185 protein-coding genes, 1 pseudogene, 2 riboswitches and 3 other annotated features (1 of these 191 running past the window's edge) are annotated in these 230,686 nt (G+C 42.0%); of the genes and pseudogenes, 128 read left to right on the top strand and 58 right to left on the bottom strand.

Features of this window, described 5'->3' with window-relative positions:
• The 5 genes from AC20OE_RS15735 to guaA all read left to right on the top strand — a co-directional run.
• Nucleotides 1–344, top strand: the 3' end of a protein-coding gene (locus AC20OE_RS15735) for a cation diffusion facilitator family transporter (RefSeq protein WP_034282879.1). It extends 556 nt beyond the left edge of the window; 344 of the gene's 900 nt are visible here — the last part of the coding sequence; its start codon lies beyond the left edge, outside the window; its stop codon occupies nt 342–344.
• A gap of 102 nt (nt 345–446) precedes the next feature.
• The gene (locus AC20OE_RS15730) at nt 447–1,409 is read left to right on the top strand and encodes an AAA family ATPase (RefSeq protein WP_487268992.1); all 963 of its coding nucleotides are present in this window, start codon (nt 447–449) and stop codon (nt 1,407–1,409) included.
• 101 nt (nt 1,410–1,510) lie between these two features.
• Entirely contained in the window at nt 1,511–2,596 is a 1,086-nt protein-coding gene (locus AC20OE_RS15725) for a DUF58 domain-containing protein (RefSeq protein WP_487268991.1), read from the top strand.
• A gap of 9 nt (nt 2,597–2,605) precedes the next feature.
• Nucleotides 2,606–4,810 (top strand): DUF4129 domain-containing transglutaminase family protein, encoded by a 2,205-nt coding sequence (locus AC20OE_RS15720; protein WP_487268990.1) that lies wholly within the window; start codon nt 2,606–2,608, stop codon nt 4,808–4,810.
• Nucleotides 4,811–4,996: 186 nt separating this feature from the next.
• The gene (gene guaA / locus AC20OE_RS15715) at nt 4,997–6,538 is read left to right on the top strand and encodes a glutamine-hydrolyzing GMP synthase (protein ID WP_039176907.1); all 1,542 of its coding nucleotides are present in this window, start codon (nt 4,997–4,999) and stop codon (nt 6,536–6,538) included.
• Nucleotides 6,539–6,626: 88 nt separating this feature from the next.
• Here the strand turns inward: guaA and AC20OE_RS15710 are convergent, their stop codons facing one another.
• From AC20OE_RS15710 to AC20OE_RS15695, 4 genes are all read right to left on the bottom strand, one after another.
• Nucleotides 6,627–7,103: a YbaK/EbsC family protein gene (locus AC20OE_RS15710; RefSeq protein ID WP_058837864.1), complete on the bottom strand. Its 477-nt coding sequence runs from the start codon at nt 7,101–7,103 to the stop codon at nt 6,627–6,629.
• Between the two features lie 18 nt (nt 7,104–7,121).
• Complete coding sequence (locus AC20OE_RS15705; RefSeq protein WP_487268989.1) at nt 7,122–8,177, bottom strand: helix-turn-helix domain-containing protein; 1,056 nt, start codon at nt 8,175–8,177, stop codon at nt 7,122–7,124.
• Nucleotides 8,178–9,839, bottom strand: a complete 1,662-nt coding sequence (locus tag AC20OE_RS15700) for a 2-isopropylmalate synthase (RefSeq protein WP_487268988.1) — start codon at nt 9,837–9,839, stop codon at nt 8,178–8,180.
• Nucleotides 9,840–9,896: 57 nt separating this feature from the next.
• Nucleotides 9,897–10,160 (bottom strand) — a binding site (T-box leader).
• 225 nt (nt 10,161–10,385) lie between these two features.
• Nucleotides 10,386–11,273, bottom strand: coding sequence for a helix-turn-helix domain-containing protein (locus AC20OE_RS15695; RefSeq protein ID WP_487268987.1), 888 nt, complete (start codon nt 11,271–11,273; stop codon nt 10,386–10,388).
• A 113-nt stretch (nt 11,274–11,386) separates the two neighbouring features.
• Between AC20OE_RS15695 and AC20OE_RS15690 the strand changes: the two are divergent.
• Nucleotides 11,387–11,550: pseudogene (locus AC20OE_RS15690) on the top strand (GMP synthase (glutamine-hydrolyzing)); the annotation flags it as partial.
• A 246-nt stretch (nt 11,551–11,796) separates the two neighbouring features.
• Entirely contained in the window at nt 11,797–14,328 is a 2,532-nt protein-coding gene (locus tag AC20OE_RS15685) for a DEAD/DEAH box helicase family protein (RefSeq protein WP_487268986.1), read from the top strand.
• A gap of 500 nt (nt 14,329–14,828) precedes the next feature.
• Here AC20OE_RS15685 and AC20OE_RS15680 read toward each other — a convergent pair whose 3' ends face one another.
• The 5 genes from AC20OE_RS15680 to AC20OE_RS15660 form a co-directional block, all read right to left on the bottom strand.
• The gene (locus AC20OE_RS15680; protein WP_487268985.1) at nt 14,829–15,557 is read right to left on the bottom strand and encodes a CPBP family intramembrane glutamic endopeptidase; all 729 of its coding nucleotides are present in this window, start codon (nt 15,555–15,557) and stop codon (nt 14,829–14,831) included.
• Nucleotides 15,558–15,651: 94 nt separating this feature from the next.
• Nucleotides 15,652–16,062, bottom strand: a complete 411-nt coding sequence (locus tag AC20OE_RS15675) for a hypothetical protein (RefSeq protein WP_487268984.1) — start codon at nt 16,060–16,062, stop codon at nt 15,652–15,654.
• 5 nt (nt 16,063–16,067) lie between these two features.
• Nucleotides 16,068–16,520, bottom strand: coding sequence for a LytTR family DNA-binding domain-containing protein (locus AC20OE_RS15670; RefSeq protein WP_487268983.1), 453 nt, complete (start codon nt 16,518–16,520; stop codon nt 16,068–16,070).
• A gap of 5 nt (nt 16,521–16,525) precedes the next feature.
• A complete protein-coding gene (locus AC20OE_RS15665; protein ID WP_487268982.1) occupies nt 16,526–17,086 on the bottom strand; it encodes a GNAT family N-acetyltransferase in 561 nt (186 codons plus the stop codon).
• A gap of 4 nt (nt 17,087–17,090) precedes the next feature.
• Nucleotides 17,091–17,276: a Fe3+ hydroxamate ABC transporter substrate-binding protein gene (locus AC20OE_RS15660; protein ID WP_099662976.1), complete on the bottom strand. Its 186-nt coding sequence runs from the start codon at nt 17,274–17,276 to the stop codon at nt 17,091–17,093.
• 179 nt (nt 17,277–17,455) lie between these two features.
• Here AC20OE_RS15660 and AC20OE_RS15655 point away from each other — a divergent pair, with 179 nt between their 5' ends.
• On the top strand, nt 17,456–18,001 hold the full coding sequence (locus AC20OE_RS15655) for a sigma-70 family RNA polymerase sigma factor (RefSeq protein WP_039176922.1): 546 nt from the start codon (nt 17,456–17,458) through the stop codon (nt 17,999–18,001).
• Nucleotides 17,970–19,418, top strand: coding sequence for a DUF4179 domain-containing protein (locus AC20OE_RS15650; protein WP_487268981.1), 1,449 nt, complete (start codon nt 17,970–17,972; stop codon nt 19,416–19,418). The genes AC20OE_RS15655 and AC20OE_RS15650 overlap by 32 nt, the downstream gene beginning before the upstream one ends.
• 18 nt (nt 19,419–19,436) lie before the next feature.
• Here AC20OE_RS15650 and AC20OE_RS15645 read toward each other — a convergent pair whose 3' ends face one another.
• Nucleotides 19,437–20,624 (bottom strand): MFS transporter, encoded by a 1,188-nt coding sequence (locus tag AC20OE_RS15645; protein ID WP_487268980.1) that lies wholly within the window; start codon nt 20,622–20,624, stop codon nt 19,437–19,439.
• A 100-nt stretch (nt 20,625–20,724) separates the two neighbouring features.
• Between AC20OE_RS15645 and AC20OE_RS15640 the strand changes: the two genes are divergently transcribed.
• The 20 genes from AC20OE_RS15640 to ablB all read left to right on the top strand — a co-directional run bounded on the left by AC20OE_RS15640 (nt 20,725) and on the right by ablB (nt 40,159).
• Complete coding sequence (locus tag AC20OE_RS15640) at nt 20,725–21,621, top strand: LysR family transcriptional regulator (RefSeq protein WP_366204489.1); 897 nt, start codon at nt 20,725–20,727, stop codon at nt 21,619–21,621.
• Between the two features lie 115 nt (nt 21,622–21,736).
• Nucleotides 21,737–21,838: riboswitch (purine riboswitch) on the top strand.
• 144 nt (nt 21,839–21,982) lie between these two features.
• Entirely contained in the window at nt 21,983–23,308 is a 1,326-nt protein-coding gene (locus tag AC20OE_RS15635) for an NCS2 family permease (protein ID WP_034282847.1), read from the top strand.
• A gap of 379 nt (nt 23,309–23,687) precedes the next feature.
• A complete protein-coding gene (locus AC20OE_RS15630; RefSeq protein WP_034282845.1) occupies nt 23,688–23,870 on the top strand; it encodes a YezD family protein in 183 nt (60 codons plus the stop codon).
• Nucleotides 23,871–24,086: 216 nt separating this feature from the next.
• A complete protein-coding gene (locus AC20OE_RS15625; RefSeq protein ID WP_144491785.1) occupies nt 24,087–24,878 on the top strand; it encodes a DUF6574 domain-containing protein in 792 nt (263 codons plus the stop codon).
• A 204-nt stretch (nt 24,879–25,082) separates the two neighbouring features.
• Nucleotides 25,083–25,637 carry a DUF2179 domain-containing protein gene (locus AC20OE_RS15620; protein WP_024424505.1) on the top strand — a complete coding sequence of 185 codons (555 nt, stop codon included), beginning with the start codon at nt 25,083–25,085 and terminating at the stop codon, nt 25,635–25,637.
• The gene (locus AC20OE_RS15615) at nt 25,634–25,834 is read left to right on the top strand and encodes an NETI motif-containing protein (protein ID WP_012009137.1); all 201 of its coding nucleotides are present in this window, start codon (nt 25,634–25,636) and stop codon (nt 25,832–25,834) included. The genes AC20OE_RS15620 and AC20OE_RS15615 overlap by 4 nt, the downstream gene beginning before the upstream one ends.
• A gap of 79 nt (nt 25,835–25,913) precedes the next feature.
• Nucleotides 25,914–26,015: riboswitch (purine riboswitch) on the top strand.
• A gap of 169 nt (nt 26,016–26,184) precedes the next feature.
• Nucleotides 26,185–26,673, top strand: a complete 489-nt coding sequence (gene purE, locus AC20OE_RS15610) for a 5-(carboxyamino)imidazole ribonucleotide mutase (RefSeq protein WP_039183007.1) — start codon at nt 26,185–26,187, stop codon at nt 26,671–26,673.
• Complete coding sequence (gene purK / locus AC20OE_RS15605) at nt 26,666–27,808, top strand: 5-(carboxyamino)imidazole ribonucleotide synthase (protein ID WP_099662982.1); 1,143 nt, start codon at nt 26,666–26,668, stop codon at nt 27,806–27,808. The genes purE and purK overlap by 8 nt, the downstream gene beginning before the upstream one ends.
• On the top strand, nt 27,805–29,100 hold the full coding sequence (gene purB, locus AC20OE_RS15600) for an adenylosuccinate lyase (RefSeq protein ID WP_024426701.1): 1,296 nt from the start codon (nt 27,805–27,807) through the stop codon (nt 29,098–29,100). The genes purK and purB overlap by 4 nt, the downstream gene beginning before the upstream one ends.
• Nucleotides 29,101–29,172: 72 nt before the next feature.
• On the top strand, nt 29,173–29,895 hold the full coding sequence (gene purC / locus AC20OE_RS15595) for a phosphoribosylaminoimidazolesuccinocarboxamide synthase (RefSeq protein ID WP_487268979.1): 723 nt from the start codon (nt 29,173–29,175) through the stop codon (nt 29,893–29,895).
• Complete coding sequence (purS, locus tag AC20OE_RS15590; protein WP_003214349.1) at nt 29,888–30,142, top strand: phosphoribosylformylglycinamidine synthase subunit PurS; 255 nt, start codon at nt 29,888–29,890, stop codon at nt 30,140–30,142. Before purC ends, purS begins: the two co-directional genes overlap by 8 nt.
• Nucleotides 30,139–30,822: a phosphoribosylformylglycinamidine synthase subunit PurQ gene (gene purQ, locus AC20OE_RS15585; RefSeq protein ID WP_024424510.1), complete on the top strand. Its 684-nt coding sequence runs from the start codon at nt 30,139–30,141 to the stop codon at nt 30,820–30,822. Before purS ends, purQ begins: the two co-directional genes overlap by 4 nt.
• Nucleotides 30,806–33,037 carry a phosphoribosylformylglycinamidine synthase subunit PurL gene (gene purL, locus AC20OE_RS15580; protein ID WP_487268978.1) on the top strand — a complete coding sequence of 744 codons (2,232 nt, stop codon included), beginning with the start codon at nt 30,806–30,808 and terminating at the stop codon, nt 33,035–33,037. Before purQ ends, purL begins: the two co-directional genes overlap by 17 nt.
• Nucleotides 33,013–34,443: an amidophosphoribosyltransferase gene (gene purF / locus AC20OE_RS15575; protein ID WP_039183010.1), complete on the top strand. Its 1,431-nt coding sequence runs from the start codon at nt 33,013–33,015 to the stop codon at nt 34,441–34,443. Before purL ends, purF begins: the two co-directional genes overlap by 25 nt.
• A 96-nt stretch (nt 34,444–34,539) precedes the next feature.
• Nucleotides 34,540–35,580, top strand: a complete 1,041-nt coding sequence (purM, locus tag AC20OE_RS15570; RefSeq protein ID WP_039176942.1) for a phosphoribosylformylglycinamidine cyclo-ligase — start codon at nt 34,540–34,542, stop codon at nt 35,578–35,580.
• The gene (gene purN, locus AC20OE_RS15565) at nt 35,577–36,146 is read left to right on the top strand and encodes a phosphoribosylglycinamide formyltransferase (protein ID WP_039176945.1); all 570 of its coding nucleotides are present in this window, start codon (nt 35,577–35,579) and stop codon (nt 36,144–36,146) included. The genes purM and purN overlap by 4 nt, the downstream gene beginning before the upstream one ends.
• A gap of 15 nt (nt 36,147–36,161) precedes the next feature.
• Entirely contained in the window at nt 36,162–37,700 is a 1,539-nt protein-coding gene (gene purH / locus AC20OE_RS15560; RefSeq protein ID WP_039176947.1) for a bifunctional phosphoribosylaminoimidazolecarboxamide formyltransferase/IMP cyclohydrolase, read from the top strand.
• A 12-nt stretch (nt 37,701–37,712) separates the two neighbouring features.
• Nucleotides 37,713–38,987 (top strand): phosphoribosylamine--glycine ligase, encoded by a 1,275-nt coding sequence (gene purD, locus AC20OE_RS15555; RefSeq protein ID WP_338594190.1) that lies wholly within the window; start codon nt 37,713–37,715, stop codon nt 38,985–38,987.
• Between the two features lie 111 nt (nt 38,988–39,098).
• Nucleotides 39,099–39,299 carry a hypothetical protein gene (locus tag AC20OE_RS15550; protein WP_144495399.1) on the top strand — a complete coding sequence of 67 codons (201 nt, stop codon included), beginning with the start codon at nt 39,099–39,101 and terminating at the stop codon, nt 39,297–39,299.
• Nucleotides 39,300–39,313: 14 nt separating this feature from the next.
• The gene (gene ablB, locus AC20OE_RS15545; protein WP_251181382.1) at nt 39,314–40,159 is read left to right on the top strand and encodes a putative beta-lysine N-acetyltransferase; all 846 of its coding nucleotides are present in this window, start codon (nt 39,314–39,316) and stop codon (nt 40,157–40,159) included.
• Here ablB and AC20OE_RS15540 read toward each other — a convergent pair.
• A complete protein-coding gene (locus AC20OE_RS15540) occupies nt 40,154–41,812 on the bottom strand; it encodes a PucR family transcriptional regulator (protein ID WP_107164015.1) in 1,659 nt (552 codons plus the stop codon). The two genes, ablB and AC20OE_RS15540, sit on opposite strands and share 6 nt — an antisense overlap.
• A gap of 191 nt (nt 41,813–42,003) precedes the next feature.
• Between AC20OE_RS15540 and AC20OE_RS15535 the strand changes: the two genes are divergently transcribed.
• Genes AC20OE_RS15535 through AC20OE_RS15520 form a run of 4 tightly spaced genes read left to right on the top strand, consistent with a single transcriptional unit; the run spans nt 42,004 to nt 45,988 of the window.
• On the top strand, nt 42,004–43,368 hold the full coding sequence (locus tag AC20OE_RS15535) for an aspartate aminotransferase family protein (protein WP_487268977.1): 1,365 nt from the start codon (nt 42,004–42,006) through the stop codon (nt 43,366–43,368).
• Between the two features lie 12 nt (nt 43,369–43,380).
• A complete protein-coding gene (locus tag AC20OE_RS15530) occupies nt 43,381–44,067 on the top strand; it encodes a CoA transferase subunit A (RefSeq protein WP_487268976.1) in 687 nt (228 codons plus the stop codon).
• A complete protein-coding gene (locus tag AC20OE_RS15525; RefSeq protein ID WP_047202795.1) occupies nt 44,043–44,708 on the top strand; it encodes a 3-oxoacid CoA-transferase subunit B in 666 nt (221 codons plus the stop codon). The genes AC20OE_RS15530 and AC20OE_RS15525 overlap by 25 nt, the downstream gene beginning before the upstream one ends.
• Nucleotides 44,709–44,722: 14 nt before the next feature.
• Entirely contained in the window at nt 44,723–45,988 is a 1,266-nt protein-coding gene (locus AC20OE_RS15520) for a peptidase (RefSeq protein WP_458209734.1), read from the top strand.
• A 32-nt stretch (nt 45,989–46,020) separates the two neighbouring features.
• Here AC20OE_RS15520 and AC20OE_RS15515 read toward each other — a convergent pair whose 3' ends face one another.
• Nucleotides 46,021–46,242: a YgaP family membrane protein gene (locus AC20OE_RS15515; RefSeq protein ID WP_247544680.1), complete on the bottom strand. Its 222-nt coding sequence runs from the start codon at nt 46,240–46,242 to the stop codon at nt 46,021–46,023.
• 125 nt (nt 46,243–46,367) lie between these two features.
• Between AC20OE_RS15515 and AC20OE_RS15510 the strand changes: the two genes are divergently transcribed.
• Nucleotides 46,368–48,110 (top strand): adenine deaminase C-terminal domain-containing protein, encoded by a 1,743-nt coding sequence (locus AC20OE_RS15510; RefSeq protein ID WP_487268975.1) that lies wholly within the window; start codon nt 46,368–46,370, stop codon nt 48,108–48,110.
• A gap of 561 nt (nt 48,111–48,671) precedes the next feature.
• Entirely contained in the window at nt 48,672–48,986 is a 315-nt protein-coding gene (locus AC20OE_RS15505) for a YerC/YecD family TrpR-related protein (protein ID WP_024424524.1), read from the top strand.
• 241 nt (nt 48,987–49,227) lie between these two features.
• Here AC20OE_RS15505 and AC20OE_RS15500 read toward each other — a convergent pair whose 3' ends face one another.
• A complete protein-coding gene (locus AC20OE_RS15500; protein ID WP_041087101.1) occupies nt 49,228–50,808 on the bottom strand; it encodes an FMN-binding glutamate synthase family protein in 1,581 nt (526 codons plus the stop codon).
• 139 nt (nt 50,809–50,947) lie between these two features.
• On the opposite strand from AC20OE_RS15500, the gene AC20OE_RS15495 reads away from it, so the two are divergent.
• Nucleotides 50,948–51,178, top strand: coding sequence for a hypothetical protein (locus AC20OE_RS15495; protein WP_039176971.1), 231 nt, complete (start codon nt 50,948–50,950; stop codon nt 51,176–51,178).
• Here AC20OE_RS15495 and AC20OE_RS15490 read toward each other — a convergent pair.
• On the bottom strand, nt 51,154–51,567 hold the full coding sequence (locus AC20OE_RS15490) for a DUF2283 domain-containing protein (protein WP_487268974.1): 414 nt from the start codon (nt 51,565–51,567) through the stop codon (nt 51,154–51,156). The genes AC20OE_RS15495 and AC20OE_RS15490 overlap by 25 nt on opposite strands.
• Nucleotides 51,568–52,131: 564 nt before the next feature.
• On the opposite strand from AC20OE_RS15490, the gene AC20OE_RS15485 reads away from it, so the two are divergent.
• The 20 genes from AC20OE_RS15485 to AC20OE_RS15390 all read left to right on the top strand — a co-directional run bounded on the left by AC20OE_RS15485 (nt 52,132) and on the right by AC20OE_RS15390 (nt 102,447).
• Nucleotides 52,132–52,650 carry a hypothetical protein gene (locus AC20OE_RS15485; RefSeq protein ID WP_058837836.1) on the top strand — a complete coding sequence of 173 codons (519 nt, stop codon included), beginning with the start codon at nt 52,132–52,134 and terminating at the stop codon, nt 52,648–52,650.
• A gap of 187 nt (nt 52,651–52,837) precedes the next feature.
• Nucleotides 52,838–53,530 carry a heptaprenylglyceryl phosphate synthase gene (gene pcrB / locus AC20OE_RS15480; protein WP_039176977.1) on the top strand — a complete coding sequence of 231 codons (693 nt, stop codon included), beginning with the start codon at nt 52,838–52,840 and terminating at the stop codon, nt 53,528–53,530.
• Between the two features lie 57 nt (nt 53,531–53,587).
• Nucleotides 53,588–55,810 carry a DNA helicase PcrA gene (gene pcrA / locus AC20OE_RS15475; protein WP_024426683.1) on the top strand — a complete coding sequence of 741 codons (2,223 nt, stop codon included), beginning with the start codon at nt 53,588–53,590 and terminating at the stop codon, nt 55,808–55,810.
• Between the two features lie 44 nt (nt 55,811–55,854).
• Nucleotides 55,855–57,861 carry an NAD-dependent DNA ligase LigA gene (ligA, locus tag AC20OE_RS15470; RefSeq protein ID WP_487268973.1) on the top strand — a complete coding sequence of 669 codons (2,007 nt, stop codon included), beginning with the start codon at nt 55,855–55,857 and terminating at the stop codon, nt 57,859–57,861.
• A gap of 15 nt (nt 57,862–57,876) precedes the next feature.
• Nucleotides 57,877–59,073, top strand: coding sequence for a CamS family sex pheromone protein (locus tag AC20OE_RS15465; protein WP_039176984.1), 1,197 nt, complete (start codon nt 57,877–57,879; stop codon nt 59,071–59,073).
• A 133-nt stretch (nt 59,074–59,206) separates the two neighbouring features.
• Nucleotides 59,207–60,406 (top strand): MFS transporter, encoded by a 1,200-nt coding sequence (locus AC20OE_RS15460; RefSeq protein WP_059376554.1) that lies wholly within the window; start codon nt 59,207–59,209, stop codon nt 60,404–60,406.
• 91 nt (nt 60,407–60,497) lie between these two features.
• Entirely contained in the window at nt 60,498–64,967 is a 4,470-nt protein-coding gene (locus tag AC20OE_RS15455) for an amino acid adenylation domain-containing protein (RefSeq protein WP_487268972.1), read from the top strand.
• On the top strand, nt 64,964–66,505 hold the full coding sequence (locus tag AC20OE_RS15450; RefSeq protein WP_487268971.1) for a serine hydrolase domain-containing protein: 1,542 nt from the start codon (nt 64,964–64,966) through the stop codon (nt 66,503–66,505). The genes AC20OE_RS15455 and AC20OE_RS15450 overlap by 4 nt, the downstream gene beginning before the upstream one ends.
• Nucleotides 66,468–67,448, top strand: coding sequence for a C39 family peptidase (locus tag AC20OE_RS15445; protein WP_487268970.1), 981 nt, complete (start codon nt 66,468–66,470; stop codon nt 67,446–67,448). The genes AC20OE_RS15450 and AC20OE_RS15445 overlap by 38 nt, the downstream gene beginning before the upstream one ends.
• A complete protein-coding gene (locus AC20OE_RS15440) occupies nt 67,445–68,155 on the top strand; it encodes a thioesterase II family protein (protein ID WP_059376544.1) in 711 nt (236 codons plus the stop codon). The genes AC20OE_RS15445 and AC20OE_RS15440 overlap by 4 nt, the downstream gene beginning before the upstream one ends.
• The gene (locus AC20OE_RS15435) at nt 68,152–69,009 is read left to right on the top strand and encodes a 3-hydroxyacyl-CoA dehydrogenase family protein (protein WP_099662999.1); all 858 of its coding nucleotides are present in this window, start codon (nt 68,152–68,154) and stop codon (nt 69,007–69,009) included. Before AC20OE_RS15440 ends, AC20OE_RS15435 begins: the two co-directional genes overlap by 4 nt.
• A gap of 14 nt (nt 69,010–69,023) precedes the next feature.
• A complete protein-coding gene (locus tag AC20OE_RS15430) occupies nt 69,024–70,076 on the top strand; it encodes an HAD-IIIC family phosphatase (protein ID WP_059376538.1) in 1,053 nt (350 codons plus the stop codon).
• A gap of 27 nt (nt 70,077–70,103) precedes the next feature.
• Nucleotides 70,104–70,373 (top strand): acyl carrier protein, encoded by a 270-nt coding sequence (locus AC20OE_RS15425; protein ID WP_487268969.1) that lies wholly within the window; start codon nt 70,104–70,106, stop codon nt 70,371–70,373.
• Entirely contained in the window at nt 70,360–71,502 is a 1,143-nt protein-coding gene (locus tag AC20OE_RS15420) for an acyl-CoA dehydrogenase family protein (protein WP_099663000.1), read from the top strand. The genes AC20OE_RS15425 and AC20OE_RS15420 overlap by 14 nt, the downstream gene beginning before the upstream one ends.
• 19 nt (nt 71,503–71,521) lie before the next feature.
• Nucleotides 71,522–80,611 (top strand): amino acid adenylation domain-containing protein, encoded by a 9,090-nt coding sequence (locus AC20OE_RS15415; RefSeq protein WP_487268968.1) that lies wholly within the window; start codon nt 71,522–71,524, stop codon nt 80,609–80,611.
• 20 nt (nt 80,612–80,631) lie between these two features.
• Entirely contained in the window at nt 80,632–83,301 is a 2,670-nt protein-coding gene (locus tag AC20OE_RS15410) for a non-ribosomal peptide synthetase (protein WP_099663004.1), read from the top strand.
• Complete coding sequence (locus AC20OE_RS15405; RefSeq protein ID WP_487268967.1) at nt 83,294–87,796, top strand: type I polyketide synthase; 4,503 nt, start codon at nt 83,294–83,296, stop codon at nt 87,794–87,796. The genes AC20OE_RS15410 and AC20OE_RS15405 overlap by 8 nt, the downstream gene beginning before the upstream one ends.
• Nucleotides 87,797–87,814: 18 nt before the next feature.
• A complete protein-coding gene (locus tag AC20OE_RS15400) occupies nt 87,815–95,047 on the top strand; it encodes an SDR family NAD(P)-dependent oxidoreductase (RefSeq protein ID WP_487268966.1) in 7,233 nt (2,410 codons plus the stop codon).
• Entirely contained in the window at nt 95,040–101,447 is a 6,408-nt protein-coding gene (locus AC20OE_RS15395; protein WP_487268965.1) for an HAD-IIIC family phosphatase, read from the top strand. The genes AC20OE_RS15400 and AC20OE_RS15395 overlap by 8 nt, the downstream gene beginning before the upstream one ends.
• Nucleotides 101,440–102,447: a phosphotransferase enzyme family protein gene (locus AC20OE_RS15390; protein ID WP_025092649.1), complete on the top strand. Its 1,008-nt coding sequence runs from the start codon at nt 101,440–101,442 to the stop codon at nt 102,445–102,447. Before AC20OE_RS15395 ends, AC20OE_RS15390 begins: the two co-directional genes overlap by 8 nt.
• Before the next feature lie 40 nt (nt 102,448–102,487).
• Here the strand turns inward: AC20OE_RS15390 and AC20OE_RS15385 are convergent, their stop codons facing one another.
• The 3 genes from AC20OE_RS15385 to putP form a co-directional block, all read right to left on the bottom strand.
• Nucleotides 102,488–103,894 carry an alkaline phosphatase gene (locus tag AC20OE_RS15385; protein WP_487268964.1) on the bottom strand — a complete coding sequence of 469 codons (1,407 nt, stop codon included), beginning with the start codon at nt 103,892–103,894 and terminating at the stop codon, nt 102,488–102,490.
• A gap of 112 nt (nt 103,895–104,006) precedes the next feature.
• Nucleotides 104,007–104,699 carry an MgtC/SapB family protein gene (locus AC20OE_RS15380; protein WP_024424547.1) on the bottom strand — a complete coding sequence of 231 codons (693 nt, stop codon included), beginning with the start codon at nt 104,697–104,699 and terminating at the stop codon, nt 104,007–104,009.
• Nucleotides 104,700–104,866: 167 nt separating this feature from the next.
• Nucleotides 104,867–106,348, bottom strand: a complete 1,482-nt coding sequence (gene putP, locus AC20OE_RS15375; protein ID WP_025092651.1) for a sodium/proline symporter PutP — start codon at nt 106,346–106,348, stop codon at nt 104,867–104,869.
• 423 nt (nt 106,349–106,771) lie between these two features.
• Here putP and gatC point away from each other — a divergent pair, with 423 nt between their 5' ends.
• Genes gatC through gatB form a run of 3 tightly spaced genes read left to right on the top strand, consistent with a single transcriptional unit; the run spans nt 106,772 to nt 109,978 of the window.
• Nucleotides 106,772–107,062, top strand: coding sequence for an Asp-tRNA(Asn)/Glu-tRNA(Gln) amidotransferase subunit GatC (gatC, locus tag AC20OE_RS15370; RefSeq protein WP_024424549.1), 291 nt, complete (start codon nt 106,772–106,774; stop codon nt 107,060–107,062).
• Nucleotides 107,063–107,076: 14 nt separating this feature from the next.
• Complete coding sequence (gatA, locus tag AC20OE_RS15365; RefSeq protein WP_487268963.1) at nt 107,077–108,534, top strand: Asp-tRNA(Asn)/Glu-tRNA(Gln) amidotransferase subunit GatA; 1,458 nt, start codon at nt 107,077–107,079, stop codon at nt 108,532–108,534.
• A 13-nt stretch (nt 108,535–108,547) separates the two neighbouring features.
• A complete protein-coding gene (gatB, locus tag AC20OE_RS15360; protein WP_059374649.1) occupies nt 108,548–109,978 on the top strand; it encodes an Asp-tRNA(Asn)/Glu-tRNA(Gln) amidotransferase subunit GatB in 1,431 nt (476 codons plus the stop codon).
• Nucleotides 109,979–110,157: 179 nt separating this feature from the next.
• Here the strand turns inward: gatB and AC20OE_RS15355 are convergent, their stop codons facing one another.
• Nucleotides 110,158–111,003 carry a TetR/AcrR family transcriptional regulator gene (locus AC20OE_RS15355; protein WP_366204515.1) on the bottom strand — a complete coding sequence of 282 codons (846 nt, stop codon included), beginning with the start codon at nt 111,001–111,003 and terminating at the stop codon, nt 110,158–110,160.
• Nucleotides 111,004–111,134: 131 nt separating this feature from the next.
• Between AC20OE_RS15355 and AC20OE_RS15350 the strand changes: the two genes are divergently transcribed.
• Nucleotides 111,135–114,344: an efflux RND transporter permease subunit gene (locus AC20OE_RS15350; protein ID WP_366204516.1), complete on the top strand. Its 3,210-nt coding sequence runs from the start codon at nt 111,135–111,137 to the stop codon at nt 114,342–114,344.
• A 31-nt stretch (nt 114,345–114,375) separates the two neighbouring features.
• Here AC20OE_RS15350 and AC20OE_RS15345 read toward each other — a convergent pair whose 3' ends face one another.
• On the bottom strand, nt 114,376–115,329 hold the full coding sequence (locus AC20OE_RS15345) for a nucleoside hydrolase (RefSeq protein WP_061110519.1): 954 nt from the start codon (nt 115,327–115,329) through the stop codon (nt 114,376–114,378).
• A gap of 181 nt (nt 115,330–115,510) precedes the next feature.
• Between AC20OE_RS15345 and AC20OE_RS15340 the strand changes: the two genes are divergently transcribed.
• The 5 genes from AC20OE_RS15340 (at nt 115,511) to AC20OE_RS15320 (ending at nt 122,035) form a co-directional block, all read left to right on the top strand.
• The gene (locus tag AC20OE_RS15340) at nt 115,511–116,419 is read left to right on the top strand and encodes a diacylglycerol kinase (RefSeq protein ID WP_039177003.1); all 909 of its coding nucleotides are present in this window, start codon (nt 115,511–115,513) and stop codon (nt 116,417–116,419) included.
• 61 nt (nt 116,420–116,480) lie between these two features.
• On the top strand, nt 116,481–117,863 hold the full coding sequence (gene rlmD, locus AC20OE_RS15335; protein WP_487268962.1) for a 23S rRNA (uracil(1939)-C(5))-methyltransferase RlmD: 1,383 nt from the start codon (nt 116,481–116,483) through the stop codon (nt 117,861–117,863).
• 359 nt (nt 117,864–118,222) lie between these two features.
• Nucleotides 118,223–119,626 (top strand): RNA/DNA-binding domain-containing protein, encoded by a 1,404-nt coding sequence (locus AC20OE_RS15330; RefSeq protein ID WP_487268961.1) that lies wholly within the window; start codon nt 118,223–118,225, stop codon nt 119,624–119,626.
• 406 nt (nt 119,627–120,032) lie between these two features.
• Nucleotides 120,033–121,010, top strand: a complete 978-nt coding sequence (locus AC20OE_RS15325) for a tRNA dihydrouridine synthase (protein WP_135009851.1) — start codon at nt 120,033–120,035, stop codon at nt 121,008–121,010.
• Between the two features lie 296 nt (nt 121,011–121,306).
• Nucleotides 121,307–122,035 (top strand): hypothetical protein, encoded by a 729-nt coding sequence (locus AC20OE_RS15320; protein ID WP_487268960.1) that lies wholly within the window; start codon nt 121,307–121,309, stop codon nt 122,033–122,035.
• Between the two features lie 81 nt (nt 122,036–122,116).
• On the opposite strand, the gene AC20OE_RS15315 is transcribed toward AC20OE_RS15320, so the two are convergent.
• A complete protein-coding gene (locus AC20OE_RS15315; protein ID WP_039177014.1) occupies nt 122,117–122,488 on the bottom strand; it encodes a hypothetical protein in 372 nt (123 codons plus the stop codon).
• A 184-nt stretch (nt 122,489–122,672) separates the two neighbouring features.
• Here AC20OE_RS15315 and AC20OE_RS15310 point away from each other — a divergent pair, with 184 nt between their 5' ends.
• Complete coding sequence (locus AC20OE_RS15310; RefSeq protein WP_107164025.1) at nt 122,673–123,110, top strand: Rrf2 family transcriptional regulator; 438 nt, start codon at nt 122,673–122,675, stop codon at nt 123,108–123,110.
• A gap of 64 nt (nt 123,111–123,174) precedes the next feature.
• Entirely contained in the window at nt 123,175–124,086 is a 912-nt protein-coding gene (locus tag AC20OE_RS15305; RefSeq protein ID WP_487268959.1) for an NAD(P)/FAD-dependent oxidoreductase, read from the top strand.
• 10 nt (nt 124,087–124,096) lie between these two features.
• Here AC20OE_RS15305 and AC20OE_RS15300 read toward each other — a convergent pair whose 3' ends face one another.
• The gene (locus AC20OE_RS15300) at nt 124,097–124,297 is read right to left on the bottom strand and encodes a hypothetical protein (RefSeq protein ID WP_064497696.1); all 201 of its coding nucleotides are present in this window, start codon (nt 124,295–124,297) and stop codon (nt 124,097–124,099) included.
• Between the two features lie 113 nt (nt 124,298–124,410).
• Here AC20OE_RS15300 and AC20OE_RS15295 point away from each other — a divergent pair, with 113 nt between their 5' ends.
• A complete protein-coding gene (locus AC20OE_RS15295) occupies nt 124,411–125,058 on the top strand; it encodes a DUF3885 domain-containing protein (protein ID WP_487268958.1) in 648 nt (215 codons plus the stop codon).
• A gap of 32 nt (nt 125,059–125,090) precedes the next feature.
• Here AC20OE_RS15295 and AC20OE_RS15290 read toward each other — a convergent pair whose 3' ends face one another.
• A complete protein-coding gene (locus tag AC20OE_RS15290) occupies nt 125,091–126,419 on the bottom strand; it encodes a 6-phospho-beta-glucosidase (protein WP_059376681.1) in 1,329 nt (442 codons plus the stop codon).
• 197 nt (nt 126,420–126,616) lie between these two features.
• On the opposite strand from AC20OE_RS15290, the gene AC20OE_RS15285 reads away from it, so the two are divergent.
• A complete protein-coding gene (locus tag AC20OE_RS15285; protein ID WP_059376678.1) occupies nt 126,617–127,348 on the top strand; it encodes a MurR/RpiR family transcriptional regulator in 732 nt (243 codons plus the stop codon).
• A gap of 17 nt (nt 127,349–127,365) precedes the next feature.
• Here the strand turns inward: AC20OE_RS15285 and AC20OE_RS15280 are convergent, their stop codons facing one another.
• Nucleotides 127,366–128,565 (bottom strand): MFS transporter, encoded by a 1,200-nt coding sequence (locus tag AC20OE_RS15280; protein WP_059376676.1) that lies wholly within the window; start codon nt 128,563–128,565, stop codon nt 127,366–127,368.
• 145 nt (nt 128,566–128,710) lie between these two features.
• Between AC20OE_RS15280 and AC20OE_RS15275 the strand changes: the two genes are divergently transcribed.
• Nucleotides 128,711–129,190 (top strand): aminoacyl-tRNA deacylase, encoded by a 480-nt coding sequence (locus AC20OE_RS15275; RefSeq protein ID WP_039177033.1) that lies wholly within the window; start codon nt 128,711–128,713, stop codon nt 129,188–129,190.
• Between the two features lie 32 nt (nt 129,191–129,222).
• Here the strand turns inward: AC20OE_RS15275 and AC20OE_RS15270 are convergent, their stop codons facing one another.
• Nucleotides 129,223–130,131, bottom strand: coding sequence for a LysR family transcriptional regulator (locus tag AC20OE_RS15270; RefSeq protein ID WP_059376673.1), 909 nt, complete (start codon nt 130,129–130,131; stop codon nt 129,223–129,225).
• A gap of 103 nt (nt 130,132–130,234) precedes the next feature.
• On the opposite strand from AC20OE_RS15270, the gene AC20OE_RS15265 reads away from it, so the two are divergent.
• Nucleotides 130,235–131,437, top strand: coding sequence for an MFS transporter (locus AC20OE_RS15265; protein WP_099663013.1), 1,203 nt, complete (start codon nt 130,235–130,237; stop codon nt 131,435–131,437).
• A 64-nt stretch (nt 131,438–131,501) separates the two neighbouring features.
• Here AC20OE_RS15265 and AC20OE_RS15260 read toward each other — a convergent pair whose 3' ends face one another.
• Nucleotides 131,502–132,581, bottom strand: coding sequence for a DUF3900 domain-containing protein (locus AC20OE_RS15260; RefSeq protein ID WP_039177040.1), 1,080 nt, complete (start codon nt 132,579–132,581; stop codon nt 131,502–131,504).
• A 200-nt stretch (nt 132,582–132,781) separates the two neighbouring features.
• Nucleotides 132,782–132,931 (bottom strand): DUF1540 domain-containing protein, encoded by a 150-nt coding sequence (locus tag AC20OE_RS15255; RefSeq protein WP_072367870.1) that lies wholly within the window; start codon nt 132,929–132,931, stop codon nt 132,782–132,784.
• Nucleotides 132,932–133,286: 355 nt separating this feature from the next.
• On the opposite strand from AC20OE_RS15255, the gene rfbF reads away from it, so the two are divergent.
• From rfbF to AC20OE_RS15230, 5 genes are read left to right on the top strand one after another with little or no spacing between them, the layout of a single operon-like run.
• On the top strand, nt 133,287–134,051 hold the full coding sequence (rfbF, locus tag AC20OE_RS15250) for a glucose-1-phosphate cytidylyltransferase (protein ID WP_039177042.1): 765 nt from the start codon (nt 133,287–133,289) through the stop codon (nt 134,049–134,051).
• A 4-nt stretch (nt 134,052–134,055) separates the two neighbouring features.
• Nucleotides 134,056–135,027 carry a GDP-mannose 4,6-dehydratase gene (locus tag AC20OE_RS15245; protein ID WP_039177044.1) on the top strand — a complete coding sequence of 324 codons (972 nt, stop codon included), beginning with the start codon at nt 134,056–134,058 and terminating at the stop codon, nt 135,025–135,027.
• A gap of 12 nt (nt 135,028–135,039) precedes the next feature.
• Nucleotides 135,040–135,951 (top strand): putative nucleotide-diphospho-sugar transferase, encoded by a 912-nt coding sequence (locus AC20OE_RS15240; RefSeq protein ID WP_064497701.1) that lies wholly within the window; start codon nt 135,040–135,042, stop codon nt 135,949–135,951.
• Nucleotides 135,948–137,138, top strand: coding sequence for a glycosyltransferase family 2 protein (locus AC20OE_RS15235; RefSeq protein ID WP_487268957.1), 1,191 nt, complete (start codon nt 135,948–135,950; stop codon nt 137,136–137,138). Before AC20OE_RS15240 ends, AC20OE_RS15235 begins: the two co-directional genes overlap by 4 nt.
• Nucleotides 137,139–138,068 carry a putative nucleotide-diphospho-sugar transferase gene (locus AC20OE_RS15230; protein WP_487268956.1) on the top strand — a complete coding sequence of 310 codons (930 nt, stop codon included), beginning with the start codon at nt 137,139–137,141 and terminating at the stop codon, nt 138,066–138,068.
• Nucleotides 138,069–138,105: 37 nt separating this feature from the next.
• Here AC20OE_RS15230 and AC20OE_RS15225 read toward each other — a convergent pair whose 3' ends face one another.
• Nucleotides 138,106–139,344, bottom strand: coding sequence for an MFS transporter (locus AC20OE_RS15225; protein WP_039177054.1), 1,239 nt, complete (start codon nt 139,342–139,344; stop codon nt 138,106–138,108).
• Between the two features lie 147 nt (nt 139,345–139,491).
• Nucleotides 139,492–141,531 carry a penicillin-binding protein PBP4(5) gene (pbp4, locus tag AC20OE_RS15220; RefSeq protein WP_487268955.1) on the bottom strand — a complete coding sequence of 680 codons (2,040 nt, stop codon included), beginning with the start codon at nt 141,529–141,531 and terminating at the stop codon, nt 139,492–139,494.
• A gap of 262 nt (nt 141,532–141,793) precedes the next feature.
• On the opposite strand from pbp4, the gene AC20OE_RS15215 reads away from it, so the two are divergent.
• The gene (locus AC20OE_RS15215) at nt 141,794–143,209 is read left to right on the top strand and encodes an SLC13 family permease (RefSeq protein ID WP_487268954.1); all 1,416 of its coding nucleotides are present in this window, start codon (nt 141,794–141,796) and stop codon (nt 143,207–143,209) included.
• 5 nt (nt 143,210–143,214) lie between these two features.
• Here AC20OE_RS15215 and AC20OE_RS15210 read toward each other — a convergent pair whose 3' ends face one another.
• On the bottom strand, nt 143,215–143,571 hold the full coding sequence (locus AC20OE_RS15210; protein WP_144495473.1) for a hypothetical protein: 357 nt from the start codon (nt 143,569–143,571) through the stop codon (nt 143,215–143,217).
• Nucleotides 143,572–143,654: 83 nt separating this feature from the next.
• Here AC20OE_RS15210 and AC20OE_RS15205 point away from each other — a divergent pair, with 83 nt between their 5' ends.
• Nucleotides 143,655–143,882 (top strand): hypothetical protein, encoded by a 228-nt coding sequence (locus tag AC20OE_RS15205; protein ID WP_039177063.1) that lies wholly within the window; start codon nt 143,655–143,657, stop codon nt 143,880–143,882.
• On the opposite strand, the gene AC20OE_RS15200 is transcribed toward AC20OE_RS15205, so the two are convergent.
• Nucleotides 143,863–144,342: an Hsp20/alpha crystallin family protein gene (locus AC20OE_RS15200; RefSeq protein WP_039177065.1), complete on the bottom strand. Its 480-nt coding sequence runs from the start codon at nt 144,340–144,342 to the stop codon at nt 143,863–143,865. The genes AC20OE_RS15205 and AC20OE_RS15200 overlap by 20 nt on opposite strands.
• A 65-nt stretch (nt 144,343–144,407) precedes the next feature.
• Here AC20OE_RS15200 and AC20OE_RS15195 point away from each other — a divergent pair, with 65 nt between their 5' ends.
• Both AC20OE_RS15195 and AC20OE_RS15190 read left to right on the top strand, forming a co-directional pair.
• Entirely contained in the window at nt 144,408–144,665 is a 258-nt protein-coding gene (locus AC20OE_RS15195) for a hypothetical protein (protein WP_003213975.1), read from the top strand.
• 6 nt (nt 144,666–144,671) lie between these two features.
• Nucleotides 144,672–144,905 carry a hypothetical protein gene (locus AC20OE_RS15190; protein ID WP_024424583.1) on the top strand — a complete coding sequence of 78 codons (234 nt, stop codon included), beginning with the start codon at nt 144,672–144,674 and terminating at the stop codon, nt 144,903–144,905.
• A gap of 36 nt (nt 144,906–144,941) precedes the next feature.
• Here AC20OE_RS15190 and bcaP read toward each other — a convergent pair whose 3' ends face one another.
• Both bcaP and AC20OE_RS15180 read right to left on the bottom strand, forming a co-directional pair.
• Nucleotides 144,942–146,333: a branched-chain amino acid transporter BcaP gene (gene bcaP / locus AC20OE_RS15185; RefSeq protein WP_487268953.1), complete on the bottom strand. Its 1,392-nt coding sequence runs from the start codon at nt 146,331–146,333 to the stop codon at nt 144,942–144,944.
• A 180-nt stretch (nt 146,334–146,513) separates the two neighbouring features.
• A complete protein-coding gene (locus AC20OE_RS15180; protein ID WP_059376766.1) occupies nt 146,514–147,587 on the bottom strand; it encodes a tetratricopeptide repeat-containing glycosyltransferase family 2 protein in 1,074 nt (357 codons plus the stop codon).
• A 132-nt stretch (nt 147,588–147,719) separates the two neighbouring features.
• On the opposite strand from AC20OE_RS15180, the gene AC20OE_RS15175 reads away from it, so the two are divergent.
• Nucleotides 147,720–149,603: an ABC-F family ATP-binding cassette domain-containing protein gene (locus tag AC20OE_RS15175; protein WP_487268952.1), complete on the top strand. Its 1,884-nt coding sequence runs from the start codon at nt 147,720–147,722 to the stop codon at nt 149,601–149,603.
• 30 nt (nt 149,604–149,633) lie between these two features.
• On the opposite strand, the gene folE2 is transcribed toward AC20OE_RS15175, so the two are convergent.
• Nucleotides 149,634–150,530: a GTP cyclohydrolase FolE2 gene (gene folE2 / locus AC20OE_RS15170; protein ID WP_106025858.1), complete on the bottom strand. Its 897-nt coding sequence runs from the start codon at nt 150,528–150,530 to the stop codon at nt 149,634–149,636.
• A gap of 143 nt (nt 150,531–150,673) precedes the next feature.
• Here folE2 and AC20OE_RS15165 point away from each other — a divergent pair, with 143 nt between their 5' ends.
• Nucleotides 150,674–151,099, top strand: coding sequence for a MerR family transcriptional regulator (locus AC20OE_RS15165; protein ID WP_041087175.1), 426 nt, complete (start codon nt 150,674–150,676; stop codon nt 151,097–151,099).
• A 56-nt stretch (nt 151,100–151,155) separates the two neighbouring features.
• Nucleotides 151,156–152,346, top strand: a complete 1,191-nt coding sequence (locus AC20OE_RS15160) for an MFS transporter (RefSeq protein WP_059376773.1) — start codon at nt 151,156–151,158, stop codon at nt 152,344–152,346.
• 45 nt (nt 152,347–152,391) lie between these two features.
• On the opposite strand, the gene AC20OE_RS15155 is transcribed toward AC20OE_RS15160, so the two are convergent.
• The gene (locus AC20OE_RS15155; protein ID WP_059376776.1) at nt 152,392–153,945 is read right to left on the bottom strand and encodes an ABC-F family ATP-binding cassette domain-containing protein; all 1,554 of its coding nucleotides are present in this window, start codon (nt 153,943–153,945) and stop codon (nt 152,392–152,394) included.
• A gap of 152 nt (nt 153,946–154,097) precedes the next feature.
• Here AC20OE_RS15155 and AC20OE_RS15150 point away from each other — a divergent pair, with 152 nt between their 5' ends.
• Entirely contained in the window at nt 154,098–155,240 is a 1,143-nt protein-coding gene (locus tag AC20OE_RS15150) for a DEAD/DEAH box helicase (RefSeq protein WP_059376779.1), read from the top strand.
• A gap of 34 nt (nt 155,241–155,274) precedes the next feature.
• Here AC20OE_RS15150 and AC20OE_RS15145 read toward each other — a convergent pair whose 3' ends face one another.
• Nucleotides 155,275–156,279 (bottom strand): NADP-dependent oxidoreductase, encoded by a 1,005-nt coding sequence (locus AC20OE_RS15145; RefSeq protein WP_487268951.1) that lies wholly within the window; start codon nt 156,277–156,279, stop codon nt 155,275–155,277.
• Between the two features lie 121 nt (nt 156,280–156,400).
• The gene (locus tag AC20OE_RS15140; RefSeq protein ID WP_041087183.1) at nt 156,401–156,778 is read right to left on the bottom strand and encodes a YfmB family protein; all 378 of its coding nucleotides are present in this window, start codon (nt 156,776–156,778) and stop codon (nt 156,401–156,403) included.
• 221 nt (nt 156,779–156,999) lie between these two features.
• Here AC20OE_RS15140 and AC20OE_RS15135 point away from each other — a divergent pair, with 221 nt between their 5' ends.
• The 12 genes from AC20OE_RS15135 (at nt 157,000) to AC20OE_RS15080 (ending at nt 174,289) form a co-directional block, all read left to right on the top strand.
• Entirely contained in the window at nt 157,000–157,347 is a 348-nt protein-coding gene (locus AC20OE_RS15135; RefSeq protein WP_039177084.1) for a YflT domain-containing protein, read from the top strand.
• Between the two features lie 962 nt (nt 157,348–158,309).
• Entirely contained in the window at nt 158,310–158,966 is a 657-nt protein-coding gene (locus tag AC20OE_RS15130) for a class I SAM-dependent methyltransferase (protein WP_058837806.1), read from the top strand.
• A gap of 265 nt (nt 158,967–159,231) precedes the next feature.
• The gene (locus AC20OE_RS15125) at nt 159,232–159,957 is read left to right on the top strand and encodes a GTP cyclohydrolase II (RefSeq protein ID WP_034282729.1); all 726 of its coding nucleotides are present in this window, start codon (nt 159,232–159,234) and stop codon (nt 159,955–159,957) included.
• Nucleotides 159,958–159,989: 32 nt separating this feature from the next.
• Nucleotides 159,990–160,793, top strand: coding sequence for a formylglycine-generating enzyme family protein (locus tag AC20OE_RS15120; protein ID WP_039177089.1), 804 nt, complete (start codon nt 159,990–159,992; stop codon nt 160,791–160,793).
• A gap of 4 nt (nt 160,794–160,797) precedes the next feature.
• Nucleotides 160,798–162,555 (top strand): WD40 repeat domain-containing protein, encoded by a 1,758-nt coding sequence (locus AC20OE_RS15115; protein WP_366207008.1) that lies wholly within the window; start codon nt 160,798–160,800, stop codon nt 162,553–162,555.
• Between the two features lie 283 nt (nt 162,556–162,838).
• Entirely contained in the window at nt 162,839–163,924 is a 1,086-nt protein-coding gene (gene ribD, locus AC20OE_RS15110) for a bifunctional diaminohydroxyphosphoribosylaminopyrimidine deaminase/5-amino-6-(5-phosphoribosylamino)uracil reductase RibD (protein WP_487268950.1), read from the top strand.
• Between the two features lie 111 nt (nt 163,925–164,035).
• Nucleotides 164,036–167,428, top strand: coding sequence for an exosporium glycoprotein BclB-related protein (locus AC20OE_RS15105; protein ID WP_487268949.1), 3,393 nt, complete (start codon nt 164,036–164,038; stop codon nt 167,426–167,428).
• A 141-nt stretch (nt 167,429–167,569) separates the two neighbouring features.
• Nucleotides 167,570–169,165 carry a sensor histidine kinase gene (locus AC20OE_RS15100; RefSeq protein WP_474892793.1) on the top strand — a complete coding sequence of 532 codons (1,596 nt, stop codon included), beginning with the start codon at nt 167,570–167,572 and terminating at the stop codon, nt 169,163–169,165.
• Nucleotides 169,166–169,168: 3 nt separating this feature from the next.
• Nucleotides 169,169–169,864: a response regulator gene (locus AC20OE_RS15095; RefSeq protein WP_338595091.1), complete on the top strand. Its 696-nt coding sequence runs from the start codon at nt 169,169–169,171 to the stop codon at nt 169,862–169,864.
• 3 nt (nt 169,865–169,867) lie between these two features.
• Nucleotides 169,868–170,845 (top strand): tripartite tricarboxylate transporter substrate-binding protein, encoded by a 978-nt coding sequence (locus AC20OE_RS15090; RefSeq protein ID WP_338594278.1) that lies wholly within the window; start codon nt 169,868–169,870, stop codon nt 170,843–170,845.
• Nucleotides 170,846–171,182: 337 nt separating this feature from the next.
• Complete coding sequence (gene citM / locus AC20OE_RS15085) at nt 171,183–172,481, top strand: Mg(2+)/citrate complex secondary transporter CitM (RefSeq protein WP_034283666.1); 1,299 nt, start codon at nt 171,183–171,185, stop codon at nt 172,479–172,481.
• A 176-nt stretch (nt 172,482–172,657) separates the two neighbouring features.
• The gene (locus AC20OE_RS15080) at nt 172,658–174,289 is read left to right on the top strand and encodes a M14 family metallopeptidase (protein ID WP_487268948.1); all 1,632 of its coding nucleotides are present in this window, start codon (nt 172,658–172,660) and stop codon (nt 174,287–174,289) included.
• A gap of 53 nt (nt 174,290–174,342) precedes the next feature.
• Here AC20OE_RS15080 and AC20OE_RS15075 read toward each other — a convergent pair whose 3' ends face one another.
• Nucleotides 174,343–174,828 (bottom strand): phenolic acid decarboxylase, encoded by a 486-nt coding sequence (locus tag AC20OE_RS15075; RefSeq protein WP_008341777.1) that lies wholly within the window; start codon nt 174,826–174,828, stop codon nt 174,343–174,345.
• Nucleotides 174,829–174,940: 112 nt separating this feature from the next.
• Here AC20OE_RS15075 and AC20OE_RS15070 point away from each other — a divergent pair, with 112 nt between their 5' ends.
• Both AC20OE_RS15070 and AC20OE_RS15065 read left to right on the top strand, forming a co-directional pair.
• Nucleotides 174,941–175,498 (top strand): PadR family transcriptional regulator, encoded by a 558-nt coding sequence (locus AC20OE_RS15070; RefSeq protein WP_039177106.1) that lies wholly within the window; start codon nt 174,941–174,943, stop codon nt 175,496–175,498.
• Nucleotides 175,499–175,602: 104 nt separating this feature from the next.
• A complete protein-coding gene (locus tag AC20OE_RS15065) occupies nt 175,603–176,709 on the top strand; it encodes a nitric oxide synthase oxygenase (RefSeq protein ID WP_487268947.1) in 1,107 nt (368 codons plus the stop codon).
• A gap of 216 nt (nt 176,710–176,925) precedes the next feature.
• On the opposite strand, the gene AC20OE_RS15060 is transcribed toward AC20OE_RS15065, so the two are convergent.
• Entirely contained in the window at nt 176,926–177,198 is a 273-nt protein-coding gene (locus AC20OE_RS15060; RefSeq protein WP_059374722.1) for an acylphosphatase, read from the bottom strand.
• A gap of 122 nt (nt 177,199–177,320) precedes the next feature.
• Between AC20OE_RS15060 and AC20OE_RS15055 the strand changes: the two genes are divergently transcribed.
• Nucleotides 177,321–177,971: an MOSC domain-containing protein gene (locus tag AC20OE_RS15055; RefSeq protein ID WP_487268946.1), complete on the top strand. Its 651-nt coding sequence runs from the start codon at nt 177,321–177,323 to the stop codon at nt 177,969–177,971.
• A gap of 42 nt (nt 177,972–178,013) precedes the next feature.
• Here the strand turns inward: AC20OE_RS15055 and AC20OE_RS15050 are convergent, their stop codons facing one another.
• From AC20OE_RS15050 to map, 3 genes are all read right to left on the bottom strand, one after another.
• Complete coding sequence (locus AC20OE_RS15050) at nt 178,014–178,151, bottom strand: YflJ family protein (RefSeq protein WP_064497716.1); 138 nt, start codon at nt 178,149–178,151, stop codon at nt 178,014–178,016.
• A 134-nt stretch (nt 178,152–178,285) separates the two neighbouring features.
• Complete coding sequence (locus tag AC20OE_RS15045; RefSeq protein ID WP_087978305.1) at nt 178,286–178,447, bottom strand: hypothetical protein; 162 nt, start codon at nt 178,445–178,447, stop codon at nt 178,286–178,288.
• Between the two features lie 122 nt (nt 178,448–178,569).
• Entirely contained in the window at nt 178,570–179,319 is a 750-nt protein-coding gene (map, locus tag AC20OE_RS15040) for a type I methionyl aminopeptidase (protein WP_024424611.1), read from the bottom strand.
• 189 nt (nt 179,320–179,508) lie between these two features.
• On the opposite strand from map, the gene nagE reads away from it, so the two are divergent.
• Complete coding sequence (gene nagE / locus AC20OE_RS15035; protein ID WP_212044454.1) at nt 179,509–180,876, top strand: N-acetylglucosamine-specific PTS transporter subunit IIBC; 1,368 nt, start codon at nt 179,509–179,511, stop codon at nt 180,874–180,876.
• Nucleotides 180,877–180,894: 18 nt separating this feature from the next.
• Here the strand turns inward: nagE and AC20OE_RS15030 are convergent, their stop codons facing one another.
• Both AC20OE_RS15030 and AC20OE_RS15025 read right to left on the bottom strand, forming a co-directional pair.
• Nucleotides 180,895–181,653: a DUF817 domain-containing protein gene (locus AC20OE_RS15030; protein WP_212044455.1), complete on the bottom strand. Its 759-nt coding sequence runs from the start codon at nt 181,651–181,653 to the stop codon at nt 180,895–180,897.
• Between the two features lie 440 nt (nt 181,654–182,093).
• Nucleotides 182,094–183,455: a DJ-1/PfpI family protein gene (locus AC20OE_RS15025; protein ID WP_487268945.1), complete on the bottom strand. Its 1,362-nt coding sequence runs from the start codon at nt 183,453–183,455 to the stop codon at nt 182,094–182,096.
• A 479-nt stretch (nt 183,456–183,934) separates the two neighbouring features.
• Here AC20OE_RS15025 and AC20OE_RS15020 point away from each other — a divergent pair, with 479 nt between their 5' ends.
• Nucleotides 183,935–184,438: a DoxX family protein gene (locus tag AC20OE_RS15020; protein WP_487268944.1), complete on the top strand. Its 504-nt coding sequence runs from the start codon at nt 183,935–183,937 to the stop codon at nt 184,436–184,438.
• Nucleotides 184,439–184,481: 43 nt separating this feature from the next.
• Here the strand turns inward: AC20OE_RS15020 and AC20OE_RS15015 are convergent, their stop codons facing one another.
• Together AC20OE_RS15015 and ltaS are read right to left on the bottom strand one after the other, a co-directional pair.
• Nucleotides 184,482–185,069 (bottom strand): DUF4309 domain-containing protein, encoded by a 588-nt coding sequence (locus AC20OE_RS15015; protein ID WP_487268943.1) that lies wholly within the window; start codon nt 185,067–185,069, stop codon nt 184,482–184,484.
• 98 nt (nt 185,070–185,167) lie between these two features.
• Complete coding sequence (gene ltaS / locus AC20OE_RS15010) at nt 185,168–187,153, bottom strand: lipoteichoic acid synthase (RefSeq protein ID WP_039177124.1); 1,986 nt, start codon at nt 187,151–187,153, stop codon at nt 185,168–185,170.
• Between the two features lie 579 nt (nt 187,154–187,732).
• On the opposite strand from ltaS, the gene AC20OE_RS15005 reads away from it, so the two are divergent.
• The 6 genes from AC20OE_RS15005 to treR all read left to right on the top strand — a co-directional run bounded on the left by AC20OE_RS15005 (nt 187,733) and on the right by treR (nt 195,763).
• Nucleotides 187,733–189,391, top strand: a complete 1,659-nt coding sequence (locus tag AC20OE_RS15005; protein WP_039177127.1) for a pyridoxal phosphate-dependent decarboxylase family protein — start codon at nt 187,733–187,735, stop codon at nt 189,389–189,391.
• A gap of 31 nt (nt 189,392–189,422) precedes the next feature.
• Nucleotides 189,423–191,147, top strand: coding sequence for a methyl-accepting chemotaxis protein (locus tag AC20OE_RS15000; RefSeq protein WP_039177128.1), 1,725 nt, complete (start codon nt 189,423–189,425; stop codon nt 191,145–191,147).
• A 160-nt stretch (nt 191,148–191,307) separates the two neighbouring features.
• Nucleotides 191,308–191,694, top strand: a complete 387-nt coding sequence (locus AC20OE_RS14995) for a DnaJ family domain-containing protein (RefSeq protein WP_024425857.1) — start codon at nt 191,308–191,310, stop codon at nt 191,692–191,694.
• Between the two features lie 168 nt (nt 191,695–191,862).
• On the top strand, nt 191,863–193,299 hold the full coding sequence (gene treP / locus AC20OE_RS14990; RefSeq protein ID WP_041087235.1) for a PTS system trehalose-specific EIIBC component: 1,437 nt from the start codon (nt 191,863–191,865) through the stop codon (nt 193,297–193,299).
• Between the two features lie 15 nt (nt 193,300–193,314).
• The gene (gene treC / locus AC20OE_RS14985) at nt 193,315–195,015 is read left to right on the top strand and encodes an alpha,alpha-phosphotrehalase (RefSeq protein ID WP_487268942.1); all 1,701 of its coding nucleotides are present in this window, start codon (nt 193,315–193,317) and stop codon (nt 195,013–195,015) included.
• A gap of 19 nt (nt 195,016–195,034) precedes the next feature.
• On the top strand, nt 195,035–195,763 hold the full coding sequence (gene treR / locus AC20OE_RS14980; RefSeq protein ID WP_039177134.1) for a trehalose operon repressor: 729 nt from the start codon (nt 195,035–195,037) through the stop codon (nt 195,761–195,763).
• 16 nt (nt 195,764–195,779) lie between these two features.
• Here the strand turns inward: treR and AC20OE_RS14975 are convergent, their stop codons facing one another.
• A complete protein-coding gene (locus AC20OE_RS14975; protein ID WP_487268941.1) occupies nt 195,780–200,072 on the bottom strand; it encodes a multifunctional 2',3'-cyclic-nucleotide 2'-phosphodiesterase/3'-nucleotidase/5'-nucleotidase in 4,293 nt (1,430 codons plus the stop codon).
• A 254-nt stretch (nt 200,073–200,326) separates the two neighbouring features.
• Here AC20OE_RS14975 and AC20OE_RS14970 point away from each other — a divergent pair, with 254 nt between their 5' ends.
• Nucleotides 200,327–200,845: a type 1 glutamine amidotransferase domain-containing protein gene (locus tag AC20OE_RS14970; RefSeq protein ID WP_024425275.1), complete on the top strand. Its 519-nt coding sequence runs from the start codon at nt 200,327–200,329 to the stop codon at nt 200,843–200,845.
• A gap of 108 nt (nt 200,846–200,953) precedes the next feature.
• On the opposite strand, the gene AC20OE_RS14965 is transcribed toward AC20OE_RS14970, so the two are convergent.
• Entirely contained in the window at nt 200,954–201,169 is a 216-nt protein-coding gene (locus AC20OE_RS14965; protein WP_003214000.1) for a DUF1128 domain-containing protein, read from the bottom strand.
• 77 nt (nt 201,170–201,246) lie between these two features.
• Entirely contained in the window at nt 201,247–202,602 is a 1,356-nt protein-coding gene (locus AC20OE_RS14960; RefSeq protein WP_039177145.1) for an alanine/glycine:cation symporter family protein, read from the bottom strand.
• Nucleotides 202,603–202,775: 173 nt separating this feature from the next.
• On the opposite strand from AC20OE_RS14960, the gene AC20OE_RS14955 reads away from it, so the two are divergent.
• From AC20OE_RS14955 to AC20OE_RS14945, 3 genes are read left to right on the top strand one after another with little or no spacing between them, the layout of a single operon-like run.
• Nucleotides 202,776–203,246, top strand: coding sequence for a low molecular weight protein-tyrosine-phosphatase (locus tag AC20OE_RS14955; protein ID WP_106025876.1), 471 nt, complete (start codon nt 202,776–202,778; stop codon nt 203,244–203,246).
• A gap of 20 nt (nt 203,247–203,266) precedes the next feature.
• Nucleotides 203,267–203,590, top strand: coding sequence for a YtxH domain-containing protein (locus AC20OE_RS14950; RefSeq protein WP_039177147.1), 324 nt, complete (start codon nt 203,267–203,269; stop codon nt 203,588–203,590).
• A gap of 27 nt (nt 203,591–203,617) precedes the next feature.
• On the top strand, nt 203,618–204,436 hold the full coding sequence (locus tag AC20OE_RS14945; RefSeq protein ID WP_461199390.1) for a YihY/virulence factor BrkB family protein: 819 nt from the start codon (nt 203,618–203,620) through the stop codon (nt 204,434–204,436).
• 205 nt (nt 204,437–204,641) lie between these two features.
• Here the strand turns inward: AC20OE_RS14945 and AC20OE_RS14940 are convergent, their stop codons facing one another.
• Both AC20OE_RS14940 and AC20OE_RS14935 read right to left on the bottom strand, forming a co-directional pair.
• Complete coding sequence (locus AC20OE_RS14940) at nt 204,642–205,148, bottom strand: GNAT family N-acetyltransferase (RefSeq protein ID WP_487268940.1); 507 nt, start codon at nt 205,146–205,148, stop codon at nt 204,642–204,644.
• 16 nt (nt 205,149–205,164) lie between these two features.
• Nucleotides 205,165–206,328, bottom strand: coding sequence for an MFS transporter (locus AC20OE_RS14935; RefSeq protein WP_041087254.1), 1,164 nt, complete (start codon nt 206,326–206,328; stop codon nt 205,165–205,167).
• A gap of 75 nt (nt 206,329–206,403) precedes the next feature.
• On the opposite strand from AC20OE_RS14935, the gene AC20OE_RS14930 reads away from it, so the two are divergent.
• The 3 genes from AC20OE_RS14930 (at nt 206,404) to AC20OE_RS14920 (ending at nt 208,764) form a co-directional block, all read left to right on the top strand.
• Complete coding sequence (locus AC20OE_RS14930) at nt 206,404–206,781, top strand: OsmC family protein (protein WP_144626185.1); 378 nt, start codon at nt 206,404–206,406, stop codon at nt 206,779–206,781.
• A gap of 65 nt (nt 206,782–206,846) precedes the next feature.
• Complete coding sequence (gene cax, locus AC20OE_RS14925; RefSeq protein WP_487268939.1) at nt 206,847–207,914, top strand: calcium/proton exchanger; 1,068 nt, start codon at nt 206,847–206,849, stop codon at nt 207,912–207,914.
• 67 nt (nt 207,915–207,981) lie between these two features.
• On the top strand, nt 207,982–208,764 hold the full coding sequence (locus AC20OE_RS14920) for a YfkD famly protein (protein ID WP_017358796.1): 783 nt from the start codon (nt 207,982–207,984) through the stop codon (nt 208,762–208,764).
• Between the two features lie 356 nt (nt 208,765–209,120).
• Here the strand turns inward: AC20OE_RS14920 and AC20OE_RS14915 are convergent, their stop codons facing one another.
• The 4 genes from AC20OE_RS14915 to yfkAB all read right to left on the bottom strand — a co-directional run bounded on the left by AC20OE_RS14915 (nt 209,121) and on the right by yfkAB (nt 212,438).
• Entirely contained in the window at nt 209,121–209,840 is a 720-nt protein-coding gene (locus AC20OE_RS14915) for a YebC/PmpR family DNA-binding transcriptional regulator (RefSeq protein WP_099663036.1), read from the bottom strand.
• 131 nt (nt 209,841–209,971) lie between these two features.
• Entirely contained in the window at nt 209,972–210,373 is a 402-nt protein-coding gene (locus AC20OE_RS14910; RefSeq protein WP_487268938.1) for a nuclear transport factor 2 family protein, read from the bottom strand.
• A gap of 99 nt (nt 210,374–210,472) precedes the next feature.
• On the bottom strand, nt 210,473–211,309 hold the full coding sequence (locus AC20OE_RS14905; RefSeq protein WP_106025882.1) for a mechanosensitive ion channel family protein: 837 nt from the start codon (nt 211,307–211,309) through the stop codon (nt 210,473–210,475).
• Between the two features lie 7 nt (nt 211,310–211,316).
• Nucleotides 211,317–212,438 carry a radical SAM/CxCxxxxC motif protein YfkAB gene (gene yfkAB, locus AC20OE_RS14900; protein ID WP_041106321.1) on the bottom strand — a complete coding sequence of 374 codons (1,122 nt, stop codon included), beginning with the start codon at nt 212,436–212,438 and terminating at the stop codon, nt 211,317–211,319.
• Nucleotides 212,439–212,584: 146 nt separating this feature from the next.
• Here yfkAB and AC20OE_RS14895 point away from each other — a divergent pair, with 146 nt between their 5' ends.
• Together AC20OE_RS14895 and pdaA are read left to right on the top strand one after the other, a co-directional pair.
• Nucleotides 212,585–212,776 (top strand): SE1561 family protein, encoded by a 192-nt coding sequence (locus AC20OE_RS14895; protein WP_012009274.1) that lies wholly within the window; start codon nt 212,585–212,587, stop codon nt 212,774–212,776.
• 101 nt (nt 212,777–212,877) lie between these two features.
• On the top strand, nt 212,878–213,669 hold the full coding sequence (pdaA, locus tag AC20OE_RS14890) for a delta-lactam-biosynthetic de-N-acetylase (protein WP_058837471.1): 792 nt from the start codon (nt 212,878–212,880) through the stop codon (nt 213,667–213,669).
• 34 nt (nt 213,670–213,703) lie between these two features.
• Here pdaA and AC20OE_RS14885 read toward each other — a convergent pair whose 3' ends face one another.
• The 3 genes from AC20OE_RS14885 to AC20OE_RS14875 all read right to left on the bottom strand — a co-directional run bounded on the left by AC20OE_RS14885 (nt 213,704) and on the right by AC20OE_RS14875 (nt 215,826).
• Nucleotides 213,704–214,186: a DUF2716 domain-containing protein gene (locus AC20OE_RS14885; RefSeq protein WP_151284135.1), complete on the bottom strand. Its 483-nt coding sequence runs from the start codon at nt 214,184–214,186 to the stop codon at nt 213,704–213,706.
• Nucleotides 214,187–214,219: 33 nt separating this feature from the next.
• The gene (gene corA, locus AC20OE_RS14880) at nt 214,220–215,179 is read right to left on the bottom strand and encodes a magnesium/cobalt transporter CorA (RefSeq protein WP_048240108.1); all 960 of its coding nucleotides are present in this window, start codon (nt 215,177–215,179) and stop codon (nt 214,220–214,222) included.
• A 131-nt stretch (nt 215,180–215,310) separates the two neighbouring features.
• Nucleotides 215,311–215,826, bottom strand: coding sequence for a hypothetical protein (locus AC20OE_RS14875; RefSeq protein WP_039177173.1), 516 nt, complete (start codon nt 215,824–215,826; stop codon nt 215,311–215,313).
• Between the two features lie 434 nt (nt 215,827–216,260).
• On the opposite strand from AC20OE_RS14875, the gene AC20OE_RS14870 reads away from it, so the two are divergent.
• From AC20OE_RS14870 to AC20OE_RS14815, 12 genes are all read left to right on the top strand, one after another.
• The gene (locus AC20OE_RS14870) at nt 216,261–217,130 is read left to right on the top strand and encodes a DNA-3-methyladenine glycosylase family protein (RefSeq protein WP_151284136.1); all 870 of its coding nucleotides are present in this window, start codon (nt 216,261–216,263) and stop codon (nt 217,128–217,130) included.
• Between the two features lie 102 nt (nt 217,131–217,232).
• The gene (rlmD, locus tag AC20OE_RS14865; RefSeq protein ID WP_039177177.1) at nt 217,233–218,618 is read left to right on the top strand and encodes a 23S rRNA (uracil(1939)-C(5))-methyltransferase RlmD; all 1,386 of its coding nucleotides are present in this window, start codon (nt 217,233–217,235) and stop codon (nt 218,616–218,618) included.
• Between the two features lie 115 nt (nt 218,619–218,733).
• Complete coding sequence (locus AC20OE_RS14860; RefSeq protein WP_059377688.1) at nt 218,734–219,144, top strand: DUF6508 domain-containing protein; 411 nt, start codon at nt 218,734–218,736, stop codon at nt 219,142–219,144.
• A 32-nt stretch (nt 219,145–219,176) separates the two neighbouring features.
• Nucleotides 219,177–219,692, top strand: a complete 516-nt coding sequence (locus AC20OE_RS14855) for a hypothetical protein (RefSeq protein WP_059377686.1) — start codon at nt 219,177–219,179, stop codon at nt 219,690–219,692.
• A gap of 160 nt (nt 219,693–219,852) precedes the next feature.
• Nucleotides 219,853–220,593, top strand: coding sequence for a MerR family transcriptional regulator (locus AC20OE_RS14850; RefSeq protein WP_487268937.1), 741 nt, complete (start codon nt 219,853–219,855; stop codon nt 220,591–220,593).
• 26 nt (nt 220,594–220,619) lie between these two features.
• Nucleotides 220,620–221,807, top strand: coding sequence for an MFS transporter (locus AC20OE_RS14845; RefSeq protein WP_487268936.1), 1,188 nt, complete (start codon nt 220,620–220,622; stop codon nt 221,805–221,807).
• Nucleotides 221,808–221,994: 187 nt separating this feature from the next.
• Nucleotides 221,995–222,825, top strand: a complete 831-nt coding sequence (locus AC20OE_RS14840) for a DNA alkylation repair protein (RefSeq protein ID WP_487268935.1) — start codon at nt 221,995–221,997, stop codon at nt 222,823–222,825.
• A gap of 219 nt (nt 222,826–223,044) precedes the next feature.
• A complete protein-coding gene (locus AC20OE_RS14835; protein ID WP_487268934.1) occupies nt 223,045–223,803 on the top strand; it encodes an HNH endonuclease in 759 nt (252 codons plus the stop codon).
• A 189-nt stretch (nt 223,804–223,992) separates the two neighbouring features.
• Nucleotides 223,993–224,216, top strand: a binding site (T-box leader).
• A 37-nt stretch (nt 224,217–224,253) separates the two neighbouring features.
• Nucleotides 224,254–224,478, top strand: a binding site (T-box leader).
• A 53-nt stretch (nt 224,479–224,531) separates the two neighbouring features.
• A complete protein-coding gene (thrS, locus tag AC20OE_RS14830) occupies nt 224,532–226,460 on the top strand; it encodes a threonine--tRNA ligase (RefSeq protein WP_059377674.1) in 1,929 nt (642 codons plus the stop codon).
• Nucleotides 226,461–226,618: 158 nt separating this feature from the next.
• A complete protein-coding gene (locus AC20OE_RS14825; protein ID WP_059377672.1) occupies nt 226,619–227,188 on the top strand; it encodes a hypothetical protein in 570 nt (189 codons plus the stop codon).
• Between the two features lie 23 nt (nt 227,189–227,211).
• Nucleotides 227,212–228,495 (top strand): hypothetical protein, encoded by a 1,284-nt coding sequence (locus tag AC20OE_RS14820; RefSeq protein WP_099663046.1) that lies wholly within the window; start codon nt 227,212–227,214, stop codon nt 228,493–228,495.
• A gap of 342 nt (nt 228,496–228,837) precedes the next feature.
• The gene (locus AC20OE_RS14815; RefSeq protein ID WP_039177194.1) at nt 228,838–229,119 is read left to right on the top strand and encodes a hypothetical protein; all 282 of its coding nucleotides are present in this window, start codon (nt 228,838–228,840) and stop codon (nt 229,117–229,119) included.
• 55 nt (nt 229,120–229,174) lie between these two features.
• On the opposite strand, the gene AC20OE_RS14810 is transcribed toward AC20OE_RS14815, so the two are convergent.
• Nucleotides 229,175–230,683: an AcpB/EbpR/MafR family transcriptional regulator gene (locus tag AC20OE_RS14810; RefSeq protein WP_058837459.1), complete on the bottom strand. Its 1,509-nt coding sequence runs from the start codon at nt 230,681–230,683 to the stop codon at nt 229,175–229,177.
• Nucleotides 230,684–230,686: the final 3 nt, after the last annotated feature.

The following is a 230,686-nucleotide window of genomic DNA, read 5'->3' as shown; positions in this document are numbered from 1 at the left end:
TCATTGGCTTAATTATTTGTAAAACTGCGTGGGAAATTTTCAGAGATGCCTCTCATTCGTTAACAGACGGTTTTCATATCAAAGATATGTCTAAATATAAAGAGACCATTGAAGCAACACCAGGAGTGGGCGATTTAAAGGATATTAAAGCGCGTTATCTTGGAAGTACAGTCCATGTGGATGTAGTGGTTGAGGTCGAGCCCAACTTGAACATTGCAGAAAGCCATGATATTGCAGATGAAATTGAACGCAGAATGAAACAAGAGCATGATATTTTACACTCTCATGTTCATATGGAGCCAGCAAGTGAGCCGAAAGAAGAGAAGAAGTCTTTTCCATCGTGAGAAGGCTTCTTTTTTATACGTGCTGATGTTATATGCAAATGCGTGTTGTATGGTAAAGTTAGACTATATGAAATTTGACAGAAACGTGATAGGAGGATCAGGATGGCATTTGAAGAACCGATGCATTCAGTTTTACAAAAAATCGTAGATAACATCAATAAAGTCATGGTTGGGAAAAAAGACATTGCGATATTAAGCCTTGTTGCGATTTTGGCGAAGGGGCATGTGCTGCTAGAGGATGTGCCTGGTGTAGGGAAGACGATGATGGTTCGTGCTTTGGCAAAATCCATTGGCTGTGAGTTTAAGAGAATCCAATTCACTCCTGACCTTTTGCCTTCAGATGTAACAGGCGTGTCGATTTACAATAAAAAGACGAATGAATTTGAATTTAGGCAAGGACCGATCATGGGGCAGATTATTTTAGCTGATGAGATCAACCGGACCTCTCCAAAAACACAATCAGCATTACTTGAAGCGATGGAGGAAGGCAGTGTCACAGTGGACGGAGAAACGATGCCGCTTGCGGATCCATTTTTCGTCATGGCGACGCAAAATCCAGTTGAATATGAAGGAACTTATCCGCTGCCAGAAGCGCAAATGGACCGGTTTTTATTCAAGCTGCAGATGGGATATCCGACTATGCTCGAGGAGCTGGAGGTGCTCAACTTGCAGGAGAAGCAATCCCCGATTGATACGCTCCAAGCTGTCATGACAAAGGAACATATCCATGCGTTGCAGCAGGCTGTTCAAACCATTCATGTGGATGCATCCATTAAAGAATATATTGTTGAAATTGCTCAATCGACGCGTAAACATCCATCTGTTTATCTAGGTGTCAGTCCAAGGGGATCGATCGCCTTGATGAAAGCGGCACAAGCGTATGCGCTTTTGAATCAGCGCGATTATGTGATTCCTGATGATGTACAGTATTTGGTGCCTTATACATTACCGCATCGTATGATTTTGACATCAGAAGCGACATATGAAGGGAAGAAGGCGGAGACACTGCTGCGACAAATGCTTGAGCAAATTGGCGTGCCAGTTCAAAAGTCGATGACTCAATGAAGTCACGTCATCGTTTAGCAGTTTCATTATGGTTACGGGTGATGATGCTCATCATTCTCACTGCGGCAGCCTTTTGTTATGCCATGTTTCAGGGAGGGTTTGTGAGTTGGTTCCTTTTTTATGCATTTTTACCATATGCTTTGTATGCATTGCTGTTTGCGCTCGTACCGCTTCGCGCGACAGCCAAGAGAACATTACAGCAAACCCGCTTGAAGGCGGGGGATGTGCTGTCTGTTGACCTTGAAATCAAGCGTACACATCCATTTCCGTACGTTTACGTCATGATAGAGGATGCTCCGCCAGACACCTTTCATTTACAGGAACAGATTGAAATGAAGCAAATGCTGTTTCCTTGGTTTCGGAAAACATGGAGATTTTCTTATCAATTGAACGATATTCCGCGGGGAGAGCATCATTTGACAGCAGTTAGAATCAAAACGGGTGATATGTTTGGGTTTGTTGAAAAAGAAATCATCATTCCGCTAGAGAAAAAGCTGCTTGTCTACCCAAAAGTGCTGGATATCCCTGTAGAGCCTGCTGAGTCACTGAGTGAAAATGGAGGCAAAGCGGTTCACTCGTGGTTAAATGAACCGACTCATGTGACAACAGGCGTACGAGAATACCAGCAAGGAGACCGTTTTGCTTGGGTGGATTGGAAGACGACGGCCAGAAGAGGCCAGCTAATGACGAAGGAATTTGAACAGAATCAAGCAAAGGACCTTGTCGTGTTTGCTGATTTTACTGATCAAGCTGTTTTTGAAACAGTTGTCTCTATTACAGCATCTGTTCTTCAAACGGCTGTGAAAAAAGGAGTGCCATCAGGTCTTGTCGCACTAGGAGATCAGCATGCCTTTCGAGTCGATCAAGGAGAACTTCATTTACAGGACATGCTTTATTATTTAACAAGGGTGCAGCATCAGCCTTCCCGCGCATTAGAATATAAACCGTTAGCAGTAAGTGAGTACCAGCATTCAGGAAAATATGTCGTCACAGGTCAGCTGCAGGAGGAGCTTGCGGCAAGTCTCTTTGGAAATCGAAATAGAAAGAACATCACCGTGCTTTTAGTGAAGAAAGCCGTTGACCGTTTGACGACAAAAGAAAAACAGCTTGCAGACCGGCTCAAGGCCTCTGAAATACGCATCACCCTTTTATTTGAAGACCGGCTGCACGAAAGAACTGTGAGGTGACAAACATTTATGCTGCATACGCATCTGCGGCAAAGCCGTTTTGAATTGTTCATCTATTATGCTGTAGCTTTTCTGCTGCTATGGGAGTGGCTTCGTCCACTTCAAGATTTTACAGAGACGAGCCATACGTCTTATTTCATCATTTTTATCGGGCTTACGTGTTTGTTTACGTTCTTTCGTCTGAAGTGGTATGTGACCTTTCCTATTTGTGCTGGACTGATTTTACTCGCCTTATATTTGATCTTTTATCAATCAGCGCCAGGCTATCCGTCTGCTTTGTTTGCTGATATTAAGGATAATATCACATTAATGAGCATGGGTATGTGGAGTGACATGTATCCGTCTTTCCGCACATTGTTGTTTTATATTTTGCTGTGGCTGCTTGTCTACTTGCTTCATTATTGGGTGGTCTATCAGCAGCGTATCTTTTTCTTTTTACTCATGACGATTGTGTATGTCACAATTCTTGATACGTTTACGCCATATGATGCGACCTTTGCGATCGTTCGTATTATGGTATTTGGCTTTTGTTTGCTTGGATTGCTGTATTTCGATCGACTGCGTTCAGCTGAGGGCGTTCGGGTGTCACAGAAAGCACGTCTAAAATGGTTTTTCCCCATGCTGGCGCTTGTCCTTCTATCAGCGTCACTCGGTGCTTCTTTGCCAAAGTCTGATCCGAAATGGCCCGACCCTGTCCCGTTTTTTAAGGCGGTCACGAATCAAGATGGAACAGCCGGGCAGAATAAAGTGGGATATAGTGCAGATGATTCGGCGCTTGGCGGACCGTTTAGTGAGGACCGCACACCTGTCTTTAAATGGAGCGGAAAGGAGCCGTCCTATTTTCGTGTAGAAACAAAAAGTATTTACACAGGAAAGGGCTGGGAGGATGCATCAAATGATACGAAGCCTACTCGGCTAAAGGAGGACACTGTGCCGAATCGGTGGTTTACTGAGCGAGTGAAAACAGAGGAGCATGAAACAAGAATCGATATAGAATCGGATTATCGATTTAATCATGCTGTGTATCCTATTGGAACGATCATGCTGACACCAATGGAAAACATTCCGCTGCAAATCATAGGCAAAACGGAGAAAATTGTCCCGTCTATGCAAAACCCACCCAAAAATTTAGGGAACTATCAAGTCAGCTTTTTATCTCCTACATTTATCCTAGAGGATTTGCAGAGAATCAAAGTACCGACAAAAAAGCAGGTGAATCAGCAGGTTGGCCGTGAATACTTGCAGCTTCCATCCTCACTCCCAGAGCGTGTGAAAACTTTGGCAAACAGCTTAACGGAAACGAAGGATAATATGTATGATAAAGCGAAAGCGATCGAGGATTATTTAGGATCTGCGAAGTTTTCATATGAAACGCAAAATGTCGCTGTGCCTGGTCGTAATGAAGATTATGTGGATCAATTTTTATTTGATACGATGATTGGCTACTGTGATAATTTTTCAACCTCTATGATCGTGATGCTTCGTTCGATCGGGATTCCGGCGAGATGGGTGAAGGGATATACGTCTGGTCAGTTATATGAAACACAAATGGATGGAAACAATGTGTATGAAGTAACCAATAACAATGCGCATTCATGGGTAGAGGTTTATTTTCCAAACAGAGGCTGGGTTACCTTTGAACCGACAAAAGGATTTACAAACCCAGAGACATTTACGAATGAATCCGTTTCAAGCGATCAAACGGATGATCAAAAGGAAGAAGAAAATCAGTCTAGTTCTGATGCAAGTGAAGAAAAGCAGCAAGACCAGCCGCAGCAGCAGGAGACAGAGCAGCCGGCACAACAAAAGGAACAAGCAGCGAAGGCAAAGCCAAATATGGTACATGCGGGTTCAATTGCAGGTTATGCGGCAGGAGCTATTGTCCTGCTTGGATTCATCAGTTGGTTGCTTTATCGATTCAGAACAAGATGGCTGCCATTCTTTATTGTAAGAAAGGTGAAACGTCTGCCGGAGGACGAAGCATTCTTCTATGCATATGCGGCTCTATTAAAGCAGCTAGGGCGCAGGGGAATTGAGAAAAAGCCAGGTATGACGCTAAGAGAATTCGCTTCTTTGATCGATGACAAGGATGGAGATCATCACATGGCAGAGCTGACGCAGCTCTATGAACGTGCGCTTTATCGGCGAGAGGATTCGTCGGCGCTTTGGCAGCAGTCGGCAAAGTTATGGGAAAATTTAATAAACAGGAGATAGTCTTGACCGCGTACCTTCCTGTTGTTAGAATAGGTGAATATTAAAACCTTCTAAAATACATGAAATTGAAGCGTTCGGATGTGAGTCTGGGCGCTTCAAAAGCGTGATTCACACTGAGAGCAGGTTTTCTCCTCTCATTTTTTCTGTGCGTTTATAAAAAACTATATTGGACATAGAGGTGACACCATGACAAATTTAGTAAATGAAATGATTTTGGTTCTCGATTTCGGCAGTCAGTACAATCAGTTGATCACACGCCGTATTCGTGAATTTGGTGTGTACAGTGAGCTTCATCCGCACACTTTAACTGCTGAAGAAATTAAAGAAATGGCGCCTAAAGGAATCATCCTTTCTGGTGGACCAAACAGTGTTTATGATGAAGGATCTTTCCGCTGTGATGAAAAGATTTTTGATCTAGGCATTCCGGTTCTAGGCATTTGCTACGGCATGCAGCTCATGACTCACTATTTAGGCGGGAAAGTAGAAGCGGCAAGCCAGCGTGAATATGGAAAAGCAGATATTCATATTAACGGAACACCTGCTTTATTCAAAGACCTTCCAACGGATCAAGTCGTTTGGATGAGCCATGGTGACCTCGTAGTTGAAGTACCAGAGGGCTTTACAGTCGATGCAACAAGTGCACATTGTCCAAACTCAGCGATGAGCTTAGCTGAGAAGAATTTCTATGGCGTTCAGTTCCATCCAGAGGTTCGTCACTCTGAGTACGGAAATGACCTATTGAAAAACTTTGTCTTCGGTGTGTGTGATTGCGATGGCAAATGGTCAATGGAAAACTTCATTGAAATCGAAATGCAGAAAATCCGTGAAACAGTAGGCGACAAGCAAGTATTGTGCGCACTAAGCGGCGGTGTCGATTCATCTGTTGTGGCGGTATTGATCCACAAAGCCATCGGCGATCAGCTGACATGTATTTTCGTTGACCACGGTCTTCTTCGCAAAGGCGAAGCAGAAGGGGTTATGAAAACATTTAGCGAAGGTTTCAACATGAACGTGATTAAAGTAGATGCAAAAGATCGTTTCTTAAACAAGCTAAAAGGTGTGTCTGATCCTGAGCAAAAACGTAAGATCATCGGTAACGAATTCATCTATGTATTCGATGACGAAGCGGACAAGCTAAAAGGAATCGACTACTTAGCACAAGGAACACTTTACACAGACATCATTGAGAGCGGAACAGCAACAGCACAAACAATCAAATCTCATCACAACGTAGGCGGTCTTCCAGAAGACATGCAGTTCGAATTGATTGAGCCACTCAATACGCTATTCAAGGATGAAGTCCGTGCCTTAGGTTCAGAGCTTGGCATTCCTGATGACATCGTCTGGAGACAGCCATTCCCAGGTCCAGGACTAGGTATCCGTGTACTAGGTGAAATTTCAGAAGAAAAACTAGAAATCGTCCGTGAATCGGATGCAATTCTACGCGAAGAAATTGCCAACTTCGGCCTTGAGCGCGACATCTGGCAATACTTCACGGTTCTCCCAGACATCCGCAGCGTAGGTGTCATGGGTGACGCAAGAACATACGACTACACAATCGGTATCCGTGCTGTTACGTCTATTGACGGTATGACGAGTGACTGGGCAAGAATCCCTTGGGACGTGCTTGAAAAGATCTCAACTCGTATCGTGAATGAAGTGAAGCATATTAACCGCGTGGTGTATGATATTACGAGTAAGCCGCCTGCTACGATTGAGTGGGAATAATTGTAAAAGAGCTAGAAACCTTTGTGTATCAAGGGTTTCTAGCTCTTTTTTATTTTCAACTGCAATTTTTCCTTCCGTCTTCATGTGTTCATTCATCATTCCATCCCTTACACACATCAATCCATTGTGAATAACCGGAGTGTTTTTCTAATTGTTTTATTGTGAGTTCAATAGCACTGTTACTGCTCCCGCAGGCTGGATAGACTGTCTCAAAACGTTTGAGTGAAATATCTAAATAAACAGAAACGCCATTCTTTGTAGCAAAAGGACATACTCCGCCAATTTCATGACCGACCAAGTCAACAACCTCATGAGGAGAAAGCATTTTAGCTTTTGTTTTAAAATATTCCTTGAATTTTTTGTTATCAACTTTTGCATCGCCAGAGGTCACAACTAAAATAGCTTGTCCATTTACTAGAAAGGAGAGTGTTTTTGCGATTCTTTCAGGTTCGCAGCCCAGTGCAGAAGCAGCCAAGTCTACGGTTGCACTAGATACTGAAAATTCTTGAATTCGAGTATCCATATCATATTGTTTAAAATAGTCTTTTACTTGTTTGATGGACATGATCATTTCTCCTCTTTATTATCTATTATTTAATCGATATTGATGTGGTGTTAGGTGATATTTTCTCTTAAATAAACGAATGAAATGTTCTGCATTTTGATAACCAACGGCTGCCGCAATATGATCTACTTGTAAATGGCTGCCAGTGAGCATTTCGCAGGCTTTTTCCATTCTTATTTCTTGTCGAATCTCACGAAATGATTTGCCAAGCTTACGAGCTATATATTTTGACAGATAAGATTGTGAAAGGTTAAATTCCTCTGCCATCTCCTGGATGGTAATATGCTCACAACATTGCTGAATATATTGTAGCATTTGAATCATACGTATATCACTAGATTGTTTGACCTGATTGACGTTCATATGACTTGGTTTGAATCTTAATAAAAGACATAATAATATCTCAAACAAATTATTCATAATCAACTGGTAACTAGGGAACCGATTATAATTTTCTGTAAATAGTTGAAGAGAGCAGTCTAGCAAATGTTTATCCAAGTGACTATGAAAAATAAGAATATTTTTATTTTCTTTTATATACAATGCATTCAAAAAGAACTCTGAAATGACATGATTTCCTTTTAGCATTTTAAAAAACACTTTTTGAAAAGTACTCTTACGGATCATGATTTGCATGGCGATTGTATTCTCCATTACAATTGGCTTGTGTATTGTGTTAGGTGGAATAAAGGCAATATCTCCTGATTTTAAAGCCATTTTTTTGCCTTCCACTTCTACATACATCTTATTTTCCAGAACATAGATCATCTCAAAGAAATCATGGATAGCCGACAATTGGGGCATAAAACGGCTATACTTTCTCACTTCGATATCTTTCTCCTGATCTAACCACATAGTATCTTCCTTTTCAAATTCATTCTGCCCTTTTAGCAAAAATTCTTCTATATATATTTGTTTATGCATTAGACTGTGTTTATCATAATCCTTCAAAAATAATTGCAATGATGTATTGTCATGCTTTTTCTGTTGGTATTGTTGATAAAAGATTTCTTGTTCGTTATATTCTCTTAAATATTGCATCACTTCATGTTTTTCAAGTTTATCTTTTTCCATCTACATCCAAACCTCTAGTTTATTTACTGCAACCACCAGGGCCTTCACTGTTGCTTCTATAATATCTTTATCAATTCCCGCACCCCAATGCATTTTTCCTTGAGATGAAATTCCAATCTGTGCACAGGCTTTTGCTTCGGAATCCTTGCCCAAAGAATTCTGTTCATAGACTTCCAAAACATACTCGAGATGAAAATATGCTTTTAACGCATTACTGATGGCATCTAAACTTCCAGTGCCAGTTCCTTGTATGTCAATTTGTTGCTGATCTCTCAGCAAAGTTAAGGTGACTTCCTGCTTATTTCCTTTATTAAATTGATAATCAAGCAGCTGGAAATGAGGGTGAAAATCAACATACTGCTTTTCAAAAACATGATATATTTCTTCGATAGACAATTCCCTATTTGTCTGATCAGATACTTTTTTCGCTGCATATCCCATGGCTTCATTCATTTGATAAGGAAGTTTAATGCCATAATTTGTTTCTAGTATATAGCCTATGCCGCCTTTTCCAGACTGGCTATTGATTCGAATCACATCCGTTTGATAGTTCCTCCCCAAGTCAACTGGATCTACTGGGATATACGGAACGTCCCATTTATCAACATTATTTTCTTTTCTATATTTCATCCCTTTAGATATCGCATCTTGATGTGACCCAGAGAATGCGGTGAAAACCATCTCCCCAGAATAGGGCTGCCTCTCAGGAACAGTGATTTTTGTTAGTTTTTCATATTTTTCACGAATAGCTTCTAGGTTATTGAAATTCAATTTTGGATCATAACCTTGTGAATACATATTCATCGCCAAGGTAATCAAGTCTACGTTCCCTGTACGTTCACCGATACCAAATAATGTACCTTCAACTCTTTCTGCGCCAGCTAGAACACCAAATTCTGCATCACTCACCCCAGAGCCACGGTCATTATGAGGATGAACAGATAATGTCACACTGTCTCGGTAAGACAGATTTTTGTGTATATACTCAATCTGACTTGCAAAGATATGAGGCATTGAATATTCAACTGTTGTCGGAATATTGATGATTGCTTTATGAGTTGGTGTCGGTTTCCAAATATCTAAAACACTATTACAAATATCTAACGCATAATCAACTTCTGTTCCTGGAAAGCTTTCTGGACTATATTGAAAATAAATATCACTTGTTGTTTTTTCGGCAAGTTCTTTTACTAAAATAGCTCCATCAATGGCAATTTGTTTAATTTCATCTTTTGTTTTCTTAAATACTTGTCTGCGCTGCGCTTCTGAAGTCGAATTATATAAATGAACAATCGCTTTCGGTACCCCCTTAATGGCTTCGAACGTTCGGCGGATAATATGCTCTCTCGCTTGCGTAATCACCATAATCGTGACATCGTCTGGAATCATATGATGATCAATCAGTGTCCGTAACAGCCTAAACTCCGTATCAGAAGCAGCTGGAAATGCGATTTCAATTTCTTTAAAACCGATCTCTACTAGTAACTGAAACATCTCCAATTTTTCTTCTAAGTTCATAGGAATAGGTAATGCTTGATTACCATCCCGTAAGTCCACACTGCACCATATCGGAGCACTTTCTAATGTTTCTTTCTTCACCCAATCATAAGTAAGCTTCGGTGGCAAAAAGTATTTCTTTTCGTATTTTTTGTGATTAAACATGATCGATTCCTCCTAGAAAATAGAATATAAAAAAAGCCTTTCATTCCCAAGATTTAACTTGGAGACGAAAGACTTCTTCTTACGCGGTACCACCCCTATTTCATAATAAACAAACATTATCATGCCCTTATTCGGATACAGATTGTTTGATCTTATATCCTTCCCATATAACGGTGGGGTGCCGACCTTAACTACATCAATCCTTTTCATTTCACTAAGGCTACTCTAAGGTGAGTTCCTTGCCTTTTGTTATTGCTTCTCATCATCCAGCAACTTTCTGAAAACATTTCGGCAAGTACTATTCCTTATCATCGCATTCTCATTTTTCTGATTTTTTCTATTATACCAAGTTTACAAAAAAGAGATAGGGATAGAGATATCTTTTTTAATTGATTTTTTTTGTCCTCTGGGTGCCTATCTTCATTTTTAATCCTCTTCACCAAATAAAAATCCAAGGCCACAAATAAAGGTGAGTGAATTCATAGCGAACAATAAAATCGCACCAATTTTTTTCATGGCAATGAACCTCCTCTTAAATACAGTCTGCTAGCCTTCAAAATTTAAATTCACTGGTTCATCCTCTAAATGATCCACAGTATTTTGTTCTGTCACTGGCACACTTTCATCTACAGTTTTAAAACTAAGTTCGTCCATCCAAATGTGACCTTGACCATGTAGTAATATGCCAAACGCAATCACTTCACTTTTTACTGGAACATCTAGAACTACACTAAAATGATTCCATCCGTTTGTTCCTGTAATGGGACGGTTCATCATATTGTCAAACGCAAGAACTTCACCTGAAGAATGGTCAATCCTCATCCATAAACTGGCTGAACCTTTCACATCTTCGCTTTTGACAAAAGCAGAAAATTGAAGGCGTTCTCCACGGTAACGATCAGACTTAATTTGCTGCATCAATGTCGCGAATCCTCGTGCTTTTTCATCCTTTGATTTCAGGTAAGCGGAGTACGTACCACTGTGTACAATTCTGTCATCCAAACCTGTTTCATAATCAGATGGTGTTTCTCCCGTCATAATCCAGCCAGTAGGTGTGTTCTGATGATCAGCCATATTTGTTTCCTCCTCATCAATGATATTCCTTAATAACTTCCGATAACGTGCGGGCGACATGTCATATATCTTCTTAAAGGCTCTAGTGAAGGATTCCTGTGAACCAAAACGATACTGCAATGCGATATCAATCGCCCTTTGGTCCGTATGGATTAAATCCTTCGCCGCTTGGGTCATCCGTCGTTCCCTTATATAATCCACAACTGACTTCTTAATCACTTTTTTGAACATACGGTGAAAGTGAAACCTAGAATAACCAGCGTGTTTCGCTAGAGTTTGAAGCGGTAAATCATCTTTCAGATACTGTTCAATATAATTTAATGTTTCTTGAATCGTTTTCTCATGTTCTTGATAGGACAACCGAGCACCTCCTTGCCTTACGAGTTTAGTATAGCGGAAATGCTTTTTAGGAAACTTGACTTTTTGTGCTGTGTTGCAATTTTAGAACGAACATTTTAGTACGGGGTTTAGGAATAGGTATCCGTACTGTTACTTCTATTGATGGTATGACGAGTGACTGGGAAAGAATCTCTTGAAGATGTGCTTGAGAAGATCCCACTCGTTCGTGAATGAAATGAAGTATGTTAACCGCGGGGTATATGATATTACGAGTAAGCTGCCTGCTACGATTGAGTGAGAATAAAGGTCTGATACAAATTGATCGTATATATTGAAATAGGGTTAAAAGGTATAAATCAACTAAAACTAATTGCTTCCCACCAAATACTATCTTTGTCACAAATGATAAACAAAAAAACATAGATCTTTAAAAGATTATTTGTTTTCGGTGCTTTTTTCGCTATGTAAAATAATCTATACACTTCATATAATTGTGTTAAAATTATAATGTAAGCGTTTAATTATATATGAGAGGAAGTAAAAAATGAATGAGTTTGATTCTTTTATAAATTTTGATCAATTGGTAGATGATGTATTGACAGGTGAGCCAGATGATCCTAGAGATATTTTCGATATCATTCCAAATAAAAACCCTAAATATGAAGAAACTCTTAGGCCAGGGCAAGAAGTAGTATTAAAAAAATGGTATGCTGACCACAAAGATAAGCATAATACGATTTTAAAAATGAACACTGGTAATGGAAAAACTGTAGTGGGACTACTTATATTGAAATCATATTTAAACAGGAAAAAGGGGCCTGCTGTTTACGTAGTACCTGATAATTTTTTGTTAGAACAAGTGTGTAAAGAGGCAGAAGATCTAAATGTCTTGATTACAAAAGATGTAGATGATTCATCATTCATTAACGGAGATGCAATATTAGTAGTAAATATGCATAAAATATTTAATGGTAGATCTGTATTTGGAGTTAATAATAAAAAAATAGAAATTGGTTGTTTAGTTATTGACGATGCGCATGCTTGTATGAATATAGCAAAAAATCAGTTCTCCATTAAAATTCCAAGAGCCAATTCTCTCTATAATTTTTTCTTAAATACTTTTGAATTAAGCATCAAACAACAGAATGAAATAAGGTTTGAAGAATTAGTTCAAAATGAAATAGGTGCTCAACAACTAATTCCATTCTGGGATTGGCAATCAAATCTACAAAATATAAGAAAAAAATTAATGGAAAATAAGGACATTAAAGAACAAAATAATTCTAGTCTTTTTTTTAATTGGGAATTATTAAAAGATAACTTGGATTTGGCAGACTGTATAATTAGCTCAAACGAAATTACTATAAGCGTTGAATATTTACCAATAGAGTCTATTCCAAGTTTCAGTGAATGTAAACATAAAATATTCATGAGTGCGACAATAGAAGACGATTCAATTTTAGCCACTCATTTTAATATTGATGTATCTGAGATTGGAAAAATAGTAACCCCTGTGAAAGCTAATGATATTGGGGAAAGAATGATACTTATACCTCAAAGTTTTGATTCCAAAATAAGTGATGATGATCTAAAAAAGCTTTATGTGGAATTAGCAAAAAAAAATAATATTGTCATACTCGTTCCTTCAGACGTAAGAGCGCAGTATTGGAAAGATGTAGCCTATCAAATAATAGATAATCAAAAAAGTTTAACCGATACAATAGAGAAAATGAAAAATAGAGTTGTTGGAATTGTAGTAATAAAAAATAGATATGATGGAATTGATTTACCAAAATCAGCTTGCACAGTATTAGTTTTGGATGGAATACCAGATATTAGAAGTGGTTATGATAAGTATGAAGAAATTATCTTAATGGATAGTAGCACAATAAACAAAGAGAAAGTTCAAAGAATAGAGCAAGGTATGGGAAGAGCAACTCGTTCTAGAGAAGATTATTCTGTAGTATTTTTAATGGGCAGAAATCTAGTGAGTACATTATATGGTAAAAATGAAGATTATTTTACAAGTGCTACCAGAAAACAATTAAATATATCTAGAGGAATATCTAGACAAATAAAAAACAATCCTGTTAATAAAGATATACATCCACTTAATTTAATGTATAAAACTTCTTCATATTGTCTAGATAGAATACCTAATTGGATTCAAGCACACAGAAAGGCATTATTAGGTGAAACTTATGAAGACTCTGTTTCTTTTGATGAAAATATTTTAAAACTTAGAAAAGCTTTTAATTTATACAAAGATAGACGCTATTCTGAATGTCAAACCTTAATTCAGGAGGTTATATCAGCTGAAAATGATAATGCATTAAAAGGATTTCTAAAATTCAAACTTGCAAAATATCAAAATAAAACAGATCAAGCATTAGCACAAGAAATTTTATCTTCTGCTCGAAAATTAAATAACCGATTGCTTTTCCCGATAAATGGAATACAATATAAAAAGTCTCTTATTCCAAATACATCTCAAAGCACCAGGATTTCTCAATTTAATTCAAGCTTTTTTGGAGATGCAAATGAATATATATTACATGTTCAGAGTATAGTTGATAACCTACAATTTCATGATATTAGTTCTACTCTTTTTGAAGAAAATTTGAAAAAATTAGGTGTTATACTTGGATTTATATCTAAACGACCTGAGAATGAAGTCGGAAAAGGACCAGATAATTTATGGTTAGATTCTGAAGGGCCTTCATTTGTAATCGAATGTAAAAACGAGGCATATGTTGAAACAATTAACAAACGATATTGTAATCAATTAAATGGATCAATAAATTGGTTTGAAAGACAATATGATGGACTATTGAATTTTGTTCCAATTATGATTCACCCATCTACTAAATTTGAATATGCTGCAAGTCCACATTCTAAAATTAGAATTATTGATAAAGATAAATTAGAACTCTTAAAGAAAGCTACCTTAGAATTTTCTGTAGAAATTTCCGCAAATTTCACAAATGAATTAATAATTTCTAAATCATTAAAAAGTAACAATTTATTAGCTAATCTAATTGAAAATAATTACACTATGAAATTTAACTATATCTAATTTTGCAACCCATCTGCTTCTATTTTTTATATTGATATATAAGAAATTACCGAGTTAGAAAAATGAATTTAATTGGTTCGCCTCTAAACATAAATCATTTATTGAAGTATATGGGCAGTGTTTATATACTTACATCAAAAAACCACTCTGATTATACTAACCGAGTGGTTTTTAACTACTAATATTAGCCATATAACAATACTAACTTTCTAAGTAATATTTATAATTATTTAATTGTAAAAAGAAACACTATTGGTGAAATGAAAAATAACAACTTTAAATATCGATAAAACAAATAACGAGCTGAATTCATTCAATGTGGTAATATAGTGAGATTTCCAATAAATCTTATGCTCTAACATGAGCCTAATTGTTTTATTGACTCTTTGATATCACTTTATTTAAAATCCCATTCCCAAGGCTTTATTTCAAGTTCTTCACACTTTTCAAACCAGCCTTCTATCCATGTGTTCTTCTTCATTTCTTTTCTCCTCTTTTCCTTATCTATCGAACACTTTTTTCATTCTTAATCTTCTCCACAACACCACCGCAAGAACCAGCAAAATGACACATTGAATTGACAGTAAAAGCATTTGCAATTCCACAGACGTTTGCCCATTTGTGGTTTGATCCACGATATTATGCACCGCGTGCCATAGGATGACCCATTGTAGGCTGTTAGTGAGTGCCACGATTTCGGCTGCAACGAGTCCAAATAAAAAGGCGAATATGATTTGTGCCACTGTTAAGGTGAGGCTTTTTCCACTTAAAAGATTCGCAGCATGACCAAGACTGAATAGTACGGCGGAACCCCATATGGCGGTGCTTAGATTGATTTGCTTTAAATATTGAAACAGAATGCCGCGAAAAATACCTTCTTCAAAAATACCGACACAGACCATGAAGAAGCAAAGTGCCGTAAAGGAAGAGAGGGATAAATCCGTGTTTAATCCAGCGATGAACGGGATGGCCTCGATGATAAGGATGGGAATGACCCACATCCCGAGAGCCCCTTTTCGGCAGCCTATTTCTTTCAAGTGAAAACGGCTTTTCTGAATAATCAATAGAAGAAAAAGACACCCAGCCAGCATGGCACAGCCATTGATGATATAGATGGTCATAGGATCAGTCACTTCTTTGATGGATATATAGACACCTGCACTTGTTGGAATAATTAAAGAAAACAGCAGTAGAAGCACAGCTTTTCGAATGATTGTCATTGGTTTCATTGTTGATTCCTCCTCTAATGTCAGAGTAGTGGAATCAAGCAGAAGCCTCAATCAAATCTTCCTAACATGTCAATTTTTAACCCTAAGATGCATATTAAGATGTTGTTCGTTTTTTTCGTTGCTGTAAAAGGTCATTGATTTCCGCAGCGGTTGCCTGATCTTTCTTATACAATAGGTACTTAATTAAAAAGAATAATGCCATGACCACAAGGAAATTCACGATGAACGAAAAGAGACTGATTTCACCGCTGACGATAATGATAGTTGTCATTATCATACATATCACAAGGACAATATATAGGATTTGTTGAAAAAGAACCCGTTGATGGCTATATGTTTGTTTTGGGTATAGCAAGAAAGTCAGGGCGCTTGAAAAAAAGGAATTGGAAATGATCGCTTCTAAAATGTAAATCGGCATCGATCCAAATGTGAAACAGTAAATCAACACTAAGGCTGTAAAGATCATACAAAATGTGATCAAAAGATTGATGATGTAACGTTTCATTCTATTCACTTCCTTCGTAACCCAAGCTTCTCTTTTAATGCTTGAATATAAAAACGTGAAATCATCACTTTTTCTCCATTTGTCAGGTTTGCTTCAAAACGGCCACTTGTTTTAGGAGAAATGGCGGCGATAGAATCAATATTCAGAATCATCGATTTCGAGATTCTGACATAATCATGCGCTTCAAGGTGTTCTTCAAGTTCAAATAACTTTTCCTTTATGAGAAAAACCCCGTCTGTCGTATACAAGAACGATTTTTTATCGACACTTTCAATATATAAAATGTCGTGATAATAGATTTTTTTCATGCTGTCTTTCTCAGGGTCTTTCGCTAGGAAAAAGGGGGCTGATTGCTCCACTTGCTGGACAAGCTTTTCAATCGTCGGATTGAGCTCATAAATGTGAAAAGAAACATATTCTAATTGCGGCTTTTGAATGAAATGAATATCCGTTTTCATTCGTTTTATTCGTAATCCCTTTTCAAAATCGCATACATAAACACATCATCAAACCCATTCTGACCAAGATCGTACTCTCTCAATAAACCCTCTCGTACAAAATCAAAATTCTCCAATAATTGAACAGAGGACGTATTAGCTGGATCAATAATCGCTTCAATCCGGTTCAGGTTCATCTCCTGAAACCCATATCGTAACACCGCAGCGATTGCCTCACTCATGATGCCTTTTCTCCAATGATCGTGGTGTAATTCATAGCCAATTTCGGTGCGGCAGTGCTGTTTTTCTAGGTTGAGAAAGCCGCAGCTGCCGATGATGGCTGGATTGTCTTTTAGAGAAATGCCCCACCGAATGCCTGTTTGTTCTTTGAAGATGTTGTCATACCACTGGATTTCTCCTTTTGTGTCTTCAATCGTTTTATGAGCATCAATTCCCATGTAGCGGCACACGGTTTCATTGGATAAGTAGATGTGCATATCCTCAGCGTCTTCGATCGTTGCTTGTTTTAAGATTAGTCTTTCGGTATGTATGGTTGGAAATGTTTGTGGAAAGTTGATTTTGTTCATTTGGTTATCCTCCTTGAGATGTCTTTTGTTCTGTACATGCCTTACAATAAAAAACCCCTTCATTCCTCAGCCAAGCCTTTACCTCTGTCATTCCACGTCTCTTTGGATAGACGAGCTTGACGTACACTTCTTCGTTACCTTCTATCTTCTTCTGACAGCTAGCACATACGGGTTCTTCAAATAGAAACAATCGGCATACTCCTTTATGTAGATATTTCTTCCATTATATCAAATATGCAACATAATCTTTGCGGCCTGTTCTTCACTTTTTCTATTTTTGTCCGACATATGCTACGTGAAAGAAATTTCCGTTTGTTGAAACCGTTTGAGAGAAACCTTGCTCTAACAGGTGTAGGAGGTGTGGATGTGATGAAGCAAGTGCGTCTAATTAAAAAAGCACAAAAAGGGAATGTTCTGGCATTTGAGAAATTAATGCTGATGTATCAGGAGCGTTTATATAAAACGGCTTTTCTCTATACAAGAAATAAAGAGGATTCGTTAGATGCTGTTCAAGAGACGGTCATTAAAGCGTTTAAGCATTTATCTGGCTTAAAAGAACCGGCTTATTTTTCTACCTGGCTGACGCGGATTTTGATTCATACGATTTTTGCGATGAAGAAAAAGCAGCAAGATGTTGTTCCGTTTGAACAGCATCATGAGAGCGTTGAGCGACATGATTTTTTAGAAGACAAGCTCGATTTAAAAAATGCACTTGAAGTGTTAGATGAGCAATATCAGCTCGTGATTCAGCTATTTTATTTTCAAGATTATTCGATTTCGATGATTTCTGAACAGATGGGTGTGCCTGAAGGAACGGTTAAAACTCATTTGTATCGAGCAAGAAAGTTATTAAAGCAAACATTGGAGAAGGAGGAGAGTGTCGATGGAACGAAAAGAAATGAAAAAGCTTTATGATGAGATTGATGTACCAATGGTTGAAGTAACCTCTGCGATTCGCCAAGCAATAGGAGATGTAAAAGCGGAACAAAAAAGACACTGGTTCAAATGGAACTGGAGAACGCCAATATACTCTGCCATTGTTCTCATCGTCCTTTACTTTTCATCAGGTTTCCTTTTTCCTTCTCTTAATACAGCGATGGCACGTGTCCCGATAGTTGGGCAATTTTATATGATGTTTCACGATAAAGTAGGAATGGCTCTTTTTCAGAGTGATTTGGTGAAACATGTCAATGAGGGGGCTGAATCAAGAGGAATTACTGTGAAAGTAAACAGTGTATACTATGATGCCGGGCGTCTTGTTTATACGTTTACTGTCGATCATTTGAATACAAAGGAAGATTCTGTACCATTCATCGTCAGCAACTTAAATCATATAAATGAAAATTTCCAACCGAGTTACGACAATCAGGAATTGAAAAAATTAAAGGATGGCCGATATCTTGGGCAAATGGAAGTCTATACAAATGGACAGACAATTAAGCAAGGTCAAAAATTCCCACTCGTCATTTCAAAAATTGGAGATATTGTAGGGAATTGGCGTTTTGAATTACCTGTAGTGAAGCAAAAAACCACCTTACTAGCGGGACAAAAAGACGTGTCTATTTTAAATGGAAGTTATCAAATAAGAAACGTAAAGGTAGAAAATGGAGTGAATGGCTCTGCTATTCAATATGCCATTGATTACAATGGTTTTGCCAAAGATGATAGAGTTAGTATTGATAGAATGAAGGATAATTTAGGGAATGAGTATGAGCTTGAGATTGGAACCGTTTTAAGAAAAAAACAACTGACTTCTGACAAAACTAGAAAAGATCATTTGACAATTTTGAATCAGCCGATCAATCCAAAGGCGACTGAATTGACATTTTACACAGATGTGAGATACGAACGAGAATACAGCCACATCATTCCTCTCAAGACAAAGCTGCCTGTTCAGTTCAAAACAAAACACCATGGCATCGGAATCAAAATCATTAAGATAGAGCAAAAAGACCGTTCTGTGATTGTTGATTATCAATTTACTGGAGTAGATCAAAAAGAATTAGATCAGGATGTGATGGAGAATATAGGTGAATTCATTGGATTAGGCGATGTTGAAAAGATGAAATCATGGCCCGATCCACAAGCAGACTATGAAAGCGGATATTACTTGAAGGGGAACCATGCGAAGGTGACGAATTTAAAGACAGCTTCCATGCAATCCACCTTTGAATTTGATGATAAGAATTTAGAGACTTTATCATTAAACCATTTTTCTTTTAAAGAATATGGGCTTTATCTTGATTTGACTGAACTGAACATGTTGGCACCACAGAAAGAGATAAAGGTAACCATTCCAGTCAAAAAAGAAACTTCAAAAGCTAGTCAATAAATAAGAGAGCGAACATGATTACACATGTTCGCTTTTTGTCTGTTGTTCTACCAGTCGATGACGATTGAACGAATACCGAATCAACATCAACGCCACAAAACTAGCTATCCCACCAATCCAACTTAAATTCGTTACATTTGTATACTGAATAATCACGCCGCCCATAGACGATCCGAGCATCATGCCGATGTTCATAATCGCTGTATTAAAGCTCAGCACGGTTTCTGATGCTTGTGGTTTAAGGGAGATCAGATAAAACTGCTTCGCTGGTGTTGTTGTCCATGTAGCGATGCCCCAAATGGCAAGCGTGATCAAGACGCTAATTGTAGAGAATTGCGTAAAGAATAAGGTAAAGAGAGCGAACATCTGAATCGTGATGCTGATTGAGATCGTTCGGTTTGGTCCCCATTGATCGACGGCGAAGCCGCCAAAGCGTGAGCCAATAAAAGCAGAAATTCCTAAAACGAGCAAGGCCATGCTTGTCATTTCAAGTGAAAAGCCGGCGGTCTGTCGTAATAATGGGGAGATATAAGCAAAGACCATCGTGTAGCCTAAGATCCAAAAGACGGTTGTAGCTAAGCCGCTGATCACTCTGCGGTCTTGAAGAATGTGTAATTGCTGCTTTAATGGCAGATGAGAATGTCCCTCTATGCGTGGTAGCAATTGATAAAGAAGCATGAAGAGACAAGCCGTACCTAGTGCAATGATGAGAAAAATATAGTGCCAATCCACTTGACCTGATAGAAATGTTCCAATCGGCACACCAAGTACGAGTGAAACGGTGAATCCAGTGATGACCGTCGCCATTGCACTTCCCTTTTTTTCTGGCGGGGCGATCTGCGCTGCATAATTCGTGGCAACGACAATATATAAGCCGCCGCTCATGGCCATGATGACGCGAGATAGCAGGAGCAGAACAAAATGATGGCTGAAAAAGGCGAGCATATTGCCTAAAATAAACACAAAAATAGCCGCTAACAAAACTTTTTTACGGTTCAGTTTCGACGTTGCCATGACTAAAAAGAGAGCGCCTACTGCATAAAAAAGAGAATAGACGGTGATGAGCTGTCCGGCAGCAGGAATGGAGATGTGTAAATCGACAGCAATGATATCTAGAATGCCTGACACGACGAATTCTGACGTGCCTGTGACAAATGAACCGACAGCTAAAAGAACAATCAATAGCTGATGAGATGTGTTTTTCATTTTGAACCCTTCCTTCATGTTGATACGTTGTCTTTAGTTTAAATTCCGTGCTAACATAAGTAAAATTGATGTTTTTCATGGAGGAGATGAGTAAATACTCATGAGCTTTGTTCGTTTTGATATTATCGCAAAAGTGGTGGAACTTGGCAGTTTTACAGCAGCAGCTGAAGCATTAAATATGACGCAGTCAGCTGTTAGTCATGCAGTGGCGAATTTAGAGTCAGAGTGGGGTGTGTCTTTATTCATTCGTGACCGAAAAAAGGGCATTATGCTGACGGACATTGGACAAACGCTTCTCCCGCATATTAGAGAAGTGTTAAATAGAGTGGAGAAAATCCAGCAAGAAATTGCGTTAACGAAAAATATTGAAACAGGTTTGATTCGGATCGGCACATTTGCCAGTGCCTCTGCCTGTTTATTGCCTAAGCTGCTAGTGAGCTATCAGAAAAAACATCCGAAAATCGAATTCAAATTTTATGAGGGAACGTATGAAGAAATATTGGAGTGGCTGGATTCTGGCATCATTGATGTTGGGTTTGTTGTGAAAGGCCATGCGGATGAAGCCTTTGATTTACTGCCGCTTATCAAAGATGAGATGGTGGTCGCCTATCACCCAAATCATCGATATGAACAGCAGCCCATTGTAGATATAACAGATTTGGCGGATGAACCATTTATTATGCCGACTGGCATGTATCAATCACATGTAGAGGATATTTTTTCGGAGGCGCAAATGAAGCCAGCTGTTTTATTTGAAGTTCATGATTGTACGACCATTGCCCGTATGGTCGGGGAAGGACTTGGCGTCACAATAGGCCCTGAGTTATTTTTAAAAACGCAGCAGCTTGTGCATATTCGTAAGCTGAATGTCTCTCATCATCGTGAAGTTGCGCTTGCCTGTCCGTCTCTCTCCCAAGCTTCTCCGGCAGTGAAAGAGTTTTTCCATGTAGCCGAAGCGGTTTTTGCAAAAGAGAAGGATTTGGGAAAGGGTGTATAAAGAACTAGATGTGAATTTCCAAATTCGTGTAATAAGACGAATGAAGCGGACATTTCTTTGAAAAATGTTCGCTTTTCGTATTGTGTTTTAAAAATGAAGTTGGTACAATAGACACAGAAATCAAATAGATAGAAGTCGTATAATCGCGGGGATATGGCCCGCAAGTTTCTACCAAGCTACCGTAAATGGCTTGACTACGTCAATTCACACTCGTTTGATATAAATCATGCATTGTTCTTGTTTTATGTCACAGTCTGAATTCACATATGTAGTCAAGCGTCCCAAAATTGTTGGGGCGTTTTTTATTTGACTAGTGAATGGGGCAGGCTAAAGCAAAAGGACATGAAGGGAGTCAGTTGGCTTGAAACAGTTTTTTCAGTTTGATGAGTTAGGAACGAATTACCGCAGAGAAATCATCGGTGGTTTAACCACATTTTTGTCGATGGCTTACATTCTGTTTGTTAATCCGATCACACTTGCATTAGTGTCGGTACCGGATTTTCCAGATAAATTACGTATTGATCAGGGCGCTGTCTTTACAGCAACGGCATTAGCTTCTGCTGCAGGGTGTATCCTGATGGGATTGATCGCCAGGTATCCAATTGCGATTGCACCAGGTATGGGTCTGAATGCGTTCTTCGCCTTTTCGGTTGTGCTTGGCATGGGCATTAAATGGGAAGCAGCACTTTCGGGTGTGTTTGTTTCAGGATTGATTTTCGTAGCCCTTTCTTTAACAGGTTTCCGTGAAAAAATCATCAATGCCATTCCGGCTGAGCTGAAGCTGGCGGTTGGTGCAGGTATTGGTTTGTTCATTACGTTTGTTGGACTTCAAGGCTCTGGCATTATCGCCAATAATGATAATACGCTCGTTTCGATTGGGAACATTCATAGTGGTCCTGTCTTGTTAACGGTGTTTGGTATCGTTGTGACGGTCATTTTAATGGTTCTTCGAGTGAATGCAGGTGTCTTCATTGGGATGCTTGTGACAGCTATTGCTGGGATGATCTTTGGTCTTGTGCCAGTACCATCTCAAATTGTGGGAAGTATTCCAAGCTTGTCTCCAACCTTTGGTCAAGCCTTGATTCACTTGCCAGAAATTTTCTCCATCCAAATGCTTGTCGTGATTTTGACGTTCCTATTCGTTGGGTTCTTTGATACAGCTGGTACACTTGTGGCTGTGGCAACACAGGCTGGTTTAATGAAAAATAATGAGCTGCCTCGTGCAGGAAGAGCACTGCTAGCGGATTCTTCTTCTATTGTTGTAGGTTCTGTTCTTGGGACATCTACAACGACATCTTATGTTGAATCTAGCTCAGGTGTTGCTGCTGGTGCACGTTCTGGTTTTGCAGCGGTCGTCACAGGCATTTTCTTCTTGCTTGCGATGTTCTTCTCACCACTTTTATCCATCGTTACATCGAATGTAACAGCACCTGCTTTAATCATTGTCGGTGCACTGATGGTCGCTCCGCTTGCAAAGATTGCATGGGATCGCTTTGAAATTGCGGTACCAGCGTTCTTAACGATGATTATGATGCCACTGACTTACAGTATTGCAACAGGGATTGCGGTTGGCTTTATTTTCTACCCGATTACGATGATCTTTAAAGGGAAAGCGAAAGAAGTGCACCCAATTATGTACGGATTGTTTGTCATCTTTATTCTATATTTTGCTTTCTTAAATCATTAATTGAACATCTGAAACAGCAGCACATGGGGCTGCTGTTTTTTTGTTAAAAAAATCAAAACATAGTTGACTTATAGGAATTATGTGTTTATGATAAAAAGACATAATTCGCTGATTGGATCACCAAAGGCGCTTTGATTTCCTTTTTTAATAGAAGGTTTCAGGGTGCCTTTTTTTCTTGCAGACATTCAAAAGGGGAGGAGATGTCTTTTGTCACGCTGGCTTAGACAGGTGATTGAACGAAAAAAGCAGGTGCTGATTCAAAAGCTCCTTTTATGGGGGCATGAGAAAAGCAGGAAGCGCTCATGCATTACACGATTCATGAGCTGGAAAATGAGGTTCTCTATTTAAAAGAACGAAAACAAAAATAGGGGGATGAGCGATGGATGAACAAAAGCTGAATTATATTTTATCTGCCTTAAAAGGGATCGACTATGGATCAGTGGTCATCACCATTCATAATGGACATATTACACAGGTCGATACGACCAAAAAGACTCGGTTCCCCGCTCATCAGGAGAATCTCCGAGTTCAGCAAGGAAAGCGGAGTCACTATCGTTCATGAAGGATTGCAAGGTGTTAAAAAGCTGATGGAGGCCGTCAGCTTTTTTGTTTTGTCTTATTTTCTCTCCATTTTAAAACCTCTGCTGGCTTTTATCCGTCTATTCGTATGAACGTCAAGGAATCTTGACTGAATAGAGAGACTCCGCTACCTTAAGAGGAGTCATCCGAACAGTTCATTTACTTGAGCCTGTAAGGATTGGATAGGAGTTGATATGAGATGTTAGAGAAAGATCAAGATCAGAGGACATCTGAAAAGAAAAATGAAGAGTCATCAATAGATCAAGAAACAAGGCAATCCCGCCTCAGCCGCAGCGCTGCAAAACGTGGAAGAATCTCAAAATCAGCAGATGATGAGCGTTCAACCATCCAGCGTATGCTGCAAGGTGTAGGAGGCGCGTTTAAACGCTATGGTTCATATGGACTGGCGATGTTAAAATCACCGAGCCAGGCCATCAATCAAGCGGAAACATTGCGTATGAAGTACGCCTGGATCTCGATTGTGTTATTCAGTGTGTTTTTTGCTTTAGGCAACTATGTTCAATTAAAGGCGTCAAAAACCCGTTTATTAGGCTTTGGCATTCATTATTCTTTTGGTGACGCCTTTTTGAGGGTTGCAGTCTTTACACTCATTGTGTTGACATTGATGATGCTCACTGTCTGGCTGCTCGGAAAATACATGCTAAAAGGAAACATATCACTGAAAGAAGTGATCATGAAGTTTGGTGCTGCGCTTGTGCCGGTGTTGGTTTTATCCATCCTTTGGCTTGTATTTGCCATGCTGAATATTCCATATGTGACCGTCATATTATCCGTGATGATGTTTGTCGGCCTTCAGTTGATTGCGGTCGTGCTCTTTCGCTCGATTCAATCGGAGCATGATGCCGAACGTGGAGATTTGATGTATGCGGGCTGGGTCTTTTTATTGGTTGAGCTTGTCATCATTGCGCTGCTCTGGGGCATAGTCGGGGAGTATTTGATTCCATCACTGGTTCCTGTTCGATTCGGATAAAACACACTGAAAACCTCCTTTTTTGAAAAAGGGGGTTTTCATGTTGAGAAGAGAAAAAAACGGGTAAACTCTTGGTAACAAACACCACCCTTGTTGTCGAAAGATATATGTGTTTTGATCGCGTAAATTTGATTGTATCAAGGTATGTTCTCTAGTAGAATATGGGGTGCTTTATTTGATTTTTTAGTGCAGGGGGTTCGAATCGTGCTTCAACAACTTTTATCCAATGCGTTCACCATGGTTTTAATCATTTTAGTGATTAATATTGTCTATGTTTCTTTTTCCACCATGCGTTTGATTTTAACAATGAAAGGCAGACGGTACGCAGCTGCTTTTGCGGGTACGATCGAAATGCTCATTTATGTCATTGGGTTAAGTATCGTTCTAGATAACTTAGATCAAATACAAAATGTCATTGCGTATGCCCTAGGTTATGGAATGGGGATCATTGTCGGGATGAAAATTGAAGAGAAGCTGGCACTTGGCTACACAACTGTTAACGTGATCACAAAAGAATTGGATGTCGATCTCCCAAGACAATTGAGAGAAAAAGGATATGGTGTCACCAGCTGGGTAGCAGGCGGTCTTGAAGGAGACCGGACAGCATTGCAAATTTTAACACCGAGAAAATATGAACTGCAATTATATGAAACGATTAAGACGCTGGATTCAAAAGCGTTTATCATTTCATATGAGCCCAAATCGATTCACGGCGGCTTCTGGGTGAAGGCTGTGAAGAAAAGGAGAATTAAAGAATGACCGCAAAACCAAAGAAGAAAAAATTCTATGTGGAAGACAACATGACGATTGATCAAGTGTTGTCCCAGATGGCGGCGGAAGGCTACTCGCCTGTCAGACGAATGGAGGAGCCAATTTTTCAAGAAAAGAAGGAAAATGGGTCGATTCAGATCATTCCGATTGGGAAAAAAATCGTATTTGAAGGAAAAATAGTCTAAATCCGAACATTAAAACGACGACTTCATAGATTGTTCGATAAATCCGTTGACATCATGAACATCCGTTGTTAAGATAAACATGAAATCAAAACACGAGCCTCATATAATCTTGGGAATATGGCCCATAAGTTTCTACCCAGTTACCGTAAATGACTGGACTATGCAGGATAGTGAACAAAACTGACATGGCAATTCAAAAGCGAACAGCGCTTACCATGGCCCGGTTTGTGTTGCTTCCTAACAATGCAATGCAAATCGGGCCTTTTTGTTCGGCGTTTGACAAGCTGCTTAGGTTTGGGAAGCGTGTCAAACGATACAAAATCGAATATCAGCTTAAAGGTGGGGACAAAATGAAGCCGCTTGTAGGTGTCATCATGGGAAGTACATCTGATTGGGAAACAATGAAAAATGCGTGCGACATCTTAGAGGAATTAAACATTCCGTATGAAAAACAGGTAGTATCCGCACACCGGACACCTGACTTGATGTTTGAATATGCGACTGAAGCAAGAGGTAAAGGACTAAAGGTCATCATTGCCGGTGCTGGAGGCGCAGCACATTTACCGGGAATGGTCGCAGCAAAAACGACACTGCCGGTCATTGGTGTGCCTGTACAATCAAAAGCACTAAACGGTCTGGATTCCTTATTATCCATCGTTCAAATGCCAGGCGGTGTCCCAGTTGCTACAGTAGCAATTGGCAAGGCCGGTGCAACAAATGCTGGCCTTCTTGCCGCACAAATGATTTCAGCATTTGATGAAACAATCGCAGCTCGCCTTGAAGAAAGAAGAGAGCAGACAAAACAGACTGTACTAGAAAGCAGTGATCAGCTTGGCTAAGCAGACCATTTTTCCAAACGCAACCATCGGAATCATTGGCGGCGGACAGCTTGGCAGATATATGGCCGTCAGCGCAAAGCAAATGGGGTACCGGGCAGCAGTTCTAGACCCGGTCACACAATCTCCTTGCGGACAGGTTGCCGATACAGAAATCACAGCCGCATATAGTGACCTTGAAGCGATTCGAAAGCTGGCAGAAATCAGCGATGTGGTGACTTATGAGTTTGAAAATATTGATTATGATGCACTGAATCAGCTGAAGGAAGAAGCCTATTTACCACAAGGAAGCGACCTTCTCCTTTTAACTCAAAATCGTGAGACCGAGAAAAAAGGGATTGTAGACGCAGGCTGTGAAGTAGCACCTTACCGCATCATTCATGATGAAAAAGAGCTGGAAGATGCCGTGAACGCGCTCGGTTTGCCAGCCGTGCTGAAAACATGCAGAGGCGGCTACGATGGAAAAGGACAGTACGTCATCAAAGAAAAAGGACAGCTTCCGGAAGCTGCTGCACTGCTCACACATGGAACATGTATTTTAGAAAGCTGGGTTCCATTCCAAATGGAGCTTTCGGTGATCGTCACTCGTTCTGTTCATGGAGAGATCGCCGTATTCCCAGTCGCTGAGAACATTCATAAGCATAATATTTTGTTCCAAAGCATTGTGCCTGCAAGGGTAGAGAACCGCATTCAGGAGAAGGCGAAAGAACTTGCAACAACACTGGCTGAAAAGCTGGGGCTGGTTGGTACTCTTGCTGTAGAACTGTTCCTGACAAATGACGGAAAGCTGCTCGTCAATGAACTGGCACCACGCCCGCATAATTCTGGTCATTATACGCTCGATTTATGTGAGACAAGTCAGTTTGAACAGCACGTCCGCGCTATATGTGGTCTGCCGCTTGGCGGTACAGCCCTTTTATCAGAGGGAATGATGGTGAACTTATTAGGCGATGAAGTGGACATCCCAAAAGAGCATCCCGAGCTTCTCAAAGAAGCGAAGCTTTATCTATATGGAAAGCATGAAGTAAAAGCCGGCCGCAAAATGGGGCATATGACGTTTATGAAACAGCTTGATGATGAATGGATGACAAACATCACAAAGATATGGACTGAAAGAGATGGAGGAAACGGGAAATGATCGAACGTTACGCACGACCAGAAATGTCAGCAATCTGGACAGAGGAAAACAAATTTAATGCATGGCTTGAAGTAGAAATTCTCGCTTGTGAAGCTTGGGCAGAGCTTGGCGTCATTCCGAAAGAAGACGTTGTGACAATGCGCAAGAATGCAAGCTTTGATATTGGACGTATTCTGGAGATTGAACAAGACACGCGCCACGACGTGGTTGCCTTTACGCGTGCTGTATCTGAATCTCTAGGAGAGGAAAGAAAGTGGGTTCATTACGGATTAACATCGACAGACGTAGTGGATACGGCGCTTTCATATCTATTAAAACAGGCGAATGATATCTTGCTCAAGGACATTGAGAGATTTGTTGACATACTAAAAGAAAAAGCAAAAGAGCACAAATATACCGTCATGATGGGCCGTACACACGGTGTACACGCTGAACCGACAACATTTGGCCTGAAGCTTGGACTTTGGTACGAAGAAATGAAGCGTAACCTAGAACGTTTTAAACAAGCAAAAGCTGGCATTGAATACGGCAAAATCTCTGGAGCTGTTGGCACATATGCGAACATCGACCCGTTTGTTGAGCAATATGTATGTGAGAAACTTGGCATCAAAGCTGCACCAATTTCAACCCAAACCTTGCAGCGTGACCGTCATGCAGATTACATGGCTACTCTTGCTTTAGTGGCAACGAGCATTGAGAAATTTGCTGTTGAAATCCGTGGTCTTCAAAAGAGTGAAACACGTGAAGTAGAAGAGTTCTTTGCAAAAGGACAAAAAGGATCATCAGCAATGCCGCATAAGCGTAACCCAATCGGTTCTGAGAATATGACGGGAATTGCCCGCGTTATTCGTGGATATATGCTGACAGCTTATGAAAATGTACCGCTTTGGCACGAGCGTGATATTTCTCATTCATCTGCTGAGCGCATCATTTTACCAGATGCCACGATTGCACTGAACTATATGCTCAACCGTTTCTCAAACATCGTGAAAAACTTGACGGTCTTCCCAGAGAACATGAAACGCAACATGGACCGCACTCTTGGCTTAATTTACTCACAGCGCGTTCTTCTTGCATTAATCGATACAGGCATGGCACGTGAAGAGGCATATGACACGGTTCAGCCAAAGGCAATGGAAGCGTGGGAGAAGCAAGTGCCGTTCCGTTCATTAGTAGAAGCAGAAGAAAAAATCACGTCACGCTTAACACCTGAACAAATCGCTGACTGCTTCGATTACAACTATCATTTGAAAAATGTCGATATGATTTTCGAACGTCTAGGTCTTGCGTAAGAAATGGGTCGCCTGCTCGCCAGGCGCCCAATCCTGAAAATTGCCAACATTCAAATTAGGAGGCCAACCTGAATGACTGTGAAACAAGAACTTCTCTACGAAGGCAAAGCGAAAAGAATTTATCAGACCGATGACGAGCATATTTTATATGTTGAATATAAAGACTCAGCTACAGCATTTAACGGCGAAAAGAAAGCTGAAATCGAAGGCAAAGGCAGACTGAACAACGAGATTTCAAGCTTAATCTTTCAAATGCTGCATGAAAAAGGGGTCAACAATCACTTTGTAAAACGCCTCTCTGAAACAGAACAGCTCATTCAAAAGGTACAGATTGTTCCGCTTGAAGTCGTTGTACGAAATGTAGTGGCGGGCAGTATGTCAAAACGCCTTGGCATTCCAGAGGGAACGAAACTGGACACACCTTTGATTGAGTTTTACTACAAAGATGATGCACTCGGCGATCCGCTCATTACAGAAGATCATATTCGCATTTTACATGCAGCCACACCTAAACAGGTAGAGGAAATGAAACAGATCACAAGACAAGTGAATGAAGAATTAAAGCAAATCTTCTCAGACTGTCATGTGAATTTAATTGATTTCAAGCTTGAATTCGGAATAGATCACGAGAATCGTATTTTGCTAGCTGATGAGATTTCACCTGATACGTGCAGGCTTTGGGACAAAGATACAAACGAAAAGCTTGATAAAGACGTGTTCAGACGAAACCTGGGCGGCTTAACGAATGCATACGAAGAAATTTTCAAAAGACTTGGAGGCCATAAACATGTATAAAGTGAAAATTTTTGTCAGCTTAAAAGAGAGCGTTCTTGATCCACAAGGAAGTGCCGTGCAGCACGCTTTGCACAGCATGTCTTATCAGGAAGTAAAGGATGTCCGTATCGGGAAATACATGGAGCTTGTCATTGAAAAATCAGATCGTGATTTAGACACAGTCGTCAAAGAAATGTGCGAAAAATTACTTGCCAACACGGTGATTGAAGATTACCGCTATGAGGTGGAGGAGGTTGTCGCACAGTGAAGTTTGCAGTGATCGTCTTGCCTGGCTCTAACTGTGATATCGACATGTACCATGCGATTCAAGATGAGTTAGGTGAACAAGTTGAATATGTATGGCACGACGAAACGAGTCTTGACGGATTTGACGGTGTACTCGTACCAGGCGGTTTCTCTTATGGGGATTACTTAAGATGTGGTGCGATCGCCCGCTTCTCAAACATCATGCCGGCGGTGAAGAAAGCAGCTGAGGAAGGAAAACCTGTTCTTGGTGTTTGTAACGGGTTCCAAATTCTTCAGGAGCTAGGCATTCTTCCGGGTGCGATGAGACGAAATAAAGACTTGAAGTTTATCTGTCGACCAGTTGAACTCATTGTAGAAAACAACGAAACGCAATTTACAAGCGGTTATCAAAAAGGCGAATCCATTACGATTCCTGTAGCGCACGGTGAAGGCAACTTCTACTGTGATGAAGACACTTTAGCGAAGCTCATTGAACGTGGCCAAATCGCTTTCACTTACGGAGACGATATTAACGGCAGTGTGAATCGAATTGCAGGTGTAACGAATGAAGAGGGCAATGTACTCGGCATGATGCCGCACCCTGAGCGCGCGGTTGATTCATTACTAGGCAGCGCAGACGGACTTAAATTGTTTCAATCTATCGTGAAAAATTGGAGGGACACTCATGTCACTACTGCTTGAACCAAGTCACAAGCAAATTAAAGAAGAGAAATTGTATCAGCAAATGGGATTGAGTGATGAAGAATTCGCTTTAATCGAATCCATTATTGGCAGGTTGCCAAACTACACAGAAACGGGTATTTTTTCTGTCATGTGGTCAGAGCATTGCAGTTATAAAAACTCAAAGCCTGTTTTAAGTAAATTCCCGACAAAAGGAGAGCACGTTCTTCAAGGTCCTGGGGAAGGCGCTGGAATCGTTGATATTGGAGACAATCAAGCGGTTGTATTTAAAATCGAATCACATAACCATCCATCTGCGATTGAACCGTATCAAGGAGCGGCGACAGGTGTCGGCGGAATTATCCGTGATGTATTCTCCATGGGTGCGCGTCCAATTGCTGTATTAAACTCTCTTCGTTTTGGTGAACTGACTTCACCGCGCGTGAAGTACTTGTTTGAAGAAGTAGTGGCAGGGATCGCAGGCTATGGAAACTGTATCGGAATTCCAACAGTCGGCGGAGAGGTTCATTTCGATCAAAGCTATGAAGGCAACCCGCTCGTGAATGCAATGTGTGTTGGACTAATCAACCATGAAGACATCAAAAAAGGGCAGGCCAAAGGTGTTGGCAACACGGTCATGTACGTTGGGGCCAAAACGGGACGTGACGGAATTCACGGTGCAACATTTGCATCTGAGGAATTTTCTGATGAATCAGAAGAAAAACGCTCAGCTGTTCAAGTCGGTGATCCGTTTATGGAAAAACTGCTGCTTGAAGCGTGCCTTGAAGTCATCAAAAACGATGCACTCGTTGGGATTCAGGATATGGGAGCGGCTGGCTTAACAAGCTCAAGTGCGGAAATGGCGAGTAAAGCAGGTTCTGGTATCGAGATGAATCTAGATCTCATCCCGCAGCGTGAAACAGGCATGTCAGCATACGAAATGATGCTGTCTGAATCTCAAGAGAGAATGCTTTTGGTCATTGAAAAAGGCCGTGAACAAGAAATCATTGATATTTTTGAAAAATACGATCTTGAAGCAGTATCAGTCGGTCATGTGACAGACGATAAAATGCTTCGTTTACTCCATCAAGGTGAAGTGGTATGTGAGCTTCCTGTTGACGCTCTTGCAGAAGAAGCGCCGGTTTATCACAAGCCGTCAAGTGAGCCTGCCTACTACCGTGAGTTTTTAGAAACAAAAGTTGAAGCACCTGCTATCACAGATGCAGCCGACACGTTAAAGCAGCTTCTCCAGCAGCCAACAATTGCAAGTAAAGAATGGGTTTATGATCAATATGACTACATGGTTCGGACAAATACAGTCGTTGCACCAGGCTCTGATGCGGGCGTTTTAAGAATCCGTGGAACGAAAAAAGCCCTTGCGATGACAACCGATTGTAACGCACGTTATCTGTACCTTGATCCAGAGGTCGGCGGGAAAATCGCAGTCGCAGAAGCAGCACGTAACATTGTGTGCTCAGGCGCTCGTCCACTTGCAGTAACAGATAACTTAAATTTCGGTAACCCAGAGAAACCAGAAATTTTCTGGCAAATTGAAAAATCTGCTGACGGTATTAGCGAAGCGTGCCGCAAGCTAAGCACACCAGTTATCGGTGGTAACGTCTCTTTATATAACGAATCAAATGGAACAGCCATTTACCCAACACCAGTCATTGGGATGGTTGGTTTGGTTGAAGATACAGCGCATATTACGACACAGTCGTTCCAGCAGGCTGGCGATGTAATTTTCGTGATTGGTGAGACGAAGGAAGAATTCGCAGGCAGTGAGCTTCAAAAGATGACAGAAGGCCGTATTTACGGAAAAGCACCGGAAATTGATTTGGATGTAGAGCTCACGCGTCAGGAAGCCCTTCTTGCTGCGATTCAAAACGGACTTGTTCAATCAGCACACGATGTGTCTGAAGGCGGTCTTGGTGTCGCACTTGCTGAAAGTACATTTGGAACAGACGGTCTTGGCGCTCATATCCAAATGGATTTAAACAGCGAAGCTTCATTATTTAGTGAAACACAGTCACGTTTTGTTGTCACAGTGAAACCAGAGCACCGCGAAGCATTTGCTGTGGCTGTCAAAGATGCGAAAGAAGTTGGAACAGTCACAAATGATGGTGTATTCACCGTCAAAAATCAAGAAGGACAACAATGGATTCATGCAGCGGTCAACGAACTTGAACGTGCATGGAAAGGAGCGATCCCATGCTTGCTGAAATCAGAGGCTTAAACGAAGAGTGTGGCGTCTTTGGGGTTTGGGGACACGAAGAAGCCCCGCAAATCACATATTACGGATTGCATAGTCTTCAGCACCGAGGACAAGAAGGTGCGGGAATCATTGCAACAGATGGTGAAAACCTGACGGCACATAAAGGCCTTGGACTGATTACGGAAGTCTTTCAAAACGGTGAGCTAAAGGATTTGAAAGGTAAAGGAGCAATCGGACACGTTCGGTATGCGACAGCAGGCGGAGGCGGCTTTGAAAATGTGCAGCCCCTCTTCTTCCGCTCGCAAAACAACGGCAGTCTTGCCCTTGCTCATAATGGGAACTTAGTGAATGCAACGCAATTAAAGCAGCAGCTAGAGAACCAGGGGAGTATATTTCAGACATCTTCTGACACTGAAGTGCTCGCTCATTTAATTAAGCGCAGCGGCTATATTGAATTGAAAGAGCAGATAAAAAATGCCCTGTCCATGCTTAAAGGAGCATATGCTTTCTTAATTATGACGGAAACTGAAATGATTGTGGCACTTGATCCGAACGGCTTACGTCCGCTTTCACTTGGTATGCTTGGGGACGCTTATGTCGTTGCTTCTGAAACATGTGCATTTGACGTTGTCGGCGCCACGTATTTACGAGATGTGGAGCCTGGCGAAATGCTGATCATTAATGATGAAGGCCTCAAATCTGAGCGCTTCTCCATGAATATTAACCGCAGCATGTGCAGCATGGAATACATTTATTTCTCAAGACCTGACAGCAATATCAATGGCATCAACGTGCATAGTGCGAGAAAGAACCTTGGCAAAAAGCTTGCTGAGGAAGCACATGTCGAAGCAGATGTTGTGACAGGTGTACCAGATTCGAGTATTTCTGCAGCGATTGGATATGCCGAAGCAACAGGTATTCCATATGAGCTCGGTTTAATTAAAAACCGTTATGTCGGCAGAACCTTTATCCAGCCGTCTCAAGCACTGCGTGAGCAGGGCGTGCGCATGAAGCTGTCTGCTGTGCGCGGGGTCGTCGAAGGAAAGCGTGTCGTGATGGTGGATGATTCCATCGTACGCGGAACAACAAGCCGCCGCATTGTGACGATGCTAAGAGAAGCGGGTGCGACGGAAGTCCATGTCCGCATTAGTTCACCGCCAATTGCACATCCGTGTTTTTATGGAATTGATACGTCCACACATGAAGAGCTGATTGCTTCTTCTCATTCAGTGGAAGAAATTAGACAGGAAATCGGTGCAGACTCCATTGCCTTTTTATCTGTAGACGGTTTAATGGACGGGATTGGCAGAAAGTATGATGATCCGCAGCGCGGTCAATGCTTAGCATGCTTTACTGGGAAATACCCGACTGAAATTTATGAAGATACTGTTCTTCCGCATGTGAAGGAAACAGCACTGACGAAATAATCGAATAAAGGAGCAGCAGTCAAGATGCTTTGATATGCTGCTCTTTCATTCTGCTGAAAATAAATGGAAGAGAAGCAGCTAAAAGGAGTGAATGGGATGTCAGAAGCATATAAAAACGCCGGTGTCGACATCGAAGCAGGATACGAAGCCGTTAAACGAATGAAAACACACGTAGAACGTACAAAAAGAGCAGGCGTCATGGGTGCTCTAGGTGGATTTGGCGGTATGTTTGATTTATCTGAGCTGCCATATAAAAAGCCCGTTCTTGTTTCAGGAACAGATGGTGTCGGAACGAAATTAAAGCTTGCCTTTTTAATGGATCAACACGATACGATCGGTGTCGATGCCGTGGCAATGTGTGTCAACGATGTGCTTGCACAAGGGGCAGAACCGCTCTTTTTCTTAGATTACTTAGCAGTCGGAAAAGCAGATCCTTTGAAAATTGAATCCATTGTCAAAGGTGTGGCTGACGGCTGTGAGCAGTCTGGTTCAGCGCTTGTCGGCGGAGAAACAGCAGAAATGCCGGGTCTTTATACAGAAGATGAATATGATATTGCTGGTTTTTCAGTAGGCGTCGTTGAAAAGGATGAAATCGTGACAGGAGAGAGCATCAAAGAAGGACACTTGCTGATTGGACTCAGCTCAAGCGGAATTCATAGCAATGGGTACTCTCTCGTTCGTAAAGTATTGCTTGAAGACGCTGGTCTTGACCTTCATCAAACGTATGAGCCTTTTACAAGACCGCTTGGAGAAGAGCTTCTTGAACCGACCAAAATTTATGTGAAGCCTGTTCTTAAACAAGTGAAAGCCGGTAAGGTTGACGGTATGGCACATGTGACAGGCGGCGGCTTTATTGAAAATTTACCACGTATGCTGCCTGAAGGGCTTGGCGTTGAGATTGATAACGGCTCATGGCCAGTACCGCCAATTTTCTCCTTTATTCAAGAAAAAGGACAGTTAAAGGCTGAAGAAATGTTCAATGTGTTTAATATGGGCATTGGTTTTGTCTTAGCCGTAAAAGAAGATGACCTTGTCGAAGTGATCAGAGGACTTGAAGAAGACGGAGAGAAAGCTTTTCTCATCGGCCGTGTTCAAAAAGGAGAAGGTGTCACATTCGGCGGTGGAAGCCTCTCATGAAGAAGTTTGCGATCTTCGCCTCTGGAAGCGGGACGAATTTTCAAGCCATTATTGATACATTAAAAAAGGAACAGTGGCAGGCAGAGGCCGCCATTGTGATTTGTGATAAACCGGGGGCAAAGGTGCTGGAGCGTGCTGAGAAAGAGGGCATTCCCTCCTTTGCATTTACCCCGAAGGCTTTTCCGAATAAAGCCGCTTTTGAACAAACGATCATTGAACAGCTTAGGCTGCATGAAGTGGAATGGGTTTTCCTTGCTGGGTATATGAGACTGATTGGTCCGACATTACTTGAAGCATTTAGAGGGAAAATTGTTAATATCCATCCGTCCTTGCTGCCAGCCTTCCCAGGGCTTGATGCCATTGGTCAAGCCTATCAAGCAGGCGTCAAAGTGGCAGGCATCACTGTCCATTTTGTCGATGAAGGCATGGATACAGGTCCGATCATTGACCAAGCGTCGATTTACATCGAACAAGGGGAAGAGCTTAAATCGATTGAAAAAAGAATGCATGAACTAGAACACACACTATATCCAAAAGTGATCAAATCACTTTTAGAATTATCTTAATGAGGTGACGAAGGCATGACGATCAAACGCGCATTAATCAGTGTTTCCGATAAAACGAATCTTGTACCTTTTGTGAAAGAATTAACAGAACTTGGTGTTGAAGTGATTTCAACTGGAGGTACACACAAGCTTCTTCAAGAGAACGGCATTGATGTCATTGGGATTTCAGAAGTCACTGGATTCCCTGAAATCATGGACGGACGACTCAAAACACTTCACCCGAACATTCATGGCGGACTTTTAGCAGTGAGAGAAAACGATGAGCATATGGCACAGATTGAAAAGCATGGCATTCAGCCGATTGATCTAGTTGTCGTGAATCTCTATCCATTCAAAGAGACGATCTCAAAAGACGATGTGACATATGAAGAAGCGATTGAAAACATTGATATTGGCGGACCGGGAATGCTTCGTGCAGCTTCAAAAAACCATCAAGACGTCACAGTGATTGTCGATCCTCGTGATTATGATACAGTCATTCAGCAAATCAAAGAAGGCGGCGTGTCACTAGAGAAAAAGCGTGAGCTTGCTGCAAAGGTATTCCGTCATACGGCTGCTTACGATGCTCTAATTGCGGATTACTTAACGAATTTTGTTGGCGAAACAGAGCCAGAACAGTTCACTGTCACGTTTGAGAAAAAACAATCCCTTCGTTATGGAGAAAACCCGCACCAAGCGGCGACTTTCTATGAAAATGCACTTCCAGCGAAAGGTTCGTTGGCTACTGCAAAGCAATTACATGGAAAAGAGCTTTCCTATAACAATATTAAAGATGCAGATGCAGCACTCCAAATTGTACGAGAATTCACGGAGCCGGCCGCTGTTGCTGTGAAGCATATGAACCCGTGCGGCGTTGGTACAGGAGAAACGATTGCAGAAGCATTTGACCGAGCGTTCAAGGCAGACGAAACTTCTATTTTTGGCGGCATTGTGGCACTTAACCGTGAAGTAGACAAACAAACGGCTGACGTGCTGCATACAATTTTCTTGGAAATTGTCATCGCTCCTTCGTTCAGCCAAGAAGCACTTGACGTGTTAACGTCGAAAAAGAATCTTCGTCTATTAACATTAGATGTAGAAGCGGATCTCGGGAAAAAAGAAAAACAGCTGACAAGTGTCCATGGCGGATTGCTTGTTCAGGATATTGATACGTACGGCTTAGAGGAAGCAACGATCTCTATTCCAACGAAAAGAGAACCAACAGAAGACGAATGGAAAGACTTAAAGCTTGCTTGGAAAGTGGTCAAGCATGTGAAATCAAATGCCATTGTTCTTGCGAAAGATCAAATGACAGCAGGGATCGGCGCTGGACAAATGAACCGTGTCGGCTCAGCGAACATTGCGATTGAGCAAGCAGGTGAAAAGGCAAAAGGAAGCGCACTAGGCTCTGATGCGTTCTTCCCAATGGGCGATACAGTGGAAGCTGCTGCAAAGGCAGGCGTAACAGCGATCATTCAGCCAGGCGGATCTATTCGTGATGAAGAATCGATTCAAAAGGCAGATGAATACGGCATCGCCATGGTCTTCACTGGCGTTAGACATTTCAAACATTAAGGGGATGACAGTGTGAACGTACTAATTATCGGCAGAGGCGGAAGAGAGCATACCATCGCATGGAAAGTGAATCAAAGTGAACTTGTCAGCCAAGTATTTGTCGCACCCGGCAATGATGGAATGACAGATGCTGCGAAGCTTGTACCAATCGACGAAGGCGATCATGAGGCATTAATTCGTTTTGCAAAAGAAAACGAAATCGGCTTAACCATTGTCGGTCCAGAGGTTCCTTTAATCGCAGGTGTCGTTGATGCATTTGAAGAAGCAGGTCTAAAAGTATTTGGACCGAATGCAAAAGCTGCGGTCATTGAAGGCTCAAAGGAATTTGCAAAAGACTTAATGAAAAATTATGATATCCCAACAGCCGCTTATGCTACCTTCACATCGTTTGAAGAAGCGAAGGCATATGTGGAAGAAAAGGGTGCGCCGATTGTGATTAAAGCAGACGGTCTCGCCGCAGGAAAAGGTGTGACAGTCGCGATGACACTTGAAGAGGCGATCGACTGTCTGCATGATTTCTTAGAGGATGAAAAGTTTGGCGATGCCAGTGCATCTGTTGTTATCGAAGAATTTTTAACAGGCGAAGAATTTTCACTCATGGCCTTTGTCAATGGAGAAAAGGTGTACCCAATGGTGATTGCGCAGGATCACAAACGGGCCTTTGAAGATGACAAAGGGCCGAATACAGGCGGAATGGGCGCTTATTCACCAGTTCCGCAAATTCCAGATGAAGTCGTCCAAAAAGCGGTGGAGGACGTCGTCAAACCGGCAGCTCGCGCTATGGTGCAGGAAGGGCGTCCATTTACAGGCATTTTATATGCTGGCTTAATGCTGACACCAGAAGGCTCAAAGGTCATTGAATTCAATGCACGCTTTGGCGACCCTGAAACGCAAGTGGTTCTCCCTCGTCTACAATCAGATCTAGTTCAAGTATTTCTCGATGTTCTTGATGGAAAAGATGTGGACTTACAGTGGAAAGACACTGCGGCTGTCAGTGTGGTTCTTGCATCAGAAGGATACCCAGAAGACTATGCAAAAGGCACACCAATCGGTACCTTGCAAACGACTGTCTCTGATGTCGTGACCTTCCACGCAGGAACAAAAAAAGAAAACAATCAATTCGTCACAAATGGCGGACGTGTAGCGAATGTGACCGCATTTGACGACACATTTGAATCGGCAAGATCAAGAGTGTATGAGGCGGTTGAAGAAATCATACAGCCAGGTCTATTTTATCGCCGTGACATCGGTGCCCGTGCGCTGAAGGCTGCGGGGAAAAACGTTTAATCAAAACACCTTTCTATCTGACGAGATGGAAAGGTGTTTTTTGTTCATGAGAAGGGATGATGCTCGAATATGAAGAAGTAATATGGGATGACGAATTTATGAGGAGGCAGCATGGTCATTCAAGGAATCATTCTATTTGCCATCGTATTACTTATTTTATTTATACTGTTCTCAAATCTCATCATGTATGAAGCGAGAAAGCAAAACAAAGCCAAAAAAGGCTCAGCCATTAGGTATATGATCATGTCGATTTTTTCTGGTATCGTCATTGTTTCATGTTCCATTTGGATTTTTTTATTAGCTGATTTATAAGAGAGGATGAGTATATGGTGCAATTGAAGGAACTTGCGAACGAGCGTTTTTCTGCCTCGATCTGTATGGATTCATTTAATGAGCGAATCCGTTTGGATGACTATAGCGGCAGGGTGCGGGATGTGATTCAGTCGGTTCTTCAGGAAGCGGCGGACTGTAAGGCTTCTAAGGTCATTGTGAAAGTCAGGCGTGAGCATATGTCTCTTTTTTTAGAAAAAGGCTTTCGGCTTGAAGGCGTGTTTTCTCATTATTTTCTTGGAAGTGATGCGTACGGCATGTCTCTCTTTCTGACGGAGGATCGGATGAACAGCCCGTATTGGCTGAAGGAAGATGAAATTGTTGCGTCTATTCAAGAAAAGCCTCTCAAAAAAGATCAAGGCACGTGGCAGGATGAGTATGTGATGAGGAAAGCGGATACGCAGGATATTCACAAGCTGGCAAAGCTCTATGATACCGTTTTTGAAACGTATCCTACGCCAATGAATGAGCCAGATTACATCCAAAAGGTGATGGAGGAAGGGACCGTCTTTTATGCCGTTGAACATGACGGTCACATTGTGAGTGCAGCATCCGCTGAAATCAATGAGCCGTATGGTCATGCGGAATTAACAGATTGTGCGACCCTTCCATCATACAGAAAACTAGGATTCATGCATCATTTGATTCTAGCACTCGAAAAAGAACTTCAATCCATGCACATCTATGTCTTTTATTCTCTCGCACGTGCACTGTCTTATGGAATGAACCAAGTGTTTTATCAGCTCGGCTATACGTATACCGGGCGTTTCCAAAACAACTGCTATATTTTTGACAAAATTGAAGATATGAATCTATGGGTGAAAACGCCGAATGAATCATGAAATGGTTCTCATCTGATCAAGCAGACCAGATAGGCGGTACGCCATGATACTGAGCTGCAGCTTCATCCGATCATCCGTGGATTTGAGGCTGCAGCCTGTTCTCGTTTCAATTTGTTTCAGCCGGTAGCTTAATGTATGTCTGTGAATAAACAATTCTCCCGCAGATTTTTGAATATTTTCATTGTGGGCCAAATACACTTCGAGTGTATGGATCAGGTCAGCTCCCTGTTTTTTCGTATAAAGCAAAGGACTTAACAGCTCCACGTAAAAGTCATGCAAATTCATACCCGCTTCATTCATTTCAAGAAGCATCCCGTATAAGCCGAGCTTCTGATAATGAATGATGCATTCGTCGGTCTTTAAAAGCGGAAGAAGCCTTGCTGCATACTGTGCTTCCTTCGCGCTTTTTGCAAAGAGACCAATCTGGTCATAGGCTCTCCCAATGCCAATCACGATCGGATGGACGGGAAAAAAATAAGACCAAGTGCTCCGGCACTCTTCTGCTGCGCGATACCACTCCGCTTCTTGAAACGCTTTTTTTCCTGCGGGGGTAAGAACAAAAATGGAATCGAGCCTTGTCTTAAGTAAAAAAGGAATATGTCTGCGTTCAAATATCGACGTGAGCAATTGAGATAGGCGCTGCATCATTTGGTGATCGAGCTGTGTGTGCTGATGCTGAAATTGAAAGTAGATGACCACCTGCTCATCGCTCATATCATATTGCAGCTTTGTTGCTTGTTCGATGACATAGCTTTCTTCTGTGTATTGCTGCTGCAAAATATCATCTAACAAATGACCTTGCATTTGGTTTTCTGTATCTTGAATGGCTTTTTGCTTCAGCCATTCAATCGCATACACGGCTCCGGCATGCTCGATGGCAATCGCGTCGAGATGATGCCACGCATCCTTTCTCTTCAAAGACACAATAAACCCGAAAATATCACCCATTGCAATCACCGGACATGCAGCAAGGACAAACGCACCGCACGTGTCATAAACGAGCCGTCCTTTCTCCTCAGCCTGCTTGAGAAGAGGCGTCGTTTCGATTGGTTCATGATCTGTCAGAAAGCCAAAAGCAGGAGAGTACGTCACTTCATCTTTTATGAGGTGAGATGCTGTTTGGTGTAAAAAAACATCAAGCACAACGATGTTTGCCGAAGTGAGATGTGCCAGCTCATCTGTAATTTGTGTGACATTTTTATTGCTGACATTTAAATGAGTCAGTCTTTGGTGAATGGCTGAAGAATATTTAAGCTGGTGGAGCTGGCTGCTGACGATTTGCTCTAGAACGGCTTTTGTAATGTCTGAGAAGTTGACATGTGAAGGAATCTCGATGAGTGGAATGCCGCTGTTTTTGGCAGCTTCAATCAGTGATGCAGGAATTTCCGTTAAGTACACGCCTTTATAAATGGCAATGGCGGATAGACGATCAGATTGAATCAGTTCTTCAAGCCGGGCGCGCCTTTCCCTATTGTCTGCAAGCCCAAAGCCGGTTGTGACAAGCAGCTCTCCTTCTGAAAGCCTGGAAGTATCTTCGATAATTTCCACGATGGTCACCCACTGAATGAGGCGGTCCAGTCCATTTTCTCCAGCAAGTAGCTTTGTTTCCTTCATGATATCGAGCGAGAGTGCATCTTTGACGAGAATCGCCATAGACTCATGACCTCCTTTTGAACACTCTTATACACGATGTATAAAAAATACGTGTGAAATTCGGGCATGTGGCGAATGGAGGATGACTGCCCTCTTGATTAAGCTAATCTTATAACAAGTATACAAAATTTTCTTGCGATTCATGAAAAAAGAAAGATGCAGCTGCTGACGAGAGAGGGAGGAATGACAAAGTGGAGACCCGGGATTACTTAATCAAACCAATGTTGAATCAGCATTATCCTGTGGCTGTGAAAGGAGAGGGGATTTATTTATATGATCGGGACGGGAAAAAATATTTAGACGGCTCATCTGGTGCTGTCACGGCAAGTATTGGACATGGCATAAGAGACATCATTGATGCCATGACAGAGCAAGCGAAAAAGGTGAGCTTTACGTACAGATCACAATTCACAAATGAACCAGCAGAAGAACTTGCCTATGAATTGAGTACACTCTGCCCAGGGAACCTGAACTGGTCTTTTTTTGTCGGAAGCGGATCAGAGGCAACAGAGACCGCCATGAAAATTGCCATTCAGCATTGGCAGGAGCAGGGGAAGGCTGAGAAGAATCACATCATCTCAAGATGGATGAGTTATCACGGCATCACACTTGGTGCGCTGTCGATGTCAGGACATATTGCAAGGAGAGAGCGCTTTGAACCACTGCTCGAAAAACACCCGGTGCTGTCTCCGCCATATAGCTACCGTTCATGGCTGCCAAAGGAAGATAGCAAGCAGGTCGAATGGTATGTCCAGGAATTTAAAACCGTCATTCAGCGTATAGGAAAAGAGAGGATTGCGGCTTTTATTGCAGAGCCGATTGTTGGAGCAGCGGGCGCGGCACTTGTACCGCCAGATGGATATTTTGAGGCGATGAAGCGAGTTTGTGAGGAAAACGATATTTTAATGATTGCAGATGAAGTCATGACAGGCTTTGGACGAACTGGGAAAATGTTTGCCATGGAACATTGGGGCGTCGTACCAGATATTATGGTACTCGGAAAAGGCATGAGCGCCGGCTATTCACCAATTGCGGCAGCTGTCTCAGCGGATCATGTGATTGCACCGATTCTCAGCGGTTCGGGCTCTGTGATGGCAGGCCACACATATAGCGGCAATCCGCTTTCAGCAGCCGTCTCACTGGCTGTCATTCGATATATGAAAAAACACCAGCTTTCAGAACGGGCTGATTTGTCTGGCCGATATTTAATGAATGCATTAAAGGATTTGCAATCAAAACATTCCATTATAGGAGATGTGAGAGGAAAGGGACTGCTCATTGGCATTGAGTTTGTCGCAGACCGATTATCAAAAACACCATTTCCTGCCCATGCTCAAATAACGCATTTAGTTGTGGAGACGGCCAAGCAGAATGGGTTGCTTGTTTACCCAGCAAACGCTGGAGAGGATGGCGTAGGAGGTGCAGCAATCATGATCGCACCGCCGCTTTCCATCACGCAGCAGGAGATGGATGAACTCATTCATTTATTCGGGCAGACAATGACGCAGGTTGAACAAGAAGTCATCAATCGAGGGTTTTTCCCATCTGCGATGTAGGGAGGAAAGATAATGGACAAAACAGCGAACTTTGATGAAGTCATCACGCATTTTAGAGACGGAATGACTATCATGTTTGGCGGGTTTGGCGGTGTGGGCTCACCGCCATCATTGATCGATGCCATCCTAGAAGCCAATATCAAAGACCTGATATTGATCGGAAACGATGCAGGCTTCCCGCAAATTGGTATTGGCAGGCTGATCACAGAAGGAAGAGTGAAGAAAATCATTGCTTCACATATTGGCTCTAATCCAATTGCCGGGCAGAAAATGCAGGCGGGTACACTAGACGTTCTTTTTTACCCGCAGGGCATCCTAGCGGAAAAGATCAGGGCAGGCGGTATGGGTTTAGCGGGCATTGTGACAGATGTCGGCATGGATAGCCTCAATCTTGATGAGAAACAATTGGTTCCGCTAGGTGGAAAGAAGTATATTCTTGAGCCTGCACTGACTGCGGATATTGCAATTGTGAATGCCCTCAAAGCAGATGAAGCAGGGAACCTGATTTTTGATAAAAGTGCACGGAATACAAACCCGATTGTGGCGATGGCAGGAGACTGGACCATTGCAGAAGTAGAAGAGATTGTGCCTGTGGGCAGGCTTCATCCAGAGGAAATTGTGACGCCAGGCGTATTTGTGAACCAGATCGTGCAATCAAAAGGAGTGAACTGGACATGGGCATGGGAGACATCGATTTAAGACACCGCATAGCGAAACGTGCGGCACAGGAAATTGAAGATGGGATGATCGTCAATCTTGGGATCGGCATCCCAACCCTTGCAGCTGAATACATCCCAGCACATTACGAGGTGTGGCTGCATGCAGAAAACGGCATTATGGGAGCAGGCGCTTCACCAGCACGAGGGGAAGAAGATCCGAATTTGTGCAATGCCGGAGGTTTCCCTATTACATTAACAAAAGGCGGCTCATATATGGACAGCACAACCGCTTTTGGCATCATTCGCAAAGGGATGCTGGATATGACGATTTTAGGTGCACTTGAAGTCAGCAGTCAGGGGGATCTTGCGAATTGGATTGTACCGGGTAAACGAGTACCGGGTATGGGCGGAGCGATTGAACTCGCGCAAAAAGCGAAAAAGGTAGTGGTCGTGATGAGCCACCTTGATAAACACGGACAATCTAAGATAAAAGCCGCCTGCACGCTACCTTTAACAGCTAAGTCTTGTGTGGATCTGATTATTACAGATATGGCAGTCATTGAGGTCAAATCACAGCTGCTCATTTTGCGTGAAGTCATGCCGCCGTTTCAGCCGGAAGATGTCATGAGGGCGACAGAGGCGCCGCTCATTTTAGCGCCTGATGTCAAATCTGTTGTGTAGAAAGGATGACTGACTTGCAGCCAACCACACGTATCAGAAACTGGATGAAAGAGCATAAGGAGGAAGCCGTAACGCTTCTTCAGCAAATGGTGCAATGTGACAGCACACAAGGGAATGAGCAAGAAGTACAGCAAATCGTAGCAAATAAACTTTCTGCCATTGGCTTTGATGTCGACATATGGGACATTGGCGGAGATGACTTGCTGAACCACCCGTATTTTTATTCCCCAAGGCGTTCTTTTAAAGGAAGTCCTAATGTCGCCGGACGATTGAAAGGAAAAGGCGGCGGCAAATCTATTTTATTAAATGGGCATGTGGATGTTGTCCCAGCAGGAGATCACAAACAATGGACATATCCGCCCTACAGCGGGCATATCATAAACGGGAGACTTTATGGACGCGGGGCAACAGATATGAAAGGTGGAAACGTTTCTTTACTCTTTGCACTTGAGGCACTGCATGCACTTCAGATTCCGCTGAAGGGAGATGTCGTGTTTCATAGTGTTGTTGAAGAAGAGAGCGGCGGTGCAGGCACCCTTGCAGCCATACAGAGAGGATATACAGCAGATGCAGCCATCATTCCAGAGCCAAGTCATATGAAAATCTTTCCGATTCAGCAAGGATCTAAATGGTTCAGACTGCATATTAAAGGAAGGGCTGCTCATGGAGGAACAAGATATCACGGCGTTTCTGCTATTGAAAAGAGTACGATTGTCCTTTCACATATAGCAGCACTAGAAGAAGAAAGAAATCAGCGAATCACGGAGCCGCTGTTTCAGCATATTCCAATTCCAATTCCGATCAATATCGGGAAAATTCAAGGCGGTGATTGGCCATCCTCTGTAGCAGACCTTGTCACAATGGAAGGCAGGCTCGGGGTGATGCCGGGTGAGACAGTAGAACAGGCAGAAAAGGAACTAGAAAATTGGATGGCAGAACTCGGAGAAAAAGATGAATGGTTCCAAGAGCATCCTGTTGAGGTCGAATGGTTTGGTGCAAGATGGCTACCGGGTTCAATCGATACGGATCATCCGCTTTTAGGTTTATTGAAGGAACAATATGAAGCGGTCATGAAGCAGCCGCCGAAGATCGAAGCCGCCCCTTGGGGAACTGACGGCGGATTACTGTCACAGGCAGCAGGTATTCCCATTATCGTGTTTGGACCTGGAACAACGGAGCTTGCCCATTTTCCGAATGAATCTATCGACATTGAGCATGTGATAGAAGCAGCAGAAATTATTGCAGGGACAATGGTCGAATGGTGTGAAGCAGCGGAATGAGATGAAAATGATCACAAAAAAAGAAGGCTGCCTTACTCAGCCTTCTCTTTATGTGTGTTTTGCTGCTCACACATATATGTCACTGGACAAAAACGAAGAATGCCAGATCCTAGTTTCATACCGCCAAACATGATGCCCAAAAGCAGCATTTTACTCCATGGTTTTCTAGCATATAAGGATCCAGCTACAGTACATATTGTCATTCCGCAGGCAATTCTAATGAGCGCTTCCATTAAGCCGAGATTAGGTTTCATTGAAGGTGAATCTCCTTTTTTAAATTATTTTAAGTGTGATTTCAAGAAATTGTAACGTTTCATTAATGCGTAACGTGGTTCGTTATGTTACGATAGGGCTAATACAAATGAAGGAGAGTATGTGAATGTCCGAACGTACTTTTAATTGGAGAAATAATGACATCCGCACACAAATCGATGTAGTCGACTCAAAAATAGTTCCAACACTCCTTTTAACGAATGGACTCGTGCTTAACCCGTTTTTGAAGCAATGGGTGAAGGCAAATATTTGGATACATGATGATCGAATTGTTTATGTCGGAGCAGAGCTTCCTCAAAATAAATCAGCTAAACGTGTGATTGATTGTGAAGGGAAATACATTGTGCCTGGGTATATAGAGCCTCACGCGCACCCGTTCCATATTTATAATCCCCAATCACTTGCAGAATATGTGTCTCAATTTGGCACAACAACAATGGTCAGCGATAACTTATTTCTTCTTTTGCAAAGCAATGAAAAGAAAGCGCTTTCCACTCTGTGTGAATTAAAAAAGCAGCCATTTCAGTATTTCTGGTGGTCCAGATACGATCTTCAAACGGAAGTCAGATATGAAGATGAGATGCTGCCTGTCAACTACCGGAAGGAATGGATTGATCATCCTGACGTCCTTCAAGGCGGCGAATTAACAAGCTGGCCAAGATTGATGGACGGTGATGATCTCATTTTATATTGCATGCAAGAAACGAAGAAGCAGAGAAAACGAATTGAAGGGCATTTCCCTGGAGCTTCTGAGAAAACGCTAACAAAAATGAAGCTGTTTGGCGCGGACAGTGATCATGAAGCGATGAATGCGGACGATGTGTTAAAACGCTTGTCCCTTGGCTATCATGTTTCATTGCGGCATTCTTCCATCCGCCCAGATTTAGTGAACATTTTAAGAGAATTGCATGAGCGTGATTTTAGACACTATGACCACTTTTTCTATACAACAGATGGTGCTGCTCCTCACTTTTATGAGGAAGGCATGATTAACCGCTTGATTTCGATCGCCCTTGAAGAAGGCGTGCCGATCATTGATGCGTATAATATGGCGACATTTAACATTGCAAAATACCATCAAATTGATGACTTATTAGGCGTTGTCGGTCCTGGACGGCTGGCTTCTTTGAATATTTTAGATGATCCAATGAACCCAAATCCTGAAACGGTCATATCTAAAGGGATTATCCTCAAATTAGATGGCGAGAACCAGCATCAATTCCAAGAAACAAAATGGGAAAATGGCGGGCTTCTTCCATTAGATTTGGGGTATGATCTGACGATGAGTGATTTGCAATTCTCTATGCCGCTAGGTGTGAAGATGAGAAATGCCGTCATCATGGAGCCTTATACAGTGGAAATTGATAACTCAATCAACCAGCTGTCATGTGACCATGATCAAAGCTTCTTTAGCCTAATTGACCGAAAAGGCGAGTGGCGTGTGAATACGATGCTAAAAGGATTCGCAAACAAAGTGCAAGGCTTTGTCAGCTCATTTTCGCTCACGGGTGACATTTTAGTGATCGGGAAAAATAAAGAGGATATGATGCTGGCACATAAGCGGATGAAAGAAATTGGCGGGGGAATCGTCCTCACAGAGAACGGGAAAATTTTGCATGAAATCCCGCTGCAATTATCAGGCTGTGCATCGGCTGAACCATTTGAGACTGTTCTTCAGCAGGAACAAACATTACGCGAGCTGCTCATTGAGCGCGGCTATCCATTTGACTGCCCAATTGATACACTTGTCTTTTTCCAAAGTACACATTTGCCATATATTCGAGTGACGCCAAGAGGAATATTTGATGTCATGAAAAAAACTGTACTCTTTCCGTCTATAATGCGTTAAAATATAACAGAGTGGAGCTGTATCATCTTTGCCGCATTTCTGACTGCTGTTATAGGGCAGAAGTGAGCTATGGTTCTCTTCACTGCCATGTAAGTGATCATGATCTTATGTGGAGCTGTTGACAAAGCAGAGGGCTTTGACATGACGAATGAAGTACTCTAATTGTAAAATGATTCTGTCGGTTACGCTGACCGGCCAACATATTTTGAATGATCGAGCAAGGCGGGGCGCATATTTGTGGGTCTCGCTGAGCTTTCCGCAAAGTCTATATATTAGGGCAGAAGACCTAACCAAGCAGAAGTCATCTTTATACAGGAAGCAAACAAGTTTGTCAGATTGTCATACAAGGAAAATGACAGAACTTGTCGAATTTGTTTACGATAAAGAAGCTTCGGCTTACGAAAGAACCTGACGGCATTTTCAGCGTAGAACCAAACCTGTCATGATCTGTTCAAAGCTCATTGCTGAGGTTTTAAAAAAATTAGTCAGGAAAGATACCGCTTTCTTAGAAGAAGATCGTGCAAAGCGGTGTGGCAATAGTAAAGGAGAAGATGTATTAAGATGCAAATTGATAAATTAAGGGGCAAAAGTTTAGATCAGTTATTCAACTCCATCTTATCCCTTAAAGACCTGGAAGAATGTTATCGATTCTTTGATGATTTGTGTACCATCAATGAAATCCAATCTTTATCACAGCGTCTTGAAGTAGCACGTATGCTTCGCGAGGGAAACACGTATCATAAAATTGAGACGGAAACAGGTGCAAGCACTGCAACCATCTCACGTGTCAAACGCTGCTTAAACTACGGCAACGATGCCTATACGATGGCACTTGACCGCGTAGCCGAACAGCAGGAAAATAACGAAACAAAATAAAGCAGCTTTCACTGTAAACAATCCTTTTCACGAAAAATGGACTTGTTTGCAGTTTTTTTATGAAAAGCGGGCAGGGACTGATAAATTGTCCCTGTTTTTTTAATTTAGCTCGTCCATAAACCATCTTTCTCATTCATAGGAGATGTCATCTTCGTTTGAGATGATTTTCTTAAACTCTACTGTTTGCTAACTTTATACGAAAATGTTAATAAAAAAAGGTGCGTTTCAGCACCTTTTCAAGCTAGACAGATGGCTGTGTGCCTGAGAACATCGGCACTTCGCTTGTCTCGCCATTCTCTTGTCTAAAAATAATATGTTTTTCATTAAAATGAATAGGCGATTCTATTCCCGCAGCTGCGGATAAGTTAAACAAACCTTCTCTAAGAGACAGGATATAATTGCACACTCGGTATTTTTTTTCTTCAATTGATAAACCCTTTTGCAGCTTTGGATCAGTTGTGGCGACCCCGACTGGGCATTTATTCGTGTGGCAGACTTGGGCGCGAATGCATCCGACTGAAAACATGAGACCTCTAGCAATATTCACAAAGTCAGCTCCCATTGAAAGGGCAATCGCAATTTTATCAGGCGAGAGAAGCTTGCCAGAAGCAAAGAGCTTCACCTGATCTCTGACACCGTATTCTTTCAAAATTTGATGAACCATAGGGAGTGCCGTGAAAATTGGCAGCCCTGCGGAATCCGCCAATTCATGAAAGGATGCCCCTGTACCGCCTTCTCCGCCATCAACTGTAATGAAATCAGGGTGTTTCCCGCTTTTTTTCATATAGCTGGCAAGCTCTTCAATATTTTCTTTATGCCCGACAACAAGTTTGATTCCAACTGGCTTTCCGCCTATACTCCGCAGCTCCTCAATGAAATCAAACATGTCAGGAATGGAGTGGAACATCTCAAAGCGGTTTGGGCTGTCAATGGATTGGTGAGGCGGTAATTTACGGATATTCGCAATTTCTTCCGTTACTTTTTCGCCGTCAATATGACCGCCGCGTGTTTTTGCTCCTTGTGCCAGCTTGAGTTCAAAGGCTTTGACTTCCTCATGCTCGCTTTTTTTCTTGAATTCTTCAAAGGAAAATGCGCCATCCTCTGTTCTAACGCCAAATAAACCGGGCCCAATCTGACAAATGATATCTGCGCCGCCTTTGAGGTGATAAGGAGAAAGCCCGCCTTCACCTGTGTTCATCCACGTACCGCCGGCCATTTTTAATCCTGAGGATAAAGCTGTAATAGCCCTGTCGCCTAAGGAGCCGTAGCTCATAGCGGATTGACCGATCAGTCCTTTCACATGGAAAGGCTTTTGACATGTGTGTTCGCCAATGACTTGTACATCCTCTTGATGGAGAAAATAAGGATTTGCTTCGACTTCTTTGAAATGTTCACTTCTTCGCAGTAAATTGTCTTGATCAATTTGATACACTTTCGTTTTGATTTTTTCAGATTGATCGATTCGTAGTTCATCTCGCTGCTTTGGAAACAGGACGTTTCGAATGTAATAGCCTGGCTTGTCAAAATCACGTTTTGATCCAAAGCCCATCGTCCGGCTTTTGTACTTTCCTGACATGACCGCCTGCTCGTATTCTCTTCTTGAGAAGGGCAGCTCCTCTCGGTCATTCAGAAACAGATATTGGCGAAGCTCAGGTCCTATTTTTTCAAAGATAAACCGCAGCTTTCCAATGACCGGATAATTTCGTAGAACTGAATGTTCTTCTTGTTTTTCATCCCTCATCCAAATCCAGATCAATAGAATGATTGGGATGATCAAAAAAATGATTAGCAATGTGCCGATGATCATTAAGGTTGTGGTCATGAAGATCCCCTCTTTTCTCTTTCATTGCTGTTGTTATTCCACTTTTCATAAAAAGAGAAACCACATCAACATATTGTGACGTTTAGAAATGAAAAGGCGGGGTAACTTACAAATAAGATCATAAGGGGAGGGAACATACATGAATAAGCGTCCAAATGCGTATGTACTTGCAGGATTAGGGGTTGGAGGAGCTGTGTTATTAGCGGTAAAAAATAAACAGCATCTGAAAAAATGGGCAAGCATGTTCCGGTCAGATGAAAAGGTTCCTGAAAAAGCCGGCCACCCAGATCCATTAGATATCCAAGACAACAAGATGGTCGACGAAGGGGCCATGACATCCGTCCATTATTTTAATGAAGCGAGACAATAGTTTGAAAAAAACCGTTTTGAAAGATCAAAACGGTTTTTTCTTGTGGTGTTATAGCGAAGAGGATCGACAATGGTAAAACCGATCAGCCTTTTGTGATCAGGTGTCGAGAATTGGGATTCAACGCCTGACAGATGATAGGTTGAGAGAACTTCCTGATCCGTCAAACGTAAAGAAAGATGATCCTCATAAACCGGAGCGTTCCGCAGCACTTCGGATTCTTCTGCAAATAACTCCAATCCAGCCACTCGGTCCTCTTTATCGATATCTACATTGATACATTCATTGACATCTAATTCAATGGTTTCTTTGATTTTCAAACGCTCCGATTGCGGGGTGATATAGATGTATCCGATATCTATACTTTGTTCATATGTAATTGTTCTTTTCAATGGGGTCACCTGCTTCATTTTACTGTTAAACGAATACGTTAGCTAATTAACGAGATTTGAAATTATGAATGGGTATCGAAGGTAAATTAAAGAATATCAATTATTATAATAAACTAAAATTAAGAACATAGCAGGATGTGCAACGAATGTATCTTTGTATATACTTTAAAGGGATAAATTAACTATATTGGAGATGAATGATAAATGGCGGATTTGTATTTTTTTGAAAAAATGTCTGAACTGAGCCATATAGTACTTGTGTTGTGCGCATATGCTTTTTATTGGAGACTTAAGAAAACTAGAAATGAGAGGAAGCTCACTAATTTTGAACTTTTTCTAAAATATTTTATTTTATTTGGAGTATTAACTTGGGGAATCTCATTTGTGATTTTAACAGTCTCATAATTCTTGCGAAAAAAGTCGAATTAACACTATTTATGTAAAAACAAATTATTTCTACCTTAAAACGAAAACTAAACTAAAACTATATGTTATTATCAAAAATAACCATAAAATCAAATTTATGGTTATTTGGTTATTTTAAAGAAAAGGGGAGTTTGTACATTGATCAAAAAATTATTTGTATTCACACTGGCTTTATTACTTTCTATTGCAACAATAGTGCCAGTAGCATCAGCTGAAAATTCAGTAAATCCTGAGGCTGGATTGAAAGGATTAACAAAAGAACAAATTGAAAAATCTGTAGCTGAAATAGAGTATATCTTTACTAAAATTCTAGTATTTGATGATGAAGCAGGTTATGTTGTTAACGAAAAGGAATTAGAAAAAGCTTCATACCCAGTTTATCAAAAAGAAGGCATGATCGCTTTTGCGAACTATATGAATCAACAAAAAGGTATTGCTACTACACAAAAAAACACTGTTCAACGTTGTCTTGAAGATGCTCTTGGTATTACTAAGGGGGCTTTAAATCAGGTTCAAAAGGCTATTGAAAAAGGTGAATGGTTAAGTGTTCTAGGGTTTCTAACTTTAACTGGAATTGCGGTATCACCTCCAGTATTATTTGGCTTTTTCTTGCTATGTGGTGCACCAACAGCACAAGTTGCTCCACTTGAAAAATAAAAAAACTATGTTCATTTAATAAAAAAGCAGATGCTTAGCATCTGCTTTTTTGTTTCTAAATCTTTAAATCACGCCACCCATTTTCAAAAGAATGAAACTTTTAACTGAAGGAGGTTACCCATTTTTTGCGGTCACTGATTTTGTTATAATATTTAAATGGAATGAAACGAATGGAGGAACGTTTTTCATGTATGATGTTACCGAGTGGAAGCATGTCTTTAAACTCGATCCAAATAAAGAAATTTCCGATGAACAGCTAGAAGCGATTTGCGAATCTGGGACGGATGCCATATTGATTGGCGGAAGTGATCATGTGACAGAGGACAACGTGCTTCAATTGATGTCAAAGGTCCGCCGCTTTCTAGTGCCATGTGTGCTCGAAATCTCCACACATGAGATGATTGTGCCGGGCTTTGATCTGTATTTCATCCCGACTGTCTTAAACAGTACTCACCCTGACTGGATTGTCGGGCTTCATAAGGACGCGATGAAGGAATTCGGTGATTTGATGTCAATGGAAGAGATTGTGCCTGAAGGTTATGTCATCTTAAATGAAGATTGTAAAGCGGCCAAGCTCACAGAGGCAAATACAGCGCTGGATATCGATGACGTCAGAGCATATGCAAGAGTGGCAGAGCATTTGATGAAGCTGCCCATTTTTTATCTGGAATACAGCGGAACGCTTGGAGACATAGAGCTTGTCAAAGAAACAAAAGCAGTGCTTGATGAAACAGTTCTTTTTTATGGCGGCGGCATCGAGAACGCTAAGCAGGCAAAAGACTTCTCGCAGCATGCAGACGTCGTGGTTGTAGGAAACGTCATTTATGACAATTTCAAAGAAGCATTAAAGACAGTGGATGCAGTCAAAAAGTCATCATAGTCAAATAAGACGAAACGGGTTAAAATAGAACATAAGTTCGAATTGGCGGTGAATGGAATGAATGAAATATCGAATCATCTATTAGAAGGGCTGAATGACGCACAGAAAGAAGCAGTCAAAGCAACAGACGGTCCTTTATTGTTGATGGCAGGAGCAGGAAGCGGGAAGACACGGGTGCTCACACATCGAATTGCCTACTTAATGGCAGAAAAACATGTAGCTCCGTGGAACATTTTAGCGATTACATTTACAAATAAAGCAGCACGTGAAATGCGTGAACGTGTCCAGGCTATTTTAGGACCTGGCGCGGATGACATCTGGATCTCTACGTTCCACAGCATGTGTGTCCGTATTTTAAGACGCGATATTGACCGCATTGGTGTGAATCGCAACTTCTCTATTTTAGACACATCTGACCAGCTTTCAGTCATTAAAAACATTTTAAAAGAACGGAATATCGATCCTAAAAAGTTCGATCCACGCAGCATTTTAGGATCGATCAGCAGTGCAAAAAACGAACTCATTGACGCAGAGGAATACGCCAAAACAGCCGGTGATTTCTATGATCAAGTGGTCAGCGATGTCTATACAGATTATCAAAAGCGTTTACTCAAAAACCAATCACTCGACTTCGATGATTTAATTATGATGACGATTCGTCTATTTGAGCGCATCCCTGAAGTGTTAGAGCACTATCAGCGGAAATTCCAATATATTCATGTGGATGAGTATCAAGATACGAACAGAGCGCAGTACATGCTTGTGAAACTGCTCGCGCAGCGTTTTCAAAATATATGTGTTGTCGGTGACTCTGACCAGTCTATTTATCGCTGGCGCGGAGCGGATATTACAAACATTCTCTCCTTTGAAAAAGATTATCCATCCAGTGAAGTGATTCTGCTTGAGCAAAATTACAGATCGACGAAACGCATTTTGCATGCTGCAAATACGGTGATTCAAAACAATGCAAACCGAAAGCCAAAAAATCTTTGGACAGAAAATGATGAAGGCGCGAAGATAGCCTATTACCGTGCAGATAATGAATTCGGTGAGGGACAATTTGTCGCAGGAAAGATTCGTCAGCTTCATCAAAGCGGAAAGCGTAAATTATCCGATTTTGCGATCCTTTACCGAACAAATGCCCAGTCTCGTGTCATAGAGGAAACGTTAATGAAGGCCAACATTCAATACAACATTGTCGGCGGCACGAAGTTCTATGACAGAAAAGAAATCAAGGACATCTTGGCATACTTACGCCTAGTGGCAAACCCAGATGACGATATTAGTTTTGCACGAATTGTCAACGTACCAAAGCGCGGAATCGGTGCGACATCTGTTGATAAAATTGCAGCATATGCGGAGATGAATGATCTGTCTATGTTTGAAGCACTTGGTCAGGTGGATTTCATTGGACTGAGTGCACGAGCAGCCAATGCGCTTGATGAGTTCAAACAGCTCATTGATCAAATGACGAACATGCAGGATTATTTATCTGTCACAGAATTAACAGAAGAAATTTTAGAGAAAACAGGCTATCGTGAAGCGCTTAAGCTTGAAAAAACGATTGAAGCACAAAGCCGCTTAGAAAATATTGACGAGTTTTTATCCGTCACGAAGAACTTTGAAGAACAAAATGAAGACAAGTCACTTGTGACCTTCCTGACAGATCTTGCCCTCGTCGCAGATATTGATAAGCTGGATGAAAATGAAGAAGAAGATCAGGATGCTGTCATCTTAATGACACTTCACGCCGCAAAAGGTTTGGAATTCCCTGTTGTTTTCTTAATGGGAATGGAGGAGGGTGTCTTCCCGCACAGCCGTTCATTAATGGAAGATGCAGAGATGGAAGAAGAGCGCCGCCTCGCTTATGTAGGCATCACACGGGCTGAAGAAGAGCTTTATTTATCAAGTGCGAAAATGAGAACACTTTTCGGCCGGACGAACATGAACCTTGAATCAAGATTTATTCGAGAAATACCAGCCGATTTATTGGACAACCTAAATGAGAAAAAAGAAACAAAAACACCGTTTGGCCAAACAAGAGAAAGACCGCAAAGACGGGGACCTGTCTCACGTCCGCAAACACAAACCATTCAAAACACAGGCGGTGGCAGTATTGGCTGGGCTGTGGGCGATAAAGCGGCCCATAAAAAATGGGGCGTTGGTACGGTTGTGAGTGTGAAAGGCAGCGGAGACAGCACAGAGCTTGATATTGCGTTCCCAAGCCCTACAGGCATTAAGCGTCTTCTCGCAGCATTTGCACCAATCGAGAAGCAATAAACTGATAGGACTGACAAAACGGATGAATTGAAAGGAAGAAGCAGATGGATAAAGAAGCAGCGAAACGCCGGATCGAGGAACTGCACCAGATTTTGAATCAATACAACTACGAATATCATACACTTGATCGTCCAAGTGTTCCTGACGCTGAATATGATGCGCGGATGCGTGAGCTGATCTCTTTGGAGGAAGAGCACCCTGACTTAAAAGCAGCGGATTCTCCTTCACAAAGAGTGGGCGGTGCTGTTTTAGACGCCTTTCAAAAAGTGCGTCACGGCACACCAATGCTCAGCCTTGGGAATGCGTTTAATGAACAGGACCTTCTTGATTTTGACCGCCGGGTTCGTCAAGCAGTCGGTGACGATATCGCATACAATGTCGAGCTGAAAATTGATGGACTCGCTGTTTCTCTCCGTTATGAAAATGGCGTGTTTGTCCGAGGAGCGACGCGCGGCGATGGAACAACGGGTGAGGATATTACTGAAAATCTCAAAACGATTCGTTCCATCCCGCTTAAAATCAAACGCCCTCTGTCGATTGAAGTGAGAGGCGAGGCATTTATGCCAAAACCTTCTTTTGAAGCATTAAATGAAAAAAGAATACAAAACGAAGAAGAGCCGTTTGCAAACCCGCGTAATGCGGCTGCAGGTTCACTTCGTCAGCTTGATACGAAAATTGCAGCGAAACGAAACCTTGATATATTCGTCTACAGTATAGCGGAGCTTGATGAAATTGGTGTTGAAACGCAAAGTGCAGGACTTGATTTTCTCGACGAACTTGGCTTTAAAACAAACAAAGAAAGAAGAATGTGCCAAACGATCGAAGAAGTCATCGACCTCATTGAAACATTAAAAATAAAGCGTGCCGATTTTTCATATGAAATCGATGGAATCGTTATTAAAGTCGATTCACTCGCTCAGCAGGAAGAACTCGGCTTCACGGCAAAAAGCCCGCGCTGGGCGGTTGCGTATAAGTTTCCGGCTGAAGAGGTCGTAACGAAGCTACTTGATATTGAACTAAGTGTCGGACGTACAGGCGTGATTACACCAACAGCGATTCTTGAGCCTGTCAAAGTAGCAGGGACGACAGTGCAGCGTGCATCTCTTCATAATGAAGATTTGATCAAAGAAAAGGATATTCGCTATTTTGATCAAGTGATTGTGAAAAAAGCCGGGGATATTATTCCTGAAGTCGCAGGTGTCCTTGTTGATCAGCGTACAGGCGAAGAAAAGCCGTTTCACATGCCAACTGAATGTCCAGAGTGTCATAGTGAGCTGGTGCGAATCGAAGGCGAAGTGGCCTTGCGATGCATCAACCCAGAATGTCCTGCCCAAATACGTGAGGGGCTCATTCACTTCGTTTCTCGTAATGCAATGAATATTGATGGACTTGGCGAGCGGGTCATTACACAGCTCTTCAAGGAACAGCTCGTTTCTCGTGTGTCCGACCTTTATCGATTAACGAAAGAAGAGCTCATTCAGCTTGAACGAATGGGCGAAAAATCTGTCGACAATTTACTGCGTTCAATTGAACAATCGAAAGAAAACTCTCTTGAGCGGTTACTATTTGGACTCGGTATTCGATTTATTGGTTCAAAAGCGGCAAAGACCTTGGCGATGCATTTCGAAAACATCGATCAATTAAAGCAAGCGACGAAAGAACAATTACTTGAAGTCGACGAAATCGGTGAAAAAATGGCTGATGCCGTCGTCACGTACTTTGAGAAAGAAGAAATACTCGATCTGCTGAACGAACTAAAAGAGCTCGGAGTCAATATGACCTACACAGGGCCAAAGCCGGTAAAAGCAGAAGAAAGTGATTCCTACTTTGCAGGAAAAACCATTGTGCTGACAGGAAAATTAGAAGAAATGGCTCGAAACGATGCAAAAGCAGCGATCGAAGCATTAGGCGGAAAGCTGGCAGGCAGTGTGAGTAAAAAAACAGATCTAGTCATTGCCGGAGAAGCAGCGGGAAGTAAGCTGACAAAGGCAAAAGAACTCAATATTGAAATTTGGGACGAAGCTAAAATGCTCGAGGAGCTAAAGAAATAAGAGGAGTGTTTTCTATTGAAAAAGTTGTTATTGCTGCTGACAATGCTCACACTGGTATTGTCAGCGTGTGCACCTTTTGGGGGAAAGGAAGAGGAAGAGGTCACACAAAAAACGGATGAAACGAAGGAAACAAAGGAAACAGCCATCATCCCGATGTACAATATCTCAGACTCCTATTACAAAATGGTGCTGCCGTTTAAACAAGGAGCTGCTAGAGGTCTAACAGCGGAGCGTCTCAATACACGCTTGGACATTGATGAATTTGAAACAGGACTTATGCGCCTTGCAACAGAGTCATTTAATACAAACGACTATCTATTCCAAGAAGGACAGCATTTAGATGAGGACACTGTTCTTAGCTGGCTGGCGCGCAAAAAAACAGGCAGTGATCTGAAAAAGGCAGAAAAAGAAGATAAAGACTTTAAGAATCTGGGCTTAAATCCTGCTCTTCCAAACTCAGGTTCAACAAAGTCTAAAAATGAAAATAGTCCAATTTACTTAGCTTCAATGCTAGAGCATAATTACTTAATTCGAAAAGACAAAAACAGCTTACAGCTTGGCGGAGTTGTCATTGGTCTTGCGCTGAACTCGGTTTATTATTACCGTGAAAAGATCGGTGACCCGCAGCAAGAGGTGACCATCGATTCATCGAAAAATTCAAAGAAACTTTTGGCAGAGGGTGAAAAAATCGCTGAACAAGTGATCAAGCGAATTCGTCAAATGGACGGACTGCAAAAAGTGCCTGTCATGATTGCCCTTTATAAGCAAGCACCAAAATCATCTATCGTTCCAGGTAACTTTATCGCCAAAACAGATGTGAAAGCAGGCTCCGCTGATATCGGAAATTGGGATACGATCAAAGAGGAGAATGTATTCTTCCCTTCAGATAGTGCGAAAAGCAGCTACAAAGATGATTCAGAGCGATTTGATCGCTTCAAGACAAAGGTAGAAGATTACTTCCCGAATTACACTGGTGTTGTAGGAAAAGGCTTTTACAAAAACGGCAACCTGCAAAAAATGAAAATCGAAATTCCAATGCAGTTCTATGGAAAAACGGAAGTCGTAGCCTTCACACAATATTTAACCGGTGAAGTCATGGATTACTACAAGAGTACCAATATCGAAATCAACATCACATCTTCTGATCAACAAGAAGCCCTGATCACGAAAAATGCTGAGGACAAAGAACCGACTGTTCATATATATGACTAAATAAAAACCGCCTTTTGGCGGTTTTTTAAATTAGTAAAAATGTATCAAATTATGAAAATATTGTTATAAAAAGTAGAAGTGTAGAAAATAATGTATTATTATGGGTGTTAATGAAGAGAAAATGGAGATAAATATGAAAAACAAATCATTTTACTTTTTATTAGGGGGACAATCCCTAGCTAATTTCGGGGATTCACTATATGTCCTCGTACTGACCATCCTGACATACCAATTAACAAATTCTACACTAATTGCTTCAATGGTGGCTGTCTCGCAGTTTGTTGGACAAGCTCTTGGAGCGGTGCTTATTCCTTTCTTTATGTATCAATTTAAGCTGAAAAGACTCATTATCTATTTGCAAATGTGTCAAATTGCTTTCTTCGGTTGCTTGATTTTCATTTATATACTACAACTATCAACATTTACTATTCCTCTCTTTTTTATCATTGTATTTTTCCTTTCTTTGATAGATGGGGGAACCATTCCTGTTCGAAATTCGATGATCCCGCGTTTAGTAGAAAAGAACTTTTTACTAAAAGCCAATAGCTATATTTTAACATCTGATCAAATTGTCCTTTTACTAGGCTGGCTTTTAGGAGGCCTGTTTATTGGCATTCTTGGACCGCAGTTTCTACTAATTACCACACTTGTTTTATACAGTTTGTCGCTCATATCTATGCTCTTTATCATTGATACTGGGGCCGCAGCTAAACAAGAGCAACAGTCTGAATCATTTGGTACACGGATCTTTTCAGGCTGGAAGATCATGTATGGAAAGCGAATCATTAGAACATTAACGATTTTAGAAATGCTGTCCATGAGCGGCAGAAGTATCTGGACTGGTGCTATTATTCTTGTTTATGTCACTGAAGTCTTACACCAGCCTGAAACATGGTGGGGGTTTATTAACGCAAGCTATTTTGGTGGAACCATTCTAGGCGGTCTGCTCGTGCTGCGGTTCGCAAAGCATGTGGAACAGCGTTTGTTTGATCACATTTTTTATAGTTCGGTGATCGTAGCTGTGCTAACTCTTTGCTTAGGGTTGAATCATTCAGCATGGATGAGTTTATTGTTTGTCTTTTTATTAGGACCAGCTTTTCAGCTTCGCAGCATTGCTATTCGTACCTATGTACAAGATACATTGAGTCAAATTGAATTGCCTAAAATACTATCAGCTCAACATACACTATCGACTTTTATATACGGAATGTCGATCCTCGTTATGAGCACCATGACCGATCTCTTTGGGGCAAGAGTCGTCTTTTTTATCAACGTTGGCCTGTTTACTGTGTCGGCTATCCTAGCGTCTAGATTAAAAAATGAACAAATTTAGACAGTTTATCTCAATTATTTACAAAAATACCATTATGTGATTTAATAAGTTCGTAGAAATGTTAACTATATGAAAAGTAGAGGTGGCGTAATTGACTAGTAGTTTAGTATATTGGCCATTAACACATCCGCAGCGGCGCGTGATGAACATGGAAACATTTTATCCAGAAACACCAATTAATCATATTGGCGGTATTATTTTCGTCAATGGGCCGTTGCAGCTCGCTAAACTGAAGCAGGCCATTGCAACTTGTATCATGACAACAGAATCTCTTCGTCTCAAACTAGTAGAGAAAGATGGTGAGACGCTTCAATATGTTGATCCAAACGCCGATCATCATATTCCTGCCTATGAGTTTTCCACACATAAAGACATGCTAGAATGGGCCGAAAATGCCTTCAAAATACCATTTCAATTACTAGAAACCTCTCTCGCCGAATTTGCTGTATTAAAAGTCGGTGAACAACAATCCGGTTATTTCATCAAATGCCATCATACAGTAGCAGATGGATGGTCGATGAAAGTAATCATCGATAAAATTAGCCAGCTTTACACTGCTCTTATACAAAGCTCCTCTCTCGAACAAGAAGCAGATAATCATTCTGTTTTTATTGATAAAGAATCAAAATATAGGAACTCCCCAAGATTTAAAAAAGATCAGCAATTTTGGAAAGAAACATTATCTGATGTGTCTGATAGTTATTTGGTACAGGGAACTGACCAAATCAAAGGCCATCGTCAAAGCCATTATCTTGATCGACAACTCTCAGAACGAATCTATGCATTTATAGATACCCATCATTGTTCAATCAACTCTTTATTTACTTTAGGCCTCTTCGTTTATTTGCATAAAAAATATCAGCAAAAAGATTTTATTATTGGGACGCCAGTTCTCAATCGTTCCGGGCAAAAGGAAAAAGCCACGTCCGGTATGACCGTTAGTACAATGCCATATCGAATGAAGATGAACCCTCATCTATCTCTATTAGAAAGTTTGTCAGACGTTCAAAAAAGCTATAAGACTTACTTCCTGCATCAGCGTTATCCTTATGATGCACTCGTCAAAGATTTAGAACTTGCAAAGGCAGGGTATGATCAACTTTTTCAAATCTATATCAACTCCTACAGCACAAATATGGTGCAGGAGATGGAAGGATACAAAGTGGAATACATGGAGCTTTACAATGGATTCCAGCCATACGGCTTGCAAGTAGCTGTAAAAGAATGGGATGAAAAAGGACAAATCGAGCTGCAATATGACTACAAAGTCTCAGATTACAGCAATGAAGACATCAACTTTCTACATAAAAGGATGCTTCTCTTTGTCGAAAACATACTCAACCAGCCGAAGCAGCTCTTAAAAGATGTACTGCTTATGACAGAGGAGGAGGAACATCGAGAGCTATATCAATGGAACGACACAGGCGTGCTATTCCCACAGAAGCAAAAAATTCATGAATTAATCACAGACATGTCAAAGACTTCTCCTGATCGAATCGCGATTCAGGACGGCTCTCATATCATGACATACGGTGAACTTGAGAGAAAAACCAACCAAATGGCGCATTTCTTGCAAACACATGGCTTACAGAGACATGACTTTGTGGCAATATGTTTGAATCATTCACCAGAACTTATTGTACTGCTGCTGGGGATTTTAAAGGCTGGAGGCGCATATGTACCGATTGATCCTGAGTATCCGCAGGAACGCATTCAGTTTATTTTGGATGACAGCCAGGCTAAGCTGTTTTTTACAGATCATGCTTCTACATACCATTTTAATGGCGATACGTACAATATCTACAACGTGTGGAATCAGTTGGATTCATATGATGCGGCACATACATTCATTGGAGATGATGAAGACGTCGCATACATGATTTATACGTCTGGCTCTACAGGACAGCCAAAGGGAGTCATGATCGAACATCAAAGCTTAGTGAACTATATCATGTCTGCCAAAACAAACTATACAGATTCAAAAGATGACCATTTTGCTCTGTATTCGTCCATTGCATTTGATTTAACCGTTACATCCATTTATACGCCATTGGTTATTGGCAGTACAGTAGTGATCTATCGTCAAGAGGATCAGCCAGGCTTTTTATTAGAACATATTTTGTTTGATCAAAAAGCAAAGGTCATTAAGCTGACACCAGCTCATATGGCACTGTTAACAGATGCTGCACTGTCTCAATCAGTGGTTAAACGAATGATTGTAGGAGGAGAACAATTATCGACTGCTTTGGCCAAAAGAATTACGGAGGCAAGTGATGGAAGGATATCCATCTTTAATGAATATGGACCAACTGAAGCAACCGTTGGCTGTATGATCCATCAATTCCATCAAGATGATGGCGGGACATCGGTGTCAATTGGAGTGCCGATGCCGAATACAGAGATTTATCTTTTAGATGAGAATCAGCAAGTGGTGCTGCCAGGGACAATAGGAGAAATATATATTTCAGGCGCGGGTGTTGGCAGAGGATACTGGCAAAGACCTGATTTGCAGAAATCACGCTTTCTACCCAATCCATTTGTAAGTCACCGCCGCATGTACCGAACCGGTGACATTGCGAAACGAGCAAATGATGGAAAGATTGAATACATTGGCCGGATTGATCATCAAATCAAGCTGCGAGGCTACCGGATAGAGATGGGTGAAATTGAACTTGCGCTTATGGCACTCGATGAAGTGGATAAAGCAGCTGTCATTGATCTAACTGATGAATATGGAGAAAAACAGCTGGCTGCTTATATTGAATTGAAAGAAAAAGAGCTAACCTCCTTTTTACTAAGAAAGAAATTATCAGATCAGCTTCCAGCTTATATGGTACCAGCCTATTTTGTTTTATTAAAAGAACTCCCGCTCACTCAAAACGGAAAAATCAATCGTACAGCCCTGCCTGATCCATTGCTCTCTCAAGAGGAAACAGCCGTTGAATGTTCAAAGGAAACAGCGGACATTGAAGAGATCATAGTAGACACAGCAAAAGACATCTTAGGGCACGAAACGATCAAACCGGCTGATCATTTTTATCAGCTTGGCGGTGACTCCATAAAGGCGATTCAATTTATTGCGAAGTTAAAAGACAAAGGACTCTATTTAAAAACCAAAGATCTATTTACTTATCCCATTTTTAGAGAAATGGCACAAGTCGTTCAGCAGGAACCAGTCTTACATATCTCACAAGAGCAGGCTGTGGGCGATGTGAAATCGATCCCAATCATCGAATGGTTTTGGTCCCAGCGGTTAAAAGATAAACATTTCTGGCATCAATCCATCATTGTTCATTCAAAGAAAAAGATGGATGAAAGAATCGTGCAGAGTTCTTTAAAAGAGCTGGTCATTCATCACGACGGATTAAGGTTAAAAGTACATGAGGCGACAAGAACACTCTATTATGATGAAAACATTCAGGATATTCCACTGACGATACACGATTTTACGGCATTGTCAGAAGAGAACGTGGAAGAAGCACTAAAAGAAGTAGGATGTCAGATCAAGCAAAGGACTCATCTTTATCAAGGGCCATTGATTCAGGCAGCGCTTTGTCAAACTGCTTCTCAATCACATCTTATTTTTGCCGCCCATCATCTTTTAGTTGATGGTATGTCTTGGCAAATTCTGGTCGAGGATTTGATTCAATTATTTCATGCAGAGAAGGTGTCAGCAGAAGTGCTTCCACCAAAAACTCATTCATATCAAACATTTACAGAACGGGTTAACGAGTATGCATTATCAGAAGATGTAAAAGAGACGTTCAGCTATTGGGAAAATGTAGTGCGGGAAATTCAGCCTCTGTATCAAGTTTCTTCTAATGAGGGATATGTCAAAGACGAAGTCAAGTTAACGAAGTCATTATCAGTGAAGCTCACGGATCAATTGATCAATCAAGCGAATAAAGCGTATCAAACGCAGCCTCACGAACTGTTAATTTCAGCCTTAACGCAAGCCTGTTATCAGCAAACGAATCAAGAACTGATTTCTCTGGAATTAGAAGGTCACGGCAGGGATGCTGTGGAGGAAAATATTGATGTATCTAGAACGTGTGGCTGGTTCACCACCATGTATCCCGTGAATGTTCATGTTTCTGAATCTCTCACAGATCACATACGGGCTGTCAAAGAAACGATACGTAAGGTGCCAAATAATGGTGCAGAATATGGGCTGTTGTCACTCATCAATAGGCAGCTTCCTGATCATTCAGCGCCGCAATTACGCTTTAACTATTTAGGTGAAATCGATCAGGTGCTTAAAAAATCATCTGATTATGAGATGTCTTACTTTACATCGGGGATTGATTCGTCATTGGATAATCCGGTAACAACCGTTATCGATATGGTCGCTACCATCAAGGGCGGTCAGTTGATTTTCCATCTTTCTTTCAGCGAAAAACAGCTGTGTGAAACAGATATGATGCAGCTATTGCAAGAGGTAGAACAGCAAATTGAGCGTATGGTACAGCATTGCTTAGAACAGGAAGGGATCGAATTTACACCGTCTGATTTTGAAACAGTAGATATGTCTCTTGAAGAAATGGATTCATTATTTACATGAGGAAAAATCAGCATGTTATCTACATTTCATTTTTATTAGCCTTCTTATGGATAAGCAGCTTTGCCGGGGGGACACATGCAAAAGCAGTGATTTCTTCTAAAGCTATTGATCAAGTAATAGAGGAACAGATGGAGCTTGGGCGCATTCCAGGCATGTCCGTTGTGGTAGTGAAAAAGGACGAAGTGGTGTACCAAAAAGGGTTTGGCTATGCGGATCGAAAGAAAATGAAGCAAGTGACAGCCAGTACTTTCTTTGAAATTGGTTCTACATCAAAGGCGTTTACCGCTCTTGCTATTGTGGAGTTAGTGAAGCAAGGGAAACTTCATTTGAAAGATCCAGTGAGCAGATATATTCCAGGCTTTTTTCCAACATACGATGGAAAGCCTCAGCGTTTGACGGTGGAGCAATTAATGCATCACACAAGCGGCATTCCCTTTCAATCCATTGCGCTTATCCAGCCAGATCATGCAAAAGATGCGCTAAAGAAAACAGTCCATCAGTTGAAATCAATTGAGCTTCATCACAAGCCCGGCAGCTCTTTTGAATATGCCACCATCAACTATGATGTCCTTGGTCTCATCATTGAAAATGTGACAGGAACGTCATATGAGGCATACATGAAAGGACTGTTTAAAAGGCATCATCTTGATCAAACAGAAGCTGGGCTAAAACGCATGAAATCTGGTGTTATTTCAGAAGGGTTTAAACTGCATTTCCTTGCTCCGCATGTTTATGAAGCGCCAGAATATCGAGGTAACACCCCCGCAGGCTATATTGTGATGAATAATCAGGATGTGGGAACTTGGCTGCAATATCAATTGACCGATTCAACTTGGTCTCGTTTTGTAAAAAATCCTGATCAGTTAACTGTGAATGTCCCAGAAGAAGGGGAGCATGTCTATTACAATGCCGGCTGGTATATAGAAAGAACGAAAGGCCGGGTGGCATCGTTATTTCATGCAGGATCTAATCCGAATTATTCATCATTTTTTCTGATCCAGCCAAAAGAAGGCGTTGCTATCGGAGTATTAGCAAATATGAATAGCAGCTACACAGAGCAAACGGCACGTCTTATTGCCAAAACGATGACGGGTACAAATGAAGAAGCAGAGTCATCTATGGATCCATTTCAGCTCATTGATCAATTGAGTGTAGCAGCCACATGTCTTTTTATTTTGCTGCAAATGGTGTCTGTCGTTCGTTTTATCAAATGGAGGAAACGTGTAAGAAATGGCGTTCTGGTTCGCAGGAACTTGTCACTTGGCGTATGGCTTAGAAGTATCGGCTGGGTGCTGCTCCTAATTGGGATATTGCTTCTGCCAATGATTCTTTCGCAAATAGCTTTTAAGGGGCTGCCTTGGAAAATGACTTTTGTATGGGGACCTACTTCTCTCATTGAATTAGCGATTTCTTATTATTTGTTTTTCATTTGGTTTTGTACGATTGGTTTCATCAAAGGATTTATGGTGACATCTACTGCTGGAAAGAGAGGACAAAAAGATGACCGTCAAACAGATTTCAGGCATTCATCCTTATAATGAATTGTTTTATCGCAGCTGTTTCTTCAATTGCTTTTTTCCAATTGTGAAGCTGCATGGTCAAGAAGTCGCTCCATATTTATTAAATGATCAATTTGCATACGGACTTACAGAGGACGGTTTGCTTCAGATTGACTGGATGTCGGCACACGATCCAGAAAAGATTATGAATTTACAGGGCATTCAAGTTGAAAAAATGACGTATTGTGCCAATCTCATTGAAAAGGTCAAACAGGATGTGACGCAGGAACGTCCGGTGATTGTATGGGTAGACCCTTACGTTCAGCGAGGTAGAAAAGAGTATTTAACAACCCATAGCCGTCATTCAATTTTAATCACGGGTTTCAATGAGAATCGGCAAACTTTTCAAGTATTAGAGAATCGGCATTTAGATAATTTGTCTTATGAGCATCAAGTGCTTTCATATGAAGGTGTGCAGAAAGGATATGACACCTTTCATGAACACTTTCAGCCGAATGATCAATTTCATTCCTATGCATCATTCTACTTTGATCAGGACAAGGTCTCGACTGAATTATTTGACCAAAAAACGGCTTATTTCCTGAGAAATATGTATGGTCAGATTGACGCAATAGAAAAAGGAATTGCTGTTCTTGAAACATTTTATGAACAGTTTCCACAATGGGATGATATCGAAAAGCTCGTGGCAGCTTTCAATCAGATCATCAATACAAAGAAAGTAGAGCTGTATCGACTGAGGCTTATTAAAGGCGATCTACCTGAGCTGTTTCAATGGATGGAACGTATTTTAACAGAATGGGAGAAAGCGAGGCATCAGGCAGCAAAACTCTTTTTTTCAGGGGAGATGTCTAGTCGGTACCAAGCCAACATTAAAGCTTCCTTACAACAAATCATCCAAGATGAAAAAAAATGGCTGGAAATGCTGAAAATCGAATGCAAAAGGGAGTGTGGCATGTCGTGAAGTTATTTTGCTTACCGTACGCAGGTGGAGCAAGTACCGTATTTAGTACGTGGAAATCTTATATAGACCGGTCTATAGAAATTCATGCCCTTGAACTCCCTGGGCACGGGACAAGAATGACAGAGCCTGTGCTGACAAATTTACAGCAAGTCGCAGATGATCTTTATCTACAGGCGTCCTCTTCTTTAAAAGAAGGAGAGCCCTATGCCATTTTCGGTCATAGCATGGGAGCTGTCCTTGCATACGAATTACAAAAAAGAATGAAAACAAGATTAAACAAAGAGCCTGTTCATGTCTTTTATTCTGGACGCTTTCCACCACATATTCCAGAGAAGAAAGTCTATCATCAGCTGTCAGATGCCAAATTAAAAGAGGCGATCATTGCGATGGGGGGCGTTCCTGAGGAACTTGCCGATAACCATGCAGTGCTTGATTTCTTTCTGCCGATTTTAAGAGCAGATTTTCAGCTTTTGGAGACTTATCAGTGTGATGAAGTTGTTCCAGCTGCTTGCCCAATTTCTATTTTTTATGGTACTCGTGATCTTCCTTCTGTGCTGTTTGATTTAGACGATTGGGATCAATATACAAGTGAAGATTGTGCGTTTTTTGAATTCGATGGAGATCACTTTTTTATTCATTCATTAACAAATGAAGTCGTAGAAAAAATCAATGTCATTTTAAAGCGAATTGGAGTGTTGGAGAAATGAACACGAAGCACGTAGGCGTGATTGGAGCAGGTGTGATGGGGGCTGATATGGCATTAGACCTTTCAGCAAATGGCTATCAAGTCACATTGGTTGATGTCACAGAAGAAAAGCTAAACGAAGCACTAGAAAAAATCAAGAAAACCTATCAATTGGTGCAATTTGTGAGAAAGAAGAAAATCTCATTGTCCTTAGAAGACGTATTGTCTCAAATCCAGCTATCGACATCATTTGAAGGCTTACATGACGCACATATCGTCATTGAAAATGTGACGGAAGATTGGGAAATAAAAAAGCCCATTTATGAAGAGCTGCGAGATATTTGTATGAAAGAAACCATCTACTTTGTAAACACGAGCTGCATTTCCATTACAAAGGTAGGGTCCCTTATGCATCATCCTGAAAAAGTCATTGGTGCACATTTTATGAACCCTGTTCCTCTTAAAGCGTTAGTTGAGGTGATTAGAGGAAAAGCAACTTCTGATGAAACTGTTGAAACGGCAAAAGGTTTCTTGAAGTCCTTTGATAAAACACCTGTTGTGGTGCATGATCTTCCAGGATTTGTTTCCAATCGTGTGCTCATGCTGACAATCAATGAAGCGATTTGGGCGGTGCAAGATCAAGTCGCGACACCAGCTGATGTCGATAAAATTTTCCGTGGAGGCTTCGGCCATAAAATGGGGCCGCTTGCGACAGGAGACTTAATTGGGCTTGATACGATTTTAAATTCATTGCTTGTTTTATACGAGAGCTACAAAGATCCGAAGTTCCGCCCGTGTCCTCTGCTTGTCAAAATGGTCGATGCAGGTGAGTATGGCAAAAAATCTGGTAAAGGCTTTTTCCAATATGACATGTGAGAGGAGAAAAACAAATGGCTAAGCAAATCAAGTGTGTTGTCTGGGATTTAGATCATACATTATGGGATGGGATTTTACTTGAATCAGATGAAGTGACATTAAAGCCATCAATGAAGGAAGTGCTGACAGAGCTAGATGAGCGCGGAATCCTTTTATCCATTGCAAGCCGGAATGATGAAGCTGCTGTGAGGGAAAAGCTCTCCGCCTTTGGGATCGAACATTTCTTTCTCTATCCTGAGATTCATTGGAATGCCAAATCTAGTTCATTAGAGAGAATCAGTGAGCGCTTAAATATTCATAAAGATACCATTCTCTTTATTGATGATCAGCCATTTGAAAGAGAAGAAGTGAAGGCTGTTCATCCAGAGATTACTTGCTGGGATGCGGTGGATTATATGACATTGCTCACAGATGATCGACTGCGGCCAGCTTTTATCACAGAGGATGCAAAACGGCGCAGAGAAATGTACATGGAAGCAGATCAAAGGCAGCAGGAAGAAGAGAAATATGAAGGACCGCCTGAAAAATTTTTGGCATCTTTAAATATGAAATTTGTTATATCAGAAGCAGGAGAACAAGATCTCCAGCGAGCCGAAGAACTTACCGTTCGAACCAATCAATTAAATGCAAGCGGGAAAACCTACGATTATGCAGAGCTTGATTATTTCCGTCAATCAGACAGTCACTTGCTTCTCGTCTGTGAACTTGAAGATAAATTCGGTTCTTATGGAAAAATAGGACTCTCTTTAATAGAAGAAACGGGTGATACATGGCATGTCAAACTGCTGCTTATGTCTTGCCGCGTTATGTCACGTGGAGTCGGGACCATTTTACTGACAACGATTTTGCAAGAGGCGAAAAAGAGAGGAAAACGGCTTGTAGCTGATTTTAAACAAACCGATCGAAACCGCATGATGTATATCACTTATAAGTTTGCGAATTTCAAAGAGATCGAGAATGGGGAAGATGGCTATATTTTGTTCGAAAACGATTTAAGCATGATTCAGCCTTTCCCAGAATACGTAGATGTCAACATTGAGATCAAGCAGAAAGACCCTGCCAAATAAAAAAGCGAAAAGCGAGGAGATTGAATGATGAACCTACACGAACAAGTAAGAGCATATATCGAGCAAAACCTAGTGGTATTTGATGAGGAAATGGAGCTTGGAAATGATGATCATATTTTTGAACAAGGCTTTGTCAATTCTCTATTTGCCATGAAACTAGTGAACTATATTGAACACGACTTTCGCTTCCAATTAGACAATGAAGATCTCGACATTGCTAATTTTAGTACGGTCAATCGTATTGTCGCCTTAATTGAGAAAAAACAACAGGAGGCGGCTCTTCATGAAAACAGCTGAACAAACAATCGATGCCATTGAAGAAATACGACAATATTGCAATGAACATATCCGTCCATTTGCCAATGAATTCGATGAGACAGAACATTTGCCGGAGTCGCTGATTCGAGATATGGCGAAAAGAGGCTATTTGGCAGCAGGTATCCCATCCTCCTATCAAGGATTGGGGCTTGATCCAATCGCATATGGACAGTTCACGGAACAAGTGGGGAAAGCTTGCTGTAACGTACGGACATTATTAACAGTGAATTCACTCGTAGGAGAAGCCATTCTTCGTTATGGAACAGAAGATCAAAAACAAGGCTGGCTTGTTGAATTAGCTAAAGGGGAAAAAATCGGTGCCTTTGCTTTGTCAGAGCCGAATATTGGCTCAGATGCCAATCATGTTGAAACTAGCTATCAAAAAAAAGGACAGTCCTATGTATTAAATGGGAAGAAAAAGTGGATTTCCTTTGGAGCGATTGCAGATTTCTTTATTGTGATTGCACGAGACGGCGAACAAGTCACGGCATTCCTTGTCGATCGAGATCAGCCGGGTGTAGAGATTGAGAGGATTACTGGAATGATGGCAAATCGAGCATCTTATTTAGCAGAAATCACCCTTGATCATGTGCAGGTACACGAAGACTGTGTCTTAGGACCAGTTGGGGGCGGTTTTAACCACGTAGTGTCACTTGCTTTAGACCATGGAAGATACAGTGTCGCTTGGGCAGGGCTTGCCATTGCACAAGAAGCCGTTGATTCTCTCGTTACGTATTCACGCAAAAGAACACAGTTTAATGAAAAACTGTACAAGCATCAAATGATCAAAGGGATGATCGGAGATGCAGTCACTCAGCTCCATGCAGCGAGAGCCTTATGCCTAAAGGCTGGAGAAATGCGAGAAGCGAATCATCCTGATGCGATCACTGAAACATCCATTGCAAAATATTTCACCTCCAAAATTGCTGTCGACATTACAAATACAAATGTCCAAATCCATGGTGGAAGTGGCTTTAGCCGGGAAAACTCAGCTTCAAGGTTATATCGTGAAGCGAAGGTGCTTGAAATTATTGAAGGGACTTCGCAAATTCAGCAGCAGGTCATTGCTAACTATGGTTTACGCCATTATTTCGTGAAACATTCTTAGAGAGAAAGGAGATGTTCCCATGGCATTACAGCCGAAGAAGCTGGATAAACAGAACATTGAAAATATGTTAGGTATCACTACGATCCAAGAAGGACTGCTTTTTCATCATTTAATGCAACCGGACGGAACGGCTTATTTTGAACAACTGTTGATCCAAATAGACGGACCGATTGATCGAGATCTCTTTGCACATTCATGGACGCATGTCACCAAACAGCATGAAATGCTTAGAACATTGTTCAGATGGCAGGAACTCGCAAGGCCAGTACAAATTGTGCTGAAGCAGCATCAGCCTGACATTCGATATCGCAATTTGACACAAGCTGAGGAGCCTCTTCATTTGCTGAAAGAGGAAATAATAGCACAGGACCGAGAAGAACGATTTGATCTACAGGAAGTTCCATTTCGCCTGACATTATGTGAAGTAAATGAAGAAGTCAGCTGGGTTCTCATTAGCTTTCATCACATTTTATTGGACGGGTGGAGCCTTGGGATTGTATTAAGTGATTGGATGAGTGCATATGAGCGCTTATCAAATGAAGACAAACCTCTTCTTGAAAAAAGACCCTCCTATCAATCATTTGTTAAATGGCAGCAGCAAAATTTTCAACAGACAGAAGCGCAATCTGCCTACTGGAAAAATATTTTCGATGGCTGGAGTTATGCAGAACTGCTTCCAAAGTCAGGCGGCGCGTATGAAGATTCAGGTGCTTTTCATCAATATGAACATCAAGTGGATGCTACCATTTCGGAGAGCCTGAGCAAATTCACGAATCAACATGATGTGACATTGGCATCTGTTATGTATACGCTGTGGGGAGTTTTGCTATCTAAGTATGCCAACCAAGACGATATTGTCTTTGGAACAACAGTATCAGGAAGAAATGCGGATGTTCCTCAAATTGAAAAGATGACAGGCCTGTTCATTAACACATTACCGCTGCGTGTCTCATTCGAACAGAATCGGCCGATTGTTGAACAGATGCAGGAAGTGAGTCGCGAAATAGCTGTGAGAAATGAATATGAACATACACCGCTATCCGACTTAAAGAAATATGCAGGATTAACGGCAGAGCAATCATTATTTGATTCAATCGTCGTCATTGAAAATTATCCACTAGATCGAATGCTCACGAAAAGCGATCAGCCTGTTCGTATTCGCGGATTTGAGATGAAAGAACAGACGGAATTCGATCTCACGCTTAGTGTACAGGCGTTTGATGATCAGCTGCACTTTTCATTGGTGTATAATCCAGTCAGCTTTTCTGCTGAACAAATTGAAAAGTGGTGTCAGCATTTTCTTCATCTCCTGTCTGATGCTTGTGCTCACCCGCATAAATCTGCTGCTCAGTTACAGCTGCTATCAGAAGAAGAGATAGAAAAGCAATTAACGGTTTTTCAGCAATATGGCGGGGCAACGTCTATCAATGAACCAACGGTGATTGACCTATTTGAAGAGCAAGTGGAGCGAACGCCAGCGGCAGCCGCAGTTGAGTTTGGCGATACGATGGTTACATATGAACAACTCAACAAGAGAGTGAATCAGCTCGCACGCTATTTACAAAATAAAGGGGTCAAACAGGAGCAGCGTGTCGGCATTTTAGCAGAGCATTCCATTGAAATGGTGATAGCATGCTTAGCTATTTTAAAAGCTGGCGGGGCTTACGTGCCAATTGATCCTGAATACCCGCAGGAACGAATAGAGTATCTACTAGAAGACAGCGGAGTAGAATGGCTCCTAACTCATCCGATTAAAGGACTCACCTATTCTTATCATGGAGAAAAAATTGATATCACACAGCCGGATCTATACACCGGACCATCAGATAACTTGGCAGAAGCCATCACCTCAGACCAAACAGCCTACTGCATTTATACATCAGGAACGACCGGAAGACCTAAAGGTGTACTCATTCATCATCTTGGTTTAGCCAACTATATTGATTGGGCGAAACAAGTATATGTTCGAGGAGAAACAAGGCATTTTGCTTTGTATACATCATTGTCATTTGACCTGACAGTTACTTCTATTTTCACACCGCTCATTTCAGGAAATACCATCATGATTTATCACCATGAAAACCGGCAGCTGCTTGTCGAAGATATCATAAAAGATAATCGCGTACATGTGATGAAACTGACACCATCTCATTTACAGTTTATTAAGCATCTGTCTTTTCCAGACAGCCAAATGAAATGTTTTATTTTAGGCGGAGAACAGCTGGAAACATCTTTAGCGAAATCAATTCAGCAGTCATTCCCACAGCCTATAGAAATTGTGAATGAATATGGACCAACTGAAACAGTGGTTGGCTGCATGATTCATCGATATGACCAGGACATTGATCAAGACGTGTATGTACCGATCGGAAAACCTGCACAGCATACAGATATTCTTCTTTTTGACAGACATATGAATCTTATGCCGGAAGGAACCATCGGTGAATTATATATTGGGGGGAAAGGTGTTGCAAAAGGGTATTTGAATCGCCCAGAACTGACCGAAGAGCGGTTTGTCGATCATCCTTTCCAGCCAGGTGAAAAAATTTATAAAACAGGTGATGCAGCCCGCATTCTGCCTAATGGGCTCATTCAGTTTTTAGGCCGAAATGATGATCAAGTGAAGCTGAGAGGCTATCGTATTGAAACAGGTGAGATTGAATTTTGGCTGAATGAACAGCCAGGGGTCAAAGCAGCAGCTGTTGCTGTAAAGCCAGATGTTTCTGGTACACCATGTTTAGCCGCATATGTTGTCACGACAGCCATACTCGATCAAGCTGCAATGAAACAAGCACTAGCCGATCAGCTGCCGGATTATATGATTCCAACTCACTTTGTTCAATTGGATGATATGCCGCTGACTGCCAACGGCAAATTAGATAAACGAGCTTTACCTGCTTTGAAACAGGGGCAGCTAACGAAAAAGCAGGCGGGCTCTGACAATCTTTCTGATACTGAAAAAGTCATTCAAGACATCTGGAAAAAAGTCCTCGGCTTAGATGAGGTAAGTGTTCATGACAAATTCTTTGACATTGGCGGGCATTCTCTGAACCTGATCCATGTTAATCAACAGCTCGCTAAGCAATTGAATCAAAGTATTCCAATGGTTGAAATGTTCCGCCGTCCAACGATTAGAGAGCTTGCTGCCTATTTAAGCGGTACAACAGAGCAGGAGGCAGCTGGCACGCAGCCTGCGAACCAAAAGAGAAGAAAAGCGAACGAGCCGATTGCGATTATTGGAATGGCAGGTAAATTCCCTGGTGCGAAAAATGTTGAGGCATTTTGGCGAAATTTGAAGAATGGAGAAGAATCGATTTCATTCTTTTCCGATGAAGAATTGCTTGAAGCTGGAATTGACCGCCAAACCTTTGAACGTTCCGATTATGTAAGAGCAAAAGGTGTGATTGATGGGCCTGATTTATTTGATGCATCATTCTTCGGCTATTCACCAGGTCAGGCAGAAATGATGGATCCTCAAATACGGCTGCTGCATGAGTACGCCTATAAGGCGCTGGAAGATGCGGGGTATGTGCAGGAAGATTATCAAGGTAAGGTCGGTTTGTTTACTGGGTCCACATCGAACTTTCAGTGGATTCAGCGTTTTGCATCTTCGCTTGATAGCAGCATGTCAGAGCTGTTTGAAGTGGGCTCACTCAATGATACGTATACCGTGAGTACAAGAATTGCCCATAAATTGAATTTGAAAGGACCAGCGCTCACATTGCAAACCGCTTGTTCGACTTCTTTGGTCGCCTTGCATTTGGCCTGTCAATCCATTGCAAATGGTGATTCAGATGTAGCGCTTGCGGGAGGTGTGTCGATTTTACACCCAGTGAAATCAGGATACATTTATCAGCAGAACATGGTGAAATCTAGTGATGGTCATTGTCGTGCCTTTGACGATCAAGCAGATGGAACTGTTGGCGGAGATGGTGTGGGGCTTGTTGCTTTAAAAGCACTTAGTGAAGCCATAGAAGATGGTGACCATATTTATGCGGTCATTAAGGGCTCTGCCATCAACAATGATGGTGATCAAAAGGTTGGCTTCAATGCTCCAAGTGTTGAAGGTCAGACAAGGGTCATCCAGGATGCCCTAAATCAAGCAGATGTTTCACCAGAAACGATTGAATATGTAGAAACACACGGAACTGGAACGTCACTTGGAGATCCGATTGAAATAGACGCGCTCACAAAAGCTTTCGACACAGAGAAAAAACAATTTTGCCGTATTGGATCTGTGAAAACAAATATTGGACATTTGGATGCAGCGGCAGGAGCAGCTGGTTTGATCAAAGCTGTGCTTTCGCTTCAGCATCACACATTTGTGCCTAGTCTTCACTTCAAAAAAGCGAATGAAAATATTGCATTTGAGCATAGTCCTTTCTTTGTAAACACTGAGCTGACCGACTGGAAGCAGCCAGCATCACATTTGCGGCGGGCTGGTGTGAGCTCATTTGGAATGGGCGGAACCAATGCGCATGTCATATTAGAAGAAGCGCCGCGAAGAGATCGTCAGCAAATGCCTCGTTCGGCTGAGCTGCTTGTCCTTTCAGCAAAGAGCAAAACGAGTTTGGAACGAATGAAAGACAACCTTGTGAATCAGTTGGAAAACACGCCTTCTCTCAATTTGGCAGACGCAGCTTATACCTTGCAAACAGGCAGGCAATCCTTTGATTTCCGTCAGGCATTTGTTGCGGGTAGCAGAGAAGATGCTCTGCGAGTATTGACAGAAAAGCAAGGCAAGGGTATTGGGAAGCTCATGCATTCGCATGTGGAGAAACAAAAGATTATTTTTATGTTTTCTGGACAAGGCAATCAATACCTCAACATGGGATTAGATTTGTACCGGGAAGAGCCTTACTTTAAGAAGCAAATGGATGCTTGTTTTCAAGCGTATGAAGAAGCAACAGGGCGAAGTCTTGCCCGCATTCTTTATCCATTAGCTGCTGAAACAGAAAAGGCCCGCGAAAAATTGGCAAGCACTCAATATGCACAGCCAGCCATTTTTGCGATTGAATATGCCCTTTCTATGCTCTTCATTGACTGGGGCATCCGTCCTGATGCAATGATCGGCTATAGCTTTGGCGAATTAACGGCAGCCGCTATATCAGGCCTTTTCAGTTTAAAGGAAGCGATGTCGATGGTCGCCTATCGGGCGAATGCAATGCAGTCGTCGCCAGCTGGCATCATGATGAGTGTTCCATTACCCGAAGCAGAGTTAAAACCGATGCTTCCAAAAGATATTTCTCTCGCTGTTGTCAATGATTCCTCTTGTATCGTGTCAGGTCTTGAAGCAGCAATAAGTGAATTTGAACAAGAGCTGAAGAATAACCGGTTGATGTGTATGCGATTAGGTGGAACCATTGCTGCTCACTCACATGTCATGAAGGAGGCAGCGGAACAATTTGGTGAAAAATTAAAGGATATTAAAGCCAAGCAGCTGCGTATTCCATTCATTTCGAATTTGACAGGAGACTGGATGACAAATACGAGTGCTCAGGATATGTCCTATTGGAAAAGGCATATGACCGATACGGTGCGTTTTGCTGAAGGCATCACAAATATTTTACAGCAGGATAATATTCAATTAATTGAGATTGGACCAGGTCAAGATTTGAGTGTCATGGTCAACCGGTCACTGAACGGCATGAATCAGCATGTATGTCATGTGCTTAGACATGCAAAACAAGATGTGACGGATACTGAATTTTTACTTGGACAGATTGGACGCCTATGGACACATGGAATATCCATTGATTGGAACAGGTTCCATCTAAACCGTCAGCCGCGGAAAATGCCGATGCCAACGTATGCGTTTGATCAAACCTCCTATTGGTATGATGCATCAGACCGTGTAAAACGCGATAAACCTAAGCAGTCTGGACGAAAGGAGCAAATGGATGAATGGTTCTATACCCCTTATTGGGAGGCGGACCTTTCCCCTTATGTGTCATCAGGTGATTCCTCTTTTGGAGCCTTGCTTTTGTTTGCGGATTCATCTGCCTTCGGAGAGAAGGTTGCAGCCGAGCTTCTGACGAAACGAAACGAGTTCGTAGTGGTTCAGAAAGGAAATGAATTTACGAAGCATGATGAAAAAAGCTACACCATTCGGTCACATAAGCCTTCTGATTATGAAAAGCTCATATCAAATCTGGCAGATGACCAAATCAATGTGTCAGAAGTTTGTCATCTATGGGGTCTTTCAGAACGACAGCTGTCTCAATCGGAAGAAGAATGGGTGAAACAAACGCAGCAAGATGCTTATTACTCTTTGCTTTATATCGGACAGGCTTTGAAAAAATCTGTTTTGGACCAAAAGGTATCCATTACAGTTCTTTCCTCATTGACGTATGCCGTTGGCGGTGAGTCTATCCTTTATCCTGAAAAAGCAATCCATCTTGGACCTGCGATGGTTATTTCACAAGAAACACCGAACTTGCGTTACCGCATTCTTGATGTCGATCGCCCAGTGGCAAATGGGGTGCAGGAAAAGAGGTTGCTGAAACAAATTAGCGATGAGTTAGATCGAACATCTGGACAGCTTCTCACGGTCTATCGACGAAATAAGCGATATGTGAAAAAGTATGCCAAAGCTCTAGTTCCCGAAACAGGACATACTCAGTTGGCTAAAAAAGATGGTGTATACATTTTAATTGGCGGTCTTGGGTTTATTGGATTGAATATTGCACAGTCTTTGACCGAGCAAACGAAGGGAACGTTGATCTTAACGAGCAGGTCTGGACTGCCTGATAGAAGCAAGTGGCAAGAGTGGCTTGCTACGCACGATGAACAGGATCCAACTAAGAAAAAAATACAAAAGGTGATGGCGCTTGAAGAGGCTGGTGCAGAAGTTCTCATAAAGAAAGTAGATGTTCGCCACAGGGAAGATATCCAGCAATTGATCAACACGGTGGATGCGGCCTATGGGCAGATTGACGGTGTGATTTATGCAGCTGGAGTGACAGGTGATCAATCCTTCAGGGTGATGGAGCAAACAGATGTCCCATTCTCAGAACCGCATTTTGAAGCGAAGATGAATGGTGTACTTCATCTTGATGCCGCCTTAGGTGACCGATCACTTGATTTCTGTTTTGTGCTGTCTTCTTTGTCACCAATTTTGGGTGGACTCGGATTCACAGCCTATACAGCTGTGAATCATTTCATCGATGCGTACGTGTATGACAGAAATCTTCGTTCAGAAATGCAGTGGTCTGTCATTAGCTTTGACGGCTGGGAATTTGAGCAAGGAAAGCAGCTCGATCTTCCAATCGGAGATGATGTCACCGAAACGTTAATTGCAGAAAAAGAAGGAAGAATGATCTTTGAACGATTGCTTTCAATGGATCAAGTGGAACAAATGGTTATTTCAACAACGTCTTTACATGATCGTATCCACCGATATGTAGACCGTTTATCCCGTGAGGAAGAGAGCGCCGGAGAGCATGCACAAGATGGAAACTTATATTCTCGGCCAGCGCTGTCAACGAATTATGTTGCACCTGAATCGGAGCTGGAAAAGGAACTAAGTCAGCATTGGCAAGCTTTCTTTAAAATTGATGAAATTGGCATTGATGATCATTTCTTTGAAATGGGTGGAGATTCCTTGAAGGCGATTACCTTTATTGGCATCATCCATCGCGCATTCAGTGTTGAGCTGGCGCTTCCACAATTCTTCCAAATACCAACGATCCGATTAATGGCAGAATATATCGAACAAGCAGATACTGCCGCTTATCAGGCGATTGAAAAAGCTGAAGTGAAGGAGCATTATCCTTTGTCGTCTGCGCAAAAACGGTTGTATCTCATGCAGCAAATGGATGTAAGCAGCACAGGATACAACGAATTTAAAGCGGGGCGAATTAAAGGGAAGCTCGATATCAGCAGGTTGGAATGGGCATTTCAGCAGCTCATTAAGAGACACGAAAGTTTGCGGACAGCGTTTGTGTTAGAGAATGGCGTCCCTTATCAAAAGATTGAAGAAGAGGTACCATTTGCAGTCACTTTGTTTGACCTCACAGAGGGATCGACTCAAGGATCTGAGAAAGAGCAAAAACAAGTGATTGAACAATTTTTGACTGCCTTTACGTTAAGTGAGGCTCCATTAATGAGAGTCGGTGTGATGAAGCTTGCAGAAGAGGAATTTGTGCTTATGTTGGACATGCATCACATTATCTCAGATGGTCTTTCTCAAGATATTTTGGTCAACGACTTTATGCAGTTATATGACGGCAGGACACTTGAGCCTCTTGTACTGCAATATAAAGATTTTTCAGAATGGCAAAACGACATGCTTGCGTCTGAAGCATTAAAAGAATCGAGTGATTACTGGAAAAACCGGTTAGAAGGTGCTCCGCTGCTTGATCTGCCAACAGATTTTGATCGGCCAGAGGTGAGACAATTCCGCGGCGGACATTATACATTCCGTATAGAAGAAGCGGAGCTGAACGCGTTTAAGCAAGTGATTGTAAAGGAAGATGCCACGCTGTTTATGGGGCTGTTAAGTCTGTATCAGATTTTGCTTCATAAATTAAGCGGTCAATCAGATATCACGGTTGGGGTTCCGGTAGCAGGTAGAAAACAGGAGGAGCTGCAGCAAGTCATCGGTATCTTTGTCAATATGCTGCCACTTCGTTTATATCCTAACGCAGAGCTGACGTATCAGCAATTCCTTCAAGATGTAAAGGCACATGTCATTGATGATTTCGGACATCAAGATTATCAATATGAACATATGGTTCAAGACCTCCAACTGAGCCGGAATGTCAGCCGGAATCAATTGTTTGATGCTGTGTTCGCTTTGCAAAATATGAATCAGCCAGAACTGAAGGTGGGCGGTTTAACCTTTAGTGATTATCCGTACGAGACAGGAACGTCGCGCTTTGATTTACTCTGGATTGCGTATGAGCAGGAAGACGGACTTTCTTCAACGATTGAATATAACACTGAGCTTTTCACAGAGGAAACCATAGAGCGGATTGCAGGTTTGCTGAAAGACATCATGCGAGCTGTCTCAGTAGATTCGGTGAGAATAGAGGAAATTGAACTGACTACTTCATTCAAGCAATTAGACGACGTATCTCTTTTCGAATTAGATGACTTAAAAATATAAGTAAAGAGGTGAATGGAAGAGTGATTGAACAAGATGATTTTCAACTGAAAGCAGCGGCGAGGGAAAGGGCGAGGGAAAGAACTTATTGGACATCTGTTTTATCAGGTGTCCAGCTGGATGGCCGTATTCCTCATACGGTTTCACAAGCCCATTCTGCTGCAATGAACCGATCGCTTCATTCGTCCTTCCCGATGGCTGTAAACCATTCGTTAAAGCAATTATGTGGAGATTCTGATTTGCGCTTGTTTATCGTGCTGACCACAGCCGCTTTTGGAGTGCTTCAGCGTTATAGCGGAAAAACTGAGTTGATGGTGACTGTTCCTACAATGGAACAGTCCGCCAGTCAATCCACCATTAATCATATGCTGCCACTTAAGGCAGAGATTGATCCTCATATGAGCTTTAGTGCAGGGCTTGACGCAGTAAAACAATCGTTTCAGGAGGCAGTACGTCATCAAAACTATCCTGTTCATATTTTAATGGGTGAAATTTGGCGTTCAGCAGGAGAAGGCAAAGAGCGTGTTAATCTGGCATGTGCGTTTGAGACATTGCATGGGCATACTGACCGAGAGCAGTTGCACGCGGATGTACTCATTGTTTGGAAGAAAGAACAAGATCACCTTCATGCTGAAGTTCACTGGGATGCTTCCATTTATGACGATCAAATGATGGAGCAGTTTTCAAGACATTTCATGACACTCACAGAGCAATTTCTCAAAAAGCCTGATCAAGCGATGAGCACACACTCGTTTCTATCTGATATGGAGAAAAGTCAGTTGTTTGATTCGTTTCAAGGGGAGGCGCTTGCCTATCCGATAGATCGAGATATTGTGTCATTATTTCAACAGCAAGTCCAATTGCATCCAGCGCGAACGGCTGTTGTGTTTGGCAATACCTCCTATACATATGAAGAGGTTGATCAGTTATCGGATCGTATTGCGTTTAGACTTTCCCAAAGTCAAATCACACGTGAGACTCCTGTTGGTCTCAGAATGTATCGGTCTGCTGAACTGGTCATTGCCATTCTTGGTATCTTAAAGGCTGGCTATGCTTATTTACCGATTGATGTTCATCTGCCGGTCGAAAGAATTCGGTATATGCTCAAAAACAGCGGTGCTACAGCCATAGTATCGGACGAAGACGGACACGAAGGTTTGGATGTGAAGGTTTATGTTATTCACGACATGTTTCAAGAATCCCTAATAACAGAGAATCTCACTTGGTCTATTTCGCCTTCGGATATGGCGTATGTCTTGTATACATCGGGTACGACTGGGCATCCGAAAGGGGTCGTTATTGAACATCGTCATGTCATTAATTTGGTATACGGAATGAAAACACGCTTTTTTGATCTACTCCCTGATGATTTGCAAGTAGGGATGCTGGCTTCACATATTTTTGATGCATCTGTACAAACATTGTTTCCAGCAATGCTCCTCGGGCATACGCTGCATATTGCAAAAGATGAAGTCCGTATGGATGGGCATGCATTATGGTCGTTTTATCAAGAAAACCACATTCAGTTGTCTGATGTGACCCCCTCTCATTTAAAGCTGATGAATAAGGCAGCAGCACAATCAAAACAAGCCTTGCCTGCTCTGAACATGCTGCTTGTGGGCGGAGAAGTGTTTACAAAAGAACTGATGGATCAATTTTTACAGCATGTAACGGGTGACAAACTTATCATGATTAATGCGTATGGACCTACTGAATGTACGGTTCAGTCGTCATCCTTTTTGATTCCTCATGATTGGGATGAGCAAGTCATTCCTATTGGGCAGCCGATGCCAAATGAGCATATTTTCATATGTGATACGCAAGGTGAGCCGGTTCCGATTGGTGTTTTTGGCGAATTGTATATAGCAGGCGCTGGTGTAGGCCGCGGGTACATCAATCATCCTGATCTCAACAAGGAGAAATTTATCAAAAAACCAGAGCTGAGCAGCGGGATGTTATACGGTACGGGAGACCTTGCAAGATGGCGGTTTGATGGTTTATTAGAATTTGCTAAAAGAAACGACGGTCAAGTGAAAATCAGAGGATATCGAATTGAGCTCGAGGAAATCCGCCGAGCCCTTCTTGATGATCCGAACATACAAGGGCTGGTCCAAGATGTCATTGTCATTCCTAAGGAATCGAAGGATCAGGATCAATACATTTGCGCATATATCATGGCAAAACAAGCGATAGATCAGCGCGCACTTCGTCAATCTTTAAGTGAAAGATTACCAGGTTATATGGTGCCGAGGCATGTCATTCAAGTAGAGCAATTTCCTCTGAATCTATCAGGGAAATTGGATATTCAAGCACTGCCGAATCCAGAAGATCAGTTGGAAGGCAAAGCAGAGCCGGTAACCATTCAAGTTCACAATGAAACAGAGCAGAAACTTGTTCGTATTTTCGCGTCTATATTACAAGTCCCTGCTTCGCAGATTCATATAGATGAACCGTTTTTTGATTTAGGCGGGAACTCTTTTAATATCGTTGAGCTGTCCAATAAAGTGAAAGAGGAATTTCAGCAGGAGCTGACTGTGATGGAGCTGTTCCAATATACAACTGTTTCACAAATAGCCGCTCAATTAAGAAACAAAGCATCTGGGCAGGATAAACCAATTGAAGATGATGGAGAAAATGAAGCGGATGACTTAGAAAGTGCCGCTCAACTGTTAGGCGGGATGATAGATGAGTAAGTTCACAGGATTAGAGGTTGCAGTGGTAGGTATGGCTTGCCGTTTTCCAGGAGCGAAGAATATTCATGACTTTTGGGATAATCTTGCGAATGGAAGAGAGTCCATTACCTTCTTCTCTAAGGAAGAGCTGCTTGAGGCAGGTGTTGAACAAGAGGCATTGGACCATGAGCATTATGTACGTGCTAAAGGAGCAGTAGATCAGCATGATCACTTTGATGCAGATTTCTTTGGTTATTCACAGCGTGAGGCTGAAGTAATGGATCCGCAAATTCGCATGTTTCATGAGGTGGCATGGGAATCCCTTGAAGATGCAGGCTATAATCCTGAAACCTATCAAGAACCGATCGGTTTATTTGGAGCTGCTTCTGCAAACTTATATTGGCAAGCTGCGTCCATGCTGATGAGAACAAATAACTCATCTGAACAATTTGCGGCTGTTCAGTTAACAGATAAAGATTTCATGAACACAAAGGTATCCTACAAATTGAATCTGAAGGGACCGAGCGTAGCTGTTGATACAGCTTGTTCCTCCTCTTTGACCGCAGTTCATTTGGCGTCACGCGCCCTGCTTACTGGAGAATGTAAAATGGCACTCGCTGGCGGCGTCACCATTACGACCCCTCACAAAAAAGGATACATGTATCAAGAGGGCATGATCATGTCACCAGATGGCCACTGCCGGGCTTTTGATGAACAGGCAAAAGGAACCGTTGGCGGCGAGGGCTGTGGAGTGGTTGTGCTCAAATCATTAAAGCAGGCACTAAAAGATAAGGACCATATTTATGGGGTGATTAAAGGTTCAGCTTATAACAATGACGGCGGGCGAAAGGTTGGATACACAGCACCAAGTATAGAAGGGCAAAGTGAAATTATTAAAAAGGCACTCAACATCAGTCGTGTAGAAGCCGAAAGTATTTCTTATATAGAAGCACATGGAACAGGGACGACTCTTGGAGATCCGGTTGAAATTGAGTCATTGAAGCAAGCTTTTCAAACGGATAAAAAGCAGTTTTGTGCCATTGGATCTGTGAAAACCAATATTGGTCATCTTGACTCAGCGGCGGGAATTGCAGGTTTTATCAAGACGACGCTTAGTCTGTACCATCAGGTGCTGCCACCCAGTCTTCATTATAAAAAACCAAATCCGAAAATTGATTTTGAATCATGCCCATTTTATGTGAATACATCAACTGTACCATGGAAGAAATCAGAGACCCCGCTGCGTGCCGGTGTCAGCTCATTTGGAGTTGGCGGAACGAATGTACACTTGATCATGGAGGAGGCACCCGCCGCCGATAAGTCGTCAGCAGACAGAGATCATGAACTAATGGTGATTTCGGCAAGATCGAAGCAGGCGGTTCAAAAGTCTGCTGAAAAAATCACATCTTATTTAAAAGAACAAACGAGCGTCTCACTATCCGATGCAGCATTTACGCTGCAAGAGGGACGAAAGCATTTCCCTTATCGACAAGCTATTCTTGCAAATTCCGACCGTACATTCCAATCAGCCGGACAGCCGCAAAAGGCATTTCAACATCCTGCGGTCGTTTGGATGTTCTCTGGCCAAGGTGCTCAGTATGTGAATATGGGCAAGGATTTATATGAGAAAGATCCTTTATTTAAGCAGACGCTTCAGAAATGTTTTGCCATCATTTTATCCTTATCAGGTGTTGAGATCGAGAACGTGTTATATCCAACAACCGAAGAAGAATTCAAAGAAGCAGAACGACTCATGCAGCAAACATCTTATACACAAATTATCATGTTTAGTTTTGAGTATGCGCTTGCATTGAAGTTGATGGGACTGGGTATACGTCCGCATTATTTCATTGGTCATAGTATTGGGGAAATCACGGCTGCCTGCGTGGCTGGTATGATCCATCTTGAAGATGCAATCCGGATCGTTTTAAAAAGAGGTAGTTTGATGCAAAAAATGCCACCTGGTGATATGGCAGGCGTGACACTTCCTGCCGAAGAGATTGAAGATAATCTTCCAGAAGGTGTCGAGCTTTCTGCGGTGAATAGCTCACAATTATCCGTTGTATCCGGCCCTTCAGAACGATTACAAGTATATATCGAACAAGCTGAAAAAAGAGGGGCTTCTGTCCAAAAACTGAAAACTTCTCACGCCTTTCATACAAGTATGATGGCTGAAGCATCCAAACAGTTTAAGGAAGTTCTTTTAGAGATCACCTTTCAGCAAGGCGAGATACCGATCCTTTCAAATGTGACAGGGAGCTGGTTAACGAATGAGCAAGCTGCATCACCTGAATACTGGGCATCTCATATCAGACAGCCTGTTTTATTTAGTCAAGGATTAGAGACATTGCTTGGACTCGGAGAGATGGTTTTCATTGAAGTGGGGCCAGGTCAGACGTTGACTCAATTCGTGAGACGACATGATCACTATGATGTGAACAAAGCAGCAGCTGTTTCATTGGTGAGACATCCAAAAGAACAAGCAGCTGATGATGAATATATGGAAAAGGCCATAGGGAAACTGTGGAGTTACGGAGTGGAGCCGAACTGGAGCGCTGTCAGAAAAGAAGAGGCCCCATATCGAGTTTCACTGCCAACGTATCCATTTGAGCATCAAATATTCCCTTCACCGCAGTTTAAAGCGGATCAGATGATGACTGCTTTAACGCCAGAAAAGATAGAAAAACGGTCAGCTGATTTTCAAGACTGGTTTTACATTCCGGTATGGGAGCGCTCTTCACCTGTATTAAAGGAGCAGCATCATCAAGGAAAACGCATCTTGATATTTGAAAAAAATGGCCATATTGGTGCCTATTTGAAAGAACGGCATGCAGAGGTGATCAGCATATGTCAAAGTGATCATACGATGAAAGAAAATGACCATTTGTTGAAGGCTGACGTTTATATGCTGTCCCACTTAGAGTGGGTCATGGCTGAACTGCAGCAATCAGGATTTATACCTGAAGAGATCATCTGGATGCATGATGAACTGACGAAAGATACCGATGATCAGCCAAACTACTTATCTGTGCTCGATCTCGTCAGACTGATCAGCCGGTACCATAACACAACCATACGTCTTCGCCTCGTGACAAGCCAAGCACATGATGTAATCGGCATGGAGAAGGTCAATCCACTTCAAGCAACATTTACAGGGCTAGCTTTGACCATTCCACAAGAATATCAGCATATTGTGTGTCAGCATATTGATGTATGTCAGGATACAAAGGCGAATTGGCCGCTGTTCCTTTCATATGAGATTGCAATGCACGATCAAGAAGCAGTCGTAGCGTATCGCGTGAACAGCAGATGGATTCGAAAAGCTTCAAGAACACCTTTAAGAAAAGAGGAATCGTCCAAGCAGCCTTTCAGGTCTCATGGTGTTTATCTCATCACTGGTGGTATGGGCGGTATTGGCTTCACACTAGCTCAACATTTAGCAGAAGCGTATCAAGCAAAACTTGTGATCATGAGCCGTTCACAAATACGTGAACGCGCTGCCTGGCATGAGCTGCGTGATGCAAATGGGAAAGAAGCTGAGATCGTGAAAAAGCTGATGACTCTTGAAGAGTTAGGAGCTGATGTACAAGCTGTACACGGTGATGTGTCAGATAAAGATGCTGTGCAGAAAGCGATTGAGCTGGCTCATACGGCATTTGGTCATTTGCATGGTGTCATTCATGCGGCAGGAGAGGCAGATGGGAAAATCATTCAAGCAAGAACAGCAGACGATGAAATTCGTATGTGTCAGGCAAAAATCAATGGGACCTATGTGCTGAATGAAGAACTCAAGGATGAAGCGCTCGACTTCTTTTTACTTTGTTCCTCTCTTGTTTCCTTTCTTGGAGCGGCTGGACAAGTGGCTTATGCAGCTTCAAATGCTTTTATGGACAGCTTTGCTCATGCCAAAAGGCAGGAAGGGAAGCCGGTTATTTCTTTAAATTGGGATCGGTGGGAGAAAGTCGGCATGGCACACGACTCGGCATTAGCGGCCAAAGTCAATGACATGATGGCGATCGAGGAACAGGCTGGAATTTCACCAGAACAAGGAATAAGGGCCGTCCAGGAAGTGTTGCGTCTAGATTATCCACAAATTCTTGTATCCGTTCAAGATATGGGTGAGAGAATGAAACATCGCTTAACACCTCTGAAACAAGAAGAAGAGCCGTCTCAAGAGATATCTCAGGTCATTGATGATCGTCTAGAAGCATCATTGTGTGAGGTACTCAGCTCCTTTTTTTCTCATGAGCCGGATGTGAATGAGAATTTCTTTGAAATGGGTGCGACATCCCTTGATTTACTGCAAATGAGCGGTCAAATCAAATCAATTTACGGCATAGAGGTTCCGGTCGTTATGATGTATAGCCATCCGACCATCGCGTCATTGGCTGCAGAACTAAAGAAGATTCATGGAGTAAAGGAAGAAAAGCAAGCTGTCACTGAATCAACTAATCTCCGTAAACAGGCGATGACAGAAGGAAAAAATCGACGTAAACAGAGATTAAAACGAAAATAGATGGGAGAAATGCAGCGTATGTCTGATCAAGAGCAATGGATCGAATCTGGACTTGAAATTGCAGTCGTAGGATTAGCAGGTACGTTTCCCGGAGCACCGAATGTCCAAACGTTTTGGGAAAATATATCGCAAGGGAAAGAATCCGTTACGTTTTTCACTGATGAAGAATTAAAGGCAGCGGGTGTAGATGAGACGCTTCTAAAACGTTCTGATTATGTGAAGGCGAAGCCATATTTAGAAAATGCATCATCTTTTGATGCAGACTTTTTTGGCTACTCTCCGCGAGAGGCATCCATTATGGACCCGCAAATTCGATTGATGCACGAATGCACATGGCATGCGCTAGAGGACGCTGGCTATGAGCCTGAGCAATACGAAGGATTAATTGGTCTTTATGCCGGGGCATCTAGCAATTTATCGTGGATGGGGCAGCATATGTCATCTCTTGAAAAGAATGAAGATGTGTTTCAAATCATGCATCTCAATGACCCGTCCTTCGCTTCCCGGGTTGCCTATAAATTAAATCTAAAAGGTCCAAGCGTATCGGTGCAAACGGCTTGCTCCACGTCGCTTGTTGCTATCCATATGGCTTGCCAAGGATTAATCGGCGGCGAATGCGACCTTGCACTAGCGGGTGGCGTCACACTCCATCAGCCGCAGATCACAGGATATCAATACCAAGAAGGAATGATTTATTCCCCTGATGGCCATTGCCGTCCGTTTGATGAAAAAGCAAAAGGGACCATTTTTGGTGAAGGTGCAGGCGTTGTTGCACTAAAACGCTTAAAAGATGCGATAGAAGACGGGGATTTTATTTATGCCGTTGTAAAAGGATCTGCAACCAATAATGATGGAAGCAATAAAGTCGGCTATACAGCCCCGAGTGTCAGTGGACAGGCGAGTGTCATTGAATCTGCATTAGAAATGGCTGAGACAGAACCAGAGACAATTTCATACATCGAAGCACATGGAACAGGTACGCCTGTTGGAGATCCGATTGAGATTGAGGCACTTACTCGTGCATTTCAAACAGATCAAGAAGGCTTTTGCCGAATTGGATCAGTCAAAGCCAATATTGGGCATCTAGATGCCGCCAGCGGTGTAGCTGGATTTATCAAAACAGTCATGATGCTGCATCATCGTCAATTTGCTCCAATGCCGCACTTTGAGAAGCCAAATCACCGTATTCCATTTGATCAAACACCATTTTATGTTGGAACAGATAAAGAGGAGTGGAAGACGTCTCATTTGCCAAGGAGAGCTGGAGTCAGTGCCTTTGGTATAGGGGGAGCAAATGCCCATGTCATCTTAGAAGAGGCGAAGCTGAGAAAAGCAAACAACACAGCCTCGTCCAAAGAATTAATCGTGCTGTCAGCAAGATCAATGCATGATTTGAAGAACATGACAAAAAACTTGAAGGATTATGTCTCCTCACTTCATGAACTCTCACTTGGTCAAGCAGCTTATACCTTACAAAGTGGAAGAAAAGCCTTTAAATATCGAAAAACGCTTGTCTGTTCAACACGTGGTGAATTATTAGAACAGTTGCAAGGGCTAAACGAAGAGACATCAGGCAGAGAAAGTCTTCTTTATAAACGGATAAGCATGAGGCTGACTGGTTTTCATGAAGCAGGATTACGTGGTTACATCAAGCTGTATGAAAAAGATCTTTCATTTAAAACAGAAGTGGATCGTTTAATGAGCCTCATCCAATCCGTGATACCTATTAAAAAAGACGAGCTGTTCCATTTCAAACAAAACAGTCACGCAGAAGTGGCTATGCTGATCATGACATCGGCTTTTACCAGCCAGCTAAGATCAATCGGGATTGAACCAGACGGATGGATTGGAGAGGGCAGCGGGGTGTGGACAGCTTTATGTGCAGCAGGCGGGCTTGAGCTAACAGAGGCGGCGTCTATTGTATACCGCCTTCATGACAACCAGATGATTAATCAAAAGCTGGCTGCATTGCCTCAAAAGACACTCCAACAGCCTGTTTACATTGCGCAGACAGGAGAGGAACTAGCTACTTTCGACCCAACGTCTGTAAAGCGTTTCCTTGATATAGAGCAGCCTGTAAAATCACCTTTGTTCAAACAAGAATCAACCGCCTTGATGATTGATCTTTCAAAGAAACAAGGGATTGTGGTTGAAAAAGGAGTAGAAAAAACAACTGAACCACTTGATGGCGACCTGCTTCAAGTTGCAGGTGTTCTTTGGGAAATGGGGGTCGACTTAGCTTTTCCTTTAACTGAGGAGAAGAATAGGCAGCGCATTCCGCTTCCAGGCTATCCATTTCATAAAACAGATTTCTCTGTACAAACAAAAACGGTGGCAGCAACTGAACCACAAAAGCCGAAGGCTGTGAAGCGTGATTTTCCTTCGCTCGCCTCTTTACAAAAAGATATTCACGCCATTGTTCAAACTCATTTTGGGTTTGATCAAATGGATGATGAATCGCCATTTTTTGAATTTGGTGCGACATCACTTGATATATCTCAGCTTGCAGCAAAAATCTCTGAGCGAATGGACCAACAAATTGACACTGTTCAATTGTATCGATTTGCTACAGTGGCAAGTCTTTCTGAATATTTATTTAAAGAACAGACGGAACGTGAGCAAACACCAGCTTCTTACCCAGAAAGAAACACATCACAAGAAAGTCCAGATATTGCGATTGTCGGAATGGCAGGAAGATTCCCAGGGGCTTCATCGCTAGAAGACTTTTGGCAGCGTCTTGTGAAGGGCGAAGAAATGATTCACTTTTTCACAGAAGAAGAACTCAAGAAAGCAGGGCTGGATGCGTCAGTCTATCAGCATCCGAATTTTATTGGAGCAAAAGGACGTTTACAAGAGATCGAAGGCTTTGATGCAGATTTCTTCAACTATTCTGCTAGAGAGGCGGAGCTAATGGATCCACAATTCAGGCTCTTGCATGAATGTGCTTGGGAGGCGCTGGAGGATGCTGGCTGTGACCCTGACAGAATGGCAGGGAAAATTGGAGTTTATACAGGAACAAGCCCAAATCATGAATGGCTGACACGCTTTGCCCATCAAATGGAAGCAACCGAGCAATTCAGCGCAATGCTGTTAAATGATCGTGAGTTCTTTAGTACGCAGCTTTCTTATAAATTGAATTTACACGGGCCTAGTGTGACGATGCAGACAGCTTGTTCGACCTCACTTGTCAATATTGGCATGGCCTGTCAAGCATTATTGAATCAAGAATGTGATGCAGCGCTGGCTGGAGGTGTGACGGTCAGTTCTCCAGAAAATATCGGCTATATCTATCAAGATGGAATGATTCAATCAAAAGATGGCCATTGCCGTCCGTTTGACCAAGAGGCGAGCGGAACCATTTTCGGAGATGGAGCGGGGATCGTTCTGTTAAAACGTTATGAAGATGCGATAAGAGATGGCAACCCGATTCATGCGGTCATCAAAGGAGTTGGTGTGAACAATGATGGCAGTCGAAAAGCTGGTTTTACCGCTCCGAGTGTGGAAGGACAGGCAGAGGTATTAAAAGAAACGTATGAAAAATCAGGTATAGATCCCGCGTCTATTGGTTATTTAGAAGCACATGGTACGGGGACAAAAATGGGAGATCCAATTGAAGTATCCGCCCTTAGCCAAGTGTTCAAAGGAACAGAGCCTCTGACAATACCAATCGGTTCAGTTAAAAGTAATGTCGGACATTTAAATAGCGCGGCAGGGATTGCAGGTCTGTTTAAAGCCATTTTGGCTATCCAGCACAAAACGATCCCGCCAACCATTCATTATGAATCACCCAATCAGGAGATTCCTTTCAAAGATACACCGTTTTATGTGAATCAAAAGGCGCTGTATTGGAAGGAATCAGATAAGCCGAGAAGAGCAGGGGTTAGTTCTTTCGGTATCGGCGGGACGAATGCCCATATGATCATAGAAGAAGGCATACAGGTGAAACAAAAGCCAGCTTCTAAGCAAAAGCAGCTGCTTGTTTTATCTGCAAAAACGGATACCGCTTTAGTGAAAATGACAGATCAATTAAAGCAGTACGTGATACAGCATCCTCAAGTTTCGCTTGAAGATATTGCTTATACATTGCGCTATGGCAGAAAACAATTTCCATACCGAAAAGCCATTGTACTCGCTTCTGCTGATGAATGGCTGCAGCAGAAGCAGCTTGAAACCAGTGTGTTCCGAAGCAAAAAATGGCGTAAAGCTACCTTTATGTTTTCAGGTCAAGGTGCTCAATATACTGGCATGATGCGCGAATTATACGATGCAGAACCTGTGTTCAAATGGGAAGTAGATAGATGCTTCAAATATGTATTGGAGACGGAGAAAGTTGATTTAAAGGGCATTGTTTTTCCAGAGGATGAAACGAACGAAGACATCACAAAAACGTCAAATGCTCAGCCGCTTCTCTTTATATTTGAGTATGCATTAGCAAAATTACTTCAGCATAGCGGTGTTGAGCCAGAATCAATGATTGGGCACAGTATCGGCGAATATGTTGCCGCTTGCTTGTCAGGGGTTTTTTCTCTGGAGTCTGCATTAACACTCGTAATGGCAAGAGGCAGATTGATGCAAGGAATGGAAAAAGGCGCCATGCTTAGTGTGCAATTACCTGAGGCGGAGCTGAACTCGATAATCGATGAATCGCTTTCGATTGCTGCTGTCAATGCAAAAGACCTTTGTGTCGTTTCTGGCAAAGCAGAGCATATCACCGCTTTTGAAAAGAAACTACAGGACAAAGGAATTGTAACAAGACAGCTCCATACTTCTCATGCTTTCCATTCCTATATGATGGAGCCGATGCTTGAGGCGTTTCAACAATTCGTAGAGAAAGTAGAACTGCATGAGCCGACGATCCCGTTCATATCAAATGTGACAGGTACCTGGGCGGCAAGTGAAGAGGTGATGACAGCATCTTATTGGACCACCCATCTGCGTGGAACCGTTCGTTTTCATGAAGGTTTGACACAGCTGTTAACCGATGAAGTACGAGCTCTCATTGAAGTTGGACCTGGAAACACCTTGGCGGCATTTGCGAAACGTCATGAAAACAAAGAGTCTCATCATGATGTCCTAAATATGGTGAGGCATGCAAGGGAACAAGCGGATGACCATGCGTATTTCTTAAAAAGAATAGGAGAGCTATGGGCAGGCGGCTACGAGGTCAAAACGCAGCCGCGTCCAACTCAAGAGGAACGTCAGCTTGTATCGCTTCCGACATATCCATTCGAACGAAAACGATATTGGATTGAAGCAGGAAAGACCGCTTCTCCGCAGCTATCCGTTCCTAAGGAAACGAAGAAAAAAGAGATGGAAGAATGGTTTTATCTGCCTTCATGGGAGCAGCAGCCTCTAAAACCAGTTTTCGAAAAAGAACCAGAAGAACAAACGTGGCTCATTTTCGAGGAACAGGATGCCTTTCATGAACTGTTTGTACAATCATTCAAACAACAAGGAATCAAGGTCATTTCTGTCACAAAAGGTGAGGCTTATCAAGAGCTGGAGCAGGCGTTTACGATCAATCCGGCAGAAGGCCAGCACTACAGAAACATGCTAGATTCATTGTCTAATAGAGGTATCAATATCAATCGGATTCTGCATTTATGGGAATCTGCGAAAGAAGAGGACGGCATGAATCGCCAAGCCGCATTTCAGACGCACATTGAAAAGGGCTATTACAGCTTAATTTTCTTATCTCAAGCTATTGCTGCACAAAAAAATATTCGAGATTGCCGTTTGTTTACTGTCACTAGCGGAATTCAGCCAGTTACAGGGAATGAGACGATATGTGCAGAGAAAAGCGCAATGCTTGGGCCGGTTAAAGTCATTTCACAGGAATATCATCACATTAAATGCTGGAATATCGATGTGGAGGATGTGCCGGATGTTATGACTTGGAAGGAACAGGAACTTGTCGATCTCATTGGGCAGGAAATTATGCAGCCTGGAAAAGACCAGCTTGTAGCGTATCGCAATCGTCAACGCTGGGTGCAGAGCTACAAACGTTTGCCCCTGCAAAAAGAAGATGGACTTCCGAAACTGATCAGGCCAAATGGTGTGTATCTCATCACGGGCGGTTTGGGCGGCATTGGGTTTGTTCTATCAAAGATGCTGGCGAAAGAAGGAAATGTTCATCTTTACTTAACAGGAAGAACGGCATTGCCGCCAAGAGATGAATGGGCGTCATATGTTCAACAAGAGAATGCCGATGAAGCGCAGTGCACGAGAATTGAGAAGGTACTCGAGCTCGAACGATTAGGTGCAACAGTAGAAGCAGTGCAGGCGAATGCAGGAGATCTTGAGCAGATGGAACGTGTTTTTGAGATCATTCGCAAAAAGCATGGCGGCGTTCATGGTGTGTTCCATGCAGCAGGATTACCAGGAAGTACATCCTTCCGAGCAATTAAAGATATTCCATCTACATTGGCGCAGGGAGAGGATCAATTCCAATCAAAAGTGAAAGGGCTCGATGTGCTAGAGCAGTTGCTGGAACAAGAACAAGCGGACTTTTGTCTCCTCTTTTCATCCATTAGTGCACTGCTCGGGGGCTTAGGATTCTCTGCTTACTCAGCAGCTAACTTATATATGGACGCATTTGCAGCTAGACTCAATCAAAATAGTCAAACCCCGTGGTTGTGTGTGAACTGGGATGCGTGGAATTTCTGGGGTGAGCTAGAATCCACAATTGGTGAATCGATTAATGAGCTTGCGATTTTACCAGAAGAGGGTGCTGAGCTGTTCCAATATGTTCTGTCTACCCGGCAGAATCGCCACATGCTCGTGTCCACAGGAAATCTTGAAGAACGGATAGATCAATGGCTGTCACTAGAATCGAAGGCTGCAGCGAGTGCGGATTCATATGAAGTGTCTAAGCACGAAAGACCAGAGCTGGGCAATCCATATGTGGCTCCTCGAAATGAAACTGAAAAAGTGATCTGTCAAGTGTGGCAGGATTTTATGGGGATGGAGCAAGTGGGCATTCACGACAACTTCTTTGATTTAGGCGCAAGCTCGCTGGATATTGTTCAAGTCACCAATCGGTTAAATCAAGCACTTCAAACAAATGAAGCGGTGGTGACATTGTTTACGTATCCATCTGTCGCTGAGCTTGCAAAATATATCCAGCCTTCTGAGGAATCGAAGGAAGATACGATGGAAGAAGAACTAGCCGTCGTCACATCAGGTGATCGAAGAGCTCGTTTTAAACAGCAACGGAATAAAAGATTGAGAGGCGGAATCGAGAATGAATGATACAACGAATCACTATCATGGCGCAGAAATTGCTGTTATCGGTCTTGCAGGTCGTTTTCCAGGTGCCAAAAACGTAGATGAATACTGGGAGAATCTGAAAAAAGGAAAAGAAACAATCTCCTTTTTTACAGAGGAAGAATTACGACGTGAAGGTACAGATGAAGCCTTATTGAAAAACCCTCGTTTTGTCAAAGCAAAAGGGATGCTTGACGATGTCGATTTATTTGATGCGGATTTCTTTGATTATACTCCAAAGGAAGCAGCCATGATGGATCCGCAGTTCAGACTGTTTCATGAATGTGTTTGGACGGCGCTTGAAGATGCTGGGTATGATCCGTTTGAATATAAAGGCCAAATCGGCCTTTATACAGGTGCAGGAATCAATACAGAGTGGGTCATGAGAGCACTTCAAGGGGCTGCTCAAGGTGAGGATTCAAAAACGCTGGAAGCTGCTGTTCTAAATATGCGTGACTATTTGGCAACGATGATTTCTTATAAATTAAATCTAAAAGGACCGAGTATGGTGGTGCAAACCGCCTGCTCGACCTCAATGGTGTCGATTCATTTAGCTGTTCAGGCTTTATTAAGCGGAGACTGTCATATGGCGGTTGCAGGTGGTGTGTCCATTCGCCTGCCGCAAAAATCGGGCTATCTTTATCAAGAAGGCATGATTCATTCATCCGACGGACACTGCCGCGTCTTTGATAATAAAGCAGATGGAACCGTTTTTGGAGATGGTGCAGGAGCAGTTATTTTAAAAAATTTAGAGGATGCAATTGAGGACGGCGATCACATTTATGCTGTCATTAAAGGATCTTCTATTAATAATGATGGAAATAGAAAAGTAGGGTATACAGCACCGAGTACGAAAGGCCAAGTATCAGCTATTAAGACAGCACTTCGAATGGCCGAGGTTGAACCTGAATCCATTTCTTATATTGAAGCACATGGAACCGGAACAACACTTGGAGATCCGATTGAAATTGAAGCACTCAAGCAAGCGTTTGATACAGATAAAAAAGGCTTTTGCCGCATTGGTTCTGTCAAATCAAATGTTGGTCATTTGAATGATGCGTCAGGTGTCGCCGGTTTTATTAAAACCGTATTAAGCTTAAAGCATCAAGTGATTCCGCCGACGATTCATTTTGAAACACCGAATGAGAAAATTGAATTTGATGATTCGCCTTTCGTTGTAAATACAGACTTGACGCCATGGAGCGAGCAGGCATCTCCTCGCAGGGCAGGTGTAAGCTCATTTGGGATTGGTGGAACAAACGCTCATGTCATTTTAGAAGAAGCACCTATTGCACGTGTCGCAGCAGATCGCACAGAAGATAGTGAACTTCTTTTATTATCTGCGAAAACACCAGCAGCCCTTGAAAAAATGACGGATCGTCTTGCTGACTATTTACTGCAGCATCAGCAGCATGTCCGTTTAAGCGATGTCGCCTATACGCTGCAAACAGGACGCCATCATTTCCCGCATAAACGTGTCATTCTTGGAAGTGATACAGCTGACATGTTACAGGCGCTGAATCAAAGGTCAAAAGAGGTGGTCAAGACGGCCAGCTCTCAAACATCGAGCCGGCCAATCGTCTTTCTTTTCCCAGGCCAAGGATCTCAGTATGTGGACATGGGGCGTCAGCTTTATGACAAGTATCCAGTTTTTAAAGAAGCGCTGGATCAATGCTTGAATCAATTCAAACAGCATGTCTCAGTTGACCCATTCAGCATTTTATTCTCAACAGAAGCAAGTGATGATCCTCAATTGATTAACCAAACCGAATATACACAGCCGCTTCTGTTTAGTATGGAATACGCTTTGGCTAAATTGCTGATGCATTTTGGCATCAAACCGCAGGCGATGATCGGTCACAGTATTGGAGAATACACTGCTGCTGCCGTATCTGGTTTACTGTCTGTTGAAGATGCCGTAGATCTCGTGTGTTATCGCGGACAGCTGATTAGCCAGCTTCCAAAAGGCTCTATGCTGAGCGTACCTTTGAGTGAACAGAAGGTGCTGTCATATTTGACGGGTGACCTTTCACTTGCGGCAGTAAATGGACCTGAGTTATGTGTGGTGTCTGGTGAGACTGCAGCTATTGATGCACTCGCTGAGAAGCTGGAGGCAGCTGGACATGGGTGCAGAAAGCTTCACACCTCTCATGCCTTCCACTCTAAAATGATGGATGACATCCTGCCATCATTCAAAGAAAAAGTAGCTGAGTATCAATTGAATGCACCATCTATCCCGTATATTTCTAACGTCACAGGTACGTGGATTGATCATGAAGCAGTGCAGGATCCAGCATACTGGGCTGACCACTTGCGGCAAGCAGTTCGTTTCCGTGATGGAGCAGAGACATTATTAACGGAGCTTGATCCCATTTTTATTGAAGTCGGGCCGGGAAATACGTTAAGTGCCTTTATTCGCCAAGTCTCAAAGGATCACCATCAGCAGCCGATTCCATTGATGCGTCACCCGAAAGAAGAGGCAGCAGATGACCGCTACCTGCTGGGAAGATTGGGTGACATCTGGCTTCAAGGAGTGCCAGTTGACTGGACAAAATTACGAAAACAGAAATCTAATCAAAAAGTATCCCTGCCAACTTATCCGTTTGAACGACAAAGATATTGGATTGAAAAGGTAGATACAGCCGCGTTATCCTCGTCTTCAGGTGTGCAAATGGTAGTGCCGAAGGAAAAGGGACAGGAAATAGAAGAAAACAATCAATATCAAGCCGCCGAAGCGAATGATATAGAAGCAACATTACAGCGGATGTGGAAAGATATTTTAGGAATTGAAAAGGTGGGAAGAGACGATCATTTCTTTGAGCTTGGCGGACATTCGTTAAATGCGACCGGTCTTATTTCTCAAATTCACAAAGAGTTCGGTGTAGAACTAACGCTCACAGATATGTTCAACAATCCGACGATTGAGAAGCTCCAAGCATTCATTGAAAAGGCAGAGAAGAATCAATATTTCAAAATTGAACCGGTGGAACAGAAAGACACGTACCCATTATCCGCCGCTCAAAGACGAACATTCCTCATTCATCAGCGTATTGGTCAAGTGACTTCTTATAACATGCCAATGGCTCTGAGATGTAAAGGTGAAATCGACGTTGAGCGCTTTGAACAGACTTTTAAGCAATTGATTGATCGTCATGAAACCTTACGAACGACTTTTGAATTAAAGGATGGAGAACCTGTTCAGCGCGTCCATGATGATTTTCAATTTGCTGTTGAAATGACTGAGGCTGAGGAACAAGAATTAGAAGCACAAATCGATGACTTCATTCGTCCATTTGACTTAAAGGCCGCACCATTGATTCGTGTGCGTTTTGTGAAAATCACGGAAGATGATCATCTTTTATTAGTTGATATGCATAATATTGTCGCTGATGGAGCGAGCATGAACATCTTTATTAAAGAATTTACTGAGCTCTATCGCGGTGAAACCTTGCCGGAACTGACTGTGCAATATAAAGATTATGCAGAGTGGCAAGACAAATATTTCCGCAGCGAGATGTTTCAAAAGCAACAGGAATATTGGAAGGAGCAAATGGGCTCAAATGTTCCGACTTTAACAATGCCATATGATTTTGAACGGAAGGAACAATCTTTTTTAGGAAGAGCGATCAAATTTAATATTGAACCGCACATCGTTGAGAAAATTGAACAGCTGGCTGAACGATATCAGCTGACCAATAACGTCATCTTGTTCCAGCTATATGGACTGCTGCTCTCACGCTATGCCGATCAGCAAGAACTGATTGTCGGTTCACTTGTGGCTGGAAGACGTCATGCAGATATCGAGCATACGATTGGGATGTTTACGAACTTCCTGCCAATAAAACTAGACATGGCACAAGAAGCATCCTTTATAGAACAATTGGTACAGACAAAACAAGTTCTGCTCGATGCATACGACCATCAAGAATACCCGTTTGACCAAATGGTCGAGCATTTGAATCCAAAAACAAGGCCGCATCGCAATCCATTCTTTGATACGATGCTTATCTATCACAATGAATACGATCCGAATATTAAAATTGAAGCTGATGGACTGACCTTTGAAACGCATGAGTTTGCAAAGGGGATTTCCAAACTCGATATGAAAATGGATGTTGTCAGAGAGGTAACAGGTGAGTTAAAGTGCGTCCTTCAATACAATCTTGCTCTTTTTAAACATGAGACGATGCAAACTTTCGTCAAGCACTTCCAGCACTTGGTCGAACAGGCTGTTCAAACACCTGATCAATTGCTCAAGGATTTCGCTGTGCTTTCACAGGAAGAAGAACGAGCAGCAAAAGAGAAAAGGGACCGTGCAGAGAAAAAAGAACCACTTGTGCTTACAGTAAGCTCGACATTTACAGCAGATCTAGTTGCTCCTTACATTCAGTATTGGACCAAACAGTTTGATGTGCAGCTCGATATTCAATTTGCACCGTATGGGCAGGTGTATCAGGAGCTGTTAAATGAGCGCAGCCTTATCTCAAAGAAGAAAAACGGCGCAAATCTTCTACTCATTCGTCTGGAGGATATCGCTGGTCCAGCTCATCTCTCACTGGAAGAAAAGAAAAAACTGGCTTCAGAGCATGCAGAAGAACTAGCAAACGTTCTGAAATCAAAAACAAAACATAACCTATATTTTGTTGGTATTTTGCCGATAAGTGCGGCTCTTAGGGACACGTTGCAAGACGTGGAACAAGAGTGGATTGATCAGTTATCCGAGATAGGCGGTGTTCAGTTGATCGACTGTCGTCAGCTTGCTCAGCAATATCAGATTGAGGATATCTTTGATGAAAAAGGAGAGCAAGCGGCGCATCTCCCATTCACTGAAGTCTTTTGTGGAGCTATCGGTACAAAAGTCGCGCGAGAGATTGTAGCATGGCAAGGTGCACCATTTAAGGTAGCCGCCATTGATTGTGATCATACGCTGTGGAGAGGTATTGTTTCAGAAGACGGTGTGGAAGGCATTGATATTACGCCAGAACATCAAATGCTTCAGCGCTTCTTAAAGCAAAAACAACAAGAGGGAATGCTGCTTGTCCTAAGCAGCAGAAATAATGAAGAAGATGTGTGGCGTGTGTTTGAAAACCACCCAGATATGGTCTTACAAAAAGACGATATTGTCGATTGGCGAATCAATTGGGAAAGTAAACCTTCACATTTAAAAGAGATGGCAGATTCACTGAACCTTTCATTATCTCAGTTTATTTTCTTAGATGATGATCCAGCTCAGTGCTTACGAATGAATGAAGAACTGCCAGAAGTGATGACACTGCTCTTACCTGCCAATGAAAAAGCCATTCCATTATTTGCTGAGCATGCTTGGGCATTTGACCGTTATGATGTTACGGATGAGGATAGAGGGCGAACCATGAGCTACAAGGCTGAAAGAGCTCGTCAAAAAGAGAAAGCAGAGTCGCCGTCAATGGAACAATTTTTACAAGATTTGAACTTGCACATGAGTGTAACAGAGTGGGGAGAGCAGCACCTTGCACGTGTGGCACAAATGAGCAGCCGCATTAACCAATTCCGCTTAAATGATCAGCACTTTGATGAACAGCAGCTGAGAGAGCGGATGGAAAATGAGCATGTCCAGGGCTGGATCATTGAGGCAGCGGATCGCTTCAGTCATGAAGGGATTGTAGGAGCGATCTTGGCTCATCATGCAGACGACACCTTGAAAATTGATGCATGGATGCTGAGCTGTCGTGCTCTAGGGAAAGGAATTGAGCAAAAATGTCTGACATGGCTCGCCGAATACAGCCGTCAGCACCAGCTTTCTTCCATTGAATTTACGTTTGTATCAACCGGACGTAATGAACTATTCAAGTCATTTATGGAAGAGCACCAGATTCAGGAGATCGAGGGGCAGCAAACGTATCGTATACAAGTGGGAGAAATCGGTTCATTGAGTGATCACATTCAAATCGTCGATCACCTGTCACCTCCTCAGCATTCGAATGAAGAAAAAGAGGGTCACAAGATGGAGACAGCAAGTTATCTCGCTTCTAAAGGTTTTACATGGGAAACGGTTCAAACAGATCAAACGCTGCATAGCGGTTATGTAAAAGCCCTCCAGGTTCATGATGAAGAAAGTCTTCGTTCATTATTAACGACAGAAATTACGCAGGATCAAGGGCTTTATGCACAGCCAACCAATGAACGTGAGGCATTACTTTTAGACATTTGGTGTGACATTCTTCATGTGGAAAAAGTAGGAATTGACAACGACTTTTTCGATTTAGGAGGAAATTCTTTACTTGCTGTCAAAATGGAAGTAGAGATTGAAAAGAAGGGTTGGTATGTTGATGATTTGAATTTTGCTGAAAAACACACCATTCGCGAATTAGCAAAATATATGAAGAGGGAGAATCAGCATGCATAAAGATGTAAAAGCCATATATGAAGAATCAAAAATTTTAGATGAGGCTACTCATTTATACGGAGTCAAGCGAAGTGATATCCACTTTATCGCAGATGCAGAAAACTATGTGTATGAACTAAAAAAAGACGGAGAGTCTTTCATTTTAAAAATTACCCATACCATCCGCAGATCACCTGATTATATTTTAGGTGAAATGGAATGGCTGCATCATTTAGCGAAGGGTGGACTTTCCGTTGCGAAACCAATTGCTTCATTAAATGGCCGTGATATCGAGCAAGTAGACGATGGGCAGGGCGGCGCCTTCTTGCTTCGAGTCTATGAAAAAGCACCAGGTCGTAAAGTCGAAGAGGCGGACTGGAACGATGAATTATTTTATGCCCTTGGACAGTACACAGGCCGAATGCACAAACTGACAAAAAGCTATCATTTGTCAGACCCGCGTTATAAAAGACAAGAGTGGGATGAAGAGGAGCAGCTTAAACTGCGTAAATATGTGCCAGCAGATCAGACGCTTGTTTTTGAACAAGCGGATCGGTTGATGGAAAAGCTGGCAAAGCTTCCGAAAAATCAGGATACGTACGGATTGGTTCATGCGGATCTTCATCACGGAAACTTCCACTGGGATCAAGGGAAAATTACGACCTTCGATTTCGATGATATTGGGTACAACTGGTTTATGAATGACATTAGCATTTTGCTATACAATGTCTTATGGTACCCAGTGATTCCATACGAAGACAAAGCTGCTTTTGCAGGAAACTTTATGAAACAGTTCCTTAAAGGCTATCGTGAAGAGAATGAACTTGGGGATGAGTGGCTTGCCTACATTCCTGATTTCCTTCGTCTACGTCACATGCTGATCTATGGCTTGCTGCACCAAGCATTTGATTTGGCTGACATCGGAGAAGAAGAGAAGGCGATGCTCGCCGGCTTCCGGTCCGACATTGAAGAAGCAGCACCTATTACGACGTTTGACTTTACAAAGTTAAGTCAATCTTAAAATGAACATCCCCGCCTATATGATGAGGCGGGGATTGCTTTTATGGACGATAGATGGATGGTGATTCAATGATTTGAAACAGGTTCTTTCCTTGCTTTGTATTATCGATCCAGCCCTTAAAGGCTGCTTTACCAGGTCCATATGCATAGACAGGGACATCCTCACCTGTATGGGCAAAGGTTGTCCAGCCTGAGAAAGAACGCTGATCGAAAATATGTTGGATGCTGAGTTGGATCGTACTGGCATTTCCTGACTGTGCTGCTTTTTCTACCTGTGAGATTTCGCCTTCTGAGAGAGAGAGATCAATATAGGTCTGAAGGACACCACGTACAGATTGGCCGCCTGCAATTTTCTTAGCCATGTAAACAGGTGTTTTCTTAGCAGCTAAGATGGGCACTGGGTCCCATTTGTAGCCAGTCTCACTTGTCATCCCATCTGTGCCAAACGAAAAACCGCCAGTCGCATGATCTGCCGTGATAACGACAAGTGTTTCTTGATCTTTTTGCGCGAACTGAAGGGCTGTTTGAACTGCTCTCTCAAAATCCTCCATCTCACTCATTGCACCCACCACATCATTTTCATGTCCAGCAGAATCAATGGTGCTGCCTTCAAGTAGCATGAAAAAACCATGCTGGTTGTCTTGATTCAATTGGGTGAGTGCTGCCTGCGTCATGTCTTTTAACTTAGGCACATGCTTCGGACGGTCGATGGCTCGATCCAGCTCGTCCTCCTGGAATAAGCCGAGCATTTTCGAAGATGATTGAGAGGTTAAATCATCTTTTGATCGCAGAATGGAATACCCGCTCTTTTTAAATTCTTGAACAAGATTACGGTCTTTTCGATCAAAATATTGCATTCCGCCACCTAGAAGGATATCAACTTTGTGTTCTCCGCCTATTTTCTCATCAAAAAAGTGGTCTGCAATTTGTTCTTTATTTTTTCGGGAGACGTTATGTGTGCCAAAAGCGGCGGGTGTTGCATCGGTGATGTCAGATGAGACAACAAAAGCTGTTTTCATTTTTGCTTCCTTCGCTGCTTCAACGACACTTCTAAGAGGTTGTTTTTCATGATTGACGGCGATGGCATCATTGTATGTCTTTTTTCCAGTCGCCATGGCTGTTGCTGCGGCAGCTGAGTCAGTAATATTATCTCGAGGATCATCTGGATGTGTGGTCTGCATCCCGACTAAATAAGGGTCCCAGACGGTTTTTCCTTTTAAAGAAGCATGCTTTTCCTGCTTGAATGTGCGGTAGGCTTTGATCATGGGCATCCCCATTCCATCACCAACGATAAAAATAATATTTTTTGGTGTTTTCGTTTGTTTCTTGTCTGCTGCATTCGTTGATACGGGAATGACATAATGTGCGGTGAAAAGGACAGCTAATAAGAGTACTGCTAGAATTCCGCTAAAAAGAAATATACGTGTTTTACGATCCATAGAGCCCATGAAAAATCTCCTTTTATCATTTATTTCATAATTTGTATTTTATTTGAATATTCAAAATGGTTCAACCCCTTATCCCATAAAAAAAGTGACGAGACTTTTGTCTCATCACCTTTTATACCGTATCACACTTCACGCCAACGACGCCTTCTAGATCTTTAATATCAAAGTACACATCGGTTGTATAGCGGTCTTTATGCACACGTACGCGTACTTCCATGATTGGATAGTCTTTTTCTTTTAAATCATCAATTCGTACAGAATGAATGCGGATATTGAGGGCTTTCATTTCTTTTAAAATATCGGTCATGCGGTTTCTGTCAGAAAGAGACATTCTGATGCGAATTTCTTTTTCCTGCAGGCGAATCGGTCCGATCCGCTGGAAGAGCCATGGCAGGAATTCGACACTAATCAGAATAAAGAAAAGGCTGAGGAAGGCTTCTTTATAAAATCCTGCACCGGTTGCAACCCCAAGTCCTGCTGCTCCCCAGATCATCGCAGAAGTCGTGAGACCTGAGATGACATCATTGCTTTTTCGAAGAATCACACCTGCTCCAATAAAACCAACACCAGATATAATTTGCGCCGGTAACCTGAGTGGGTCCATTTGAAGCTTAGAGACTCGAGGGAAATTGTAGGCTGCATCAATGCTGATGATGGTTAAGACGCAGGAGCTGACAGCAATGACAATACACGTTTTTAAGCCGAGGGGCTTTTTCTTCAACTCTCGTTCAAGCCCGATAATCAGCCCGATTAAGGTGGCCACGGCTAATTTTAAGACTGTATCCCATTCAATTGTCCAAAACATGCGTATCGCTCCTTTCACTTCATGTACGTTTCACAACATGTATATGATCTTCTCACAGCCCATATGGCTGCACAACTCTTATTTTATTCAGTTTCTGAAGAAAGAAAAGCTTTTTATTTTATTTAAAAAGAGAGTCATCCGCATAGGGCAGATGACTCTTCAATTCTTTATTTTGTTTCTTCCTCAAGATGATCTTCCATTTTGTTAAATAGCTGTTTTGATGCTTTTGACGGCTTACTTGTCAATAAGCTGACAATAATGGCAGCTAATCCACTTAGCGTAAAGCCTGGAATCATTTCATAAATACCTGTGGCATGGTTGAGACCTGTCGTAATCCATGTCAGAACCACAACTGCCCCAACGATCATCCCAACTAGGGCACCATGATGATTCATTCGTTTCCAGTATAGGCAAAGCAAGATGACTGGACCGAATGAAGAACCAAATCCTGCCCATGCATAACCGACAAGATCAAGAATGGTGTCACTTGGGTTAAGTGAAAGGCATAAGGCGATCACAGCGACAACGAGTACAGACATGCGGCCAATCATGACAAGCTCTTTGTCTGATGCTGTTTTCCTAAAGAACGTTCTGTATAAATCCTCTGTCATTGCACTTGCTGTGACAAGCAGCTGAGACGAAATTGAACTCATAATCGCAGCTAAAATCGCAGAAAGTAAAAATCCAGTGATATATGGATGGAACAATACTTTAGAAAAGACGATAAAGATGGTTTCAGGGTCAGCAAGGTTCATGCCCGTTTCATGAACATAGGCAACACCCACTAAACCGACAGACAGTGATCCAATCACTGAAATAATCATCCAGCTCATTCCGATTCGGCGTGCTGGTTTTAAATCTTTTACAGACGTAATGGCCATAAAGCGCACGATAATATGCGGCTGTCCAAAGTAACCTAGTCCCCAAGCGAGGAAGGAAATAATGCCAATGACGCTCGTTCCTCTAAAAATATCTAGCAATTTAGGATCAATCTGTTGAATATCTTGGAATGTAGCAACAGGTCCGCCTAATTGTGTAAAGGCAACGATCGGCACGAGCACTAATGCTAAAAACATGATAGCTCCTTGGACAAAGTCCGTTAAGCTCACTGCCAAAAATCCGCCGAACAATGTATACAAAATGACAATACTTGATGTTAAAATCAGTCCAAACATGTAGTGAGCACCGAATGCTGACTCAAATAAACGTCCGCCTGATACCATCCCAGACGATGTATACAGCGTAAAGAAAATTAAAATGATGACGGCTGAAACAGCTTTTAATAAAGCAGATGATCCTTTGAATCGTTTATCAAAGAAATCAGGAATCGTAATTGCATCATCCGCAATTTCTGTATAAGAACGTAAACGAGGTGCAAGAATGAGGTAGTTCAAGTAAGCACCAACGATTAAACCAATCGCAAGCCAGGCTGTCGATAAACCTGTTTTATACATTTCACCTGGCACACCCATCAGCATCCATCCGCTCATATCCGCAGCACCTGCTGAAAGGGCCGTAACGAATGGACCAAGCCCGCGTCCACCAAGCATATAATCATTTAAATCATGTGTTTTCCTGAATGCATACCAGCCAATGGCAAGCATCCCGATAAAATAAATAGATAAGGAAATTGTAACTTCAATACTCATTTTGTGTTCTCACCTTTTTCGTATTAATTTGACATCACCTCAATCAAAATATACAGAAGTGCGATGGCAGCTTTTTTGTTTGACTGTCCCGCTCACTGCTATGGTTACTTAACCTAACAGAGTATTCCCAAGTGATCAACCTGCCTAAACCTCTTCATTTTGAAGAAAAAATGTACCGATCGATGATAAGAATCGATATGTAAGCGATTACAAAAATAATCAAAAGTAAAAATTTTCTGAAAAATAAAAAGTCACCTGATGAATATTTCTTTTATCGATTTGATCATAAAGACGTTTCAAGAGAACGGACCTTTTACCGCACCTGCGTAAAGTTGCTTTAGAACAGTAAAATTTGATATGATAAAGTGTATATGACTTATGATCATGACCACGATTACGCATCATTTTTGGAGGTGAACCTGCATGTCAAGAATTTCAATAGAAGAAGTCAAGCACGTTGCGCATTTAGCAAGGCTTGCGATTACAGAAGAAGAAGCTGAGATGTTTACAGAACAGCTTGATAGCATCATTTCATTTGCAGAGCAGTTAAACGAGGTAGATACGGAAAACGTTGAACCTACTACACACGTATTAAAAATGAAAAACGTCATGAGAGAAGATGTTCCGAATAAAGGTCTTTCCATTGAGGCAGTCGTCAAAAACGCGCCTGATCATAAAGACGGCTATATTCGTGTGCCATCAATTTTGGACTAAAGGAGGCCCGAGACATGTCACTGTTTGATCACAAAATTTCTGAATTAAAAGAGCTTTTACATAAAAAGGAACTGTCTGTTTCTGATTTAGTGGACGAGTCTTATAAACGAATCAATGAAGTAGACGGGAAAGTACAAGCATTCCTTGCACTGGACGAAGAAAAAGCTCGTGCGTATGCAAAGGAATTGGACGAGGCAGTTGGTGAAAAGGACGAGCTTGGCCTATTGTTCGGTATGCCGATCGGTGTGAAAGATAACATTGTTACAAAGGGTTTGCGTACAACAGCTTCAAGTAAAATCCTGCAAAACTTTGATCCAATTTATGATGCAACCGTTGTGAACCGCTTAAGAGACGCAGAAGCAGTCACAATCGGTAAATTAAATATGGACGAATTCGCAATGGGATCTTCTACGGAGAACTCAGGCTTCAAAGCGACGAAAAACCCGTGGAATTTAAACACCGTTCCAGGCGGATCAAGTGGTGGATCAGCAGCTTCTGTTGCAGCAGGTGAAGTACCGTTCTCACTTGGATCAGATACAGGCGGTTCTATTCGTCAGCCGGCATCTTTCTGCGGAGTTGTAGGTCTTAAACCGACATATGGACGTGTATCCAGATACGGATTAATTGCATTTGCTTCATCATTAGACCAAATTGGTCCGATTACACGCAATGTAGAGGACAACGCTTATGTTCTTCAAGCGATTTCTGGTGTCGATCAAATGGACGCAACAAGTGCAAATGTCGATGTACCAGATTTTCTTTCTTCATTAACTGGCGACATCAAAGGTCTGAAAATCGCTGTGCCGAAAGAATATCTTGGCGAAGGCGTTGGCGAGGAAGCAAAAGAGTCTGTTCTTCAAGCGTTAAAAGTATTAGAAGGACTTGGTGCGACGTGGGAAGAAGTGTCTCTACCGCATTCTAAATATGCGCTTGCGACTTACTACTTACTGTCTTCTTCAGAAGCATCTGCAAACCTTGCACGGTTTGACGGTATCCGCTATGGCTACCGTACAGATAATGCAGACAACCTGATTGATTTATACAAAAATACTCGTTCTGAAGGCTTCGGAGACGAAGTGAAGCGCCGCATCATGCTTGGTACATTCGCGCTAAGCTCAGGATATTACGATGCGTACTATAAAAAAGCGCAAAAAGTCCGTACATTGATCAAAAAAGACTTTGAAGATGTTTTCGAAAAGTATGATGTCATTGTAGGACCGACAACGCCAACTCCTGCATTTAACATTGGTGAAAAGACAAGCGATCCATTGACTATGTACGCAAACGATATTTTAACGATCCCTGTTAACCTTGCAGGCGTTCCAGGAATCAGTGTGCCTTGTGGATTTGCAAATGGCCTTCCGTTAGGACTGCAAATCATCGGCAAGCACTTTGACGAAGGAACAGTGTACCGCGTGGCTCACGCTTTTGAGCAAGCAACAGATCATCATAAAGCAAAACCTGAACTGTAAGGGGTGAATCAGAATGAACTTTGAAACGGTAATTGGACTTGAAGTCCACGTAGAGCTAAAAACACAATCGAAAATTTTCTCAAGCTCGCCGACACCTTTTGGTGCAGCTGCCAACACGCAAACAAGTGTCATCGACCTTGGATATCCTGGCGTACTGCCTGTACTGAACAAAGAAGCGGTGAACTTTGCGATGAAAGCGGCTATGGCGCTGAACTGTGAAATCGCAACGGATACTAAATTTGACCGTAAAAACTACTTCTATCCTGATAACCCAAAGGCGTATCAAATTTCTCAATTTGATAAACCGATCGGTGAAAACGGCTGGATTGAAATTGAAGTAGAAGGCAAAACAAAACGAATCGGTATTACGCGTCTCCATTTGGAAGAGGATGCAGGGAAACTAACGCACACAGGCGACGGTTACTCACTCGTCGATTTCAACCGTCAAGGAACACCACTTGTTGAAATCGTATCTGAGCCAGACATTCGCACGCCAGAAGAAGCGTATGCTTACTTAGAAAAATTAAAATCCATTATTCAATATACAGGCGTTTCTGACTGTAAGATGGAAGAAGGCTCACTTCGCTGTGATGCCAACATTTCTCTTCGCCCAATCGGCCGTGAAGAGTTTGGTACAAAGACAGAGCTCAAAAACTTGAACTCATTTGCTTTCGTACAAAAAGGCCTTGAATTCGAAGAGAAGCGTCAAGAGCAAGTATTGCTTTCTGGCGGCTTGATCGAGCAGGAAACACGCCGTTATGACGAAGCGTCTAAAAAGACAATTCTTATGCGCGTTAAAGAAGGCTCTGATGATTACCGCTACTTCCCAGAACCGGATTTGGTGGAGCTGTACATTGATGACGAGTGGAAAGAACGCGTAAGAGCATCCATCCCAGAGCTTCCAGACGAGCGCCGCAAACGCTACATCGATGAGCTTGGCCTTCCTGCATACGATGCAATGGTACTCACGCTGACGAAAGAAATGTCTGATTTCTTTGAAGCGACCATTTCAGAAGGTGCAGAAGCGAAGCAAGCATCGAACTGGCTCATGGGTGAAGTATCAGCATACTTAAACTCTGCTCAAAAAGAGCTGGAAGATACAAAGCTAACGCCGCAAGGGCTGGCTGGTATGATCAAGCTTATTGAAAAAGGAACGATTTCCTCTAAGATTGCGAAAAAGGTATTCAAAGAGCTCATCGAAAATGGAGGAGATGCAGAAACAATCGTCAAAGAAAAAGGACTTGTCCAAATTTCTGACGAAGGTGCACTGCTCAAACTTGTCACAGAAGCACTTGATAACAACCCGCAATCCATTGAAGACTTTAAAAATGGTAAAGACCGCGCGATTGGTTTCTTAGTCGGACAAATCATGAAAGCATCGAAGGGCCAAGCTAACCCACCGATGGTGAACAAGATTCTCCTTGAAGAAATCAAAAAACGCTAAAACGCAAAAAACCGCCTGGTGAAAAAGGCGGTTTTTTTGATTGAAATGACAGGGTCTTACTATAGATTCGGACCACAGCCGTATATCAATTTAGAGATACTTTTCTTATAATGAAGCATAAGCGAAAGTGCACATTCGATGGGGGAAAGGTGAGCTAAATCAAAAAACAGCACGTTATGTTACTGAAGAAACAGCCTCAACTGTTCCACTGCTCTTAGAACAGCAGGGTCCTCGCACTTTTCTAAATTCGTCAGCATTCCTTGGATGACTGGCTTACGAGGTTCAGCTTTTGCCAGCTCTTCTTCAATCACTTCAATGGATACAACGGTATCATCAGAAAGCAGATGCTCAAGCTTTAACAAACGAAGCTCCTCTTGAAGGGAAGCAGCACTCGGCGCTTCATCGTCCCAAATGGTTTGCTTCAAAATCGGCTTCGTCTGAGAACGAAGCAATCCTTGAACCAAATCATCAAACCTTTCGAGTATAAAGGATGAGAGCTCATCAAATGATAATTGCATTTGATCCTGTAAAAGCAGAACCTGCACATACGATTGGATAATTCCTTGAATCATGACTGACAGGTCAGTTATATATGGTTCGATCTCCTGTCCATAAGTGGTCAAGATGGAAATTTGAATTTCATCATTCATTTGCTTTTTCACAGTTTTTGAATACTTTTTAATTTGCTGGTTTTCCGGAATAATGTTCTCGCTGAGGATCAGAATGATAAAATCTTTGTTCTCAGCAAAATGCTGAAACTGTTCAGCAATTTGTTTCTGAAAGATCTCTCTCGGCTCGAGATGCTGATTCTCTTTTCGAATTGTTTCGATTGTTTGCATCGAAGTGTCGATATAATATTCAAACGCTCGGTTGAAAAGCTGTTCTTTTGATTTGAAATGTAAATAAAATGCGCCTTTTGATATTCCGCATTCATCTGCAATTTCCTGAATGGTCGTAGAAGAAAAACCCTTTTTCGCAAACAATTGGATGCTTGCTTTAATGATTTTTTCTTTTTTTTCGTTCATGAAATAAGGCCCCTTCAGCTTTAGAATGTTACGTCAAACGCAAGTGAAATGGTTGACGGCATTGTATATCACCGTTTATTATGATATAGAATGACCAGTCAGTCAATACATAAAGGAAAATGGAGGATATAATGAATTCGATCATCAATTTTGTATTAAAGAATAAGTTCGCTGTATGGCTCATGACGATTATCGTAACAGTTGCTGGTCTATATGCCGGATTGAATATGAAACAAGAATCAATCCCGAATATCAACACTCCAGTCATTACGGTTTCTACAACGTACCCTGGCGCAACGCCGGACGAAGTATCAGATAAGGTGACAGATCCAATTGAAAAGTCAATTCAAAACCTCAATGGGGTCAGCGTAGTCACTTCTAATTCTTTTGAAAATGCATCATCTATTCAAATCGAGTACGATTACAGCAAAGACATGGATGAAGCAAAAAAGGAAATTGAAGATGCGATTAGCAATATCGATTTCCCTGAAAATGCAGAAAAACCTAAAATCGCACGCTTTAGTATTAATGCGATTCCAATCCTAGCCCTTAGTGTCTCAGGTGATAAAGAATCATTACAAGACCTTACACAAAAAGTAGAAAATGACCTCGTTCCTTCACTTCAAGGGTTAGACGGCGTCTCTTCTGTTGAAGCTTCAGGACAGCAAATCAAAGAAGTAGAATTTTCGTTTAAAGAAAAGAAACTAAAAGAATACGGTTTAGATGAAGAAACCGTCCAAAACATGATCAAAGGCTCTGATGTGAATGTACCATTAGGTCTATACACATTTGGCAACAAACAAAAATCAGTTGTCGTGGACGGCAATATTTTAAGCGTCAAAGATTTGAAAAACATGCGAATTCCTGTTACACCAAGTGCAAGCGGCGGTGCGGGAAGCGCTGGAGCGGGAGCACCATCTAGCAACGCAGGTGCGCAAGGTGCCGAGCAGCAGGCGGGAAGTGCAAGTCAGCAGCAAGCAGCAGCACAGCAGCAAACAGGTGCAGCAAGCAGTCAATCTGTAGAGCTGCCAACGATCAAGCTGTCTGAGATTGCAGATATTAAAGTCGTAAAAGAGGCAGAATCGATCTCTAGAACGAATGGGAAAGACAGTATCGGTCTGCAAATTGTCAAAGGCTCTGATGCCAACACAGTGAGTGTGGCAGAAGAAGTGACAAAAGAGCTTGAGAAATTCAAAAAAGACAACAAAGGAATCAAAGTAAGCACCACATATGATCAAGCAGAGCCGATTAAAGAGTCTGTCAGCACAATGCTGAACAAGGCGATCATCGGAGCAATCTTTGCGATCATTATCATTCTCTTGTTCCTGCGAGATATCAAATCAACATTAATCTCGGTCATCTCCATTCCGTTATCTCTGTTGATTGCTGTTTTACTATTAAATCAGCTGGATATCACGTTAAATATCATGACACTTGGTGCCATGACCGTCGCCATCGGGCGTGTTGTCGATGACTCGATAGTGGTCATAGAAAATATCTATCGACGAATGGCGTTAAAGGATGAACCGTTAAAAGGCAAGGCACTCGTCAGAGAAGCCACAAAAGAAATGTTTATCCCAATCATGTCTTCAACGATTGTGACAATTGCGGTATTCTTACCGTTAGCATTAGTAGGTGGAATGATTGGTGAACTATTCATCCCATTTGCTTTAACCATTGTGTTTGCGTTACTTGCTTCACTGCTTGTCGCCATTACAATTGTTCCAATGATGGCGCACACTCTATTTAAAAAGAATCTGTACGGCACAGCGAAAAAGGTAAAAGAACATAAACCAAGCAAGCTTGCTGGCGGTTATAGACGTGTACTTAATTGGACACTCAATCATAAATGGATCACATCAGGAATTGCTATTCTTATGCTTGTCGGAAGCTTATTCTTAGCACCACTTGTCGGTGTCAGCTTCTTACCACAGGAAGCAGAGAAAACGGCGATGGTGACATATACACCTGAACCTGGACAAACGAGAGAGCAAGCAATTGATGAAACGAAAAAAGCTGAAGAATATTTGATGAAACGTGACCATGTCAATACAGTTCAGTATTCTCTTGGCTCTTCAAATGCCATGACAGCAAGTGTTGGCGGTAACTCTAACGGTGCATTATTCTTCGTACAATATGACGAGGACACACCGAATTTTGATAAAGAAAAAGATCGTGTAGTCAAAGCCCTGCAAGACAAAACGTCTAAAGGGGAATGGAAATCACAAGACTTCTCATCTGCTGGCGCCAGCAATACTGTGACGTACTATGTGTACGGTGACAAAGCAAGCGATATTGAAGGCACAGTAAAAGATGTTGAGAACATCTTAAAAGATGAGAAAAACCTGAAAAATGTCAGCACAAGCTTATCTGAGAAATACGACGAATATACGTTTAATGCAGATCAAGAAAAACTGGCGAAACTAGGTCTAACTGCTTCACAAATCGCACAAGCGATTGCACCTCAAAATAGTGAAACAACACTGACGAAAGTCACAGAGGACGGCAAAGAACTTGATGTGAAGCTTCAAACGGAAAAAGATGAATATAAGAGCAAAAAAGATTTAGAAAATAAAAAGATCACCACACCAACAGGGCAAGAAGTCCGAATTGGTGATGTCGTCAAAGTAAAAGATGGGACGACAGCAAATACGGTGACAAAACGTGATGGAAAAATCTACGCAGAAGTGTCTGGTGATATGACAACAGACGACGTCTCAAGCGTAACGCAGGATGTTCAGAAGAAAGTCGACAAGCTTGATCTAAAATCTGGCGTAACGATTGACACAGGCGGTGTAAGTGCGGATATCCAAGAATCCTTTACACAGCTTGGCCTTGCAATGCTTGCAGCGATTGCCATTGTGTATCTCGTTCTCGTCATCACATTTGGCGGAGGTCTTGCACCATTTGCAATTCTCTTCTCACTTCCATTTACGGTTATTGGCGCTCTCGCTGGATTGTTTATAGCAAAAGAAACCATCAGCTTAAATGCCATGATTGGATTGCTCATGCTGATCGGTATCGTTGTAACAAATGCCATTGTCTTGATTGACCGCGTGATTCATAAAGAACAAGAAGGTCTCTCAACAAGAGAAGCATTACTTGAAGCAGGTGCAACAAGATTACGTCCAATCTTAATGACGGCACTTGCGACAATTGGTGCACTGCTGCCACTCGCATTAGGATTTGAAGGCGGAAGCCAGATCGTATCAAAAGGACTTGGTGTTACCGTAATTGGCGGTTTAACAAGTTCTACACTTCTCACATTGGTCATCGTTCCAATCGTGTATGAAATGTTAAGCAAGTTTAAACGTAAGAATAAATACGCAGAAGAAGAATAAGAGGAAGCCCCGCTCATTAGCGGGGCTTTTTTTATTTTGAAATCTGGCAAACAGCTTTTCTCATAAGTTCTTCAAATGCGTGGAAAAAGGCATCGCGATCGACATGGTCAATCACTTGAATTGATTTTCCATCTGGATGTTCTTCTGTCCGTCCTTGCTTTGGCGTCTCGGTATAAACGATCGCATTCACTTCTTTTGAACGGGTAAATGATGTAGAAGCAAGAGTAATTGTTGTCAGCACGTCCCATAAGTAATACGTCGAATTGGTTTCATGATGAATGAGCGGCGGACAAAAGGCGTAGCACTGACCGATAAAATCTATTCCAATATGAGAACGAAGAGAAGCCCAGCGCTGACGTACATCAAGTGTAAGCGGGACTTGATTTGTACTTTCAAGTGCGACCATTTCAATAGGAAACGGTTCCTGAAAGACAGTGCTCACAGCATAAGGATCCCAAAATGCATTCCATTCTGCTGTCCCGTCATGCTCAGGTTCTTCAACATTGCCTTTTTCAAGGAACGTGCCGCCCATCCACACCAATTTCTCAATTTTGTTAGAGATTGAAGGATCTTCTTCTAAAGCGCGGGCCAAATCTGTGAGCGGACCAGTAAAGAGCAGGGTGACAGGTTCTTTTGCCTTCTTAACTGTTTCAATCAGATGAAGGTGTGCTGGCAGCTTGGACACTTTTGTATCAACAGTACCTTTTTCATTTAAAATTGGCAGAGCATCTACATAGAAAGCATGCATACGCCACTCCTTCGGAAATGGATTGACGCCTCTAGAAGTTGAAGCAGCGACTTCAATTTCATAAGGGCTGAATCGATCAATGATTTTTTGAGATGCACTGAGAGCAGGCTCTAAATAACAATCAGCAGGAATCACAGACATTCCGATGACTTTCAAATGTTCCATTTGAAGGAGAAGAAATAAAGAGACGAGGTCATCAACACCGCCGTCATGATTAAAATAGACAGGCTTTTTCATCGCATATCATCCTTTACAGCGTTTTCTTTTATCTTATCAGAATGCTTTCTTACTGAGGGAAATGTGCTTGGAGATTTTACATATTAGGTAGTTGTTTTGTTGCCATTTTCAAATCTCATAGTATAATTAAAGGTTGTTAGTGGTGAAAATAGATTGCATAATGAATATAGGATGATGATGAATGAAACGTGCTCGAATTATATACAATCCGACATCTGGGCGTGAACTCTTCAAGAAGAATTTACCGCAGGTTTTGCAAAAATTTGAACAAGCTGGCTATGAAACTTCTTGTCATGCGACGACATGTGCAGGAGATGCCACACAAGCAGCAGAAAAGGCCGCACAGAGAGATTTTGATTTAATTGTAGCAGCAGGTGGAGACGGCACGATCAATGAAGTCGTCAACGGACTAGCACCGCTTGAAAAAAGACCAAAACTAGGAATTATTCCAGTTGGAACGACAAATGATTTCGCAAGAGCACTTGGAATTCCACGAGAAGGTGTTTTGAAAGCGACAGATGCCATTATTGAGGGTGTAGCGAAGCCGCTTGATATCGGTAAAGTCAATGGCCATTATTTTATTAATATTGCTGGCGGCGGCCGGTTAACAGAGCTCACCTATGAGGTGCCTAGTAAGCTGAAGACCATGCTTGGACAGCTTGCTTATTATTTGAAAGGTATGGAGATGCTTCCATCTATCCGCCCGACAGAAGTCGAAATTGAATATGACGGCAAATTGTTTCATGGAGAAATCATGCTGTTCCTTGTTTCACTCACAAACTCAGTTGGCGGCTTTGAAAAACTAGCGCCAGATTCCATTTTAGATGATGGAATGTTTGATCTAATTATTTTAAAGAAGGTCAATTTAGCAGAAGCCATTCGAGTGGTCAGCCTTGCTCTCAGAGGCGAGCATATTCATGATAACAATGTCATCTACGCAAAAGCGAATCGCGTAAAGGTAGATGTAAAAGATAAAATGCAATTGAATTTAGATGGTGAATACGGCGGCATGCTGCCAGGTGAATTTGAAAACCTGTATCGCCATATTGAATTTATTGTGCCAAAAGAAACAGCTGAAAAAATAGGGTGAAGACTGAACTTGGTTCCTTATGGCGGCCAAGTTTTTCTTTGCAAATGAGGTGATAAAATTGGTGAAAATGAAACCGCCTGTTGAAAAGAATGAATACTACAATGTAACCTTCGAAGACTTAACGCATGAAGGTGCAGGTGTAGCAAAAATTGAAGGATTCCCTGTCTTTGTACCGAATGCCCTTCCTGACGAACAAGGGCAAATTAAAGTCACACGAGTCAAAAAAGGATTTGCTTTTGGACGACTCATGGAGCTGACAAAGGAAAGTCAGCACAGGCAAGATGCGCCATGTCCCATTTACAAGCAGTGCGGCGGCTGTCAAATTCAGCATATGAGCTATGAAGGCCAGCTGCTATTTAAACAGAAACAAGTAAAGGACGTTTTAGAGCGGATCGGCAAGCTTGATATGAGCCGTGTAAAAGTTCATCCTGTACTCGGCATGGATGACCCTTGGAATTACCGAAACAAAGCACAAGTGCCAGTTGGCGAACGCGAAGGCGGACTTGTTGCAGGATTTTATCAGCAGCGTACCCACGAAATCATTGATATGGAAAAATGCTTGATTCAGCAGTCAGAAAACGACGAAGTGGTACAGGCCGTAAAAGACATATGCAATGCGTTTGGCATCAAAGCGTATAACGAAGAGCGGCACAAAGGCTGGCTGCGTCATGTGATGGTTCGCTACGGTATTGCAACAGGTGAAATGATGGTTGTGTTTGTTACTAGAACGGCTGATTTTCCGCAAAAGCAGCAGGTGATTGAGCAGATTATAGCACGCTTCCCACATGTTCGGTCAATTGTACAAAACGTGAATTCAAAGAAAACAAATGTCATTTTCGGAGACGAAACAACCATTTTATGGGGCGAAGAATACATTTATGACACGATTGGCGACATCAAATTTGCCATTTCAGCCCGCTCGTTTTATCAAGTGAACCCAGCCCAAACAAAGGTGCTTTATGACAAAGCGCTTGAATATGCCGAGCTGAAAGGCGAAGAAACTGTTATCGATGCCTACTGCGGAATCGGTACGATTTCCTTATTTCTCGCACAAAAAGCAGGCAGAGTATATGGCGTTGAAATTGTCCCAGAAGCAATTGAAGATGCAAAACGCAACGCTGCCTTAAACGGAATCAATAATGTTGAATTCGCAGTCGGCGAAGCAGAAACCGTCATCCCAAACTGGTACAAAGAAGGCATCAAAGCAGACACCCTCGTCGTCGATCCGCCAAGAAAAGGCTGCGACGAAGCACTGCTTGACACGATTTTAAAAATGAAACCAAACCGTGTTGTTTACGTCTCCTGTAATCCCGGGACGCTTGCCCGTGATTTGCGTATTCTTGAAGATGGTGGGTATGTGACAGAGGAAGTGCAGCCTGTGGATATGTTTCCGCATACGAGTCATGTGGAATGTGTGGCACAGTTAATTTTAAAAAATAAGTGAGGTTTATGGCTTTTAAATTGGAGAAAATTTGTAATGAATCTTAATTTTCTTATTATTAAAGACATCAATTTTTCAACAAAGCGTAATAGCAATTCGGTTGTAAAAGCATTAAAATTTAAGAACTTCTTCAGTTGCTCTTTGATGGCAGAAACATTATCACTTAAATGATTTTCTGCCATCTATTTTTAATATCCTAGGTTGATGGGTGTCAGTAACAACAATTCAATCCTTAGGACAAACGAGGCAATCGGCACTAGGGTGTGGGAGAGAGAAAATGTAAGGTTAAGTAACAATAATGGATTAAAGTGGTGTTTTTATGATATAATTTTCCGAATATTGTCGAAAAATGAGGGGATAAATTGGAAAAGAAATTAATTAGTAAACAAGAAGCTATAAATATTATCAAAGAAAATGAAAGCCACTTTCTTGACTTAAAAAGTAAAGATATAACCGGAAAAAAACTTCAAAGAGTGGTAACCTCTTTTGCTAATGCAGATGGTGGAGAAGTGTATGTAGGTATTATGGATGAGAAAGAACAGGTACAAGAGATATTTAACCGGTGGAATGGCTTTGAGAATCAGGAACAAATGAATCAACTCATTCAAAGTATTACTCTAGATATTGAACCCGCTATTCACACAGATATTGAGTTCTATGAAGTAAGAGAACAGACTGGTCATGGATTAGTGTTAAAGATAACGGTCTTCAAAAGTGCTGAAGTTCATTATACGCCTGATAACAAAGTATTTGTTAGAAAGGGTGCCCAAAGTCTTCCTATTACAGGTGACCAAATCACTAATTTAAAATTGTCAAAGGGATTAATTTCATTCGAAGATCAACTGGTTGAAGGATATGATATTGAAGAGCTAGAAGATTCTGAGGAATTAAAAGGATTTTTAGAAGTGTTTTCCCCTCAAGTGGATGTGATGAGTTATTTAAAAAAGCAAAGGTTAATAAGAAAGCAAAAAAATGAGTTTTATCCTACTATTTCAGCAATTCTTTTATACGCGGATAACCCTTCAGCAATACTTTCGAAGAAATGTGCTGTTAAAGTAACTCGTTATGATACAAATGAATTGGAGCCTAAAAGGGAACACCTCCAAAAACAATATACTTTTGAGGGTACTCTCATGCAACAGATTAACGACACTATCAATTGTGTAAAAGAAATAATCGAAGCGGTTCATGTTTTAAATGAAGGGAAATTAACTAAGGTTAAGTACCCTATTGAGGCAATCCAGGAGATTGTAGTTAATGCTTTAATTCACAGGGATTATAATCTATCAGATGATATTCACGTTTTAATTTTTAACAATCGTATCGAAGTAAAGAATCCTGGACGTCTACCTGGTTACATTACACAGGCTAATATATTAGAAGAGCGTTTTGCAAGAAACCCTACTATTGTTAGATTACTAAATAAGTATCCAGACCCACCAAATAAGGATATAGGAGAGGGGTTAAACACAGCCTTTCAAAAAATGCAGGAAATGCGATTAAAGGCTCCCAAAATTGAACTTGAAAATAATAGGGTCGTTGTCACATTACCTCACGAACCACTTGCTTCTCCTGAAGAAACAGTTATTGACTACTTGAAAACTAATGAAGAAATTAACAACAGAACTGCGCGAAAGTTATGTGGTATAGCATCTGAGAATACTATGAAAAATGTATTCGTGAGACTTAGAGATCATGGTCTGATTGAGAAAGTGCCTGGGAAAAAAGGGGCTTCAACAGCTTGGCGTATAATTGATACAGATTAATCATCGTTAATTTGTAGAGTAAGGTTGCTATGCAATTTTAACGTATAGCCTTTATTTGCATTAGTATGTAAGTAGATACTGTCTCCTTCGAATTTGTCTGTGAAATGCATACGACACATGTGGAATGTGTAGCAAGTCTTGTGATTAATTAGTAATGTATTGAGACATCCCGATTTCGTGAAAAACATCGATATTGGGGTGTTTTTATTTTTGTATGTTCAATCGGCACTAAAAAATGATATTTGGAAGTGGAATCAATATTTTCCCCCCACAATTCATTACCAAATGACCTTTTTTGCAATTTTGCCCGGTTCATATTAAAGTATATAATGATAAAAATTGCTGAAAGACTTTATAGAAGGACATGCCCTTTAGGCGCTATGTCATGAGAGGAATTGGATGAAAGATGAGTAAAAATTTCTGGCGTGATTTACCACGGCCATTTTTTATATTAGCACCAATGGAAGAAGTGACAGATGTTGTGTTTCGTCATGTTGTGAGTGAGGCGGCGAGACCTGATGTGTTTTTTACAGAGTTTACGAATAGTGAGAGCTATTGCCATCCTGATGGCATTCAAAGTGTGAAGGGGCGTTTAACGTTTACAGAGGATGAGCAGCCGATTGTTGCTCATATTTGGGGAGACAAGCCTGAGAACTTTAGACAAATGAGTATTGGAATGGCGGAATTAGGATTTCAGGGGCTTGATATTAATATGGGCTGTCCTGTTCCAAATGTCACGCAAAACGGGAAGGGCAGTGGCTTGATTCTTCGTCCAGACGTTGCCGCAGAGCTGATTCAAGCGGCAAAAGCTGGGGGATTACCTGTCAGCGTGAAAACAAGACTTGGTTTTACTGAGGTCGACGAATGGCGCGGATGGCTTAGACACATTTTGGAGCAAGATATTGTGAATTTATCAATCCATCTTCGTACAAGAAAGGAAATGAGCCAGGTGGATGCGCATTGGGAGCTCATTCCTGAGATTAAAAAACTTCGTGATGAAGTAGCCCCTGATACTCTTTTGACAATCAATGGTGATATTCCTGATCGTCAAACAGGCTTAAAGCTCGCTGAACAGTATGGAGTGGACGGAGTGATGATTGGGCGCGGGATTTTCCATAACCCATTTGCCTTTGAAAAAGAGCCGAAGGAGCATACAAGTGATGAACTGCTTGGTCTTTTAAGATTACATCTTGATCTCCATGATCAATACTCATCATTAGGCTTGCGTCCATTCAAGGCACTGCACCGTTTCTTTAAGATTTATGTAAAAGGATTCAGAGGAGCGAGTTTCTTAAGAAATCAATTAATGAATACATCATCAACAGATGAAGTGCGTGCCATGCTGGATGAATTTGAAGCGAGAAATAAGGAGCAATCATTATGAAAAAGAGGAGGGGGAGCCCTTCTCTTTTTTCTTGAATCAGGACTACTAAGAATAGTGAGCAAAAACAATTTGGTTTAGCGAGCTATTTCTTTTGCATCACATATTCGTGATTATACTAAACTTCTTAGTATTTTTATTTTGTAACTTGTTTAACTTAATGTCTTAAAACAGTATTAATTAAATTCATTAATATTCTAGTAATAAACATCATGTTATTTAACTTAAAGTGATATGAAATTTAAATTATACTTATGTATAAAAAATTACTGTCGATATAATTAATGGGAGGTATAAGTGTGTTAGTGTTAAAAAAAAGTGTTAAAGTTATGTATAGAATCTTAAAAAAAATTTTGGTTCCCTCAAAAAAATTATCTATATTCTTTGCTCAACTATGTATGTATTTGTTCTTAATAGCACTGGTAGGCGTTTTAATTAACCAGTCATGGATAATTGAATACAGTGGTTTTTTTCTAAGTAACATAATTGATATAGCTTGTACATATTGGCTGTTCTCTTATTTTAGCTTTCTAAAATTTAGAAAAGATCCTTTGTATTTTAAAGTAGATAAACAAAAGGATTATCCTCACCAATATTCTGAAATTAGTAAGGCAGTGGAAAATATCGATGACATTGAAGTCTCTGTTATGAAGTGGGCTAAAGAGAATTATAATCAGAATGCTTTAGAAAAACTCAAATCATTAAATCTATATCACAGAGTTAGTTCAGGAAGAAAAGACTTAGATTTTTTATATAACTCGCTTATAGCAGTTATTTTAGGGGTAATAACGACAGTAATATTTAATCCTGACATAATGAATACATATAAAACATATACAAGTGAGCGTTTCCCCTTAGTCAACGAGTATGTAATTTACTATATGAATGGTGTGACAATATTTTTTTGTGGGGTAATCATATCATTATACTTTTTGAAAGAAAAGCATTTAATGAATAGAAAAACTGAACTTTATGAAAGTATATTAGATAGAGTTATTAGCAAAATTGAGCACAAAGAAATTGACTGAAACTCTTTTATATCTCATCTATAACGTTTAAATGAATAGTGAGTTGAAAGACCCCCTTACCAAAAGGGGGTCACCATTTCCTTACTCCGCACTCTCCTCAACCTCACGGCTATCCTCAGTTTCACCAATATAAATAGGGCCGTTTGCGTGGTCGATTCGGATTGGCCATTCGTATGGAATTTGAAGACGTCTAGCGATGGCTCTCCAGAATTTTGTGGAATCCAATTCGAATTCTTGGAAGTCTTTTAATAAGTCTTTGTAAGACGAGCCGTCAAATTGAATGTACATATCTTGAAGGCGCATGAACGCGACATGTCTCACTTCTAGTGCTGCTGCGGCTTCCATTTCTTCTTCTGTTGCTTCTCCGATGATTGTACCTGCGGGTGGAAGCATGTCGTATACGTTAAATTCCTCTTCTTCTTCGTGTGCTGCATTGTGCTGTTGATCTGACATTATTCTTCACTCCTTCTCGTTTTCAATCAAAACTTTATTCCGTGCTTACTTCTATTATCGGAAGGAAATGTGAAATGTGGAATGAAAAGAGGAGCAGATCCAGAGCACTTGCTTTTTTCTCTTGAATCATCTATGATCAATTATAGATATAAAAGGTCTATAATAGATAGAAAGGAGCTTCCTCATGAAATATTCTAAAGCGACCAACTATGCGCTGCATACGATGGTGTTTTTAACTCTTGCGCCAAAGGGTAAAGCGATTGGCGTTGAGCCACTTGCTAAGATGCAAGATCTTTCACCAACCTATTTATCCAAAATTTTAACAAAGCTTGTGAAGGCGGGATTGATTGAATCAACACCTGGTGCAAAGGGGGGATACACCCTTATCAAACGCAAGGAAGACATTTCGTTTTTAGATGTCATTCAGGCTGTAGAAGGACAAACGAATTTATTTCGCTGCTCTTTAGAGCATGACTCCTTCATGCCCCATGATGGCTGTTTGATTGAACAAGTCATGCAGGATGTGGAAACGAAAATGCAGGAGACGTTAAGTCAAAAACGGTTAATTGATATTGCGAACCAAATTGAGCAGACAGAAAAAAATCCATTTTTCAAGATGTGATTTTTTTGAACTAATTATAGATATTAAGAGTCTTTAAAGTCTTGAATAAAAAGGAGAGATTGATATGTTATTAGATTGCGCCATTATCGGAGGCGGGCCAGCCGGATTAAATGCAGCACTTGTTGTGGGTAGGGGCAGAAAGCAGGTCATTGTATTTGATGACGAGCTGCCGAGAAATCGAGTGACTCAGGAATCACATGGATTTATTACAAACGATGGAATGACACCGTTTGAGATTAGACAAGCCGGAGAGGCAGATCTTCAAAAATACCCTAATATCCAAATCAAACGAAGTAGAATTAATGATATACAAAGGCGAGAGGAATTCTTTACGTTACTGACACACAAAGGGGATACATTCGAAGCGAAAAAAATCATCTTGGCAACTGGACTTCAGGATATATTGCCAGAGATCGAAGGAATTCATGATGTGTATGGAAAAACGTTGTTTAGCTGCCCTTTCTGTGATGGATGGGAATTAAAGGACAAAGCGCTTGCCCTTATTGCGGAGAATCAGCGAGCCTTGCATATGGCTAAGCTTCTATCCAATTGGACAAAGGATTTAATCGTGTTTACGAATGGGCACGTGTTGGCTGAAGAGGACAAGTCACTTCTGACGGCGCATTCTATTCAAGTCATTGATGTGCCTATTGTATCGATTGATCATGACAATGGTGAGCTGCGCTCTCTCCAGCTTGCAAATGGGGAGACAGTGAAAAGGGAAGGCGGTTTTGTCGCAAGTGAATTCAAGCAGTCAGCGCCATTTGCTGAAAAGCTTGGCTGTCAAATGACGAAAAATACGGGTATTGAAACAGATATCCTTGGACGTACAACCGTCAGTGGTGTCTTTGCATGTGGTGATAATCTAGGCGGTCCTGCTCAGTTAGTTCTCGCAGCAGCAGCTGGAAGCCAGGCAGGAATGGGTGTCATTCATGAACTTGTGCAAGAAGAGTTTCAAGAAAAAACATCTCTATGAAAAGAGATGTTCAGCGATGAGCGGTTTTCTGTTTTGCTAAGACGTGAGCTGTCCATTCAAAAAGTGCGTAGATGACAAAGAAGATCAGGATCCAGCTGCTGGCATCGACCCATACATTGGTGATATGAATGATGTTCGCCTGATCAAGTCCAGTCTGTATCCACATAGTGATCAATGCGGTGAGGAACACCTGTAAAAACCATTTTTTCAATTGGTCACACCTCCATCTCTTTCTATCATATAAGAAATGATAGTTAATTTCCAATTGTTTTCCTGTATGTTTCAACGGTAAAATAAGAAATAAAATCAATGGAAGGACATGACATGAGCGATCAAACAAATAGCTTTTTAAAAAGTCATTTTCCTGATCTTGTCCTCACCCCGCCTCTTTTTTATGGGTGGCCTTTTAGTCTTCGCTTTGAAGTGGCAGATTGGTCATTAGGAAAAGAATCGATTGTATTAGAAAAAGCGGGAGATCGTGCATTTGAGATTGTAAAATATGCTTTTGATCCAGAAGACGAAATGCTGCTTGTAACGGATGTGTATACAGAACATGAACATGAATTAACGAAGCGTAAGCTCTTGGTATATCAAAAATATGTGCATCGGCAAGTAAGGAAGCGGTTGCGTCACGAGCTTTTGATTTATGTACGTCCAGAAATAGAAGGTTCACTGACATTAGAGAGATTTACACTCAAATGCCAGCTGCAAGACATTCGATTGCGTCCGCTTCTCCATGCGATCTGCCAGGAGGACTTTTATACGCCGAATCAAATCTTGAAGGGAAAGCTTGGTTATGAAATTTACCTAATGAATGTCTCGAAAAAAATGATTTTTCACTTATATGATGATCGAGGCTGTGATCTCATTGCAGCAGAGCCAGAGCGTTTAAGACCAGTCTATGAAGGATTACAGCACTGGCTATTAGACTATGATCGTTCTAAGATGGACCGGCTGTTTGCAGCCAAATAAAAAACCGCACTTTTGACAAGTGCGGCTTCTTTTTATGCCTCTACTTTATTGAAAAACTGTGGCAAATATTCTTTGTGTGCTTCTAGCATTTCATCTAGGATGCTTTTTGCAACAGCATCTGATGGGACAAGCGGGTTGATGGTCATTGCGACAAGGGCTGTGTTGTAATCGCCTGTCACAGCTGCTTCAGCAGCTACACGTTCAAAGGATTTAATTTGAGAAATGAGTCCTTTGACAGCGACCGGCATTTCACCAACAGCGATTGGTTTAGGACCGTCTTTTGTGATAACGCAGTTGAGTTCAACGGCAGAATCATTTGGAATGTCACTGATGGCGCCATTGTTAATCGTGTTGACAGGCTGAATGTCATGCTTGTCGTTATAAATGGATGCAATTAAGTTACAAGCTGCATCACTGTAGTAGGCACCGCCTCGTTTTTCAAGCTGTGGCGGCTTGATGTCTAGATCAGGGTCTTTGTAAAGCTCGAACAGATCATTTTCTAATGCGCGAACGACTTCTGCACGAGTTCCTTCGTTTGCTGCTGCTTTCTTTTCCTCAGCCAGCATATCACTTGTTTTGTAGTAGTAGCGGTGATATGGACAAGGAATAACGCCAAGCCCTTTTAAGAAATCAGCATCCCACGGAATCGCTTGAATGTTGTTCATCGACATGCTGGAGTTTGGATCCGCCATGTCTTCGATCACTTGATCCATGATGCTTTTGCCGTCTAAGAATACATTGAGTCCAAAGACCATATGGTTTAATCCAGCAAAGCTGACTTCGACTCTGCTTGCGTCGACATTAAGCCCTTTGGCGATTCCCATGCGAATGCCGATTGGCACGTTGCATAAGCCAACGACTTTTCGATGGTTTGAATAACGAAGTACGGCTTCAGTGACCATACCAGCTGGATTTGTGAAATTCACAAGCCATGCATTCGGGCAAAGCTCTTCAATATCTTTGACAATATCAAGAATGACAGGAATGGTGCGAAGTCCTTTGAATAGACCCCCTGGACCATTTGTTTCTTGACCAATGACATCATATTTTAAAGGAATGCGTTCATCCTTCATACGTGCTTCAAGAAGTCCGACACGGAATTGTGTTGTAACAAAATCAGCATCTACAAGCGCTTTTCTACGATCTAATGTTAAATGAACCTCGATTGGAAGTCCTGCTTTTTTGACCATGCGTTTTGCAAGATTTCCTACGATCTCAAGCTTTTCTTTTCCCGCTTCAATATCAACGAGCCAAAGCTCGCTAATCGGAAATTCATCGTATCGTTTAATGAATCCTTCTACAAGCTCTGGTGTATAGCTTGATCCTCCGCCAATTGTGACAACCTTTAATCCTTTTGCCATGCTCTGCACCTCCGAATAATGTAACGCGCAATGTTATAATAGAGAAAAGTCTTTTTTATTTTGTACATCTATAGCTTATCGTGAGAGCATCTCATGCGTAAATGACTTCAGCGTCTTTAGGCAAGGGTGCCCTATTTAGAGATTTGTTACATAAAAGAAACACCTTGTGACATGTTGTTGGAGAAAGGGGAAGTCAGATGTTTTCAAGTGAGGTCATTTCCAGCTTTAATGAACTAGAAAGCGCTTTATATCGATATATCATGGAAAACAGTGAAAAGGTCGTATACATGAGAATTCGAGACCTTGCAGATGCTGCACATATTTCCACCTCGTCTGTCCTTCGTTTTTGCCGAAAAGTAAATTGTGAAGGCTTTTCAGAGTTTAAAGTGAAGCTCAAAATGTATTTAGAATCAGAGCAGACACCTTCTTTAAAAAGCACACAGCACTTTCTATATGAATTTATTGAACGAACATTAAAGGGAGACTTTGAGGGGAAAATTAAGGAGGCAGCGAAACTCATTGCTGAGGCAAAAAATGTGCTGTTTATCGGGACTGGCAGTTCTGGCATTTTGGCGCAGTATGGGGCGAGGTACTTTTCAAGTCTTGAGAAATTTTCCTTTTACATCAATGATCCATTTTTCCCGATGAATATGCAGTATTTAGACAATAGTGTCACCATTGTGCTGTCTGTATCAGGGGAGAACAGTATTACGATCGATCATATTTCAAAGTTAAAAAGGGAAGGCAGCACAATCATTAGTATTACGAATAACCAGCACTGCACGATTTCGCGCATTTCAGATTTAAATATTGCCTACTACGTCACAGATGAGCGGGTCCACAGAGCCAATATCACCACACAGACGCCAGTTGTGTATATTTTAGAAGCAATGGCCCGTGACATGTTCACGATGTTAAAAGAAAAGTAAAAGAGCCGCTGCATGAATCAGCTGCTCTCTTTTTTCTGCTTCATAAAAGAAAGGATGGCAATACCAGAACAGACGAGCACAAACAGACCGCCTAGCAAATACACAGACCTCGCCCCATATGCATCCGCAATCAATCCAACAAAGAAAATAGATAAACCGACAGATACAGAAGAAAGGACGTAATGAGCCGAGTACACCTTTGATAAATCTTGGACAGGTGTTTCCGTTTGAAGAATGGTTTGCTGCGAAACATCACGAATTTGATAAGCAGGCCCCATCAAAATACAAAGCAGCAAAGCAAGCCATGGCAGGCTGTTCAGTGAATAGACAATAGTCAGCACTGCATAAATGAATGACCCAGCTGCCATAAAGAGAAGAAGCTGTTTTTGAATAAATTGACTCATCCATGCAGCTAAGAGACCGCCTAGAATGGTGCCGATATAATAAGCGGCATTGATAAAGCCCCACCATTCCTCACCTTGCTTTAAATCTTGTGTGACAAAGGCAAGCGTAATTGCCCCGATCCACACAGCACCCGCAATATTTTCACAAACATCCATAAACGTCAGGGTGCGCACCGTTTTATTTGTCCAAATGATCGTCCAGCCATCTTTAAAGCTGTTCGTCTTATTTGCTTTTCGAACCGTCTCTTCTTGCTTGAGAAGAGGAAAGACAGGGATGAAAAATAGGTAAGACAACACAATCATGACACAAGTGATCCACATTAAATAAAATGGCCCGATCCATAGGACCAGCATTCCAGTGAACGAATAGCCGGCGATTTGAACCATTTGATGAAAAATGGACGCTGTACTGTTTGCTTTCACAAGCTGATTTGCTGGCACAAGCATCGGCATGATCGCCTGCATTAAAGGACTGATGAACCCGCCTGTGAGGGAAATCAAAATGAGTGCACTAAACAGCCAGACCATATGCTGCTGAAAGAAATGAAATTGGGCTGTAAACACGATGAGCATCCCAAGACGTAAAAGCGGGACCCATTTCAATAGGCGGCCAGCTTGAAAGTAATCAGTTAAAACAGGAGAGAAGAGCCCAGCCAATAGCTGGCATATCGTTCTGATCAGCGGAAAGACAGCCGCATAGGCAACAGATTGTGTATCTTGATAAATGACAAACGTGATCGTCATGACAAATAAAATATCACTTAGCATGAGAAGGCTTTTACTGCTTGTATAACACCAAAACTTGTTTCCCATATTAAACCGGCTCCTTTTCAAAAACAAGTTTAGTATAGCATGGTGATGAAGGGTTCAGAGGCTGTCCATTGAAAAATACATCTTATGGATGAGAAGATTGTGATAAGCTAAATGAAGGACATTGTAAGGAAAGGGGTTCAATCACTTGAGAAAATTACCAGCACATGATTTTTTGGACAAACATGGCATCCCATATGAGATCAAAACATTTTCTGCCGAAACAGAAAAAGGAGCAGCAAATGTAGCGGCAGCCCTTGGTTTTCGTGAAAGACAAATGATCAAAACATTGATCTTTGAAACAGGAGAAGGGGAGCAGCTGCTTGTGATGGTTGGCGCTGACCAGCATATTAAGTCAGGGAAACTAAAGAAAGCGGCCGGCTCCCGTAATATTAAAATGGCTTCACCGGAGAAGGTTCTTGAAGTGACGGGCTATCGAATTGGTTCGATTCCGCCGTTTTGCTGGCAGCCAGAAGGATTCCGCACGATCATTGAAGCTTCATTATTAGAGGAAGAGATATTAGGGGTTGGAGCAGGAGAATGGGGAAATGAAATCCTCATCACACCAGAACAATTAGTGAAAGCCTCAAAAGCTGTACCATTTGACATCGTGCAGCCAGCCGAATAAAAAAAGTGCCTGTTTTTGGAGCAGGCACTTTTTTAATTGGCAGCAGGCGTAGTGAATGGACCGATACCTTTCATTTGTAGGAAGGCATCCACGGTTCTATTTTCTTCAAGATCATTCGCCCGTTTGCACACAACAACTGGTCTGACAATTTCAATGTCTTCAATGTACACGCGCCCAATTTCTTTCCGCTTGAGACTACCTTGAACCGCATCACGGGGAACAAGTGTGATACCATATCCAGCTTTGATCATTTGTATCGCTTCATGAACACCGCTGAACTGCAAGTCTACGGTAGGTTTTTTGATGCCTTTCGAGGTAAAAAGAGAAAAAAGTTTATCTCTTGTGGAACTGCCTTCTTCACGCATCAAAAAAGGCTCCTGGCTCAGGCGCTCTAGCGGGACGGTTTTTCCGTTCAATGGATGGTCTGCCGGGACAATAAAATCATAGCTTAAATTCGTTAAATGAGAGGTGAGAATCTCTTCATGGTGCAAATCCTCGATCACAGCGATGGCCACATCTGATTCATATTGAAGCAGGCTTTCTAAAACCTGAGCGGAGTTTCCACTTTTTAATTCAATTTCCGTTTCAGATGAAGATGTTTTAAAAGCAGCGAGCCAATCAGGCAGTAAAAAGTTGAGTGGTACATAGGTAGAAGCGATGCGGAGCCGCCCCTTTTTTCCGTTTTGTAAAAGTGCAATCTGATATTCTACTTCCTTTTCAGCCTCGAACACTTGCCGGGCATAAGGGTATAGAATTTTCCCCATTTCCGTAAGTGTAATCCCTCTGCCATTTCGTTTAAAAAGACGGAACCCGATCTCACTTTCAATGCTTCTAAGCTGAGCCGTCACAGCTGGCTGTGTCAAAGATAGCACGTCTGCTGTTTGTGTAACACTTTTTGTCTCTGCGACTTTTGCAAAAATTCGAAGAGCATGTAAATTCAACTTTGCACCACCTATCAATTATTTTGATGGTTCAATCAAAAACATTCATTAGATTTATTATAAGGCATCCCTTATTGTAAAGATAGCGAAGGGGGAAGGGAAAATGGATCATCGTCAAAAGCAAGTGGTGTCAATATCGCTTATCACAGCATTTGCACTGATTGGGGATTCAATGCTTTATATTGTTCTTCCGATCTATTGGAAAGAGATTGGTTTATCATCTATTTGGGAGGTTGGGCTGCTGCTGTCCATCAACCGATTCATCCGCATCCCGCTAACGCCTGCCGTTTGGTGGCTCTATCGGTTTGTCCCAATGAAAACAGGTGTATTGATCGCTATATTGATTGCATCAGTAACCACGATGCTATATGGTGTGAGCGGTTTTTGGCTGCTGCTGATTTGCCGCTGCGCTTGGGGGCTGGCATGGACGTTATTGCGTATGAGTGGAATGAGGTTAATTGCTGAGATGGACGAAGGCTCACAGGGGCATTATACGGGCATTTATAATGGGCTTTACCGGCTGGGCAGTTTATTTGGCATGTTATTTGGCGGAATATTTGCCAGCCTGATCGGCTTCCAGTCCATGACGCTTGTTTTTGGTTTACTCACATTACTAGGGGTCATTTTTTATGTCTCTTTGGATGAGATTGAAAAGGGAGAAGAGGGGCAGGTGTATCAAGTCATCAAACAGCGGTGGCTTGCACGAGATGTTGTAAAAGTATTAATGACAGGTATGCTGATCGCACTTGTGATACAAGGGTTATTCGCATCAACACTCAGTCATGTCATTGAAGCAAGGATCGGTGATGGTGAATTTGCTCTGTTCGGCTTTGTCATTGGAGCTTCGGCTTTAAGTGGCATCATTCAAGCGCTCAGATGGGGGTGGGAACCATTTGTAGCACCGAAAACGGGCAGATGGTTTGATGGCCTTGTGATGAAGGAACGAACGCTTTGCTGGATGTTTCTTTCATTTGGAGGTCTCAGTTTTCTGGCGGTCATGCTGAAGGTCAGCGGCTGGTTTCTTGTGATGCTGCTTTTGATCCAGCTGCTGTCAACAGTCTTAACGACATTAACGGATACGCTTGCCTTTCAAAAAGCCTCTGCTCAAACCGATAAAAACCGCTTCCTCGCAAGCTATTCCTTTGTTCAAGATATGGGAGCAGCTTTAGGACCCTTGTTCGGATATACGATGATTCAGTTTTTTGGATCAAGCAGCGTCTTTTGGCTGATGCTCATCATAAGCTTATTGCTTGTCAGCATGTGGGCAAGAGGCAGGGAGCTGCATGTTTCTTCTGATCCAGCATAATAAATTCAGGTCTTATACAAAAAAACTGCCTCTTGCGCTGAATGCAAGAGGCAGTCATGGTTTCTTATTCTACATCTGAATCATAGGCTTTTTGCGTCAGCTGGCTGACCACCTCTTTTAACCCATTTGGTTTATGAAACTCAACAGGTGTGCTTCCTTTTTCGAAGACGATTTGATCTGCTTCAACGAGCACGACATATCGATTGTTGAGCTTTGCAATATGGATCGAGTGGCCAAAGTCTGCAAGAAGACCTTTGATTTCCGTCTCGCCTAGACGCATTTTCATTGTGATATCAGGAGTTTGTTCAACAATATGGGAGGCTGCTTGTGTGACCTGCTCTGTATCGAGTGTTTCTCTAATTTCTCGTTTTTCACTCGCTTCCCATATTTCAAGATCCTCTTCAAACTGCTTTAATTCTTCACTTTCATCCTGTAATGTTTCAAAAACCTGTTCCTGTACCATATTCATGACCTGTGATTTCATGATTTCAGGCATGGATTCACCGTATTCGACGAACTTCAAAAAGTCCTCAAAATAACGAGCGTGTGAGGATTGGTGAATTTTCACTTCAGCTTCTTCAGTCATGCCCTCTTCTGGCATAAACGGGTATTGAATTGATTTCATGTTTTTTGTTGTAATGGCCATTTCGACTTTTCTGATCAAGGTAGATGTATCAGCGATAGAAGCCACTTTCTGCTCGAAATCGCATTTCATAATAAAGACAAAGGAATCGTCGAAATACTTTTTAGGAACGGCAGAAGCCACTAAAAAAACGCCGCCTCTGACAGCACTTGTATCTAAATATGTGCGAACAAACTGTTCACTGCATTCATTAAACAATTCTTTTGTATCTGCAAATCTCGTTTGATGAAATAGGTTGTAGTTTGGGTTTGAATCGAGCTCATGACCGGGTTCTACAATAAATCGGCCAATTTTGGTCGGTACTTGTTCAGATTTAGGGTGTCTGTCCACTTTTCGTTTGACGATTTTTTTCAGTTCACCGTCTAAAAAGTCCTTCAGCTCACTTTGTTCAAATTCCTCTTGATCTAGTGTTTGATAATGTTTAAATCGTTTATTTGCTTGTTCATCTTTGCCTTCAATTTCTACGACAAAGAATGATAGAAAACGTATCGTAAAATCCATTGATTGGTCACCACTTTTTCTTCTTCGGATATGTTGAGTATAGAAAAAGGAGTGAAAATCGTCAACGAATGGAGAAATATCGTGTCATTATTTCCCGAGAAATGTTTATTGAAAAACACTTGATAATAATTATCATTCTTGATAGAATGATAAAAGAAAAGAAGGAACCTGCCAGTTCCTTCATCTCAGAGAAAAATAGATTATTTTGTTTCAAATGTTTCGCAATCAGTTTCAGTATTGCGAGTCACTTCAGTCATCGTGTTTTTACCAATTTTAATGGTAGAAGCGGTACAGCTGTTTTCAGCCCAGAAACGGCAAGAGTTCACTTCACAAAGAACGTTTTGTGCCATGGGAATTCACCTCCGTGATTCATATTGAGAATGAAGCAAGCTGCCACTTGTATTCATTCAATCTAGTAGTCTCTTTATAGAAAGAGGCTGTTTGTGCTGGTTATGCACATGTTTATCATACCATCTACCCTGAAAATATACAATTTAAACTTTGAAAGAGCGAGAATATGAATCTCGCTCTTTTTTTATTTGTAAAAATAGTTAAATGCTAGGTGGCACACTCTCTCATTTCGACATATGAATAGAGTAGATTCAAAACCTGATGTCGGACAAAGTATGAGGGTACATGTACTGATTTTCCGCATAAAGATAGGGTTTTTAATCAAAAATCTTCATAGAGAGATGAGGGGAGAAGATGAAAGCAGTCATTCTCTGCGGAGGAAAGGGAACGAGAATGAGTGAGGTCACACAAGCGCTTCCTAAACCACTTGCTATGATCGGAGATCGGCCTATTCTATGGCATATTATGAAAATCTATCAGTATTACGGTGTAGACGAATTTATCCTATTGCTTGGTTATAAAGGAGAGAAGATCAAAGAGTACTTTCTGAACTACGACTGGCAGCACCACAGCATGCAGCTCGATATGGCGACAGGAGAAATGAAGCTATTAGGGAAATCGGAGAACTGGAAAATCACCTTTTTAGATACAGGTGAAGATACGATGACAGGCGGACGTTTAAAGCAGGCACAGGATTACATCGGTGATGAGACCTTTATGATGACGTATGGTGATGGACTGGCCAATATCAATATGTTTCATTTGCTGAAACGTCATCAGGATCTTGGTGCAGCTGCTACTGTCACAGGCATTGAAAAGAAGTCCCAGTACGGGACACTGAAGGTGTATAACGGGATGGCACAATCCTTCTCTGAGAAGACAGACAGTATCGGGATGATCAATGGAGGATTTTTTGTGTTGTCTCCAAAGGTATTTGATTATTTGACAGACGATGACCAATGCGTGTTTGAAGCGGAGCCTCTTCAAAACCTAGCGGATGATGGAGAGCTTGCCGTTTATGAGCATCACGGATTTTGGACAGCAATTGATACGTATAAAAACCTGAAGGAAATCAACGACATGTGGACAGATGGAAAACAACCATGGAAGGTTTGGTGACAGCATGAGCGGATTTTGGAATGGAAAGAACGTATTTGTAACTGGATGTACAGGGCTGTTAGGGAGCTATCTCGTCAAGGAATTGATTGATCAAGGGGCAAACGTGACTGGACTTGTGCGTGATCAGGTGCCTCGATCGAATTTATATCAAGGCAGTCAATTTGAAAAAATGAATGTGGTGCAAGGCGCATTAGAGGATATGCAAACGATTGAACGTGCGTTAGGAGAATATGAAATTGACACCGTCTTCCATTTGGCTGCCCAAGCCATTGTGGGGGTCGCAAATAGACATCCTGTTTCTACATTTGAAGCGAATATTTTAGGGACATGGAATGTGCTGGAGGCTTGCAGAAGACAGCCGCTGATCAAACGAGTGATCGTGGCATCAAGTGACAAAGCATACGGTGATCAAGAGCAGCTTCCATATGATGAAGACATGCCATTAAACGGGAAACATCCGTATGATGTCTCGAAGAGCTGTGCAGATCTTATTTCTCATACGTACTACAACACATATGGTCTTCCGGTTTGTATTACACGCTGCGGTAATTTATACGGAGGCGGAGATTTGAATTTCAACAGAATCATTCCGCAAACCATTCAGCTTGTGTTAGAAGGAAAGGCGCCGGAAATTAGAAGTGACGGGACATTTATTCGTGATTACTTCTACATTGAAGATGCAGTGAAGGCATATTTGCTACTAGCTGAGAAGATGGAGGAAAAAGGGCTGGCGGGAGAAGCTTTTAACTTTAGTAACGAAATTCAGCTGACAGTGCTTGACCTTGTGGATAAGATTTTAAAGGCAATGGGAAGTGAGCTGAAGCCTCGTATTTTGAACCAAGGAACACATGAGATTAAGCATCAATATTTGTCGGCAGAGAAAGCGAGAAAGCTGCTTGATTGGAAGCCTGACTACTCCATTGATGAAGGTTTAGAGAAGACGATTGAATGGTACCGCGAATTCTTTCAAAAATAGAGGTGTAAAAAGATGAACAGCATATATTGTACGGTTCTTTCAAGTGGAAGACTTTATCAAGCCATTGCGTTTTTCTTATCGTTGAAGCAAGTAGAAGATGATGCTGTCATCAAGACGTTATGTATGGATGATGCTGCATTTGATTTGCTTCATCAAATGAATTTCCCGCATGTGGATCTTGTTCATGTACGGGAGCTCGAGACACCAGAACTGCTAGAGAAAAAAGAGGAACGGGATGCATCGGAATATTGCTGGACCTTAAAGCCGATTTGGATTGAGTGGTTATTTGAAGAGGAGCAGGCAGAGAGCGTGACTTATCTTGATGCGGATTTATTCTTTTATGAGAGCCCTCAGGTTATTTTTCAACATCAGCCTAATGCCTCTGTTTTAATTTCAAGAGGGGATATTGTCATTCCAAGCTTTGATGCTGAGGAAGTGAAGATGCTACAGAAGCTTTTAGGCCGCTATAATTCAGGCTTTCTGCATTTTAAAGGAGATGAAGCCGGACGAAAATGCCTCAGCTGGTGGAAAGAAGAATGCTTAAAAGAATGTAAAAATGCACCGGGAGAAGGCAAGTTTGGCGATCAAGGATATCTGGATCATATGCCGAGGCTGTTTGACAATGTAGAAGATATTGAGACAAAAGGCGTGAATATTGGTCATTGGAACTATGGGCAGCATTCTTATCGGGAGGAGAATGGACGTATTCTCCTAGAGGATGGGCATCCGCTCATTTGCTATCATTTCAGCGGCTTTCGGATTGTGAGCAAGGATGAGATGCAGCAAATTCATGAAAAAGGACGAAATGACCTGCCGTTTTTCCAAGAAGCCTATCGGGAAGTGCTTCGCCATGTGATTGAATCTGTGGAGCAGGTCGATCCGCTGTTTAACGGATATGCCAAACGGGAGGAGGATGACGCATGAACGAAAAGCCAAAGGTAAGCGTCATTATTCCAAGCTATAATGCCAAAGAGCGTTTAGAAGGAAGCCTTTTTTCCTTAACACTTCAGAAAACAGATATTCCGTTTGAGGTCATTGTTGCCGATAATGGCTCAACAGATGGCACGATGGAAATGCTCGAGAACATTGAAGTGAACTTTCCGTTTAAAAAGGTGCGTATTCCTGTCAATCAAGGGATTGCAAAGGGGCGTAATCATGCCATTCGCGAGGCGGAGGGAGATCTGCTCATTTTCCATGACAGTGATATGCTGGCAGAACCGAGATTTATTGAAAAGCATGCAGAGGCCCATGCTGACAGGGAGGATCTCGTTATTTGCGGTGTGTGCTGGAAGCGGATTTATCGCTATTTTTACACAGCTTTTGATAAGGATCATATGAAGCGGTTGAAAAAGCAAGGGCTGTATAAACGGAAAATGGAGGACAAAACGCCTCTTTTATCATTGGAAGAAGTCGAAAATGGTGCATTTCTTGAGAAAAGTTTCGATTTGCAGTCTGAGTTTATAGATATCCTGAAAGACATTTTAAATACGTACCACTATGATTTAGGTTCTTATGAGCTGCCATGGCGATTTTTTATTACAAATAACTCCTCTGTCAAACGGAAGCATGTCATGGCACTAGGGATGTTTGATGAAAATATCGTTCGGTACGGATTTGAGGATTATGATTTAGGGATTCGTCTGCATCAGCTTGGTCTCTCCTTTGAATTGCGAGAGGATATCATGAGCGTGCATCAAGAGCATCCAAGTAATTTAACGTCGTTTGATGACATCAAATACAACATTTTGTATATGTGTGAGAAGTACAACAATATTGATTCTATTGATGTCCATTTGGCTTTCTCCGGTCCGTTTTCTCATACTGTGACAAATGATATTGTGAAAGAAGTTCGGCAGCTGCGTGAGAATTCAGCATTTGATGACCTGTTATCTTATTTTTTAGAACTGATTCACTTGATCACAGAGCGGAATGTAGGCATCAAACGCGATAAAAAAGATATGCTGACAGCCAAGCATGTTCCTTTGAAAAAGCTGGCAGAAGCGGCGCAGCTTGCACGGCAGGAGTATGGCTGCACGGTACTTGTAGAAGCCATTCAAGGGCTGACGAAAGAGCTGTTACACGTTGATTTGTTCCAAGTGGATGTGTTGTAAATGGCGTCTTATCACTTTACAACCATTGTGTCGAATACCCACGTCTTTAAGCTTTTGGCGCTGATTCATTCGCTTGAGAAAAACGCTCATGCATTCAAGCTATCGGTTTTATGTGCAGACCCTTTGGCTTACAAGGTGTTAAAGGAGTTCCCTCACCCGAATGTTCAATATGAACAGCTTGAAAACATTGAGGATGACTCCCTGCGCAAGGCAAAAGAGGATCGTACGTTTCATGAGTATTGCTGGACATTAAAACCTGCCTTTTTGCTCAAAACTCTTGAGTCCTCAGATGCGGATTATCTTGCTCATTTGGATACGGATTTGTATTTTTATCATGATCCAGAGGCAATTTTTGCAGAGAATCCAAGCGCTCATTTATTTTTAACGGATCATATGAATTCCAAGCGGTTCTATCGTTATTACGAGTTGTCTGGCCGTTTTAATACTGGGTTTGTAGGCTGTCGTAACACAGATGTTGCCAAACAGGCAGTCACGCAATGGAAAGAAAACTGTCTTGCCCATTGTACAGTAGAAATGGATACAGAAAAAAAGACGTACGGAGATCAGCGGTATGTGGAAAGATGGGTTGATGATTTTGAAGGGGTTCATATCGTTGCATCTAAAGGAGCCAATGCGGCGATTTGGAACATTGAAAACTACAAGCTTTCAGTTGTAAAAGGGGATATGTATCTCGACGAATGTCCACTTTTGTTCTATCATTTTTCTGCCTTTACGATCATTGATGAGAAGACCTTTAATCTGAATTGGTATTACTATATGACAGAACAAAAGCTTGTGGATCACCTGTATATTCCTTATGCTGACTTGATTCATCGAAAAATCAAACAGGTGCAAAAGGTATTTCCAGAATTTAAGCAAGGGTTTATTGCAAAGAAGCATGTTCCTGATACACATTTCTATGAGATGTGAAAAAAACCGCTCATATTGATTTGAGCGGTTTTTCCTTTTATGATTCATTCCACTTGGAGATGGTTTGGTCGCTAGGAAGTAAGAAGGCTAGGATGCCTAATATCGGTAAAAAGGCAACACCGAGCATGGTAGGCGTTAAGCCAAAGGCATCAATGAATGAACCGAGGGCAACCGATCCGATTGCACCCATACCAAACGCAAGCCCAACAGTTAAACCAGACATTGTGCCAATTTTCCCGGGAAATAGTTCTTGGGCATAAACCACGGTGACAGAGAAGCTTGATGTCAAAATGAGCCCAATCAGCCCGAGTAAAACATAAGCAAAAACGGGTCCGGCAAATGGCAGCAGCAGGGCAAGCGGGAAGGATGCCAATAAGGAAACTAAAATCACGTTTTTTTTGCCAAAGCGGTCTGCAAGTGGCCCGCCTAAAAATGTCCCAATTGCACCTAGAATGAGAAATAAGAAAATATAAGTCTGTGATTCTTTAATCGTCAAACCGTATTGTTCAATCGCATAAAACGCATAGAAATTCGAAATGGCATTTCCATACCAAGAGCGGGCAAAGATGAGAAAGACGATAATGCCAAGTGCAATGAGTGCTGATTTCCGATGAATATCAGATCTAGCAGCTTTTGCAGGTGTTTTTTTCGCTTGGGCCCGAATGGTTTGAAGTCTTCCGGCATACCATCTTGAAATATAAAGAAGGAAACCGACCGCTATCATTCCAACAATCGTAAACCAAGCCACGCCTGTCTGACCGAGCGGTACGAGCATTAATGCAGCGATAAGCGGGGCAAAGGCTTGACCTGTATTACCGCCTACTTGATAAATGGACTGTGCAAGTCCTCGTCTTGGACCAGCTGCCATGTTGGCAACACGGGAGCCCTCTGGATGGAAGATAGCAGAGCCAAGTCCGATAAAGACAACGCAAAGCAAAATGGTTGCAAAAGATGGAGCAAACGCGAGTCCGAATATACCGACAGCACTTGAAAATAAAGCAATCGGAAGTGCATAAGGCATCGGCCGTTTATCTGTGTACCAACCAATAGCAGGCTGCATCACGGAGGAGACCATATTTAATGTAAAGGCAATCAGCCCTAATTGTGTAAAGGTCAGCCCCATTGAGCGTTCCAAAATAGGGAACATCGCAGGAATAACGGCTTGCAATGTGTCGTTCAGCATATGACAAATACCAATAATCAATAGGATGGGATAAACCGTTGAGCCGGTAACAGAATGTTGAGGTTTATCCTTTGTACGAGCAGCAATGGCCAATGAGACTTCCTCCCTTCATTTATCTGTTTTCTGATTTTTGCATTCTTCTCATTTTATTCATAAGGTGAACTATAAAACAATAGCAAATTGTCATGATTTAGAAAAAAAGAGACACAAGCGCTTGATTGAGCTTGTGTCTCTAAAGAATTATTTGTAAAAAGAAGCAATCACAGGCTTCATTTTTTGAACGACGAGTCCACTGCCGCCGCGGTTTTTCACACCTTCGATCATGCCGACGAGGACGTAATCTTCTTTTTTAGGATTAAACGCAAGTAAAAATCCATTTTCAGTGCCGTCTGTTGCACCTTGTTTGCTCTTTAATTCTGCCGTACCCGTTTTAGCGGCAATATCCGCTCCTTCGATTTGTAAGGAGTGGGCTGTTCCGTTTGGACTGGTCACGACCTTAGTCAATGCGTCTTTCACTGTGTTTGCCGTGCCTTCTTTGATGATTTGTTTTGGTGATGCTGTTTTTTCATCTTGAATCACTCGAGGGTAGACAAGCTTGCCTCCTGTGGCAAATGGAGAATAGGCATGTACTTGTTCAATTGGTGACATGAGTAATTCGCCTTGGCCATACGCCGAGTCAGCCAGTAAGATATCCGATTGAATGCCATCGTTCGATACTTGTGCAGGCTTCATTGTAAATGGCATGTGTAAGTCTTCGCCAAACCCAAATGCTTTCACTTTTTGCTCGTAGGTGTCTTTGCCGATTTCGAGTGCTTCCTGTCCAAAATAAATATTGTCTGAGTATACAAGGGCATCGACCATATTTACTTTTTCTTTATCGTGAACCCGTGTGATGCGATAATTTCCCCAAGATTGATCCTTTTGCCATTTTAGTCCGTGAATGGTACGCACTTTGTCAGGCTTTGTGACACCTGTTTCCAGCCCAATGGCTGCTGTAATGGTTTTGAATGTGGATCCTGGCGCATACCGGCTCGCATATCGAGCTTGGAATGGAAGGTCTGGATTTTCACTGTATGCCTGATATTGCTTAGGTGTAATCCCGTTTGTCATGAGATTGACATCGTAGGAAGGGGTGCTGACAAGCGCTAATAGATCGCCTGATGATGGATGCATGATTGTGACGGCCCCTTTTTCGCCTTTCAACTGATCATAGGCTTTTTTCTGTAAAGAAGCATCAATCGTCAGCTTCACTGTTTTTCCATCTTTTCGATCTGATTTTTGCAATGTTTCTTCAATACCTGTTTCATCATGGACGATGAGAATGCTTCCGCCATCTTGTCCGCGTAAGTTTTTGTCAAATGTAAATTCAAGGCCGGTTTTGCCGATGATTTGATCTGCCTTTAATGCTGGATTTCTTTTGATATCATCCGCATTTGCTTTTCCGACATACCCGGTGAGATGAGCGGCGGCTTTGTTATATGGATAGTAGCGCATTTCCTTCGTTTGATAGGTAACGCCATTTACGTCCTTTGGAATCGGCTTTTGTTTTAACATCGATTTGAGCGGGACAAACGTGTCGTCTGTGACCCATGCTTGTTTCAGCTGATTGTCAATGAGTTCTTCCTCTATATCAAACGCTTTGCTGATCTTTTTGATATTACGTTCTTTTTCTTCTCCTGTTCCGAGCTTTCCTGGGATGACGCCAAGTGCGTTTCCACCAGTTGTTTCTGCCAGTGTACGTCCTTTTCGGTCGACAATGTTTCCGCGGACAGCAGGGTCAGCTTTGACCTTGATGGTATCTCCTTTCTCCATTTGCGGGAAGATGAGATTTGGCTTCCAGTCCACTTTCCACTTGTCGTCCTCTTCGGAAAGAACGCCCTTGTAAGACAGCTTATGCAGCTTGCCAAGAGACGTTTTCATCGTTACATCATAGGAAAATTGATACCCATTTCCTTTGTCCTGTTTTTCAACGTTGAGCTTTGAAATGTTCAGGTCATAAGCACCAATACCGTTGAAAATATTGTCGTATTTTTCGGCTAGTTGTTTTTTTGAAAAGTCATTGGCTTTCAAAGATGCACTTGTCACCTCATCTGCCAGCTTCGTAAAGTCTTTCTTCTTCATATGTTCCGTAAAGTTTTGAGCGGCTTTTAAAGCCTCTTTTTCTTTTGAGAAAAGAGTATCTTTTAAGAAAAAGAAAGCAGCAGCAACTACGATGATGCTAAGAATGGGAATTATGACTTTTTTCTGTTTCCAAAATGATTTTCGTTGACCCGTATACAATGAAAACACCTCAATTTTTGATTAGATCCTCTATATTTTACAGTGATTGGTCGTGATTTGTATAGTTTCTCCTATGAAAATAGACCAAGGGATCATGTCAAGGTTTGGGGAATGGGGTTAAAAAACAGCTATTTCGTAATGAAAGATATCTTCATTTTTTCTTATGATTTAAAGGATTTCTTAAAAGATCATCGAATGTGAAAAATTAGAAAAAATATGACAAGCGCTTTCATTAGGGGGAATTGTTATCGTTTATAAAAAGGTGAATTTGATTGGACTTGTTCTTGGACCGACACTCTTTTTGCTCATTTTTTTTCTCATACCTGAAGATGAATTGACCTATGCTGCGAGGGTAGTCTTGGGCATTACGGCTTGGACGGCCACATGGTGGGTGACTGAAGCACTTCCCATTCCTGCTACATCTTTATTGCCCATCATCCTGCTGCCGACACTTGGCGGGCTTTCTATGGAACAAACATCAAGGTCTTATGGAGATCCGATCGTCTTTATGTACATGGGAGGATTTATGATCGCAATTGCCATTGAAAAATGGAAATTACATAGAAGAATGGCTTTACACATTTTAAGGGTGATTGGCACAAGAAGTGACCGCATTGTATTAGGTGTCATGATCGCGACTGCTTTTTTATCTATGTGGATTTCGAATGCAGCGACTGCCCTCATGATGCTGCCAGTGGCACTTGCAGTGATTAAAGAAGTTAAGACAAATGAAATCTTATCTGGTCCATCTCTTGATCGATTCAGTAAAAGCATCTTATTGTCGGTTGCGTATTCAGCGTCAATAGGAGGATTGGCGACACTTGTCGGTTCTGTGCCAAATGCGGTGTTTGCTGCGATGTCAAAAAAACTGCTAGATCGGGAGATTATGTTTTTTGAATGGTTTATGTTTGGTTTTCCTGTTGCGCTGATTCTGCTCATTCTCTTATTTTTGTATTTGACGAGGGTACAGTTCAAGGTAGAACACACAGGTGAAATGAGTGCATCGTTCATACAAAAGGGATTAGAGGATTTAGGAAAAATGAAACAAGAGGAAAAATGGGTATTTGTTGTTTTTCTCATGACGGCGTTCTTATGGATTTTTAAGCTCTTTTTGTTTGGAGGGATGACCGTATCTGATACGTCTATCGCCATTTTCGGTGCCATGCTGTTATTTCTCATTCCAGCAACAAATGGAGAGAGAATATTAGAATGGCAGGATATGAAACAACTGCCTTGGGGACTTTTGCTTTTGTTTGGAGGAGGGCTTTCGCTCGCTACGGGCTTTGCAGAAACCAATCTAACAGGATGGATCGGAGAAAATCTACAGCATTTAAACGGGCTTTCGTATATCATGCTGTTGATTATTTTAACGGGAGCGATTCTGTTTATGACTGAAATTATGTCAAATACGGCTGTTGCCAATATGATTATTCCGATAACGGTAGGGCTTGGGCTTGCGATTGGAATCGAGCCGTATGGGTTAATGGCCGCTGCTGCTTTGGCTTCCTCTTGCGCGTTTATGCTGCCGATATCCACACCGCCAAACGCCGCTGTCTTTAGTGCGGATGTGCTGAAAATATCAGATATGGTCAGGGCAGGCTTTTGGTTAAATATCATCAGTATTGTGGTGATTGTTCTTGCGGTCTATTTCTGGCTGCCGATTGTGCTGAAAAGCTGAGTGCATTAAGAAGAAGAAGGCTTTGATCGAATTGAGACGACCGGTGTTTTTGTTTCTTTTGGCTTCGGTGTTTGTGTGGATTTTTTGATGCGCGTTTCCTTTGGCGTGTAATAGGTTGCCCCAATATTGAGCCTGCCTTGAAGCTGGTCAATAGAAAGCTCCCCAAATTCTAAATGATAATCAATTTTGTCCACGTGCAGGGATTCGATATGGATGTGTGTATCCTCTGAGACAGGAGTAGCTGGTGCAGACATTTTTTGCTCAAGAGCGGCGAGTCTTTTTTCTAGCTCAACGACAGATGGGGATGGACTGGATTCAGTTTTTTTAAAGAGTGATTGAATGAAATGTTTCAAGTAGACCACAACCTTTTCTTCCGCCTTACTTTAGTCTATGGAAAAGCTATCTGATATATACTTATAGAGATGACAAGAAAGGGGAGAAGCACATGCTGCCTACTCAGATTCACATTGCCCATATGAAAACGAATTCGATTGGCACAGGATCATCCATGACGTTCGGCTCGACGTTTGTTCGCAATCATTGCAGTACGATCAAACGAAACAATGGATTTGGGGAACAGAATGCTGATGGCGTGATCACGATCCTGCCAATTGAAACAATTGATGATCGTGATCAAATAGACGCAGTGAGTATCAATATTCGTCATCTATGATGATAGCAGTCGCTTTTCCTTCATCCTTTTGCAGGCGGATGTAAAGTACACCGTCTTTAAAGGCAGCATTCATTTGACCAAGAATCATTTCTGGAAGGCGGATTTTCTTTTCAAACGGACCATACTTCCCTTGCTTTTGGCGAAAGTCCTGCTCGTTAAAAAAGGAAAAACGCTGTCCTTTCACAACCAAATATTCACCATATGATAACACCTGAACATCTTCCTTTCGGTAGCCAGGCAAGTAAATTAAGTATTGAATTTCTGTAGGAGTTTCCACCATGTCGATTGGTGGAAACGACGCATCTGATCCCCGCTGATCCTGCTGTGTGAATGTAAATGGAGATGGACCGTTTGCCATAAAGGGGGATCTTTGCTCATCGTCGAAGATCATTTTCCAAAAATCATCTCCATGCATTTGCTGGGCAATATCCATCCACTGTTTCATTTTTTCGAAGTCCATGTGAAGACCTCCCGTTAACATACTTGATGGGTGCTTGCATATACCTATAAAAAGGAGGTTTATCTGTGGTTCAACCAACTCCGTATATCAATATTAATATTTTCATGTTAAAAATTAATTCCTTTGAAAATGCGTCGGCGGTGAATGTCGGACAAAATTTGTTAGCAGAGTGGCAAAACTCAGATAAAAAAAATCAGGGTTACGGACAGAATTTTGGAGATGCCAGCGGTTTTGTCGGTACAAAAAGCCATGTAGATGATCGAGATCAAGTGGACTCACCTGCCTCTTTTTCACCAGCAGCTAAACCCATTCAAAGGAAGTGACGTGTGATGTTATTCTCACCTTCAGTCGTCAATGTCGGTGCTTTTAAAATCAATGCAATGGATCGGGGTGCATCACTGACGCTAGGACCTTATCAGCAGATTGATTATTTTCTCTCGATGAAATTGAATCAAGGTTTTGGTGAGGACAATGGAGATTGTTCACCGCTTGTCATTCCGATTTCAAGCGTGTTAGATCCAGATATGGTGGACTCAAATTCAGTCAAAAACAGCGTGGTTTAAGAAAAAAAAGAGACCGGGAATCCCCGAGTCTCTTTTCTAATTTGTTTCATTCAGATGGCTTTTTCGTCTTGCATAGGTGAAATAGACAACAACACCGATGGCGATCCAGATGAGGAAGGCTCTCCATGTCTCCCATTTCAGTGTGGCAGCCAATGTCATACAAATGATCGCACTGATAATCGGAAGCACAGGCACGAACGGTACTTTAAACGCTGCTTTAAGATTCGGATGTTTTTTCCGTAAAATGATGACCGCAATGGAAATCACCGTGAAGGCTGCTAGTGTACCGATGCTGACTAAATTCGCAAGCGTCGATAAATTCACAAAACCTACGATACACGCTGCGACTGCACCTGTCAGCCAAGTGTTGGCAACGGGCGTTTGTGATTTTGGATGAACCTTTGAGAAAATATTTGGCATAAGCCCATCGCGGCTCATCGCAAAGGTTAAGCGAACCTGTGCATATACCAAGGCAATGAGAACCGTGGTAATCCCAATAATAGCACCGGCTGATATGATACCCGCCACACTATTCAGGCCAACCACTTGAAGAGCAAATGCGACAGGATCACTGACATTCAGCTTCGTATAGTGAACCATGCCTGTTAAGACAAAGGAAACCCCGATGTATAAAATGGTACAAACACCGAGCGCTCCGATAATCCCAACCGGCATCGCCTTTTGCGGATTTTTGACCTCTTCAGATGCATTAGCGATCGCATCAAATCCGAGGTAAGCAAAAAAGACGGTTGCCGCGCCTGCAATCACGCCGTTAAAGCCCATTGGCATAAACGGTGTCCAGTTTTCAGGTTTGACGTAAGCAAAGCCTGAGATGATAAAGAGTAAGACGATGGCGATTTTGATCAGCACAATGATGTTATTCAGCTTTGTGCTTTCTTTGACGCCTCTTGAGACGATAAAGGTGATGAGCAAAATAATGAGTGCGCCTGGAAGGTTAAAGATGGCTCCGTCAGCGGCTCCAGGTGCAGCTGATAAAGCCTTCGGTATGTGAAGACCGAATCCGCTGAGCAGTGATTGGAAATAGGACGACCATCCACTTGCCACAGCAGAGAGCGCAATGACATATTCAAGCATGAGATCCCAGCCCATTAAGAAGGCGAGAAATTCTCCAAGTGTTGCGTAGGAATACGTATAGACGCTTCCTGACACAGGAATGGATGAGGAGAATTCAGCGTAGCAAAAAGCAGCAAGGGCGCATGCGATCGCAGCCAAAATAAAAGATATAATAATCGCAGGTCCTGCATCATTTGCAGCAGCAACCCCCGTAATGACAAAGATCCCAGTCCCGACCACACAGCCAATGCCAAGCAAGATTAAATCAAACGTATTCAAAGAACGGCTGAGCCGCTTCGTTTGACTTTCAAGCATGAGCTGGTCGAGAGATTTTTTTCGAAATAAAGAACTCATGTTGACCTCCTAATGGATACATCTTTTCGTAAGACGAATGTTAGTATATGCGCAAATGACAATTTAGTCAATTGGTTGAAAAACGCTTTAAATCACTAAAGTGTTAAACCTCACAACCGAATAAGCCTTTAAAAAGAAACATCCGCCGAGAGATCGAAGGCGGATGTGGTGTCAGACAATCTATGTCTGTTCAGCAAATATTTTTTCATTGTACAGCACACTTGGATGAGTTGGATGATGGGCCGAGGAGGCGCGATGATGTATTTTGGCTTGTTCCAGGTTGCCGAGCTGATAATAACAGTAGCAAAGCTGAAGGTGAGGATACCACGTTTTATATTGTGTCAGTGTGAAGGCTGTTTCATTTTCAGGAGCCTTCAGCGCCTGCTCATACCAAAAGATGGCTGCTTGATGTTTATTTTGTATTTTTAAATGATCCCCGATCCGGCAGCAAAATTCTGGCCGGGGCTGATCATATAAGAAGGAACGTAATAATGAGGATAAGGCTGCTTCCTCATAGCCTTCCGCATAATAGCAGTCCGCTAAATATTGGCATGTGCGGATTTCATCCTCAATCCAGCACTGTTTTGTGTTTAAAAATTCATGATAAAAACGAATCGCTTTGACATGCTGCCCGTTGTCTCTTAATTCATTGGCAAAGTAAAAGAGATCACGGGGTGTCATATCCTCTCCTTTTGCCAGCATGTCTTCATAAATTCGCAAGTTGCGCCCAGGCTCACCAGCAGTTGTTTTCTTGCGTTTTTGATGTGTGACGGCGATATCTGCAGGAAGGATGTTTCCATACACTTGAAGAAACTCATGAACGGCCCCGTACCACTGAAAGTTCAAGGAACGCTTCACAAGGCGATTTCTTCTATATTTGAAATTGACTCGACCGTTTTCATCGAATCCCACATGATAAAACATCGAAACAGCATCCACCGAGGGATCAAGTGTCTGTTTGAGCTGAAGCAGTTTTTGGCGATCTTCTTCAAGGAGAACATCGTCAGCATCGAGCCATAAAATATACTCTTTCGCTGCATGTGAGAAAGCAAAGTTGCGTGCTTTTGCAAAATGCTGGACCCATTCAAAATCCAGCACTTTTGCTGAAAAGGAATGAGCGATTTCCTTCGTTTGATCTGTTGATCCTGTATCAACGATGATCATCTCATCGACAATGTCTTGAACAGACGAAAGGCAGTCCGCCAGCACCTCCTCTTCATTTTTCACAATCATACATAAGCTAATGGTTATCATCTTTAGATCACCTCTTCATAGTGTATCGAGCATCAAAAGGAAACATTCTTTTCAGCAGCGGGTTTTTTAAAACTAGTTTTCTGCTACTGGCTGATTTAAAATAAAGAAAGAATCTATGTAAGGGCTGATAAAATGAGTTTATTGAATGTTGAAGGATTATATAAAACCTATGGCGAGAAAACGCTGTTTGATCATATTTCTTTTCATATAGAACCAAAGGAACGCATCGGATTGATTGGACCAAATGGAACAGGGAAGTCAACGCTTCTAAAGGTCATTGCAGGACTTGAATCGTTTGAGGAAGGTGACATCACGAAGGCAGGGACACTTGATATCGAATTTCTCGAACAAGATCCTGAAATGAGCGGGAATGAAACGATTCTTGACTATATTTTTTCGGGAACGGCACCAATGATTCAAACGATGAAGGCGTATGAAAAGGCACTCGCCGATTTAGAGCATGATCCGCAAAATGAGGCAAAACAAGAGGCACTGATGCGCATGCAAAATCGAATGGATCAAGAAGATGCTTGGGATGCGAACCTTTCAGCCAAAACGATTTTGACAAAGCTTGGCGTGAAAGATGTAAGCCGCTCTGTATATGCATTATCAGGCGGACAGAAAAAACGTGTCGCCATTGCTAAAAATTTAATTCAGCCTGCTGGTTTGTTGATTTTAGATGAGCCAACCAACCATCTTGATAATGCAACGATTGAATGGCTTGAAGGATACTTAAGCCAATATAGCGGTGCTGTCATCCTCGTGACGCACGATCGTTATTTCTTAAATCGGGTGGCCAATCGGATTTATGAGTTAAATCAAGGACAGCTTTATACGTATAAAGGAAATTATGAAGTCTTTTTAGAAAAAAGAGCAGAGCGGGAAGCAGAAGCTCAGGTGAAAGAAACGAAGCGTCAAAACTTGCTTAGACGAGAGCTTGCATGGCTCAGGCGAGGAGCAAAAGCAAGAACGACAAAGCAAAAAGCACGTATTGGCAGAGTCGAAGAGCTGAAGGATCAAAAAGGACCTGATGCGAAGGGAGAGCTTGATTTTGCCATCGGCTCGCACCGCTTGGGGAAACAAGTGATAGAGGCAGAAGACTTATCAATTTCATTTGCTGGCCAGACTCTTGTGGAGCGGTTTACAGATTTAGTCGTGCCGGGCGATCGTATCGGATTTATCGGACCGAATGGAGTCGGCAAAACCACTTTACTGAACTGTCTAGCAGGTAAGATTGAACCGACTTCAGGACAATTGACCATTGGACAAACCGTTCGTATTGGTTACTACACGCAGGATCACAAGGAAATGAATGATGAGCTGACCATCATTGAGTACATCAAGGAAACAGCTGAGATCGTCAAGACGTCTGATGGCGCCATTGTAACAGCAGAGCAGATGCTGGAGCGCTTCCTTTTCCCAAGATCGATGCAGCGGACGTATATTCGTAAACTGTCAGGGGGAGAACGCCGCAGATTATATTTATTGAAGGTCTTAATGGAAGAGCCGAATGTTCTCTTTTTAGATGAGCCGACGAACGACCTTGATACAGAGACCCTCAGTATTTTAGAGGATTATTTAGAACAGTTCCCTGGCGTCGTCATCACAGTGTCCCATGATCGTTATTTCTTAGACCGAGTGGTTCACCGCCTGCTTGTCTTTGAAGGAAATGGGCGAATCTCACACTTCCAAGGTGCTTACAGCGATTATATGGAACAGGAAAAAGAGCAGAAGCGGACAGAGACAAAGCCTGCTGAAAAACAAGTAGAAGCTGCGCCTAAAAAGAGAAAAAAACTTTCTTATAAAGACCAGCTTGAATGGGACGGGATTGAAGACCGGATACAAGCATTAGAAGAAAAACATCAGCAGCTCGAAGCCAGCATTGCAGAGGCAGGCAGTGATTTTGGGAAAATTCAAGAGCTGATGGACGAACAAAAAGCCGTTGCGGAAGAACTAGAACAAGCAATGGACCGCTGGACAGAACTATCTCTTATGATTGAGGAAATGAATGAATAAAGATGTGGAAACAAAAACCTGTAGAGCGATCTACAGGTTTTTTTGATAGGAGCATTTGGCATACGCATCATGCTGGTGGATGGATTCCTCATTACGACACTCGACTTGAAAGCCTTTGATCCATGGCTGCTCATATAATTCTATGGCAATTAATCTTGTGATATCTTCTACAAAGCGCGGATTTTCATAAGCCTCTTCTGTCACTTTCTTTTCATCAGGTCTTTTGAGCACGGGATAAAGCGGTGCGCTCGCATTGGACTCAATGATATGTAAAAGAACGGCCTTGATGTCGTCAGGGAGCGCTGCTTGTTCAAACAACTCTACTTGAATGGAAACAGACCCGCGCTGATTATGGGCACCATATTCACTGATTTCTTTGGAACAGGGACATAATGTTGTGACCTGTGCATCGCAGCCCACATGACAGGTCCATCCGTCCTTTTCATGAAAATGGACGTCATATTTGACAGTCGCATGCATCAAGCCTGACTGCCCGGTGACTGGACTTTGTTTTTCCATGTACCATGGAAAGGAAACTTGAACGGAAGCAGAGGATTGATTCATTTTCCGGGCGAGCGCGACCGTCAAATCTTTTAGGGTATTCACATCAAGCGGCTTGCTGCTTTCATAAAACGAGTGCAGCTGTTCAGTGAGACGGCTCATATGAATGCCTTTTTGATGGGCTGGCAGGGATGTACTCAGTGAGAATTCAGCAGTGGTTGTTTGGCGCTGTGGTGCTGTTTTAGATACGATATGTATGGGATAGGACATGCGGCAGATCCCGACTTGTTCAAGATGAAAATAAAAGTCCTGCTCTGTTTTTTGAATGTCAGACATGTCCTCTTTTTGCCAAGGCTTTGTGCCAAGACTTGGCGGTACTGATCCAAATAGCTGGTGCCGTTCTACTTTAGGTGGAAATGAGCGCATATAGTACCTCCTGTAAATCGTAATTATTACTATTTATTTTGCGATAACATATGGAATAAATCAAGTGTTAAAACTTTGACGTTTACGTTAAGGTTATAAAGGTGTATAATAAAACATGAATTGATGAGCAGGAGGCACTGGCGATGGAATGGATGAAAATTGATCAAGTGGCGAAAAGAAGCGGACTGACAAAACGGACGATTCGTTTCTATGAAGAGATTGGTTTATTATCAGCACCAAAGCGGACTGAGGGCGGTGTCAGACTTTACTCAGAGGACGATATGGAAGAGCTGGAGAAAGTGATGCAGGCAAAAGAGGTACTCGGCTTTTCTTTACAGGAGCTTCAATCGTTTATGGAAATCGGAAAGCAGCTAGAGCTGAATAAAGAAGGCTACTTGCTGTCGCTTGATCCGAAGGAACGATTAGAGAAGCTTTTAGATATTGATGCGCAGCTCAACATACAGCATCAATTGATTACAAAAAAGCTTGAAACGATTCAATCCTTTAAAAAGGATCTTGAAGCAATGAAAGAAAGAGCGGCTCATGCAATTGAGCAATTACAAAAATAAACACCTCTGCGTGTTTATTTTATTTTGTCAACATTTGAAGGAAAGGTTCTGATGGAATGAAGGAAGAAGAAGTGTTGAAACAGCGTACAAGTCTGCTTAGGCAGCCAAAAGCCGTTTGGGCTGTTGCCTTTGCGTGTGTGATTTCGTTTATGGGAATAGGACTCGTCGACCCGATCCTGCCAGCCATTGCATCGCAATTACACGCATCTCCAAGCCAGGTCTCTCTTTTATTTACAAGCTACTTACTTGTGACCGGCTTTGTGATGTTCTTTACCGGCTTTATTTCTAGTCGGATTGGTGCGAAATGGACGTTATTAGTTGGACTCATTTTTATTATTGTTTTTTCTGCTTTAGGTGGTACTTCTTCAACGATTAATGAATTAATTGGCTTTAGAGGCGGATGGGGCATTGGGAATGCTTTATTTATTTCAACTGCACTCTCTGTCATTGTTGGTGTATCAGTTGGAGGAAGTGCGAAGGCCATTATTTTATACGAGGCAGCACTAGGTCTTGGGATATCGGTTGGACCGCTGCTTGGCGGTGAGCTTGGCACAATTTCTTGGCGCGGGCCTTTCTTTGGCGTTGCCGTGTTAATGCTTATTGCTCTTTTAGCGATTACCTTTATGCTTCCACCTATGCAAAAGCCGCAGAAAAAAGTGAAATTATTTGAGGCTGTCGGGGCGTTAAAATATAAAGGACTTTTAACGATGGCATCTGCCGCTTTCTTATACAATTTCGGTTTCTTTGTGCTTTTAGCGTATTCGCCATTTGTGCTCCATCTTGATGAGCATGGACTTGGATATGTCTTTTTTGGATGGGGGCTATTCTTGGCTGTGACCTCTGTCTTCTCAGCGCCAGTCATTCATCGCAAACTGGGGACATTGACCTCGCTTGTCGTTCTGTTTGCTTCGTTTGCATTGATTTTACTTGGCATTGGGGTATTTACGTCACATGTTGTCGTAGTCATTTGCGGAATTGTCATTGCTGGGGGAATTCTCGGTATGATCAATACAGTGCTCACGACAGCTGTGATGGGGTCAGCACCGGTTGAACGTTCAATTGCTTCATCCTCTTACAGTGCTGTACGGTTTATTGGGGGTGCGATTGCTCCTTGGATTGCCGGAGTTCTCGCTGAATCCTATACAGCAAGTACACCTTATTATGTCGGGGCTGCTGTGGTTCTCTTAGGCATGATCATCCTCCTCCTTGGACGTAAGCATTTGGTGAATATCCAAGCAGGTCATTAATTAGAAAAGCCTTATATCTTTAGAAGATATAAGGCTTTTTTGTCGTTATAATACTTTTGTTGTCCAAGATTCGCAATTCCAAGTTTCGGTTGCCACATCTTGATAAAATTCAGGTTCGTGAGAAATCAATAAGACGCTGCCTTTATATTCTTTTAACGCGCGTTTTAGTTCTTCTTTTGCATCGACATCTAAGTGGTTTGTCGGCTCATCGAGAACAAGTAAGTTGGTTTCTTCGTTGATCAGCTTGCAAAGACGGACCTTTGCTTTTTCTCCTCCGCTTAAAACAGATACACGGCTTTCAATATGTTTTGTCGTTAATCCGCATTTTGCAAGAGCGGCTCTGACTTCATATTGCGTGTAAGAAGGGAAGGTGCTCCATACTTCTTCAATACAAGTATTGCTGTTTTGCTCTTTTACTTCTTGCTCAAAGTAGCCAATATGCAAGAATTCTCCACGTTCCACCTCACCAGAAATAGGTGTGATTTCTCCAAGAAGACTTCGGAGCAGCGTCGTTTTACCGATACCGTTAGCACCGTACAACGCAATTTTTTGTCCGCGTTCCATTTTTAAATTCAATGGGCGGGAGAGTGGTTCATCATAACCGATGACCAAATCTTTCGTTTCAAAAATCAGTTTCCCAGAAGTACGTGCCGGTTTAAAATGGAATTCAGGTTTTGGCTTTTCTGCTGCGAGTTCAATCATATCCATCTTATCCAGTTTCTTTTGGCGGGACATCGCCATATTTCTTGTGCTGACACGTGCTTTGTTTCTGGCGACAAAATCCTTTAGTTCAGCCACTTCCTGCTGCTGTCTTTTATAGGCTGCTTCGAGCTGCTGCTTTTTGACTTCGTACACTTGTTTAAATTGGTCGTAATCCCCAACATAGCGCGTGAGCTCTTGATTTTCAACATGATAAATCAAGTTGATGACACTGTTTAAAAACGGAATATCATGTGAAATGAGGATAAACGCATTTTCATATTCTTGTAAATAACGCTTCAGCCACTCAATATGCTGCTCATCCAAATAGTTGGTCGGCTCATCGAGAAGGAGAATTTCTGGCTTCTCTAACAGCAATTTCGCTAGCAGCACCTTCGTACGCTGACCGCCGCTGAGCTCCGTCACATCACGGTCCAGCCCGAGATCTGTTAAGCCAAGACCTCTTGCAATTTCCTCGACCTTAGAATCAATGATATAGAAATCATTGTTTGTCAGTGCATCCTGAATGACGCCCACTTCCTCTAACAGCTTTTCCAGCTCATCAGGATCGGCTTCACCCATTTTGCCATAAATGTCATTCATCGCGGCTTCCATTGAAAATAAATAATAAAATGCATCCTGAAGGACTTCACGGATCGTTCTTCCCTTTTCTAGCACGGTATGCTGATCAAGATAGCCGACACGGACATTTTTCGCCCATTCGACTTTTCCTGCATCTGGCTCCAGCTTGCCAGTAATAATATTCATAAACGTTGACTTTCCTTCACCGTTGGCGCCGATTAAGCCGACATGCTCGCCTTTTAATAAACGGAAGGACACTTCGTGGAAAATGGCTCTGTCGCCAAAGCCATGACTTAAATCTTTAACAGATAATATCATTTTTTACACCTCAAATAGATTCAAAACGGCTAGTGCCTCTCATGATTATATCGAACTGTCCGGCTCGATAAAAGCATCAAAAGAAAAATTGCGTTTCAAAGCTGATTTTGAGATACTAAAGGATAGATTGAATGAGGATAAAGGAGATCGACATGACGGAAAATTGGGCATTTTTGAAAGAAGCAAAGCCATTTATTCAAGAGAACTTTCAAGCGGCTGGATTCGAAAAACCAACAGCTATACAAGAAAAAACAGCAGAGTGGATTACGGAAAAGCGTGATGTGATCGCAGAATCGCCAACTGGAACGGGGAAGACACTTGCGTATGTTCTGCCGCTTTTAAATAAAATTGATGTCAATATTAAGCATCCGCAAGTCTTAATCTTGGCACCTTCAAGAGAGCTTGTGATGCAAATCTTTGATGTCGTGCAAGAGTTCAAACAAGGATCAGACATCAAAGCTGTTTCCTTGATTGGTGGAGCGAACATCAAGAAGCAGCAAGAAAAGCTAAAGAAACACCCGAACGTCGTTGTGGCGACACCTGGCCGAGTACAAGAATTAATCAAAATCAAGAAACTGAAAATGCATGAAGTCAAAACGATCGTATTAGACGAAGCAGATCAGCTTCTTGTGCCAGAGCATATGAAAACGATCCAAGCGATCATTAAGTCCACATTAAAAGAAAGACAAATCCTTTGTTTTTCTGCCACGTTGAAAGAAGAAACCGTTCAGCTGATCAAAGAAATGACATCTGAACCAGAAGTATTGAAAATTGCTAGAAGTGAGGAAGAAGCGCAGAAAGTGGGTCACTATTATCTGTTATGTGATCAGCGTGACAAAGTGAAACTACTGCAAAAGCTATCACGGCTTGAGGACATGCAGGCACTCGTTTTTGTGCGTGACATTACGAACTTAAGCATTTATGCAGAGAAATTAGCGTATCACCATGTCGACCTTGGTGTCCTTCATAGTGAAGCAAAAAAAGCTGAGCGTGCTGTGATTTTAAAATCATTTGAACAGCGTGAATTCCCGCTCCTCCTTGCAACAGATATTGCAGCAAGAGGAATCGATATTGATGATCTGCCATATGTCATTCATGCAGATATGCCAAATGAAGAGGGCTACATCCACCGTTCAGGCAGAACCGGACGTGCTGGAAAAGAAGGCGCAGTCATCAGTCTTGTCACACCTCAAGAGCAATCAATGCTGAAAAAAATGGCGAAAAAGCTAAATCTTTCGCTTGAAGAAATTGTGTATAAACAAGGCCAGCTACAGCTTGCGCCCAAGCAGGCATAAGAAAAGGACCCTCCATGTGGAAGGGTCCTTTTTGTTATGAAATTTTGACAAGCTGTTTTCCGACATTTTCTCCTTTGAATAGTCCAAGGAATGCATCAGGAATGTTATCAAAGCCTTCAATGATTGTTTCTTTATATGTGAGTTTGTCTTCTTTTACCCATTGTGCGAGATCCTTCGCTGCCTCTCCAAAACGATCTGAATAGTTGGCAACGATGAATCCCTGCATCAATGCGCTTGTTTTGATGAGTTTTGTTTGCACACGCGGTCCGATATCTTCGCTCGCACTAATATTATAAGAAGAAATGGCACCGCATACTGGAATGCGTGCAAAACGGTTCAAATGATTCATCACCGCATCTGAAATTTCGCCGCCTACGTTGTCAAAGTACACATCAACGCCGTTAGGACAGGCTTTTGCAATCGCATCATCTAAATCATTCGTTGTTTTATAATTAATCGTTTCATCAAAGCCTAATTCTTTTAAATAAGCGAGTTTATCATCAGATCCGGCAATTCCCACGACGTGTGCGCCTTTGATCTTAGCGATTTGTCCCACAACGGAACCAACGGCACCTGCGGCTCCAGAAATGACAACCGTCTCGCCTTCTTTTGGCTGGCCAATCGCAAGCAGGCCAAAGTAAGCGGTTTGCCCTGGCATCCCCAAGATGCCTAAATAATAGGACAATGGCGCAATGGACGGATCAATTTTAGTCAGAGATTCAGCTTTGGCAGTGGAATATTCTTGCCAGCCAAGGAAACCAAGGACAAAATCACCCTTTTCAAATTGTGGCGATTTCGACTCAACGACTTCTCCGACGACACCGCCCTGAATCACTTCATTTAGCTTGAACGGAGGTGTATAGGATTTTGTATCCTGCATTCGTCCTCTCATATAAGGATCTACAGAAACATATTTCGTTTGAATCAAGACCTCTCCATCTTGCGGCACAGGTATATCTACTGTTTCAAAATGAAAAACATCTTTTGTAGGTAATCCTTTTGGACGTTTAGCTAATTGAATTTGCTTTTGTTGTCTCATGTCAAATCCTCCCTTTCACTTACAGCCTAGATTTACATTAACATGATGCTTCTTTTCGTTCAAAACATACGGTCTTTTCAAAACACACACAAAAAAGCAGCCGCCATCTCATCGAAGGGGACTACTTTTTCTGAAAAGATACAGAGAGGAGCGGCGGGAGACAGCCAAACAGCTGATACACATCCGCATCACGTTCTTTTAACAAATATTCGTTTGCATTTTGCATGGAGGCTTTCATCATATCGCGCGTCACAAAAGGAAAAAGGATATTCAAATATGAGGACAACAGGTCTTGTGGATCTTGATCAATTGACTCGATATCTCCAATGTTAATAATGATGGAAAAGAGATAATCAATGGAGATGCGAAAGTGCTGTTCGGCAAACAATGTAAGCGGCTTTGTATTCGCTTCTTCAGGATTCCACTTTTGAAAAAGCTGTTTCACCAAATCACTGACAACCCAAGCATTAAACTGCTGCTCCGCTGAAAAGTAATACATCAGCTCTCCCTCATTTCTAGCCTCCAGTATAAGAATTGTACAACAAATCAACAGGAATGAACACGATATTTCAGAAAATTTAGTCATTTTAACGGGCTTTTTGTCAAAAATAAGTCGATAGGCATGGTATGCTCATTAAGCAAATTGGATGTGCTCTTGTAAGGTTTAATGTCAAAAGTGACGGGTAAAAGATTCGTAAGACGTTAAAGGAGGAATATAAAATGAAACCTGTTGTAAGAGAGTATTCAAATGATGAAACACTTCAAAGAGATGTAGAGCAATTAAAATCAATCGGTGTTGCAAGAGAGGACATTTATGTTCTATCCCATGACGATGATCGAACAGAGCGTATTGCAAATAATGCAGATGCCAATACGATAGGCTCAAGAGAAGTTGGACTTAAACATGCGGTCGGGAACATCTTTAGTAAAAAGGGAGATGAGCTCCGCAATAAAATTCATGAAATTGGTTTCACCAAAGAAGAAGCTGAGACATTTGAAGAACATTTAGATGAAGGGAAAGTGCTTCTCTTTGTCACAGATCATGAAAAAGTGAAAAACTGGGCGTAAACGCCAACTGAAAAAGCCTCTTACTTTTGTAAGGGGCTTTTTTTCATGCCTCCATGTCTGAAGGAGAGACATATATCTTTTTTACGATAAAAAACAAATACAGAAGTATGGAATAAATAGTAAACTCTCTAATTGAAAATGCCGCTATACCAAAGAAAAACAAGGGGAATCAGAAAAAATAGTCGAAATATCACAAAAAACCATTCGGGAAATAATTATTGTATCTTTCTATTTTGATTTAAAATTAAATAAAAAACTTGTGTAATTTAGTAGATAAATTTCTTAGTTCTATTGGTTTAAATTGTATTTTTGTGTAGAAATAATTGTTTTAAGGTCAAAAAACCACGAAAAATACCTGTATTTTCAATTAGAAAATTCATTTTAATGTTTAGGAAATAATTTGTTGACAAAATAAACTAAAAACAATATATTTGGCTTATTCCAGTCAATATGGAATTAGTTGTTAAAATTCTGGCGGGTTTATTCGGAGCATAACTTATTGAAAGGGGGTGGCAGAAACCAAGGCCTAAGCGCCTTTAAGTTACAAAAGGGTCTACTAAAACAAAGCAAAGAATCATGTACTTGAAGAAAAAATGATAGTCATTCTAAACAGTAGATTGGTTTTTCTACTATGAACACTTTGCAAGAGATAGTCAAAAGGCGTTAAGTCCTTATACAAAAGAGAAAGCGGTTTCAATGAAGAATGTGAGTTGATCGAACGGTGAAGGAGGTGAACTCATATGAAAAAAAGAGAGAACAAGCTGAGGCGAGGCGGCCTTCAAACGGCTGCATATGAGGAGGATGAATGCTGAAAAAGAAGAGTGAACATGTGGGATGCTTCTCTCCTTTTTCAGACAAAACAAATTTTCCTAAAAAATCCATCTTTCATTTTAACATAAGGTTTTTGGCTTGAAAACCACCTTTGCCCGAAAAGGCGATTGTGAATTGAAGGAGGTTACATGATGAAAAAGGCTTTGTACCATGAAGACAGTGGTTTGTATTTAGAAAAGATGCGCATGGCATTCCAAGAGCATTATGAGCAAAGAACAGATATGTGGTCCACTGATCCATCCTTAACAGACGCAGCAGTGATGTCATTAAAGGCATGGCGTTCAAGGGAAAAGAATGCACTTGCTTCTGTACTGGATATCGGGTGCGGCAACGGCCGTGCACTTGAACATTTAAGCGGGCTTTCCGCATATGTCGGTATCGACCTGTATGAGCATGAGGAGTGGGAAGGGTTACAGAAAAGAGAAACAGTTCCTGTCCACTTTGTTCATCAAGATTTTATGTCATGGTCCATGGATCAGGGACGCGGGATGCAGTTTGATTTGATTTTAGATCATGGCTGCTTTCATCATCAACATCCTGATGATCATGAACGTTATTTAAAACAGGTCTCTTCTTTACTTCATGAAGGCGGTGTCTTTTCACTTGTTGTCTGGGGAGAAGAGTGGAAAACAGGATTAATCGGAGAAGATGGCCGTTTTCATTTTTCGTTTTCAGATTCTCAGCTTGGCGAAAAAATTTGTACATCAGGTCTTGAGCTTGTATCCATATCACCATTACAAGCGAAGGCCGGAATAAGCCAGCATCATGTCATTGCCGTCAAAATCTAGTACAAAGGTGAGTGATTCAAAGCTAGCAGAGGTGTTCATGTTAAGAAAGAGCGCCTGCCAATCAAGGGTGTTTGCTGCTCTGACAAAAAAGCATATGAACCAAGATTTCTGCTCCTTTGTACTGGAAATGGACAAGGTCTAAAGCGATGAGAGACACTGCACATTCATTTCCTTCTGCGGGAGCACACAGGCAGAGGGAGTGCGTACACATATTCATCACTCCATCACTGCGCTATGGGTGCAGTGATGAATAGGGGGGAGACAAATGAACAAGTTTGTAGATGAATTACAATCAATGATTCATCATTTTACCTTTCAAGAAAAACACTATTTGCTCGTGGGGCCTGTGAATTTGCCAATTTCCATTCAACATGAAGAAGTGCCATTTAAGTGGTATGCCTTCGCACCTGTTGAACGGGATACAAAACCAACGATCGAATCGATTGTCCAAATGAGTACCGCGCAGCAAACCTTTTCCTCTTGTCTCTTATTTGGCGACTTTGAAAATGAACGGCCGCCGCTTGTGCGAATCCATAGTGTCTGCCAAACAGGTGATGTGTTTGGGTCACTGAAATGTGACTGTGGTCCACAGCTTGCATTATCACTGAAGAAAATCACCGATTACGGAAAAGGTATGCTGGTGTATATGGCCAATCAAGAAGGGCGGTCTATTGGGCTGATGGCAAAAGCATTGACGTATAAATTACAGGAAATGCAGCTGGATACTTTTGAAGCCAACCGTCTGATTGGCTGCGGGGATGATGATCGGCATTACGAGGAAGCAGCAGCAGTTTTGCACTATTTAAACAAAGGGAAACCTTTGCATTTACTAACGAACAATCCAGATAAAGTCGATTCTATTGCAGCTTATGGTCTTCCTGTTTTGCGGTTTGATCATACGGTCGAAGCCTCTCTCTACAATGAAGCCTATTTAAAGGCAAAAGCAGCCTCAGGGCATATGGTCGATGAGAAGAAATTAATTAATCAATAGACGAGTTTATTGAAAGAAGGCGGGAGAAAAGCGTGAAACCTGATATCAATTGGATTCAAATTCCAAGCGGCTATGCAACGATTGGAAGTAATGAAGAAGATATGAAAAAGGCATCAGAATACTGGAAGGACAAGCTGCTCAATCCAACCTACGGCCGTGAGAAAAAATTTCAAAAATGGCTGTACAAAGAATTTCCATCCTATCAGCCGTATATCAACGAATTTTTTATCTCAGATACGGTCGTCAGCAATGAACTGTATCAAAGCTATTGTGATGAAACAGGACAGACATACCCAGAGAGCTTAACGAACGAAGAGCTTGGCGGGGGAAAAGATCATCCAGCTTGGGGCATGGACATTGAGGAAGCCTTCTCGTTCTGTCAGTGGCTGAGCGGGAAACTGGGGATGGATGTGTCGATTCCTACGGAAGAAGAATGGGAGTATGCTGCCCGGGGAAACACGAGAAATCAATACCCGTGGGGAGATGAGTTTGATCCTTCTTACTGCAATACACACGAATCAAATATTGAAAAAACGACGCCTGTCCGTCATTACGAAAAGGGCAGATCCTTATTTGGTCTTTATGATATGGGGGGCAACGTCGAGGAATGGGTCAACACCAAATATCACGTATATGAAGGCGGCATCGAGGTCGTCGATGATTTAACGGAAACACTCGGAAGTGACTACTACATTTTAAAAGGCGGCTCCTTCGCAAGAGGTGGAGATTTATGCAGAGTCGCAAGAAGACACGGGAAGCACCCAGATCCCGTTTTTCGATTTACTGGTTTTCGTTTAGTGACTCGTCAAAAACAACATATAAAGGTGGGAGTGTAAAACTATGCATAGAGGACCAATTACATCTGTTTTATCAACTCAGCACGACCAAATCGTTTATACTGGCGGCTATGACCGCTGTATTTATCAGTGGAACCGGGGGACGGGAGAAGGAACGTTTATTGGCAGTCACGAGCATATCATTAACTCAATATCTCTTTCTGAAAACGGAAAGTATTTAGCAAGTGCATCGTCAGACTATACCATTCAATTATATGATACAGGCACAAATACACGAATCCGCACGTTGTTTGGTCATGCGGATGATGTAGAAGCCGTCGCTTTTGCGAAACAGGATACTTTGCTTGTATCGGTATCCAGAGATAGAAGATGCTTAGTCTGGGATATCGAAACGGGTGCTATTTTAAGAGAATTCCATGGCCATAGCAAAGATGTGTTAGCTGTATGGATACATGGTGATAAAGCTTACACAACAGGTGATGATGGATACGTCCTTGTATGGCTGTATGAGACCGGAGAAATTGTAGGGGAAATCGGCCCGTTTGATTATGAGCTGGATACGATCAGCGGCAGCAATCAAAAAGAAGTATTCGCACTTGGCAGAGATGATGGCACCGTTATTATTTACGATGCGGCGACTTTACAGGAGAAGAAAATCATCAAAGCCCATTTACAGGGCGTCAAGCGCGTGAATTTTTCTCCAAGCGGCAATTACTTGCTGACAGCAGGCTACGACCATTTAATTAAGCTGTGGAATTATGAAACAGGTGATTTAGTCGATACGCTGCTGCCTCATAAATATCAGTGGGAGCGCTCGCTTGTCTGGACAGAGGATGAGAAGTCAATACTAGGAGCCAGCTTTGGAAAAACATATTGTGAATGGTCGATTGAAAAGGGCAAAGTCATATCAGATGAGATCGAAATGGCGACACCATCTATCAATGACATTGCGCTGACTGATGCAGGTGATATTATTACCGCATCAGATGATGGAAAATTCAGAAAAAATGGAATAGAAATTGCTAAATCAACGGGCGTTTTAACGAATGGAGTAGCTGTTGCACGGGATGGAAGCTATTATGCGTGGGGAGACCATGCAAGTCAGGTGCATATTGTTCATGAATCATTACAGCAAATGGTTTCGTTTGATCTCAACACAGGTCCGGTCAACAGCGTGTATTTCCACGAGGAGGATCGTCAATTTTATATTGGAACTTACGGCGGTTATGTCCATGTCATTTCAACAGAACACTTAAAGGAAATCGGCCGTTCCAAAGCACACGATTGTGCGGTCAAAGCATTAAAAGTAGAAGGGGATCATATCATCACAGCAGCGGTTGAAGGAACCATCTGTCTTTTAGATAAAAAGAGTTTATCCTTAAAAGCGGAATACATCGGTGCGACAGAGCTGTTAAATGATGTCTTTATTGATAGTAAACGAGACCGTATCGCCATTGTCAGTCGTGACAAGAATGTGAGATTGTTTGATTTGCATACTGGAAGAATTTTAGACCAGCATAACGAACACCAGTATTCGATTAAATCGGTCACAGTCACAGACTCTGGCTATATTGTAAGCGGCGATTATTGGGGCTATATCGTAGTGTGGAATCCAGAGCTGGATGTCAACACCGGCCCAATTAGAATTGCCCAAAATGGGATTAGTGCCATCAGACAATTAGGCAATGATGTATACGCAAGCTCATACGACGGTGGGATTTATCACGTTCGAGAAGATGGGACGCATACCGAAGTACTACGCTTATTCGAACAATTTCCGAAAGAAGTAATCTCTCATTAAGAAAAAGAATGTAAGCGGGGGATTCTCATGATAAGTGTTTGCAAGGAACATATGAAAAAAGGTCTGTCTGTACTCAATTGTCCGCATGTGCTCCTCATTAATAAATATGAATGTCGCAAATGCTGTTTTTGTAAACAACGAGCATCTTATAAACTTTTTTATTCCTTGCCTTACTATGATCGATCTGAAAAGAAACGGATGGAAAAAATATAGCACATGAGAATAGAACTCCTTCATTCCCTGAAGGAGTTCTTTCCCTTGAAAGAGAGGAAAGGAGACTTACATGAAAGACGATGTTTTTTATATGAAGCTAGCGATTGCCAACGCAAAGGCCATGAAAGGACAAACCTCACCAAATCCGCTTGTCGGGGCAGTGGTAGTCAAAAAAGGTGAGATCGTTGGAATTGGTGCTCACATGAAGGCGGGCGAACCGCATGCTGAAATTCATGCGCTGCAAATGGCAGGAGATAAGGCGAAGGGAGCTCATATGTATGTGACGCTCGAACCTTGTTCGCATCATGGAAAAACAGGGCCTTGCTCAGCAGCGATAATAAAGAGCGGGGTGAAACGTGTGGTCATTGCCACTGGGGACCCAAATCCGCTTGTAGCAGGTAAAGGGGTCACGATGTTGAAACAAGCAGGGATAGAAGTAGAAGAAGGGATATGTAAACGGGAAGCGGACAGCTTAAATCTTCCTTTTTTTCATTCCATACAATCAGATCTTCCATATGTCATATTAAAAACAGCCATTTCGTTAGACGGGAAAATTGCTACAGCTCACCAAGAAAGCAAATGGATTACGGGAACAGAAGCGAGGAATGAAGTGCAGCAATTACGTCAAGAAGCAGATGCTGTGATAACAGGCGTCGAAACCATTATTCAAGATGATGCAGGTCTTATTGTAAAAGATTCATTCGTGACACAGCCTATTCGTGTCATTTTAGATTCCACCTTAAGGATTCCGCTTCATGCGAAATGTTTAAACGATCATATGGCAGAAACCATTATTTGTACCTCAAACAAGTACGATCAAAAAAAATACCATCAACTGGTGCAAAAAGGACATCAGGTCTTTATCACAAGCGGAGAAAATCGGACAGACATCCATGATGTGTTACGCATGCTGAAGAAGCGTTCTGTCATGTCGGTACTTGTGGAGGCGGGGGGCAGTGTGAGCGCGTCCTTTTTAGAAGCGTCACTTGTGAACGAAGCCATTATTTATATGGCGCCGTTATTCATTGGAGGAAAAGATGCGCCTACTTTCTTTGAAGGAGAAGGGATGAAAACATTAAAGGAAGCCATCCGTCCGGTAGATATTGATTATCGTATGGTAGGAAAAGATTTGAAAATGACGATGAGACTTCAATGAAAGAAAGACCTTGTGCATAGAGTGCAAGGTCTTTTTATCTTTCTAAATAAAAATAAAAATGTACATACACCTTTCTTGGTCGTGATGAATACGATGGATGGGGGTGATTCTATGAGAAGATGTAGACAATGCGGAAAGACATATCCAACTCATTCGACAGACCACTACCAAAAAGGAAGCTGGTATGATGCGTATAAGGATGATGGCTGGGAATGTGATAGTTGTAAGAAAGGAAGATCAGGGAAGCCAGGAAAATCAGTGAAAAATCCTTGCTGCGGAAAAGATCCTTGTGTTTGTGTGATTCAAGGTCCACCAGGCGGGAGAGGAAGAAGAGGCCCAGCAGGTCCAGCGGGTGCAGTGGGTCCAGCGGGTCCGGCAGGTCCAGCAGGTCCAATCGGTCCAACAGGCGTAGGTTTAACAGGCATTCTGGCATTTGATCCAGCAGTAGCATCAGCCTACCCAGTAGGGCAAGTGGTGACATACGATGGCAGTACGTATGTGGTCAATTCAGCACCGCCATTAGGGACGCCTGATACATCACCGGACTATACGCTTTTAGCTGCTGCAGGAGCAACAGGTACAGGACCAACAGGTGTTACGGGAGATCCCGGTCCGACTGGGGCAACCGGCGCTACCGGTGTAGGTCTAACTGGAGTTGTTCCGTTTGATGCGGCAGCGGCACCAGGGTATCCAGTAGGTCAAGTGGTGACATATGAAGGCGAGACGTATCTTGTAAACACAGCATCGCCAACGGGTACACCCGATACTTCCCCAGATTATACGCTTTTAGCTGCTGCAGGAGCGACAGGAGTTACGGGCGCCACCGGCACAGGAGCAACCGGTGCAACAGGTGAAACGGGAGCGACCGGCGTCACAGGAGCAACGGGGGAAATTGGTCCAACCGGCGCCACTGGAACAGGAGCAACCGGAGCCACAGGTGAAACGGGAGCGACTGGCGTCACAGGAGCAACGGGGGAAATTGGTCCAACCGGCGCCACCGGCACAGGAGCAACCGGTGCAACAGGTGAAACGGGAGCGACTGGCGTCACAGGAGCAACGGGGGAAATTGGTCCAACCGGCGCCACTGGTACAGGAGCAACCGGTGCAACAGGTGAAACAGGAGCAACCGGCGTCACAGGACCAACAGGTTTAACTGGGGTAACTGGTGAAACAGGGGCAACAGGAGTGACCGGAGCGACTGGAGTCGGTTTATCCGGAGTCGCAGCGTTTGATCCAGCAGTAGCGCCAACTTATCCAGTAGGTCAAGTGGTGACATATGAAGGAGGAACCTACCTTGTTAACACGGCGCCACCAACAGGCACACCAGATACGTCACCAGATTATACGTTATTGGCCGCTGCAGGAGCGACTGGCGTTACAGGAGCAACCGGTACAGGAGTCACGGGTTCCACCGGCGCAACAGGAGTGACAGGACCAACGGGAGAGGTTGGTCCAACCGGAGTCACTGGCGTCACAGGAGCAACAGGAGAAATTGGTCCAACCGGTGCCACTGGTGTTACGGGAGCGACGGGGGAAATTGGTCCAACGGGAGCTACTGGTACGGGAGCCACCGGTGAAACAGGTGCAACAGGGGTCACAGGAGCGACAGGAGAAACTGGTGCCACCGGCGTCACAGGACCAACAGGTGCAACAGGGGTAACTGGTGAAACCGGGGCAACAGGAGTGACTGGAGCGACTGGAGTCGGTTTATCCGGAGTCGCAGCGTTTGATCCAGCAGTAGCGCCAACCTATCCAGTAGGTCAAGTGGTGACATATGAAGGCGGAACATATCTGGTCAATACAGCGCCTCCAACAGGTACACCGGATACTTCTCCAGACTATACGTTATTAGCAGCCGCAGGTGTTACCGGAGCCACCGGAGTAACAGGTGCAACTGGTGTAACCGGTGATACTGGAGTCACAGGAGTAACTGGAGCAACCGGAGCAACTGGGGTGACGGGTGATACAGGAGCAACTGGAGTCACAGGTACAGGAGCGACCGGAGCAACAGGAGCGACTGGAGTCACAGGAGTAACCGGAGCAACAGGAGATACGGGAGCCACCGGAGCAACAGGAGCCACCGGAGCAACTGGGGTAACGGGTGATACAGGAGCAACAGGAGCCACCGGGGTAACCGGAGCAACAGGAGCCACCGGGGTAACGGGCGATACTGGTGCGACCGGAGTAACCGGTGTAGGATTAACTGGCATCCTGGCGTTTGACCCAGCTACAGCCCCAACCTATCCAGTAGGTCAAGTGGTGACATATGAAGGTGGAACCTATGTTGTGAATACAACACCACCAACAGGTACACCAGATACGTCCCCAGACTATACGTTATTGGCCGCCGCAGGTATTACCGGAGCAACAGGAGTAACCGGGGCAACTGGGGTAACAGGTGATACAGGAGCAACGGGAGCAACAGGAGTAACCGGAGCAACTGGGGTAACGGGTGATACAGGAGCAACGGGAGTCACGGGTACAGGAGCGACCGGAGCGACCGGAGCCACCGGCGTCACAGGAGTAACAGGAGCAACGGGAGTAACCGGAGCCACTGGTGTTACGGGTGATACAGGAGCAACGGGAGTCACGGGTACAGGAGCGACCGGAGCCACCGGCGTCACAGGAATAACAGGAGCGACCGGAGCCACTGGCGCCACGGGTTTAACAGGTGCAACAGGGGTAACCGGAGCAACAGGAGCAACGGGAGTAACCGGAGCCACTGGTGTTACGGGTGATACAGGAGCAACGGGAGTCACGGGTACAGGAGCGACCGGAGCCACCGGCGTCACAGGAGTAACAGGAGCAACCGGAGCCACTGGCGCCACAGGTTTAACAGGAGTAACTGGGGTAACCGGAGCAACAGGAGCAACGGGAGCAACCGGAGCCACTGGTGCTACAGGTTTAACAGGTGCAACAGGAGTAACCGGAGCCACCGGCGTCACAGGTACCGGAGCGACCGGAGCAACAGGTCCAACAGGTGTGACAGGATCGAGTGCGATCATTCCGTTTGCTTCAGGTACACCTGCCGTCCTGACAACAATTGCAGGCGGACTTGTTGGAACATCCAGTTTGATCGGATTTGGTAACTCAGCGACAGGTGTCAGTATTGTAGGCGGAATCATTGATTTAACAGGCGCTGCGGGTACACTAATCAACATGGCGTTCTCAGTTCCAAGAGCTGGAACAATCACGTCATTTGCCGGCTATTTCAGCACAACAGCAGCTCTTTCTTTAGTTGGCACGAGTGTTACCGTAACGGCTAGTCTATTCGCTTCACCGACACCAAATAACAGCTTTACACAAGTAGCGAGTGTCACATTAGCCCCAGCTTTAACTGGAGTTTTAACACTGGGTGCTATTTCAAACGGTATTGCGACTGGTCTAAATGTACCAGTCACACCGGAAACACGATTGCTTGTTGTATTCTCTGCATCAGCTACAGGTCTATCCTTAGTGAATACCGTAGCAGGCTATGCGAGTGCTGGTTTATCGATCACGTAATAGGCATACAGGGATGACTCGATTCTGAGTCGTCCTTTTTTGTTTGAAAGAATTTTCTCTTAACTTAGTAAGAAAAAATGATATCATTTTCTTAGAGTCTATTCGGGTGAATCTACTGAATTAGGGGTTGTGGCGGTGAGGATGGGCAAAAGGAAAGTTACTTTACAAACGAAAATTTTGGGGTTAATTATCGGGCTTTTGCTTGTTGTCATTGCATTATTAACCATTTGTTTTGGTTTTCTGCAGACATCGGAAAGGCAGGGACAAGCTGAACAGCTGGCGGTGCAGACCGCTAGAACGATATCATATATGCCGCCCATTAAAGCATCGGTGGCCGTGTCAGCTTCCAAAAATGAAGAACAGGCAGTGCTTGAGCAAATGAAGGAGCAAGTAAGAGCACATGCCATCTTTATTACCAATCGAAAAGGAAAGGTTCTTGTTCATACGAATCATGAGGACGTAGGAAAAACCATCAGTGTATCGGAAGGAAGAAGTACCCTCTTATTTGGAGGAACTTCTATATCCACTGATGATTCTAATGGTGAAACCGTTGTCAGAGGCAGTGCGCCCATTATGAAAGAAACAGAAGGGCATGAAGAAATTATTGGGACAGTCACCGTTGAATTTTTAAAAAAGGAAATCGATCAAGCGACAGCTCATCAGCTATTGAAGCTTAGCTATATTGCCCTTCTTGTGCTCTTGCCTGGCATATTCGGTGCGATTTTTTTAACAAAGAGTATTCGCAAAGATACATTAGGGCTTGAGCCGCATGAAATTGCTTCGCTGTATCGAGAAAGAGAAGCGATGCTGCTCGCTATAAAAGAAGGAATCATTGCGTTTGACCAGAAAGGCGCGATTACGATGATGAATACATCAGCTGAACATATGCTGCGCGTCTCATCAGAACTGCCCCTTCATATTGATCAAGTCTTACCAAATGCCAAACTTCTTTTCTATTTAAAGGCAGAGACGATTGAACCTAACATCGAAACCGTCGTCAATGATAAAACCTATGTTTTAAATGTGAAAAAGGTAATGCAGGACAATCGAGTATTCGGAGGGATTGTGAGCTTTAGGGAGAAAACCGAACTGACGAAGCTGCTGGATACATTAACAGAGGTCAGCCAGTATTCAGAAGACCTGAGAGCACAAACGCACGAATTCTCAAATAAGCTGTATGCCATCTTAGGCCTGCTTGAGCTGAATCAAGTCGATGAAGCCATCGACTTGATTAAAGAAGAATATCATCTGCAAAACCGACAGCACGATTTACTCATGAAGCAGATTCGGTCTCCTAAAATACAAGCGATCTTACTTGGCAAGCTAGGGAAAGCATCTGAGAAGAAAGTCCATTTCCACATTGATGAAAATAGCTCACTAGAGCCGCTCCCAGCTCATTTAAGTCTATCTCACTTTATCACCATCATTGGCAATCTCGTAGATAATGCTTTTGAAGCTGTATTAAATAAGGAGAAGCGCGAGGTAGACCTATTCATCACAGATATTGGGTTTGATATTATCATAGAAGTGTCAGATTCAGGTGATGGAGTGAATGAAGAGGAAATGTCACAGATTTTCACAAGAGGCCATTCGTCAAAGGGAGAAGGACGAGGCTACGGGCTTGCGAATGTGAAAGAAGTATTGGACGAGCTTGGGGGCTGGATTGAAGTTGCGAACCAAAAAGAAGGCGGTGCCATCTTTACTGTATACATACCGAAAGGCACAAAGGGGGAATAGATGGTGATTAAGGTACTCATTGCGGAGGATGATTTTCGAATCGCTGCCATTCATGAATCTTATATACAAAAGATAGAAGGATTTAGGGTCGCCGGAAAGGCAAAGAGTGCAAAGGATATGTGGGAGGCGCTCCAAAGGGAGCAATTTGATCTCATCTTGCTTGATGTCTATATGCCTGATGAGCTCGGTACAAACCTGCTGCCGCTTTTAAGAGAACGCTGTCCTGAAGTAGATGTGATCATTATCACGGCTGCAACGGAAACGACGCTTTTAAGAGATGCACTTCATTACGGAGTGGTTCATTATTTAATCAAACCGGTAACTGCACAAAAGTTTGCACAAGTTTTAACCGAATATAAAGAAAAGAAAGACATCATCAATTCAAAGGATGAAGTCAATCAAACGATGATCGATCTGTTCTTTGGGCAAATGCAGGAAGAGCCAAAACAAAGGGATGACAGAGATCTTCCCACGGGCATCAATTCACTGACCTTGGATAAAGTGAAAACATTGATGGCATCAGAAAATAGAGGAATTACAGCAGAAGAACTCGGGGAAAAGATGGGCGCATCACGTACAACTGCGAGACGCTACGTAGAGTATCTCGTGACAACAGGGGAATGCCGGGCAGAGCTTGCATACGGAATCATTGGTAGACCTGAACGGAAATATTATCCTGCTAAACAAGCGGAGTCATAAAAGATGAGAAAAGGAATATTTTTTGTTATTGTGCTCTGCCTTTGTATCACGCTCACTTTTAATGAAAAAAAGGCCGGAGATTCTTTCCTTCAGCAAAGCTCCTTATATATTGTAGTGTCAGGTGTACCAGAGGGAGGATTTGACCAAACGGCTCAGGTGATGAAATCAGTGCTTGAACAAGAGAAGCTGGTGAAACGGCCTGTGAACATTCTTTATCAAAGAGGCGGAACGGTGGATAAAGGATGGACCTACATGATGGAGCGAGAAGCCAACTATATCAGTTTAAATTCAAGCTTATTGTTAAGCCGTAACTTGCTTGGCAGCAGTAACGTGACGATGAATGATGTGACACCGCTGGCAATCCTTGCAGAAGAGTGGCAGGTCGTCGCAGTCCCAGTGGATTCTCCTTTTTCAAATGGGAAGGAGCTGTTACACACACTCAAGAAAAAACCAGATTCCCTAAAAATTGGATTTGCCCCTGACTTTGGAAATGATGATCAAATCTCATTCGCCCGGGCAGCAGAAATGGCAGGGGTTGATCCATATCGCATTCAATTTCTGAAATTTGACAGTGCAGACGATTTATTTCAAGCGCTCATCAACCATGAGGTAGATGCAGCAACGACTACTATTACAGAGGTTCGTCATGATTATGAAAAAAAGAGGCTGAAGCTCGTAGCCACGACAACCAGCGAGCGCTTAGATGGATTTGAAGATGTGCCGACATGGAAAGAGCAGGGCATTCCGCTCATCTTTTCCCATTGGCGCGGTGTGATGGGCCCTAAACAAATGAGTCAGCATGACATTCGTGAATGGGATCAGCTTCTTCAAAAAATGACGAAAACGAGGTTATGGAAAAAACGATTAAAGCAAAAGGGCTGGACAAGTCGTTATATGAACAGCAAAGAGGCAAAGATCTTTATGGAAGATCAATTAAGGCAATACGAGCAATTGATACAAGGAGAACAAGCGGTCGAGTGAGACCGCTTCCAGCATGTAGACAAACCCTTGCATTCGTTGTCATTCCTGCGTGCCGGTGCTCATGAATCTTACATTCGCTCCGCTCTAGTACTAGACTTCAAAGGTTTTCTATTGCGCTGAAAAGAAGACAAAGGGCTAAAATAAACCCTTTGTTTTTTTCATGGAATGAAAAAGGCCAATGTTTGAACAAAATGAACAAAAAGCATTTATCGACCGAAAAAGAATTAAAATTCATAATATTTACTTCAATTCTCACCTCAGATATGATGACAAAAAGGGTTGGAAATGGGATACCAACACATTAATGAAAGCGTATACAACATAAGGGGTGAACAATATGTTAGCAATCTTAGGATTTCTTATGATGATAGTATTTATGGTTTTGATTATGACGAAACGTATGTCTGTTTTAACGGCACTGGTGTTAACACCGATTGCATTTGCTCTTATCGCAGGTTTTCATTTTACTGAAATTTCAGACATGATTGTCAAAGGCGTGCAGCAAGTCGCACCGACAGCGGTCATGATCATGTTTGCGATTTTGTACTTTGGCATTATGATTGATGCGGGTTTATTTGACCCAATGGTGGCGAAAATTTTAAAAATCGTTAAAGGCGATCCATTAAAAATCGTGGTCGGAACAGCTGTCCTGACGATGCTTGTTGCACTTGATGGTGATGGAACAACGACATATATGATTACAACAACAGCGATGCTTCCACTATTTACACTGCTTGGCATCCGACCAATTATTTTAGCCGGAATTGCCGGAGTTGGCATGGGAATTATGAATACAATTCCGTGGGGAGGAGCAACACCTAGAGCGGCGAGTGCACTTGGGGTCGATCCTTCACTTTTATTTGGCCCGATGATTCCAGTCATTGGTGCAGGGGTTCTCAGTATGATTATTGTTGCTTATTTTCTTGGAAAAGCCGAAAGAAAACGTCTTGGTGTCATTGAACTTGACCAGCCGATTCATGCAAATGAAATGGCAGCGGCACTGCAAGATGACATCAAACGACCGAAGCTTTGGTGGTTTAACCTGGCGCTGACTTTGTTATTGGTGCTGCTGCTTGTATCAGGTAAAGTCAGCTTAACTGTTCTATTTGTTCTTGCTTTCTGTGTGGCAATTATCGTGAACTATCCGAACTTGGACCAGCAGCGTGAGCGAATTGCGGCTCACTCAACAAACGTTTTAGCCATTGCCTCGATGATTTTTGCGGCAGGTGTTTTTACAGGTATTCTAACTGGAACGAAAATGGTTGATGAAATGGCGATTTCGATTGTATCTGCAATTCCAGAGCAGCTTGGCGGTTTTATTCCAGTCATTGTCGCATTAACAAGCGGGATCTTTACTTTCTTTATGCCGAATGATGCATACTTTTATGGTGTACTGCCGATCCTATCAGAAACAGCGGCAGCATACGGTGTCGATAAAATTGAGATTGCCAGAGCCTCTATTATTGGTCAGCCGATTCATATGTTAAGTCCACTTGTTCCATCGACTCATTTACTTGTTGGACTTGTTGGCGTATCACTGGATCAGCATCAGAAATTTGGGATGAAATGGGCTGTGCTGGCAGTCGTCGCTATGACTGTCATGGCAGTTCTCATTGGGGCTATTTCCATCTGGTAAATAAAAAGTGTCTGCTGTGAGCAGGCACTTTTTTTAGGTCATATTGCTGGGGAGGCTCCATTCATTTGCCCTAGCCAAAGAGATGCCTGTTCCTCCAAAAGATTTATTTTTGAAAAATACTGACACTTTTGCTGTTTTTTTCTTTATAATGCAAATCAACGAAGGGAGAGGATAGCATGTCCAAACGAAAAGGCACGATTCTTTTTGCTGCTGTATGCCTCATGGCAGGCAGTTTGTCGATGGTGAGCCCAGCTTCAGCTCATGCAGAAACCCCTTATTACGGAAAGAATTATGAACAGCCGGCTTCAGTGAAAAAGCTATACCCTGAGCCTGACGAGACGTTTGATACCCCTGCCTTTCAGAAAAAAGAAGAAACATTTACAACACAAGAAGAGCTTCAAACTTTCTTACGAGACATTGTCCACAAAAGTCCTTACGCCACGCAGAAACAGATTGGAACATCCATTGAAGGCAGGTCCATCCAGGCCCTGTACTTTACAAAGGATCGCTCGATTACTCCACTTTCAAAAAAGCCAACAATCTGGCTCCAAGCACAAATACACGGAAATGAACCAGCCTCCGGTGAATCTGCTCTCGTCATTGCAAAACGATTAGCAGGTAAAGAAGGAGACCGTATACTTAATCATGTCAATATCATCATTGTCCCAAGAATCAATCCTGATGGTTCTTATGCGTTTGACCGCAGACTGGCAAACGGATTAGATGGTAATCGTGATCATATGACATTAGAATCTCCAGAACTGACAGCCCTGCATCAAGAATTTAATCGGTATGCGCCAGAAGTGGTCATTGATGCCCATGAATACGATGTGGGTCAAAAGCAGTTTGAAGATATCGGTTCATCAGGCGCTCTCAAATATCATGATTTGCTTATTCTATCAGGGAAGAATCTAAACATTCCTGAAAGCATCCGGCTGACATCAAATGAGTTATATGTTAACGGAGTTCGTGAAACGCTGACGAATAAAGGGTTTTCTAACGATTTGTATTATACAAACACAAGAGGAAAGGATGACAAGATTGACATTTATGAAGGTGGAACGGATGCGCGAATTGGCCGTAATGCTCTTGCACTTTCGCCAGCCTTGTCATTTCTTGTAGAAAGCAGAGGGATTGGGATTGGGAGAGAGGATTTTGCCCGCCGCGTCGCTGCGCAAGTAGCCACCCATGAAAAAATCATTGAGACCACGGTGAAACATGCCAAGCAGGTGAAGCAGCAAATGGTGACGGAGCGGCTGAAGCTTGTGAAAAAAGGGCTTCACCCAAATGATGACGATCAAGTCGTCATTCAAGATGCTTTCAAATCACCTGTTGATGACACGCTGGAAATGGTTGATATTGAGAAAGGACAGACCACCAATGTTCCTGTACGTTTTCATAGTGCGAGCGATGCTGTTCCTGTCTTAACGAGAGAACGGCCGACAGCTTACCTCATTCTTCCGGGGCATGAAGGAGTAGAAAGGAAACTCAGAACATTAGGGTTAAAAAGTGTCACTTTGCCGGTTGGCATGAAGGTGCCGGTACAAGCCTACAAGGTGACAAAACGAGAGGAAAAGAGCAAAACAGATATTCAGCTTGAAACAAAACTCGTTGACAAGAAACGTCAGCTGCCAAAAGGAACAAAGGTATATGTCACGGCACAGCCGCAAACCAATTTGCTGTCACTTGCCCTTGAACCAGAATCAAAGGACAGCTATATGTCATCAGGGTTTATTGCTTCAAAAACAGGTGATGAACTGCCAGTCTATCGTTTCGTGCTTCCTCAAAAGACGTTAGGCATTCAATAAAAAGGGGCTAAGATTTTATCAAATGTAAAAGCGGCACTAGGTGTGCCGCTTTTTTATTTTCGTCCAGCTCTTATTTCATCAGTCATGCCTTCATATGGTGCTTCTGCGATAATGGTTTCGTCATTCACACCTGCATGATGGATATACGTAATGTCCGCAAATTCTGGGACAACATATTTCGGATAGGTTTCGTATTTTTCACGAGATTCTTTCATGAGATCGATGTAGTCATTTTGATAGCAGACGGTGATGTCTGGACGTTCATGCACCCATTTTGGGAAGAAGATGACGCCATGCATGCGTTTTTCTTCAGGCATAAAGTTCAAAGAGACGTCTGTCCCAGTTGGTTCTGTCCAAGAGACTTTGTATACGCCTTTTGTCAGCTTCACAATATTTACTTCCTGATCACGGACCCAGCGTCCTCCAACCATTCCGCTATGAATGCGGTAATCAATGGTGTGATCGTTTTTAATGTAAATCTCATATTCCCAGCCATTTTCATACGTATAAATCATATGAAGTCCAACGAATTGATCCATGTTTATTCCTTCTTTCATTAGAATGATGTTTTTTCAAACATGTTGTGATTTACATGTTTATTTTAAAGTCTATGGTATACTATTGTCAAAGAATAAGCGTTGGAGGCACATCATGAGAGTACTAAAATATGCCATTCTTGGCTTGCTGGATCAGCATGAGCTGACAGGATACGATATTACGAAACATTTTAAGGACTCCCTTGGACAGTTTTGGAGTGCAAAGCACAGTCAGATTTACCCTGAGCTGAAGCGTCTCACAGAGGAAGGGTTTATTGAATTTGATATTCACATACAAGGAAAAAAGCTAGAGAAGAAGGTCTATCAAATCACAGCGGCAGGAAAAGAAGAATTGCGTCAGTGGTTAAGAACAAAAGATCCAATTCCAGAAACAACAAAGGATGAATTCATGCTCAAAACATTTTTCATCTCCTCCATGGACAAAAAAGAAGCGGCTGATCTCTTTGCATATCAACTTTTAGAGCGCACCAAGAAAGTAGATGTGCTGGAACAAAAGCTGCACGCTTTGACAGAGGAAGACCCTTCTGCTGAATCACTGCATTCAGCGCAATTTGGGCATTACTTAGTGCTGACAAGAGCAATCGAAAGAGAAAAAGGCTATGTCCGCTGGCTCCAAAAGACCCTTATACGTATTGAATCATCTATTGTCTAAGGACAATGGTCGGATGATTTGATAAAAAATGGTTTGAAACGAGTGAATTTATCAATAGAAACCGCTACAATGGATATATTCGTATTAAAGTGAGGCGAGTATGTTTGAGTAATCAAGAAGCGTTGTGGAATGAAGCAGAAGCTTTTATTTCTGTATGCTATGAAGAATTAAACAAGTCAAATGAAGAGAAAGCAGCACGTCTGCATGAAATAAAAAAAGAAATTGAGTCTGAAGGTAGTTATTCGCATACACTAGAGGAATTAGCTCACGGGGCGAAAATGGCATGGCGCAACAGTAACCGCTGCATTGGCCGTTTGTTTTGGTCGACCCTGCAAGTGCATGACTGCCGGCATGTAAAGACAGAGGATGAGGTGAAAGAGGCGCTCTTTCATCATATTGAGTATGCGACAAATGGCGGAAAAATCAAACCGTCCATCACGATCTTTCCCCCAGAGAGGAACAAGCAGAAGGAAGTCGTCATTTATAACCATCAGCTCGTTCGTTATGCAGGCTATGAGACGGAATATGGCATCATCGGCGACGAGGCATCCCTTGAATTAACAAAATTATGTGAAGCCCATGGCTGGAAAGGAGAGGGCACACATTTTGATATTCTGCCTCTCATGTTTCAGCTAAAAGGTCAGCCGCCTGTTCTGTATGAGCTTCCGAAAGAAATCGTCCAAGAGGTAGAGATCACCCATCCTGAATATGATGGATTCCGTGATTTGGGACTAAAATGGTATGCGGTTCCGATTATTGCTGATATGAAATTAGAGATTGGCGGTATTCATTACAACGCTGCACCGTTCAACGGCTGGTATATGGGCACAGAAATTGGCGCACGCAACCTAGCGGATGAAAACCGCTATAATATGCTAAAAAAAGTTGCTTCTCTTTTAGGACTGGACACGACCAAGAATTCGTCCCTTTGGAAGGATAAAGCCATTGTCGAATTGAATGTGGCGGTTCTCCATTCTTATCGCGAAGCAGGGGTGACAATTGTTGATCACCATACAGCAGCACATCAATTCAAGCAGTTTGAAAAGCAGGAAGAGAAGGCTGACCGCAAGCTGACTGGGGACTGGACATGGCTGATTCCCCCTGTATCACCAGCAGCTACCCATATATTCCACAAGCATTACGACAATACCATTGTGAAACCAAACTATTTTTATCAGGACAAGCCCTATCACGGGACAGAAAAAGCCTAGCGAGAGCTAGGTTTTCAGCGTGTAGACAAACCCTCGCATTCGGTGTCAGGTCTGCGCTCCGGTGCTCACGAATGTCAAATTCGCTCCGCTCCGGTACTCGCCCTTCCTAGACTGCAAAGGTTTTCTATCATGCTGAAAGGAAGACAAAGGGCTAAAATAAAGATCATTTTAGCCCTTTGTCAACAATCTGAAAGCCTAGCGCGAGCTAGGCTTTTTTTATGACCGTATTCGAAAATCCTTATAATGAGCCAGCTTGGCGAGTGGCTCCATGTGCATGTCGGTGACTTTTGAAAAAGGACTTCCTTTCCGAACAGTTTCTAAGAACTCAATCACTTTCTGCTGCTCACCTTCTACCTTTAACTCGACATGCCCTTCATCTGTGTTGCGTACCCAGCCTTTCATTCCACGATTGACGGCTTCTCCCTGAACAAAATAACGAAAGCCGACTCCTTGCACACGTCCTTTTACAATGGCGTGATAATGAACCATGGTCATCTCTCCTTTTTTCACATCGTACCATAGCCTGCATCTGATCTTCACGCCTCGACTTTGATTTGTTTGTCAAACGATGTAAAATAAAAGCCAGTAGACAACCAAAGGAGATGGCCATCGTGGGACAGAAGAGATATGCCATAGAAGGAATCCAAGTGGGACAACCTATCATCACCTATGCGAACGGAAAAGAAATCAAAACAGCCATCAACAAAAAGCGCATTCATGAGCCTGTGTATTTAAGTCAGATCAATTTTGAGGGAGATGGCCAAGGTGATTTGGTTCATCATGGGGGCTATGATAAAGCCGTCTGCGTCTTTCCGTATGATCATTATGCTTACTTTGAGCAATTTTTAGGAATTCCTTTACAGGAAGCTGCCTTTGGCGAGAATGTAACAGTACGCAAGCTAGTCGAGACGAATGTGCATATTGGCGATGTGTTTCAGCTTGGAGATGCATTTGTTGAGGTGAGCCAGCCAAGACAGCCTTGTGTGAAATTATCTGTTAAGCACGGCAACATGAAGCTTGTAAAGGAAGTGCAGAAAACAGGGTATACAGGCTTTTATTTACGCGTACTAAAAGAAGGCATGGTGCCGCCTGATGCATCGCTTGTACTCGTAGAAAAAGCGTCCCATCACATTACGGTCCATGAGGTCAATGAAGTCAAATATCGTCAAACAAGTCCAGAGAGACTGAAAGCCGTTCTTGAAGTAGATGCTTTAGCAGATGTGGTGAGGAAGTCTTTAGAAAAACGAATTCAGCACATTTAAAAAAAGCCGTACATCATCTTAAGATGTACGGCTTTTCAGCGCTTATGAGCTGCGTTTCTTTTGCTCAAGAAGATTTGCAAGGAAATATGTTTTTAAGCTTTGAAGCTTTCTTCCTTCATGCTTAGTCACACCAAGCTTCTTCAATTCTTCGACATACCAGCCTTTGCTACCATAATGCATGATAGAAAACTCCTTTCAATTGAAACTGCCTGCATTGTAACATCTCAAAAAAGGACGTGAAAAGCGTGCAGGTGTCATGAAATGAAAACTGATTCTATCTGCCTATGATCCATGTATATGCTGGAAATATTGATTTATGAATTTGGCGGGTTGAGGGTAACGAGGATCATGCCGACCGTCATAATCATGATGACAACACCAAGATAGGTCATCATGGATTGTTTTTTCTTAATCCCTACAACCGTTAAAATAATACTTTCGATGAAAAAGATAACACCTATGATGATGAACCACATATCAAATAAGACCCCTTTCGCATATCTTTGCCTATTTTACCACAGGCATTTTTGTTTAGTCGTGACAGATTCGTGAAACGGGTATGAAAAAATCCCCTCCAGTGAAGGAGGGGACCGCTGGCTTACAGCTTTGTTAAAATAATCGGTTCGTCTTTTGTGATCACAATGGTATGTTCAATCTGTGCGACTAGACTTTTATCTGGTGTTTTAAATGTCCAGCCATCATCAGCCTGATAAATCGATTCAGCATTTGTTGAAATGAAGGGCTCGAAGGCAATAACTGTGCCATTTTTAAACAAAGCATTATCGAATGGATCATAGTAGTTCAAAATATGGTTAGGTGCTTCATGCAGGTTTTTCCCAATGCCGTGTCCTGTCAGGTTTTTAATAACGGTAAACCCTTGTTCTTTTGCTGTATTGTAGACCGCACGGCCAATTTGGTTTTGTCTTTTACCGGCTTTTGCATGCTTTAATCCTTCTAGGAACGCATCCTCCGCACACTTACATAATGCTTCAAGACGAGCATCACCTGTACCTAAAACAAATGAAATGCCTGTATCGGAATAATAGCCGTCAAGCTCTGCTGAGATATCAATGTTCACGAGGTCACCCTCTTGTAAAATCGTTTTTTCACTAGGGATACCGTGTGCCACTTCATCGTTCACGCTGATACAAGTGGTACCAGGGAAGTCATATTCCTTTTCAGGTGCTGAATTGGCACCGTGCTCTTCTAATATTTTTTTCCCAATCAAATCTAATTCTTTTGTAGACATGCCTGGTTTCGCTTGGCTTTTCATTTCTTCTCTTGCCAAAGCGACAATTCGGCCGACTTTTTTTAAGGCTTCTAACTCATGATCATGTTTGACAATCACTGTTCATTCCCGCTTTCTATAACTTCATTCTATTCAATAGCTTACCACATTTTACGCAAAAAGAGTAAAGAGCGGAATTCAAATGGATGTGGACAAATTGGTATAGATAACTAGACGTGCATATGATATATTTTTTATGAACATCATGAACGATTTAGTCATGATGATGACAAAGGGGGGAGAAGTCAGATGGTGTTTCAGTTTTTTCAAAAGCTAGGAAAATCATTTATGCTTCCAATCGCTGTGCTTCCAGCAGCAGGGATTATTTTGGCCATTGGGCGGGAGGATGTATTCAATATCCCGTTTATTCATGCGGCAGGGAATGCAATTTTTGCGAACTTGGCTTTAATTTTTGCAATGGGTGTAGCGATTGGTATTTCAAAGGATGGGAACGGGGCAGCGGCATTATCAGGTGCAATCTCTTATTTTATTTTGTCAGCCGGTACCACGTCGATCAACTCAACCAACAATATGGGGGTATTGGGCGGTATTTTATGCGGGCTTTTGGCAGGTTATGTTTACAATAAATTTAAGGATACGAAGCTGCCGGAATACTTAGGTTTCTTTAGCGGAAGGCGGCTTGTGCCTATTATGACGGCACTTTTCACCATTCTATTAGCAGCCGTTTTCGGATATGTATGGCCGCCGATTCAAAGTGTGATCAATGATTTAGGGGAATGGATTTTAAGTCTTGGTGCAACAGGGGCAGGGCTGTTTGGTTTCTTTAACAGGCTGCTCATTCCATTAGGACTGCACCATGTTTTGAATAACTTATTTTGGTTTCAATTCGGGGAATTCAGCGGGGCAACAGGGGATTTAGCGCGATTCTTTAAAGGAGATCCAAGCGCGGGTGTCTTTATGACAGGATTTTTCCCAGTGATGATGTTTGGTCTGCCAGCGGCATGTCTAGCCATGGTTGTGACTGCAAAACCTGAGAAGCGAAAAGCAACAGCTGGTCTGATGATTGGGATGGCACTTACATCATTTATTACAGGGATCACTGAACCAATTGAATTTTCTTTTATGTTTTTATCTCCACTTTTATATGGTGTCCATGCTATTTTAACAGGGCTTTCGCTTTTTATTGTGAACACCCTCGGGATTCATAGCGGCTTTGCCTTTTCAGCAGGTGCGATTGATTACGTCTTAAGCTTCGGTATTGCGCAAAAGCCGATCTTGCTTCTTGTAGTAGGAATCATTTATGGCGTCGTGTACTTTGTCGTTTTCTATTTCCTCATTAAACTATTAAAGCTGAAAACACCAGGCAGGGAAGATGATGACATGGAAGATATCGCAGCGGATGATGTGGTGACAACAGGAGGAGCAAGTATGCTCGTAGAGGGACTTGGGGGCAAAGACAATATCACCACGATTGATCATTGTGCCACACGTCTTCGCTTAACAGTAGAGGATACAAATTTATTAAATGAAGGTACATTGAAAAAAGCAGGCGCCAAAGGGGTGCTGACTTCTGGAAAAACATCCGTACAAATTATCATTGGAACGAATGTAGAATTTGTCGCAGATGATCTCCGTAAGGAAGTCGATCGAGATTAAAAAAAGCGTTCAGCCAGGTCAAATGGGCTGAACGTTTTTTTGTTTACGCTGTTCGATCACTAGCACAATACTGATCACGACGAGTAAGAACCATGAACTAATTTTCCCTAGATGAACAATGGACCAAGCATGCTGCTGATTTGGATATTGCCATGCGCCTAAAAAGGTGGTGACATTTTCGGCAATCCAAATGAAAAAGCCAATCAGGAAAAATGAAACAACAAGCGGCATTCGAAAGGAAGATGGACCAACCTGAAACGAAACCGACGTTTTCCAAAACACAACAACAAGCAGACATGTCAGCCACCACCTGACATCATAAAGCCAGTGATGCGTAAAGAAATTGAGATAAATGCACAAACTGATACCAATTGAAAGAAATGGATGAGGCCAGTCGGTCACTTTTACATGAAGTCGTGAAAATGCCTGATAAATATAACTAGCCACACTTGCATACATAAAGCCGCTATAAAGTGGAACCCCGAATATTTTTGTATAAGCTTCTTCTGGGTAGGACCAAGAGCCCATATGTACTTTATACACTTCCAAACAGATTCCTATGAGATGAAATAGACAAATGACCTTTAGCTCCGCCCAACTCTCCAGCCGCAGCGCAAGCATTAGGATTTGAGCTGCGAGGCAAAGCAGTAGAATGAAATCATACCGGTGAAGAAAAGGAATAGACACCGTCTTTGATAGGGCAAGCGCCGCAAAGATCATGACGGGGAATAGACATGAGATGGCCTGTAAATAAGCAAAATGAAATAGTGTTTTCATACAAAATTAAACCCCTTTTTACTGTCTGAAATGACTTAGACGGTTTTCGCAAGGGAAAAGTTTACCTCTATGAAGCAGAAAGAACAAGATAAGATGAATTCTGGTGGTGACCTGTTCAGTTTTGACTCAGCTCAAAGAACACCCTCTTAATAGAGGGTGTTTTTATAAAGTTTAATCAAAAATACCTCATAAACCCTTATTTTACGATAAATTAGAAGAATCCATTTTGAAAAAAGTATGATCAAAATGGATTCTTCTCGAGCATATTTAAGTTTTGGTTTTATAAAAAAGTTTGATCATTTTTTATAAGGAATTTAATTAAATTTATAGTAATCAACCATTATGGCAACTTTCAAAGCATGATCAATCTCATTTACTCTTAATTGTAAATGGATTGTGCTTCTTCTTCCTAAACTGTGATGTTTCTTTTGCTTCCTGTTTTATGCGGGAACAGTTTTTTTCCTTAAGAAACGTCTTTCTACCAAATATACGACGAACATAGACAACAAGCCGACACCGATCGGTATGCCGAACGCTTCGTACGAAAATGGTGATCCTTTAAGCTTAAGCTGGCTTGTGGCGCGGTACTCGAGCCGCTTGACGGCGAATTTCGCCGTCAAGATATCTTCTTGCTTCGCCAAATCTTCAAACGCGGGTTCCATCGCGAACCGCTCTGGCGAATCACTGTGCAGGAAAAGCTGCTCAGCCTTTCCACCGTTCACGTTCCAGTTTCGGATATCATCTGCAGCGCGCGTCTTCACGTCCGATCCCACAAAAATCATTTTGTCGAGTTTTGGAGCATCGTCTATTTGATATCGGGCGATCAGGTTCAGACCGTGCCGAGTAACAACCGGCTCACCTTTGTTGGATATCGTCAATGTTGTTGTCGTTCCGGAAGCCCCGTACGTGTCAAAAGCCGAGGATAACATCAGCTCGTCGGCACCATCATACAGCAGGACCCCGTTCTTTTCCTTGCTCCATTGAAACGCATTGTTCAAAATATAGACGATATCGCTCAATCCGGCCGTGAAAGGCTCCATTTGCGGATGCTGAACAAAATCGTAGGAAGGGTAATTCATTTCCTTCGCCACTTTCTCCGCTACAGGATCTCCCATTTGCTGGGATATAACATACAGTGTGGCATCAATCCCCGAAGTCAGGCCGGCGGAGGAGACTATGTTACCGTCATGCACGTAACGCTGATCCCTTTTCCAAGTAATCTCGGTATATTTCTTTTCCAATCTGCCGATATCTCCCCAATGTGTTGCTGCAGATTTCCTGTTCAGCAGGCCGGTATCCGCCAAATTTTCCGCCCCATTGCAGATGGACAACAATAGCGTTTCCTTGCCGGAGTGCTTCCTTATCCAATCGCGGACGGGTTTGTATTTCGCTTCATCCAAAATCGGCATGAAAGGGATCACAATTATATCTGGGCTTTTGCCTGTCAATTTGTCCAACTCGTCGAAAGAGTAATGCGGTACGACATCAAGCCCGCCCGTCAACGATTTTATGTTTTTGTTGGGAGCTGCCGCAAATACATTGTACGAACCCGTCATGGAGAACATTTCGTATGGTACGAGAAAATCAAACACCTCGGTTACTTCATTCGCCAAAATAACGACCACTGTTGGCTTTTTCGAATCATAGGTAGGAGTTTGGATGCTTTGTAGAGAAGCAGGAACTGGCTTATCATAAACCGACATAGCCTCCTGCATCGTGCTCATGAAACCGATCGCTCCGGTTCCTCCAACAACCAGAACGAAAACGCATACATACACGATGAAACGCCATAATTTATTCAACTGTCTTCTCTCCCTTAATGTTCTCTAGTTAATTGTGACGTGTTACTTACTTTGATAATAAAGGGAGAAGGAAATTGATTAAACCCGCCCGAGGCTTATATTTTCTCTGACTAAGGTCTTAGTAAAGGACCTTTTTCTCGAACAGCAGACGAAAGCTTATTTTAAAATATTAACTGACCGGACAGGTTGTTAGAGTATTACTTCTGGTTCTTTAAAGGTACACTTCACTACTAAGCAATTCCTCATCCCTATCGTACTTTGACACAGCAGTTGAGTTGTTTGAAAACCATGAAACGCGTCACACTCCAAAAGTTTATTTCTACAAGCTGCACACACTTTTGAGATTTGCATAAATTAGATATTCATGAACAATTTGTGAATATATATGTGAAAAAGATCACAAATAAGAAATAGCATAGTATAATAAGATCATAAAGAAAATGTGAAATATTTCACATAATTTAAAAGGAGGCATCATCATGTTTACAAAATTCTTACAAACGAATGTATGGGCAGCCGTTATTCTTTTGGCAGCAAGACTTTATATCGGATGGACTTGGCTGACATCTGGTATTGAAAAACTAACAGGTGGATTTGATGCATCAGGCTATTTGCAATTTGCGATATCTGAACCTGTCGTCAAAGATGGTCATCTTGTGTATCCATTCTATGTATGGTTTTTAGAAAATGTCGCTTTGCCGAATGCCGGATTATTTAGTGCCATGGTCATGTGGGGTGAAATCTTAGTAGGCCTAGGATTAATTGTCGGATTATTCACAACAACGGCAGCCTTTTTTGGAAGCGTGATGAATGTCTCTTTCTTACTAGCTGGAACCGTCTCTGTGAACCCGCTGCTTCTTCTGATCGCAGTCTTCATCATGGCAGCGAAAGGAAATGCCGGAAAACTTGGTCTTGATTATGTAGCAGGTCCAGTCCTCAAACGAAAACTGAAAAGAAAGCCGCAATTAGAAGTGGCATCATAATAAAGAAAAGCATCCAGAGCATGTGCTCAGGATGCTTTTTTATTTAAGAATTGGCTTTTATCAAGTTGATATGCAGCACGGTGAGTTCATGCTGGCTAATATCAGGATCATGTCCAACGATAAATTCGAGCTCATAATCACCGGTTCGATACACATATTTTTTCTCTTTTGTTTGCGGGATGGTGCTCACTGAATCCGCTGATCCAAGCTGTTTCTTTAGTAGAGCAGGGGTCATTCCACCAATATTCGTTTCTTTTTCTACATTCGTTCCGAAATAACGGATTTCATCAATCTTGCCTTTTGCATCATAGTGAAAAGTAAATCCAGGATTCCCCATTTCAGCGTGATAGAGATCAAAGCTGCTTTGACCTGTTTCTGGGTATGGATTTCCGAGCTTATGATGAACGTCTTTTTTTGTTTGAACGCCTATTTTAAGCCCTTTTGCATAGTAAGGCATCTGCCCTTTATGTGCCAGCTCATAAATGCTGGTAAGCGCGGCTTTTGGACCTTGAGGAACGGATTGTTCTGCTGCTGGTTTGGCCATGGCGTGTGCTGAGACAGCAGGGCTGAAACCGAATAGGGCAGACGAAGCAAGTGAGGCAGTCACGACAAAAGCTGCTGTTTTCTTCATGATAAATCCCTCCTTCTTCTCCTATACCCGGTGCAATCATGATCAAACGTAAAAAGAACCAGCTGATCAAGGATCGGCTGGTTCTTAGCATGAGAAAGTTATTTTGAAGAAGAGCTGGATTCATCTTTGGCGGAAGAGGAATCCTTTTCATCCTGTACTTTCTTTGTATAGTCATAGTCGTTGCGGTCAATCGGTGTAAAGCCTTTAGGCTTGTAGAAACGGAGTAAATCTTCGGTGACAATCTTATCAGATGTCTCCAGCATCTTTTTCACCGTTTCATTTTCTTGTGATGCCTTGTCAGTTGGCTCGATTTTCTCGCCTGTTTTGTTGCTGTAATAGTTATTGCCTACTTTTGTGTAGTCTTTAGACACGAAGTCACCGTTTCTAAATGGCACAAGCTCTTTAAAGTTCTTCGATAAGATATCAGAACCAGACATTAAATAGTTCTTCGTATCATCGCCAAGCAGGTGCAGAAGGGTTGGTGCGACGTCGACTTCACCAGAGTATTTATGAATCTGACCACCTTTTACGCCAGGTACATGGATAAAGAGCGGCACACGCATGAGCTGTGCATTTTCATAATCTCCAATTTTTTGTCCTGTCACTTTTTCCATCGCTTCATTATGGTTTTCAGAAATGCCGTAATGATCTCCGTACATAATGACGACTGTATTGTCATAGAGACCTGACTTTTTCAAATCGTTGAAGAACTGTTCAATCGCTTCATCTAAATAATGAGCCGATTGGAAGTAGTTATCGACGACAGAGTCACCGAAGTCACCAGGTTCGAAATCAGTGTCACCTTCGTCCATTCCAAATGGGAAATGGTTCGATAAGGTAATGAATTTCGAATAAAACGGCTGCTTCAGGTTTTTAAGCATTGGCATCGATTCTTTGAAGAACGGTTTGTCTTTCAGTCCGTAGTTCTTCGTATCCTGCTCGTTCATATCGTAGTACTCAGAATCGTAAAATCTGTCATACCCAAAGGATTTAAACATTTCATTACGGTTCCAGAAGGTTTTCGTATTACCATGGAATTCTGCTGACGTATATTGATCCTTCTTTAAAATACCAGGAAGTGCTTGATATGTGTTTTGCGCTTTGTTAATAAAAACAGAGCCCTGTGATAATGGGAATAATCCAGTATCCATCATAAATTCAGCATCAGACGTTTTTCCCTGTCCTGTTTGATGGAAGAAGTTATCAAAGTAAAACGTTTTGTTGTCGTGTGCCAATGAGTTAAGGAACGGCGTTACTTCTTTTCCATTCACTTTATAATCAATGACAAAGTTTTGCAGAGATTCAAGAGAAATTGTAATCACGTTCATGCCTTTCGCTTTCCCGTAATAAGCCGGGTTAGGATCAGCGCTGTTCGCTTTTAAATAATTCTCTACATCTGTCACGTCATTTGAATTTGCGAGAGCACGCTGGCTGTTTGATTTCACATTTTGAATGGCATCAAACACAGTAAAGTTATAAGCACCTAAATATTTAACTAAATAATTGCGGTCGAACGATCTTGATAAAAGCTCTGGACGATCGATCTCTGCAGCAACTAAGTTTAAAACAAAGATCACAACAGAGGACACAAGGACGAGTCTAAACGATTTTGACTTTTGTACAGGTACAGTCGTGGCTGTACTTGTTTGCTGCTGCCTTTTCATGCGGACTGCAAGTACGATCAAAATGATTGTATCAATAAAGTAAAACACATCAGTCCAACGCATGAGTGAAAATGCACTATCACCTAATTGTCCGCCATTCGTTCCTGCCTGCATCACTGTAGGCAGCGTGATAAAGTCATTGAAGAATCGATAGTACACGATGTTTGCGTATAGTAAAAAAGACATGAAAAAGTGAATCACAATGATAGCGGCAGGCTGCCATTTTTTCTTGAACAATAAAGCAAAGCCAAGAAAGAACAAGCTGGAGCTAATAGGATTCACGAAAAGCAAAATATGCTGAAGCACATTTGATATACCAAGTTTAAATTCGATTAAATACGCTGAATACGTTTTGAGCCATAGTAAGATGGCTGCAATCAGAAAGAAGCCGAGGCCTCTTTTTTGAATAAATGTTTTCATATAAACACTCCTTTTCTCCGATACACGGAAGAGGCGGAACGAAAGAAAACGAACCATTAGAATATACCACGAAATGCACAAATAGAAAAGTCATAACCGGTGAGGCGCCTTTGCAAGCCTGTCCGAGCAATAAAAGGAGAGAAAATGAAAATATTCGCCCATCGAAAAACTTTTTATGAAAATCGACCTATTATTGACAGAAAATTCAGCAATTTTCCAGTTGCTATATCAATAAAACAGGTAAAAAGGCATAAGTCTAAAGAATTAATTTAATTTCTACAATGGTCATTTAGAGAGTTTTTCCATTGTTTATTAATGTTTATGCAGGTTAAGCAAAAAAAATGAACAATGGAATGGAACAAGATGATGGATAAAAATTCCTCTCATACGATATATCAATATATTTTTGTATTTCATCAACATAATGCTTTTAATGTGTTTTTTAAGGGTTTTATTTATTTTAATAAGTAAACAAATTATCTAGATATACTTAAGTGAACATATCGAGACTATAAACTTCTGAATTGGGGTCGATATAGACAGTGACAGGAAATCTTCCATTGAAAGGATTGATAGTATATGACTGTACGAGCAGAGAACCTCGTTCAGAACTGGTTTCCGAGTGAGGACGGAAATGCAGGAGAGCGTAAAGAACTCGTCAAATTGATGGAGCAGATCATTTCAGGGGTCGATGACCTGAAGGATCCCAACCGTGCACACCTTAAAGGTGAAAAGAATCGTGGGGAGGACTTTTACAAAAAGCTCACTGAAACAAGTCAAATTCCGATGAACGGCCAGCAAGCGGAACTTGTGAATGAAGAATTACTGAAGCTTTTACATAACCATCCATACCACACCAAGTATTTCTTCACGAACATTTTGCCAATGGCAAGTACACCAGGAATTTTAGGCATGCTGACAGCTATGCTGGTAAACGGAAACAACCTATGGGATGTTTACGGGCCAGCAGGTGCGGAAGCTGAGGTCAGAGTGGTCTCAATGATGTCTAAGCTCATCGGATATGATCCAAACGTGAGCGGGGGATACACAACATGGGGAGGTCAAGGAGCGATTTTTTCAGGACTTCGTTTAGCGATTGCCAAAGCAGCGCCGGAGTCACTGCGAAAAGGAGTTCCGCAAAATCTTTATGCGTTTTGTTCTGATGCCGCACATTACAGCTTATTTAAGTCAATGGAAGCAACAGGACTTGGCACAAACAACTTAATCAGAATTAAGACGAATAAAGATCATTCAATGGATATGGAAGATTTGCGTTGTCAAATGGAACGTGTTGCACAGGATGGCGGGATTCCCGTTTATATTGTGGCAACAACCGGAACAACAGATGCCATTGCAATTGATGATGTAAAAGGGGTACGTGAAACAGCAGAAGCGATTGCTGAAAAGTATGATCTGAAGGTGCCGCATATTCATGCAGATTCGGCGCTGGGTGGATTCTTTGCTTTCTTTAATGAGTATGATGTATCAGAAAACCCGCTGCAATTCTCAGACGGTGTTCTTCGTATGCTAAAAGAAATCAAAGCGAAATTCCAGCATCTTTCTCTTGCAGACTCGATGTGCTTTGATTTTCAAAAGCTCGGCCAAACACCTTACACATCCAGTTTATTCTTAGTGAAAAACGCTGCTGACTTAAAGCGTTTGGATCTAGAAGAACAAGAGACGCCATATGTTGGCCATAGAGGCTACGGGGAATACCATACGGGTTATACACTTGAGTGCTCAAGAATGGGAAGCTCAATCAGCATGCTGAGTGTGCTGTTAACGTTTGGGATTGAAGGCTACCAGCGCTTGCTCGGTCAATTCTTAGAAGTAAACCTTGCCTTCAGAGAAGCACTTAGTAGGGAAATTCCGCAAGCAGAAGTCGTGAATGATGACAACGTCGGAATGGCTACATTATTTAGAATTTACCTAGACGGCTCACCGCGTTTTCAAGAAGAGATTTCTGGCGAAGCGACTTCAATGGAAATTGAGCGAAACAATGAATTGAACAAAATGCTGTTTGAAAAACTTGGAGAGAAAAGAGACGAGATGTTCTTTGGCGATACAACGAAGTTTTTACTTGTTAACTCAAAAGAAGGTCAAGAATTCTATCTAAGTGTTAGTAAGTTTTTTGTCATCTCACCTTATACGTTACCAGAGCATATCCCTCATATCGTATCTTATTTAAAAGATGTGATTGCATCTGTTTGTGGACAATTTGAAAATGTACATGCTTAAACCAAATCTGAGAGTGGAGATGTAGGAAAAAATGGCGAAACAAAGGAAATTTGGAGGATACACGATATCCTCTAAAATCATGTCAGTCGTTACCGTAACATTACTCGCAACCGTTGCATTATTCGTTCTAACATTTTATCTAGTCAGCCAGGATTTATCATCCCAGTTATTAAAGCAATTTGATTATCGATTAACAACAGATATTGATACCGCCAAAAAAGAAATCGATAACATCGATGGAAACGTGCTCAGCATTAGCGGGAAGGATGATCCCATTTATGTCGATATCAAAAAGAAATTCACAGAGCTTCAAAAAGATCATACGCTTGAGAACTTATACGTGTTATCTAATAAAGGCGGTAAAGAAAGAATTATCGTATTAACTGGGGAAGACAATGATTTTGACCAGGATTATGCATTCTCAGATGAGATGAAGCAAGCTCTTTCTGAAGATAAAATGGTCAAAAGTGATATTTACCATGATTCATATGGAACACATAAATCAGTCTTTTTGCCAATCAAAGATTCAGGCGGTGAGCTGACAGGGATTTTAGGGATTGATCTAGATGCATCAATTGTTCCAGCCACTACGAAGAAGCTGACAATCTACATTACGGTTGCATCGGCTATTGTGCTCATCGGTGGATTGCTCTTCTCCTTTATCATGGGAAGAAGAATTGCGAAACCAGCACGTTCATTGATGGAATCAGCGAACCGAATTGCTGACGGTGATTTAACTGGAATGGTAGAAGTTGAGAGTAAAGACGAGATCGGCCAGCTTGCCGCATCCTTCCAAAAGATGCAGGGGCGGATCAAAGAGCTCATTTCGAAGATCTCGCATTCATCTAGTGAAGTATCAAAAATGTCTTCACAGCTTCGCACGGTAACGAACGAATCAAGTCAAAGTGCGCAGCAAGTGTCAGAAGCCATGACGAATATGAGTGAAGGAATCAATGATTCTGTCGCAAATATTACGGATTGTACGAGATCTGTTGCAGAGATCGATACTCAAATCGAAGGCGTCACAAAAGAAGTCGATGAAATGAAATCTGTTTCATCTGATGTACAGGAGCAGTCAGAATCTGGTCAAAAACTTGTGAACCATGTGCTTGATCATCTGAACTTGTTACATGACAAGATGACCAACTCGAAGCAGGCAGCAGAAGAATTACAATCCCATTCCACGGAGATTGAAAGTGTGATCTCGATTATTACGGACATTTCAGCACAAACGAATCTTCTTGCACTGAATGCTTCCATTGAAGCGGCACGTGTTGGGGAAGAAGGAAAAGGGTTTGCTGTTGTGGCAGATGAGGTACGTAAATTAGCAGAGCAATCAGCGGATGCAGCTAAAACTGTTTCAGACCTCGTTATCGGTACACAGGAAAACAGCCAGCGTGTTCTTGAAAGCGTAGAGGAAAGCAGTAAAGCAGTGGAAGAAGGACGTGAGCAAATGGAAGGCACGTCACAAAACTTCGCTGTGATTTACGACGGCGTGTCTCAGTTTGCAAGAAGAACGAACAACTTGCTTGAATCCATCAACCAGGTAGAACGTGCATATCAAACGATTTCTACATCGATTGAACAAATTTCGGTGGTATCGGAAGAACAAGCAGCCAGCTCTCAAGAAGTAGCAGCAGCAACAGAACAGCAAAGTGCTGGCATGCAGCAAATTTCAAGTGCGATTGAACAGCTCTCTGACATGTCAGACGACTTAGCACAAATGGTCTCAACTTTCAAAATCGACAAGAAATAACAAGAAAGGGCTAAAATATTTTAGCCCTTTTTCTCTTTTCAGCGAAAAAGGGACGAGCACCGAATGCGAGGGTTTGTCTAGACGCTGAAGCTGGTTCTTGTGAGAGAGCCAGCTTTTTTGCTATGCTTAATTACATACTTGCGGTGAAAGGAGAAACGCTATGGATTTTGCGCAGAGATTATCAGAAGAACGGATCAAAAAAGCGATGGATAATGGGGCTTTTGAAGGATTATCTGGCTTTGGGAAGCCTCTGCCAAAAGATGACGCTGCTCATGTACCAGAAGAACTTAGAATGGGCTACCGCATTATGAAAAATGCCGGATTTGCTGGGGAAGAAACAGCGCTGAAAAAAGAACTTATGACTGTCAAAGAATTACTTCAATCGAGTATAGATGGAGAGGAAAGAAAGAAACTGTCTCTCATATGTGAAGAAAAACAAAAACGTCTGGATGAACTTACATCTAAGCGTCAAACTTTTGCTCGCCCAGCCTCCTCCTTTTACAAAAATAAGGTCTACGAGAAATTAACAGAGCATAAAAAAAGATGATGACACGCTGCCTCTCCCTGAGCACATTGAGGGAGCTTTTTTTATGTAAGCGCTACATTTTATTGTTGACTACATGTATATACAAATATAAAATATGAAGTAAACATGTATATACAAGTTTTTTGGTTCTTTTTTCTTATATAAAAAAACGATCTCGGAGGGGATAGTATGGCTGATTATCAGGCAGCAGCAGATCAGATTGTGAAAGCCATCGGCGGCAAAGAAAATATCGATCAAGCGACACATTGTGTAACAAGGCTGCGCTTTGTGCTGAAAGATGAGGGCAAGGTGGATGAGAAAGCACTTGAACAAATTGATGAAGTGAAGGGATCTTTCTCAGCGAACGGTCAATACCAAGTGGTTATCGGCCAAGGGGTCGTCAATCGAGTATATGCCGAAATGGTCAAAAGGACGGGAATTGGGGAAGCCACAAAAGAGGACGTCAAGCGTGCCTCTGATCAAAAATTGAACCCATTGCAGCGTGCTGTGAAAACGCTTGCGGATATCTTTATACCGATTCTTCCTGCTATCGTCACAGCCGGTTTATTAATGGGGATTAATAATATTTTAACAGCTCCTGATATTTTCTTCGATCAAAAATCGATTGTGGATGTGTACCCAGCATGGGCTGATTTAGCGAATATGATCAACTTAATTGCAGGCACTGCCTTCACGTTCCTGCCAGCATTAATTGGCTGGTCAGCTGTGAAGAGGTTTGGGGGGAATCCGCTTTTAGGGATGGTCCTCGGTCTGATGCTCGTACATCCAGACTTGTTAAACGCATGGGGCTATGGAGCGGCAGAGAAGACAGGTGACATTCCTGTTTGGAACTTGTTTGGACTTGAAGTGCAGAAGGTAGGCTATCAAGGACAGGTTCTTCCGATACTCGTTGCCTCCTATTTACTTGCAAAGCTCGAATTATTTATCACAAAACGGACACCTGAAAGTATTCAGCTGTTAGTTGTTGCACCGATTACGTTATTAGTCATTGGATTTTTATCATTCATTGTCATTGGACCTGTTACATTTGCAATCGGTAATGTTTTAACATCTGGACTTGTAGCGGTATTCCAGCAATTCGCAGCACTTGGCGGTCTATTATACGGCGGACTGTATGCAGCATTAGTCATTACAGGAATGCACCATACGTTCCTCGCTGTTGATATTCAATTGATTAACTCAAAGCTGCACGGCACGTTCCTATGGCCAATGCTTGCCTTATCCAACATTGCACAAGGATCAGCTGCCCTTGCGATGATGTTTGTCTTAAAAGATGAAAAGCAAAAAGGACTTTCGCTGACATCCAGTATATCTGCTTATTTAGGAATTACTGAACCGGCCATGTTTGGGGTAAACCTGCGTTATCGATTCCCATTTATTTTTGCTCTGATCAGCTCAGGATTAGCCGGTATGTTTATCGCCTCTCAAGGGGTGCTGGCAAGCTCAGTTGGTGTTGGAGGCATTCCAGGAATCTTCTCCATTATCCCGAAATATTGGGGTGCATTTGCAATCGGGATGGTGATTGTACTCATCCTCCCATTCATCGGTACTCTTTTATATGCAAAACTAAAAAAGAAGAAGGATTTTTCAGACGAACTTAACTAGTGGTGGTGAAGGAATTTGAATCAGCAATCAAATGAACCGTGGTGGAAAAAAGCGGTGGTCTATCAAATTTATCCGAAAAGCTTTTTAGATACAACCGGCTCTGGGACAGGTGATATCAATGGCGTGACGAAAAAGCTTGATTATATCAAAGAGCTTGGGGCGGATTGTATTTGGCTCACGCCAATGTATGAGTCCCCGCAGTATGACAATGGCTATGATATTAGTGATTATACAAAAATCCATGACATGTACGGCACAATGACAGATTTTGAACGCATGCTGAAGGAAGCGCATGAGAGAGGAATACGAGTCATCATGGATCTAGCCGTGAACCATACATCCATTTTCCATGAGTGGTTTCAAGCCTCGCGTGAGTCAAAGGATAACCCTTATCGAGATTATTATATTTGGAAGGAGCCAAAAGCGGATGGATCTCCGCCGAATGATTGGCAGTCGAAATTTGGCGGTCCAGCCTGGGAACTCGACGAAGTAACAGGAGATTATTATCTTCATTTATACGATGTCACTCAGGCGGATCTCAATTGGGAGAAGGATGAAGTGCGTAGGAAAGTATATGACATCATGCACTTTTGGTTTGAAAAAGGAATTGATGGGTTCAGGCTGGATGTCATCAACAACATCTCAAAGGATCAGCGTTTCTTAGATGATGCCGGACAATCTGTGCAAGGCGACGGCCGCATGTACTATACCGATGGTCCGAGAATTCATGAATTTCTGCATGAAATGAACCAGGAGGTTTTTTCGAAATACGATAGCATGACAGTGGGAGAAATGTCTTCAACGAATATCGCAGACTGCATTCGGTATACAAGACCTGATCGGCAGGAGCTGGATATGACGTTTAACTTCCATCATTTAAAGGTGGATTATCCAAACGGTGAAAAGTGGGCGATCGCACCATTTGATTTTCAAGAATTGAAGTCGATTCTGTCTGAATGGCAAACGAAAATGCATGAGGGCGGCGGCTGGAACGCGCTGTTCTGGTGCAATCATGATCAGCCGCGTATCGTCTCAAGGTATGGTGATGATGACACGTATCATCAGCAATCAGCGAAGATGCTGGCGACCACGATTCATCTCATGCAGGGGACTCCTTATATTTATCAAGGTGAGGAAATAGGCATGAAGAATCCTCGCTTTGAGGACATTTCGTCTTATCGTGATATCGAATCACTCAATATGTATGAAGTCATGCTTGAAAAGGGAAAATCAAAGGAAGAAGCACTCGCCATTTTACAGGTCAAGTCAAGAGATAATGCGCGAACACCAATGCAGTGGACTTCAGAGAAGAATGCAGGTTTCTCAACAGGAACGCCTTGGATTGAGCCAGCCAATAACGACATTTCGGTCGAGGCTTCATTAAAAGACCGGACGTCCATTTTTTATCATTACCAAGCCCTTTGCAGACTGCGTAAAGAACTTGACGTGATCACATATGGCAGCTTCTCCTTACTCCTAGCAGAAGATCCAAAGATTTTTGCTTATGTTAGAGAAAGCAAGGATGAGAAGCTCCTCGTGATCAACCACTTTTATGCAGGGGAGACGGACTTTACGCTTCCTGATGAGCTTGTGCAGGCTGTTGATGAGATGGAGAGTCAAGTGCTGTTATCCAATTATGAGGATGTGCCGGCACATATCAAGGGATTTACGTTGCGTCCATATGAGTCAATCGTTTATCATTTAACCAAACGCTAGAAAATGGGGCGGAGGGAAAATGAAAGAGAATAAGTTTCGAGTGATTTATGATCAGCTCGCAAGACGAATTGAACAAGGTGAATGGCAGGATAAAGGTATCCTCCCATCAGAGCATGAGCTTTCGATCATGTACGACACGTCCCGGGAGACGGTGAGAAAGGCATTAAATATTCTTGTGCAAAATGGCTATATCCAAAAAATCCGCGGGAAAGGCTCTGTATTGCTGAATCGGGAGAAAATGCAGTTCCCTGTATCAGGTCTTGTCAGCTTTAAAGAGCTTTCCAAAACGCTTGGCCGAAAGACAGTCACAACGGTTCATGAATTTGGTTTAATCAAACCGGATCAGTATATTCAGTCTCAGCTGAAAATTGACGAACAGACGGACGTCTGGAAAGTCATTCGCTCTCGCAATATTAGCGGGGAAGAAGTGATTTTAGACAAGGACTACTTTTTGCAAAAGCATGTTGAAGTATTGTCTAAAGACATATGCGAAGGATCAATCTACGAGTATATTGAAGGAGAACTCGGTGTATCAATCAGCTATGCTCAAAAGGAATTTGTGGTAGAGCCATGTACAGAAGAGGATGCGAAGTACCTTGATTTAAAGGGATTTGACCATGTCGTCGTGGTAAAGAATTATGTGTTCTTAGAGGATACGAGTCTATTTCAATACACAGAAAGCCGTCACAGGTTAGACCGCTTCAGATTCGTCGATTTTGCTAGAAGAGAAAAAAAGGACAGAGCATAGGCTCTGTCCTTTTCTTTTAGGATGATACATTTTTTCTTGTACGCTTACGCTGGTAGTAATAGAGGATACCGCCTGAGGCAAGCATGAGTACGCCAATCAATACAGCTGTATACATCATTGTTGCTGTATTCGGCAGTGTGCCGCCTGGGAGTCCGGTTCCATCTTGGTTTGGATCTGTACCTGTACCTCCGCCTGGCGCTGAACTTCCGCCGTCTCCACCAGTTTGATCTGGCGTTGTTCCAACTGCCCCGCTTTGGTTGAGTACGGTGTATTCGCTGAAGTGCTTAGTTTGACCTGAAACGGCCCCATTTTCGAATGATCCATTACTTGTTTTGGCATAACGATTTTTCTTGCGGTCTACATAATATACACCAGGTTTCTTTGCCTTTTGAGGCTCATCTAATGTAAAGGATAGTGTAACAGGATCTTTAAAGGTAGAAACCTTTTTCTGATCTTGTTTGATTTGGAAATCATACGTATTCGTTAATGCATTTTTCACCTTATCCGTCTTTGTCATCGATATTTCTGCGTTTTTCTCGGACAAGTTAGAGAGCGGTAATGCGAGTCCCACTTTGTCATGATAAATAGTGACGTTCGGATCTTGCTCTCTTTTCTTCAGCTCGGCTACCTGTGCTTTTGATAGTGACAATTGAACGTTTTTCGCTTCGCTCGCTTTGTCTAAATAGAGCAATGCTTTGTTTGTATGCTGCACATACGTTTGGAATTTCTCATCATCTTGAATGTCATAAGCGCCCTTTCCTTTCGCACGTGGAAGGAACACTTCTTTCACTCGATGATCGATGACAGGAGAAATATGCCCGCCGTCTGCCTGTTCAATTTGCTCTTTGAAGATTTCATAGTCAACATAGCCTAAGTCTTCGCCGTGAGAGGCTTCTGTAAAGACGCTGTAGCCATCGCCGCCTGTCCCGACAAATGCGTTTGTTGCCACGCGGTATGTTTTCTTATCATCAATGTCTGTTAGTTTGCCGTTTTTGTCTTTCAGTTTGACATCAATGAGTCTGCTGCCAGCTGGTTTACTCAGTGTAAACGTATATTCAATGCCGGCTACATGAGGGAATGCGCCGCCGCCTTCCTCAATGCCTGAAAGCCCTTGTTCGAGCGCTTTCTTTATTTGGCTGCCTTTTAAATCCGCAACATAGAGTGTGTTTCCGAATGGCATGACCGTTAAAATATCACCTAAAGTGATATCTCCTTTTTCAATGCTGCCTCGAATACCGCCGCCGTTTGTGATGGCAAGATCAGCACCAGCAGATTCCTGCGCTTTCTTCAGCATGCCGTCAGCAATAAAGTTCCCAAGGTTCGTTTCCTTCGCCCGGACGTGCTCTCGTTGTCCGTCTAAGAGGACATCAGTAGACCCGACTTTTTCCGTTTTTAAATCTTGAATATCTGCCTTGTACTGATCGAGGATCGCTTTTGCATCGGCATCTTCTTTGACAGAGTCATCGATGGTGATGAGGTCAAAAGAAGATTTCTTTGGCTGTACGACTCCTTTTTGATTAAAGGCCACATCTACTTTCCCTAAGAATTGTCCGTAGTCTTTCACCTGCGCGACAATCGTTGGTTCTTTCTTATTGACGACCTTTAATTTTTCTACAAGGGTGTGCGTGTGACCGCCAATGATTAAATCAATACCGTCTACTTTTTGAGCCAGCTCAAGGTCACGGTTATAGCCAATGTGTGTTAAAGCAATGATTTTATTGATTTTTTCTTCTGTTTGAATGGTGTTGACTGTTTCCTTTGCTTTCTTGTATGCATCCTTGAATTGAATGTTAGGGCCGCTGCTGGATGTAATGGCCGTGTCTTCAGTGGTTAAGCCAAATACAGCCACCTTTTCACCGTTTACATCAAGCAGGATGTATGGGTAAATCCCAGCTTCTTTTTTCTCACCAGCTTTAAATGTGGCTGGCTTTTTCACTAAGCCGCTCAATTGTTTTTCCTTAGAGACATCAACGTTTGATGACACAATCGGGAATGCAGGCTTTTCAAATTGGTGACGGTTTTTCGCATCTACATCTGATGCATCACCTGTCAGGAATTGACGAAGAACAGAAGGACCTTTGTCAAATTCATGATTACCAAACGTCATGGCATCATATTTCATTAAGTTCATCAGTTTGAGGTCGGCAAGTCCTTGCCATTTTGTGAAATATAGGTCACCAGAGAAGACATCTCCAGCATCTAATAAAATGTTGTTCTTGCTTTCTGCCCGAACTTCTTTAATCTTTGTGGCACGTCTTGCCGCATCATCAAGGTGTGCGTGTGTATCGTTTGTATGCATCACCGTTAAATTCCAGTTGTCTGATGCAGGCGGTTCTGTTGTGCCATCCTCTTTAAAGGCTAGCTTGTACACACCAAGACCATCTGTGCTGGCGTTACGAACAAAGTCTACACTGCTAGATTTTTCAGCAAACGGCTTAGCTAAAAGAGAAGATTCGAATGTGACTGTTGCGCCTTTGATTGGTGCAATGGACCAGTTTTGATCCGCACTTGGGTTGATGGTTTTTTGTTCGATAATATAATCCATCAGCACTTGGCGGTTCTCATCGGCTGAGGCAAGCACCACTTTATCTTGCGTCAGATGCGGGAAGCCACCGCCGCCAGAAGCTCGATAGTTGTTTGTCACGACTAAAAATTCTTGATTGTCAGAGACTGGTTTCCCGTTGTAGGACAGGTTTTTGATACGGTTTGCCTTCGCATTGACAAGAGTGCCTGTTGTGCTGTACTTAGCAGGCTGCGTCACATCAACTTGATAGGTGACACCATCGATCACATCAAAGTTATACGAGCGGTATTCTTCGTTTAAAATAGGCTGTTCATTTAAATCGTTTGGCTTGATCTGATTAAACTGTCCGGCAGACATCTCGAGCCAGTCTTTCACTTCACTGCCTTTCAGTTTGACAATTTGCACGGTGTTATCGTAAAGGTAGAGATCGCCGATGTTTTTAATCGCTAAATCACCTTTTGCGATATTTGTATAATAATTTACACCGTTTCGGCCGCCGGCTTTAAACGGGGCGCCTGCAGATAAAATCGGTAAGTTTTTGTATGACGTATCCTTCATTTTTTCTTGTGCATACCATTTTTGTGCATCCGTCACAATTTGAATAGAAGGGTCATCCATCACTTGAGCAAAAAAGCTGTTAATGTCTGCTTCTGTTTTACCGACAGGCTTTCTTACATAATCAAGTGTGTTTTGATGCGTCGTTTGAATAGCATCTTTTACAGTGCTGTTTTGAGAGGTGACTCCTGCAACAGATTCAATCTTTCCTGTTCCATCTGTGACTTTCCAGTTGCTGCCGTCAGGCTCTAATGTTAAATCAATGACGCCGAGGTAGCTTCCCCAGTTTTTAGACATGACGACTGGAATGCCGTTGATGGTTCCTTTTGAGACATCGAATTTGTCAACGCCGCTATATTCAGCGCTTGGGAATGTGCCGTGCTGGTGGCCAGACACGATCGCATCAATGCCTTTCGTTTTCGTGGCAAGGTCAAAGATCATATTTTCTGATCCTTTAGGCGAAGCGGTTTTTTCAATTCCTGTATGGGCAAGAGCGACGATGATATCTGCTCCTTTTTCCTTCATTTCAGGAATGGTTTCATTGGCAGATTCGACGATATCCTGCACTTGAACTTGTCCATCTAAATGCTTCTTATCCCACGTCATAATTTGTGGTGGAACGAATCCTATGTAACCGACTTTCACAGTTTGTGAGGCTCCGTTTGCGTCTTTAAATGTTTTTTCTTGAATCACATAAGGCGTAAAACGGTGTTCTCCATTTAACTTTTTGACGTTCGCATTGACAATTGGGAAGTTAGCCCCGGCAATAGTACCGTCAAGAAATGATAATCCGTAGTTAAATTCATGATTGCCAAGTGTTCCTGCATCGTACTTTAGTTTGTTGAGTGTATGAATAATGGGGTGAACCTTTGTTTGATTGATGATGCTGTCTTTCTCATTTTTGTAAACGTATTCTCCAAGAGGGGTTCCTTGAATCAGGTCTCCGTTATCAACAAGGAGTGTATTTGGATTTTGTGAACGGTGCTTTTCAATTAGCTCGGCTGTTTTTGCCAAACCAAATTCATTTGTTTCTTTGTCGCTGTAATAATCATAGTTCATCATGTTCGCATGAACATCCGTTGTGGCTAAGATGCTGACTTTTACGGCATCGCCGTTTTCTATTGCTGCATGAGTAGGTACTGCTGGGAGAATGAGACTAATCATCATAATGGAAGTGAGCAGAATAGACAGGTTTTTCCTTCGTTTAGACCTATGTGTTTGCTTCTTCACCTGATCTCCGCCTTTCTAATTTTTTTGACCACAATACCTATTGTAGAAATGTTTCGTTAACTTTTGTAGTTATTTTTTGCAGATTATTGTAAAGATAACATAAATCATACGAATTACCTTGTTGAGGAAATATAAATAAGTCTAAATGCTTATTTTTATCATAAGGGGTTTTCTGATCGGGATAGGATGTTTGATTTCAATGTACCCGGGTATAGTGTGTAGTGTAAACGATAATCAAGCAGGAGGGTTTCTACATGGGTAAGAAAATTGCAGTTGTATTAACAGATTACTTTGAGGATGTTGAATTCACCGAGCCTGCAAAAGCCTTTAAAGATGCAGGCCATGAGATCACAGTAATTGAAAACGAAAAAGGTAAAACAGTGAAAGGGAAGCAAGGAGAAGCAGAAGTGAGAGTGGATGCGTCCATTGATAACGTGAAGCCTGAAGACTTCGATGCACTACTGATTCCTGGCGGTTTCTCACCAGACATTCTGCGTGCAGATGATCGCTATGTCCAATTCACAAGAGCATTTATGGACGAGAAAAAACCAGTATTTGCGATCTGTCACGGACCGCAATTGCTCATTACAGCGAAGACGCTGGAAGGCAGAGGCGCGACTGGCTATACATCCATTCAAGTAGATATGGAAAACGCAGGCGCCAAATTCAAAGATGAAGAAGTTGTTGTTTGTCAGGATCAGCTTGTGACAAGCCGTACACCTGATGACATTCCAGCATTTAACCGTGAATCATTAAAACTGCTCGCAAAATAAGCAGTTTTTGACAGGATAAATAAAGCCAGCACCTTGCGGGGTGCTGGCTTTTTCTGTGCATGGATGGAAGAAAGCGGCGTAAACCGCAATCTGGTTTCCTTTGCACGTTTATTTTCTTAAGTTTTTTAGTTCGCTTGCGATGGCTTGCATTTCACTTGGGCTGAATGAAGATTTTTTCATCACCATTTGGTGTAGAAATTCAATATCTTCGTACTTGTCTGGACTGAAGTCCTCGGCTTTGATGACTCCAATGTTCAGCATATTTAACTTTTGCGAAATGTCTTCAATCAGCTGATTGACTTCAGCCGCTTTTTGCTCTGACAAGGGCGGCACGTCCTTTCCTGCATATGTGTTGAATAACATGTCTATTTTAACAGAAATGCAAAAGAATAAAAGGGCTATTAAGACGACACGGAGATGTTTTTCTCCTTTTTCTCCTGCTTGATCTTATCAATGATTCGTTTAGATTCAAACACGACAACTCCTGATAAACCGATAAGGCCGATTAAGTTCGGAACAGCCATCAGTCCGTTTAGCATATCCGCCACGCCCCAGACGAAATCATTCTTAAACACGGCACCGAAAAAGACAGCAATAACAAACACAACACGATAATACATCACATACGAATCTTTTGCCAAATATGTAAAGCATTTTTCACCGTAATAGGACCAGCCAATAATGGTGGAATAAGCGAATAAAAGTAAGCCGATTGCAACAATGATTGAGCCGATTGGTCCAAGGAAATGAGCAAAGGATAACGAGGTGAGTGCATCACTTTTTTCTGTGACGTACATATCGGCCATGACAATTGTGATCCCTGTAATGGAACAAACAATCATCGTATCAATAAATACTTGCGTCATTGACACAAGCGCTTGACGAGCAGGCATATCTGTTTTGGCAGCAGCTGCAGCGATTGGTGCAGAACCAAGACCTGCTTCATTGGAAAATACCCCTCTCGCCACACCCCAGCGGATTACGGTACCGATCGCACCGCCTGCAACGGCTTGACCTGTAAATGCATCCGTAAAAATGAGCCCGACTGCACTTGGGACAAGATCCGCATTCATGACAAGAATGATCAGCCCGCAAATGACGTAGAATAAAGCCATGACCGGTACAAAAATAGCCGTCACCCGGCCAATGCTTTTAATCCCGCCTAAAATCACGAGCGCAGTAAAGGCCGTAATAATAATGCCTGTGATCCATGTTGGAATCTGAAAGGTTGAATTCATGACACCAGAAATCGAATTTGACTGCACGAGATTCCCAATTCCAAAGGCAGCCGCAGCACCAAAAATAGCAAACAGCACCCCTAGCCATTTTTGCTTCAAGCCATGCTCCAAATAGTACATCGGCCCGCCGGACATTTCACCTTTTTCATTTTTGACACGGTATTTCACTGCGAGAACAGCTTCAGCATATTTTGTCGCCATTCCAAAGAACGCTGCAAACCACATCCAAAACACAGCGCCTGGTCCGCCGGCAATGACAGCAGAGGCGACCCCTACAATATTTCCCGTTCCAACCGTTGCAGCAAGAGCTGTCATTAATGCTTGGAAGTGAGAAATATCACCTTCTGATGTCTTGTCTTGCTTTGAAAATGCAAGCTTCAGCGAATAGGGGAGCAGCCTAATTTGAATAAAGAGTACGCGAAAGGTAAGGTAAATCCCAGTCCCCACGATCAAAAACAAAAGCGGCGGTCCCCATAATACATCATTAATATTGCTGACAATCTGTTCTACCCATCCCATATGTATCCCCCTTTATTTGTGCAATTCTCCTAAAGTGTCCCCTTTTTTTGTATAATGTGTCAATGCCGATGGGAGTTTTTCTTGCAAAGTTTTCAAAAGAAAAAGGGCTTGATATGATAGAGAAAAGGTTTTCGAAAGCAGTTTCTAGGGAAAAGATAGGAGGAGAATGAAGGATGATTCATGTATTATTCGTATGTCTTGGCAATATTTGTAGGTCACCGATGGCAGAGGCCATGTTTAGAAAACGAGTAGAAGATGAAGGACTAAGCGAGCACTTTGTCATTGATTCAGCAGGCATTGGCGGCTGGCATCAAGGCAGTCCTCCGCATGAAGGAACACGAAAGCTGCTTGATGAAAAAGGGATCAGCTATGAAGGGATGTCCGCAAGACAAATCATACATGAGGACATCACAGCATACGACTATATCATTGCGATGGATGCTGAAAATGTAGGGGCACTTCGCAGTATAGCCGGTTATGGGAAACATCACTTTATTGGCCGTCTTCTTGACTTTGTTGAAGACGATGATCGAGATGATGTGCCAGACCCTTATTACACTGGAAACTTTGAGGAAGTACATGATTTAATTGAAACAGGAATTGATCGTTTTTTGACGTATGTAAAGAAAGAGAAACACCTTTAACTGAAAGGAGATCAGACGAGATGGAAGAGAAAAATCAAATCATGCTTCGAGGAGCTGTGATAGGAGCAGCTTGCGGCGCACTGCTGACATTATTTCATCGGCCAACGAGAATTGCGCTTAAAGACAAATGGGATGACTGTCAGGAAAAGCTGGCGGAATACCGTCAGGAGCCAGCCAGAATTTCTGCTTGCGTGAAAGAAAAAATGGAAGAAACGAAGCAGCTGATGAGAACAGTCTCAGATGATTTGTCATTTTTAAATGAACAAGTCAATCAGTTAAAGGAAACAACCCCAAAAGTATTAGAGATTATTGAAGAAACAAAGGATCACTTTCGATCGAAATAGAAAGATTGATCATTGGAGATGAAGCGTATGGGTTTTATTAAAGCGTTAATTGAACGCTTTTTGCTGCATGAAGGACCAGCAAAATCTGCTGAGCTTGCTTACTTCTTTTTGCTTTCATTATTTCCGTTTCTCATCTTCGTGCTGACACTCGTTGGATATTTGCCGCTGACGTCGAAGGATGTCCTGAGCGTCATTTCTGGTTATGCGCCAGAAGGAGCGCTTTCGATGATTGAATCCATCGCCGAAGAGACACTGAACAGCCGCAACGGCGGATTGCTGTCATTCGGGATTATTGCCGCCCTTTGGTCTGCATCTAACGGGATTAATGCCGTCGTCAGAGCATTTAACCATGCTTACGAAGTTGAGGAAAATCGTTCCTTCATTCTCGTACGTTTAACATCAATCATCTTAACTATAGCGATGGTTCTTACGATTATTTTTGCCTTAATGCTGCCTGTCTTTGGAAAAGAACTTGGCTTATTTGTCGCAAAATTAATTGGGCAGTCAGATGCCTTTCTCACCATTTGGACGGCCATGAGGTGGATCATTAGCCCGCTGATTTTATTGATTGTGTTTACAGCCTTGTACTATTTCGCTCCAAACATCAGACTGAAATTGAAATTTGTTCTGCCAGGCGCCATTTTTGCATCGGTTGGATGGATTTTGGTGAGCATGCTGTTCTCATTTTACGTAGGCGAGTTTGCTAATTACAGCGCGATGTACGGAAGTATTGGGGGAATCATTATTTTAATGATCTGGTTCTATTTAACCGGCATCATGATTATCCTTGGCGGCGAGCTTAATGCGCTTTTACATAAGCGTAAAATCGTACCAGGCAAGGTGTGAAGAAATCCGGGCATCCTAAAGAAGAACGAACATGTTCAATCTTGATGGATGGGGGAATCACATATGTCCAAACAATCGAAAAAAGGCGGAAGCAACACGAAACAAAACAAAGGCCATCAGCCAAAGCACAAAACAAGCGGCAGTGCGAACGGGCAAAATGGTTATCATTAAATGAAAAAAACTCCTCTGCGGTGCAGGGGAGTTTTTATTTCGACAATCGTATATACCGCTTAAGGATAAAAGCTGTATCAGGTTTTGACTGGTAATGAGAATCAAGCTGAAACCCTGCGTTTATCGCTACACGTTCACTTCTGACATGGCCAACAGGACAAAAAATTTCAAATCCATCGACTTTAGGAGCAAAGGTATCTGTCATATATTTCACGATGGTTGTCACAATGCCTTGTCCTTGAGCGTCTTCATCAATCCAATAACCGATATTGCCTACTTGTTGATCAAACGTCAGACGGAGCACACCGATTAATTGCTCGTTCAGCTGAATGCCAGCTTCCAACCCTTTTTGTTCAATGTAGGTGGTTTGAGTTGATTGAATAAACGTTTTGACTGCTTCTATGCTTTTGCAGTGATGAACCCAAGGCAGCCACTCCCCTAAATGAGCCTTATTTTTTTGAATAAGGCTAAATAGTGTGTCCGCATCATCTATTTGTAGAGATGCCAAAGTCAACTCATTTGTGATGTTATAGGTAAACAACGATTGACTCTCCATTTTAGTGACTTTCCACCACTGCCGTCGTTCTCCCAAACCGAACACAGCAAAACACAAATAATATCACGATACTGACAAGGTAAAGTAAATTCATTCCTTCAAACGTTTGCACAAAGAATCCTCCAAGTACCGGCCCGAGAATACTGCCTGCACTAAACGCCATCCCGCACATCAAATTCCCGGCGGGAAGCAGATGCTTTGGCAATAAGTCGGTCATATAACTGATGCCAAGTGAGAAGGTAGAGCCTACAGCCATTCCGGCGATAAAGAAACAGATGGCGACAGCCAAAACGGATTGAATGAAGATCCCTGCTAAAAGGAAAAAGAATGATCCAGCGAGTGTCACACATAAAATGATGCGGCGTCTGCCAAACCGGTCACTGAGCATCCCAAGAGGAAGCTGAAAGACAATGCTCCCAATGGCAAACGCAGGTAAAATAAACGCAACTGCATCTACTGTCACCCCGCTTCTTAGCGCATATACAGGGAAGTTACTATTAAGCGTCGTTTCTAAAAATCCATAGCAAAATGGCATCATAAAGGCGACCCAGCCAAATTGAAAGGCCTTTTTGAAGCGCTTCAAACTGTTTGTCTGCTCTGACGTTTGCACTTCGCCCGTATCTGGATATGTATTTTTTAAAACAAACACAAGCAGCCAAATACATAAACTAACGGCACCAGAAACAATAAAAGGCAAAGCTGGATTGATCTCAATGAGCGGCGTTAAAAAAGGGCCGGCGGCAAAACCGAGTCCAAACGATAATCCATACAGTGAAATGTTTCTTCCGCGATTTCTCGAGGATGAAGCATAGGTCACCCACGTCTGTGTAGAGAAATGCAGCATATGGTCACCAATCCCGATCATAAGCCGGAGGAAGAACCAGACGACATAAGATTCAAAAAACACAAAGCTAAACAAGCTTAAAAAGACAGCGGCGCCTCCAATGACGATTAACGGCTTAAATCCAAATCGGCGAAGCGGTGCTTCCATAAAAGGAGACGCAAGCAGTACTCCGAGATATAAGCCTGTGGCATGCAGTCCGTTTAACGTAGGAGAAGTACCGGCATGTTCAAAAATAATGGAAATGACAGGAAGTAATGCACCCTGTGAAAAACCAGACACGGATACAAGTAAAATTAAAATCATAAAGTGAATTCTCGACATAAGATGCTCCTTACAAGTTCATATTTTCATCGTACAATGGAACCATAGGGGTTTCAATAGAAAGGTGGAAAAGGAATGAAGCTGACATACGAAAAGGATCATTGGATCGCACATAATGAGGACAGGCAGCTGCCTATTTCAGGAACAGAAGAAATGGGGTACCGTCCATCTCAATTGTTCACCTCAGCCATTGCAGGCTGCTTTGGAGAAATGCTCATTCATGTGTGCCGTAAAAAGCGAATATCCTATAAAGGGCTGACGATCACACCTGAAACGACAAGGGCAGGAGCTGTAAACAAGATTTCCTGCATTCATTTACATATCTTATTTGAAGACATTAATACATCTGATGAACAAATCGATAAAGTGATCACCCTTGCATTGAAGCATTGCTCTATGGTGCAGTCCGTGAAAGGAAGTATTGATATCACCTTCTCACACGCACGAATCTAAAATGTATATGATGCCGGCACTCACGAAAGAATAACAGTCAGACATATGTAAAGGAGAATGGCTGTATGAATCGTTTATTTCTTGTGATTGTCGCAATCGGTGTTCCGCTATCGGTGATTGGCAGTTTTCTTCATTTCCCGCAGGTTCTCATGTTTGCGGTTTATTGTATCGCCATTATTGGTCTTGCTAGTTTTATGGGAAGAGCCACAGAAAGTCTTGCCATCATTGCGGGGCCCAGAATTGGCGGACTTTTAAACGCTACATTTGGAAATGCGGTGGAGTTAATCATTTCGTTTTTTGCTTTAAAGCAAGGACTGACGGCCATCGTACTTGCATCATTAACAGGATCGGTCATCGGAAATTTACTGCTTGTGGCTGGCTTGTCTTTTTTCGTTGGCGGATTAAAATATAAGCGCCAAGTATTCAATGTCCATGATGCAAGGCACAATTCAGGCTTGCTCATGTTTGCCATTATTGTAGCGTTTGTCATTCCAGAAGTGTTTTCGATGGAGATGGCAGAGAATAAACAGTTTGTTTTAAGCATTGGGATTAGCATTGTCATGATTTTGCTTTATGTCGCGGCGCTCTATTTCAAACTGGTCAGCCACCGCGGGGTGTATGTTGCCAAGCAGGAGAGCATGGAAGGCGAAGCAGAGACGGAAGAAGAAACACCTGAATGGTCTGGCAAGTTTGCCACTGTCATTTTGCTGCTTTCGACAATCGCAGTTGCGTACATTTCAGAGCGTCTTGTTCATACATTTGATACGGTAGGAGAACAATTTGGCTGGAGTGAGCTGTTTATCGGTGTCATTATTGTGGCCATCGTCGGCAACGCAGCAGAACATGCCTCAGCTGTCATCATGGCGTATAAAAACAAAATGGATGTAGCAGTAGAAATCGCCTTTGGCTCCACGCTTCAGGTTGCCATGATGGTCGCGCCAATCCTTGTCATCAGCTCTCTATTTTTCGACAAGCAGATGCCGCTCATTTTTTCCTTACCGGAACTCATTGCGATGGCATCCTCTGTGCTGCTCACGGTCATTTTATCAAATGATGGTGATACAAACTGGTTTGAAGGCGCCACATTACTCGCTGCCTATTTTATTATGGCGATTGGATTTTTCCTTTTATAATCTTTTGTGGATAAGGGGCGTCTTTCGGGAAAATACTATGGAAAAATGAATGAGAAAGAGTGATGATATGAAAAAGATGCCCCGCATCATGTTTGTTGTTCTCTTATCCTTAAGTTTTCTATACAGCTTTCCAGCGGAGGCGGCAAAGCCATTTAAAGTGCCATCCTCTGTCGCAAGTATTTCAAAGGAGAATACGTATCCGAACGCGTCACAGGATCAGCCGCTGCTCCAGCCGAGCGAGCTGACGGCTGAATTGTTCAAAACAACAAGTGTCCCGATTGAGAATACTCATTTGATTAAAATGCTGAATGAATCCAGCATTTCAGGGACGCCATTAGCAGTTGGATACCGCGCGACCATTTTCCTTGGGAGATGGGCACTGAGCTACGATTCAAACGAAACAGTCGCCAATTGGGAATACAAAAAGGTGAATACGAACCATATTGATAACAGAGGCGGCAATAAAACAGCCATTGGAAAATACGTTCAAAAGCAGCAAGTGAAAGTAAGCGGCGGACTCACAGCAAAAGTACCAAACCCAGAAGATGTGAAAACATTGATGATGCAAAAAGCCATTCAAAAAACAAAGCTGCCCCTCGCGTTTGACACCGTAATTGGTGCAGGAACAAAACGAGATCAGTCTTACCATGTCTCTCCAAAAAAAGCAGCATCGCTTCATGCCTATGCACCAGCGATTAACGAAAAAGGTAAGGTTACTTACGGAGAAGTGTACCTTGTGCTAAAAGGAAATAAACGCAAACTCGTCGTAAAAAACGTGACTTCGCAAGGAATCGGCGCTTGGATACCTGTTCAGGATCACCTGACGTTTGGGTTTCAAGGGATGAATTAAAACAGTCATCTCCTCTTATCAACAGAGGAGATGACTGTTTTTTGCTAATAGGGTTTCTCTTTTTTTCTTTTTAGTTCATTTTTGTAAAAGTCAAAGGCGTTATATAAATACCAAATGATAAAAAGAAAGAAGATAACTTTAGACAATATCGGTAAGTCGTTGAAAATAAGACATAGGCCAAGATAAGGGATGATCATAAATCCATAATAAGAAAACCACCATGTTTTAAAAATGAAACTCATCTCCTTGAAAATTGTAGACATTAACACATTATACATATATTACATTTTATTGAGAAAATAAAAAAGCCATAGTAGAAGTTGAATGAACTCAACGACTACTATGGCTTAAGTTTTTTATTCCCCTATATCCACATTATGATAAACCTGCTGCACGTCTTCAAGCTCTTCTAATACATCGATCAGCTTTTCAAATTGTGCTTTAGATTCATCATCTAACGTCACTTCGTTTTGCGGTAGCATTGTGATTTCAGCGACAGTGAATTCTTCAACACCGGCTTGTTTGAATGCTTCTTGTACTTGATGGAATTGATCTGGTTCAGCGTACACAATCACCGTTTCATCTTCTTCCATGATGTCACGTACATCAACATCTGCTTCCATTAAAAGCTCAAGTGTTTCTTCTTCGCTTTTCCCTTCGACACCGATGACAGCTGTTTCGTCAAACATGTAAGCAACAGAGCCGCTTACGCCCATGTTTCCGCCGTTTTTCCCAAATGCTGCTCGAACATCTGAAGCTGTACGGTTCACGTTATTGGTGAGGGCATCAACGATTACCATTGATCCGTTTGGACCAAATCCTTCGTAGCGCAGCTCATCGAAGTTCTCTTCCGCACCGCCTTTGGCTTTTTCAATGGCACGGTCCACAATATGTTTTGGGACACTATATGTTTTTGCACGTTCTAGGACAAAACGAAGTGCTTGGTTTGATTCTGGGTTTGGCTCACCTTGTTTGGCAGCCACATAGATTTCACGCCCGAATTTTGCGTAAATACGACTTGTACTGGCATCCTTTGATGCTTTCTTTTCTTTAATGTTGTTCCACTTACGACCCATCTTATTCACTCTCTTTCACTTAGAAAATACACAGTATGAGGGTCCCCATGCTGCATGAAATCATTCTGCTATCTATTATACATGAATCAGTCAAGAGGATAGAAGTAAGAGGGCTGAAATGAAGAGAATTGTTAGCTGATGTGCCCAAGCTGTTCAAGCATTTCATGTTTTTCGTGAGCCCGAGTCAGCTCGTCGCACCGAATGATCCTGCCATCTGATAAGGTGAAAAGAGCTGTGACATCTATTAAACCCCCGTCTCCGCTTGCAAGGTCAACATGTACCGTGTAACGAAAACACGCTTGCTGCGTTTCTTCATCAAATAACACATCATGAAAGGCGGGGATCGCAAGCTGTGTTGTCATTTCTTTTAATGTGGATAGATGCTTTTTAAACTCATTAAGCGTGGACACCTTCCCATCGGTCACTTGCTGATAGTCAGGAGAAAAATAAGCCTCCACCTTTTTTTTATCGAACTTGGTTAACACCTCTTGATACATCTCCTTGATGAAAGAAATTGCTTCTGTTTTTGTCATTCCATACATCCTCTCTATTATTAACTGATTAACTAAATAACATTATAATTAACCGGTTAACAAAATACAAATAAAAAAATAACCCCATATAGAATGAGGTTATTTTGCAGGCTGGGGATAAGCGAGATCTTCAAGCAATTTGACATCATGCTGATGAAGTTGCTTGATCATTTCTTTTCGCACAGCGAGAGCGGCTTCGAAGTATTTTTCGTCTTCGACCATTCCCTTAACTGTGATTTCAATCCCGCGATTCAGCTTATTCAAGCCCATAATTCCATGAACTTGAAAGGGTTCAATGGCATTTTGGAATTCATCTTTTTTAAGTAAATCATGATGCATTTGATTTAAATTGTCACATGCTGATTCAAGTGCTTGGAAGGCGATATCTGGGTTTTGATTCGCGCTAATTAACACAGATTCCGTAATCCGCATATATTGCATGTTATAGTTTTGGATTTGCCTGATATCCCCGTTAGAAATGGTTAACAGCTTGCCGCTCCATTCTCTAATTTGCAGAGAGCGGAGACCAATCTCTTCAATGGTTCCATTAAAGAGGTTATTCACCGTCACATAATCCCCTTTATGAATCTGGCGTTCATAGATGAGAAAAATGCCTGCTAAAATATCACGAATGAGCGTCTGGGCGCCAAAACCGATGACGATCCCAGCGACACCAGCACCCGCAAGAATTTTCCCAAAGTCATGAAAGAAAAGAGAAATGACATAGAGCACAAAGCAAATCGAAGCGGTGTATTTCGTGACCGATTTGACCAAGCTCTCGATCGTTTTCTTCTTTTTATCCTCTATAAACTCAGTTCGTTTAAAGAAAATTTGAAGGGCTTTGTTGATCATAAAGACAGCAAGCCAAAGAACGAGCCCAACAAGGAGAATTTCAATGTATTTGTTTTTGACCACTGTCAGAAATGTATCGTCCATCTATCGATTACCCCCTGGCTGTTCGAGAAGTAAAATCAACATCTTGATAATAGCTGTTTTTCACTAGAACATTCGGACCGAGGCACTGCACGCTTGGGCAATGACAATTCAGCTCTTTTGCTAATTTCGTGTCCATCCAGCGTGTATAGGCTGATTGCAATGTATCAGTTGCAATGTTTCCAAGCGGCGGTGTATCGCCAAAGTCTGTCACAATAATATTCCCATCAAAAATATTCACATTCAACCGTGAACGGCCGTCAGGGTCATTCCGTACTGTGACATTTTTCTCCTGGCGCAATCGATTAAGGAGACGCTGGTCTTCTTCATCTGTGCTGCATGAATAAAATGGCAGGGTGCCAAACAGCATCCATGTGTTTTGATCGCGAATATCAAGCAGCTGATGAATCGCATCCCGCATTTGCGGAAGCGTCAATGATTCAAGGGCGCTGGCGAAATCACTTGGGTACATCGGGTGAACTTCGTGGCGCTGGCATTTCATCTCCTCGACGATCTGCCGGTGGATGTGCTCAATATATGGAAGCGTGCGCTTATTCAGCATAGTTTCAGCGGATACGGTTACGCCCGCTTTGACAAGTGCCTGACTATTTTCAATCATGCGGTTAAATAATTTCTCGCGCTGCTCAAAGGTTGGTTTACGGTCCATCATGGCAAAACCGACTGTTGCAAACTCTTCGACAGTGCCCCAGTTATGTGAAATGTGAAGGACATCTAAGTATGGAATAATTTCTTCATAGCGCGCCAAATCAAGGGTTAAATTTGAATTGATTTGTGTACGCACGCCGCGTTCATGGGCATACTTTAATAAAGGAACGACATATTCCCGTACAGATTTAAGAGAAAGCATAGGCTCTCCGCCTGTAATACTGAGTGAGCGCAGGAGCGGAACTTCATCTAAACGGCGAAGTAACAAATCTATCGGCAGCGCATTCGGGTCTTTCGGCTGTAAGGTATAGCCGACCGCACAATGCTCACATCTCATGTTACACAATGTTGTTGTCGTAAATTCAATATTAGTCAGCTTCATTTCTCCGTAATCCTGCACATCGAGATAGGCTTCCCAAGGGTCGTATGCAGGTGTGATCGGACGAAGTGCTGTTTTTTGGTTCATGGTATCTATCTCCTTTTCATTCGGGCAAACGTAGACCCGCCAACAGTTAATTTTAAGCCTCATCACGGTTATACGCAAGAGGGACACAATTGATTTACAAGGGAAAAAAAGATAAGCTATAAACAAACGCTAAAGGGAGTGTATCGATGGGCAAGGCAGCAGACAGCAAAGAACAGCAGGTTGATTATTTAAAGAACCGATTAGATATGTTTATGAATGTGATTGATTCATTAGATCCCGAATCAACAGACGTTGAGGATATAGACAGACTGATCCAGATGATTGACGACCTGGAAGCGAAATATGAACGGTTTAAAAATGATTGGAAGGAAGAATAGCTCGCGCAATGCGGGCTTTTTTCTTTAAATTGGCAGGTGAATCGGTGTATGAGTCTCGGTCTTATTCTGCACAATAGAAGAAAAACCGGGAAGTGACGTAAATGAAAAAATTCATGCTGATCTGTTTATGTGCGCTTTTTGTTTCCATGCCTCTTTCAGAAGCAGGAGCCGTGTCTAATAAGCCCATCCACTGGGGATTTGCGAAAAGCAAAGAGCACAGGCCGCCGGATGCGGGCAAAGAATTGACGGCACTCTTAAAAAAGTATGATGCCTTCTATTTAGGCAACACGAAAAAGAAAGAGATTTATTTCACCTTCGACAACGGCTATGAAAATGGGTACACACCCAAGATCTTAGACGTGCTGAAAAAACATCAAGTACCAGGCACCTTTTTTGTGACAGGTCATTTTGTAAAGGACCAGCCCGGGCTTGTCAAACGTATGGCAGAAGAAGGTCATATCATTGGCAACCATTCCTATCATCATCCAGATTTAACAACAAAAAGTACGAAAGAAATCAAAGAAGAACTGGACCGTGTCAATGAAGCTGTGTACAAAATCACAGGAAAGCAAGATAACCTCTACCTTCGTCCGCCGCGCGGTGTGTTCAGTGAAAGGGTACTAAAAGAAACAAAACAGCTCGGCTACCAAACTGTTTTCTGGTCAGTAGCGTTTGTAGACTGGCATATCCATCATCAAAAAGGAAAACAGTATGCTTATGATCAAATGATGAAGCAGGCGCACCCAGGTGCCATTTACTTACTTCATACCGTCTCAAGAGACAATGCAGAAGCGCTGGATGATGCCATCACCGCTCTGAAAAAACAAGGATATTCCTTTAAAAGCCTAGACGATCTCATGCTTGAAAAAGTATGGCATCTGCCTCAGCTATAGAAAGAAGCCTGCAGAAGACCTGCAGGCTTTTTGATTATCCTTCTCTGATTTTATGCTGAAACAAAAGAGGGGGATGACGTGAAAAAGAGTCAATCAAGCCCTCACCGAAAATTGTGATGCTTTGCTCCCAAGGATGTCCTAGCAGCCCCCAATTCATTTCTTTTGATAAAAAGAAATAGTAATCCCCATTAGGGAGAACAGGAACTTTCCATTCTCCAAATTCATCTTTTTCAAACGAGCCATATGGTGTGATCCAGTAGCATTCGTGCTGCCAATCAAGTGCCAGCATATATTCGTCTGTTCCGGTGATATTCTCCTGAAAAGAGAGCAGTGCCTTTTTTTCAAGATCTTCATCTGCATGTAGAAGAGAAGAGTCCTCAAAATACGCAGAGATGTCATATGTGATGTAAGGAGAGGGTGCTTGAAAAGCGGGAAAGCGAGAGATGCTTGGTTTAAATTTGAACTCTCGCGCAAAAGTCTTCCAGGCGAATTTTAATTCTTTGTCTTTCAGTGGAATCCAGTTTTCCTCCCAAGCACTTCTCTCAAAACATTATTTAAAAATCCTAAACCACCCTTTATGTTTAAACCATAAAAGCATTCCCGAGACGAGCAGCCCCATGAAAATCAGCACGCCAAAATAGCCGTATTTCCAATGTAATTCAGGCATGTTGTCAAAGTTCATTCCGTACACCCCAACAATAAAGGTCAGTGGAATAAAAATGGTCGACACAATGGTCAATGTCATCATAATCGCATTCATCCGGTTGGAATTCAGCGTCTGATAGCTGTCTCGTAAATCCGCTGTCATGTCCCGGTTCGACTCAACGATCTCTGTTAGTTTCAAAAGATGATCGTAAATATCATTAAAATACGCTTGGCGGTTTGTATCGCTTTTCATCGTATTTGTGTTCACAATACGATATAAAAGGTCCCTCATCGGGATAATCGTTCTTCGCAGTTTGAGCAAATCGGATCGGATTCCGAATACTTCGTTCATCAACGTGCCATACGTTTTATGACCTTCTTCATCCTCAATTTCATTCAGCCTGTCCTCTATTTGATAAATAATAGGGAAATAATCATCAACGAGCTGATCAATCAGCATGTAGGCAATATGCTCGGGTCCGCTGTTTCTTTCTTTATCAGACCCCTTGAGCTTTCGAATGACACGATCAATGTATGGCGCTTCCTTTAAATGAAAGGTCACGATATAGTTTTCACCAACAAACAGATCAACTTCCTCAGAACGCAGCGTTTTTTGATTAAGGGCATGTAGCACGAAAAATAAATACCCCTCATAAAAATCAAGCTTAGGCCGCTGCAAATAATGGAAGCAATCCTCAATCGCAAGCGGATGGAACTGAAAATATTCCTTCAAAAGCGCTGCTTCCTTTTCCGTTGGTGCATGAAAATCAATCCAATACCAGGCGATTTCGGGGCTTGAAAGCTGCTGCATTGTTGCATGTTCAATCAAGTCGCCGTTTTTTGTCACTGCAAGTTTTCTCAGCATGTGCACCCCTCCAGACTTGCATTATATCATGAAGCAGCGCCGGTGAACTTATACGTTTTCTACATAAAAAAGCCGATCTCAGAAAGAGATCGGTTAAATGTGCGTGTATGATTGATGGATAAAACCGAGAATTAAGGACGATGGAACGTAACGAATTTATCTTGACGGTCAAACCAGCCTCTAAACGCCCAGTTATCCCAGCCGCCATCGCCGTTGTTTTTAAATGTACCGCTTTCGAATACCCAAATTCCGTAAACAACATTACCAAGATTAGCAGTAGCGAAAGTTTTGACGCCGTTAAAACGGTCTTCGTAGTTCTGGCTTAGGTTAAAGACCATGACATTATATCTGCCGCCAGCAGCGTAGAATGTGCTTTCCATGACGCTTTTCACGAATCCAGAACGGTTTGCATTTGCGTTTACTGCGTTTACAATGGCATTGGCAATCCCAAGAACATCAAAGTTTACGTTAACATTAGGGCTAGCCGTAGTGCCAGCTTTACCTTCAGCAGCAGCTTTGTTTAAGACAGTTTGCTGAAGTGTAGTAGAAACAGGTGCTGAAGTTTTTGGCTCAGCAGCGTCAGCGAATAATGGCAGTGTCGAAGAAACAGCAGTGGCAAGTGCAACAGAAAGAATGGTTTTTTTCATTGGTCGGATCTCCTTTGTTTTTTAATTTTGGGTCTTCTTTTTTGTAAAATGTGAAACTAGGTGAAGCCGGTTATCAATGAGGTAAATATGTTCTTGCAAGATAAAACAAATGATTGCCTAATCCGCTAATTCCTTTGTTCACCTCCTTGATATGCCATAATTATACAAATATATTCAGGGAGGAAGATATCACCCAGAGGTTCTATTTCTAATTTAAGGAAAATGATCCTAAAATGTTGAAGATTGCTGTCGAATGTTAGCTGAATTCGACTAAAAACTTTCGTCTATCCAAAAGGAGAATGACCACAAATAAGGAAGATATAACTGATAAATTCTTGTACTCTTTATGTTAAAAAGTATTCAATAAAGAGAATCATTCATGCAAAATGAAACAATTACATCTGCGTATGTTGGCAGAAAGGAAGAGGACATGTATGTGGGAAAAACAGCTGGTGATAGAGCCGCCGTATCATTTCGATCAAGTGCTTAGACGCTTATCAAGTGATCCATTAAAAGCAGTCGATTTGAGTCAAAGAGAAATCAAAGTGCCGATCAGATTGGAGCAAAAACCGTATGTGGTCATCGTTCAAGCTACTGGAACAATAGATGCGCCTATGTTCCGGGTGCGATCAAACGGCCCAGAGGAACCCCTTCTTTCTGAGGTAAAACGGATATTTGGCATGGAGCATCAATTACACATGATTCAAGACCATTTTTCTCAAACCAATTTAGCGCCCATTTTTGAGGAGCATATCGGAACGCCACTCATGCTGGATTTTCATTTATATCATTGTTTCATGAAATGCATCATTCATCAGCAGCTGAACCTTTCGTTTGCTTACGAGCTCACGAAACGATTTGTTCATACGTACGGCGAGCAAATAGAAGGTGTATGGTTTGATCCTTTACCAGAAACCATTGCCTCTCTTGAAACAGAGGATTTGAGAAAGCTGCAGTTTAGTCAGCGAAAAGCAGAATATGTTATCGATGTATCGAAACGAATTGTGAGCGGCTCTCTTTGTTTAGAGGAATTACACGATTTATCTGATCTGGAGGTAGAAGAGCGATTGCTTCCGATTAGAGGGATTGGACCTTGGACGGTTCAAAATGTGCTCATGAATGGGCTTGGAAGACCAAATCTCTTTCCAATGGCAGATATCGGCATTCAAAATGCAATCAAACAGCACTTCGACCTGCCTGAAAAACCGACAAAAGAAGAGATGGCAGTGCTAAGCAAGGAATGGACCCCATATTTAAGCTACGCTTCTTTATATTTATGGAGAAGCATTGAGACAGATAAATAAATGAAAGGCATTTTCTCTCTTTGTCCAAGACGTGATATACTAAGGAGATGGAATAAAATGAAGACAACCTATCAATGGTTTAAATAGAACGGAGAGAATAAAGTGAAAGAAAAACAGCAAGGTGCCCTTTTGCAAAAGGGACAGCAGTTCCCGCTTACCATTAAACGCCTTGGCATTAATGGAGAAGGGGTCGGTTATTTTAAAAAACAAGTGGTCTTTGTCCCAGGCGCGCTTCCAGGTGAGGAAGTGGTGGTTGAAGCAACGAATGTCCAAGCAAAATATGCAGAAGGTACGGTCAGGAAAGTGCGAAAGCGCTCTGAGCATCGAGTCAAACCGCCATGCCCAGTATACGAAGAGTGCGGCGGCTGTCAGCTTCAGCATTTGGCGTATGAGCAGCAGCTAAATGAAAAGCGTGATATTGTCATTCAATCAATGGAGCGCCATACAAAGCTATCGGTTGAAAAGCTTGATATCAGGCCAACGATCGGCATGGAAGACCCGTGGCATTACCGAAACAAAAGTCAGTTCCAAGTAGGACGTTCTCACAGCGGAGACATCATTGCAGGACTTTACGGACTGAATTCTCATAAGCTTGTACCGATCAAGGAATGTATCGTGCAGCATCCAAAAACGAACAAAACAACGGGTGTTGTTCGCAAAATTTTAGAGAAGTTCGGCGTATCTGTTTACAATGAACGGACAAGAAAAGGCGACGTGCGTTCGATTGTCGTGCGTGTCGGCTTTGAAACAGGGGAAGTACAGGTCGTTCTTGTCACATCAAAACCTGAATTTCCAAAGAAAAAAGAAATTGCCGAAGCCATTCAAAAACGTCTGCCTGAAGTGACGTCCATTATGCATAATATCAATGGCGAAAAAACATCAGTCATCTTCGGCCATAAAACATCTCACCTAGCTGGCAATATGGTCATCCAAGAATTTTTAGGAGACGTCTCTTTCGAACTAAGTGCACGTGCTTTCTTCCAATTGAATCCGAAGCAGACGCTAAAGCTTTATGATGAAGCGAAAAAAGCGGCCAAACTGACTGGCAAAGAAAAGGTTGTCGATGCGTATTGCGGCGTTGGAACCATTGGGATGTGGCTCTCAGATGGCGCAAAAGAAGTAAGAGGAATGGATGTTATCAAAGAATCAATTGATGATGCTAAGAAAAATGCCAAAAAACACGGCATGAAAAACGCGACCTATGTGACAGGAACAGCTGAACATTGGCTGCCAAAATGGGTCAAAGAAGGCTTCCGTCCTGACGTCATCGTCGTCGACCCGCCAAGAACAGGCTGCGAGCGCACCTTCTTAGACACCGTCAAACAAGTCAAACCAAAACGCTTTGTCTACGTCTCTTGCAACCCATCCACACTAGCAAAAGACCTTGAATACATGTCAAAAGACTACAAAATCGAATACATGCAGCCAGTTGATATGTTCCCGCATACGGCGCATGTGGAGACAGTTGTATCAATGGTAAGAGTGTAAAAAGTGAAGTGAATAAACAGTCCGTGATTTGAATACTGGTGGCTAACTGGTAGGATGATCACGGATTTTTTTATCAACTGAGTAAATCAAGTTCATAAAATAGAGGAGGATAACGATGAGTCAATTTGAAATACTGACAAAATACATACCGATGCTTCACGAGGACCATATCGGAGAATGGGTGATCGATCAAGAAAATGATGGAACAGCTGAACGCCCAATCCAGATGCCCTTTGTGAATTATTCCGAAACGGTCCAACGCTTTATTGAAGATGTCTATACCTTTGCAGAACAGCATCAAGAAATGGAACTTACCCGCTATAGTGAAATCCTCTCAGAAAATGGAATTGATTGGGGAACGAACGATATGGAGCATGTGGACATCTCAAATTTAAATGCGCAGTGTGTACTTGCTCTCATCATGGGGGCTTTGAGAGCTGAGCGATTTAGTGAGGGAGCCATATTCAATTTCTTTAAAAGTGGAAACATGTTGAAGTGTCTTGAAAGATTAGATTGTTTGGACTAAGAGCGGTTTATTTCAATTATTGGAGTGATCATATGAAAAATAAAACAGATGCAGCCGATACTTTTCCTCCTATGAAAATAGAAGAAATTGATCAAATTTTATTATATGATCTTGATGCAATAAAAATTGAAAAAGAAGATGAGCGTATAAAATTCATTTTACAAGATCCCTATTGTCCTGATAAAAGTCATATTCACAGTGTGTATGTCATTTATAAGAAGTCTATACTCAATTTACTTGAAGGTAGGATTCGTTCTATTCATAGTCATGAATTCATGAGTGCTAAGAAAAAAGATCGAACGATTTCTAAAGAAGATATAGAATATGTATTAGAGATGGCTACAGTTGTGGTTCTTGCAAGTGAAAATAATGGAGTAGTGACGAATTATTTTTATAGTGGAGACGGAGAAAGGTTAGATCGTATTTTTAATATATGCTTAGGTTATTCAACAGACTTACAAAAAGAGAATAAAGTAAGTTTGGAACGATTTATGAATGATATGAAGATTGTTGAGCAGATGGGATTGTTAGAAAAAATTTTAGGATAATGGGCAAAGCCTAGATTTTAGAGAAATCTAGGCTTTTTGCGCTTTTGAAAAATTTATTCAACTTCATCAAATGATTATGCAAATGAAAATCTTCTATTGACTTTCCCCTTAACTGAAAGGTTTATACTTTGATCAGATCAACAAAACGGAGGAGATCAGGATGTTCAAGATTGGCGATTTTTCTATGTTAAGTAAAGTCCCTGTCAAAACCTTAAGGTATTATGACCAAATCGATTTATTAAAACCTAAACAGATCCATCAAGATTCGGGATACCGGTATTATTCAGCTGAGCAGCTGCTTGAGGTCAATCGGATTTTTCTATACAAGGAATTAGGTTTTACGTTAAAGCAAATGGGTCAGCTTCTTCGTGAAGATATTTCTGTCGAACAGATTCAGGGGATGTTTCTCTTGAAAGAAAGTGAGATTCAGCAATTGATCGATCGAGAACAGCAGAAATTAGCCCGTATTAAGGAGCGGATGCACCTCATCAAACGAGAGGGGTGTGTTGAAAAAGAGCAGGAGGTCATCATCAAATCGGTTGAAAGCAAACACATCATGTCTTTTCAATCCAACGGAACTGTTGACGAAATCCCATCATTCTTTGAAACGTTTCATCATTTGTTACAAAAACATCCGCAAGAATTGAACTCTGAGCCACAAATCGTGCTGTGGAGGGAATCACTTGCTCAAGAAAGTGAGTTCGAATTTGAGGTTGGGTATTCCGCTAAAGCGTTAAGGGGCTCTCTTCCTCAGGGAATTACGATGCGCACGTTACCAGCTGAAGAAACCATGGCGACGCTCTTATTTCATTCAGATTCTCCATTTGCACAAACTGCTTGTGTTGACCTGGCGACATGGATCGAAAATAACGGATATCGCGTGAAAGAAGATCAGCCGTAAACATTGCCCAAAGGAGAAACGTCACGATGAAAAATAAAGCCGTTGTTTATTTACTTGCTTTAGCAGCCTTCTTAATCGGAACAATCGAATATATCATTACAGGGATTATTCAAATGGTCGCAGATGATTTACAGGTCACGACATCAGCTGCTGGTTTATTGGTCACATCCTTAGCGCTCTCAGCAGCAATCGGCGCACCGATTGTCATTGCACTAACCATCAATATCGACCGCAGAAAAATATTATCATGGATGCTGATCATTTTTACTTTAAGTAATATCGTCACAAGTGTCAGCCATTCGTTTGAAATGGTGCTGATGACAAGGGTTTTACAAGGAATTAGTGGAGGGACGGCCATTGTGGTGGCAATGGCTGTGGCTACTCGGCTTGTAGAACGAGAAAAAAGAGGAACAGCGATTGGCATCATTTTAATGGGACTCAGCAGTTCCTTGGTTTTAGGTGTGCCAATCGGGACATTTCTAAGCAGCATGATGGGATGGAAAGCATTATTTGCAGCCATTGGATTGATCACGCTCATTCCGCTGATTGTTGTATATAGGCGCATCCCTTCTATGAAAGAACAAGAACCGGTGACGCTAGGTATGCAGTTATCGATATTAAAAGATAAGAGAATTTTGCTTGCGGTGGCAGTGACACTCTTTTATGTAGGTGGATATTCTACTTTATTTACCTATTTAACGCCATTCCTGCAAGAATCAGCAAACCTTAGCATCACAGAAATCAGCGTCATTTTATTGCTAGCGGGAATATGTAGCTTTTTGGGCTCCAGTCTTGGAGGGATAGCAGCAGATAAAAAAGGCCCAATATTCACGATTTTCTCCGGAATTATTCTACAAATCATCATGCTTATGCTGCTAGCATTTGTGACAGGGAATCTCGTGGTCATGGTAGCGGTGATCATGATATGGATGATTGCTACATGGAGCACATCGCCAGCTCAGCAGCTATATCTTGTCACACTTGTACCGAAATCTCCTGATATCGCATTAAGTGTCAATACATCATTTATTCAATTCGGATTTGCTTTAGGCTCTGGTTTAGGAGGACTTGTACTAAGCAGGACATCTATATTGAACCTCAGCTGGATCAGCGCTGGAACGGTTCTTCTCGCTTTACTCATGACCATTCTGATGGTGGCGTTTGATCGAATCTCTCAGCATAAGAGTTTGAAGGTAATGGAGCAAGGAAGGTAACATAGATTCACTAGTATTGAGGGAACTACTTATTTCGGTAGTTCCTTTTTTTGATTTGAAGAAGAACCAGTTGAGGGAGTTTATTTGCTACAATGGGAGTGAATATCCGAAGGTTTTTAAGCGTTAATAACAAATGACTCCAAAAAATAATGCCAAAAATGTACTGGTAGACGGGAGAGAATACATAATGCCAATAAGCGAGGACATCATCAATCGTAAAGGCGCTCGAAAGGGGAGTGACATTCCTCATGACGTCTTGATTCTTTTGAATCAGGGAGAGTTAGAGAGTGTCAATTTAACTGAATGGTTGGCTGTCAATCACGTGACTCTATTACAGCATGTTTTGCCGTCTATTGGTTTAGACAAACATTTAATCGATCTTTCAGAAGAAATCGCCAAACAAAAAGCGGAGTCAGGCATGAAAGCGATTCGTCTCATAGGTCATTTGTTAGATGGAGTGCTGCAGGAAGAAAATGAGGAAAAAAGAGTGGAAGTCATACAGGCATGCAGTTGTCACATATCTGATAGCGTCCGCTGCTGGGCTGCTTATATGAACAAGCAGCGTTCATCCTCTTTGGAAGAGAAACTGGCGTACATTCAGCCTTTCGCAGCTGATCATCATTTTGGTGTACGCGAAATTGCTTGGATGTCAGTGAGAGAAAGTCTAAGTCAGCAGCTCGATCAAAGTATAAAATATTTAACAGAATGGACAAAAAGTGAGGATGAAAATATTCGTCGATTCTCTGTAGAGGCAATCCGTCCAAGAGGTGTATGGACAAAGCATATTGAGTTATTAAAACAGGAGCCAGAAAGAGCACTGCCAATTCTAAATCACCTCAAATCTGATCCATCAACATATGTTCAAGATTCTGTAGGAAACTGGCTGAATGACGCTAGTAAAACACAGCCTGATTGGGTACGAAATCTGTGCGAACAGTGGTCAAAGGATTCTAATACAAAAGCGACAAGCAGAATTGTTAAGAAAGCCAAGAGAACGATTGTGAAGGGGAATTTGTGAAAAAGAACATGAACTAAATTTCCTTTTTTGAGGGAATTTTTATCTGAATGATTCAGGAGAAATTCTTAGAGGTATGCAGGTATATTCTTCAGAATGGTATAAATTAAGTTTTGTTTGAGTCAAATATTGTTTTTGTAACCATTCAATAGAGCATATTAATTCTTCTGAATATCTATCTATAAAGAAAACAATATACAGAGAGAGTGAGTCGTACCATTGATGAATCAAGATACTTTTGCTGATTGGTTGAGAACTTATACAAATATAAAACCATACTCTATTGGAAGATACTCTAAAGCGATCGGCACTATATCCTCAGAATTAGGAGACTATGGATTACAGAAGATTAATTTATTTAATCTAACTGATGCTGCCTTTATCGATGAAATTCTTAGTAATCCAGAGTTCAAAAAGAAGAATGAAAAAGGACATAGGATGTATAGTGTAGCTTTAAATCATTTTAAAAAATACATTGAATATTATGATGATTCTGAGTTGCAAGCAGAGCTATTTAAAGAGGAGCAGGAGTTTGAAAAGTACCTAATAGGAGATCCTGCTGATGTCGGTAGAGCTGATATTGAGGATAAGCCAAGAGATAAGCCTGAACATAGGTTAGTGAAAAATAAAAAGGTATGGAGTAGAAATCCTAAATATGCAGTTTTAGCTGTTGCTGATGCAGATTATTTATGTGAGTTCGATAAACAGCATAAGCATTTTATTTCTAAGTTTAATGGAGAGAATTATGTAGAGGCTCACCACTTGATACCAATGCAATATCAGGATCAATTTGATCACAGTTTAGACATCCATGCTAATATTGTTTCAATTTGTTTAGTCTGTCATAAGAAAATCCATTATGGACGATTTGAGGACAAGAAAGAAATATTAGATAAGCTATTTCACAGTAGGAGAGAGAGACTTCTTAAAGGTGGAATTGAGATAGAAATTTCACAGTTATACACGTATTATCAGGATTGAGAAATCTAAGGGAATTATGGCTGGCTTAAGATTACTACCTACATTAGGATGCTAATTGAGTATTTAGGGCAAATTGATTATAGCCTGAGTAAAATCACTCAAAATGCCATTTTAAAGAATGAATTTCATTAGCTTTACTCAAAATAAAGCTTTACATCATCCATTATCATCATGTAAGATATGGAGAAATTAAAAGCGAAGAAAAGGACATGAGCCATTTTTACTGGTTATCAGAGAGGGAAGTCACGCTGAAATCTTCCTAACACAGAAAAGTTGTCTTACCACCTTTGAGCTGTATTGGGGAAATTACAGTATCCAATATCGTTTACGCCACGTTACGGCACCAGAGCCATAAAGCGAATACGCATTATGGGAATTTGGGTGGAACCACGGATCACACATTCGTCCCTCTATGAGGGATGGGTGTGTTTTTTTGTACACTCATATAGGATCATTGCTTTGAAAAGGACATGAGCAGCTTTTATCGGTTACCAGAGAGGGAAGTCACGCTGAAATCTTCCTAACGCAGAAAAGCTGTCTTACCACCTTTGAGCTGTATTGGGGAAAATTGCAGTATCCAATACCGTCAATGCCGCGTTACGGCACCAGAGCCATAAAGCGAATACGCGTTATGGGAATTTGGGTGGAACCACGGATTACACATTCGTCCCTCTATGAGGGATGGGTGTGTTTTTTTTATTTCAAAAAATAGGAAAGGTGTGTCAGTTATGAGAGAAAACATGGTGAAGATTCAATTTCTAGATGGAAAGATAAAGGAGTTTCCCGCAGGTACGACTGTTGCAGATGTTGCCTTCCATATTAGTCCGAGCTTAAGAAAAAAAGCGGTGGCGGGAAAGGTCAATGATCAAATGGTTGATTTAAGTGAAAAGCTAAACAGCGATGTTCGGCTGTCTATTGTCACACTTGATTCAAAAGAAGGGGTTGAAGTGCTGCGCCATACATCTGCACACGTATTAGCCCAGGCTGTGAAAAGGTTATATGACAATGTCACACTAGGAATCGGTCCTGTCATTGAAAATGGATTTTACTATGATATGAAGCTCGATCAAACATTAAGCGTAGAGGATTTGGAAGAAATTGAAAAAGAGATGAAAAACATCATAAATGAGAATCATCCCATCCAAAGAAAAGAGGTCTCTTACAAAGAAGCAGAAGCGCTGTTTGCACATGATCCATATAAGCTGGATATTTTAAAAGGGTTACCCTCTCAAGAAGCCATCACAGTTTATCAGCAAGGAGAATTTGTAGATTTATGCCGCGGGCCGCATGTACCTTCTACAGGGTACTTAAAGTCATTTAAACTAACACGTGTTGCAGGGGCTTATTGGCGGGGAGATAGCAATCAGGATGTCTTGCAGCGAGTGTATGGTGTAGCGTTTCAGCATCCAAATCATCTAGCTGATTATCTTCATTTCATGGAAGAAGCAAATAAACGTGATCACCGGAAATTAGGGAAGCAGTTATCCCTCTTTATGTTTTCAGAAGAAGCACCAGGCATGCCGTTTTATTTACCAAAAGGTCAGATTGTCAGAAATGAATTAATGGCCTTTTCAAGAGAAGTGCGAGGAAAAGCGCAATACGAAGAAGTGAGTACACCGTTTATGATGAACCAAGAGCTTTGGGAAAAGTCAGGGCACTGGGATCATTATCATGAAAATATGTATTTCTCAGAAGTAGACCATACAAGCTTTGCTTTAAAACCGATGAACTGTCCAGGGCATATGCTCATGTTCAAAAACAGCTTATATTCATACAGAGACCTCCCGATCAGAATGGCTGAGTTTGGCCAGGTGCATCGTCATGAATTTAGCGGAGCGTTAAATGGATTGTTCAGGGTCAGGACATTTTGCCAAGATGATGCTCACATTTTTTTAAGAGAAGATCAAATCGAAGCTGAAATCAAACGGATTTTCCAATTAGTTGATCATGTGTATCGGACATTTGGGTTTGAGTATTCCGTCGAGCTATCCACTCGTCCAGAAAAAGCCTTAGGGGATGATGCCATTTGGGAAATATCCGAAACAGCACTAAAAAATGTGCTTGATCGTCTAAAGGTCGACTACCAGCTAAATGAAGGAGATGGGGCATTTTATGGACCGAAGATCGATTTTCATATTAAAGATGCCCTGCAGCGGAGCCATCAGTGCGCCACAATTCAGCTGGATTTTCAAATGCCTGAGAAATTTGATTTAACATATATCAATGAAAAAAATGAAAAGGTACGACCAGTTGTGATTCACAGCGCCATTTTTGGTTCTCTAGATCGTTTCCTAGGCATTCTCATTGAGCATTTTGCGGGTGTCTTTCCATTATGGCTAGCACCAGTACAAGTACAAATCATCCCAGTCTCAACTATTCACCTTGATCACTGCTTAAAGGTGCAGCAGCAATTAAGAAGTATCGGAATAAGAGCAATAATCGATGAGCGTGATGAAAAACTTGGCTATAAAATGAGAGAAGCACAAATGCAAAAAATCCCTTATATCGCTGTCATTGGCGATACAGAAATGCAAGACAACACACTAAATATTAGACAGCACGGAGAAAAGACTTCAAAGCAAATGTCTGTTGAGGATTTTAAACGTTTGGCAGCTGAGCAAATAAAAGACAGAACAGCTGCTCAAGAAATGATGTGATGATTTCATTACGAAGAATGAGACGTCCATTGAATGATGGGCGTCTTTCCCTTTCCATTTCTGCAATGGAAAGGGAAAATATTGAAACATTTTTTCGGTAAAATCGTAATAAAGATAGAGCGTTCAAAAGAAACATTTAAAACGGAGAGGAGTATTACATGGATCAAGCTGCACTGAAAAAGATGAGGACAAAACAAGTAGTTATCTCTAATTTACTATTCGGCGTGATGATCTTGATTTTTTTTGTTTTGATTCAAAAAGTTGAGATTCAATTTACATATTTCTTTCTTTGTTTAGGAATCTTCATGCTCCTTCAAGGCATTTACGGCTTGATCAAAAAAGGATCAACAAAGTCTTTCATTCCCATTTTTGAGCAGGTAGCCATTTATGAAAAAGAAAAATTGGGAAAAGAGTGGGAGAAAGAACAAAGAGTGGAGAACATTTGGAAATTGATATTGAGCGGGCTTATGTTCTTCCAATCATTTAGTTTACAAACAATACCAGATTCATTCTTTGAAATAGAACTTAAGTTTCTCATTTTCTTATTTGTTATGGCTCTAGCCATTATCAATATAAGCATGCTCTTTCGCTTTAGAAAAATCGATCGGTCGACTGAAGCGCACGGATTAAAAGGCTTTACAAAGGAATCAAATATGCTGGCAATGGCATTAGGATTATTATCAGTGATCGTCATATTCGGCTTTATCGTCATCTTTCTTCTTCCATAAAACTGAATTTTGAGGTGAAACAAATGAATGCAAACATACAACAACTGATCGATCAGACAAAGGCGAAATTTGGCTTAGATCTTTACTATCTAAAAAGGCACAATTTTCATCGTTACGTCAATATGTTCAATGAAACGGTGTATACATTGAATATGGAATGGTTTCCCACCCATGAAGCTGAACCAGAGGACGATGATCTAAACCCGGACGGCACTGCTGTGATTGACGTGAATTTGAATACAGGGCAGGTTGAAACGGTTATTTTTGTCATGGATAAAACCTTCGCGAAGAATGGTGTCACATTTAAGAGGCCTTATCCAGCTCATGCCATTCAATGGATTGAACAAGAAACAGGGTTGATTGATGGTGAGCATTTTCACTTGCAACAAAAGGAGAAAGGGGAACTTTTTTTCGAAGAAGCAATAGATGGTGTGAAAGTGACGCCTTCAGGCAGAATCGAGGTGAAATGGAATGAACATGGGCAGCTCATTCACTTTATACATCGAGGGCCATTTATGGCAAAAAAACGACTAAGAGCTGAAGAATATGTGCTTTCCATTGATAGGATCGAGGATTTAGCTCAGCAGCAAGTGCAGCGGTTTGATTGGCCCTCCTTCGAGCAGAATCGAATCCGCCCTATATTTGCGTTAGAAGAAATTTATGTCAAGAACGATGGAACAGGAACGATACCATTTGAAATTGGACGTGAAGAAACACATTGTATACACATGAATCAGGTCATGGAGTGGAATGAACCTTTAACCAAAATCTTTGAAAAAAAGGAAATCAATATAAACGAGGACATTACTGCTGAACAAGCCTTCTCACTGGAGCCTTCACCAGATACATTCCCGATCTCAAAAGAAGAGCAAGCGGAGTGTATCAAAGCGGTTCGCACCTTTTTGGCGCAAAAATATTCAAAGGATACAGGGAAGTGGGTGCTTAAAACACTCCACCGTGATCATGGCTATATCGAAGCGATATTAAAAACGAATGAGCAAGAAGGCTGTGGATTTATGGATAAGATCAAGGTCTTCATTGATCCCAGCACTTTTGAAGCCATTAATTACATAGATAAAAAAGAGATGTTTCAAGTATGCGGGATACTCAATCCATCTCAAACAGCTAGTGAAATCACCATTTCTCAGAAAGAAGCCTTTGAAACATTGAGAGAACGCCTCGAACTTACACCCATCTACGTCTATGACGATGTGCAAAAACAATATGTTTTATGCGGCAAGCTTGACTGTCATGATGGCGTTGATGCAGTGAGCGGCGAAGTATTCTCTTTGACAGACCTTTCATAACTTCTAAAAGAACAGTGAGTAGCTGTTCTTTTTTGTCCTATTTTCCTCTTTTTAGAATAAAAATGGAATTTTGTAGAAGGAAGTTGTCGTTTCATCACGAAAGAAACAGATAAGAATATGATCATAGGTCCATCGGTGGGAATTCGTATTTCATACAGTAAACGTCATACATATGGAAAACTCATGACAGTAAAGTTGATCTACAAATCTTTTAGAAGAAAAAATGACATTGTGTCTCTAGTAGTATGCGAAAATAGGCGGACTGAGATCATAGGGTGAGTTGAACATGTTTGTTTTAGGTAAGCTTAAAGCTATAAATAGAAGAAAGTGAGGATATCTAACTTGAGTACATTGGAAGTGTTTCGTCAGTTTTTGGTTGACCATTATCCTGCGTTACAAGATGAGCTTTGGTTGCAAGATGTTGATACCCTTCGAATCTCTCCTATTCTTCATCCTTTTCTGAAAAGCAAGCTGCCAGAAGGAATCGAAAAATTCACTTGTGTCCTATTCACGCAGCAGACAGATCAAACTGCTGCACCGCTCAAAGTCTACCTTCTATTAGATGAATATGAGCAATCGCTTTATGCTATTGATTTGATGAATGAACAAATAGCGCTTCATTAATACAGAAGCAAAAAGCTGCTTGAGAGAGCTCCTCAGCAGCTTTTTTTGGTGAATCTTAGTTTGTCATATCAACCAATCTTGAGTGCAAGTTGTCCACTTCTTTCTTTGTTGGAAAAGAGCTGATCAGCAGCGTAGACCGTCCTAATTGATTAGGAAGTTCAGTATCGGTCACAATCATATCAATCCCAAGTCGATCCATTGTCTGTTCATTTAATGTATTTTCTGGACTTGTGAAAATATGAATGAGAGGAGGCAATCTTAATTTAATTAAATCCGCAATAAACAAACTATGATTATAACCTAATGTTGAAATGACAAAAATGTTCAACACGTTTCTCCGATCCATTTCCAAATGAACAAGCCCCCTCCAGTTAGAAGTAATGATACGAATCAATTCTCGTTCATTTTTCACAAAAGAAGCAAGTATATCGTCTGTTTTTAACTCTTGGATGATATGAGTAATCCTCGAATAGAAATAAGGAAGCTGTTTTTTTACCTCTGATAAATACCTCGATTTCTTTTTGAAAAGGAATCCATCTCTTACGGTAATTTCCCTAGAATACACATAATATTGGAGAAGAATCAGTGTCATCGCCTTGCGATTAGCCACCTCTTGATGAAATATCAACTCCAGTTGGTTGATAAAGGAATGAATGGCTTCGAAGAGGTGTGGTGTATGCGATTGAAAGAACGTCAATTTTTCTTCGACAGTTTCAATTGATTTATAATGGCCAATAGCTGGTTCAATCAATAGTAAAAAGACAAATTCGTGACGATCCAACGTAACACCAAAAGTGTCCTTTGTCATTTGGCAAACGTGTTCTTCCAAGTTTTTGATTTGATTATAGATACCTTTAGCTGTAGATGTTTGTTTTTCCTTATCCATTGAGTACCTATAATTGCGTCGTATTGAAAAATTTTTCCTCACTCGGTGTATGGAAACGGCGAGCCATAGGCAAAATTTATCTATAGCCACATCAGGTAGATTGACTTCGAGCACCTGAAATAGCTTTTGTAAAAAATCAACTGCATCTTGCTTTTGAATATCATCGAATGGCCAAAGCCTGCTTCCATAGACTTCAAACAAAAATTCCACAAAAAATTGACGAATCTCCTTCTCATTTCCATGGAACTGCATACTATCTGGTCGTAACTCAATGTCATACGAGATAAGAAGCGAATTGATTTTATGAATGGTGTTATACAATGTGGATCTACTGATATTCAGTATGTCCATCCATTCATAGAAAGACCTGTTTTGTTCAAAGAAAACGCCGTCAATCAATCGAATTTCAATCGTATCTTTTAGAATTTCTTTGATATAGTAGTCGACTCGTATCGTCTGTGTATAACAAATGGATATGCCTTGTCTTGGCTTTATGTGGATTAACGGCTCTCCGTTTTCTGTTTGGAACGACTTCATTTGTTCTAAATCGCTTTGAATGGCACGAACCGAACCGATTTGTTCATTCGATATTTCTTGAAGGCTCCACCACTTATCTTTTGATACAAGCAGTTTTAAAATTTTTATCCATCTCTTTGATTTATTATCAATGAGCTCCATTAA

The organism is Bacillus sp. SRI_025 (genome assembly GCF_057592095.1).
Note: the sequence above shows the minus strand (reverse complement) of the source record. Positions and strands in the feature narration are given on the sequence as shown.

Excerpts from the sequence above, each read along its gene's own strand:
- AC20OE_RS15105 (WP_487268949.1), top strand. The coding sequence starts at position 164,036 with ATGAGAAGATGTAGACAATGCGGAAAGACATATCCAACTCATTCGACA.
- AC20OE_RS15340 (WP_039177003.1), top strand. The coding sequence starts at position 115,511 with ATGAAACGTGCTCGAATTATATACAATCCGACATCTGGGCGTGAACTC.
- AC20OE_RS14935 (WP_041087254.1), bottom strand. The coding sequence starts at position 206,328 with ATGTCGAGAATTCACTTTATGATTTTAATTTTACTTGTATCCGTGTCT.
- AC20OE_RS15090 (WP_338594278.1), top strand. The coding sequence starts at position 169,868 with ATGAGAAAAGGAATATTTTTTGTTATTGTGCTCTGCCTTTGTATCACG.
- AC20OE_RS14810 (WP_058837459.1), bottom strand. The coding sequence starts at position 230,683 with ATGGAGCTCATTGATAATAAATCAAAGAGATGGATAAAAATTTTAAAA.
- AC20OE_RS15430 (WP_059376538.1), top strand. The coding sequence starts at position 69,024 with ATGGCTAAGCAAATCAAGTGTGTTGTCTGGGATTTAGATCATACATTA.
- AC20OE_RS15005 (WP_039177127.1), top strand. The coding sequence starts at position 187,733 with ATGACTGTACGAGCAGAGAACCTCGTTCAGAACTGGTTTCCGAGTGAG.
- purL (WP_487268978.1), top strand. The coding sequence starts at position 30,806 with ATGTCACTACTGCTTGAACCAAGTCACAAGCAAATTAAAGAAGAGAAA.
- rfbF (WP_039177042.1), top strand. The coding sequence starts at position 133,287 with ATGAAAGCAGTCATTCTCTGCGGAGGAAAGGGAACGAGAATGAGTGAG.
- AC20OE_RS15155 (WP_059376776.1), bottom strand. The coding sequence starts at position 153,945 with ATGATATTATCTGTTAAAGATTTAAGTCATGGCTTTGGCGACAGAGCC.
- AC20OE_RS14820 (WP_099663046.1), top strand. The coding sequence starts at position 227,212 with ATGAATGCAAACATACAACAACTGATCGATCAGACAAAGGCGAAATTT.
- AC20OE_RS15405 (WP_487268967.1), top strand. The coding sequence starts at position 83,294 with ATGAGTAAGTTCACAGGATTAGAGGTTGCAGTGGTAGGTATGGCTTGC.
- AC20OE_RS15180 (WP_059376766.1), bottom strand. The coding sequence starts at position 147,587 with ATGATAACCATTAGCTTATGTATGATTGTGAAAAATGAAGAGGAGGTG.
- AC20OE_RS15505 (WP_024424524.1), top strand. The coding sequence starts at position 48,672 with ATGCAAATTGATAAATTAAGGGGCAAAAGTTTAGATCAGTTATTCAAC.
- AC20OE_RS15530 (WP_487268976.1), top strand. The coding sequence starts at position 43,381 with ATGGACAAAACAGCGAACTTTGATGAAGTCATCACGCATTTTAGAGAC.
- pcrA (WP_024426683.1), top strand. The coding sequence starts at position 53,588 with ATGAATGAAATATCGAATCATCTATTAGAAGGGCTGAATGACGCACAG.
- putP (WP_025092651.1), bottom strand. The coding sequence starts at position 106,348 with ATGAGTATTGAAGTTACAATTTCCTTATCTATTTATTTTATCGGGATG.
- AC20OE_RS14920 (WP_017358796.1), top strand. The coding sequence starts at position 207,982 with ATGAAAAAGATGCCCCGCATCATGTTTGTTGTTCTCTTATCCTTAAGT.
- guaA (WP_039176907.1), top strand. The coding sequence starts at position 4,997 with ATGACAAATTTAGTAAATGAAATGATTTTGGTTCTCGATTTCGGCAGT.
- pcrB (WP_039176977.1), top strand. The coding sequence starts at position 52,838 with ATGTATGATGTTACCGAGTGGAAGCATGTCTTTAAACTCGATCCAAAT.
- pdaA (WP_058837471.1), top strand. The coding sequence starts at position 212,878 with ATGAAAAAATTCATGCTGATCTGTTTATGTGCGCTTTTTGTTTCCATG.
- AC20OE_RS15060 (WP_059374722.1), bottom strand. The coding sequence starts at position 177,198 with ATGGTTCATTATCACGCCATTGTAAAAGGACGTGTGCAAGGAGTCGGC.
- AC20OE_RS15240 (WP_064497701.1), top strand. The coding sequence starts at position 135,040 with ATGAACAGCATATATTGTACGGTTCTTTCAAGTGGAAGACTTTATCAA.
- AC20OE_RS15540 (WP_107164015.1), bottom strand. The coding sequence starts at position 41,812 with ATGGCGATTCTCGTCAAAGATGCACTCTCGCTCGATATCATGAAGGAA.
- AC20OE_RS14905 (WP_106025882.1), bottom strand. The coding sequence starts at position 211,309 with ATGGACGATACATTTCTGACAGTGGTCAAAAACAAATACATTGAAATT.
- AC20OE_RS14845 (WP_487268936.1), top strand. The coding sequence starts at position 220,620 with ATGAAAAATAAAGCCGTTGTTTATTTACTTGCTTTAGCAGCCTTCTTA.
- AC20OE_RS15640 (WP_366204489.1), top strand. The coding sequence starts at position 20,725 with ATGAGCTTTGTTCGTTTTGATATTATCGCAAAAGTGGTGGAACTTGGC.
- AC20OE_RS15495 (WP_039176971.1), top strand. The coding sequence starts at position 50,948 with ATGAATAAGCGTCCAAATGCGTATGTACTTGCAGGATTAGGGGTTGGA.
- AC20OE_RS15280 (WP_059376676.1), bottom strand. The coding sequence starts at position 128,565 with ATGGGAAACAAGTTTTGGTGTTATACAAGCAGTAAAAGCCTTCTCATG.
- gatB (WP_059374649.1), top strand. The coding sequence starts at position 108,548 with ATGAACTTTGAAACGGTAATTGGACTTGAAGTCCACGTAGAGCTAAAA.
- bcaP (WP_487268953.1), bottom strand. The coding sequence starts at position 146,333 with ATGAGTTCTTTATTTCGAAAAAAATCTCTCGACCAGCTCATGCTTGAA.
- purB (WP_024426701.1), top strand. The coding sequence starts at position 27,805 with ATGATCGAACGTTACGCACGACCAGAAATGTCAGCAATCTGGACAGAG.
- AC20OE_RS15145 (WP_487268951.1), bottom strand. The coding sequence starts at position 156,279 with ATGAGACAACAAAAGCAAATTCAATTAGCTAAACGTCCAAAAGGATTA.
- AC20OE_RS14835 (WP_487268934.1), top strand. The coding sequence starts at position 223,045 with ATGAATCAAGATACTTTTGCTGATTGGTTGAGAACTTATACAAATATA.
- AC20OE_RS15080 (WP_487268948.1), top strand. The coding sequence starts at position 172,658 with ATGTCCAAACGAAAAGGCACGATTCTTTTTGCTGCTGTATGCCTCATG.
- AC20OE_RS14960 (WP_039177145.1), bottom strand. The coding sequence starts at position 202,602 with ATGGGATGGGTAGAACAGATTGTCAGCAATATTAATGATGTATTATGG.
- gatA (WP_487268963.1), top strand. The coding sequence starts at position 107,077 with ATGTCACTGTTTGATCACAAAATTTCTGAATTAAAAGAGCTTTTACAT.
- thrS (WP_059377674.1), top strand. The coding sequence starts at position 224,532 with ATGAGAGAAAACATGGTGAAGATTCAATTTCTAGATGGAAAGATAAAG.
- AC20OE_RS15355 (WP_366204515.1), bottom strand. The coding sequence starts at position 111,003 with ATGAACGAAAAAAAAGAAAAAATCATTAAAGCAAGCATCCAATTGTTT.
- purN (WP_039176945.1), top strand. The coding sequence starts at position 35,577 with ATGAAGAAGTTTGCGATCTTCGCCTCTGGAAGCGGGACGAATTTTCAA.
- AC20OE_RS15015 (WP_487268943.1), bottom strand. The coding sequence starts at position 185,069 with ATGAAGAAAACAGCAGCTTTTGTCGTGACTGCCTCACTTGCTTCGTCT.
- AC20OE_RS15435 (WP_099662999.1), top strand. The coding sequence starts at position 68,152 with ATGAACACGAAGCACGTAGGCGTGATTGGAGCAGGTGTGATGGGGGCT.
- AC20OE_RS15385 (WP_487268964.1), bottom strand. The coding sequence starts at position 103,894 with ATGGGCTCTATGGATCGTAAAACACGTATATTTCTTTTTAGCGGAATT.
- AC20OE_RS15390 (WP_025092649.1), top strand. The coding sequence starts at position 101,440 with ATGCATAAAGATGTAAAAGCCATATATGAAGAATCAAAAATTTTAGAT.
- AC20OE_RS15705 (WP_487268989.1), bottom strand. The coding sequence starts at position 8,177 with ATGGAAAAAGATAAACTTGAAAAACATGAAGTGATGCAATATTTAAGA.
- AC20OE_RS15190 (WP_024424583.1), top strand. The coding sequence starts at position 144,672 with ATGTTATTCTCACCTTCAGTCGTCAATGTCGGTGCTTTTAAAATCAAT.
- AC20OE_RS15415 (WP_487268968.1), top strand. The coding sequence starts at position 71,522 with ATGGCATTACAGCCGAAGAAGCTGGATAAACAGAACATTGAAAATATG.
- AC20OE_RS15525 (WP_047202795.1), top strand. The coding sequence starts at position 44,043 with ATGGGCATGGGAGACATCGATTTAAGACACCGCATAGCGAAACGTGCG.
- AC20OE_RS15075 (WP_008341777.1), bottom strand. The coding sequence starts at position 174,828 with ATGGATCAATTCGTTGGACTTCATATGATTTATACGTATGAAAATGGC.
- nagE (WP_212044454.1), top strand. The coding sequence starts at position 179,509 with ATGGTGTTTCAGTTTTTTCAAAAGCTAGGAAAATCATTTATGCTTCCA.
- AC20OE_RS15420 (WP_099663000.1), top strand. The coding sequence starts at position 70,360 with ATGAAAACAGCTGAACAAACAATCGATGCCATTGAAGAAATACGACAA.
- AC20OE_RS15070 (WP_039177106.1), top strand. The coding sequence starts at position 174,941 with ATGAGAGTACTAAAATATGCCATTCTTGGCTTGCTGGATCAGCATGAG.
- AC20OE_RS15255 (WP_072367870.1), bottom strand. The coding sequence starts at position 132,931 with ATGGCACAAAACGTTCTTTGTGAAGTGAACTCTTGCCGTTTCTGGGCT.
- AC20OE_RS15615 (WP_012009137.1), top strand. The coding sequence starts at position 25,634 with ATGACCGCAAAACCAAAGAAGAAAAAATTCTATGTGGAAGACAACATG.
- ltaS (WP_039177124.1), bottom strand. The coding sequence starts at position 187,153 with ATGAAAACATTTATTCAAAAAAGAGGCCTCGGCTTCTTTCTGATTGCA.
- AC20OE_RS15380 (WP_024424547.1), bottom strand. The coding sequence starts at position 104,699 with ATGTTTTGGACAATTGAATGGGATACAGTCTTAAAATTAGCCGTGGCC.
- AC20OE_RS15645 (WP_487268980.1), bottom strand. The coding sequence starts at position 20,624 with ATGAAAAACACATCTCATCAGCTATTGATTGTTCTTTTAGCTGTCGGT.
- AC20OE_RS15030 (WP_212044455.1), bottom strand. The coding sequence starts at position 181,653 with ATGAAAACACTATTTCATTTTGCTTATTTACAGGCCATCTCATGTCTA.
- AC20OE_RS15460 (WP_059376554.1), top strand. The coding sequence starts at position 59,207 with ATGAAAAACAAATCATTTTACTTTTTATTAGGGGGACAATCCCTAGCT.
- AC20OE_RS14870 (WP_151284136.1), top strand. The coding sequence starts at position 216,261 with ATGTGGGAAAAACAGCTGGTGATAGAGCCGCCGTATCATTTCGATCAA.
- AC20OE_RS15205 (WP_039177063.1), top strand. The coding sequence starts at position 143,655 with ATGCTGCCTACTCAGATTCACATTGCCCATATGAAAACGAATTCGATT.
- AC20OE_RS15400 (WP_487268966.1), top strand. The coding sequence starts at position 87,815 with ATGTCTGATCAAGAGCAATGGATCGAATCTGGACTTGAAATTGCAGTC.
- AC20OE_RS15350 (WP_366204516.1), top strand. The coding sequence starts at position 111,135 with ATGAATTCGATCATCAATTTTGTATTAAAGAATAAGTTCGCTGTATGG.
- AC20OE_RS14895 (WP_012009274.1), top strand. The coding sequence starts at position 212,585 with ATGGGCAAGGCAGCAGACAGCAAAGAACAGCAGGTTGATTATTTAAAG.
- purC (WP_487268979.1), top strand. The coding sequence starts at position 29,173 with ATGACTGTGAAACAAGAACTTCTCTACGAAGGCAAAGCGAAAAGAATT.
- cax (WP_487268939.1), top strand. The coding sequence starts at position 206,847 with ATGAATCGTTTATTTCTTGTGATTGTCGCAATCGGTGTTCCGCTATCG.
- AC20OE_RS14930 (WP_144626185.1), top strand. The coding sequence starts at position 206,404 with ATGAAGCTGACATACGAAAAGGATCATTGGATCGCACATAATGAGGAC.
- AC20OE_RS15310 (WP_107164025.1), top strand. The coding sequence starts at position 122,673 with ATGAAATATTCTAAAGCGACCAACTATGCGCTGCATACGATGGTGTTT.
- AC20OE_RS15305 (WP_487268959.1), top strand. The coding sequence starts at position 123,175 with ATGTTATTAGATTGCGCCATTATCGGAGGCGGGCCAGCCGGATTAAAT.
- purH (WP_039176947.1), top strand. The coding sequence starts at position 36,162 with ATGACGATCAAACGCGCATTAATCAGTGTTTCCGATAAAACGAATCTT.
- AC20OE_RS15550 (WP_144495399.1), top strand. The coding sequence starts at position 39,099 with ATGGTCATTCAAGGAATCATTCTATTTGCCATCGTATTACTTATTTTA.
- AC20OE_RS15655 (WP_039176922.1), top strand. The coding sequence starts at position 17,456 with ATGAAGCAAGTGCGTCTAATTAAAAAAGCACAAAAAGGGAATGTTCTG.
- AC20OE_RS15700 (WP_487268988.1), bottom strand. The coding sequence starts at position 9,839 with ATGTTTAATCACAAAAAATACGAAAAGAAATACTTTTTGCCACCGAAG.
- AC20OE_RS15510 (WP_487268975.1), top strand. The coding sequence starts at position 46,368 with ATGTCCGAACGTACTTTTAATTGGAGAAATAATGACATCCGCACACAA.
- AC20OE_RS15135 (WP_039177084.1), top strand. The coding sequence starts at position 157,000 with ATGAAACCTGTTGTAAGAGAGTATTCAAATGATGAAACACTTCAAAGA.
- AC20OE_RS14995 (WP_024425857.1), top strand. The coding sequence starts at position 191,308 with ATGGATTTTGCGCAGAGATTATCAGAAGAACGGATCAAAAAAGCGATG.
- purM (WP_039176942.1), top strand. The coding sequence starts at position 34,540 with ATGTCAGAAGCATATAAAAACGCCGGTGTCGACATCGAAGCAGGATAC.
- AC20OE_RS15675 (WP_487268984.1), bottom strand. The coding sequence starts at position 16,062 with ATGAAACGTTACATCATCAATCTTTTGATCACATTTTGTATGATCTTT.
- AC20OE_RS15395 (WP_487268965.1), top strand. The coding sequence starts at position 95,040 with ATGAATGATACAACGAATCACTATCATGGCGCAGAAATTGCTGTTATC.
- AC20OE_RS15130 (WP_058837806.1), top strand. The coding sequence starts at position 158,310 with ATGAAAAAGGCTTTGTACCATGAAGACAGTGGTTTGTATTTAGAAAAG.
- AC20OE_RS14875 (WP_039177173.1), bottom strand. The coding sequence starts at position 215,826 with ATGAAAAAAACCATTCTTTCTGTTGCACTTGCCACTGCTGTTTCTTCG.
- AC20OE_RS15425 (WP_487268969.1), top strand. The coding sequence starts at position 70,104 with ATGAACCTACACGAACAAGTAAGAGCATATATCGAGCAAAACCTAGTG.
- citM (WP_034283666.1), top strand. The coding sequence starts at position 171,183 with ATGTTAGCAATCTTAGGATTTCTTATGATGATAGTATTTATGGTTTTG.
- AC20OE_RS15125 (WP_034282729.1), top strand. The coding sequence starts at position 159,232 with ATGAACAAGTTTGTAGATGAATTACAATCAATGATTCATCATTTTACC.
- purE (WP_039183007.1), top strand. The coding sequence starts at position 26,185 with ATGAAGCCGCTTGTAGGTGTCATCATGGGAAGTACATCTGATTGGGAA.
- AC20OE_RS15045 (WP_087978305.1), bottom strand. The coding sequence starts at position 178,447 with ATGTGGTTCATCATCATAGGTGTTATCTTTTTCATCGAAAGTATTATT.
- AC20OE_RS14825 (WP_059377672.1), top strand. The coding sequence starts at position 226,619 with ATGGATCAAGCTGCACTGAAAAAGATGAGGACAAAACAAGTAGTTATC.
- ablB (WP_251181382.1), top strand. The coding sequence starts at position 39,314 with ATGGTGCAATTGAAGGAACTTGCGAACGAGCGTTTTTCTGCCTCGATC.
- AC20OE_RS15150 (WP_059376779.1), top strand. The coding sequence starts at position 154,098 with ATGACGGAAAATTGGGCATTTTTGAAAGAAGCAAAGCCATTTATTCAA.
- AC20OE_RS15680 (WP_487268985.1), bottom strand. The coding sequence starts at position 15,557 with ATGAAACCAATGACAATCATTCGAAAAGCTGTGCTTCTACTGCTGTTT.
- AC20OE_RS14840 (WP_487268935.1), top strand. The coding sequence starts at position 221,995 with ATGCCAATAAGCGAGGACATCATCAATCGTAAAGGCGCTCGAAAGGGG.
- AC20OE_RS15345 (WP_061110519.1), bottom strand. The coding sequence starts at position 115,329 with ATGAAAAAGCCTGTCTATTTTAATCATGACGGCGGTGTTGATGACCTC.
- AC20OE_RS15290 (WP_059376681.1), bottom strand. The coding sequence starts at position 126,419 with ATGGCAAAAGGATTAAAGGTTGTCACAATTGGCGGAGGATCAAGCTAT.
- ribD (WP_487268950.1), top strand. The coding sequence starts at position 162,839 with ATGAAAGACGATGTTTTTTATATGAAGCTAGCGATTGCCAACGCAAAG.
- yfkAB (WP_041106321.1), bottom strand. The coding sequence starts at position 212,438 with ATGAACCAAAAAACAGCACTTCGTCCGATCACACCTGCATACGACCCT.
- AC20OE_RS14945 (WP_461199390.1), top strand. The coding sequence starts at position 203,618 with ATGGGTTTTATTAAAGCGTTAATTGAACGCTTTTTGCTGCATGAAGGA.
- AC20OE_RS15625 (WP_144491785.1), top strand. The coding sequence starts at position 24,087 with ATGTTAGAGAAAGATCAAGATCAGAGGACATCTGAAAAGAAAAATGAA.
- AC20OE_RS15000 (WP_039177128.1), top strand. The coding sequence starts at position 189,423 with ATGGCGAAACAAAGGAAATTTGGAGGATACACGATATCCTCTAAAATC.
- AC20OE_RS15685 (WP_487268986.1), top strand. The coding sequence starts at position 11,797 with ATGAATGAGTTTGATTCTTTTATAAATTTTGATCAATTGGTAGATGAT.
- AC20OE_RS14955 (WP_106025876.1), top strand. The coding sequence starts at position 202,776 with ATGATTCATGTATTATTCGTATGTCTTGGCAATATTTGTAGGTCACCG.
- AC20OE_RS15245 (WP_039177044.1), top strand. The coding sequence starts at position 134,056 with ATGAGCGGATTTTGGAATGGAAAGAACGTATTTGTAACTGGATGTACA.
- AC20OE_RS15200 (WP_039177065.1), bottom strand. The coding sequence starts at position 144,342 with ATGGACTTCGAAAAAATGAAACAGTGGATGGATATTGCCCAGCAAATG.
- AC20OE_RS15100 (WP_474892793.1), top strand. The coding sequence starts at position 167,570 with ATGGGCAAAAGGAAAGTTACTTTACAAACGAAAATTTTGGGGTTAATT.
- AC20OE_RS14855 (WP_059377686.1), top strand. The coding sequence starts at position 219,177 with ATGAAAAATAAAACAGATGCAGCCGATACTTTTCCTCCTATGAAAATA.
- AC20OE_RS15730 (WP_487268992.1), top strand. The coding sequence starts at position 447 with ATGGCATTTGAAGAACCGATGCATTCAGTTTTACAAAAAATCGTAGAT.
- AC20OE_RS15650 (WP_487268981.1), top strand. The coding sequence starts at position 17,970 with ATGGAACGAAAAGAAATGAAAAAGCTTTATGATGAGATTGATGTACCA.
- treP (WP_041087235.1), top strand. The coding sequence starts at position 191,863 with ATGGCTGATTATCAGGCAGCAGCAGATCAGATTGTGAAAGCCATCGGC.
- AC20OE_RS14850 (WP_487268937.1), top strand. The coding sequence starts at position 219,853 with ATGTTCAAGATTGGCGATTTTTCTATGTTAAGTAAAGTCCCTGTCAAA.
- AC20OE_RS15020 (WP_487268944.1), top strand. The coding sequence starts at position 183,935 with ATGTTTACAAAATTCTTACAAACGAATGTATGGGCAGCCGTTATTCTT.
- AC20OE_RS15670 (WP_487268983.1), bottom strand. The coding sequence starts at position 16,520 with ATGAAAACGGATATTCATTTCATTCAAAAGCCGCAATTAGAATATGTT.
- AC20OE_RS14910 (WP_487268938.1), bottom strand. The coding sequence starts at position 210,373 with ATGACAAAAACAGAAGCAATTTCTTTCATCAAGGAGATGTATCAAGAG.
- AC20OE_RS15710 (WP_058837864.1), bottom strand. The coding sequence starts at position 7,103 with ATGTCCATCAAACAAGTAAAAGACTATTTTAAACAATATGATATGGAT.
- ligA (WP_487268973.1), top strand. The coding sequence starts at position 55,855 with ATGGATAAAGAAGCAGCGAAACGCCGGATCGAGGAACTGCACCAGATT.
- AC20OE_RS15160 (WP_059376773.1), top strand. The coding sequence starts at position 151,156 with ATGAAGGAAGAAGAAGTGTTGAAACAGCGTACAAGTCTGCTTAGGCAG.
- AC20OE_RS15115 (WP_366207008.1), top strand. The coding sequence starts at position 160,798 with ATGCATAGAGGACCAATTACATCTGTTTTATCAACTCAGCACGACCAA.
- AC20OE_RS15165 (WP_041087175.1), top strand. The coding sequence starts at position 150,674 with ATGGAATGGATGAAAATTGATCAAGTGGCGAAAAGAAGCGGACTGACA.
- corA (WP_048240108.1), bottom strand. The coding sequence starts at position 215,179 with ATGCTGAGAAAACTTGCAGTGACAAAAAACGGCGACTTGATTGAACAT.
- AC20OE_RS15450 (WP_487268971.1), top strand. The coding sequence starts at position 64,964 with ATGAGGAAAAATCAGCATGTTATCTACATTTCATTTTTATTAGCCTTC.
- AC20OE_RS15230 (WP_487268956.1), top strand. The coding sequence starts at position 137,139 with ATGGCGTCTTATCACTTTACAACCATTGTGTCGAATACCCACGTCTTT.
- AC20OE_RS15630 (WP_034282845.1), top strand. The coding sequence starts at position 23,688 with ATGGATGAACAAAAGCTGAATTATATTTTATCTGCCTTAAAAGGGATC.
- treR (WP_039177134.1), top strand. The coding sequence starts at position 195,035 with ATGAAAGAGAATAAGTTTCGAGTGATTTATGATCAGCTCGCAAGACGA.
- AC20OE_RS14860 (WP_059377688.1), top strand. The coding sequence starts at position 218,734 with ATGAGTCAATTTGAAATACTGACAAAATACATACCGATGCTTCACGAG.
- AC20OE_RS15515 (WP_247544680.1), bottom strand. The coding sequence starts at position 46,242 with ATGAAACCTAATCTCGGCTTAATGGAAGCGCTCATTAGAATTGCCTGC.
- AC20OE_RS15140 (WP_041087183.1), bottom strand. The coding sequence starts at position 156,778 with ATGTATTACTTTTCAGCGGAGCAGCAGTTTAATGCTTGGGTTGTCAGT.
- AC20OE_RS14950 (WP_039177147.1), top strand. The coding sequence starts at position 203,267 with ATGGAAGAGAAAAATCAAATCATGCTTCGAGGAGCTGTGATAGGAGCA.
- AC20OE_RS15260 (WP_039177040.1), bottom strand. The coding sequence starts at position 132,581 with ATGGATTTTACGATACGTTTTCTATCATTCTTTGTCGTAGAAATTGAA.
- AC20OE_RS15445 (WP_487268970.1), top strand. The coding sequence starts at position 66,468 with ATGACCGTCAAACAGATTTCAGGCATTCATCCTTATAATGAATTGTTT.
- AC20OE_RS15050 (WP_064497716.1), bottom strand. The coding sequence starts at position 178,151 with ATGCATTATGGTAGCAAAGGCTGGTATGTCGAAGAATTGAAGAAGCTT.
- AC20OE_RS15285 (WP_059376678.1), top strand. The coding sequence starts at position 126,617 with ATGTTTTCAAGTGAGGTCATTTCCAGCTTTAATGAACTAGAAAGCGCT.
- AC20OE_RS14970 (WP_024425275.1), top strand. The coding sequence starts at position 200,327 with ATGGGTAAGAAAATTGCAGTTGTATTAACAGATTACTTTGAGGATGTT.
- AC20OE_RS15175 (WP_487268952.1), top strand. The coding sequence starts at position 147,720 with ATGAGTTTATTGAATGTTGAAGGATTATATAAAACCTATGGCGAGAAA.
- AC20OE_RS15500 (WP_041087101.1), bottom strand. The coding sequence starts at position 50,808 with ATGACCACAACCTTAATGATCATCGGCACATTGCTAATCATTTTTTTG.
- AC20OE_RS15665 (WP_487268982.1), bottom strand. The coding sequence starts at position 17,086 with ATGAACAAAATCAACTTTCCACAAACATTTCCAACCATACATACCGAA.
- purF (WP_039183010.1), top strand. The coding sequence starts at position 33,013 with ATGCTTGCTGAAATCAGAGGCTTAAACGAAGAGTGTGGCGTCTTTGGG.
- AC20OE_RS15315 (WP_039177014.1), bottom strand. The coding sequence starts at position 122,488 with ATGTCAGATCAACAGCACAATGCAGCACACGAAGAAGAAGAGGAATTT.
- AC20OE_RS14915 (WP_099663036.1), bottom strand. The coding sequence starts at position 209,840 with ATGGGTCGTAAGTGGAACAACATTAAAGAAAAGAAAGCATCAAAGGAT.
- AC20OE_RS15295 (WP_487268958.1), top strand. The coding sequence starts at position 124,411 with ATGAGCGATCAAACAAATAGCTTTTTAAAAAGTCATTTTCCTGATCTT.
- folE2 (WP_106025858.1), bottom strand. The coding sequence starts at position 150,530 with ATGCGCTCATTTCCACCTAAAGTAGAACGGCACCAGCTATTTGGATCA.
- AC20OE_RS15265 (WP_099663013.1), top strand. The coding sequence starts at position 130,235 with ATGGATCATCGTCAAAAGCAAGTGGTGTCAATATCGCTTATCACAGCA.
- AC20OE_RS15720 (WP_487268990.1), top strand. The coding sequence starts at position 2,606 with ATGCTGCATACGCATCTGCGGCAAAGCCGTTTTGAATTGTTCATCTAT.
- purS (WP_003214349.1), top strand. The coding sequence starts at position 29,888 with ATGTATAAAGTGAAAATTTTTGTCAGCTTAAAAGAGAGCGTTCTTGAT.
- AC20OE_RS15235 (WP_487268957.1), top strand. The coding sequence starts at position 135,948 with ATGAACGAAAAGCCAAAGGTAAGCGTCATTATTCCAAGCTATAATGCC.
- gatC (WP_024424549.1), top strand. The coding sequence starts at position 106,772 with ATGTCAAGAATTTCAATAGAAGAAGTCAAGCACGTTGCGCATTTAGCA.
- AC20OE_RS15325 (WP_135009851.1), top strand. The coding sequence starts at position 120,033 with ATGAGTAAAAATTTCTGGCGTGATTTACCACGGCCATTTTTTATATTA.